Genomic DNA, 230,686 nt, shown 5'->3' on the forward strand with positions numbered 1-230,686 from the left:
TTCCGCAATCTTTTCTTTTACATTGGTAATAACCTCCGATGAGTTAGCTCCTTTCAACATCATAACGATACCTGTAACGGTTTCGCCCTCACCGTTACGTGTGGCTGCTCCGTATCTTGGACCGTTGCCAAAACGAACTTCGGCTACATCTCTTAACAAAACGGGTACGCCTCCCTCGGTTTTTATAACAATTTTTTTGATTTCCTCAATGTTCTTTACCAAGCCTTCGCTTCGGATAAAGAAAGCATTCGGACCTTTATCAATATATGCACCTCCCGTATTTTGGTTGTTTTTTTCCAGTGCTGTGAAAATATCGGAGATATTAATGTTCTGGCTGGCAAGCCTGTCAGGTTCAATGGCGATTTCGTATTGCTTTACAAACCCTCCGAAGCCACTTACTTCCGCCACGCCGGGCGTACCTAATAGCTGCCGTTTAATAATCCAGTCCTGAATGGTTCTTAACTCTGTGGCATCGTACTTATCTTCATAGCCTTTTTTGGGATGGATAACGTATTGGTAGATTTCGCCCAAACCGGTGGTTACAGGAGCCATTTCAGGCGTACCCACCCCTTCGGGGATATTTTTAGCTGCAATAGTCAGCCTTTCCTGTACCTGTTGCCTGCCCCAATAGATGTCTACCTTTTCTTCAAATACAATGGTAACAATAGAAAGCCCAAAACGGGAAAAGGAACGCATATCCTTTATACCCGGAATGCTGACCATTGTCTGCTCCACGGGAAAGGTTACGAGCTGTTCCACTTCCTGCGCCGCCAGTGTAGGCGATACAGTAATGACCATCACCTGATTATCCGTGATGTCAGGTGTGGCATCAATAGGAAGTTTGGTAAGCGAATAGGAACCCCAGCAAATTAATGCCAGGGTAAATAATCCTATTACCAACTTATTCTTGATTGAAAAATGAATGATGTTATTTAACATATCATAATGTTATTAGAATATTTATTGTTTAAGAAGATACTGTCCTTTCATTTTGATTTTAACAGTAATGTTCTCATTGGAATTGTTTTTGAAATACCAGCCCTGCGGACCTTCAAACGGAGCGACTAAAGAGCCGACCATATTATTGGAATAGGCAATAGTATAGCTTTCAAAGTAGTTGCTGTTGTTCTTTACTTCGCCGTGAAAGTCAAAGTATAGCTCACCTTTATCGGTAATCCATTCATATTTCATCTGACCGTATTTCAACATATTTACTTTGTATTCCAATCCTTCGCCTGCCGGAATAACCACGCTTACCTCGTCTGTACGTTCTGCCAGTTGAGTGGCTGGTGGCGGGTTATCTGCCGCCGCTGGTTTGGCAACATCTGCCGGAGAGCCAACATTTTCCAGTTTTAGTATCTTGTGCGGTCCCGAAGCCAACGCTTCCGTACCTGCATCACCAACATACAGCTTGCTAAAGCCTGTTGCCTTGCCAATACCCAAAGGGTCTATCCCGTATTCAGCCGGGAGTACGGCACTTACCAAGAGTACCGCTCCAATAACCAAAGCAATAATGACCTGCTTTACAATGGATTTCTTATCTAAGATTTGATGTGCTATTTCTGCCATTTTGATATTTGTTAAGAGTTAAAATAACCGACTAACTGATAGCCGAATAATAAAAAGCCTGCTGCCATCAGCAACATATTTGTAACTGTTGAGAATTTTAGAAAACTCGGTGACCTTCTCCAATTAGTGATGATAAACAATACAAGGGCTAAGGCTATGAACTGACCTATCTCTACACCGATATTGAAGCCAAGCAGGTTGGTCAATAAGCCGGTTCGGTCAAAGCTCAATTCCTGTAACTTACTGGCTAAACCAAACCCGTGAAAAAGTCCAAAGATTAAGACTGCCGCTTTGGTATTGGGCTGACGTCCTAAAAACCTTTGAAAGCCTCCTAAATTATCGAAGCCTTTATACACGATAGACAATGCAATAATGGCATCAATCAGATAGGCATTGATTGCCATATCTGCCAATACACCCAGCAATAGGGTAATACTGTGACCAATGGTAAAAAAACTCACATAAAGCAGTACTTCTTTTGGGCGATACAGAAAAAAGATAACGCCTACAAGAAAGAGCAGGTGGTCATACCCGGTGAGCATATGCTTTGCCCCGATATACAGAAAAGGAACGAAAGCTACTCCCGAATTGCCGCTTAAAAATGTCTGGGTATCCTCATCTACTCCGTGAGCATACGCCGCCCCTGAAACCAATATCAGTAGGGCTATTGATAGAAAAATTTTGATATACTTCATTTCCGGATTTTTTGTTAATTGAAAGCATAGCATCGAGGATGTGCATAGGTGAATACACACATCTCACGATGTACAGTTTGTGAAATCAATTATGCACACGGATTAAGCGTAATCCCCAAAAGGATTAATGCTTGTGTCCGTGAGCTTTGTCTATGCTGTCCTGATTAACTTTAGGCTGCGCAGCAGATTTATCTGTGCTGTCAGCAGGTGTATGATTACCCGCAGGGTCGTGGGAATGACCGTGAGCCTTGTCAATGCTGTCCTGATTGACTGCCGGAGCTGTTAGTTCCTGTTCTGAATTTGAATTATCCGAAGAAGATTTTTCGCTGTTATTGCAAGCTGTAAACGCAAGTGCAGCAAATGCCGCTATAATGAATGATTTTTTCATCGTTAAAATAAATTTGATATTAAAAAAGAAATAATTCGCCCGTAGGATTGGGCGTAACTCAAATTTTAACTTTCAGAGAATGAAAGTTAAGCAACGATGAAAGAGGGAGGTCCCCGAAGGGTGTATGCTCCGAGGAGCGGTGGTAAATAAATAAAGTGTCCATCAGGTGGAAACGTGTGTTTCTGATAGACAACTATATATTCAACAGGCGGAATGAAATCAATCGGTAAAGCCTTGATTGATTTTACATCATCCTTTGAAATAACAATTCTGGTTTCGCTTGAATTAGTAAAAGATACGTGTTCGCCAGCGTGTATAAAACCCGAAAAGGCAAGCTCTAAAGGTGTTTCTTTACTATTGTTATGATGATTGTTGCCATTCTGATGCCCGTCATTGGCAATATCTGCGTGGTGGTGGTGCGATACAATGCCGTGCCCCAAAATAACTAATTGGGCAGCAATTAAAAACAATATGGCAATATATTTACGCAACATTATGGCAAAGATATACAAATAAGTTCATTTGGTAATAATTCGGTGCAAAAAAATGAATTTAGCCCCCAATAAAATATTACAATGGCAGATGCTTAAATTTAAAAAGCCTTTTACACAGGCTCAACAGGAATATGGATTGCTCTCTCCATATTTTCGTAAGGATTTGTCAGCGGGCTTTGCGGTAAAATCTCAAATGCAAAAGGTTGTTTAATCCTGTAAGGGCTTTGATGCAGCCATTCGTATAAGCTGTGAAAAGTATGGAATATTTGTTTTGTATCGCCTGTAATGCCACATACGGCAAACTTTCCGCCGTCAATGTTTAGTATATCAATGCCTTTGGGTATCTCCTGATGTGCCTGTAACGTTATTCCTGCCTGATATATGCCTGCGTGTGGATTGACAATGCCGACAAATTGCGTGTTCACAGTCAGTAAATCCCTTGCCTCTGCAAACTGAATAACTCTTTTGAAACTCTTATGAATTTCTCCGATGTCTGTTAAAGGTGCATTTACAAAAATGACTTTAAGCGATTGGGCTTTTTTTATTTCAATGCTCAAATCCTTTTCCCTGCCGTTATTATCATTTACGAAAAAGTTCCCATTGATTTTTATATGCTTCAGGTACTTTGTAATAGTCGTGTGGTCTTTTGACGGAATGTTCCGCAATTCCTCTGCCGAAATACCAAAGAAATTCCTAAAGCTCCTTGCAAATGTAGAAGATGAAGCAAAACCGTTATCCAGTGCAATTTCGGTAATGGATTTGTGCGTATGTGTGAGCAAATAATGGGCAACATTTATCATTCTTACCTTTATGATAAACTGTTTCGGGCTTTCGCCAGTTACCTGCTTAAATATTTTTTGGAAATGAAAAGGCGAATAATTAGCGATGCCCGCAAGTTGTGCTAACGAAAGCTCCTCTTGCGGGTTTTGCTGAATGAAGTTGATAACTGCATTGATTTTCTTTTTATGTTCCGTTGAAATATCAAACATCGCTTACAAAGGTAATCAAAATACAGGCTAATGGTTTGAGTGCTGCTCCATTCCGTTGTGGTGTGGCGGTGTATGATGCCCTGAATGAAAATGATGAATAATGCCGTGAACAATGGTTGCAACAAGGATGAGGTGAAGCATCACAAGAACGACTTTACTGAAATGGCGATACCATTTTCCAAGCGAATGCCTGTCTATGTAAATCCTCAAAAAAACGGCTGCAATCAACGTCAATAATTCAAAGGTCAAAAGACCTGCTAAATGTAAGTGAAACATAATTTTATATGTAAGCTGATTAAATTAAAAAAAGCAAAGAGCAACCTTATATTGTTACTCTTTGCTGTAACTGCGTTCATCATTTTTTAACAACAAGTTTTTCAGTTGCGGCATTAAACTCAATCGCCTTTTTGTTGCTTTCGGCAACTCTCGATTGTTTGCCGTGAATGATTTTTCCCAAAGGGCAAATACCGTCAGCAGGTGGTTGGTGTCCTACGTGCAATGCCGCTCCAAGTGTAAGAACAGAAGCCGCACTTAACATTACAATTTTACCTTTCATATTATTTTCGACAGTGATTATAGTGCTGTCCCCGCACTTCTAATAATTTACTAAGGCAAAGATTGAATGTTTACATTGCATACACTTTACAAAACGAGGGAAGTAGTTTGCATTTCTTGCGATTGTTGCCAAAACATTTAAAGAACTTTCACTATTCGGCTATTGTTCCTGCACCAAATGCTGTAAGTTCGGGTCGTTCTTGATACGCTCCATTTCGCTGACTACAATATTCAGTATATCAGATTTTATCTGTTTGTAATTGCTTTCAATTTCCTGCTTCATTTTATCCTCGCCCTGCTCATTTACAAAAGATAAGATTTGCGGTATCTTTTGATAGGCTTTGCTTTCTGCTGCTACCTTTTCATTATCTACCACAATTTCGGCGTGAAAAATCTTTTGCTCGATACGTTCATCAAAGTTATCTGATACAGAACCGACAAACATCCCTTGCGTTAAAGTTGAGATTTTGGAAGCGGGAATAAGGCTGTCTAACTGTGTGGAGATAGAGGTAGATTTATCGTTGCGGTTAATCGTCATACTTTGGCGTTTCTGCAACACTTTACCAAAGCGTTCTGATAGGCTCTTTGCCGTTTCTCCAACCACCTGACCACTAAAAATATTGCCTACGGTATTCTGTATTACCTTGCTTTCTTTATCGCCGTAATCCCTCGTCAATTGCGAAAAATCCTGAAAGCCCAAGCAAACCGCTACCTTATTACTTCTCGCCGTTGCGATAAGATTGTCCAGTCCCCGAAAATAAATGGTGGGCAATTCGTCTATGATAACCGAACTTTTAAGCTGTCCTTTTTTGTTGATGAGCTTTACAATTCTTGAATTGTATAAGCCCAATGCTGCGGAGTAGATATTTTGACGGTCGGGGTTATTGCCTACACATAAAATTTTCGGCTCTTTCGGATTGTTGATGTCGAGCGTGAAATCATCGCCTGTCATCACCCAATAAAGGCTCGGCGAAATCATTCTTGATAAAGGAATTTTTGCCGATGCAATTTGTCCCTGTAACTGGTCTTGTGCGCCGCCTTGCCACGCATCCATAAAGGGCGACAAATAATTTTCCAAATCGGGGTAAGAGGTTAAAATCGTGAACACGTCCGAATACTTTTTATTCAGCAATTCAATGGCGTGTGGGAACGTACAATACTTACCATTCTCGTAGATTTTCAGATACCAAATAATGGCAGCCAATAAGATAATTGGGCTTTCTACGAAGAAATCGCCCTGCTTCTGTATCCAGCTTCGGTTGAGGTTTAGCATTATGGTATAAGCCGCTTCGTAAGCATCGGATATGTCGGTCATAAAATCGGGATTGAGTGGATTGCAACGATGGCTCTTGCGTGGGTCGTCAAAATTTATCACGTAAAATTTTGGCTGTACTTTGTACTTGTCCCTGTGCTTCAGTAAATGATTGTAGGCAATGGTAGAAAGGTCGTCAAACTTGAAATCGTATATGTACATACTGAAACCTTTCTCTATCTGCTGCTTGATGTAGTTATTTACAATCGCATACGATTTACCCGAACCCGGAGTGCCTAACACAATTGATGCCCTGAATGGATTGACGATGTTAATCCAGCCGTTGTTCCATTTTCCTTTGTAATAAAACTTCGTGGGAAGATTGACAGAGTATTCGTTTTCCATCAACTTGGTTTCCTGCTGAAAGCTCTCGTTCTCGTTGTTGAAAACATCGTCCATCAGGTTGTTGCGAAGCAAACGGCTCATCCAAACGCCAGCGACCATTAAGGCGATATACCCTAAACCTGTGGTTAAGATATACAGAAATGTAGCGATTAATAACGGTAGCTTTAGTAAAGGGAAATTCAGAAAGAACAGGATAATACCGATTGCTAAAGCCACATAGATTTTAGACCAGGTTATCTTCTCATCTTTAACGCCCTTTGTTCCCAAACAGCTCAAAGCCAACAAAACCAAAGCGAAGACTTTGGTATATAAGGTATGCGAAAACAGCCCTGCCGTTCGCTGAAAGTTGCCTAATATTTTATTGATTAACTCCAATGTCCAGCCACGCTCTATAAAGAAACCGTAGCAGAACCAATAAAGGTGCATCAGCACTATGATGATGCTTACTGCCCGCATAAAAGCCATTATCTTGGCAAGTCCTCTTAAATCGTCTTCTCCCTGCATTTTTGTAAAATTTTAAATGTTCGGGCGTGAATTTAGAAGCTGTGTTGTGTGGCTATAAGAATGTGGCAGTGAATGGCAGTGTTTGGCATTAAGAGGCTATAAAGCCTTCAATACCGTTCAGGTAATCCAATGATTTTTTTTAAATTTATACTCGTGAAAACCATTTTGCTATTCTCGTCTGTTGGAACAAGCAAGATTTAAAAGAGGAATGCTATGAATTGGAATAATCCTGATGCTTATCCCGGAGAAACTGAAGAAGAATATGAAATTCGGAAAAGAGGTGAAAGCCAAGCTGCCACCGGATTAATGTCTGGGATAATAAAGTTTTTTCTTTTCGGCTTAAAAATAGCGGCTATTTTCGGCGTGTTCTTTTACGCCGGGTTTTTGCTGTCGCAAAAATTGTGGGGCAAAGAAACTGATAACTTTAAGATTTGGGCATTCTCCCTATTATTTGCCTACCTCATCTTCTGCATCGTTTATTTTTTGAAAGGAACTATTATAGGATTACGGAGAAAGAACCAGAGGCTATGGATATTACCGTGGGCTATCTGTGTTTTATTATGCTGCATTGTTCCTGCATTCATTATAAAATCAATAGTAGCTGGTATGTTCAGCGTGACAGAACGAGATAGTATATGGTGTATCGGGCTAAGCTGGGGAGCGTTTGTACTTTCCGCATTATACATCTACGGTATTTATCAATTCAAAACACCTACTGCACCTAAGATTTTGCATTGGAGCTATGCGTTGGGGCTGAAAGTTTCTACATAATAGGCAAAGAAAAACCTGTTACTGACCTCGTTTGCGCTTCCTTTTCTTTTTCATTCTATTGGCAAAATCCTGTTCCTCGTAATCCTCGCCCTGTGCTTCGGGAATGAGCAAACCGCCCAACGCTTCAACCAACCCGTCTTCATTTTTATCGGTAGTAACAAAATCAAACAAATGGTGGGGTTCTTCCGCAGGAAGATCTGCATCATTTGTCCTTGCTATTTTCGGTATTAGCTTATCAGGCTCTTTTATCTCCGGCTTAATGTTGTTATTCCAGTAATCATTAAAGGTATTGGCAGAAAGCTCTGTTGCTAAACGTGAACCGTTCCAAACCGTTTTGGAATTGTGGTCAATAAAAGTGATACCGTAAATACGTCCTGTATCATTCCGGCGCACTACTATGTTAATGCCCTGTTCTCCTAACTGCTTTTTAAATGCCTGTTCATCGCTTGTGGTTTTCAGGGCTATGGTAACGGCAGATTTTAGGGTCTGCTTGGTAGGATTGTCTTTCAATGCCGTTTTGCATTTCGCAAAATGCAATTCCAAAGCCGGAAGCCCTGCGCTCTTGCCAAACAAGGAAGCCTTGAACGGATGCCCGGCTCTTTCGCCTTTTTCATTCAACGGAATATATAATAAGCCCTGCTGCATTTTTCCTTGTAATTCGCCCTCTATTTTCTCGGTGGTAATATTGAACAGGGAAAGCAGGGCATTGTATTCGCCCAAAGTTTGGTATTGGTAGTAGTTCGGCAGGTGGCGAACGACCGAAGCTATTTGGCTTTTTACATCGCCCGCCCGATAATCTACCGGACGGAAAACCTTATCAGTCTGGTTACGTTCTTTGTCCGTAGCCGGTATTAAATGATATTGTTTTTCCAGTTCCCGGCATACATTCATCGACCGCATTTTCTCAAATTTGTCCGAAATCTTTTTGCCCTGCTCGTCCACACATACCGATACGATGTGAATGTGGCTGCGGTCAATATCAGTATGCTTGAATACAATAAAAGGCTGCTCGCCGTAACCCATTTCCCGCATATACTGCTGTGCCATTTCCCGAAATTTATCATCATTTACGATGTCTTTCGGGTCGGGATTGAGCGAAATATGCAGCGTATGTTTCTCGGTATTGCGGTTGGCTATCAGATAAGGAGCGAAAGATTGGGCTAATTGCGCAACCGTATATTGACCGCTTGCGGTTTCAATCATCTTATTGGCAAACAGAATTTGTCCGTTTTCTTTTTCAATTTTCAGGTTATTGTATGCCAATGCACCATATAAATTTCCGCTCCTACCGATTTTTGCTATCACTTTTTAGAATGGTTTTTGAGGTATTTTGCTTCAAATTCTTCGGTCAGTTCAATGATTTTTCTACATAACATCGCCATTTCAGCCGTCTGTTTTTCCAGCTTAAAGAGGTAAGCCGATGCTTTTTTCTGTGAAAAATTCTTGTAAAGCAGCTTAATAATCTGGTTGTAATTCACGCCAACGTTGCGGAACTGGCTGTGAAAAGAGGTCAGCCGCATATAAAAATCAACCGTTCCTTTGTCAATCTGAATGGTCTTTATCGTCTTGTCAAAGATGCGGGATTTGATAAAGTGTGCCTTTACATCCATATTCGACTGGTCAAACAGGGCAAGAAACTTGGCGTTTTCCTCTTCGTTAAGAGAAAGCGAATACCTGAATATCGCTGGGTCTGTTTTAAGTGGACGACCAATGGGTTTTCTCACTTGTCTTTTGTTGTTCTCGTTCATAATAAATCCATTTTTAACCTATACAAAACCCTGACTTCGGAAGGTGTTTTCCAGCCCCCTGCAAGGGCAAGTTGTTCTGCATCGGAAAATACTTTTGAGATGCTGAGAACACAACTTGCCGTGTTCTGTTGAACACAAAAATCCGCCCTGCGGGACGGATTGAATGTAACAGGGAAAAACGGCTCGATGCCGTTCCCCATTTTTTCCGATTTGTCAAAATATGCTTGCATAAATCCGTTAATAAAAATCATTCTACAAAGTAACTACCTCTTATTAAGAGTATTGCAATGCGATACCCGGACAAATACTGCCTTTGAACGCCAAACACTGCCACAATGAAATAAGCACCTATCTATCTGCATTTCTTTGTACATAGAAACAGAGATAAGGGCGCAGATAAGTATGCAGGTAACAACATAAGTACCTGATTAAAAAAGTAGCTAAGTGCAATTGTACGGAGATAGAAAAATACCTGCCGACATACCTGAACAGATAGTTGAGCAAGTAAAAATGCAGGTACGCATATCGGCAGATATGCAGATGCAAACCTGCATATCTGCATACAATCCTAAAGAAGTATTCAGGTACATCGCTAATGGAGCGCATACCTGCCTAAGTAATTACATACCTATATGCCTATGTACAGGATGATATAGGTAGAAGCCTGCGGAGATACGGACATAAGTAATTGAGTATATAAATAAGTAAAAACAGTTGTAATATGAACGAAAAACAAAAACCAGTATTTATCGCCTTTTCATCCCAAAAAGGCGGTGTAGGTAAAAGCACCTTTACTACGCTTGTTGCAAGTACAATGCACTACCGGTTAGGCTACAATGTTGCCGTATTCGATGCGGATTTTCCACAGCACAGCCTGATGAAAATGAAAGACCGTGATTTGAAAATGATAATGGAAAACGAGGCTTTGAAAAAGCTGGCGTACAAACAATTTACCACTATCAACAAAAAAGCCTATCCAATAATACAGCACAAGGCAAACAGCGTACTGGAAGAAGCCCACGAATTTGTAAGCAGCTCTTCAGTGCCACTTGATGTGGTATTCTTTGACCTGCCCGGAACGGTGAACACACCCGGCATCCTGAAAGCACTGGCAGGAATGCACCACATTTTTACGCCCATTACGGCAGACCGTGTGGTAATGGAAAGTACGCTCATTTTCACACAGCTTTTGCAGGACGTGATTATGAAGAAAGGAGAAACCGATATAAAAACCATTAACCTGTTTTGGAACCAAGTGGATGGAAGGGAAAGTACCCCGCTATACGGTATATATAATCAGCTTATCGAACAGTTAGGGTTAAGCCTGATGCAAAGCCAAATCAAAAACAGCACACGCTTCCGCAAGGAAAGCGAAGTAAACAGCAAAACCATATTTCGCTCAACCCTGATGCCGCCCGATGAGCGGCTGATGAAAGCCTGCCAGTTGGACGAGTTTATGAGCGAATTTTTAAAAATCATTCAATTATAGTCCTATGGAGAAAGACAATAAGAAAAAAGTAACGCCCGATATTAACGAGGAGCTGATGATGAACCTGATGGTAGATGGTGTAAAAAAAGAGGGCTTACAGCTTCCGCCAGAAACCGCCGATGAACCGGAGCAGAAAGTAAGTGTGCGGGAAGAACCGACAAGGGAAAAGCCTGCGGTTAAAGAGAAGAGCAGGACCAAAAAGGCAACCGAAGCCGATTACGAAAGTATCTTTTTCAAAAAGTCGGAAACCAATGCCCGTGATGGGAAAACGGTCTATATCCGACCAGAGTTTCACGAAAAGCTGACACGTATTATACAAGTAATTGGTGAAGACAAGATTAGTATTTACGCTTATTTGGATAACCTGTTGGATTATCACTTTCAGGAATTTGGCGAACAGATTACCAAGAGCTATAACGATAAGTATAAACCCATTTAATAATTGGAGCTATGGAGATTGTAATTGTAATATGCCTGCTGATAGTCATTGCCTTGCTTTTGCAGGACAAGATTGTCATTAAGAAAAGGTCGGAGCAAAAGCCGACAAAGGGAAAAATCAATCCGCACCTTCCCGATATTATGGGGCAGCCTAAACCGAAATTAAGCCATTCAGTGCCAAACACTGCCAATGAAAGCCAAATAGAGGAAGTGGAGATAAACCTTGATAATTTAGACATTGAATATGACGAAAACGAAAACGTCAGCATTCAAATTCCGCAGGAAGAACTGGACGAAGTTTTCAGCAATATACCTGATTTGGAAGATGAGGAAGAAGACTGGAACAGGTACGGAATACCCAATGGCGATGACGGTTTTGCCCAAGGGGTTACCTTCGAAGAACTAAGCTCCGTGGGGGTATTGCTCCAAAAAGAAAAATTGGAAACAGCCCAAAAGGAAACAGCGGTAGCCATAGTTCAGAAATTACAGGGAACCGAACTATTCAGCCTATTGGAAAATTCTGTGGCGGATGCTTCCCGAAAGATAGCCGAGCTTTTGGATAGTAGCCTTTCAACTGAAACAGAACCCGGTTCTTCCACCTTGCGGAAAAATGATTTGGGGAATTTTGACATTGGGGAGTTCTTATAGACTTCCCTTTGTCTTTTTAAATTCCGTTTTCCGAGAACTCTTCAAACGCAGAATAGTTTTTTATTCCTTTAGACTTGTTCACTTTTCCCATAATTGTGCAATCAATCCGGCTTTTTAGATAGGATGCTAAATCATCAAAATGCCGAACATCAATATAATTAATTCCTGATGCTTTATATCTTTTAGATAATGAAATAGTAAAAGCAGCCCAGTTGAATTTTTCTCCCTTTTTACTTAGTTCAATTTGTTTCCAATCGCCATATCTTTTTTTTAAATAATCAATATAGTTCTTCTTAGAAAGCTCTTTCCCCAATGCTCCGTCAGGTAATTCAATTTTTGCTTTTACAGGCTTGGATTTTTTTACAAACTTTGGAAAATACTTATGTAGCAAAGCCTCTGATTGTTCAATATGCTTTGTAACGGTGTCCCATCCCCAATAATATAAATGAAATGGAAGTTCCTTTTCTTTTCTGATTTGATTGAGGTATTCCTGTATTTGCACATCGTCACGGAAGGTAGAAACAAAAACAAATTTGTCGAAATCAATAGCTAAGTCCCTCGATTTTTCTAAATCGGTGTTTATATCCTGAATTAGATTTTTCCTGATAGTTTCATCCTTTCTTCCAATGCTCTTCAATTTGCATTGAATAACCGTTTTGGTTTTAGTAGAAAAGACATCAATTCCTTTCTGATTTTGTCCTTTTACACCAAACGTCTGAAAGTCTGTATTCTCATATGACGAAGTATTCTCTACAAAATTGAATAAATCACAAGTAAGTTCCTCAAATAACCTTTCATCTTTTAAAGGAGGTAGTTGATAGTTCGCCATCTAAAAAAATCGTTTAAAAATTGTTTCCTGTTCGGTATCTGAATATTCAGCAATCACTTGTTTTGACCAATCAAAATCAAACTTTCCAAACTTATTTTCATCGCCGTTTAAATCAATTTCATCTTCATTGAAAGTAAGTATATATTGAAAGTTATGCAGCTCGTTCGATTTGTGGTACATATAGTTCAGGACATTGGATATTGTTTTGTATGATATGGCGTGAAATACACCATCGTGTACAAGAAAATCAGGGATATTGCGTTTATCAATCCTGCTTTTTAAGAATACCATTAAATCATACGCTACAATTTTCAAACGTTCCTGTCCCAAAGCATCTGCTTTTGGAATTTCCAGACTTATTTTAAATGGCAACTGATTTCTTGGCGAAGTAGAGTTTAATGTGATATTAAAATAAGAATTATCAAATTCTTCATCCAAATAGATAGCATTTTCAAGAATTTGCTGAAATAATAATCTCAACTCATCAAGATAGGTTTGTTGCTTATTTAGTTCACTAACAATATCTCTCTTTAATTCTGCAATGACAATATTGGAATTTCCTAATATTTCCTCTATTTCGTCAATTTCCCTTACAATTGAGGTGTTCCGTTCTAAAAGTGTTTTTTCATTCACTAATCTTTCGTAGGTACTCTCAATCCTGTCCAATGCACCTCTCTCTTTTAGCAATGAAAATAATTGGCTCCTGTTCTTTTCTAATTTTTCAAGCTGTGTTAAACTTTGGTCTATTGATGATTGTAATTTCTTTTCTTCTTCCAATAAATATTTATTTCTATTCGCCAGAAGTTGTTTTTTAAAGTCTATAACTTCATCTAAACTCTTTTTTACAAAGTTGCCAAATGTAGATACGGTTTCATTGTAGAGCTTACGAATTTTGTCCAGGTCGATAGATGTTACATCATTGTAAGAGGATTTGAGTTTTTCTAATTTACGGTTTGTATTATGATAGATGACAGATTGCTCGTTAATTTCAGATATAACCTGATTTAGCTTTTGCTCTATCTCTTTGTGATTAGCAAGAAAGTTGTACTCTTTCAGGCTATTCTCAAGTGCTACAATATCTTTTTCGATTTTTAGCCGCTCGGTTCTAAACTCCTGAATATCTTTCCCTGTATCTGCCTTAACCTTTTCTGATAATGATTTTACTTTATTATTGTATCTTTCATATTCAGAAGAAACTTCGTTATATTTTAAAAGTGTTTTAGTCGGGAGATTAAGCAAATAAAAATTATACAACGCCTTTTCTCTTGCATTGGCGTTATAAGAAACAAAATTTAAAGGGTCAACTCTCTGCTGACTTTGCAAGTCATCCTTAACAAAAAATTCCATCAACGTTCCATATCTTTTTCCCTCAAAGAATACTTCGTTGTTCTCTGTCGGAAAAAATATCCCTTCCAGCAATTTCGGCATTTCAGATTTTTCATATTCATCGAGAGCATCCGGTCGCTTCCCGAAAAATATTTTTTTTGTATCGGCAAAGCCCCTCTTGAGAAAATATTTTTGTTCCTGTACTTCAATTTCTAAAGTAATCGTGTGTTCATCCTCACGTAAAAAGTCATACTTTTTTTGAGCAAATCTTTTTTCTGCTTTACCGCTTAGTAAGGTAAAATCAACAAGCCTGACCAACGTAGATTTGCCAATACCATTAATCCCTCGTGCTTCTTTATCCCCAGAGTATTTGCCCAATATGATGTTTATTCCATTGTGAAATGGAACAGCATCTATAAGGTTGGTTTCTGAATATATTCTAATTAACATTGTCGAATAAACTTGTTTGATTTTCTTCTTGGCTTTCTTTCTTTACCAATTTAATTTTATATCCTTTTTTCTCAATACTGCCAATTGTATGCAAAAAGGTTAAAGCATACAGAAAAAGGTCGGGTGTTCTATCTTTATCCCTGTTTAAAAACTTATTCATTATATCATCCACGATGGTATATTTGTTTTTAAAAGGGGAATTGCCCATAATACTAATAATATCTGCTCCCAATACCATAAGATTGGTTTTAAGATTGCTTTCTGGCTGCGGTAATATCATAGTTCATTTTCTGTTTTTCTGCCTATTAAACACTGCTCAAACATATAAAGCAATATAGATTTTACACACTTCACATATTCATCATCTTTAATGTTTCCATATGCTGTTGTATATTGGTCGGTTAGATTATATAATCTATCCTTGAAATTTCCTGAAAGTTTATTGTAATCATTTATAACTCTTCTTTTCAGGGTATTAATCTCATCATCGTTATATCCCGAAAGTATATTGGTAATCGTGTTAAATTCTGCCATAACCAGTACCATTTCCGAGTTCATTCCATCCCAATCTTCCTGCTCAAAGTTGAGTTCGATTTTCTTTTGGGGAGGGACTAATGATTTCCTGTCGAAATGCAGAGCCTTATCTTCTTCGCTTGAAGCATTCAATAAGTCATTAATAATTTCCTGAATATAGTCCTGTATAAAAAAGTTCTCAATCCCCAAATAAGCTGCAAGTTTTCTTTTTTTACTTGATACAAGTTCATCAACAATAGAAAGAATTTGGTCTATACCCTTAATCGAAGTATCGCCGTCCAAACTCTGAATTAGCGTAAATTGTTCCGGTGATACTTCGTGGTTTACGTACATTTCCCAATTTGGAAATTTGTCTTTCCAGTTTTTCTGGTATTTTTCGAAATCTCCTTCTTTGTTTGTTGCCCCTAAAACTTTCGTTTCAAAATCAGTTTTGCTATATTTTCTTGGTGCGTAACAAGCCAATATTTTTTGTTCGGGTAAAATAGTACCGTCATTGCCTTTATCCTTATTCCTTCTAATGGGCGTATAGTTATCAACGCCATATTTCAAAAGAAACAGTTCATCAATAAATTCTTCGAACTCAAATCCTTCTTTGGATTGAATTTGCATTTTAAAAGCGTTCTTCAATAATTTATCCATATACAAATCAGAGTTCCAAATTAATTTTAACTGTACCGTCAAATCCCTTTTCTACTATCTCTTTAAGGGTTTGAAGTTTGATATTATTGCCATAATCAGTTTCAACCTTAGAAATGTAACTCCTTTTCTTACCCACTTTTTGGGCTAATTGTTCTTGAGTTAGCTGTCTTTGTTCTCTGGCTTCCTTCAGCATTTCTCCAATATGTCTGCCTGATATTTTCATCTCAAAAAGGATTAAAATTGACTTTATTACGAATGTACAAATGTAATTTAAAAGTTGCATTGAACCAACTGTAAATTGTATAAAAAGCATTTGAAAATTTCCACTCTCGTTCTGAAAATTCCCACCAACAAAGCCACTCACAGCCAAACACTTCCTTTGACTGCCACTTTCTTATAACGCCTCTTTTTCCACAAGACATTTGTCCCGAAAGCTCGCAAGGTGCGGGATAAAATGTAACAAATAAATGTGTTTCAATTATGGAAAAACAGAGAAAAAAAGTTTTGCTGGCAGCCGTGGCGATGCTGTCAGGAATTGGTGCGTTCGCACAGGGAAACGGTTCGGCAGGTATCAACGAAGCTACTCAAATGGTAACAAGCTATTTCGACCCCGCCACCCAATTAATCTACGCCATCGGTGCGGTGGTTGGGCTCATCGGAGGCGTTAAGGTGTATAACAAATTCAGCTCCGGCGACCCTGACACGAGCAAGACTGCGGCAAGCTGGTTTGGTGCGTGTATCTTCCTGATTGTTGCCGCTACCATCCTGCGTTCATTCTTCCTGTAATCCTTTGCTTATGAATAGTTACAATATTAACAAAGGCATTGGGCGTACAGTAGAGTTCAAAGGATTGAAAGCGCAATACCTGTTCATTTTCGCAGGCGGACTGCTCGGTACGCTTATTCTCGTGATGATACTGTATATGGCAGGCGTAAACTCTTACATCTGCCTGTTCATCGGAGCAGGGGGTGCTTCGCTCATCGTATGGCAGACCTTTTCACTGAACCAAAAGTACGGCGAACACGGGCTGATGAAAGTGGGTGCAAGAAAACGGCATCCTCGATACATCATCTGCCGCAAGCCTGTACACAGGTATTTAAAATTCACTTCTAAACCAAAAGCCGTATGAGAAATGTAGCAAAGACCTCCACTTTGGAAAGCAAATTTCCATTGCTGGCAGTAGAGAACAACTGCATACTTTCCAAAGATGCGGACATTACCGCCTGTTTTGAAGTGCGTTTACCGGAACTGTTCACGGTAGCTTCTGCGGAATATGAAGCCATTCACTCCGCTTGGCACAAGGCGATTAAGACCTTACCCGATTTTACGGTCATTCACAAACAGGATTGGTACATCAAAGAAAGCTACGCCCCCGATTTGGCACAGGAAGATCAGAGTTTTTTATCGAAATCTTATCAACGCCATTTCAACGAGCGACCATTCCTGAACCACTATTGCTACCTGTTCCTGACAAAAACCACCAAAGAGCGTATGCGTATGCAAAGCAACTTCAGTTCGCTTTGCAAAGGCACACTCATACCAAAGGAAATCAGGGATAAGGAAGCGATACATCGCTTTATGGAAGCCGTAGCACAGTTTGAGCGTATTGTGAACGATAGCGGTTTTGTGAGCCTGCAACGATTGAGCGAAGAAGACATCATCGGTACAAATGAAAAGCAAGGATTGCTGGAACAGTATTTTACCCTTTCGAGGGAAGCAGGAACGCCGATGCAGGACATCGCACTCGGTGCTGAAGAAGTCCGTATCGGAAACAAAAGGTTGTCTTTGCACACCCTGTCCGATACGGACGATTTGCCCGGAACGGTATCGGCAGATACACGTTTTGAAAAGCTATCTACCGACCGTAGCGACTGCCGTTTGTCGTTCGCTGCACCTGTGGGGTTGTTGTTGAGCTGCAACCATATCTACAACCAGTATTTGTTTTTGGATAACAGCGAAGCGAACCTGCAAAAGTTTGAAAAATCAGCAAGGAATATGCACTCATTGGCTCGGTACAGCCGTGCCAACCAAATCAACAAAGAGTGGATAGAAAAGTACCTGAACGAAGCACATTCGTTCGGGCTTTCCTCTGTTCGTGCGCATTTTAATATTATGGCGTGGTCGGAAGACCCTGCCGAACTCAAACAGCTAAAGAATGATTGCGGTAGTGCGTTAGCACTGATGGAGTGTAAGCCACGCCACAACACTACGGATGTTGCCACGTTGTATTGGGCTGGAATGCCGGGCAATGCCGGCGACTTTCCGGCAGAGGAAAGTTTTTACACGTTCATAGAGCCAGCCTTATGCTTCTTTACCGAAGAAACCAATTACCACAATTCGCCGTCCCCATTCGGGGTAAAAATGGCGGACAGGCTTACAGGCAAGCCTATCCATTTGGATATATCAGATTTGCCAATGAAGCGTGGCATTATCACGAACCGGAACAAATTCATTCTTGGTCCGTCAGGTTCGGGTAAATCGTTCTTCACAAACCATATGGTAAGGCAGTATTTCGAGCAGGGCGCACACGTACTGTTGGTAGATACGGGTAATTCCTATCAGGGTTTGTGCGAATTGATTAAGGGGAAAACCAAAGGCGAAGACGGGGTTTATTTTACCTATACCGAAGACAATCCCATTGCCTTTAACCCTTTTTATACCGATGACGGCGTGTTCGATATTGAAAAGCGTGAAAGTATCAAAACTTTGATACTAACGCTTTGGAAAAGGGACGATGAACCGCCGACCCGTTCGGAAGAAGTGGCATTATCCAATGCCGTTAGCGGTTATATCGAGCGTATCAAAACGGAAAACGTGTACCCATCATTTAACGGCTTCTACGAGTATGTAAAAGGCGATTACCGCAAGGTATTGGAGCAAAAGCAGGTAAGGGAAAAAGACTTTGACATTGCCAATTTCCTCAACGTATTAGAGCCTTATTACAAAGGCGGCGAATACGATTACCTGCTGAACTCAAACAAGCAGTTAGACCTGCTTTCCAAACGCTTTATCGTGTTTGAAATTGATGCCATCAAAGACCACAAAATCCTCTTTCCCATAGTCACGATTATCATTATGGAGGTGTTCATCAACAAGATGCGCCGACTGAAAGGTATCCGTAAGCTCATCCTGATTGAAGAGGCTTGGAAAGCGATTGCCAAAGAGGGAATGGCGGAATACATCAAGTACCTCTTTAAGACCGTTCGCAAATTCTTCGGAGAAGCGATTGTCGTAACGCAAGAGGTCGATGATATTATCCAGTCGCCCATTGTGAAAGAAAGTATCATCAACAACTCCGATTGTAAAATCCTCTTAGACCAGCGCAAGTATATGAATAAGTTTGACGATATACAGGCAATGCTGGGGCTTACCGATAAGGAGAAAGGGCAGGTACTTTCTATCAATATGAACAACGACCCATCAAGGCTTTACAAAGAAGTCTGGATTGGTTTAGGTGGTACGCACTCGGCAGTCTATGCCACCGAAGTTAGTTTGGAGGAATACCTCGCCTATACCACCGAAGAAACCGAAAAAATGGAAGTAATGCAGCTCGCTGCTGAACTGGACGGAAACGTGGAACTCGCCATTAAGCATATCGCTATGCAACGGCGTGACAATTCAAATCAATAGTCATTAACAATTTAAAATTTCAAGAAAATGAAAAAAATCCTTTTTATGGTGTGTACGGCACTAATGCTTGCCGTTGCACCGTCCGCAAAAGCCCAATGGGTAGTAACCGACCCCGCAAACCTTGCATCGGGCATTCTCAACAGTGCGAATGAAATCGTACAGACTTCTTCCACCGTAAGCAATGTGGTTAAGAACTTCAACGAAGTGAAGAAAGTGTACGAACAGGGCAAGGAATATTACGACAAGCTGAAAGCCGTCAACAACCTTGTGAAAGATGCCCGTAAGGTGCAGCAAACGGTTTTGCTGGTAGGCGATGTTTCGGAAATGTACGTGCAGAATTTCGGCAAGATGATGAACGACCCCAATTTCTCGCCGCAAGAGCTGACCGCTATCGGTAACGGCTACTCCGCATTGCTCAATGAAAGTACCGAACTGCTGAAAGAACTGAAGCAAATCGTAACCTCATCCAGCCTTTCGCTGAACGACAAAGAGCGTATGGACATCATCGACCGTGTGTACAAAGAAGTAAAAGACTACCACAGTCTTGTACGCTATTACACCAACAAAAATATTTCTGTAAGCTACCTGAGAGCGAAAAAGAAAAACGATGCCAAAAGGGTGCTTGACCTATACGGAACTGCTAACCAAAAATACTGGTAACAATGGAATGGGATAATCTTCACGAACTCCTGCGTTCGCTTTATGACGATATGATGCCGCTTGCAGGCGATATGGCGGCAGTGGCTAAAGGTCTTGCGGGATTGGGTGCATTATTCTATGTGGCATTAAAGGTTTGGCAGGCTTTAAGCCGTGCCGAACCTATTGATATGTTCCCATTGTTACGCCCGTTTGCTTTGGGGCTTTGCATTATGTTTTTCCCAACCATTGTATTGGGAACTATCAATGCAGTGCTAAGCCCCGTTGTAACGGGAACACATTCCATACTCGAAGACCAGGTGCTTGACCTGAACAAGCTGCAACAGCAGAAAGACCAACTGGAATATGAAGCAATGGTCAGAAATCCCGAAACCGCCTATATGGTATCGGACGAAGAGTTTGACAAGAAGCTGGATGAATTGGGCTGGTCGCCCTCCGACATCGGCACGATGGCGGGTATGTATATGGACAGGGGTGCTTATCAAATAGAAAAAGCCATAAAGGATTGGTTTCGCAATCTACTGGAGATACTCTTTCAGGCGGCGGCTTTGGTTATTGATACCATAAGAACATTTTTCCTGATAGTCCTCTCCATACTCGGACCGATTGCCTTTGCAATTTCCGTATGGGACGGCTTTCAGTCCACGCTCACGCAGTGGCTCACGAGGTATGTGAGCGTTTACCTGTGGTTGCCTGTTTCCGATTTGTTCAGTTCGATGCTGGCAAGGATACAATCGCTGATACTGGAAAAGGATATAGCAATGCTTTCAGACCCGACCTATATACCCGACACCTCCAATACGGTGTACATCATCTTTATGATTATCGGCATCATCGGGTACTTCACTATCCCGACAGTAACAGGCTGGGTAATCCAAGCTGGAGGCGCAGGAAACTTTACCCGCAATGTAAACTCAACAGCAATGAAAGCAGGAAACCTTGCCGGAGCCGGAGCTGGTTCAACGGTTGGAAACATCGGCGGTCAGTTACTTAAAAAATAATGTAAAACAATAATCATTCTTAAAAATGGAATTTAAAACGCTAAGAAATATAGAAAACAGCTTTCGGCAGATACGTTTATATGCCATCGTGTTTGCCGTTCTCTGCATAGGCGTAGTAGGATTTGCCGTGTGGAAATCGTACAGCTTTGCAAATGAACAAAGGCAAAAAATCTATGTGCTGGATAATGGCAAATCACTGATGCTTGCCTTGTCGCAGGATGCCAGTATTAACCGACCTGTGGAAGCAAGGGAACACGTCAGGAGATTTCACGAATTGTTCTTCACGCTTGCACCCGATAAGAACGCTATTGAAAGCAATATGAGCAGGGCGTTCAACCTTGCCGATAAATCAGCTTTCGACTATTACAAAGACCTGTCTGAAAAGGGCTATTACAGCCGTATCATTTCGGGTAATGTTCAGCAACGAATTGAGGTAGATAGTGTGGTGTGCAATTTCGACAATTACCCCTATGCAGTGCGCACCTATGCCAAACAGTTCATCATCCGTTCGAGCAACGTAACACGCCGTAACCTGATTACTTCCTGCTATCTCGTCAACTCCGTTCGTTCGGATAACAACCCGCAGGGATTTAACATCGAAAAGTTTGCGGTAGTAGAAAACAAAGACATCGAAGTTATCGAACGCTAAAAATTAAGGATATGAAACAGTTACTTGATTTAGACGCATTCGCAAAAACGCTGACCGATAAAGGGTATGACGGTTATTTCCAAACGGAGGCAGCTTATGCCGACAAAATCAAAGACAGCATCAGCAGGTTTTTAGAGGCTTGTAAAAATGGGATGGATAAACCGATGTTGCCCAACATTATGATGCTGACAACTTACCTGCAATGGAATGGCGATGATAAGCCAAAGGTTGAATGCAATATGTGGGTAAAGTATGAAGACGGTCTTTTTGATGTACAGAAGATGAATATTGAAAGGATAGACCAATACGGGCAATTATTGAAACAATCCAAACTGACAGACCTCTCTACAAGCTCGGTTCCGACAAGGAAAGAAGCCATTGCCCAAGTGTCTGACAAACCTAAAGAACAGTTGTCTTCCCCGAAAAGGCGGTTTAAAATGCGATAACCGAAAATCATTAAAGTATGAAAAAATTAAGAGCAACTATGGACAGGTTTTTTGATAAGCTCGATGAGCGTTGGCGGGCTTTGCCAGTGCGCAAGCAGCATCAATACACGTTGTACTTTTTTGTGGGTTATCTCTTGCTTACGGCAGGGGTTATTGGCAAAGTAGTGTACGATACGGGCAAGCCGAATGATACCATCAACATCAGGCATATCGAGAACCCTGTCCTCAAAAGTAAAAATCCTGCAAGGTTGCAGGATAGTGTATCAACAATTTTAAAAAATCAGTTTTATGAAAGAAAATGAAAAAAGGGTCAGCATTCTCGTTGAGGAAGGCGACCAAAGTAAAGCATCCAATCTGCTGGATGATAAAAAGAACAGCAAAGACCGCCTTAAAAAGCCCTTGATATTCGGTTTGATGGCGATTGTCTTCTTAGGCTGTATGTACCTCATCTTTAAACCGTCAAAGGATAAAAAAGAGGTCGAAAACATCGGGCTGAACGATGCTGTTCCACAAGCTACCGGGGCAGGAATGCCCGACAGCAAAGGCAAAGCGTATGAGCAGGAAATGCTGGAACAAAAAGACCAGGAGAAACGCAATGCCCTTACCACGCTATCCGATTATTGGAATGAGGACAGCTCATCTGCCAACGCCAAGAGCGAAGAAGATTTTGTAGAAGAGGAAGAAAGCAACGGCTATGGCAGTGGCAGAAATTCGGGACGTTATGGCAATCCTGCCTTGAACAGCTACCGAAATACACAAAGCACGTTAGGCTCATTCTATAATAACGACAATGCAGAAACAATGGAACTCCGCAGGCAATTGGATGAGCTAAAAGAAAAACTGGCTGATAAAGATGTACCTAAAGCAACAACAGTAGATGACCAGCTTGCCCTGATGGAGAAATCCTATCAAATGGCTGCAAAATATCTTCCGCAAGGTAATAGCAGCAATGGAGAAGCCACACCCACAAACGGTACAGCTTCGGGAGCTTCGACTGCCAGCCAAAAAGAGCATTTTGTATCATTTACGCCCACAAGGAAAAACACCGTATCAGCCTTGTATCGTGAGCCAACAGACAGCGAATTTTTGAACGATTTAAACCAGACCAAAAACAGGGGCTTCTATACCGCAGGTTCTACTGAACAGGTGGTACAGCCGAAAAACAGCATCAAAGCCTGCGTACACGATGCACAAACCGTTGTTGGGGAAACGGGCGTAAGGCTTCGTTTATTAGAGCCTGCCAAAACGCCTAATCGTACCATTCCCAAAGGAACTATCGTAACGGCGAATGCCAAGTTTCAGGGCGGTCGTTTACAGCTAAAGGTTACTTCGGTAGAACTGGAGGGTAATATCATTCCCGTAGATATTACCATTTACGATTTGGACGGGCAGCAAGGCTTGTACGTTCCGTATTCGCCCGAAATGAACGCACTTACCGAAATGGCGGGCAATATGAGCCAGACAGGAGGAACGAGCGTGATGCTTACGCAGAATGCCGGACAACAGGTTGCTGCCGATTTAAGCAGAGGCATTGTACAAGGAATTTCGGGCTATTTCGCAAAGAAAGTACGTACACCAAAGGTTACGCTCAAAGCAGGGCATCAGGTCTTCCTTGTATCAAAACAATAATGTTAAACTAAAATAATTTTATAATGAAAAATCTTTTTAAAACACTTTGGGCATTTGCTCTGACTATCGGCTTAGCCGTAAATTCTTTTGCGCAGGACAGCATCAGAACTCCGCTTGCATTGGGCAAGATAGAACCATACAAAATGGAAGTAACCTACGATAAAACTTCGCACTTGATTTTCCCGACTGCCATTCGTTACGTGGATTTGGGAAGCGAATACCTGATTGCAGGTAAAGCCGAAGATGCGGAAAACGTACTACGAGTAAAAGCATCGGTAAGGAACTTTGAACCGGAAACGAATTTTTCAGTAATTACCAATGATGGACGTTTTTACAGTTTCAGTGTGTATTACAGTTCCTACCCTGAAGCAACAAGCTATGACCTGCTAACAATGCAAAAATCAGTAGATAGAACCAACGGAAACGATGTGCTTTTTGAAGAATTGGGCAACAATTCGCCCTCACTGGCAGGCTTGTTACTGGAAACCATTTACAAGAAAGACAAGCGCATTGTAAAGCATATCGGGGCTAAGAGTTTCGGCATTCAGTTTATCCTCAAAGGCATTTACATACACAACGGCAAATACTATTTCCATACCGAACTGCGTAACAAAACCAATGTTCCGTTTGAGATTGATTTTATCAATTTCAAAGTGGTGGATAAAAAGGTTGCCAAACGTACCGTAGTGCAGGAAATTCCTTTGACACCGCTTAGGACTTACAAACCATTGGACGGCATAAAAGGAAAATCTACCGAGCAAAATGTATTCCTCTTAGACCAATTTACCATTGCCGATGATAAGATACTTCTGATTGAGATTTTCGAGAAGAACGGCGGCAGGCATCAAACATTGCAGGTGGAAAATTCGGATTTAATCAAGGCTCGTTTGATTGACGATATGCACCTGAAATTTTAATAACCCATTTAAAACAACAGTAATAAAATGAAAAAGTATATCTATACCGTGATGCTCGTTTTAATGGGTATCACAACGACACAGGCACAGCGAATGCTGCCGAAACAGAAAGGGTTGGAAGTAAATGTTGGTGTGCTGTCCGATGATAAAATCGGCAACGATTATTATATCAATATCGGTATGACCGTGAACGGTAAGAACGGCAATTACCAGCTTTGGGCGTTGGAATATACGCACCAATACCACGATTATAAAGACCTCCGCATCCCGCAGGAAACTTTTACAGCCGAGGGCGGTTACAGCTTCTTCCTTTTGGGCGATGCCCGGAAGAACATCACGCTGAATGCCGGAATAACCGCCGTAGCAGGTTATGAAAGCATCAACCGTGGCGAACCGATGTTGTATGACGGAGCGAAGATATTGGACGAGGACAATTTCATTTACGGAGCTGGCGGACGACTGACCTTTGAAACGTACCTTTCTGACCGATTTGTATTAGTCCTGCAAGGGCGTACAAAAGTCTTTTGGGGTACGGATTTACGACAGTTCCGACCGTCGGCAGGTGTGGGATTAAGGTTTAACTTTTAAAACGTAAAAAACGATGATAGCAATATTCAATAAATTCAGAACAGGGCTACTGCCATTATATATATTCCTGGCAATCCTCACAGCTTCGGTTACGTTGGTATCTTGCAGCAAAGATGATGAACTCGAAATACAGAACAATTTTCCTTTCGAGGTCAATGTAATGCCAGTGCCTAAAGATGTTGCCAACGGACAAACCGTAGAAATACGCATTACCATACAGCGTACAGGCAATTACAGCAACACGCAGTATTTTCTTCGCTACTTCCAGTTTGATGGTCAGGGAACGTTGCAATACTACAATGAGCCGCCGTATCAGCCCAACGACCTGTACCAGTTACCAACGGAGCAGTTCAGGCTGTATTACACGTCAACGTCTGCCGTATCACAATCTTTTGATGTTTGGATTTCGGACAGCTTCGGGAACGAAAAGCAGATAACTTTTCAGTTTAACAGCAGCGATTAAGAGCAGTATTCCAATTCATAAATAACGGCTTATCTGATGGGTAAGCCGTTTTTAATTTTAAATTCGATAGTTGCTAAAGAAATAATTTCTTATCCTTGCAATAATGAAAAAGGGTATTATCCTTTCGGTTTACCAAATTTGAGTAAGTTATTATTTCCATAAACAATGAAAGCGGCTTGCCTTTTTGGGTAAGCCGTTTTCGCATTTTATAAAACTGCTGATTTTACAGACTATGGAAATAAAAATTAGAAAGGAAGAAAAGGAAGATTTCAAAAAAGTTTTTGAACTCATTCGCCTGGCTTTTGAAAACGAGGAATTGAGCGACCATAAAGAACAGTTCTTGGTGGAACGGTTACGCAATTCTGATGCGTTTGTCCCCGAATTATCACTTATTGCCGAAGTAGATAATCAAATTGCGGGATATATATTGCTCACAAAAATTAATATTGAAGACAAGGATAAAAACACTTACACCTCGCTTGCGTTAGCCCCTGTTGCTGTGTTGCCGAATTATCAGGGAAAAGGTATTGGCGGCAAACTCATACAAGCTGCCCACGATATAGCAAAAAAAATGGGCTTTGGCTCTGTGATGCTGTTAGGACACGAAAACTATTACCCTAAGTTTGGCTATAAGCTGACCAAAGAATTTGGGATAAAGCTGCCATTTGAAGTTCCTGAAGAAAACTGTATGGCAATAGAACTATCGCAAAATGCGCTGCAAAATGTAAGCGGTGTAGTTCGGTATCCGAAAGAGTTTGAAATTGAATAATGCCACGGATATTTTTCGTAAATTCAAACAGTGGAAATAAAGTATTTTTGGTATGGTTGCATCATTGGTAATAGGTATTATATTTTTGGTTGCAGGACTGGGACTTCGCTACTGGATTAACCGGAGAAAGTTTTACAGGCGCAGCCCTATGGGAGCAGAGGGCTTCTCATCTTATGAAAGTTCGGTTTTCATTAAATTCGTGGAAAGGGTCGGTAAATGGATAGCTTACGGGCTGATTATTTTCGGTCTGTTGTCGCTGTGGGTTTATTGGCGTGAGAAAAAAGAAAAACAACAACCTGAAGTAAAAATAGAACAACCTGCCGAACGCAGATAGTTATTACAGCATACATTTTTTAAGCAAATCGGATAGCCCAAAAGCTATCCGATTTTTTTATTTACGGCTTAGTAAATCGCCAAACGCTACCTCTCAAAGCCAAACCCTGCAACTTTCCCCAATGCCGTACTAAGCCTTTATAAATTCAACTTCCATAGCAAAATTGAGCAAACAATGGAAGTAATCGCAATACAAAAATCCGCACTGGACGGAATGAAGAATGAGCTGAAAGCACTTTTGGAACTTACCGAAAATGCCACGCAGAAATACACGCCAATTTTTGCGCAAGAGCAATGGCTCGATAACCAGGAAGTGTGTTTGATGATGAACATTACCAAGCGGACTTTGCAGACGTATAAGGACAAAGGGTTATTGCCTTATTCCAGACTGAACCGTAAAAATTATTATAAACGCTCGGATGTACAGGCTTTGCTCGAAGCCGGACAACCGTACAATACTGCCGAAAATGGATTTATTCACGAATGACAATGAAGAAATCATTGCCCATCAGGAAATGATAACACAGCTAAGAACCCGTATCGAAAGCATATTGAAAAACTACCGCCCTGTAATGAACGGAGAAATTTACCTTTCGGGCGAAGATGTGTGCAAGCTGCTCCATATCAGCAAACGCACTTTACAGCAGTACCGTGATGATAATATACTGCCGTATATACAAATAGGCGGTAAGATTATTTATAAGGAAAGCGATATCCTGACTATACTGGAGCAAAATTACATTTCACAAAAAATTGTTTGACTGTAATCTTTTTTGTATTATATGCTGTCAAAAAAGGACGAGTTTAGTATCTTTGTTGTCGAAAATATAGAAAATACTTAAAGTTGTTTTTGCTTTAAGTTCCGCATTAGAAACTGGTAATTTTTAAAACCCCGGAACGAATAAGTAAGAACGCTCACGTTATGGCGTGGGCGCTCGCTTATTTGGGGGTCAGGCGTACCAGTGCCTTAATGCCAGTAAGTGTGGTTGCCTGCGCCTCTTTTTTTTGCAGGTTCCACTAACTTGATAAACATTAAGAGTTATGGACGGCAAGGATATTTTTTACCCCGAATTTGACCACCCTGCTACGCAATTATCAGCGTTCTCTCTCTGCATTGATGTTTTTATCATATCCCTTAAAAACGGGGAAATTGTACATTTTAAACCTAACGAGATAGCACACTTTAAAGATTGGCTTGACCGTTTTAAAGTCAGGGACATTGAGGTCGATAAAGGAATACCTTACGTTACTCGAACTCCGAATTTATCTAAAGCTCCCAACGGATTTTTTAACCTCATCAAACTAAGCAAAAAGAAAATGAGCAAAGAACAAATAATAAAGGTAGGGATGATAGATGACCACGATATGCTTAGAAAGGGTATTTGTGATTTTCTAATGGGTTTCGGTTTTGAAATACTTTTTGAAGCCGAGAATGGAAAAATGGCAATGAAAAAAATGGAGGAAATCGAAGTTGTTCCCGATGTAATGGTTGTTGATATAAATATGCCGGTAATGAATGGTTTTGAAACCGCTAAAGCATTGAATGAAAAATATCCGCAAACCAAAGTCCTGGCTTTTAGCATTAATGATGATGTACAGGATGTAGTAAAGATGCTTCAGCGTGGCGTAAAAGGGTATATACTGAAAGGCGCAGACCCCGAAGAACTTAAAAAAGCCATAACCGTTATAAATGATGGAGGACATTATTTTAGTGCTGGCGTAGCCGAAATTGCAAAAGAATACTATAAACAGTTTCCGCAATAACAGGTTTCTTTGTTACTTTCTTTTCCGCAGAACTCACGAAAGAAAGTAATCCCCCAATAATAAATTATGGGATAATGAATATCCCAAGCAATAATGTCGCAACCTGTTTGGTAAAATGGAAAAGAAAGGATTTGTGTAAGGGCGCATTTTGCTAAAGGGGATTGCACCAATTTAAAGCAAAAAGACTGCCCAACCATCGGGAGGATCTGTCTTTTTGCCGCCCGACTTTTCGGGTCAGGCGGCTGCTATTTTAGCTTATGGTTTTTAAATACTCGTCATAACGTTCCGTTATATCCTTGCCTTTCCTGAACGTGTCTTTTGTGTAGCTGTAATGCTCTTCAAAGAACTTTACTTCTTTGGTGGTAAGGTCTATTAAATAGCGGTAGTCTGCGTTTATCCGCCTTTCATCCATTGTACAATGCTCCGTAAGCATTTCGAGTTCTTGCTCACTGTTGTCAAGGGATAACAAAGGCAAAAAAAGCCTTTCAACGATATATCCCTGTTCGGGTGCGCTGCTGCTGTCGGCAACGCAAATAAGAGATTTGCCGTTGCTCAATTTGATATGAAGATTTGAACGTGTCATAAATTGAAATTGGGGTTTATTGATTAAGCCGTTAATTGGATTAATGAAAATTCTTCCGTCCAAAATTCCTCGCTGGTGTGCTTGCCGTATGCTGTATAGTAGCCTGTACCGTTTGCACGCAATACAAGCCTGTAACAGTCCAATCGGTTTTCGGGTGCGGTAAACATTTCCTGCTCCCCCTCGTCAAGCTCCACAAATGCCCATTCTTTATCGTTTAGCATTTCTTCAATGTTCGGGGTATCGTCTTCGCCTGTGCAATAAAAATCTACTGCCGTATCATAGTAGTTCATTGAGCAGAAATAATGATTGCCCTCTAACGGCTTAACCAATGCAAGCCGTTTTGCCTGTTCCTGTTTCCATTCTTCGGATAGATGGATAATTGCAAACTCGCAATTATCCCATTCGCTATTGGTGTTGGCTTTAACCAAAATATGTGCTGTCGCTTTATCGGATAGTTTCATCGTTCTAAATTTTAATGGTGTTTAACTGATTTTCGATTTTACGTTCTAATAGAGTGTCGAGTATTTCCCATTCGCTGTCGTACTCCTTGCCCTCAAAATGGTAGGTGTCTGTTTCCTTGTCTAATTCGTAGCTGTCAAAATCTTCGTCTTCCAGATAAATATCTATGAGTAGCTTGTCAGAAAACATTGTCCTGCCATATACCAAACAACCTAATTCCTCATAATCCAATTGGAAATCTATGTTGTAATGCTCGGCTATCTGCTTAACTGCTTCCGCATTTGGCGACCATTTTGTTTGATAATTGAATATTCCCGTATCGCTTTCGTAAACCTCAAAGAAATATCCGCCGTTACTGTCGTCTATGAAATCGGGCAGTTGTCCGCAATTCTCTTTCCTTTCTCTTTCAGCCATTGATTTGAATAGCTGTGTTACCTGTTCGATTGCTTCAGGCTTCCCCTCGAAGACAACCGTATTGTTGCACCAATTTGGCATAATTATTTATCGTTTAAGGTTATTTTTAATAAAGGCTCACTTCCGAATATTAGGTGTATAGCCTGTTTTAGATTGGGTTTACAGTCCTCTGTCTGTGCATATTCGATAAGGCAGTGCATCGCAAATATTGCGTTGTATCCGTCAAAAAAATGGTCTGCAAACCAGCGTGGTTTTTTGAGAAGTTTGTCCTCGTTCTTCTCGATTATCCTGTGTGCATCCTGCACAAGCCTGTACCAAAATTCTGCGGTAAAAAAGCCCTTTTGATACCAACCCTCACGAATGGTAATTTCATTTTTCAGAAAGTATTCGCACTGCTTTTTTACGGCGTTCTGAATGTTCGCCATTTCTTCGGGGAATAGCCTGCAAAGCAATTCGCCTTTATCTAAGTTGTCCATTTTATGTAATGCTTTCATATTGTTGTTTTATAGTAGGCTACCACCATTTAAGGCGGTAGCCTGTTGTTATCTAATTAAGGTTTAGGATTTCCGCACCGTCCAAAGCAAATGCGGTACACAATTCAAATGCTTTCTGTGATTTGAGTTGGGCAGTACCACCCAATACAATGCTCTGTAATTTGGCTTCATCATCTTTGTAATTGCGTACATTCTGAAAGTAGCCTGTAACAGCGTTGTATGCTCCGAACAAAGTCCCTTTGGTCGTGTTCATCTGTTGTGCATCATCTGTCATAGCATATAGAAGCGCATTATCAACCACGTTTTTGAACACGGTGGAAACTTCATCGTCAGCCCCTTTGTTGATAAGGTCAAGTGTTTCTTTGTTCGGGCAAAGTGCCAACTGGATTAGCTTTCTTACTTCTCGGTCTGATACTTTTACCTTTGTCCAATTATTGAAAATGCCCTCTAATTGGTTGCTCAATGTGTTGGCAAGCCCCATAATCTTGTGGGCGTTCTCGATACGTTGTTTTGCTCCCGAAGTATGTTTGATACGGACTACATTGGTCATACTGCGTAGTGAGGCATTCAGCGTGTTTTGGCATACGATACGGATAGGCGTAAATGCTGCGGTAATACTTCCGCTACCATCGTGCGAAGTGGTTAGAAAAATGTACTTTTCCGTTACATCATCGCCATTGCCTACACGGATATAATCGGGCAGTTTGGCAGTGATAAAGATGCGTTCCCCTTTGCCCAATGCCCCTGCGGTTTCGTACAGGATACCTTCGCCACCACCTACAATAGCATCAAAAAAATTAAAGGCTTCCCGATTTTGTACAATGTGGTAATCCTTACCGACTACACCCAATACTGCATTGTTATCGGTGCGTATGTTAGCGAAATAGTTAGGTACTTCTAATTCGGTGCTACCTATTTCTATACCGTTGGCAGTTTCGATAATGCCCGAACCTTTGGTAAACAGTGGGGATTTTACGACATCGTAATCTAACCCTGCGTATTTGATAGCTTCCTCGCTCGTTGGGTATTGCTCTACGATTTGCCCCAAACCGTGCCACGCTTTTTGCTGTACTGAAAAGAAACTGTGCTTTCCTGTTTGCTCGTTGAAATGAATGTTATGTGCCATTTTGATAAATTTTGATGTTAAAAAATGATTGAATACTCGTTGTTAGAATGGGAGGTCGTCATCTGCTCCCTGTGCTGTAACCTTGTTGTTCTCGGCTTGTGCAGTAGCTTGTATGGTTTCGGCTCTCCTGCTACCTCCGTGCAGTTTGATTTGTGAGGTATGAAAGTTCAGCCCCGAATGTGCTTCGCCGTCTTTGCCTATCCACGCTCGTGTATTCACTCGCCCTGTGAGTTCTACCAATGTGCCTTTTGTCAGCAGTCTTGCCACGTTTGCAGATAGCCAGTAGGCACAATCGAAGTAGGTCGTTTGCTCTACACGCTCGCCTTGTTTGTTCTTGTAGCTTTCGTTGCTCGCTACCGAAAAGTTTACTACTTGCTTGTCGTTGTTAAGGGTTCTTACTTCCGCATCCCTTGTTAGTCGTCCGATGATGTTCATAATCGTTCTGTTTTAAAAGTTTGACATTTTGTTACGTTCGCTTTTCTCGCTTCCTGCTTCCTGTTGTGGTCTGCTCCGCTTCGCATAATATTTTCCAAAAGAAAAACCGGAAAAAAGAAAGCAGATAATCCAAGCGGGCAACAGCGATGACCAAGAAAAAAAATGATTTAATGGGGGTTCCTTTAGGGGGAAACCGTTCATTCGTTTTTTTTATTGGTGGGTGTGTGCGATGGCTGCCCGCTATAACTTAGCTGCCTTTTTACCGGTTGATTGTGGAAATTTTCTATTCCTAATTTTTATGTCAATTATGAACAGGCTTCAATAGTCTGAAACAAAGGAGGAGTAATAAAAAAGTATGGGCATAAAAAAAGCAGAACCGTTAAGTTCTGCTTCTTGTGGTTAGATAAAAGCGGATTAGATTGCCATCATAAATGCCTCTTCCATTGCTTTGAATTTCGGTGTAACCAAATCCATATCCTTGCTGATTTTTTGGCTTGTGATTTTAGCATAAATTTGTGTGGTGGAAATGTTTTTATGCCCCATCATTTTGCTAAGGCTTTCAAGCGGTACGCCCTCGGTCAGAAACATTGTTCCAAAAGTATGTCTTGCGGTGTGAAAGGTTACTTTTTGCTCCGTGATAATCTCTGCCTTTTCAACCAATTTACCTATGTGCGTATTGCAGGTTGCATTGGTAGGAACCGGAAAGATAAATTCATTCCTTGTTGTACCCTGATATTTCTCAATGATACGTTTAGGGATTTCCATTAACCGAACATTGGAAGCAACATCAGATTTCTTTCTCCGGCTGATAATCCATTGATGACCGTCAAAGAATGATTGAATATTGCTTCTTGTCAATTTCTTAATATCAGCGTAAGCCAATCCTGTAAAGCAACTGAAAATAAAAATATCTTTTACAAGTTCATATCTTTTATGCGGAACCTGACACATCATCAGCTTTTCAACGTCTTCTTTCAGTATGTACCCTCTGTCGGTTTCTTCCATACTTATTTCGTAATCCTCAAAAGGATTATCACGTATCAGCCCTTTTTTGATAGCCAGTTCAGCCAAAGCAATAACAGGCATTGTGTAAATCCAAACCGTGTTATGGGCGCATTGCTTATCGTAGCGGAGGTAAAAGTCAAACTCACGGATAAAATCTGCCGTCAGTTCCCGAAATGCCATATCTTCCCTGTGATAACGCTCTTTTATAAATTCCGTAAGATGATTGTAAACAGTGATGTATTTGTTGTAAGTTCCTTGTGAACGCTCCTCTTTATCAACCAATCTTTTAAATTCAACATTCTGGTCGTTAAAAACTTTCAATATGGCATCATCCATTACACCAACACCGAGAAAAGAGAGCTTTACTTTTTGGGCAGTTGCAAAGCCCTCGTGCTTCAGCATATCTTCATAAATCTTGTCGATACGTCCCCGTATATTGTCCAGCTTTTGGTTGATGCTCAAAGCTGTGGCACTTTTGCCCTGAACCCGTCCGTGTTTTAAATCCCAACTATTAGGGTTAATTTCTAACTTTGTCCCGAAAGTTTTCGGTGTTCCATCAATGGTAATACGTGCCATAACCGGGGCATTACCGTTCTTTTTCAGTTCGTTCTTTTTCAAATAGAAAAGCAGTTTGAACGTCGATTTTTTTGTCTGCTCCATAACTCAAATGTTTAACGTTTAAAATTAAATTACATTGAGTTACAAGGGAATATAAAAAAGGGTGCAAAAGACTGAAATATAATCAGTTAAGCTATATAGTTGCCTTTATCAATCGGTAACGAATTAGTAACCTAACCTTGTCAATTTAAGCCCAAAACCTATCAGACACCGAGTTCCAAACTAAGACTACACATTTATAAAGCATTGTATAGTAGCGGTTTTAATCGCTTTGCGTACTTTTGCTTTTTATTAATCTTTTTCATTAAAAAACTGTAATTCTTTGATGGGAATTTTAATGGTTACCTGTTTTGTTTCTCCTGGATTTACATACACTTTCTGAAAACCTTTCAATTCAATGACAGGCCTTGAAACTGATGCCAGCAGATCTTTCACATACAGCTGAACAACCTCGCTTCCTCCTTTTTTTCCTGTATTTCTGACATTAATCCGGGCAATAATCGTATCATTTTCAGAAAATTTCAACTGATTAAGCTGCAGATCCGAAAGCTCAAAATTGGTATAGCTAAGGCCAAAACCAAAGGGATATAACGGCTCACCGCTCAAATCATAATAATCATTTCCCCGTCCTGTAGGATGATGATTGTAGGTCAATGGCAGCTGCCCTTCTTCAGCCGGGAATGTAACGGGCAGTTTCCCTGAGGGATTTTCCGCTCCGAAAAGGATCTTTGCCACCGCGTTTCCGCCCTCTTCTCCGGGATACCAAACATCCAGAATAGCCCCCGCTTTATCTTTCCATGCTGTGGTTTTGATAGCAGAACCTCCAACTAAAATTACGGTTACGGGTTTGTTCAGTTTTGAAACTTCATGAATCAATTTCTCCTGATTTCCAGGCAGGCTCAGCGAAGAACGGTCCTGAAATTCGCCTTCATGAATTCCGGCAGCAATAATGATATGATCTGCCTTTTCTGCTGTTTTTAAGGCATCATTAAATTCTTTCTGAGCATCATCAATACCGTAATTCCAGATCAGTTCAATATGAGCTTCTCCCCTGCTCTCGCGGAATTCTATAACAAGATTGTACTGTTGGTCTTTAACAAAATCTATGGCGGCTATTTTTGTTGAATAGCCCTGTTTTTCCCATTGATCAACGATTAATTTTCCATCGAGGTATAATCTGAAGCCATCGTTTCCACGCAGTCCGAGCTGGTATTTTCCATTGTCCGGAGCTTTCAGCTGACCTGTCCATCGGATGCTGTAGTTATCCGGCTGCAGTTTTTCAGGGTCCGGCGAGTAAAGAGTCCAATTAAAATTAATCTGCTCATCCTGCCTTTGAAAAGCCTCCTTTCCTTGTAATCCTATGTTTGCAAAGTAATTTCCTTTTAAGCCTTTCTTATTTTCAGATGATAAAAGATCGGCAGGAACCGTTTTAAAATCCTTCAGATCCCATGTAATACCTTTGGAATAAAGAACCTCTATATTCTTATCTTTCGTAATATTTTTAATCCCTTCAAGAATATTCACCTTATGGTTTCCCGGTCCGGAATAGCCTCCGAGTCTTGCATCCACGGCATCTGTTCCGATCACCGCGATTTTTTTCACATGGTCAGAAACAGGAAGTATTCCCCTGGTATTCTGTAACAACACAATTGATTCAAGCGCTGCTTTTTCGGCTAACGGTTTATGATTGATCATTTTCAATTCATGAATTTCGCGTTCAGAGATATAAGGTTTTTCAAAAAGTCCGAGTTCAAATTTTGCCTTTAAAACTCTTGCTACCGCATCATCTATCCTTTCCTGTGAAATCCGTCCATCCAAAAACGGAGGAATAAACAGCTGATAATGTTTGTATTCTGTCTGGAATATTACATCAAGTCCTGCATTCATAGCCTGTGCAGAAGCATCATCATAATCTTTTGCCGTAAAATGAAGTACGTTCGCGCCTCCTACAGCACTTGCATCGCTAATGACAAAGCCATTAAAATTCCATTCTTTTTTCAGTTTTTCTGTAAGCAGCCAATGATTGGCTGTGGAGGGTCTTCCGTCGAGAAGGTTATAGGAAGTCATCACCGACCTGCTTTTCCCGGAAGTAAAGGCTTTATAAAAAGGAACAAGATGAGTTTCTTCAAGATATCTCCTGCTCCAGTGGATAGGATAAGAATCTCTCCCGCCTTCTCCTACATTGGCTAAAAAATGCTTTGGAGTGGTAATGATTCCCTGATTTTCAAATGAACTTACGAAACTAACGCCCATCACAGAGGTTAAAAAGGGATCTTCCCCATACGTTTCCTCTGTCCGTCCCCATCTCACGTCGCTGGCCAGGTTTACTACCGGGGTAAGAACCTGGCGGATTCCTCTTAATTTTGATTCTTTTGCAATGGCAGAAGAAACCTGCTTCATGAGTTCGGGATTGAATGTGGCAGCAAGCCCGATAGCCTGGGGAAATGCCGTTGCTCCCTCCCGCATTAATCCGTGTAAAGCTTCATCAAACGGAATGATCGGAATTCCCAGCCTTGATTCTTCAATAAAGTATTTCTGAATAGCATTGATTTTTCTTACAAGCTTTTCCGCATCTTCACCGGAATTATATTTCAACATCTGGCCAGCCGCCCCGTCCCCCAGATTTCCGGCGCTCACCTGCAATCCAAAAATTCCGTGCCTGTGCTGGTCTTTAGGAACATTATCCAGATCTCCCGGGATCATAAAACATTGCCAGAATTTTTCTTCGGGAGTCATTCTTTTTAACAGATCCTGAACTCTTATTTCTACAGGCTGTTTGGGGTCTTTATACAGCGGTTTTTCTTTCTGGGCACTCAGAAATGCAGAATTCAGAACAAGCACAATGACCGCTGCTTTAATACAATTCAACTTCATTAGTTCGTCATTTGAATGGAGGTGGCATATTTCAATTTTGTCCTGTCTTCCGGCAGCTTTACTTCTACTGTAGTTCCAGTTTGTTTCCACTTCACTTTTGAATCGATCCCAAGAATTTTCAATGTTTTCGGCTTAAAATTTTCCGGAAGTGAAAAACTGAGTATGGCAGGAGCCCGGTACTCTTTCTGATCATCAATATGAAAAACATTGAGGGTTTTGCCGTCTTTAGACCGGGTATAATAAAAGTTTCCGTTATGGTAAGGCTCTGCACTTCTTGTTGCAAATACGGCTGACCGGTTTTTCTCCATCCAGCCCGAAATCTCATTTAATCTTTCATAAACTACCGGATCATAGTCTCCATTGGGACCGGGAGCTATATTCATGAGATAATTTCCGCCCCGTGAGATAATTTTGATGAGTGTTTCAATGATTTTTTGAGAGGATTTATAATTATCGTTAGGAACATAAGAGAAGGAATCTCCCATTGTAATGCAGCTTTCCCAAGGTATGGAAAGGGGATGTTCTGGGACAGCCTGCTCGGGGGTCACATAATTTTCCCACTTTCCCGGTACGGTACGGTCTACGACTATGATTCCCGGCTGGTTTTTCCTGGCCATGTTTCCAATTTTATCCATATCAATATCCTGCTCTACTTTGATGGTTCTCTGCCATTCTACAGACGGATCAATGGTTCTGAAAGGTCGTACCCAGCCTCCATCCAGCCACAGGATATCAATTTTCCCGTAGTTGGAGGTAATTTCATTAAGCTGATTAAAAGTGAATGTTTTAAAGCTTTCCCATCTTTCGGGATACTTTTTCGGATCGTAATTTACATTTCTGTCTTTCGGTGGGAAGTAAGGCCACCAGTAATTTTCCGAATGCCAGTCCGGCTTAGAAAAATAGGCTCCGATTTTGAATCCGTCTTTTCTGAAGGCATTGAAGATCTCTTTGGTAACGTCTGCTTTAGGATTTTTTGAGAACGGTGTTTTTGGTGAGGTGATTTTATAATCTGATTCTTTGGTATCAAACATGGCAAAACCGTCATGATGTTTTGTGGTGAAAACCACATATTTCATTCCTGCTTTCTTTGCTGCCTCTGCCCATCTTTGAGGGTTAAATCCTGTGGGATTGAAAGTAGTCTGAAGATTTTCGTAGTTCTTTACATACTCATTGTAAGATTTCCCATGTTCCGGCTTTCTCTGGGTCCATGATTCGTCCTCAGGGCATAAGCTCCAGCTTTCTACAATTCCCCACTGGCTGTAGGTTCCCCAATGCATGAACAGCCCGAATTTCAGATCCTGCCATTCTTCCAGGTTCTGAACAACAAGCGGATCATCCGGCTTCTGGTAGCCTGCTGATACATTATGAGCCTGTGAAAAAAAAGCGGAAGAAATAAGAAAAGACGAAAGAAAAAAGGTTTTTGTTTTCTGTTTAATGAGCATATGACGTTCGTTTTTGCTAAATTAAACATCCTGCCACTAATCAGCAAACCTTAATTTTTCAATAAATGCTGCAGCGCTTTATCCAGTTCAGGATAAGAAAACTGAAATCCGGCTTTAATCAGTTTTTCGGGATAAACATTCCTGCTTTTCAATAAAAGTTCGGTTTCCGTATTCAAAAAGAGTGAAGCTATTTCCAGCTGCCATACCGGAGCATTTAATCCAAAAGGGATTTTGAGGTGTTTTCTCATTTTTGTCATAAGATCTTCGTTGGATACAGGATTGGGAGCGGTTACATTGACAAGTCCTGATATATTTTCATGGTTAATGATCCATTCAACAGCTTCACAGAAATCATCAATATGAATCCAGCTTACTTTCTGCTGTCCCCGCCCCTGTTTTCCGCCTAAACCGAATTTTGTGATCGTACGCAATTTTGGGAAAGCGCCACCATTATTTCCTAAAACAATAGAGGTTCTTAAAGCTACCCTTCTTGTTCCTTCATCATTCATCTTAAAAAATTCTTTTTCCCAGCTTTTGCAGATATTCATTGAGAAATCGTCGCCGATAATTCCGTTTTCTTCTGTATTCAGTTGGGTTTCGGAATGTATATAAATGGTTGCTGAAGAGGCATTCAGCCAAATCCGAGGTTTTATGGTACATTGGTCGACTGCCTGCTGAAGTACTTTTGTGCTGTCGATTCTTGATCTATAAATTTCCTCTTTGTTCTTTTCGTTATATCTGCAGTCCACAGACTTTCCTGTAAGGTTGATCAGTACATCGGCTCCTTCAATGCTGTTCTTCCATTCACCCAATGACCGGGCATCCCAATACATCTCATTGCTGCGTTTTGGCTTTCTTGTCAGAACAGATACCTGAGCACCTTTTTCTTTAAAATATTTTTCCAGGCTTTCTCCTAAAAATCCGGTTCCGCCTGCTATTATTATTTTCATTGTGTTTTGAATTAGAATTTTAAAAATATTGTTTTTTCAGCAGATCTTTTCTTTAAATATATTTTTTTGTTTTCACTTCAATTTCAGAACCTTCCGCAAGCATGACAGAAATAGGGGTCTGATGGTTCAGGAATTCGAATTCTTTTCCGTACAGCGTTCTAAATTCTATATTCAGCTTACAATCTTTAATCTGATAATACTCCCATTTAGGGTGGCACACTTCATATTCTGAAGTTTTATTTTCTCTTTTTGTAAATCCAAAATAATGTTCTGTAATAAACTCAAATTCTGAGTTTGTTTCCATAGAAAGAGGATTGCTGTCTGCAACGATCTGCATGGAGTGCCAGCTTCCATTTTTCCATGAGTATTTCACCGTGAGTTCATCATTATTTACATTGATTTCATTGCTCATGGGCATCATTTTATAGTTTTCTTTGTAAAACAGATTGGCCACAAAACTGAGCGCATATCTGGAACAATTTCCTTAATGAAGACCACTCCTCTTTTCCAGACGTTTTTTTCTTTCTTTTTAACGTAAAACCTCAGGTTAACTTCTTCAAAATTTCTGTAAAAAGGAATGGAAAGTCCTAATAATTTTGTGTTTAAAAACATAAATCCCACAAGGCTTACATAACATTTACCGTGATAAAAATCGAGTTCTGTACCTTCGGGAAGATATTTTATTAAAATCTCAGGGTCTATTTCGTAATTGATGATGGCTAACTTCCGCCATTCTGCTTCCAGGAAGTTCATTCTTTTTCATTTTAAATGTTAATAATTGTGTGATTTTCGGCTATTTCCCTGATCAGTTGATTCCGCTGCAACAGGAATTTCTTCATGTAATCTTTCAGGAAGAAGTGGTTAAAAAGTTTTCCCACCCATCCCAGCGGAGATTCAAACTCGAAGATATCAATCATTACCGTACTGCCGTTTTTTTGTTTGAAAATATGCTGATGTTTCATTGATTTAAAAGCTCCTTTAAGCATTACATCTGTGAATTGGGAGGGTTTTTCCATGCTGATAATCTTTGTGGTCAAAGTTTGATTTACTCCTAAATGTCTGGCTCTCCATGTTACGGTTTCACCTTCTTCAATAAGACCGGACGTTCTTCCTGCTATTGCTTTTTCATTGGTTTTTGATGTTGATTTTTGGTGCAGATCAATATCTCTGGCTAAATCAAAGACTTTATGAATATCTGCTTTGATCAGGGTTTCTAAATATATTGTTGTCATTTTTAAGTTTTTAAGTGCGAGTTGCGGGATACAAGGTGCAGGATGAGATATTTATTTTTGATATTGATAGAATTTATAAGCGTCAAAAATATAAACCAGAGCTAAAATTGGGCTATAATAAACACCGAAAAATGGGATCACTAACAACAGATTATAGGCCTGCGATTTAAAAATGACGAGTAATAATAAAGAAATCCAGATGGGCATAATAAATACTCCGTAAATAATGAAAAGTATAGATTTTTCTTCCTTAAAAAAAAGCTTGATTATATAGCTTATTAATTGAGAAATTCCTACTATAAAGTGAAATGACAGACCTCCAATAAAAGAATTATCCATTGTAAAGATTGAGATAATTCCTATAATTAAAATCAATAGCTGAATATAGAAATCGTATTTTGCAAAGGTTTTCATGATTGTTAATTTTAAAAGGTTAAAAAATCGCCTCTGGTTCTTTTGTTAGAAGATCTGAAGGTGAGATACATCCAGATTTTAAATATCAGTGTCTTCATTTTCTATAAATTTTTCTTTGTTCATGGCGTGTTTACGGCCTTTAAGGAATAATAAAAGGTTGAGAAGCATCATAACTCCAAGATAAATAGAGAAGCCGCCGATTTTTTTACTTAAAGCAACAACTAATCTTTCTACGGTTTCAATCTGGAAAAATTCAATGATGCATAAGGCAAAACCAATATTCAGGAGATAAAATCCGATCTTAAATAAAGAATTTGTAGCCATTGCAATATCTTCTTTCTGGTGAAAAATATCAATCATGAATGTTTTTGAATTTTTGAACAGAAACTGGGACACCAATACGGTAAGAGCAATTACTATTGGAAGATAGATCATGTACGCTGAAAAATTGTACGTTGCGGTAGTTAAAACTGTTGTGTTCATAACTGTATTATTTTAAGGTTAGTTTATTTTTTAAGAAGTAAAGGGTAAAAATGTTCATATAATGCAGTACACAAAGGATTAGAGCGATATATCCGATACGGACTGCTGTCACGGAAATAAGTTCTTCTACGGAGCCGACTTTGTCCCAAAATGCAAGGTTGACAGCAATATACCCCAGGTTCAGCAAATAGTAGCATCCGAGGAGTATCCTGTTGATGGTAAGACACATCCCTTTATCATGAAGAAGATATTCCAGGTAGGACTTTCCGGCTATAAAACATCTCCTTCCCACATCAATAGTGATGTAAAAGCTCACCGTAAGGAAAATGACATATGATACTATATTGAACATTTTGTATGTATTATATTTTCAGTAATTTTTGAAAATTAAATTCAAATAAAAAAGGATTTGAGTCCTCTTTTATTTTCCTATTTCAACAGGTTGGTGATTTTCCCTACCAGCCAGTGGTCATCGCTTTTAATCGCTAGATCCATAATATTGTTGATCTTTCCTGTTACAGAACTGAAATCGTCCATCAGTTTTATAAATTCTCTGGCTTCTTCGGAATCTTTATCATCGATATTTTTCAGCTCTTCCAAAAAAGAAATAACGGGCTCTATCTCTCTTTTTCTGCGTTCTTTCGTAATCTGTTTGAAGAGGTACCAGATGTCTTTTTCTGCTACGAAATATTCTTTGCGGTCGCCTTTGATGAATTCTTTTCTTACAATTCCCCAGTCTATTAAAGCGCGGAGATTCATATTGGCATTTCCTCTTGAAATTTCCAACTGCTCCATCACCTCATCCGTAGATAATGGTTTTCCACTTGCCAGAAGCAGTGCATGAACCTGCGCCATCGTACGGTTGATTCCCCAGTTAGTAGCGAATGTCCCCCAGGTTTGTACGTATTTTTCTTTTGCTTCTGAAAGTTTCATTATTTCTCTTTTTATTTCTATAACAAATGTAATTATATTTTTTGAATTTTCAATAATTTTTGAAAATTAATTTTAAAATAAAACAGACATTTTTTACAATGCCTGTTTCTGATGCTATTTCTGGATGGATTTATACGCTTCTATCAATCTTATAAACTCAGATCTGTATCCTTCCTCATCTTTGTTTTTGCCTTCTTTTGCAAGGGTTTCAATACTGTTGAGATCTTTTTTATCAAGCAGCTTAGAATCTCTCAGAACCAATCCGAACCATGCAACGGATGATGCAAATTTGAAATCCGGACTTGCAGATTCTATAAATTCATCAGAGTTTTTGATGACCTGATTGATTTCAATACTTTTATCTTCATCAGGTTTTTTATATCTGAATTTTACCGTACCCAATTCGTCTCCGAAGTTCTGGGAATGAGAAGTTGTTGTATATTTTAATTTGGTTTCCTTGGGTATAAAAGCAGACTTCACATTTGCAGGGATGATCTCATATAAAGCAGTCACAGTATGCCCGCTCCCCAGTTCTCCCGCATCAATTTTATCGTTGGTAAAGTCTTCATTTCTAAGTTTCCTGTTTTCATACCCGATCAGACGGTAAGAACTTACGTATTTCGGATTAAATTCTATCTGGATTTTCACATCTTTGGCAATGGCATACATGCTTCCTGCAAATTCTTTTCCGAGGAATTTATTGGCTTCCTGCATATTGTCAATATAAGCATAATTCCCGTTACCTTTATCTGCTAAAGTTTCCAGTCTGTTATCCTTATAATTTCCCATTCCATAGCCAAGACAGGTAAGAAATACTCCGGATTTTCTTTTTTCTTCAATGAGTGTTTCAAGGCCTTCAACGGAAGATTCTCCCACATTAAAGTCCCCGTCTGTCGCTATAATTACCCTGTTATTTCCGCCTTTTATAAAGTTCTCCTGAGCCAGTTTATAGGCAAGCTCTATTCCTGCCCCACCAGCTGTGCTTCCGCCGGCATTAAGTTTATCCAAAGCTTCTATAATTTTGTCTTTTTCTTTTGCTGAAGTCGGTGGCAGAACCATTCCTGCGCTTCCGGCATAGACTACAATTCCTACTTTATCCTGCGGCCTGAGCTGGTTAAGTAACACTTTGAAAGAAGATTTCAGGAGAGGAAGCTTATTCTCTTCATTCATAGAACCGGAAACATCTATCAGAAATACCAGATTTGAATTGGGAATATTTTCGGTCGGGACATTTCTTCCCTGAAGCCCTATTTTTAAAAGCTTATGGCCGGGATTCCATGGTGCATCGCTATATTCGGTATTGATTGAAAATGGAACATTATTTTTAGGCTGAGGATAGCTGTATTTGAAGTAGTTAATCATTTCTTCAATTCTTACTGCATTTTTATCGACTTTATTACCAGCATTGATCATTCTCCTGATATTGGAGTAGGAAGCATTGTCTACATCAATAGAGAATGTTGATACTGGCTGATTTTTTGTCAGTTCAAATGAATTCTCCTCAAATTCATCATATTCTTCATGATCAGAAACTGTATTCTGCTTGTATTGACTGATTGTTTCCTGCATTTCTTCCATCCTTTTTTTCTCTTTTCTGGAAAGCCTTTTGGTTTTTACCAATATAACCCCGTTCATTCCCTGGTTTCCATACAATGCAGATGCAGCAGCTCCTTTTACAACTTCTATACTTTCAATTTTTTTAGGATTTAAAGCGCTGAAATAGTCGCGGTCTACTTTTTTACCGTTAACAATAACTAACAGATCAGCTGTTCCTTTTAAACTTGAGGAACCTCTTATGGCAATAGAATTATTATTCTTAAAATAACCATTATTATTAATTGTATTGAAAGTATTTCTAATCTCATCTTTTTGTCTTCTTTTAATTCCACTTGCACTCTGTATCTGTAAACCAGATACTTTTCCCTGAAGCTGTTGGGTAGTATTTGATGCAATATAATTGGATTGTACACTTACTGCGCTTGAAGTATATTCAGATTTCTTTTTAGGAAGAAGTGCAGTTACAACCACTTCTTCAATATTTTGAGTTCTTAAAGTATCTTTCCACTGTCCTCCTCTTTTTTGAGAAGCCGGTTCACCCGTTTCATCTTTCTTTTTAATCAAATACTCATCCGTTGAATACTCTGCTTTCCTTGAGGAATAGATTTCATTATAACTGTTATTGGCAGCTTTTTTAATCACTTCAGGCTCATAAGCTAAGGCAGGTGCTTTTTGAGATGACTCTGAAACTTCAATTTCCTTTTGAATATTGGATTTTACCGTACTGTCAATTGCGTGGACACTACTTTTTTCAGGACGGGTTTCCATTCTGTTTTCTACAATGAGAGGCTTTGAAGTATCAACAGTTTTATTTTTACTGATGAAATAAAATGCTCCCAAACCGATAGCTAAACTTGCCGCAACCCCATACGGGAACCAAACGGGCAGTAATCTCTTCTTTTCTTCTTTTTCCTCTAACTTCTCTTCAACTTTTGCCCAGACTTTATCAAAACCCGGAAAAACAGCCGGTTCTTCCGAAAGCCTGGAAGCCTCATTGAATCTTTTATCTATATCTTGATTATTTTCCATTGTTCTAAAGTTTAAATGTTCTGATTGATCAAAAGTTCCTGTAATTTTTTCCTTGCAAAATTGAGCTGGGATTTCGATGTTCCTTCACTGATGGAAAGCATTGACGCAATTTCTTTATGCGGGTATCCTTCGATCGCAAAAAGGTTAAATATTGCCCTGCAGCCTTCAGGAAGAAAGTTCAGCAGGCTCAGAATATCTTTTTCAAACGAAATATTCTCGGACGAGGTGCCTGAAGTCTCCACGAAGTTTTCATCCATAGAGATGAACTGGGCTTTAGTGGCCCTCAGCTTTTGAAGGCATTCATTCACAGCAATTTTTCTGGCCCATGCTTCAAAAGTATCCAGATTCTGAAGCTGGGTGATCTTGGTGAATATCTTATAAAAAGTATCAGCTAATACTTCTTCAATATCTTCATCATTTTTCAGATAGCGTCTGCAGACTGAGTACAGCTTGCCCGCCATTTTCTCGTATACTTTCCGCTGTGCACTGCGGCTGCTACGCTGGCATTCTAATAGTAATTCTCTTTCCATAGTCAGGCTTTATACTCTTATAGATGCTTAAACTTTAAGATGGGTTGGAAATGGTTGTTTTTTTTTTGCAAAATGACAAAACAGTAAAATAGCGAAAACGCGAATAATTAAACTGGAATTTTTCTTACTCAATTCCTCAATAGCTATTTAACCTTTTGCCATTTGACCTTTTCATCTTTTTTTATTCATCCAATTTAACTTTTCCCCTTGTAACAAATCTCTAATATGAACGACTATTCATATAAATAATCTTTTATAGTAATGAAAAATACCAAAATTGCCTCATTACTTTTTGTTTTGTCTGCAGGAAGTATGATGTTTGCCCAGGATGATTTAATCAACAAATTAAAAAACAATCAATCTCAAAATGCCAATTTTCAGTTCACAACGTTAAAGGACGTTGGAGCTACTTCAGTAAAAAACCAGGGTTCATCGGGAACCTGCTGGAGCTACTCAGGAAATTCATTCCTTGAATCCGAAATGCAGAGAATGGGTAAAAAGCCTGTAGATCTTGCTGAAATCTTTACAGCGAGGAATTCTTACCATGATAAAGCTAAATTATATGTTCTGAACAACGGAGCCATCAGCTGGGGCGACGGAGGCGAGCTGCATGACGTTATCAATATGTACAAAAAATACGGTGCGGTTCCCCAGGATGTTTATACAGGTCTGAAAGCAGGACAAACCCTGAACAATTTCAAGGAAATGCAGGGAAAAATAAAGCCTGTTTTGGACAGTCTTGTTCAGGCAGGTTCAAAGGGAAAACTTACGGATAACTGGATGGATTCTGTAGATGCCATTCTGGATGAATACCTTGGAAAAGTACCGGCCAGCTTTACTTATGAAGGGAAAAATTATACCCCTAAAACATTTGCTAAAGAAGTAGTGGGTATCAATCCTGAAGATTATATTGAACTCTCTTCTTATAAAGATTATCCGTATTACCAGAAATTTGTAGTTCCGATTCCTGATAACTGGAGCCATGATTCCGACTGGAACGTTCCGATGAAAGACCTTACAGCTATCATTGACAATGCTGTAAACAAAGGATATTCCGTAGGTTGGGCAACCGATGTTACCGAACCTTATTTCTCTTACAAAAATGGGGTAGCCTACGTTCCGGATGTAGATTTGAACACAATAACTGATGAAAACAAGCAGTCTTTGTTCACCGAATCTAAGAAAGATAAAGCCATCACAGAAGATATGCGTCAAAAAGGGCTTAACAACCTTTCCACTACTGATGACCACGGTATGCATATCGTAGGACTTGCAAAAGACCAAACCGGTAAAGAATATTATATGGTGAAGAACTCCTGGGGTGTAACCAACGATTTCGAAGGTTATATTTATGTAACAAGACCTTATGTAGAATACAAATCAACAGCTATCCTGATTCATAAGAACGCTGTACCGAAAAGCATTTTGAAGCAGTTAAAGCCTACCAAAAATATTGGTCTGTAATCAATAAAAATCACTGTTACTGTCCCTGACAGTAATTTTAGATATTTAAATCTGTTAAAACCGCGCTCCGAAATATTTCGGAGCGCGGTTATTTTATTGTTCCAATATTTTCACCTAAATTATTTCGCTGTTAAGTGAAAATATTCTAATTTTAAGTATCAAACAAATTATTATCTATGAAAAATTTAAAAAAATTAGTAAAATCAGACCTGAAAAAAATTAATGGAGGCAGCGCTCCTGAATGTCCGGACGGAACCACTGCATGCTATCACCGTCCTCAAAACGGTATTCCAAGTTACTGGACCTGTGAACCGGGTGTTGGGTGTCCAAACTAAGATCTTATCAAGCGAAGCTTACATTTTAAACTAAATTGAAATATGAAAAATCTAAAAAAACTAACAAAACCGGACTTAAAGAAAATCAACGGGGGAAATGCTCCAGATTGTCCTGAAGGAACAACTGCCTGCTATATTCCGCCTAAAAACGGATTTCCTTCCCGCTGGAAATGTATTTCAAACACCATGGAATGTCCTGAGTAAGATCAGATAAAACCCGCTTTCAGAGATTCTGAAAGCGGGTTTCTTAAATAATAGATAGGTGAAAATTTAATATTTCAAAGTGAATAGTGAATGGCTAATTTTTGCCCCGCAAATGAATTATAATTATTATTCCCAGAAATTAAAATTGACAGCGAAGTAAATTCTTAATTAACCATTCACGATATAGATATATTTAATACAGTGTTCCCATGCTTTCTGCTGAGAAATCAAGAAGTTCTTCTGTATTTCCTGTTTTTATCTTTTGAGCCCACTGAGGATCCTGTAAAAGGGCACGTCCTACTGCTACCAAATCAAAATCTCCTCTTTCTAATCTTCTTGTCAGTTCCGACAAATCTGCTTTTTCAGTTCCCTGTCCTGCAAATGCTCCCATAAAATCTCCTTCTAGACCAACAGAACCTACCGTAATAGTCGGCTGACCTGTAATTTTTTTAGCCCAACCTGCAAAATTTAAATCAGAGCCCTCGAATTCCGCTTCCCAGAAACGTCTTTGTGAACAGTGGAAAATATCAACACCTGCTTCTTTTAATGGCAATAACCATTCTTCCATTTCTTCCGGAGTGTTTGCTAATTTCGTCGAATAATCCTGCTGCTTCCACTGAGAAAGACGAATAATAATGGTGAAATCCTCTCCTACTGCAGCTCTGATCGCTTTCACTACATCAACTGCAAATTTGCTTCTTTCTTTCAACGTTTTTCCACCATATTCATCAGTTCTCGTGTTAGTCACTTCCCAGAAAAACTGATCGATCAAATAACCATGAGCTCCGTGAATTTCAACTACATCAAATCCAAGATCTTTCGCAGATTTAGCAGAAGCTGCAAACTGAGCAATGGTATCCTGAATATCTTCCAAAGTCATTGTTGAAGCTTTCTCCATTGGCGCCAGAGGATAATCTTCGGACATTCTTGTATCTCCCACATGCCAGATCTGAGGTCCCATTTTACCTCCGTTCTGATGAACTGCATTAATCACATTTTTCCAGCCTGCCAATGCTTCATTGCCATAGAAATCCGGAATATTCTGCATATTTTTTGAAGCAGTTCTGTTAATGACAGTTCCTTCGGAAAGAATTAATCCTACTTCTGCAGCAGCTCTTCTGGCATAATATTCTGCAATATTCTGAGTTGGAACTCCATTGTCAGACTGGGCTCTGGTCATAGGAGCCATTACAATTCTATTTTTAAGTTCAAGACTTTTATAAGTAAATGGTTTAAATAATGATTCTGTATTCATTTTTAAATTGGTATTTTTATAATTGTTACACAAAGTAACTAATAATAGTTCATTTTTGTATCTTTTAAATTTAAAAAGTGGTAACTTTGCAGTAACTTACATTAGTAACGTAAAAGTAACATATGAAGCAAAATGAATTAATGGCTTACAGCTGTCCTTTAGGAAAAGCAATGTCAGCCTTAGGAAGCAAATGGAAACCGATCATTGTATTGGTGATTAAGGACCGAAAATTACGTTTTGGAGAACTTGCGGTGCGGATTAATGTAATTTCCAGAAAAGTCTTAACCGACCAGTTACGTGAAATGGAAGCCGACGGACTGGTAATTCGTGAAGAGTTTAAAGAGATCCCTCCAAGAGTAGAATATTCATTGACGGAAAAAGGATTGGCATTGTTACCAATCTTATATCAGCTGGAAGAATGGGAAACCAAATATCATGTATATGATCCTGAGAAAGAGAAAGATTGCAAAACTCTGTTGGAACAAAAGAATACAAAAAAGGCTGTCGTTTGATGGCTTTTTTATTTCTTTAAAAGTTTGAACTTCAGGGTTTATAGTTAAATAGTTTAACAAATATAAATTAAAAACCGCTTCCTAAAAGAAAGCGGTTTTTTGATTTATCTAAAAATCCCAATTAAAATATCGCAGGATATTTCTGAGGATTTGTTTCATTGAACATTGCGTAGATTCTTTCCACCATATCATCTGCAGACGGCTTGCTGAAGTAATCTCCGTCACTTGCATACGCAGGTCTGTGATCATTTGCAGCAATCGTTACCGGGTCCGAATCCAGATATCTGAATGCTTTCTGCTTCTCAAGGATCTGCTGAAGGATAAATGCCGAAGTACCTCCTTCCACATCCTCGTCAATCACTACCAATCTGTTTGTTTTCTTCACAGATTCAGCAATTTCGTGAGTTAAATCGAAAGGAATTAAGGACTGTACATCAATGACTTCTGCAGAGATTCCTAATTTTTCCAATTGCTCTGCGGCATCCATTACAATTCTCCATGTAGAACCGTAAGTCACCAACGTAACGTCTTTTCCTTCTTTGGTTACTTCAATTTTTCCTACAGGAACCGTGAATTCACCTAAGTTATCAGGCTGTTTTTCTTTTAATCTGTATCCGTTAAGACATTCAACGATCACAGCCGGGTCATCACTCTGAAGCATTGTATTGTAGAATCCGGCAGCTTTCGTTAAGTTTCTCGGAACCAATACCAGGATACCTTTTGAAAGGTTCAGAATTCCCGCCATCGGAGAACCTGAATGCCATACACCTTCCAGTCTGTGACCTCTGGTTCTGATAATTACCGGAGCTTTCTGACCTCCTTTTGTTCTGTACTGAACCGTTGCCAGGTCGTCGCTCATCCCCTGTAAACAGTAAAGGATATAATCTAAATACTGAATTTCAGCGATAGGTCTCAAACCTCTCATAGCCATCCCGATTCCCTGACCAAGAATGGTAGCTTCACGGATTCCCGTATCTGCTACACGCACATCACCGTATTTTTCCTGCATTCCTTCTAATCCCTGGTTAACGTCACCGATATTTCCGGCATCTTCACCAAACACTAAAGTCTGAGGATATTTTTCAAAAATTTTGTCGAAATTATTTCTTACTACTACTCTTCCGTCCACTTCTTCAGAGCTGTCTGAGAAAACCGGCTTGATTTCCTTCACGTTTTCAGCTTTCCACTGAGATTGGGAATATAAGTGGGAAGAATAGTTGTCTTTTTCTATTTCAAAAACTTCATTGTATTTCTGCATCAGTTGGGTTCTTTCCGCAGAATTTGTCCCTCTGGTTGCCAGTAAAGCTTTTCTTGTAAGGTGGAAAATATCTTTTTTAGCTTTGGAAACCAACTTACTGAACTGGGCAATGTAACCTTCAATTTCAGCATTCTGGCCTTTAAGGTTTTCAACTAAAGGAAGAACCGACTGAATTAAATCCGTAATGGTCTTTTGGTAATTTTCCCAAGCACTTTTCTGACCTGCTTTTACTATTTTTTTAGCTTCTTCATCAATTGCATCCAATTCTTCTGCCGAAGCAATAATTTCTTCTTTCCCTTCAATTTCGATTGAATAGTTCAGGATCCATTCTTTAAATTTCAGCAAACCATCGAAATCCGCTTCCCACGAAAGACGTTCTTCGTTTTTGTATCTCTCATGAGACCCAGATGTAGAATGTCCCTGAGGTTGGGTAACTTCAATAACGTGAACAACAACCGGAATACTTTCTGTTCTTGCAAAATGCTCTGCCCTTGCGTAGGCATCAAGCAGTGAAGGATAATCCCATGCTTTTACCTGAATGATCTCGCAACCTTGATTTTCACCTTCTTTTCTCTGGAAACCGCTCAGCATTTCGGCAATATCCGCTTTTGCTCTCTGATTTCTGGTAGGAACTGAAATTCCGTACCCGTCATCCCAGATAGATACGATCATTGGAACCTGAAGGGCACAAGCTGCATTCAGGGTTTCCCAGAAATGTCCTTCTGCCGTGGAAGCATCCCCAATAGTACCAAAAGCAATTTCATTACCTTCTTTTGAAAATTTTTCAGAACCTTCGAATTTTACACTTTTATACACTTTGGAAGCCTGAGCCAATCCTAAAAGCCTTGGCATCTGTCCTGCCGTAGGAGAAATATCGGAAGATATGTTTTTCTGTGCTGTAAGGTCTTTCCAGCTTCCGTCTTCATTTAAACTTCTTGTTGCGAAATGTCCGTTCATCTGTCTTCCTGCTGATGCCGGCTCTCTTTCTACGCTTGTATCTGCATACAGCTGTGCAAAAAAGCTTTCAACCGTTAAAGCATCCACTGCTAATGCAAAAGTCTGATCCCTGTAATATCCTGAACGGAAGTCTCCATTCCTGAACACTTTCGCCATTGCCAACTGAGGAAGCTCTTTACCATCCCCAAAAATTCCGAATTTAGCTTTTCCTGTCAGTACTTCTCTCCTTCCAAGATAGGACATTTCACGAGATATCCTTCCTAACCTGTAATCTTCAAGTATCTGATTTTTAAAGTCCTGGAAAGAAATTTGCTGTGTTTCAATATAGGTTGTCTGCATAGCTAGATATAAAAGTTTTTATTCTTCAAGTATTGCGCTAATATACAATTTTTAAATTAATTTTAATTTTCAATAATTTTTTTTAAAAATTTGATAATAAAAAAAATGTGTTTTATATTGTGAAAAATTGTAAATGATGGAAAAAAAGTCGCCTCATATCCTGAATGCATCCAGCAATCTTTTAGGTTTTTCCCTGATCATCATCACTTCATTGAAAATCACAAAAATCAGTGAACATACGCATCTGGACGAATTTGCCGGAGTATCATGCCTGCTTTTTGCTTTCAGCTGTTTCTTTTCATTTCTGGCTATCCGAACTAAAAGTGAAAGGCGTGAAAATAAATATGAGACCATTGCGGATTATCTATTTTTAATCGCTTTATTTTGTATTGTTTTAGCAGTTATTATTGTGACCGTAAAAATAATTGACTAAATCTATAATTTGATCACTTTCATTTTTCACCAGATTATTTTTTCTTACAAATAACTCACTTACTTGTCCTTATTATAGTAGAATAGCAAGGTATTCCAATCTATAAATTATTTCAAATAAAAGGGATGTTTTTTTACATTATAAATAAAAATCTTCTTTAAAATCATCAAAAATTATCATATCGTTAATCATTTTTTCTATTATGGTATGAAAATTGTTAAATGAATCGAAATATTAAGTAATTTTAACACACAAAAGAAAAAAAATTTAAATAGATGAAAAAAATTATTTCGTTAGCTGGCGTTTTTTTAACGTCAGGCATTATCTATGCACAAATAGGTATAAACACAAACAATCCACAAGCCAGCTTTCATATTGATGCAGCAAAGGACAATCCCCTGTCAGGTGCGCCTTCAGCGGCACAACAGGTTAATGATTTTGTTGTAACAAGTGCTGCCAATGTTGGTATTGGGACTACAAGCCCAACAGATAAACTGGATGTAGCTTCTGGAAATGCAAGAATTCGTAGCATCAACTCGAATGTGGGAGTAGGAGGTACCGACAGAGTTGTTGTGGCTGATGCAAATGGTGTATTAAAAACAATAGACTTTACTGCTTATTCATTATTTCATGCGCGTTTGGCAGCTGACCAGAGCATTTCCGGTGCGGCCACCATCACTACTCTTATGTTTGCGGCGCCAATTGCAACCTCACCGTTTTACAGCTATAATGCAAGCACAGGAGTTTTAACTTTCACTCAGGCAGGAAATTATCTGGTAACATTACAGGCAAGTTTTGCAGGGATTCCTGCAGATACACAGCTACTTTTGGGAATAAGACCGGTTCCTGATGCCACTTATTTAGGTAGAGGTAGTCATTACTCCGCAACTGCAACCCCTACACTTACCTCTACTACAAGAATTGGTGAGCTTATGAACTATACAACATTGCTTATCATACCGACCGCAGGTTATCAGGTACGTTTTACAGCCGCTCCTAATCAGGCAGCTACGGTTTTATCAACGGAAATGGGACCTACAGGAAACGGAAACGTTACGAATGTTACAGTACAAAAAATTTAATCTTAAAAATAAAAAAGGATGTCGTGCGACATCCTTTTTTTATATTTAATTCTAATCCTTAGAATTTTCTTTCAATTACGTAATCAAGCATACTGTGTAATGATTTTTTCGCTTCAGAATCCGGAAATTCTTCCAGGATGTCTTTGGCTTTCTGCTGAAAATCTTTCATCACTTTTATAGCATAATCCATACCTCCGGAACTTTTTACAAATTCTATCAGTTCCTTTACCCGTTTCTGGTCATTGTTATAGCGCTTTATCGTATTGAAGTAATATTTTCTCTCTTTTTCATTGGCATTTTTCAGCGTATAGATCAGAGGAAGGGTCATTTTCTGCTCTTTAATATCTATACCAACGGGTTTTCCAATTACATTTGAACTTAAGTAATCAAAAAGATCATCCTTAATCTGAAAAGCCATCCCGGTATACGTACCGAAATTCATCATTTTTTTAGCAAGAATTTCATCCGCATCATTGGATAAAACCCCAATTTCACAACAGGCAGCAATAAGAGTAGCTGTTTTCTGACGGATAATTTCGTAGTAAACATCTTCTGTAATATCCAGTTTTCTGGCCTTTTCCAACTGAAGAAGCTCGCCTTCGGACATTTCGCGGATTGTTCTGGAAATCACTCCCAAAAGGTCGTAATCTTTATGATCTGTAGAAAGTAATACTGATTTTGATAAAAGATAATCTCCTACCAGAACAGCAATTTTATTCTTCCACAAGGCATTGATGGAAAAGAAATTACGGCGTTTGAAACTTTCATCCACCACATCGTCGTGTACCAAAGTTGCAGTATGGATGAGCTCGATCATAGAAGCGCCACGATAGGTTTTTTCATTGACCTCACCTATCAGCTTTGCGCACAGGAAAACGAACATAGGACGCATCTGCTTTCCTTTAGTAGTAACAATAAAACGGGTTACTTTATCTAATAAAGGCACTTTGCTCTGCATCGATTCATAAAACTTCTGCTCGAAAAGTTTCATTTCCTCATTGATCGGTCGTTTAATTTCTTCTACGATGTTTGCCAAAATCTGTGAATGAAAGGTAAATACTTATTAATTCTCACAAAGATAATTTTTTTCACGCAATTTCGGGACAAAATTAATCTTTGAATTGTTCTTTAGGAATAAAATACAGTGCCGGCCGGGAACCTCCCAATCTTGACTTAAATTTTTCTCCTGAAATATACATTCCTGTATCATTAATGGCAATCCCTTCGATCTGCCCTATTGCCAGAGCACTTCCGAGATAATAATGCTTCGGCTTCTGTTTAAAGAAAATTCCCGGTTCCGTTTCTGTGAATACATTAAGAAATACTTCCGTTTTTTTGGTGTAGCCTATCAGATAAAGTTTCCGGTCATAATAGGCAGCATCTGTCACCACGAAACTGGTCTTATAAGATTCTGTTTTCTTAGCTTTCTGCTGTTCTGTTCTATCGGGATCAATAATATAATGGGATGTGGACTTTGATTTCCATTCTTTGGTAAAAAGATGAAGTTTTCCGTTGAGATAAATCATTGCCTCAGCATCAAAATCATTATTGGTATATCGGGGAATGAATTCCGTCTGCTCCGGATAATAGAAAGTTATCTTTGTAATAGAATCATTTTTTGGCTCATCCTGAAAAGGCAGTTTATAAATTTCCAGATCTCTTCTTGTTCCGCCGTTATTACCGAAATCACCAATATAGAAATTCTTTCCGTCATTGGTCAGAGCTTCCCAATCTTTATTTTTAGCATTGATTGTGAATGTATTTCTGATAGTTCCGGAAGTTTCGTCAAGTTCAAAAATTTCAGGTTCATTACCACTGTCATTGAAGGTATAAAGTTTTCCATTCAGAATGCTCAATCCTGAAGTTTCCTTGATTTTATCATCTAAATAAGCAAGTCTGAATTTTCTTATTTTTAAAAAATCGGTCTGCTGTGAAAATGAGGATTGAAAAATGATAAAGGCAGCAATAAAAAAGACTTTTTTCATAGGGTAAAGGTAAGTTTTTGCGGATGACTGGGAAAGTTGAGAGCCATTTTGTTTAAGAACCTCCCGGCCAAAATTCTTTGAATTCCAACACCTTTCCAGGGAAGGAGAATTTGGTCCGTCAGATTGTAGTTATTGTAAAAATCTCTATGATTTCTTAATGCAAAAACAGCTTAGGCAGATTTCCTTTTCTGTTTTATAGCCTGTTTCTTTAGATAGTCTTTCTGATATTGCCGTACTGTTTTTCCTGTCCCGTCGTGTCTCCAACCCGGAGAATTGAAGATATAATTGATCCTGTCAGAAAATTTCAGTCCCGGTTGTCTGATATCTTTCCAGATCTTTCTCCATTCGTAAAGAAGAACTGTATCCGGTTTATTGTCCGGCATTTTAGGATAGATTCCATATTTTACAGGTACATCCGGATCTTCTTTCTCAAAAGTTCCGAAGATTTTATCCCAGATGATGAGGCACATGCCCATATTCCGGTCCAGATACTTGATGTTGCAGGCATGATGAACCCTGTGATGGGAAGGTGTTACCAGAATGTATTCCAGGATTCCCATTGTTTTCACAGTCTGCGTATGTACCCAGGTTCCGTATACCTGTCCTATCGCATACACAACCATGATATGCCATGGGTTAAAACCTAAAAAAGCCAGAGGGGAAAAATAAAGATACCTGTAAAGCGGCTGGAGCACCGGGCTTCTGAATCCGGTTGTCAGGTTGAAATATTCTGAATTGTGGTGGGTAATATGAACTGCCCAGAACGCCCTGGAATGGTGATCCACATAATGCAGCACATAATAGGCAAAATCTGTGATCACAAAACAGATAAGCCAATACCAAACTGTAAAATCCCATGTAAAAAGCCTGTGGTTGTAAAAAAAGAACATCACTCCCATCGCGAAGGCTTTCATGATGAGATCGAGGCCAAAGTTCATCAGAGCCAGATAAACGCTTGTTGCAACATCTTTTCCGTTATACAGCTTGGCTTCAGACACATGGCTGTAAATCATTTCTGCCAAAATAACGGCAACATGGAACGGAATAGCCCATGCGTATACATTTTCAAGACCGTCCTCGCTCATAAAGAAGTCCATAATAACTTTGCTTTATGTAAAGTTAAGCTTTTAAGGAATTTTTAAGAAAAATTTTAAGGTTTTTAAGGAAATTTTAATCCGCTGTTTTGTTGGCAAGCTGTCCGCATGCAGCATCGATGTCACCACCACGGCTTTTTCTGATCATCACGGTGATCCCGGCATTTTCTAATTGACGCACGTAATTCTCTTCTGCCTGCTTATTACACTGGTCATATTTGCCATCCCCGATAGGGTTATACTGGATGAGATTCACTTTGGAAGGAACCTGCTTACAGTATTTGATCAGAGCTTTAATATCCTCATCACCATCATTAATTCCTTTCCATACGCAGTATTCAAAAGTAATCACAGAACCTGTTTTCTGGTACCAGTATTGAAGAGCCTCCATAATATCCGTGAGTGGAAATTTATCAGAGAAAGGCATAATTTCATTCCGCTTGGACTCAATAGCAGAGTGAAGTGAAAGGGCAAGCTTTACACGAAGTTCATCGTCTGCCAGCATTTTGATCATTTTCGGAATTCCGGATGTAGAAACGGTAATTCTTCTTGGTGACATTCCCAAACCTTCCGGCTGGGTAATTTTCCTGATGGCTTCCACCACATTTTTGTAATTCATCATAGGCTCTCCCATTCCCATAAAAACAATGTTGGTGAGCGGTCTGTTGAAGTACATTTTGCTCTGGCTGTCGATCAGGGCAACCTGGTCTACGATCTCAGCGACTTCAAGGTTTCTCATTCTCTTAAGTCTTGCTGTTGCACAGAATTCGCAGTTCAGGGAACATCCTACCTGTGATGAAACACAGGCTGTAGTTCTGGTCTCTGTCGGGATAAGAACAGATTCTACCAATAAGCCGTCATGGAGCTTCACTCCGTTCTTGATGGTTCCATCCGTACTTCTCTGAAGCTGGTCGACAGAAACGGGATTAATGGTGTACTCTTCGGAAATTTTTTCACGGAGAGACTTCGAAAGATTGGTCATTTCATCAATCGAATGGAGGTTTTTACTCCATAACCAGTCATAAACCTGCTTCGCACGAAACGGTTTTTCTCCTAAAGTTACAAAGTAATCTTTAAGCTGGTCCAGTGATAAAACTCGGATATCTTTCAAAATAGTAGTGATTATAGATTTTAAATTATAAATTTTAGATTAAAATCCTTTACAGAAGTTAGGGACCCAATCTAAAATTTATAATCTATAATTTAAAATTAATTACAAAATAAGCATTGCATCACCGTAAGAATAGAATTTATACTTTTCTTTTACGGCTTCTTCATAAGCGTGCATGATGAAATCTTTTCCGGCAAACGCAGCAATCATCATCAATAATGTTGATTTCGGTGTGTGGAAGTTAGTAATCATTGAGTTGGCAACCCCAAAATCGTGAGGCGGGTAAATGAACTTATTCGTCCAGCCATTGAAAGCAGAGATTTTTTTGTTGGAAGAAACAGAAGTCTCCAATGCTCTCATAGTAGTGGTCCCTACCGCGCAAACTCTTCTGTGAGCTTCTACCGCTTTATTGATGATTTCAGCATTTTTCTCGTCAATGATGATTTCTTCAGACTCCATTTTGTGTTTGGAAAGATCTTCTACCTCGATCGGGTTGAAAGTTCCCAAACCAACGTGAAGGGTTACTTCAGCAAAATCGATTCCTTTGATCTCTAATTTTTTCATCAAATGTTTAGAGAAGTGAAGACCTGCAGTAGGTGCAGCAACCGCTCCTTCTACTTTAGCATAGATAGTCTGGTATCTTTCTGCATCTTCCGGCTCTACTGCTCTTTTGATGTATTTTGGAAGCGGGGTTTCTCCCAGCTCTTTCAGTTTTGTTCTGAATTCGTCATAAGAACCATCGAATAAGAATCTCAGTGTTCTTCCTCTTGACGTTGTGTTGTCGATAACTTCAGCAACCAAAGATTCATCTTCAGTGAAGAATAATTTGTTACCGATTCTGATTTTTCTTGCAGGATCTACAAGAACGTCCCATACCCTGGTTTCCTTATCAAGCTCTCTTAAAAGGAAAACCTCAATCTTAGCTCCTGTTTTTTCTTTATTTCCATAAAGACGTGCAGGAAAAACTTTAGTATTATTGAAAATAAATAGATCTTTCTCATCAAAATAATCCACAACATCCTTAAACAGCTTATGCTCAATGGTTTCTGTTTTTCTGTTAAGAACCATTAATCTGGCTTCGTCTCTGTGTTCGGATGGGTGTTCTGCCAATAATTCAGCAGGAAGATCAAAATTAAAATCTGATGTTTTCATTTTTTTAAATTACGGTTTAAAAATTATTCGAATTACAAGTGTAATTTTTCGGAGTGCAAATATACGACATTGAACACCCCTTTGTCAAGTATTATTTAAAATCAAATTTAAAACCGTGATTCTACGGTGATCTGTAGAGGAAAAAAAGATTACTTTTGAAAACATTAAAAAATTTACACTATGAGCAAATATTCATTGGAAGCCTTTGTTAACGAAACTAAAGAAAATCCTCAGCAGAAAGACTATTTTGAGCTTGAAACACCGCATATGCTGGAAATTAACCTTAATAACCAGGCGGTCTGGACCAAAAGAGGAAGTATGGTAGCTTATGTAGGAGGAATTAATTTTGAAAGACAGGGAATGCTGGCAGGAGGAATAGGCAATCTTTTAAAGAAAGCGATCAGCGGTGAAGGAGCAAAGCTGATGAAAGCAGAAGGAAGCGGCAAACTGTATGTGGCAGATTCCGGTAAAAAAGTACGCATCCTTTATCTGAATAATGAGTCGGTATGTGTGAACGGAAACGATGTACTGGCCCATGAACAGAGTGTGAAAAGTGATATTACCATGCTTAAAAGTATTGCAGGTATGATGGCAGGCGGCCTTTTCCAGGTAAAGCTTTCCGGAACGGGGCACATTGCCATCACTACACATGGCGAGCCGCTGACGTTGATGGTAACCCCGGACAATCCTGTTTTTACGGATCCTAATGCTACAGTGGCGTGGTCGGGGAATCTAAGTCCGGACCTGAAAACAAATGTTTCATTCAAAAGCCTGATCGGAAGAGGCAGCGGGGAAGAATTCCAGATGAAATTTTCAGGAAACGGATGGGTACTGATCCAACCTTATGAAGAAGTATATTTCACAGAAAAATAGATTGTTCAAAAGCTTGAAACTGTAAACAGAAAGCCTGAATCTACGGTTGAGTGTTAGCTTTGTAACACCCTTACTCACTCTATTTGATAAATAATTGTAAAACAGCTGTCTTCCTGTCGAGGCAGCTGTTTTTTATTTTCCCATACCCACGCACCTATTACCTAAACCCCATCATCCCGCCTCCATACTCTCTACCTCACAACTTTTTAATATATTTAGGAAAAAATTTTAATGGACACCACCACTTCACGCAGAAACTTTCTTAAAACCGCTACCCTGGCAAGCTTTGGTGCATTGGTTCTACCCAATTCTTTATTTGCCTATTCAAATGATTTTAAATCAGATAAAAAAGTCCGTGTCGGCTTTATTGGCGTAGGACTCCGTGGACAGGAACATGTAAAACTGCTCGCAAAGCGTAATGACGTAGAGATTGTAGCGTTTGCAGATCCTGACAAGAGAATGCTTACTGCATCCCAGAAAATATTAAAGGACAATAATAAATCTGCCGCCCAGGAATTTTCAAACGGAGAATACGATTACAGAAATCTTTTGAAGCTGAAAACTATTGATGCTGTAGTAATAGCCACTCCCTGGGAATGGCACCTTCCACAGGGCACTGAGGCAATGAAGGCGAAAAAAATTGTCGGTATGGAAGTTTCGGGAGCTATAAAGCTGCAGGACTGCTGGGAATTCGTGAAAGTATATGAGGAAACAAAAGTTCCTATTTTCATGATGGAGAATGTATGTTACCGCAGGGATATCATGGCTATTATGAATATGGTCCGTAAGGGCATGTTCGGCGAACTGGTTCATGGAAGAGGCGGTTACCAGCACGATTTAAGGGGTGTACTTTTCAATGACGGCGTTACACCTTATAATTCCGGTGCTGAATTCGGCGAAAAAGGTTTCAGTGAAGCTCATTGGAGAACGGAACATTATGTAAAACGCAACGGTGAGCTTTATCCTACCCATGGATTAGGTCCTGTGGCCGTTATGATGGATATCAACCGTGGAAACCGTTTAACCAGGCTTTCCTCATTCTCTTCAAAGTCTGTGGGGCTTCACAAGTATATTACAGAGCACCCGAAAGGCGGGGAAAACCATCCTAATGCAAAAGTTAAGTTCAACCAGGGAGATATTGTCACTACCCAGATTGCCTGTGCAAATGGGGAAACGATCCTTTTAACCCATGACACAAGCTTACAGCGACCTTATGATCTTGGATTCAGAGTACAGGGAACTGAAGGCTTGTGGCAGGATTTCGGCTGGGGAGATTTCAACCAGGGGCATATTTATTTTGAGAAAACTATGAACCATACTCACCGGTGGGAAAATACTGAAAAATGGATGAAAGAATTTGATCATCCTATCTGGAAAAAATTTGAAAGTACAGCTGCAGGTGCAGGACATGGCGGTATGGACTTTTTTGTCATGAATACCTTCATTGAATGCATCAAACGAAATATAGAATTCCCGATGGATGTGTATGATCTTGCTTTATGGTATTCTATCACTCCACTCAGCGAGGAATCTATTGCTAAAGGTGGTCAGGCCGTAGACATTCCGGATTTTACCAATGGAAAATGGAAGACCCGTAAACCTGTATTTGGAATGACTGATGAATTCTAAAAAGACACTACTGATACTAGCCGGAGGTTTAGGAAGCCGCTACAAAGGGCTGAAGCAGATAGACGGAATCCTGGATAACGGTTCGCCAATCCTGGAATATTCCATCTATGATGCCTTGAGAGCAGGTTTCAGCAAAGTTGTTATTATTGTCAACAGACGTATCCCGGAAAGCTATATTGAAAGATTAAATACCATATCCCAGAAAGAACAGTTTGAACTTCATTGGGTGTATCAGGAAAAAGAAAGCTTTCTTCACCAAGATTATGATTCATCAGGGAGAGAAAAACCGTGGGGAACGGGCCATGCTGTTCTCTGTGCAAAAAGTGTCATACAGGAACCTTTTGTCATGATCAATGCAGATGATTTCTACGGGAAAGAGGTTTATCAGCTGGCATCTGAAGAAATTGACCGCCACATTTCAGAATCACAGTTTGGAATGGTGGCTTATCCTGTAGCATCTACTTTAAGCGGAAACGGAAATGTAGCAAGAGGAATATGTGATTTGGATGCAGATAATTACCTGATAAAAGTAGATGAGCAAACTTCTATCCGCAGAAAAGGAAATTCAATTGTTTATACCGATAATGGGAATGATATCGAAATAGCTCCTGATACATTGGTATCCATGAACTTTTTTATTTTTCATCCTTCTGTTTTTATTGGTCTGGAAAGTTATTTTTACGATTTTATCCATTCAGATCCGGAACCATCAGACGAGTTTTATGTCCCTGTTGCCGTACAGAGAATGATCGATGAGAAAGGGACAAAGGTATTGGTAAAAATCTCTCCTTCACAGTGGATGGGCGTTACCTATGCAGATGACAAAAGCAGTATTAAAGATTTTCTGGCCTCAGAAATCGCAAAAAACAGATATCCTGAAGATCTATGGAATTAAAACAAATCGTGACCGGATTCACCGGAACTGAAAACTGTACGATGACTCCTATTACCAATGGACTGATAAATACTACCTATTTGGTGGAAGATCATGATTCTGAGGAGAAATTTATCCTTCAGAAAATCAACAGACAGGTTTTTCATTTTCCTGAAATTGTCACCAATAATCACCTGCTGATCAACAAAATGCTGGAAAACGGGAATTATCCTTTGCAGTTGGTCAATATGAAGAAAACTCTATCTGGTAACCTGATGATGAACGATGATGAGGGAGAGTCATGGAGAATGCTCAGTTTCATTGAAGATACGAAGACATTTTTTAAAATTCCCGATTTAAAAACGGCTTATGAATCGGCAAAAGCTGTCGGAAGCTTTTTAAATACCGTAAACCCTTCAGATCTGCCTGATATAAAAATCCCTATTCCTGATTTTATTAATTTTGAGAAAAGGATTTCAGATTATCAGATGTCGTTACAGAATGCTAATACTGATCTGTTGAACAATGCAGAGCCAGAAATTGAATTAACGAATGCGCTGCTTTTTCTTCCGCAAAAATGGATTGAAATGGAAAAAGAAGGCCTGCTTCCCAAAAGAATCATCCACGGAGATCCTAATGTAAGAAATATACTTTTTGATAAGAATTCAAGTCCCTTGGCTGTTATTGACCTCGACACCGTAACGGTTTCTACCATTCTGTATGACTTCGGCGATATGGCGAGGTCTTATACCAATACACTGGATGAAGATAATGGAAACGCAGCTGATAATTTTAATCCCCAGATTTACAGAACTGTAAAAGACGGATTTTTACTGTATTTGAAAGAGAAACTAACTTTTGAAGAGCTTGAAAACCTGGATTACGCAGCACAGGTTGTCATTTATATCCAAGCTGTCCGTTTTCTGACTGACTATCTGAATGGAAGCACTTATTACTCTATAAAATATCCTGAACACAATCTGGACAGGACCAGAAATCAGCTGGAACTGCTGAGAGGGCTGAGAAAATATTTGAAAGATGACTTATAATAATCTCTCAGATTTAGCAGATTACGCAGATTTTTTAATACCAATGTTTGATCTCCAAATCTTTTATACTACAGAAATGTATAAATAAGCTCTGTCATATGCGCAAACATCTGCGTAATCTGCTCAATCTGCGAGAAATAAAAATTTACAGAAATTCCAAAATATTCTTCCATTCTTCCAATTTTCTATCAAAGGAAACAGTATGAAGCGGGCTTGTGGAAGGCAGCTGAAATATGGGTAATCTGTAGTTTTTCCCTAAAAGCTTCTGCAGGTTTTTATATGATTTTCCTCCGTTACAGAAAATAGCTTTGATAGTGGGGTGTTCATCTAAAAGTTCGGCGATCTGGTTCGCTTCTTCATTTTTAATCTCAGAATCCAGGCTTCCTTTTCTTTCACAGGAATCAATCACATCCCAGACTGCTATATGATGCTTTTTTAAAACCTTTTTTCTTTCATTATAATCTTCTGTAAACTCTTCATTGAACAGGTGAAAAATAATGGGCCAGAATTTGTTTTGCGGATGGGCATAATACTGCTGCTTTTCCAAAGATTTTACTCCGGGAACAGAGCCCAGAATTAAAATTTCAGACTGAGAGTCAATGAGTGGTGGAAACGAAGAAATTCTGTTTTGCATATTCAAATATATAAAATTCGGCTAAAGCCTTTCTTCCATTTGAAAACAAAAAGCGGGCTAAAGCCCGCTCTATTAATATTTCAAGAATAATTTCATTTTTAATTATTCATTCTTACAAAGTTTCTTTCAGCCAGTCGAAGAATTCTCTCTGCCATACCAGTCCGTTTTGCGGATGAAGTACCCAGTGGTTTTCGTTCGGGAAATAAACCAGTTTGGATTTCAATCCTCTTAATTTAGCTGCCTGGAATGCTTCCTGTCCCTGTTCGTAAGGTACACGGAAATCGATGCCACCCTGAACAATCATGATAGGTTTGTTCCATTTTTCAACAAAATTGCTTGGGTTGAAGTCTGTGTAAGCTTTAGGAAGCGGTTTTTCCCATGGTGAACCAAGATCCCAGTTGGCAAACCAAAGCTCTTCTGTAGTAAGATACCAGGATTTCATATCGAATAATCCATCGTGAGCAATGAATGTTTTGAACCTGTTTTCATGGATTCCGGCTAGCATAAATACACTGTATCCTCCGTAGCTTGCCCCTACTGCTGCTACCCTTTCACCATCAACGTATGGTAATGTTTTTGCGTAATCTGTTGCTGCCAGATAATCTCTCATCGGCTGACCGCCCCAGTCTTTGGAAATGTCTTCGTTCCATTTTGTTCCCCATCCCGGCATTCCTCTTCTGTTTGGAGCAACAATGATATATCCGTTGGCTGCCATCAGCGCAAAGTTCCATCTTGTACTGAAATATTGGGTCAGAGCAGATTGAGGTCCTCCCTGGCAGTATACCAGCGTAGGATACTTCTTATTAGGATCAAAGTTCGGTGGATAGTGGAACCATACGCCCATTTCTTTACCGTCCGTTGTTTTTACCATTTTCAGTTCGGATTTACCTTGTGCCAGCTTATCATAAGTATCTTTATTGGCTTCGGTTACCTGCTTCATTTCTCCATTTTTCAGGTTCACAGAGAATAGTTCCGTTGCATGGTTGATATCTGTTCTTCCTACTAAAAGTGAAGATTTATTGTCGGTGAAAATTTCGTTAACATCAAAATCTCCTTTTGTGATCTGCTGTACTTTCGATGTTTTAGGATCTAAAGAGAAAAGCTGTTTTGTTCCTCTGAATGCTGCTGTGAAATAGATCGATCTGGAATCTCCACCCCAGAATACATCTCCGGAAACACTTTCGTCCCATCCGGCGGTAAGGTTTGTTGTTTTTCCAGACTTCCAGTCCATGATTTTCACATCATTCTTATCCGCTTCATATCCGTCTCTGGCCATACTCTGCCAGATTAAGGATTTTCCGTCCGGGCTGAATTTTGGATTTACATCATATCCTTTATTGGATTCTGTCAGGTTTTTTGTTGTCCCTGAAGCAGTGTCGTAAGCAAAAATATCCGTATTGGTGCTTGTAGAATATTCTTTTCCGCTTTTAGGCTTGGTAACGTATAAAAGCTGTGAAGAATCCGGGCTCCAGATAAAGTCTTCCGCTCCACCGAAAGGTCTTTGCGGAGAGTCCCAGGTTTTACCTTCCAGGAGATCTTTTGCAGATTCCACCTTGTCCGTAGTATTGACTATAAATACATGATTGTATTTTCCTTCATTGAAGTAATCCCAGTGTCTGTGGTTCAGGTCTGTATATACCTGAGCTGTAGTTTTAGGGGTATCGCTGTATTTGTCTTTCCCCATTAATTTCTCTACAAGAACCTGCTTGCTGAACGCTATTTTTTTCCCGTCGGGAGAAATTACAATATTGTCCACTTCCCCGATGGTATAAAACTCAGACCAGTCTTTCCCGTTATCTTTTGAAAGAAAGATTTTATCTCCTTCCTGAGCATAAATTCCATTCTTATCCCACTGGATAAGGGCTTTTTTACCAAAATCTATTTTGGAAGACTGGTTATTAAGAACATTCAGGAAATAGTTCTCATTTTTTGTTTTCTCTGTTTTCAGATCTACCTGTCCCACTTTGTAGATCAATGAAGACTGATCCGGTGAAACTGCCTGTACTCCGACTTTTTTCAAGGTCCAAAGGATTTCAGGCGTCATTAACTGTTGTGCATTCATTAAAAGCGGAGCTGCCAGAGCCAGCAGACTGTACTTAAGTTTCATATGTTGATATTCTTTTTTTACGGAAATATAAATTCCTGCAGACTTCATATTTCCTTTTTTGTTAATTCAAAGATTGCCAAAGTTAATATTTAAAATAAAAAGGAGCGAAAAAATTAACATTTAAGTTTTGAAATAAAAAAGTCTGCCGTAAAAACAGCAGACTGATATAAATTTTATTTCTGATCGGTTAATCCCCATCAGAAAACATGGAGTTGGCCAGCGAAGTAACGAAGGACAGCAGTACACTAAAGATCAGCGCCCACCAGAAACCGTCGACAACCATGCTGTCTATAAAATAATCTGCAATCAGAATAATCAATGCATTGATTACCAAAGCAAATAAACCTAAAGTAATGATGGTTAATGGCAATCCTAAAAGCCCAAGAATAGGTTTCACAAAAATATTTAATACCCCGAGAACGATGGCAAAAATAATCGCCGAAGAAAATCCTTCGAAATGTACACCCGGAAGCACCTTAGTCAAAAGGTAAGCAACAATTGCTGTAATCAGCAGCCTGATAATTAAGTTCATATTATATTTTTTAATGTTATGGTTTTAACTTTGCAAATCCTGTTCCATTTACGCCTGAAAATTCCTGTAAACTCCTTTATTCAGGGATATTTTCAATTCCCGAGTCCTATTTATTTGATCCTCATCATGGTTACCAGTGAAGTGGCTACATGACTTTCAGAACCTGTATTTTCATCCAGCACATAAATTTCTGTTCTTACCACGATAATTTTTGCACCGCCTTTTATAACGTATGACCGTGATATCAGAGCATCTCCCAGGGCAGGACGAAGGTAATTGACCTTGAGTTCCACTGTCACTACATAGCAGTCGTCTTTGTAGTGACTTACCGAAGCATAGCCGGAAGAAACATCTACCAGAGAAGCGATCATTGCACCATTGAACATTCCCGCTTTCCGGGTCATCATTTCCATTTTCGGAATTTTAATGGAAACGAAATCGGTATCCACTTCCAAGAGTTCAGCATTGTAGAATTTTAATGTTTCGGAGCGACCAAAGCTGTCTGTAATGAGTTTCCTTTTTTCCGGAGTCATGAATTATTTTATTTATGAATACCACACAAAATACACAAATGTTTTCAGAAATACCAGAAAATTTACAACAAGTTTATTTGCTGATGATGAAATTTAAAGAGGTTAATAAGCTTTAGATTGCAGAAGAGCATTTTTTTAAGCACTTAAGACATTTGAAGTTAATATTTATACCGTGAAAAAGTATACTTAAGTCTTAGAATCTCTGGTTTCCTTGATGTTCATTGTTGATTGATTAATTATTCCCATCGTTTAGAGGGATGGCAAATCCCTTGAATTTTTGCCAGGGTGGTTTCTAAAGCGCCCACAAAAATACTAGCTTTGCATAAACAGCACCACATGACCATCAAAAATATTTTCACATTACTAAGCCTTCTGATATCCTCTATTTTTCATGCCCAGACCCTACATCTGTATGGCGGCTCCGATCAGGATCAGTATCTTGGCTGTCTAAACTGTGATACGTTTGACAAAAATTCAATCTGGAATTCCTATGGTGAATATGGGAATGTGTTCAGCTCAAAATCCATCTGGAATGCAAGCAGCAACTATGGAAGTTCATACAGCACGTATTCCCCGTGGAGCAGCTATGCTTCATATCCTCCGGCAATTGTGGATCAGGACGGGAATTTTTTCGGCTACCTTACTTTAAACACATACAAATCAGAAAGATCGGAGCTTGAACTGGCACAAATCTTATGTAGATACCACGAGTCGATAAAGAAAGACCTCAGCGGATGGTACGATAAATTATTCCGTTAAATTTAATTAAGCTGTACCTGGAAATCTTCTCCAAGTGTCAGAACTCCTTCTGTTAAAGCTTCTGAATGGGTACTGAAACCTTTTAGCTTTGAAGTTTTCCCCTTTAAAACCAAATCTAAAAGCTGTTTATCAGAAATTTTTTTCCCAAATACATCAAAGGTGATTTTGAACCCACAATTTTTAAAATCTGAACATCCCACTGCTGCTTTTCCTTTGATCAGGTGGTGTTCTTTACATTTCGGGCACTTTGTTTCTTCCCAGGACTGAAGTTCTTTTTTCTGTGCAGGCTCTCTTTTCTTTTTTTCCTCTGCTTTTTCCTCTTCCTGCAGCATGATTACTTTTCCTTTCCCGTCAACTACTTTTCGGGTAAGATCGGAAACCATCTGGATCAATTCTTCTTTAAACTGATTGGCTTCATATTCCCCTTTTTCAATTTTTCGCAGCTTTTGTTCCCATTCTCCGGTCAGTTCGGGACTCTTCAGAAGTTCATCCTCTATGGTATCAATTAGCTGAATGCCGGTTTGGGTAGCAATGAGATTTTTTCTTTTTTTCTCAATATATTTCCTTTTAAAAAGCGTTTCAATGATATTTGCACGGGTGGACGGCCTTCCGATTCCATTGTTTTTAAGCAGTTCACGCAGTTCCTCGTCTTCCACCTGTTTTCCAGCAGTTTCCATAGCTCGCAATAGGGTTGCTTCGGTATATGGCTTAGGTGGTGTGGTTTTTCCCTGATGGATCATAGGATCATGAGGACCGCTTTCCCCTACTTTAAATTCAGGAATGGTCTGCTCCTCTTCTTTCTCCTTATCTTTATCAGTAACTTCCTCTTTCGGTTCTTTGGCATAAACCGCTCTCCATCCCGGTTCCAGAACCTGTCTTCCGCTGGTTTTGAAAGGAATGGTCCCTACTTTCCCTTCCACCAGTGTATTTGAGATTTTACATTCAGGATAAAAAACGGAAATAAAACGTTTCGCAACAAGGTCATAGATCAGCTTTTCTTCCCTGCTCAAATTTTGAGAAGGCGGAACTTCTGTTGGAATGATCGCGTGGTGGTCCGTTACTTTGGTATCATCAAAAACGGCTTTTGATTTTGGAATCGGAGCCTCCAGTAACGGGGCAATCAGATCCTGGTAAGGATACATTTTCTGAAGAATGCCTGCTATTTTCGGATATAAGTTATCTGACAGGTAAGTTGTATCTACACGCGGATAGGTTACGTGCTTTTTTTCGTAGAGACTTTGGATATAATTCAAGGTGTTTTCTGCAGAATATCCGTATTTTTTATTCGCTTCCACCTGAAGTCCGGTAAGATCGAAAAGCCTTGGATTTTTTTCTTTTCCTTCTTTAATTTCAAAAGAAACGATCTCAAAAGGATTCAATTTCAGGTATTCAAGTCCTTTTTCTGCCCGGTCTAGGGTTTTTAAACGGTCAATTGCCGCGTTGAAAATAACATCACGGTATTTTGTTTTAAGTTCCCAATATTCTTCAGTGGTAAAAGCATCAATTTCTTTCTGACGCTGAACAAGCATCGCCAGAGTCGGAGTCTGTACTCTTCCGATGGAAAGAACGGCCTTATTCCCGCCAAATTTTTTGGTAAATAATCTCGTAGCATTAATTCCCAGGAGCCAGTCGCCGATTGCTCTTGCATTTCCGGCCAGATACAGGTTTTTATAATCTTCAGCAGGTTTCAGATTGTCAAAACCTTCCTTAATAGCTTCTTCGGTAAGAGATGAGATCCACAAACGCTGAACAGGTTTATTACATTTTGCTTTTTGTAAAACCCATCGCTGAATCAGCTCTCCCTCTTGCCCGGCATCACCACAGTTGATGACTTCATCACATTCCTCCACTAATTTCTCAATCACTTTGAACTGGGCTTCAACGCCTTTGTTCGGAATTAATTTGATCCCAAAGCTACTTGGAATGATCGGCAGTAAAAATAAATTCCAGGATTTATACTGAGGTCCGTAATCATGCGGTTCTTTCAAAGTGCAGAGATGTCCGAATGTCCAGGTCACACAGTATCCGTTGCCCTCCATATAGCCCTGCTTAGGCATTGTAGCACCTAATACTTTGGCGATATCTCTGGCAACACTTGGCTTTTCGGCAATACAAAGTTTCATGAATTTCGGGATTATTGAAGGGGGACAAAAGTCGTGATTTTTTTTGGATTTTGCTAATTTAGTTAGGAGTTGATGTTTGCTTCATCAGTATAAGTATCTGATAGAAAGGCTAATGAATGATTATATATTGTCAGGTGAAATTGAGTTGCCAATATCACTGAAATATCCGAACCAACAAAAAGAAATAATCTGGCTCTTAAATTTCTAATTAATGTATTAACAAAACTTAAAATAACACAAAAAGCTGAAAAACAATATATTAATAAATAAAAAACAAAAAATATCAAAAAGTCTATAATTTCAGTGGACTAATAAAAATATATGTCCTATATTTGCAACCGTATTCAGGAAATGAAACAAAAATGAAACAGGAATTAAAACATCAGTCCCTAAATAAACAGGCCATCAAAACTATGATGATGTGCAACTGTATGCCTATGCATCAGAAATTCCGTGGCTGACCTTGATTTAAATATACCATATTCTAAAGGCCTTACCACGTTGTAGGGCCTTTTTATTTTAATATAATAATATACAAAAACATACAAATGAGCACTTTTAAAAACAGCTGGCTGGTGCCGCTCGCATTTATCAATATTTATGTGATTTGGGGAATTACGTTCCTCGCCATTTCTTTCGGTCTTAAAGGATTTCCTCCTTTTATTCTTTCCGGATTCCGGTTTTTAGCGGCCGGGCTTTTGATGCTGGGATGGCTGGCTGCTAAAGGTGAAAAAGCAAATTCTTTAACCAACTGGAAGAAAAACGGGATTACCGGAATATTGATTCTTACCGGAGGAACTGGTCTTGTAGCCTGGGGTGAACAGTATGTATCTGCTTCTGAAGCGGCAATCGCCATTGCAACAGGTCCCTTCTGGTTCATTGCAATCGACAAGAAAAACTGGAAATACTATTTCTCCGATAAATTCATTCCAATCGGATTGATTATAGGATTTGCAGGCTTAATATTATTCCTGAATGGAAGCGTTTCCAATACTCATCATGCAACAGCTGACGGAAAACTGCGGATTTCTGCATTTATTGTACTGGCATTAAGCTCTGTGGCATGGGTTCTGGGATCTTTATATTCAAAGAAAAACCCGGCCTCACAGTCAACGCTTATGAATATTGCTCAGCAGCTTATCATTGCCGGAGCTGCTTCCTTTATAATTGCTTCTTTCAGAAGAGAATGGCACGGTTTTTCATTCTCCAACATTCCTGTATCGGCATGGGCAGGAGTATTGTTCCTGGTGTTTTTCGGATCGATAGTCGCTTATTTATCCTACATATGGCTTCTATCTGTGAAGCCGGCAGCATTGGTAAGTACCCATACTTATATTAACCCGATCGTTACGGTATTCGCAGGCTGGATCGTAGCCGGGCAAACCATTAACGGAAGCCAGATGTACGGCCTATCTGTGATATTATTGGGAGTACTTCTTACCAATACGACCAAATACTTCAGGCTTTCGAAACGCTCAAAAGTAAAGATCAGGAGAGTGAAAAGGTTCTTCAATAAGACCGTAAGACCGTATCAGCCTATTTAAAATTAAAACTATACATTAAAAAAATGATAGAAATCAAGAACATTTCAAAAACATTTCATCAAAAAAAGCAGTCTTTCAAAGCACTGGATCAGGTAAGCCTCAGCATAGAAAAGGGGGATATCGTAGGGATCATAGGATTTTCCGGTGCAGGAAAAAGTACCCTGATCCGTACCGTAAACCTTCTGGAAAGACCTGACGAAGGCCAGATCATTATCAACGGAAAGGATTTCACTAAGCTAAGCTCAAAGCAGCTTGCAGGTGAACGAAAAAAAATTGGAATGATCTTCCAGCATTTTAACCTGCTTTCATCAAGAACGGTTTTTGACAATGTAGCTCTTTCCTTAGAGCTTGACCATGTAAGTAAAGATGAGATCAATAAAAAAGTAAATGAACTGCTGAAGATCGTAGGACTGGAAAACAAGGCCAATGATTATCCTAAGAGCCTTTCCGGAGGGCAGAAACAAAGAGTTGCCATCGCAAGGGCCCTGGCCAATGATCCTTATCTCCTTCTTTGTGATGAAGCGACCAGTGCACTGGATCCGGCGACCACACAATCGATTCTGCAGCTTTTAAGGGATATAAATCAAAGACTTGGTATTACCATCCTGCTGATCACCCACGAAATGGAAGTTATTAAAGCAGTCTGCAATCATGTTGCGGTGATCGACAAAGGAAGATTATTAGCAAAAGGAACATTAAGCGAGATCATTTCGGACAGGGAAAACCCGGTGATCCGACAATTTATAAATTCAGATATCATGACCATACCTCAGGAACTTAATAAAAAACTGCAGAAAGAACCGCAAGACGGTTTATTTCCGCTGGTAGAAATAGAACTCAATGAAAATATCAGTGTTGAAAAACTTCTGTCAACCCTTTACGACCAATATAAAATACCTTACAAGCTTCTGAAAGCCGATGTAGAGTACCTTGGTGACTCCAATTTCGGAAAACTCCTTCTTCAGCTGCAGGGAGAAACTGAAGACAACCAGAAAGCCATTTATTATTTTAACCAGAATAAAATTCAAAATACAGTAAAAGGATATGCTTAGTGATTCGGTAATTTCCCTGTTGGGAAAGGGACTTTGGGAAACGGTTTATATGACGTTTGTCTCAGGATTTTTTGGATTTGTTTTAGGACTTCCGGTCGGAATTCTATTGTTCTTAACAAGGAAAGGCCAGTTGCTGGAAAATACAGCTTATTATAGAGTTACTTCTATCCTGGTTAATATTTTCCGCTCTATTCCTTTTATTATTTTGATTGTCTGGATGATTCCATTTACAAGGGTAATTATTGGAACTTCAATTGGAATGAATGCAGCACTGGTTCCGCTGAGCGTAGGAGCAGCTCCGTTTATTGCCAGGTTGGTGGAAAACAGCCTTCTCGAGGTTCCGCATGGTTTGATAGAAACCGCAAGAGCTTTGGGCGCATCACCTTTACAGATCATTCAGAAAGTATTGCTTCCGGAAGCGCTTCCTTCCCTGATAAACAACGCGGCAATCACCTTAATCACATTGGTAGGCTATTCTGCAATGGGAGGTGCATTGGGTGCAGGCGGTCTAGGGCAGATCGGCTATCAGTATGGGTATATCGGCTATGATGCTGTGATTATGAATGTAGTTCTGGTACTGCTTGTCGTATTGGTATTTATCATACAGTTTGCAGGAGACAGATTAGCAAAGAAATTCGACCACAGGTAAATACAATAACAGAGGCTTCGAGCACCTCAGCCAGCTCTTTAAAAAAAAATTCTAATGAAAAAAATAAACATTCTAGGCCTTTTAGCGGCCGGACTCTTCCTATTTAATGCATGTTCAGGAAAAAAAGATGATCCGAATCATATTGTAGTAGGGATTACTTACGGGCCGGAAATGGAAATTGCCGTAGCAGCAAAAAAAGTAGCTAAAGAAAAATATAATCTTGATGTGGAGCTTATTCCGTTCAATGATTATGTAGTTCCGAATGAGGCTTTAAACAACGGAGATATCGAGGCTAATGCCTTCCAGCATGTTCCCTATCTTAACGAGCAGTCGAGACAGAGAGGGTACAAACTTGCTGTAGTCGGGAATACTTTTGTGTATCCTATCGTTGCTTATTCAAAAAAGATCAGAAATATTAGCCAGCTGCAGAACGGAAGTACAATCGTTATTCCCAATGATCCTACAAACGAAGGCCGGTCATTACTCCTTCTTCAGAAAAACGGGCTGTTAAAATTAAGGGAAGGAACCGGATTATTACCTAAAGTTACCGACATCACAGAAAATCCAAAACAATTGAAAATCCTGGAAATTGAAGCCCCTCAGCTGCCAAGAGTATTGGATGACAGAGAAGTGGTTATTGCAATCATCAATAATAATTTCGCTTCGCAGGCTGGATTAGATGCAGAAAAACAGGGTGTTTTCAGTGAAGATAAAGATTCACCATATGTGAATGTTATTGTTACGACCCATGACAATGAAAATTCTGCAAAAGTCAAAAACTTTGTAAAAGCATACCAGTCAGAGGCTGTGGTTAAAAAAGCGGAAGAAATTTTTAAAGGCGGAGCAGTGAAGGGATGGGCAGATCATGAGTGATGCGAATTTTTGAGTTCCTGGGTGTGGGTTTCAGGTTGTATGCCATAACATAAAGAACTCTCCCAAAAAACTGGTGGCTTCGGGAGCCTCAGCCACCAGATATTGTCCTTTATCAATATTGATGAAATCATTAACCTTCTCAGAACCCGGAACTCGAAACCCTAAAACTCTTCAACACTCAAACTTCTTAAACTTAAAATTAATTGGCTTATTTTTATTTTCTCAATTTGAGATAATAAAAATTTTACTTACTTTTGTTGTTAATCAATAAAAGGCATTGTATGTTCAAGAAAACCGCCATTGTAAGTTTATTCACTCTTATTTCTGCTTCATATATGGCTCAGACTCAAACCCTACCCATCTATTTAGATGAATCAAAACCTGTGGAACAGCGTATTCAGGATGCTCTTTCAAGAATGACGCTTGAAGAAAAAGTAGCAATGCTGCATGCACAGTCCAAATTCAGCTCACCCGGTGTTCCAAGACTGGGAATTCCCGAATTCTGGACAACAGACGGTCCTCACGGGGTACGGCCTGAAGTGATGTGGGACGAATGGGACCAGGCCGGATGGACCAATGACTCGATCATAGCCTACCCTGCCCTTACAGCACTTTCTGCAACATGGAACAAGAAAATGTCATGGAATTACGGAAAAGCCCTTGGTGAAGAAGCCCGCTACAGAAAAAAAGATATCCTCCTCGGACCCGGAGTTAATATTTACAGAACTCCGCTGAACGGAAGAAACTTTGAATACATGGGGGAAGACCCGTACTTAACTTCAAAAATGGTGGTTCCTTATATCAAAGGGGTTCAATCTAACGGGGTCGCTACTTCTGTGAAGCATTTTGCTTTAAACAACCAGGAAATGTTCCGCCATACCAGTAACGTTAATGTAGATGACAGAGCACTTTACGAAATCTATCTTCCGCCATTCAAAGCAGCAGTAACCGAAGGTGATTCGTGGACAATCATGGGGGCTTATGATATGTACAAAAACCAATATGCCAGCCAGAATCAATATCTTTTGAATGATATTCTGAAAAAGGAATGGGGCTACAAAGGTGTTGTATTGTCTGACTGGGGAGCGGTAAACAATACAGAGCAGGCCATCCACAACGGACTGGACCTTGAATTCGGCAGCTGGACGAACGGACTTTCTAAAGGAACTAAAAACGCATACGATAATTATTATCTGGCAAAACCCTACTTAGATCTTATCAAATCCGGAAAAGTAGGAACTAAAGAACTTGACGACAAGGTGACGAGACTCCTACGCCTGGCTTATAAAACCACGATGAACAGGAACAAACCTTTCGGAAATGTTGCTTCTGAGGAGCATAAGGCTGTAGCCAAAGAAATCGGGGAAGAAGGTATTGTACTGCTGAAAAATCAAGGAAACGTACTTCCTATTGATGTTAATAAAGCTAAAAAAATTGCCGTTATCGGCGAAAATGCCATTAAGGTAATGACCGTCGGCGGAGGTTCTTCATCGCTAAAAGTAAAATATGAAACCCTTCCATTAGATGGAATTAAAAACAGGTTTGGAAAACAGGCCGATGTACAGTACGCAAGAGGTTATGTGGGCGATATCGGCGGAGAATACAACGGGGTAAAATCCGGCCAGAATCTGAAAGATGACCGTCCTGCAGAAGAATTGCTTAACGAAGCCGTAGAACTGGCAAAAAATTCCGATTACGTGATTTTCGTGGGAGGACTGAATAAATCTGATTTCCAGGACAGCGAAGGTAACGACAGAAAAAGCTACGGACTTCCTTACAATCAGGACCATGTGATTTCGGCGTTGGCAAAAGCCAATAAAAACCTTGCAGTAGTTCTGGTTTCCGGAAATGCAGTCGCCATGCCTTGGATCAAGGAGGTTCCTTCTGTACTTCAATCCTGGTATCTTGGGTCTGAAGCCGGTAATTCTATCGCTTCTGTTTTGGCTGGTGACGCCAATCCTTCCGGAAAACTTCCGTTTACATTCCCTGTGAAACTCGAAGATAATTCAGCGCACCGATTGGGAGAGTATCCCGGACAGAAAGACGAACTGGCAGCCGGAAAAGGTAAAGACCAGAAGAACCCGATCAATATTACTTACAATGAAAGTATTTTTGTAGGATACCGCTGGCATGACACGAAAAAGATAAAACCTTTATTCAGCTTCGGACATGGATTGAGCTATACCACATTTGAATTCGGAAAAGCAACGGCTGATAAAAATGTGATGTCTCAGGATGATAAGATCACTTTTACCGTAATTGTAAAAAATACAGGGAAGAGAGCAGGTGCTGAAGTGGCACAGCTTTACATCAGTGATATCAAAGCTTCCGTACCTCGCCCTGCAAAAGAACTGAAAGGGTTTGAAAAAGTATTTTTAAATCCCGGCGAACAGAAAGAAGTAACCTTTACCATTGATAAAACATCTCTGAGCTATTTTGATGCTGAAAAGCATGACTGGGTAGCTGAACCCGGAGATTTTGAAGCACAGATCGGTAATTCTTCTGATGCTATCAAGACGAAGGTGAAATTTACATTGAAGTAGTCATCATATTAGTATATTTAATTTTGAAGCAGGTTCTAAGGGGCCTGTTTTTTACATTCTATTCCTCTTCAGCATTGACTTTACTAATGAGCATTCTCAAAATAATGAATCATCTCTCCTTCAGGAAGATAATATTCTTGTGTATTGATCTCTGCCTCTCTGTTACCGCTGTTTTCCAGAAAAGAATTACTGAAAAGAGCATATGAAGGCTGTTCCGCGAAGTTATTTTTAAGCATTTGATGGGCTTCAACCACCGTTTTGCCATAAAGTTTCTTAAAATTTCCGATGGTATACTGTGAAAACTTTCCGTAATGTACAATGAATTTGAGTGACATATCGATAGAAATGCTCAGTTCCTTATTCAATTCTTTAATCTTTTGGTTAAAGGCATTCCGCATCTTCCAGAGCATTTTAGAAATACGCTGATAGGACGGATTATTATCATACCTGTAAAATAAAATAGCGTCCCCTTCGATCTCTGAAATTTCAAAATACTGATCATTCATATCGATCAGGGTAGATAATAGCTGTCTTACAATATATTCTCCCGTATAAAGTTTTGTATTGAATACAAATTCAGTAAACCCGCTGAAATCCGGGATAAGAATGACGCCTGCATGTATATTTGTATGCTTCATGATGAGATCGTTTAAGCTTTCATCATCATAGACGAAGAAGAATAGGTTTTACTTTATGAAGAAGGGAAAATTAGCTTTCTTTGCTGTACATTTTATATCTCAACAATCAATTCTTTCTCATAACCGGCATCGGATTAAATAAAAAAAGAACCGGCACAATAATACCGATCCCCTTTCATATAGTTTGTATATTTTTAATAAAATTATGAAACAGCTATTTCCGCATGCTTCATTTTTGAGCTTCTGACAATAAAATAAAGCAGCAATCCAAGAGCCAGCAAAGCATATCCGATCAGAATGATCAGGCTTAAATCCCCTACGGCATATTGAGAAGGAAAAATCTGGCTCATCAAAGTCATGAACGAAAGCCCTATCCCTGCACCTAAAAAATAACTTGTAGAACTTAAACTGGAAGCCACTCCGTAATGAGAGGGCGCCACATCCTGGATTCCCATTACTGAGAGCGCAGTAAAGCAAAACGTCATCCCGATTCCTGAAATACAGGCTGCTCCCAATAATACAATCGTCAATGGATGGCCCATATAAACCGCAATCAGTAAAGACAGGGCTCCGGCAAGCATAAAACTCCAGCCAAACACTCCCATCCGGGAAGAATTCAACCTTTTGGAAATATAAGGCAATACAAATTTTGCAGCCAGTGCAGACATGATACTGAACGGCACAAGCATCAGCCCGGCAGAAGCCGCACTGTGCCCCATATCCTTCTGAAGCATTAATGAAATAAGGAATAAAAATCCTATGAAAAATGCCCCTAATGTGAAGAAAACGGCATTAGAAATGACTAATGATCTGTGTCTGAACATCTGCAAATCTATCAACGGCTGAGCTACGGATTTTAACCTGATGAATACAGCAGCCAGAAGGAGAACAGCAATTATCAAAGAACCGATAACAAGAAGAGAATTTTCTTTTATATGAACCAGCTCATGCGTCCCGTAGGTAAGGCTCAAAAGTCCCAAAACAAGCAATATTCCCGATACAAGATCTGTCTTCTGCCCTGCTTCATCTTTTTCGTCTGCAGGCAGATACCGGTAAGCAAAAATCAAGGTCAATAAAAGAATAGGAACATTGATCAGGAAAACCCAGTGCCAGCTTAAGTAAGTACTGATAATTCCCCCCACCGAAAGCCCGCTTCCCGAGCCAATGGCAGCGAATGAGCTGAAAATCCCGATGGCACGGTTACGTTCCTGCTCACCTCTGAATGTGTTGGTCACAATGGATAAAGCAGAAGGCATGATCAATGCGGCTCCCAATCCCTGAAGAGCACGGAATACCGCTAACATTTCAAAGCTTTGGGAAAGTCCGGCTCCTAACGAAGTCAGCATAAAGACCAGAGCTCCGACAAGGAATATCTTCTTGCGCCCGATCTGGTCGGAAAGCTTTCCGCCAATAATCAGAAAACCGCCAAAAAACAATACATATAAAGTCTGAAGCCACTGTACGGTTGCAGCCCCAATGTTGAACTGCTCCTGAATAGAAGGAATGGTTAAATTAATAATGGCAATATCCAAAGCCTCCACAAATGTTCCTACCGATGCTAATATTAATATTAAATTTTTCCTCGTACTCATGTATTCAAATTTTCTACAAAATTAATTTTAAAAGAACGTATTTGAAAATAATATGGTAAATTTGGAACAAATAAACTATTTAATATCATATAAAAGAACAAATCGATTATTAACAGAATACCAATCTTTAAAAACAGAACAAATGACTACAGACCATTACATTCCCGACGAAAAAGACCTTTCTATCCTGCGTTTACTTCAAAAGGATGCTAAAATGAGTGTGCGTGATATTTCAGCCAGGATCAATTTAAGCTCAACTCCTACGCATGAACGGATCAAACGAATGGAAAAGCTGGGCATCATCAGGGAGTACACCGCTGTTCTGGACCGTAAAAAAGTAAACAAAGGCATGATGGTGATCTGCATGATTGCCCTGAATGTCCACAACAAAAAAACTGCGGGAAAATTTATAGAAGAAGTAGGAAAACTAAAAGAGGTGGTAGAATTCTACAACATCAGCGGAGATTTTGATTTTATGCTTAAAATTCTAGCTCCGAATATGGATGACTTTCATGAGTTTTTTGTGAATAAGCTATCTGAAATTGAAGGAATCGGGCAGACGAAAAGTATTTTTGTGATGAACAGCATTAAGGAAAGTGTGCAGATTTTATAAATATTTTTAGACCCAAGAATCTTATATAACTTTTTTGTCTCTCGCTGATTGAGCAGATCGGGCAGATGTTTGCGTATAATTATGATGAAAATGATTTTTAATTTCAAAATTAAATTATGCTATCAGTTATCAATATAAATATGCTTAATCTGCTCATAATTTTAACTTGAACATTTAAGAATATTTTATCATTTTGTTTTCAGTATTTCTTTCCGGAATTACTAAATTGAAACTTCATTCTAACATCACAAATATGCCCTGGAATCCTGAAGTTTACAATCAATTTAAAAATATCCGTTTCAAACCTTTTTATGATCTTGCTGAACTGATCACGAATGAAAAGGAAATGAAAGCGGTAGACCTTGGCTGCGGAACGGGTGAACAGACGGCCATTCTTACTGAGAAATTTCCCAACGCCCAATTTACAGGAATCGATTCTTCTCCTGAAATGCTGGAAAAATCTAAAGCACTGGAAAACGAACGCCTTCATTTCAAGCTTGCTACTACAGAAGAAATGCTGAACGCTGACGAAAACTGGGATCTTATTTTCAGCAATGCTGCTTTACAATGGTCGGATAATCATTATGATCTGTTCCCAAAACTCATCTCAAAGTTGAAATCCGGCGGACAGCTTGCCATACAGATGCCTTACCAGCCGGGAAATACATTGAACAAAATTCTTTCTGAACTGGCGGGTGATGAACCCTTCAGATCCCAGCTTAAAGGCTGGAACCGCCCGTCTGCTGTTCTTACCATAGATGAGTATGCACAGATTCTGTTCGATAACGGGATTGAGGATTTAAATCTGTTTCAGAAGGTGTATCCTATTATTGCTGACGATCATGAAAGTTTGTTTAACTTTATTTCCGGATCTGCTTTAATTCCTTACCTGGAAAGGCTTGATGAGGAGCAACAGAAAAGTTTCACAGCAGAATTTAAAAAACGTATTGAGAAAAATTTTCCAAAACTTCCTGCTATTTATGCTTTCAAAAGAATATTGATGTACGGAAGAAAAAAATAAAAAAGCCCTGCTTACGATTAATGCAGGGCTTTTTGATATTCTCTACTGTTATTATTTCCAAAAATTCCAAACTGTTCCATCGAAAACAGCGAATGTTTTGCTGGCCGTATCATAACAGATCATTCCGGGATACGGATCTTTTACGCTGAGATGGGGTGAAGAGATTTTGGGAAGAATCATAGCTTTGTCCGGTGACTCTAAGACAAGAACTCCATCAGCGCTCCCCTCCTTCTCTCCGATTATAACTCCGGCTCCGTTTTCATTCGAATCGTTTGCTTTAATTGTCGTGGAATTTCCCGTATCGCTCAATGCTTTCCAACTATTATTTTCATATACTTTTACTTTGTCATCAGAGGTATCAAAAATAAATGTTCCGTTGGCTGTATTTCCGGCAGGAAGACCTTTTGTAGCAGGAAGAATCAGACCTTTTGTGTTTTCCGGGCTGTTGTTAAAATCCAATATTGTGTTTTTACCTTCAATTATGTCTTTACCTATGGCTACCTGCGCATGGAAAGTATTAAAAGCCAATACGATCAGAACAGTGCTTAAACTTTTTATATGTTTCATATTTTTAATAATTAGGTTAATCATTACAGCTTCTTTCAATACATTTCCATTGAGTTCCGTTATATAGTTTTATACAACGATCCTGGATGTCATATACAAGCATCCCCTCTTTTGGTTCCGAAACAGCATCTCCCGATTGAGGAACCTGGCTTACATGCTGTACTCTGGTAATGACAAATCCTTTGGTTTTCGACTCCAACGCAAGAAATCCATTGGGAATATTCTCAGGCCAGTCAGCCGTTTTCTGCTGTACTGTAATCCCCATTTTGGTATAACTGTCAGGTACGCCTGAAGCTCCGGGTTTGGTACAGTAATCATCAAGCTCATGAACTATTTCATCAGCAAAACCGCAAACCTGTTTATCCTCCGGAAGCCCTTCAGGCCACAAAGAAGGACACAGGGCCTTGGTTGCATTTGGTCCGCAGAAACTGGCATTTCCAGGCGCAAGCCCCGTTACCGTATCCATGGCAATGGCAATAATCTGGCTGTCGTTACTGAGTATGGAAGCTCCTCCTCCGCTTACCTGTGCTTTGGCAATACAATAGGCTTTCCCCAAAGGAGCCCCGATATAATTGACAAAAGGATAGGTAACGGACTGCTGGCTGAAAGTCCCGCATATTTCCACAACACTGTATGTTCCCATATCGATGGTTGAAGTCGCTCCGGGAAATGTTCCCATGAATGAAGGATCTCCCTGGGAAACCGATCCGGTAAGGGAAAGATATGCTTTGGTCCCCAGCTTAACTTTTGAGCTTTTCTGACTTCCGAAAACTCCGATGATGATGGAACCTTCTGATTTCACACTCGCAGCGTCTTTGATTTCAAGATCACCGTTGACTGTAATTCCTTTTACAATAAGTGCCGATCCCGGCTGAATAACTAAAACTGCTCCCTGAGGAATGGTAATATCGTTGGTTAATGTAAGATTTCCGTTGAGACAATAGGTTGTTCCTAGGTTCATTGCCTGGCCGGTATAAGCGGTACACTGAGCACGCGCAATACCATAAAAAAGAGCTATTAACAAGAAAATCACTTTCTCATTAATAGCGCCAAAATTTAAATAATTCATACGCTTTTATAATAAATTAAGATTTTTTACACATTTTAAGAGCCAAAATGCGCTTTCCAAAATACAGGACCTATCAACAATTTGCATACCAAAATTTTATTTACAGGAGCTATTTAAGCTGATAGTATTGGAGTTATAATCCTTAATTAACACAGCAACAATAATTTAAACAACTGTTTAAAAAAATATTTTTTTTTGCTATTTTTTCTTAAGCTGAAAGAGAATTATTTTTTTGTACAGCAAAGCCGATGGCTAGATTCAATCAACAATTGCATATCAGAAAACTAAAAAGGTGTGCCAGTAAGCACACCTTTCTAATGGTTATTTTTTTCACCCATCAACTCTCTAGTCTTCTGGAAATCCTATAATTTTTCCACCATCGAAAAACATTATATAACATACTGCTCCTGTTGTCAATAATAAAAGGAGGCTCCAAAAAGCAATTTTATACCCGTTCAGCCGTGTTTCTTTATGGCTGTAGCTTTCGTTTTCCCGGTTGAAATCTTCCAGGCTATTTCCAAGTCTGGGTCTTGAATGACTCTGATTCATCCAAGAACTTGCTCCAATTGAGCTGACTGTACCAATATCTTTGGTGAGCCTGATCTTATCCGCAAATACCTTTCTTCTTTCCAGATGCTGCTTTCTGATGAATTCTACTTTTCCGTCTGACTTTAATTTTTTAACCAGTTCATCTATGTTCGCAGCATATTGATCAAATTCCTGATTGATGGTTACAATGCCTTCTTTTGATTCAATGATCTTCTTTTCGTTCTCCTGATGTTTCCTTTCATTGTGAGCAATCTGTTTTTCGATATCGTTAATGATGGTTTTTCTGTCTTCTTTCAGGTTTTCCTTCTCCTGTTCCAACTCCTGGATACAGTTGCTGACGAGCCTGGATTTTTCTTCATCCGATTTTTGAATTTCACGGTCAAATCCATTTTCATCCACAATTTTAAAAATCCCTTTCTGCTGGACAAACTCAGCAACTTCACGGTTATCAGTGAAATAGATCATATCATATATGCTCAAAAGCCCTGTTGCCCTGCTTAATAAAGACTGCAGCTGGGAAGATCTATTCTCCATATAAACCATAAGGTAATTATTGCCAGACTGAGTGGTACCCAGGTTTTCTATCTGACGGAGATTCAAATTGATTTTATCGAAGTCTTTCGGCTTATCAATAGAAAATTTATCGGAATGGTTAATGGTAATGGTACCGTCTGCAACATTACGATCTTCAAGATGCTGGTGAAATTCATCCAAAACATTAATGACAAGACCTTCCGGAGCCACCTTATCTACAAAAATAAGGCTTGATCCTATAAATGTTCCGCCACGCTGTGAGTTCTGTTCTTTTGCAAAAGTGTATACAACGTAAGAAATCAGAGATGAACTACCGGCCGGCTCAATTCGTATGCCATAGATCCTGCTACCCGGAAAAAGCTTAACAGCGTCTGTTTTTAAATCAAATGTCCTGATATTTTTAGCGATTTCCGCATTACCTCCCAGGAAATAAGACTGCCTGAAACCATTCGGGTTCCCAAAAGTCCCGAACGCAGAAAAAAAATAAGTATTGCCCATCAGTTGGTAAAGCTAAATTTTAAACGTTCCCAAAATGTTCCTTCATAATCCAGATCGTAACCGGTAATGCTTCTGTACAGCCATTTGGACAGAACTTCCGCGGTAGACAGATTGAGCAGGTTCACCCGCTCCTGTCCTATGGAATTCTGAACGCTCCCGATCGTATAATAGGATTTGCTTAATCCATAAGTATTGATCCTTTGTGCAGTCATCGGCAGACGGTCGGAAATAAAGCCTTCCAGCTCTTCCGCGCTTTCCACATCCATCCTTCCCGATTTGTCCCATTTGGAAATCACCAGTACGGCATTTACAGATTTCAGGTTTTTCCCTTTTCTTTCCAGCTCATCCAGAAATTCATTGATCAGGCTGTCTTCTTTATGGGCAGAATCGTAGCTGGTAACAATAATAAAGGTAAGCGGCACATTGGCATTCAGAAAGGATTCTATACTGCTGTGATAGCTTCCGCCTCTTCTGATCTCATTATGGTTTTCCCCTGAAGTCTCCAGAAAAGTAAGATCAATAGGAACCACTTTTTTTGATTTATTGTTAGGTTCGAAAACCAGATCCAGGCGGGTCACCTGATCTCTTGTTGATCTGCCCGGTAAAATTCCCTGCCGAATGTTCTCAAAAAAATCAGACAGCAGGACGTTGGCCTCTTTACTGTTAGGAGTTCCAAGTTTCGGTCTCAAAACACCTGCATGAGATTTCAGGTAGTAAAGCATGGAAGATAGAATTACAGATTTCCCTGAATCTGCTGTTCCAAAGAAGAATATAAAATTGCTTTCCTTATTTTTAATATCGTTGGAAATGGTTCTGGCTATGGGAACGAAATCATCCTGTACCTGCTGTTCACGATCAAATGACAGGGGTTTCAGCATTTCTTCTGCTTCCTGATCAAAAGAGAGGGGTTTAAATTTCTCGTTAAAATTTTCCATGGTTTAATTATTTGGAATTAAAGTATTTCCGCTTCTTTTGTTATTGAAAACACTTCCCCGGTTGTTTCTGTTATTATCGGGGCTTGTAACCAGCAAGATGATAATCACAATAATGAAATCCAGCAAAATACATCCTGCAAGCACTACAAACTGGTACATTCCAAAATGTTTGATGGCATGTTCAAATGCAAAACCGATCTTTCCCACTTCCTGAGTCTGGGAAACCAGAGGTTCAAAATGAATTTTCTCATTCCCAAGAACGGTCTGTGCCCGGCTTCCCAATTTGTTGTATTCGGCAAGGGATTCATCGATAATACCCTGCGACAGGTCATCTTTTTCTTTTTTAGACAAAAGAAGCAAATCCTGAATGTTTTTGTTCCATTTTAAAGAAGCATTATTCAGGTCCATCTTCAATGCTCTTTCTTCAGGAGACAGGTCAGAAATCATATTATCGATCTGGTGACCCATTCTCTCAGAAAGATCTTCATAATCATTTCCAACGGGAGTCAGTAAATCTACTTTCTGGCCCGTTAGTTTTTCAATATCCCTGATCAATGACTGGGCCCGGGTTCCTATTCCTTTGTTTCCGGGATCTTTGATCTGCTCCATCAGCTGCTTTTTCTTGATCTCGATATTTTGGGTGGTGATTTTATTGTATTTATAGCTCAGCTTGGATTCCACATCGTTTTCGAGAGCCATGAAACTTTTATTGATATCCCGTAGTTCATCAGTATAAATATCCGTTTTCATAAACCTGGTATACAATGCATTAAAATTGGCAATAAAGCAAAATGAGGCAATAAATACGTAGATTCCGACAAGGCTTCCGGTAGGTTTTCCTTCAAGCTTGGCATTCCGAAGCATCCAGCACAGGAACAAAAGTAAAAGGGATAATACCAGAGCAATAACGAAGGATGCAGGGCCGAAGATCTGCTGCAGCCCGAGCCATGTCTGGTAAAAGCTTACGCTGATAAGCAGCAGGGCAAGGATTCCCAAAAAGAGGTCTGCGGGAGTTATTTTCTTATTCATAATAATTGAGTTTGTTTGTTTTCGTTTTATAATGCCGAAACTACAAACAACCGCGAAAGAAAAATTACGGAAAACCGTAAACGGACTTTTATCTATTAAAAAGAAACTGAGATGTATAATTTGAAATCCCAAGCATTGAAAAGGGATTCAGAATATTAGATCAGATAAATAAACTCTATAGATATTTAAAATAATTCAAATTATCCCCTTTACTATTGATTTTAAATCAATTAACACTATTTTAAAATCACCTCACTGTGATTAAAACAGATTTTAAATACAAATATTTCATAATTTAGTGATAACTAAAAACCATCAAAATTCAAAATTTATGAAAACATCATTATTATCCATGAAAAATGGCATGGCTGCTGCTATGCTTTTTTTAACAGGTATCGCCAGTGCCCAGCAGTGGGACATTAACGGGAATGCAGGTATCACCCCTGCCAATTATGCAGGAACAGTAGACCCAATCGCTTTTTATCTGAGAACCAATGGCGCTTCAGCGAATCCGGGACAGGCTATCCTTAACGAACCCGGCTCATTTATCGTAGATGCCGTGAATAATTCCAACGTCTCTAAAGCAAAGGGAAGCATCATTGTAGGAATTTCCAATGTTCTTGGGGGCAACGCCGGAAGCTCCCTGGTAGCCGGCTGGGAAAACGATCTGGCTAACGGCGGAGGTGCCAATATTATTGGCGGCCAAGCCAATGCCGTCCTGAATGGATCAAGCAAATCTGTAGCTCTGGGCTGGAAAAACATCATCAGAAACCATAATCAGTTTGCACTGGGAGTAGGTATAGACCTTAAAGATGTTTATTCCGGCGGATTCGGAATTGATCTTGCCGCTACGGGAAACCGTTCTTTTGTAATAGGCTCCGGAACGGGAGGCGCAAAGCTTACGAATAACATTCCATTATCCATTATGTTTGGGCTATCGACTACATCAACGATGCTGATCAAAGATAAAAGTGTAGGTATTCTTACGCTTACTCCTACTGCCAATTTCCATACGGTAGGAACGGTAAGACATGAAAATCTGCCTACAGGAAGCGGCCGCGCCCTGGTAGTAGATCCAAACGGAAATGTAATGGTTTCCAATACCTCCCTTAACAGAATGGCTTCTCCTGATGAAACTATCCTGAAACTGGAAGACCGCATTAAGAACCTTGAAAATACGGTAGAAGAGCTGAAGCAATTGTTACTGAATAAAGGTATTTCATCAACCAATATATCATCATATGATATCGCAAAATTAGCCCAAAATGTTCCCAATCCCACCAAAAACGGAACAAGCATTGGCTATTATCTGCCGAAAAATGCAAAAACAGCTTCTATCGAGATCTATAATATCTCCGGACAGCTGGTAAGATCTCTCCCCCTTCGTGAAAAAGGAAACGGGGCAGTTACGGTTTCAAGTTCGGACTTTCCATCCGGTACTTATGTATATAAAATGGTCACAGACGGAAAAATTACAGGTTCCAAAAAAATGGTTCTGGAGGATTAAATGCTTGATATATTATTTTCAAAAAATGAGCAATGGAAGTTTCCATTGCTCGTTTTGATTGTATCTATCAGTTTGTAAAGTCTACCTTTTCAGGTATTTTATCCGCATAATAAGTCCTCATGTTCTTAATTTGTTCCAGAACTTCCGACATAGCATCCTGTATGGTCTTATACCTTAAACTTTCTGAAAGTGTAAAGCAGCAAATATTTCCTTCTTTCCACAATTTAAATTTATGCGGTCCCAAATAAGCCTGAATGTCTGCACTGTATTGTGTAAAATTTACATAGTAGTATAATGATACATTCAGTTTTCCATCAGCCTGAAAAATCAGTGTAACATTATCTTCATCCGGAAAAGGATAAAACCTGATCGCTATTTCCTTTCTGGCCCAATTCCTATTATTAATGTGATAGCCTCTGATGTCTGTTTCACTTTTGATTTGCTCGGCCAATCCTACAATATAATGATCCAGTCTGTCTTTAGCATCTAAAATCTGTGAAAAATTTTCTTCAATGAATTCTGTAATATGTTGTTCCATTTTCAATTTATTTTTGTCTGAGAATTGTAATAAAAAATCATTTACAAAAAAATCCCATTTGTCATTTAATTTTACCAAGGGATTCTTCAGTATTTTATAAAATGTATGCTGAATATTGATGTAGTTCCAACCCGGGGGTACATGTTCAGTTTTATAAGACATGATTACAAAAAACTTTTCCAGATGGGGATATTTTGAATTTATATCCTCTACATAATCATCCAGAGGATTGTTTAGTGTGTGAAAAATTTTATTTTCGAACAGAATTAAATACCTTTTATTATGCAATATCAGATCAATACGGTTTCCCAGATTTGTTGTATGCTGTGTAGTGGTATTACATTGATCAATAAAACTATCAACAATTTCTTGGGAAAAAGAATCTTTTAAAAGATATTTAAGAAATAAATTCCGACGCTTGTATTCAGATTTTGAATCCAGAATATAAGCTAAAACATCAGTAAAAGGATTCTCATAAAACCCTCTTGTTCCGATATCAAATATGTTTTTTTCTTTATCAAAAATAAATTGGGGAATTGAATTAACAGATTCTCTCAACTCATCTATGGTGTAGTTCATCTATGAAATAAATTAAAATTATTGTTCTATCAGCTGCATATCAAATGACTGTTGTATAAGATCCATTACATCATCTATTTCAGAAATGTTTGAAATTGTGATTTCTACATTTCCATTACCCCATCTTCCTAACCCTGTAACATCCTTACAAAGATTTAAAGGATCATTAATTTCATCAAACTTCATATTGAGCATTAATCTCAACCTTGATTTCTGAGGTTCAATATCTACAAAATTAGTCACCGTTTTGTAGGCTATATATAACTTTTTAAACTCTTCTTTTATGGATGAATCTATATTTAAAATGCGCTTTCTTAAAGCTTCGTACAGCTCTAATACATCACCCTGTAAAAAAGTGAAATGCTCTCTGGTATAGTGAACAATTTCCTTTTCAGATGTGTTCAAATAAGTATTTAATATATTTTCATCAAGTCTGGGAGAATCCCATATTTTACAAGCCTTTTCGGCTAGTTGTGTCGCTCTTTCATTAATTTCTCCTTCAGACCAGGTTGAAACAGATCTCAAATAGGAATTTAATCGGAGTGGAGAATCATCGAAACCTCCGTCTATACTTTTTTTCTGAGCAAAGGGGCGGTCACTCAATTCAGAGTTATAACCTGTAAGAGTAAGATTACCCAATGTATGTAAATAGTTTTTCTGAATATCTTTCCAATGCTCTCCCAACATATTCTTCCAGTCAGGTGAAAGATTAGGGTTTTGGGGCAAAATATGTTCAATAGTATATTCATCAACATTGACAAACTCTTTGCGTTTATAGTTTTCAAGCTGGCTTAGCAGATAATTTCTAGATCTGAAATTGTAAACATCCTTTGATACAATTTCTTTTTTAAATTCAGTATCATCCGGAAACCGTTTATAGGAGTCCAGTATCTGAAATGCAGCCTGAACGCTTATAACGTATTGTTCTTTATTTACCGATCTGTAAAGATTAGCAAATGTTTTATTCAAACTGTTTGTCGGAATACCACAAATGGCTCTTCTGAATACGTAACTTTCAACTAGTTTCAAAATAATAATAAGCTCTTGTTTGCTAAGAATACCCAGAACAAAATCATTGTATACCGGCAGCACAAAAGGATAAGCTACATCAACTCTCAATCTTAGTATATTATTAAACAGGATCTGCAGATCTTTATCTTTCTCTTTTCTGAGAACCACTTTTGCATAATGAGTAGTATATATGAAGAGATCCTTAATAATTTCTTCTATATCCTTTTTAGATTTATCTGAATTCACATATTGTTTAAACTCTTCATATACCTGATTGATACGAGGAATTCTACCTGTTTTTACGGATAAATAATCTCTCATAAACCCATCAAACCGTGAAGCATATTCATTCCCGAAGGCCTGTTCCATCGGAAACCAATAATTTTCATAGAGTTTATTCTGCAAAGTGATTTCCTGTCCCATCAGTACATAATTACGGATAAGATCTGCCTGGGACAAGTCCAGACCTGTAGAGTTCATACTTTCGAAAATTAATTGTGGATTATCTTTATCCTTTTCCAAGGCAACATCTACAATGAACAGTCTAAGTACTCCATTGTAAATATCTTTAACATTTTCTATATTAATTTTAGAAACAAAAAACTTGTAATTTTCCACTACCCTGTTAAAAATATCTTCCTGCGGAACTTCATTCAGCAGATCAATATAAGACTGTTTATCTCCTCTGGTGAGCATTAGTTTGTAACGCAGATTATTATCTTCATCTGCATTCAGTAAATAATAATTAAAAAGTTTGTTTGCACTTGTATCAATATCCACCTTATTTTTTTTCAGGAAATGAGCCAGCGCCATCATCAGAATAGAAACTGTAGTTAAACGCTGCTGCCCATCAATGACCAAAAGTTTCGGGACATCTGAAATTGTATGAATATCTTCCTGAAAATAAACTATTGAGCCCAGAAAATGTCCCTGCTGCTGATCGTCGTTACTAATTCTCAAAATATCTTTTAAAAGTTGGTCACATTGGATGAGCTGCCAGCTATAAGTTCTCTGATAAATAGGGATCACAAATTGCTTCGGCCCTTTAATAACGCTTAATAAATTAGCGGATGATGCTTTCATTCGTATTGTTTTAAGCCACAATGATAGGAAAAATATATAACTCTTCTTTACTGGAAAACGTAATTCCTCAACAAAGCCACACATAAAGCGACCTTACCCTTTTCATAATTTCATAAAAGCTTAAATAATATCTGCGCTTCACAAGTTCCAAATCCCTTTTACAACCCCTTTTTTCCTTCAATCCAATACGCCTGTGACCTGATACACTTGGCATCCACACCTTTTGTTTTAAGGAATTTCCTGACTGCAGACATTGTATTCCCGTTTCCTGTAAGATAGAAAACCACTTCGTTGTTGTAAACAGCCTCCTTTTCTTCTTTCAAAAAGTCATTCAAAGCCCCTATAATGTTATGTATATCATTTTTGGATACATGGTAACCGTATAGTTCGATCTTTTTCAGGGCTGAGGACTCTTCCAGCTCATGAAGACAGACAAATGAACCTCCTATTTCTTCTGCTGCTACTTTGATGGCCAGAGAGCTCCCAAGCGAAGTTTCATCACCTATCGAAAAATGAATTCCTGCATTGGGTTCAAAAAAACGTTTTCCCCTAGGCATTAAAACTTTGGTAACATCACCTTCTGACAGATGATGAGCGAAACGGCTACCAACAGAATCGGCATTATGAAGATGAAACAGAACATCGAAAGTTCCTTCCTGCCTGTTAAAATTGAAAGGTGAATAATTACGGTAATCCCTTTCGTTGACTCTTATTCCAATAGCATAAGCAGGTTCAAATGAAACATCTTCCAGATCGGAAGCAAAGCGGATAAGCCGAAGATCTTTTGAAATATTTTCAGTATAAATAACGGTACACTCTTTAAATTTTGAGGACATAACATTTTCTAAAGTGTCATTGATCCATTTTGGTAAGCTTGGCATAAAAAATTTTAATACAAAGGAAGCCTCAAAATAAAAACGGACCGATAGCCGTTTCAGGGAATTAGTTGGACAATTCGCGGTTATTCTCCATTTTCTTTTTTGTTCCGGAATTCTGAGGGCGGACAGCCTTCAATCTTGGAAAATAAACGGGAAAAATAAGCATGATCACTATACCCCAGGTCATAAGAAATTTCTTTTACTGATAATTGAGTAAAAGATAAAAGTCTTTTGGCTTCAATTAAAACTTCCTGATGAATCCAGTACTGTGCAGATCTTCCTGTAACTTCGCGGATGACATCGGTAAGATAGCCGCGGGAAATATTCAAAGCTTCGGCGTAAGATGATGGACTTTTCATGGTTTTAAATTCTTTCCTTACAAGAATCCTGAATTTTCTTACTAACTGAACCGCCCGGTTTTCACCGGATACCCCGGAATTGTTTTCTCCTGAAAAGATCATCGCATACATCCCTGTAAAAGCATTCATTAAAGACCGGATAACCAAAAAACCTTCTTTGGAACCAAGCATTTCCTCTGTACAGGACATCTGAAGCATTGCAGCACATGTGCTGAGCTTTTCGGTCCAGTTTTTATCGATGGAAATCGGCTGTATATCCACTATAGTTTCCTCAAAAACCGATCTTACAGAATCCGGCAGCAGGTCCGCCTTCACTGCAATAAACCATCCGGTGACTTTTTCCATAAGAATTCCTTCGTGAACCTGTCCCGGCAGCAGAAAGAAAACAGCTTTATCCCGTGCTTCTATCATCTTAAAATCAACCATCATTTTGGCCTTGCCACTTTCCAGAAATGTAAATATATAATGACTGTCCCGGTGAATACCTTTATCAAACAGATTATCCTCGGTGCTGATGGTACGCTTTTCAATTCTTTCAATCAGGATGCCATGCCGGGTAATACCGCTTAGGTCATATGTAGGGATCGTCTGCTTCATACTTGCTTTCAGATTATTTAGCTTTTGAAAGGGCCATTTTTGCTGCTAAAAACATTAAAACACTTGCCATAAACCACTTCTGAACCTTCACCCAAAAAGGATTTTCCGCAAAAAATACAGCCACTCTTGCTGCCGCCAGTACGATGATAAAGTTGATACTAAAGCTCACAAAAACCTGGATCACTCCCAGTTCCAGACTTTGAGTAAGTACCGAACCGTACTCTGGTTTAATGAACTGTGGGAAAAAAGACAGGTAAAATACAGCAACTTTCGGATTCAGTACATTCGTCAGAAAACCAACTGTGAAAAGTTTTCCGGGACTGTCGTGTGATCCGTTTTTATCTACCTCAAATATATTTCTGCTTTTGGGCTTAACTGCCTGATATGCCAGATACAAAAGGTAAACCGTTCCAAGTGCTTTCAGTACCGTATAAGCGACCGGAACAGCCAGCAACACTGCCGTAAGCCCGAATGATACCATGATGATGTGAAAGAGAAAACCGCAAACTATTCCGGTAAGTGAAATCATTCCTGATTTTTTCCCCTGCGTTATCGATTTGGAAATCAGATAGATCATGTTTGGACCGGGACTTATCACCAATACCAGTGCAGCAAGGACAAAAAATAAGAGTTCGTGAAGTGGAATCATCTTGCAATCATTTAGTTAAATATCTCTGGAAGCTTTTTTTCAGCTGTAAAGAAATTATCGGACAAATATAGATGTTTCTCACGATTAGTAGGTTTGGTTCCCAATCGATTTTCTCTTTTTAGATCTTAATAATTAAGGCTGAATTATTAATTAACCATAAGAAAACAAATCTGTGTCATCTGCAAAATCTGCAAGAAGCTTAAATGTATTCTTTTGTCTTGAAACAAAAGAATCAAAAATTCAAGACCGGGAAACTTTCGACCTTATAAAATTCAATAAAAAAATATAAATAACTAATAAACAACAATTTAAGATCAATCCGTATTTCTACTTAAGATGATATTTGGTTATTTACACTCTAAAATTCATCTCATTTTCTTCGTTCCTTTGAGTTGTTCAATAATAAAGAATTCCAAAAACAACCAAAAACAAAACTCATGGAAACAATTCAAATTACACAGACTGAAGTAGGATTCAAAGATCCGTTCGAACGCGTTATTTTTTCTGAAAAAGCTGGAGGAGAATCTAAAGAATCTTATTCGATTGAAGTATCAGGTGAAGGGCAGCTTACAGGACTATCTTATACTGTACCTCCGTTCACTCAGGGAAGAATCACTGCTTCTCTTCAGGTATCTGCAATGTCCAGCCAGGATGTGAAAAATCTAAATGATCTGGCTATGGGTATGCTGGATGCCAGCTATAAAGAGCAGGTAAAAGAGTATGAAAAAACTTCTGCCAGTGCCAATTTATCTGTCTGGACCTGGTTCTTCGGCGGGGGCGGGGCTTCTGCTTCTTATGAAAAAACCAAAGAGACCATGAAGTCAAAGGGGCTTACAGAGCAACAGATCACCACACTAATGGATGCATTTCTTGAAAAAGCTAAACAGATGTCTACTGTAAATATTGACTTCTATGTTAATAATTCAGCCAATGATTATGCTGTTTCCGGAGATCTGTATCTGTATACTGTTTCAGGAACAATCAAAACTGAAAAAGGAACTGCCCAATACCGTATGCTGGCTGACCAGGCTTCGGCCGGAGGCCCTCCTCCTGCTGGAGGCGGAGCTCCTTCTTCGGGAACCATTAAACTGAACTAATATTAAGTTGGTCAGGAAATAAATTCGGAACGGCTTTGCCGTTCCGAATTTTAATACAATGATGAGCAACTGCTCTAATCTATCAACCACTAAATAACAAAATCATGAAGCTAAGTAAAGAAGATATCATCCTGCACGATAAAATGGCAGAAAAGCTACCCGAACTTGTTGAAGAATATTTCAAAAGGCCGGAAATAACCTCTTTGAGTGTTTCATTAAAGACTGTAAATGATCAATTAATCAATAGTCTCAGCTATACTTTCGGGGTAAAAGAGAAACTTCCTCTTTCACAGGTGAAAAATGCTATCCCTTCTACACTTTTTGGATTCCCTACAGATGTAGTTGATTTTGAAATGCAGGACAATCACCTGGCAACACCTGATATGGTGGCAGATGCAACCAGAAATGAAAAAACAGATCCATTGATCGGCGGAATCAGTATTTCAGCGAACGGAGAACTGATGCAGGGCGGAAAGGCAATTGCAGGCAACGGTACGCTGGGAGTTATGGTGAATAAAAAAGGGGACAAAAATCCTTATATGATCACCTGCGCCCACGTAGTGGCGGGAACTACTACAAAGCTTGATTCTGATATATGCCAGCAGTCTAAATGGCAGACTACTTTAAACTACTGTCATGACTGTGCAGCACTGAAGGACTATTATAAAGAGAATGTATTCTTTGACAGAAATTCAGTAGTTATAGATGCCTGGCTGGACTGTGCTATTGCAAGAAAAGGATATTTCAGGAATGCTGATATAGGGAAAGTATATGGCGTAGGAAATACCATTACAGGATTTGGAGAGGTCAACACTACCCTGATTGGCGAAGAAGTCATGAAAAGTGGGATTACTACTGAAATTACAACAGGTACTATAACAAGTATTACAGAATCTTTAAAAGTTAAGAAATTAGACGGAAGCGAGGTTGTCGCCCATAATGTAATAACAGTAAGGGGTGATGGCGGATATTTCTCAAGGTCAGGAGATTCCGGATCAGCAGTTTTTAAGACGAATGATTTCACAATGATCGGCGTTCTTTTTGGTTCCGGTGTTACAAGCGGATTGGGTTTGGTTTCTCCGATCGATGCCGTTTTAAGCAAATGGCCCGATATTCAACTGTAAAATATCCATTATTCCATTGTATTGGCTGATGTAAAATACAAAGCCGAAGCCCAGTTTTATGCATTAAGCCAATACTGTTTTATCCATAATCTATACAACCGTCAGTTTGTATTAAAATACTTTTTCAGATCCGATATGCTTTCTATCTTAAGACTCTGAGCCTGTTTCTTACGCATCATTAGTGCATAGGAATTATTGAATCCAAGCGGCTTCAACCATTGAATTCCATACTGTTTCCGGAATTCCGAATCAACGTATTGATAGGTTTTATCAGCACTTTGTGTCACTGTTTTAAGCGTTTCCGGTGTAGGTTTTAAAAGCACCAGAAGTCCGGTTCCTGTATATTCAGGGTAAAAATCTATGGCATCATTCACCAGAGCATCAAAACAGATTTTGGTTCCTCCCAGTCCCGTCTTCGTTTCCGCTTTATAATCAGTATAGCCTTCAATCAGCATTTTATACATTTCTGTGAGAATATACTGTTCCCCAAAGATTTTTGAGCCAATGCGTACCGTTCCGGAATTGCCTTTCCTTGAAGGTTTATAGAGTTTATTTTTAATTAAGAAATCCTTTGCGATCTTTTCCGGAGTCTGTTTAAGATAATCGGATTTATAATTCAGATCGGTCATGATGGAATCATTGAATTTACCTTCCAAAAGGTTCAGTGTTTTTTCCAGATCAGGAAATTTCTGCAGGGTTTTGGTTTTAATAACCGGAGCAGCGAAATAAGGAGGAAATATTTTTTTATCATCATTCAAAACATACAGATCAAAGGCTTTGATCCTGCCGTCCGTAGAATATCCGCTGATAAGATCCAGCTCTTTTTCATAGGCAGCTTTGTACATAATAGCATCGTTTACCACCACAGGATTTACATTAAGCCCGTACACGGACCGCAGGCCAAGGTCTCCATCCTGCCTTCCCATAAATTCGGGAGTAAAACCAGCCTTAATTTTATTTCCTGAAACAGATTTGAACAGATAGACGGCTCCAACTAAGATTAATACAACGGGAACGATATATTTTAATTTCTGAAACAGGCGATATCCTGATTTCTGCACCACAGCAATACCCTGGTCCAGTAAAACCGCCAGTAATGCTGCCGGAATAGCTCCTGCCAGGATCATATTGGTATTATTCAATGAAATTCCTCCGAAAATAAATTCACCCAACCCTCCTGCAGCTACAAACGAAGCTAAGGTAGCCACTCCGACATTGATGACAGCCGCTGTTCTTATCCCCGCAATGATAACGGGCATTGCCAGTGGAAGTTCCACCTTAAAAAGAAGCTGGCTCCTGTTCATCCCCATTGCCTTTGCAGCTTCGATAACGGTTGGATTAACCCCTGTTATTCCTGTATACGTATTGCGGATAATGGGTAAAAGAGCATAGATCAGCAATGCAACGATGGCGGGTTTAGGCCCGATTCCGAAAGCAGGAATCATAAAGCCCAGCAAGGCAATACTTGGAATGGTCTGCAGAATTCCGGCTGCCCCCAAAACAGGGCTGGACAGCTTTCTTTTCCTGGCAATGAGAATACCTAATGGTACACCGACGATAATAGCCAGAACCAGCGACAAAAAAGTAAGCCCCAGATGCTGTACAATCTGGGTCAGAAGTTTTTCCTGCTGTTCAATAATAAACTGCCAAAGGCTTTGCTGCGTCATATGATCTGTAATTTTCTGTAATCATTAAATGCTTTGATCAGGTTTTCGTAATAGAGAGTATTTTTATGATCCGAACTTAATTTTTGCAGGGCATCCCAAACACTTGTATTTTCATTAAAACCCAATTCTGAGTTCAGGACAGTACCTGTATCTTTCAATGTTGCTATCTTATATTCAAGCAAAAGCCTGTTTTCAGCAAAAAAATCTGTGACAAAATCATTTTGAGGGCGGTAAAGCATTTCTTTTGGCGTTCCGGTCTGAATAATTTTCCCTTTATCCATTAAGCAAATCCGGTGACCCAGTTCAAAAGCTTCCTGTACATCGTGGGTAACGAGGATGATCGTCTTGTTTTTAAGTTCCTCGAGGGATTTAAATTCTGAATGAATATCTGCTTTGGTGATATTATCTAATGCCCCGAAAGGTTCATCCATCAGCAAAACAGGGGTATTGGCAATCAGGGCCCGGGCAATTCCCACTCTCTGCTGCTGACCTCCGCTGAGCTCATTGGGAAATCTCGAAAGTACGTCTTCGGAAAGGTGAAGCTTATGTAAAAGTTCATAAGTCCGGTTCTGAGTCTTTACTTTGTCCCACTTCAGGAGCTCAGGAACTACAGCAATGTTCTGTCTGATCGTATAATGGGGAAACAAGCCGGCATGCTGCATCACAAAACCGATTCCCATCCGAAGTTCTTCCGGTTTCTGATCGCGTATATTTTTGCCGTCAATGAAAATATTCCCGGAATCTGCTTCTATGAGTCGATTGATCATTTTAAGCGTGGTTGTTTTGCCACAACCGCTGGTTCCGAGAAGCACCAGGATTTCCTGATCATTGGCATGAAAGGAAATATGGTCAACTGCCGGTTTTCCGTTAAAATTCTTTGAAACTGATTCTACTTTGATCATACACACCAAATTATCGGGCCAGCCTGATTCCTGTAAACTGCCATTTCAGATTGGTCTGGAAAAAATTACGGTAGGTATTCCTGCTATGCCCGGGAGGTGTAGCCTCCGAAGCTCCGCGCAAAACCGTTTGATTGACCATGAATTTTCCGTTGTACTCTCCTACTGCTCCGGCTTCTTTTTTAAAACCGGGATAAGGCAGGTACGCGGAATTAGTCCATTCCCAACGGCTTCCCCAATCTAAATGTTCTGAGGCAACCTCCCATTCAGCTTCGGTAGGCAGGCGCATTCCTTTCCAGGATGCAAAGGCGGATGCTTCATAAAAATTGATATGGCAGACTGCTTCATTCAGGTCGATTTCCTGCAAACCGTTTAAGGTATAATTCATCCATTGACAGTCAATATAATGCCAGTACAGCGGAGATCGGGCATTATTTTGCTTCACCCAGTCCCAGCCTTCGGCATGCCAGTGCCTGAAATCGGTATACCCTCCTGCCTCCATAAATTCCAGATACTCTCTGTTGGTAACCAGCCGGTCCGCCATTTCAAAATTATGAAGATACACTTTATGCCTGCCAAGCTCATTATCAAAACAAAAGCCTTCTCCGTTAAAGCCTATTTCATAAACACCTTCAGGAAACCTGATCATTTCAGTATTTCCCGGATCAGGTTTTGGCAAAGTACCTTCTGATTTATAAGCCGGGAAAAGCGGATTATGCCCCAGTATATATTTAATATCAGTTATTAAAAGTTCCTGATGCTGCTGTTCGTGGTTAAGACCCAGTTCTAAAAGCGGTTCAACAGCTTCAGTCATAAACCGGCTTTCAAGAAAGATTTTCATGTGCTCGTCCACATACCTGCGGTATTTATAAATATCGGAAACGGAAGGCCGGCTTAAGTTTCCACGGTCGGTACGGATTACTCTTGCTCCAATGGTTTCGTAATAGCTGTTAAAAACAAAATTATATTGCGGATCAAAAATTTTATAATCCGGAAAATTAGGTTCCAGAATAAACGTTTCAAAAAACCAGGTGGTGTGGCCGAGGTGCCATTTCGGAGGACTTACATCTACAATGGGCTGTACAACATAGTCCTCTATTTCCAGAGGGGCACATATTTCTTCGGAATGTTTCCGGATATCGGCGTATTGTTTTACTAAATCTGATGTTGCTATGTTTGGAGTCATGTGCTTGAGTTTTAGTTACTGAGTTTGATTGATTCTTATGTTTTTGCTCTCGCTGATTAAGCAGATTTAACGATTTTATAAGAATGGCTGAATCTGTGTAATCTGATAGATATGTGGGAGATCTTATTTCTTTTTTTTTGCTCTCGCAGATCAGGCATATTGAGCAGATTTTTATAAGAATGGCTGAATCTGTAATCTGATGATCTGGGGTAATTTCTATTATTTTATTTTACTTCCCAGACGGTGTCTACAAACCAATTTTTTGAATCTTTGATTTCTCCTACCCTTTTAAAATCTGATTTCTCTCTTAGTTCTTCTATTTTTTCTGTGGAAAATTTCTGTGAAATTTCCATATCGATAAGTTCATTTTCTTCAAATGAAATTCTGTCTTCTCCTATCGTTACCGTCTGGTCCTTCAGGCTTACCAGAAAACTTCTGCAGGCCCCGCTTACAGGATCGTAGGTTTGGTAATGCTGAAACTGTTGCGGATCGAAGTTGGCACCGAGTTCCCTGTTGATACGGCTCAGCAGATTAAGGTTAAAAGCCGCAGTAATTCCATTTTTATCGTTGTAGGCGTTTAAAATAATGTGCGGGTTTTTCTTAAGATCAAAACCGATCAGCAGCTTATCTCCGGAAGCCAGATTTCGGTTTAAATCATATAGAAAATTTTCAGCTTCTTCTATATTCATATTGCCGATATTGCTGCCCAGAAACAGGATCACCTTCTTCCTGTCTGATAATGAGGCTGCTTTCTGAAGCATTTCAAAGTACTCGCCTTCCAGGGTAACTGTTTTCAGATCCGGTAATTCCCGGGTTAATTTTTCATTTAAAATAGAAAGAATATTACCCGAAATATCAATGGGCATATAGGTAAAATCAGTTTTCTTTTCAACGAGGTACCTGAGTAAAAACGTAGATTTCATTGCATCCCCTGCTCCCAGCTCTATAAGGTCGAAAGCTTCATTTTCCGGGATGATGAGACTGGCGAGATCTGCTGTTTTATTTTTGAAGATGTCTAGTTCACATTGGGTAAGATAGTATTCGGGCATGGCCATAATTTCCTGGAAAATGCGGTCTCCCGTTTTATCATAAAAATACTTGGAAGATAACCTTTTCGGAATGCTTTTCAGGCCCTCAAGAACATCAGGACGAAAACTGCCGGCATGACGGTTCTCAACCATTGCATGTGGTTTTAACTGTAAATTCATATGTTTTAATTTGTGTGGTTTTTAGTTCACTACAACTATCTTGCCGCTCCAACATTAAATTCCATAAAACATCCTTAGTTTCAGCTTAATAAATATATTAATTTTATATTTATCGTAAGATTTAAAAAAATGCCATTCGATCAATCTGTATTAACGGAAAAATTAAAGAAACGAGACCACGATTTTTTAATACTGAAAAAAGACATCCTAGAAACTGTTTTCAATAAGGATGAAATTGTCTTTACCCTTATTAAAATCCGAAAAAGTGAAATTCCGGATATTCATTCCTTTATTATTTCAGCAATGGCGGCTTCCGGATCGGATGAGTTTGAAATACAGAATTCAGAAATCATCCTGAGGGATCGGGAATCAATGGCAGGAAAAATTGCTGATTTTGAAAGACGCTGGAAGGTTCGTTTAGAATTAGAGACTTATTTGGACGGCGAAGCTCAGTATGTGTATGAGACAGATGCAGATCCCAGCAGACAGAGCTATGACAGTGAGATCAGCTATATTATTGAAGCAGAAGATTTTTTTATCTACTTTTTTACCCATCACTTTTATTATTAATACGTAGTTTTCTTGACGCAAAGAATAATTAAGGATGGCTCATATTGTAAGGATGGCAAAGATGGATCAACTTGATCTTATGAAGCGTTGATATTACCGATTGGTTAATAAGAGTACTAAATGCAGATTGGTTTACTGTGAGACATTACTCCCGGGATTTTGTCCGTACTTCATTTTATTGATCAGAGGGTTGGCATACATGGCCAGGAAAAATTCTTTGGAGACAGCATCAGACGGGTCAATACGCATTTCGAGCCTGCGTACAAACAGCTGTTTTTCCTGTTCGGTATATTCTGAAGCGTAAGTATCGGTGTCGTGGAGAAGATCATAAGCGATAAACTTGGTGGGCCAAAGTTTATAGTTCTGCAGGATGGAATCGTCAATCATCTGGGCAATCGCCTGCAGCTGCTTATTTTTGTTCTCAAGGTGCGCTATATCGTCCAGTTCCGCATCCAGTACGGTTCCTGCATGAATGTGGATTCTTTTCTTTTGCCCCAGTACTCCGCTCAGCATGGTCATAAAATCTTCATCCTTGCCTTTTATGTATTCCTCATCCCTGTGCCTGGCCAGAAGCTGCGGCATTTTTAAGGAATCGGTAGGGTCGTATTCGTAAGAGATGGATATGGGAACTATTTTGAGTGTTTTAAAATAATCCGTCAAAGAAAGATCGCCCGCTGCCATTGCCAGCATTTTTAAAACGCCTTGCTGGGTAGCATCGTTTCCGTCTTTGGTACGGCCTTCCCTCTGGGCAATCCACACGGAACGTTTTTCAACATGTAAAAGCTGTTCAATATATTCGGACATGGTCTGGGAACTCTTCAGCTGCTCACGGATGGACAGCCCTCTCTGAACCAGAAAGTTACGGTTAAGCTTGGCCAGTACGTGTAAAAATGTTTTCTGAACCAGGTTGTCCCCAATTGCGGACGAGGTCATGATAAACCCTTTCTCAAGCAGCACCAGATTCAGCAGCGAGGTATCCAAAACAATATCCCTGTGGTTGGAAACGAAGAGATAAGGTGTATTGGGATCCAGCTTTTCAAACCCGGAAGTCGTTAAACCCTCAGAACTCTTCGCCAGGATCTGACGAATCGTGTGGGCAATAAACTGGTGCTGAAAATCGCTTATGGAATGAATATTTTTAAACTGTTCCCTCCAGACCTGCTTATCAACATCAGGAAAGGTGAACCCCATCAGTGCCGTCATCATAGGATCACGGGCGATTCCCCGCAATGCTTCATTTACTTCATGATCATAAAAAGGCCTGATTTCATCGAACTTCGACATGGAATGATTTAAGATTAATACTATTTTGCAAAAGAACAAAAATTTATCGAGGCTACGCTACAATGTTTGTTAAAGTATTATGATTGACGTTTAAGTTTAAAAAAATACCCTGTTCTGAACGTGGCAGTCCATTTTTATCGGCCTGGGAAGCTGTAGCGTTAAAAAAAATAAAAATTGATCCGTTAAAAAATTCCCACTGTTTGAGTGCGGACGGAACATTGAACCGAAGGAGAAACATTCAATCCGCACGAGTTTTGGGAATTTTAGGAGCAAATTTTATTTTTTAGCGAAAGATTCCAAGCCTTGAATTTTTGGTTCTTTTGTTTCAAGACAAAAGAACAATTGATAAAAAACAACCCATTATTTTACTTTTTCCAGCAGATACAGTTTAGCTCCGGAAAAAGCCAGTTTAGGCATCAGGTTTCCTTCCAGAACCATCGTTTTGTTGTTGACGTCAATTACTGAAATATAATTGTTGGAATTGTATTCTATATAGTTTTCCTTTTCTTTGGTTGCAGGATTCTTTCCGAATTCCATAGAATATTTTACCCAGTCTTCATCGCCGGAGCTGCAGTGTACGGGTTTGAATTTGGATTTTTTAGCCTTGAAAACAATCTGATCGTAGCCGTCCGCACAGTCGGAAGTGAACGAGCTTTCCGGGTTCTGATCGTTTGAAAATTCTTCAAAAGAGCCTTTGTAAACGCCTACCACTTTCCAGGTTCCGTCTACACGGTCTTCATCTATTTTTCCTTTGGCTTTGCTTACGGCCCAGCTGATCCCGTTTACGGTTCCTTTTACAGCCTTGTAACCTACTTTGGCAACTCCTGTCACTACTTTTGTTGCAGTTCTTACCACACAGGAATTCAGTACAAGAACGGCTGAAAGGAGGAATATTGTTTTTTTCATTTGTCAGGTTTTTTATTGTTGCGAAGATAGGTTTTTTGGAAGATAAGATAATTTGATATATTAAGATCAAAAAATTATAATAATAAATTATCCTTTAAAATATTCTTCAAACAAAATATTTTCTGAATTAGGAAGTTGCCACTTATTAATAAGAAACTCTAAAATCTTCCTACTTCTTTTCTCAATATCAGTTGTTTCCCAGCTATAATAATTTAAAAGTTCTTTTTCGGATTCATAGATAATATTATTATTATTGATAGCATTATTTATACGAATTTTGTGGGCATTGAAGTCTCTTAGTATTTGGCTATTATTTGACATAAATATATTTCCTAAGGCATAAGAATATTTCCTTTTTTTTGCAACTCCCAAACGGTTGATGTCTTTATAGGAAGTTCTTATTTTCATCTCTTCTTCAGGATAAATCCTATTAACACTAATTTCTCGCTCTACCATATTTCCAGATAAATCTTCTTCATATTCTTTTAAAATAAAATGAATGCCATCCCAGGTATAAAAATAATTCCCAAGTGATAAATTACGGATTACCTCTTTCCATGTAAAATGTTTTACCCTATTTTTTAATAGTTGGTCTTTAAGAGAAATTCCAGATTCAGCTGCATTTCCGGTTCTAAAATATTTATTAATATCTCTAAAGGTAGCTTCCTGATTATAGTTAGTTTTATTACCATTTAGTAAAAAGCACATAATATTATGTCTCTCAGCAGCCCATAAAAATTGTTCTATAGTAAATAAGGTTTGTTCTTGTTCTTCGGAGATTACATCGTCTTCTTTTTGGGGTAACAGACGAACTAAAATTGCTAATATCAGATTGAGCATATATCTACCGTAACCAAAGGGAAAGCTATTAAGCCTTAATAGAGATCTTTGAATATTAGAAGTGTAATGATATCTAAAGTCTGGATCCTGATCTACTTCGTATGGATTGTAGATGAAATACCACAATATGACGGATTCTTTCATACAGTTTAACCATTTTCGAAGCTCTATAGGATTCATCATATATTGATTATTATGAATATTCATTAAATCAAAATCTTTTTCAAATAGAATTTTTTGGTAAGACTTAAAATCACTAGCTACCATTTTTTCGTTGGAAAAATATAGCAGCCAAAAAGCTTTTAGAAAGGCATCGTCGTCCATCATTTTTTTAGGATTAGGATTTCGTCCAAGCCATTTATAGATTTCAAGCCATGTCTTATTGATAGAGTTTCGTTTGGCTAGTATTTGTGTTTTACCAAAATTTTGTTTTGACACAAGGTATAAAACTCTGTTCTTAAATCGTTCAAGTCCAGATAGCTGTTTGCCTCTAAAGTTCAGGGTCTCGAAAACCATAGAGATATCAAGATTACTTCCTGCTGTTTCACTAAGGTTGAGCACTGAAAAAAGTAAGCGTTCAGTAATTTTTGTAATGAGATCTTTAACGTTATTTTGTGACCATCCTTCTAATTTTTGTTGAAAAAATCCCTTAGCAAAATCTAAATTATAAGTGTAAAGAGTCTCTACATCTTCTATACCATAGGATTCATCTTCAAATATTTCTCTGATTAAATAATTGTGAGAGGGTACATCTACATGATATCCAAATAAATATTTGTTTCCTAAATTATTTATAAAAAAATATTCTTCAGTTATTTTCTGTTGATGCTCAGATTCTTTAAGCTTTTGACATAATTGAGAAAGCAAAATTAATATAGTTGTTAAGCGTTGCTGTCCGTCTACTAAATTATAAGCTTGATAATATTTCTCATTAAGCTTTACTTGCTTGTTTTCATAATCAATCAAATTTTCAAATCCTTCCTTGGATAAATTTTCAAAATCGTAATCTGAAAAATTATTGATAGTAAGTATTCCTGTAAAATGATAAGCATTATTCTGCAAGTGGACATTTGAAAGATCTGCCCAAAGATCATCTAATTGAGCCTCTTCCCATGAGTAGCCTCGTTGATAGTCAGGAATACGAAATATTTTGTTATGGAATATCTGTTTAAATGGTAATATTTCAGACATTATTTTTAGTTTATGTGGTTATTGTTTTTAATTTACTATTGCTAATCACTATAGTAGCATGTTAAAATTATAAGCTAATTACAACTAAGATAAAAATAAGAAAAATTGCTTTATTATATTATGGTTTACCGTAATTGAATAATAAGATAGGCTTAAGTTTTTATGCAATAATTTTTTATTAAACTTTATTTTTTATATGGAATCATAAATTATATTTTATCCCATTTTCCCATTTCTTTTATTTTAACATTATCAACAATTTTTGCATAAACTTGTGTTGTCCGAATATTTGTATGTCCTAACAATTTGCTTACTACTTCTATGGGAATGCCTAATGAAATTGATACTGTTGCAAAAGTATGTCTTGCCACATGGCATGTAAGTTTTTTATTTAATTCTAATGTAGTTCCAATTTTTTTCAAAACTCTATTGGTTACTTTATTACAATATACTTTGAAAATGTAATTTTCACTAAAGGGCTTTTCGGGGATAAAGCTTTTTGCTTTTTTACTGAGAGGAATATTTACTAAGTATCCTGTTTTGTGCATTCTGAGATGTATAGAGTCATTAATTATAGAATCCTCTGAGAAACTCTTTAAATCAGAATACCGAAGTCCTGTATAACAGGCGAATAAAAAATAACTAAGAATTTCCTTTTGTATTGGTTCAGAAAAATCATCTTTTAAATAATATTCGGTAAGTTTATTTAGCTCTTCAATTGAGAGAAAATCTCTCTTTCCATCAACTTTTTTTATTGAAGTATATTGAAATGGATTTGTTTTTATATATCCAAAACGAATAGAAATATTAATGAATGTTCGTAATACCCTCAAACTTTTACTTGCTGTATTCTCATTATTTCCGAGGGTATAAAGCATGTATTGTTTATAGTCATTAATAAATTTCTCATTAATATCTGAAAAATAAATTTCACTTTTAAATTTAAGGATCTTGGTAATCTGAGATTTATATCCAAACCAGGTTTCTGATTTGAATTTAGCTTTGTTTTCTTCCAAATAACCTAAAATATAATCTGTGAAACTTTTTTCATCAGAATTATGATTCAATGATAGTAATCGTTCTTTAAACTGGGTTAAGGTTAGTGGAAATTCTTCATTGATAAAATTGTTAACCAATAATTTAATAGACTTTTTATCTATTGCCTCTAAAATCATATTATACCTTTCATGATTTTTATTTTGAGTTTTGACTCTTTGATTTCTCAAGGACCAGTCTCGTAAAGGGATTGTAACAGGGGTGGCCGTTTCTATTTTTTTTCCTTTCAAAAATGCTCTTAAATAGATTGGATATAAACCTTGCTTGTTTTTTTCTCTTTTTTGTACAAACCGATAGCTTATCTGTATGCTCATAGTTACTGAAGTATTTGTGAAGTGAATTTATTCATAATCTGCGAAGAGATAATTTTAAAATGATAAAAATCAGCAGATATTAAGGCAAATTATGGAGATTGGAAAACCTATGCCTCTTGCATCAAATAAAGGGAAAAGTTTTCAAGGGAGTATTGTGCTTGGTAAAGGGTTTGTTTTGACCTCGAAAGAGGCTTTAGATTTAATTGAGAAGGATCCGAGAAATAAAGAAGTTTTATTTCCATACTTAAATGGGGAGGACCTTAATAACGATCCTAATCAAGAGCCCTCCCGCTGGGTCATTAACTTTTTCGATTGGTCGGAAGAAAAGGCCCGTACTTATCCCGATTGCTTTGATATAGTAGAAAGATCCGTGAAACCTGAGCGATTAATACAGAAGGATAAAGGAGGTAAAGAAAAATGGTGGCAGTTTTTAAGACCAAGAAAAGAACTTTACAATGCCATATCTGAGTTAGACCAGGTAATGGTGATAAATAATCACACAAGACATCATGTTTTTGCTTTTTATTCTAAAAATATTGTTTATTCGCATGCGTTAACTGTAATTACAATTGATAGTCTCTCATATTATTCTATAATGACATCTCAAATTATGAATGAATGGGCTTGGCATAAGGGTTCTACGATGGGAACATCTACATTGAGATATACATCATCTCAGATATTTGAAACTTTTCCTTTCCCACCAAATATTTCAGAGAGTGAGAATAATTTTTTAAAGAAATTAGGTGAAGAGTATCTAGCAATTCAGAGAAATATAATGAAATCAATGAATCTGGGATTGACTAAGATATATAACTTTTTTCATAATAAGGACTTAAGGGTAGATGAAAATACTTCGGTGGATAATTATAATGATATTTTGAGATTACGCAATTTACAGGTTAAATTGGATATCGCTGTTTTGAATTTGTTTGGCTGGTCTGATATAAATCCTAATCATAATTTTTATGATATAGAATATTTACCAGAAAATGATAGGACACGTTTTTCTATTCATCCGGAAGCACGTAAAGAGATCCTAAAACGTTTGCTCTCACTCAACCATCAACGTTACAATGAGGAAGTATCTGAAAATTCAAAAAATATTAAAACTAAACATAAAAAGACAGGTAATCAAAAGAAAGAAGCCAATTTCCCGAAGTTATTTTAATCTTCGGGAAATAAAGTATTATTTGAATTTATAGAATCAAACTTTGGGCTCTGTCTACCGACGGTTTTATCAAAAAAGTTTACTTTTGATTGTCCATTAAATTGCTTTAAGTTTAATAACAATAACCTTTTTAGGATTTCTTTTCTTGTATCTGGATGAATTGTAAATCGAATATTATCATTTCCTGGTAAATGTTCTAATGTATAAAAATCATGTTTTAATTTAAGGTCATTCCATCCATAAAAGGACAACACTAAATTATCCAAATGAGACTGCAAACGTCTCAGTTCGTTTATACTATTTGCTATTTCATAATAGTCAACATCATTATATTTTTGTAGATGTTTTTTCAACCACACATTAGTACCATCATTCAAATTTCTATCATGAAAAAAATTATAGATCTTTGTTAAACCAACTTTAATTCGATTCATTATTTCTTTGCGTACGGAAAAATATGACTTAGCTAATATTTCAAAATTGCTTTTTGCCGTATCAGCTATTATTGGCAATGGAAAGGTTTCGAATACATCTGATGGAGTGTAACGAGTATCAGACTTTAAGGCAGAAGCATATTTTTGTACCCAAGATTGATGTATAGAATTCTGTAATAAGCCAAACGTTAAATAATCATCAAATGTAAGTACAATACACATCATAGAAATAACCTGGCTCTTAGGCACAAAAGTAAAGGCTAAAGTTTTACTTACTTGTGCAATCACCATTACCTGGTCTAACTCAGATATGGCATTGTAAAGAGCAGGTCTTTTCTCACCATATATCCACCACTTTTGAGGTAAGGGTTTTCTTAATGCATATATTCCGATAATTTCATTATCATCATTATCTCTTTTCCATCGTTGTCTTTCTGGTTTAACTAACCTCTCTATGATTTCATAACAATCAGGATAAGTCTTTGCTTTCTCTTCATCCCAATCAAAGAAATTAATAACCCATCTGGATGGTTTTTGTTCTGGATCATTATTCAAATCGTCACCATTTAAGTATGGGAAAAGTACATCTTTGTTACGTGGATCTTTTTTTATGAGTTTTTCTGCTTCTTCAGGAGATAAAACAAACCCTTTACCAAGCACAATACTCCCTTGAAAACTTTTCCCTTTATTTGATGCAAGAGGCATAGGTTTTCCAATAACTTCGGAATCATCTAAATAAGAAGTTATTCTTTCTACGGTCTTATTGTCTAAAATAATTTTATTTTTCCATTCGCCTTTATGAATGGTAATTAATGAAACTTCTACTGCAGCCTGACCTGGCCACTTCATTGAACGAATAGCATGGTTAATCACTCCATTACTTGAACAGATGACGTCCAAACCTCCTTCTCGGGCGGAACCTTGTGCAATAGTATTGGTAGAAATTAAAGATTGGAAGCCATTGATTTTAATAACATCAAAGATTCTTCTGAAAAAATAAGTTACTAAATCTACTGCGCCAATCGGTCGATATGTATATTTTATATATTCAAGGAAATTAGTTCCATAATTTCCACTTAACTTTTGTCCACCTAAAAATGGTGGATTTCCTAAAATACAGTCAAATCCTCCATTTTGGAAAACTTCCGGGAATTCTAAAAACCAATGAAAGAATTTCTTCTGTTCAGCAATCACCATACTAGCTCCACGATCTAAGATTTGCGCACCGGAATTAAGATAAGTTTTATATTGACTATATGTTGTTAGTTTGTCTTTATTTTCTGCTGTTTTGGGAATGAAAAATTGTGCAACTTGCAAATCAGCCAGTTGTTTTAGTCTATACCATTTCTTGCCATTGGTTAAATCATAATATATTTTGGATTTTTGTGCAATCTGTTCAGAAGTATGCTCTGGCAATTGATTGAATTGTTCCATCGATTTTTGTATATCTGCAAAATCAGTATCTGCTGTATTTAAATCAAATAATTCGCTTATTTGAAGTTTACGTTCTGTATCATTACGTTTTTTAAAAGCAGATGCTATTGCCTTATCATCGCCTGCTAAAGCTTTAAATGCTTCACTGGCAATCCCATCGTGAAGATTTTCATAGCGGGCCAATCCTATAATTGCATTTCCATTTTTGATATGGTGATCTAAAAAGTTTAATGGTTCACCTGGGTCATGAGCTTCCAACCATAGAGCTACTTTACAAAGTTCTACAGCCAATGGATTTAAATCAACCCCGTAAATACAATTTTTAATGGCATCCCTAATTGCAGTTCGAAGAACAGAAGGTGTTGGCTGGTCTTCATTACTTCGTAAGCGTGCTAATTCGAATCCAATTTTTCTGGCGGCAGAAAGTAAAATATGTCCGCTTCCGCAGGCAACATCACATACTGTAATGCTTAATAATGCTTTTTCTGGATCGGCTTCTTTAAGTTTGCTTTCTATGATATGATCTAATGAATGAGCAATAAGAGGTTTTACAAGTTCTTCTGGAGTGTAGTGTGATCCTGATGCTGATCGATCATTTCCTTGTTTAAATCTGAATTCTCCATTTTCTACTACAGGCTCAAATTCTAGTAGTCCTTCATACACAGAACCAAATTCTTCTACATCCAGATCGGCATAGTTTACCCGAATGGTTTGTTGGTTTTCATTCTCGAAAGTAACTAAGTATTTAAAAACATTGAGTACATATTTATTGTTTAGTATCGTTTTTTCAATACTACCGATTGCATTTTGGTTAAAAATACCAGACCCAAGAGCATCAATTCCCAATTCTTTACCATAATGGCTATCTTCAAAAAGTCTAAATGTAGTTAACAATGACTGCCACAAATCTGTTTTTTTCGGATCAATATAAAGTGATTTACTAACAAGATAAGTGAGACGTTGGATACTGTAATATTGGTAGTAAATATCTTTAAGTTTCTTTTCACTCTCTGTAAGATTTTCTTTATAAATAAGATTTCGTTCTTCTATGACTAAAAGAAACAAGATACGATACACTGAACGCAAGATATGCAGATAATATTCTTTTGCAGATAATTTTTCTTCTTCAATAGCATTTCTCAGTTCAAAATTTTCTGGCTGCGAAAGTAATCCGTTTGCTAAAGCTATTATAGACTGTTCTACGGCTAAACTTAATCGCTCGCGAATACGAGACCCAGACGCTAAGGCTTCATTATGATAAAATTCTAGGATGGAATCTTTTCCATCTTCTTTTTTATCACTAATACGAGATGAGTGAAGTAATCGATAAAAAATTGCAAACTCTGCATAATGCCCTTCTTCCATCATTTGCTCAAGATTGAATTCAAGATAACTTAATCTTGAAAGCCTTGTGGCATCACGGAGTACACGGAAATGGTTCCCATTGGTTACAAACCCATAAATATGTTCGGTAGAATTGATATATTCCTGGATTAATGAATGTGGTGAAAGTCTTGGTCCATTTTCTGCCTTTTTATCCATGGATTGCTCACTACCAACAATATGTATTGGGAAGTCATCTTTATTAGAGGCTCTATAAGATACAGCAAAAGATTTTCCGTTAACAATTTCTGCATTAGAAAGGGAGACTTGATATCCTAAAAGGTTAAGAAGAGGGACAATCCAATATTTTCGTGTCTCTGAAATTCCTTTATCTGTCCCAGAAAAAGCATTCTTTTTTTGTTTAAAAATTTGCCAATGAGTATTTAGCAAGCTCCAGGCATTGCTTATTTCATCTCGGACCTGTTCATTTGGCTTTAAACCAAAATCTTGTGGTTTTTGGAAGCTGATATCATCCTGGCGTATTTTTTCCAGGATTTCACTTGTGAATATATTTCCTTGTATATTTATTGTTGTTAGTTTCATGGTTTAGAAAAGTGCTTTAGGTTTTGGCAAGAGGATGTATACTCCCATAACATCAGGAGGTAATACTGGAGTAGATTTTTCATAGCTTCGTCCCCCAATTAATGTTTTGAATCTGCCATGTGCTTCTACCAATTTATCTGCACGTTGAGTTGCTAGTTCTATAAACGCATCTTTCTTAGTCTCAAAAGACTTTAATTCTACATTTAAAAGTTGTTGCTGCTGTTCCAATGCCATATTGCTCAAAGGTATTGCGTTATTCAATAAATGTTGAGCTTTTGTAAAGTCTACAGGCTGTAAACCTTCTGAATTCTCAGTATATCCCCACAAATACATTTCTTCAGCTACTGATTCATTTTTAGAACGTACTTCTTTTACAACATTTCTCACTCTAAACATGACCAGAGTTGTTTTACTTTCAACACTGTCAGTTTGGATTACACTTGTTCTTGCTAAACCATAAGGATTGCCTTGTTCTTCAAAAGCATTACTTATAATATAATGGCAAAGTTGTTCTACAAAGCGATGATTTCTTCCTATATATTGATAATTCTTAGGAGTAGGTGAAGTAAAGGCAATCCGAGTTTCTGTTTTGCCTTTCAACTGTTCTGTTTTAGACAATAGAGCAACTTGTAAGTGTTTTGGAAGATTTGTTGTTTGTACTTTATATCCTTCCAAATCAGTTGTAACTGACGCTCCTAATGCTTGTAACGCAAATACTGAAAAATTCTCTACAATCTCAGGATCTCCAATGGCTTCATCTACTTCTTGTAAATCCTTTTTAATAGCTTCGGCATCTACAGATTCTTGGGCGAAAATTGATCGTAAGTTTTCTCCTCTTTTACGAGCCATTTCTAGTTCATTATCAATTCTTATTTTGTCTTCTGCAAATAGTGTTAATTGTTCTGCTTCTGATTCAGTCTTCAAAAGTTTTTGAGTCAATTCAGTCATCAATGACTTATTATTTTCTCCAATGGGAATAGTAACACCTATACTTTTTTGAATTTCACGGACTTTACGAATTAAAACTTCCAGAATAAATTTATCCATAGGATTATTTTCACCATAAAGCATATAGGTTTTGATCTGTGTAGATGTTTGGCCGAAACGGTCAACACGACCTTCCCTTTGTTCAATTCTATTGGGATTCCAGGGCAAATCATAATGTAAAACAGCATTGAAATAATCTTGTAAATTTATTCCCTCACTTAAGCAGTCTGTTGCTATAAGAACTCTTTTATCATGTCCTCCCATTCTTTGAATTTCTTCCTTACGTTGTTCATCTGCAAGTTCAGAGGTAATAGCCTGTACTAATATATTTTTAGGAAGTGCTTCTTTTAGTTTTTCTTCTACATATTTTGCCGTAGCAATATAATGACAGAAAATAATTGGCTGGAAGCCTTCTTTTAACCATTTTTTGATAATATCAATAGTATGCTTTATTTTAATATCTGTATCTGTATTTTCATTCAGATATTCTACACTATTCAATAACTTAGTAAGCCCTTCCAGTTCTTTTGCCTTATAATCAACAGCATTTAATAAGTCTGATCTAGAGAAATCAACCCCAAAGTCATTTTCTTCAAATAATGTATATTCTAAGGCTTCAGCTCCGATTTCTATTGTTGTTTCTTCTATAGTCAGCTTTGCTTGTCGTTTCTCTAACATTTCTTTAGCCATTACCGGACTTGACATGGCTCCTTTAATTAGGGCAATTGCAGCCCAAGAACGGAGAAGTCTAGTGTTCTCATTATCTGTTTCTACATCTGAAATTCCCCTTGCAAAAGCTACAATTTCATTATAGAAAGCTTTTGTTTCTTCTGAAAGTGTAAAGCCAATTTCTTTAGAATCTCTTTCGGGAAATAAAGTATCTTCATTTAGCCATCTCCGAATATTTTCACGCTTTCGCTGTATAAAATATTGGGCAATTTTTCTTCTGTCCGCTTGTTCAAGCCTTTCAAAATTCAGATTTTGGAAATTAGGGTTTAATAAACCTAACAATGAAAGAAATTCTTCATCCTTACCACTGTGAGGTGTAGCAGTAAGTAAAATAAGGTGACGATTTTGATTTACAGCAACATCATAAACCAAATTATAGCGTTGCTGTTGATTCTTTGAAGAAGCACCTTTGGGAAGAGTACAAGTATGGGCTTCATCTACAATGACTAATTCAGGACAGTCATGTAAGAAAATACTTCTACGCTTATCAGTTTTGATATAGTCAACTGAAATTACCTGATATGGAATATGGTAGAATACTGAATGATCATCAGCTACCATACGATCTAATCTTGATGCTGTACTGGAACGAATAATCTCAGCATCAATATCTAATTTATCTTTCAATTCTTGCTGCCATTGTTCGCACAAATGTGGTGGACATATAACGGCAAATTTTTTAATTTCTCCTCTTTCAATAAGTTCTTTGATGATCAATAAAGCTTCTATCGTTTTTCCAATACCCACATCATCAGCAATCAATAATCGGGTAATATCCTGTTTCAATGCCATTACTAATGGAACGACCTGATAAGACCTTGGTCTAAAAGATAGTTTTCCCATACTTCTGAATGGCCCCGCTGCATTTCTTAAAGAAAGTCTTGATGCATTATAAAGTAATTTTGCAGTCTCAAAGTTTCCGATTTGAGTGGAAGTAGGTTCTTTAAAAGTCGCTTTTTCTATAGCTTCAATATCTTTTGCTAAGGGTAAAAAAATACCTGTAGTTTCTTCATCAGACCCACCAAGAGGTTTTACCAGTATAATCTGATCTTCATTAGAGGGAAGAACCATCCAATCCCGGTTACGGTATTTGATTAAATTTCCCGGATTATATTTGTTATTCATTGTTTTCTTGCGTATTACTTACTATTGTACTTTTCTGAAAATATCTTTCCGTCTTTCCATCAATTCTTCCAAAGGCTCTGTATGATGCCATCGGATAACATCGTGTGCACCCTCTTTTAGTATCTGATCAATCATTTCATCACGTTTTTTTACTTTGTGAAGATCATGAATAGTACCATCACAGAAAATCAATGTGAATCCAAAATTATTTTTAAATACAAAGTCTGCATTAATGTAGTAATTATCTAAATTTACTTGTGCTTTATCAGGAAGTGTATATCCATTTTCATAAAGATACTTTATAAATTTAAATTCAGTACTACTATTTTTATCATAGGCATTTAATAAATATTGATATTGTTCTTCTCTATCATTTTCACCACCTTGTATTAATTCAATTTCACAATCCATCAAATACTCTAAGACATCTTTAATAATATAGCGACTAAGTTGTTTATGATAAATCTGGTTATAATAACTTAATAGATCTTGATAGGTTGCATGAGGAAGGTCCTTACCTTTATCAGTCTCTTCTCTGGTTTCTGGATCAAAATGAAGTATTTCATAACTGGCCTTAAACCACTCTTTCATTTTTATAGGTTCGGAAATTAACTGCGATAAAATACCAAGGGATCCTTCTGATGCCTCATGAATAAGAATATTGGGTTTTTCCCTATCTCCCATAGTGCTAACTGCTATCTCATTTTCTTCTACAAGAAACAATTTTTCTATTCCTCTTTTAAGTGCATAACTTAAGGAAATAACCTGATCTGGGCTTGTTCCAATATTACCGAGTGGCTGAATGTAAAGGATATCTGCAGTTTCTTTTGTGTAAAGCATTACATCTCTGGAATTTTGCTGCAATTCTTGATTATTATTTAAGTTACGTTCTTGTACCCAAACTCCATTTCTTTGGTCAATTGTAAACCCCTCTTTTTTAGATCTTCTGGCTTTTTTATTAACCTTAATAAGATTTGCTGTTTTGCTAAAATATAATTGTAGAAGTTTTTCACCTCCTTTTTTTAAAACAACTGATTTTGCATTCTCAACTCCATGAGGAAAATTAAAGTAAGAAAAAATATCATACCCTGAGCGATTTCTTTCTTCTTCAATGCACGATATTTTTTCTGATGGTATGCCTTCGCATTCAGAGAAATCTAAAACATTGGTATACATTTCAATAGCATCACCTTTTAACTGACTTTTACTGATAGGGTCGATATTAGCTATTTTAATATCATCGTTGAGATAAGCATAGCCTGTTTTATTAGATACAAGAATTTGTTCAGTAGCATTTTCGATGTCTGGCACAATCATCCTGTTGATTTTAAATTTACTACCTGAATGATAAACCATATTAGCTGGTCCGAATTCAGCTAAGGCTAATGAACGTGGTCGTGAAAGTACTTCAACATCATCACGATAACTTTTACCTAATATTGCTCTAACAGGAAGACGAGTGAAATTGTAGCCAGGCAAAAATCCTTCAGCAGCTAAATACCTAAATATATAAAATTCTGAATTGGTTGAGTTCTGTCGTTCTTCATTTTTTAGCAAAGCAATTTGTTTTCTTGCAAATCGTTCTTGTTTCGCTGCTTCTCTCTTTTCTGTACTATCTGCTTTATAAGTGTGATTATCGAGGATTGCTTGTGCTTTATTTCTAAGAGTACATGCACTTTTAAACATTCTAATCCACCGTGTGAATGACTCTTCAAATAGAGTTGGAAATTTTTCTATTCTGTTTAATATCCATTGTTGAGTAAACCAATTGGTTTTATTAAGCTCAGGTAATAAAGAATAAGCTATTTTTTCAAATTCTACTGCAAAGCTATTTTTTGAATTAGAAATTGAATGTTTTATACTATTTAAAATATTATGTTGGACAATTACATTTGTTTCATTTGATAAATCTAATACTTCAGCGACAGAAGTTTTTAATTCTTCTATCTCAAGTTTCATCAGAAGAAAGGCATTTAAATGAGTTACTATCAATTCTTCATTAATAAGATCAATTCTTGGAGGTTGAACTACACCTGAAACCATTTCTGCAGAATTCTTAAAGTAGTTTACATCATGTGGTGACATTGTAGAGCAATAAGTAAAAACTAATGCTGTTTGTCCCCCTCTTCCTGCTCGTCCGCTTCTTTGTGCATAATTGGCTGCATTAGGAGGGACATTTCTCATATGTACAATATTTAAATTAGCTATATCTATACCTAATTCCATTGTGGGAGAACAATATAATGCTGATATTTCTCCTTTTCTGAATTGGATTTCTCTCTCAATTCTTTGCATAGCATTAATTTGACCTGTATGTTCTTTTGCTATTAACTCTTTCTGAAATTTTGTAAAATCTGTTTTGTACAAATTTTGAAAATACCCGTTTGGAGTTAACTGAGGAAGTTCTACTTGAAAGTTGAATCGTGTATTATCCAGTTTCACAGTTTTTTCATTACCTTTTGTCCATAATAATTGGTCTGCCCTTAGTTTATAATAGTATAAATCGGTATCTTTTTTATCCTGTTCAGCAGTGAGGAAGTTTGTGCCAGTAAGTAGTGTAAGCAAATTTTGAATAAATTCCCGATACTGATCTCCCTTTAATTTCTGGGAACCTGATTCAACACTACATCGATTAATATATTTTCCTAAATTAGATCGAAGCCCTATTGACACTAGATATTTCCCTTTTGGTCTTTGAGAAGGAATTGTAATAACAATTTCGGCAGGCTTATCTAAATTTTCATTATAATCAAGAGACCATAATGAATCAGAAGATAGCCTATCTCGCATCAAGTCTTCTATATTAGCTATTTCTTTAAAGAATTTATGATCAAGAGCAAAATTAGTTCTAAAATAATCAAGTATATTTCTTAAAAACTCTTTTCTATATTCTTTAGATTGATATCTCAGGAAATCAAGAGCTTCAAAACGATCATCCAATCCTGAAAGTTTATCCAAGTTTTTATAATTTATATCTAAAAGTGCTACCTGTTCTAGGTTAGGCAATGTATATCGCCATCCTCGTTTCAAATCTTGAAATATTCTATATTTTAAATAGTTTTTTAGAGCTTCTATATTTCTATCATCTGGAAAATCCTCATCTTGTGAAGGATATACTGCATAATCTCTTTCTCTTAGTTTTAATATTTTGAATAATGATTCAGCTATTTCATGTATTTCAAGAGGAGTTTCGTTTTTTTCTAAAGCCATGTAAAGCGCCGATCTTAAACGTATAGTAGTATAAAAATCATTAAAATGTCCTGACTGTAAGGATGCATCTTGCCTATTATCTGTAAAGCTCAGAAGTTTTTGATCCTGTAACTTTTCTTGATCTTGAAGACTATTAATTATGGCGTAAGAAATTACTGAAGTCGCCGTACTTCTACCTTCAGATCCTAATCTGGAAAGTTTAGTGAATTCATTTACTTTACTATCTTCATAAATAATTTGAGCTGTTGGGTCAATTCTTAGTTTTGCAGGAATAAAATAGCCTTTAATAGGAAATTTTGGCTCAAAGGAAAATTGCCCCTCACTATTAAAATATATTACATGGGGCATTAACATTTGATAATAAGGAAGTAGAGCCGTGCCTTGCTTGTTCCACCACTCAGGAGGTACTAAATCATTAAAATTATTGTTCCAAAAATCTTCACCTTCGTCTAATATTATGTATCCAAACTTAAAGTCCTCCAAGTCTGGGTTTTTCTCGTTAATCTCAGTTCTTTTCTTATTAATAAATTCCTTATCAGGAGTGGCCGGTATAAGTTCGTTTTGAAGAAGGTCCAATTCTACGCACAAAAACTCATACCCGGAATAACGAGAGAAAAGTAATGGATACAATTTTTTTTCTTTATCATTTATTTTCAGATAGAGTTCATCTGAAGAAACGATTTGCCGTGTATCTCTTGGTTCTAATGTTACTGAAATGGACCCGGTTTGAGAGATAAATTGATGAAAACGGAATGGCAAAAAGGATTGACGTTTTCCATTTTTTCTACTTTCTTCATTAATTCTTTCTGCCCACCTTAAAAGATCATTTAAGCTCTTTTTAATATCATCCGTAGATAAAGAAGTTTCCTTATGTATTAATTCTACTATATTGTCTATATTTCTTGGTATACCTCTCTCTAATACTCCATGATTAGATTTTAAAGCAATATGCATTTCCAGCCAATTAGCTAGATCATTTTCTTTAAAATCCTCTTCAGTACCATTTGGGTTAATACCATTGCGTATAACACTAGCTAATTCAAATGGGTTTATTTCTTTGGCAGAAGTGCAGGGTTCAAGATATTCATTGATAATATCACCAATTGAAAACTCTTTACCAAATATTTGGGTAGCTACTTCTGCTACTTTTTTCTTTTTTTCTTCCGGTGTACCTTGCGAAGCCATAGTTGCAGAAGTCCCAATAAAAATTAAATCATTTTTTGCGAGTGCTTGAACTCTACGATTTAATAGGCTTACATCCGCACCTTGTCTTCCTCTATAAGTATGTAATTCATCATAAACAACATACTTAAGATGTTTCTCTATAGATTTTCTTAACCAATCTTCAGAGTATCTGGTCATTATTAATTCCAGCATCATATAATTGGTCAAAATAATATCCGGTGTGGTATTTTTTACCTGATCTCTTTCATTTCCAGATTCTTGACCAGTATATTTTGCAAATGTAATAGGAAACCTTTCTGTTGTTAAACTTTCTAATTTTTCTATAATTTCATCCAAGGTTTTATTTTTCTTTTCAACTTCAGTAAGGGGTACAAACTGCTCTAAATAGTTGATCTTGTATTTTTTTATTTCTTCTTCTTGAGAATTGATTAAAGCATTCATTGGATATACCAATATTGCTTTAACACCCTCTTTTTTTGATTCTCTTTTAAAAAGATCGTTAAAAATAGTAGCTAAAAAAGTTAAGGATTTACCTGAGCCTGTACCTGAAGTAACTATAAATCCTTTGTCCTGAACACCAATTTTAATCGCTTCAATCTGATGACGATACAATCTATACGATCCAAAAGCTTTTGGTAAGCTTTGATGTATTATATTTTCTTGGATTAACTCATCAAGTGATTGACCTCTTTCAAATGAAGGATTGAATTGAATAAGAGGCTCCGGGATAATATTATTAGCTAATGTAGAATTATTAACAAAGTCTGAGATTCGTTGGTCTTTAATATTAATAAATGATTGTAAATATGATTTATAATCATTTATTACTTGTTCATGAGTTTTAAAAGCATCCATCGTAGATTATCATTTAGTTTTTAGTATAAACTGTAAATATAATCAATGAATCTGAGGAAAAAAAGGTTAACCATAAACGATATAATAATCAAGAATTTTTCTATTATTATGTTTTTGTATTTTTAGTTGCTTCTTTAGTTTATATATAATGATACTTTGTATTTCATGAATGGAGAGTTTTATTAAAATATTATTAGGAAATAATTTTAACCCTCCTACACATCCACCTCCTCAACCTCCACACCGGCAAATACACAAACACCACAGACAGCACCCCCGCCAGTACCCCAACCACTACAGCCATTGCCGTAGCATCCAGCTTATAATATTCGGACCAGTTATATTGTGCTAAAAGTAAAACGGACAGCACGAGCAATCCGGTAATAACTCCGTGCAAAATGCTCAGTTTCGTCATCAGCTTCTTTTTATTAAGCTGCTCATCTACAGTGAACTCAATGGCGCCCTGTTCGGAAGCAATGATCACCCTGTTGATGATATCGATGGTAAGCACTACCGGTAAAAATATCGCCATGGGTAGCGTCAATCGGGCCAGATTTTGAGTTCCTGAAAAGAAATGCGTGTATCCCAATTCCTGAAAGCTGGCATAGGCAATAATGAAATTGAAGAATACATTCGGAAGGACATAATAAATCGTCCGCCTGATGAGAAAGCGTTTCAGGGTGGTTTTCCTGAGTTTTTTAGGATGGGGCGGCTTCAGTTTAAATTTCATAGCGACGAGGTCAGGAGTTCAATGGCTTTGTTTTTAATTTTTACGGCTTCTTCTTTGGACAGGAATTGTTCATTGGACATAAAGGTAAAATCCATTTGCTGATTATACGTTGTTGCGACCAAAGTATTCGAATTCAGCCATGGAAAGGCAACTGTAGGACTGATGATGGTTTCCACCTTAAAATTTTTATAATCGCCCGGGATATTGATTTTTCCCATATTGGAAAGCGTTACATCATGCCCGCCTTTACTGGATTTCAGCATGGAAACCATTCGTTCAACAACAGGATGCATCTGCTCACCCATCCACAGAAGCTCTCTGGCCTCCATTTTTCCTATTTTTTCTGTAAGATCTTTTTTGATCTGTCTGGCATTATCCAGTAGATCCGGGTTTCCTTTTTTTAAGGACAACTCAACGGTTGGGGCAAACGCAAATACATGATCCTGCCTGATCTCCGGAATAAAATGACGCACATCTACTGGACTGATCACCTTACCTTTTGCATATTTTCCCTGAACATCCTGGAAAGCCTGCATGAATGAAGAACAAAGCAAAGCGTGAACAGAGACACCATGAGCCTTAGATTTTGCCGTTATTTCCGCAGTTGTATCTGCATTCAGCTTCCAATGGACAACGTAATTACTGCCAAGGTTTCTGGTCTTACTTTTGCGCTGCATGAGAAAAAAGAGTCGGCCCATCATCAGATAAAAACGGGCTTTGCGTTTCTTTCTTTTCATATCGAAATCCAAAGGCAGAAAATCGTCCACAGAACTGAATACCTCATAAGGCTGCAACTCCAGAGCAGGATCATCCAGTAAAGCAAGAAGTTCCGTCATCATGGTGACAAGAGACGTTCCGTCGCAGATGCAGTGAGGCAGTACCCAAAGGATTTCCGATACCTCCTGCCCTTTGATCCAGACCAATTGGGCAAGCGGCTTTTTTTCATCTTTAAACAGCCGGAACCACTCTTTTTCGGATTCCTGCAGCCAATCTTCATCCGTTTTTCGTTCAACAATACGGAGCGGAATAGGTTCAATATCTTTTTCTTCTATAAAAAAGGGATGCTTTTCACTGTTATCAATCCTGGTTCGCAGCAAAGGATGTTTTTGCTGGATTTTCTCTAAAGCAGCCTTAAAGTTTTCCTCAGGAATATCTCCTTGGATTTTTGCCGTAAATACACAATTGACAGGGGTTTCAGGATCAACATACATGATCCGTTCCACCATCATTAAATTTCGCCTGATCATAATACTGCTATGGGGTCTAATTGTAATTTCACCATTTTAATCACCTCATCACGAATGGCTAAGGCTTCTGCATACGGTAAATAGCCTTCGCTTCCCACAAATGAAAAATCCATTTCCCCCTGGAAGGTTGAAGTCACCATCGTTGTTGTATTCCCCAACGGGCCTATTACAGACGGGCTGAAAATGGTTTCCAATGTAAAATCTTTGTATTGATGAGGGATCTGAATGCGTCCCAGATTGGAAAACATACAGTCGTTGGAAGATTTGCCATGCTTTAAAAGTTTCGTGAAATTTTTCAAGGCATCATGTGCAGATTCCATCACCATCATGGTAATGTAAGGATTCAGCTTAGAGGTTTTCCTTTCTACAGATTCCTGCATCATCCACAAATTGTCCGAAAAACTCACTTTATCGTCAGATGAAAGTACAATCATCAATCCGAAAGCGAAGATATGATCGTCCTTAATCTGTGGCGCAAAACGCCTGATATCTACCGGACATGACACTTTATTGAAAGCCGCATTCCCTCTTACTTTTTTAAATGCATGAAGCAACACGGTACTTAAAAATGTATTAACAGTAACCTCCTGCGACTTGCAATAGGAAATCAGTTCCTTGCTCATCTCTTTGTCAAATTTCCAGTGGATCAGGTAATCATTTTGCCGTTCAACTGCTTTTTTGCTGACAGGGAGACATTTGATGGCCGTTGCCGCTACCCTGCCGATTACTTTCGCTTTCATCTTTTGGTAACGGTTTGTAAGAATCTCTTCCGGAACCACATCATGAATTCCCAATATAGGATGCTCTACCCCGATTTCAGCTGACGGATTATCCAATATTGCTAAAAATTCATATAAAAAGGCCATCGCAGAACCTCCGTCGCACAAACAATGATGGAAAGAAAAAAGCATATCCGAAACCTCTTCCCCTCTGATCCAGATGAACCGGAGAAGGGGCTGTTCCTCAAAATCAAATAAAGTCTGCCATTCCCTTCTGGATTCCTCCTGCCAGTCATCCTCCCCTTTTCTGGAAACAATCCGTATCGGTATCTGCGGATGTGTTTCCGGTACCTCAAACCAGGGAATATGGTCTTCATCATAACTGATGAGCGCTCTCAACCAGGGATGCTTTCCCTGCAGCTGATTCAGGGCATGCTGAATATCCTTTTCCTGAAAGCTTCCCCGCAGACGGAACGGAATCACCGCATTGAAGGGTTCTTTTCCGTCACCCAGCAGCATACGTTCTCCAAATAACAATTTTCTTCTCATAACCTTATACTGTAACTAATGTTGAACGATGCTGGTGTACAAAATCTTCCAGAAGCTCTACCGCACGGTCATTGCCGCCGGCATTCAGCAAGTTCTTCCGAACCTCTTTCGCCGCGTTTCTGTAGGCAGGGTTTTCAAGCAGTTCAAAAACAGTTTCACGAAGAGCTTCAACACGTAACCGCTTGTACCGGATGCTGATTCCGCAGCCTGCCTTTTCAATTAATTTAGCAATATGAAAATGGTCGTATGCGATAGGCGTAATCAGCATCGGTAATCCATTGGTGAAGGTATCATTTACGGTATTAAAGCCTCCGTGGCAGATCACCGCATCCATATGGGGCATCAGTGCAGATTGAGGGACAAAACCGCTTACAATAAAATTAGAAGGCCATTCCTCAAATATTTCAGGCGGAGTGGCTGCAATAACTGTGACAGGCTGATCTGCAAATGCTGCAATCACCTTTTCAAAAAAGGCCTTCCGGATATCTACCAAAAGGGTTCCAAGTGATACAAATATTTTTGGTGTTGTGGACGCTTCCAGCTTTTCCCAATCGAAAGGAGCAGGATTGGGGCGTCCTTTTACCGGGCCTACAAATCTCATATGGGAAGGAACCGTTTCAAAATCTGCAAAAGCCTGCGAAGTGAATACCAGATTCAGCTTATTGGAATGGATAAAAATCCCTTCATCCTTGATCCCGACTTCTTTTTGGAGATCTTTGATCAGATTTTGCTGCCATTCGAAAATCTTCGGTGCGTTATTCGCAGTATCGCCCATTACGTCAGGAGGAACAGGCGTAGTTGTTACACATGGAATGTTGTGTTTGTGGGCAAAAAGAGCGCCTCCGAAAGTAATACAGTCATTCACCAGAACATCCGGTTTCCACTCTTGTACTAGACGTTCCAGCCCGGGCATCATCATTTTGGCAAACGGAACATAGGTTTCTTCCAGTGCGAGTTTCATCACTTCAGGTCCTGAACAGGCCGGCCCGTCGTCCTGCCGCTTTAAAATACGCTGAATATCTTCCTGAAAAGGACTCAGATCTTCTTCAGGATAAAAATAACTTCCTCCTTCGGGAATATGCTTATTGTCCAATGGGGTAATTCCGAACCATTTTACCTCGTGTCCGCGGGCGATCAAACTGGCTCCAACACTTAAGGTCGGGCTGATATGGCCAAAAAACGGCGGGATCACAAACAAAAATTTAGACCCGGATTTTACTGTTTCAGCAGCAGGGATTAATGCTTTTTCAAGCAAATTGGCTGCAGTGGCTGTACCTCCGGCTTTAGTGAAAGATTCACGAACCGTTTCAGCCGCTTCTTTATATTCTGCATGATTCAGGATGTTTTTTACAGCTTCGTTCAAGTGGTGGGATTTAAATCTGTTAAAATTAAGACGTTCTCCTGCTCCGGTACGCACAACACGTCCTGCCACATGCGACTGATCATACGCAATCGGGATGACCACCAGTGGAAGACCGTTGGAAAGGGCTTCGGAAACGGTATTGTGTCCGCCGTGGCATACAACTCCATCCAGATGAGGCAGCAGATCCAGTTGCGGAACCTGATTATACACCATAAAGTTTTCCGGCCAGCTGTCAAAAAGCTGCGGATCAGAAACCAGTACAACGGTCAGATCTTCATCTTTAAAGGCATCCACCACTTTTTGGAAGAAAGCTTTTTTATGATCATGATCGAAGGTTGTTCCGATGCTTACCAGGATCTTTTTATTGGTACTGCTTTTCAATCTGTCCCAATCAAATTCACAGGAGATACGGCGTTCCGTAAGAACAGGTCCCGTGAACTGATAGTTTTCCGGCAGATCCATTTCGCCAAAGAAATATTCTGAGGTTAAAACAAGGGTTAACAGATCGGAGGAAGCTAATGAACGGTTTTCCACTACCCCCAGTTCTTTTTGAAGTTCGATGATCCTGTTGACTTCCCATTCGTGTACTTTTGGCAGCTCATCCATCATTTTAATGGCAGCCGGAGCGGTAACGGAGGTGCTGTAGGGAAGATTTAGTTTTTTAGCGGCAATAGCGGCAGCAAACAGCTGATGGTCGCCAATTACCATATCGGGCTGATATTGTTCCAGCAGGGTAACAATCCCGTTGTAGCAATGTCTGTTTAAGGGAATCAGTACGTCATCGTAAAGAAATTTGACACTATCGATACCGTACACTACTTTTTTAGAAATAATATCGAGATAGCTCTCACTTTCTCTTTTTTCCTCGTCGGTCTGGTCATATTGAATGAGTAAAAGTTCTCCCCCGACAGGAAGTTTTGTACTTAAATTTTTGTCAAGACTGATCCAGGCCACTTTATGTCCTCTTTGCAGCAATTCTGCACCGATACTTAAGGTGGGATTGACATGGCCTGTCAATGGCGGAACAACAAATACAAATTTAGCCATGATTTTGTGTTAATATTTTAGATAATGATTGAGATAAAAAATGAACGATCGATTCTGCAATCTGAACAGGTTCCTGTATCGGGATATTGTGATCGCCGGGAATCAGCTCCAGTTCAGATGAAATGATCTGCGTTTTCAGCCATTCTCCTGTAGGTTTACAGTTCGATTCTGATCCGTAAAGCAGAAGTGTGGGGATATTCAGTTCTGAGAAATTGGCTTCCTTCAGAAAATGTTTTTCCCTGATCATATCTGCTTTGATGCTGGTTTTTTCGAACAGGAATTCATACATCCGATGATTTTTCTCCATCTGCCTTTTACCCATCTGAACTTTGGTAGTATCCGTAAAATTGGCCACATAATGCTCGAGGAATTCCTTGCTGTACTCATCGATGATGTTACGGGCTTTTTCATCCTGAGGGTCCGGTGCTTCTATGACGATCAGCTGACTGACACGTTCCGGCACTTTCAATGCGGTTTTCAGAGCAATCAGTCCTCCGAAACTGTATCCGGCCAGGTGTACTTTTTTTAGTTCCAAAACGTCCATCAGAGCCAGCAGATCGGATGACATACTTTCCAGATCGTAACCGTCTGTAAAACGCTCACTCATACCATGGCTTTTCAGATCGTACATCACCACACGGAAATGCTTCGCCAGAATCGGGGCAATATTAAAATAATAAATGGAGAGGTTGCTGAACATCCCGTGGATAAGCACCACCGTCTGTTCAGCTCCTTTATTGAGTTCCTGAATATGAACCTGTTTATGGTTTACATTAATTATTGGCATTCGTAGATATAATTGATGATCATACGGAGGTCAAGGTTGATCAGTTCGTCTAAATCCATAGAAGACAGCCATCCTGTAAAATCAATCTGGTCCCCGAAATGCGCTTTGATCTTCTCGGAAAAAGAAACGATTTCTATGCTGTCCATTTCCAGGTCTTTCGTGAATGAACTGTCCGGAGTGATATCCATTTCCTCTACAAATTCAGCGCCTATTACTTCCGTAATAAAACCTTTTAAAAGCGTGAACAATTCTTCGTGATTCAGTTTTAGTGTGTTGTTTATAGTGTCCATCCGATAATATATTTTTTATGTTTAATAGTTTTTATTTCAGTTTGATTGATCCACAAGTAATCTCCTTCGATACGGGTAATTTCAAAGGCTTTTGGATTTCCTTTCAGCCCGGTCCCGAGAAACTTTCCGTAGGCTTCTTTAGCTACCCAGAATCTAGTGGTCCATTCTGCCTGATCTCTGTCTTTTAATAAGGTTAATTCGTGACCGGTAAATACCAGATCATAAAATCCGGCAGTGCGCTCTTCCATGATCTCCATATCGATTCCCACCGGGCCGCCATGACGGGCAATACCGACCGCATCTTTTTCTTTATGGGCTAAAGAAATATGGATATCTTCGGTGACATCACCGATCAGATAAGGTTTTCCGGCTTCATCCTTCCCTATTTCAAAAGTGATGGGAAAGCAAGGGTGATTTTTTTTTTCACGGAGAAGGTTACGAACGGCATCTTTCACCGCTACACGACTCACCATCCATTCTTTCCGCTTGTTGGGAAGCAACTGCTGATGATACTGTTTTTCGGTCTGGTTGAAATATCTTTTGAGGATAAAATCCCACGAAGCAACCCTGGTATACGCCTGATGAAAGAAAAATATCCCGGGAGCTATTTCCTCTGAAAGACGGTTATGTAAAGGCGACATGGAAACGTTCCAAAGGGGTTCATCAATTTCCAGACGGCGGTTTTGCCAGCCTGTAATGGCGCACCATACCTTTCCGTCTCTTTTCAGGATGATATCAGCAATGGCAAATTCTTCATTGAGTTCGGTAAGGATACAGGTACATTCAAAAATACCTTCCTGATCTTTCATATCACCAAAGAATTCAATATCCCTGATCTTCACAGGAAAAGCAATACGGTCTTTGGTCAGGGTAAGTTGCAGCCACAATCCGAATAGCTGTCCGGCATTATCAAGCAAAGAGCCTTTTCCGCCATTTCCTTTAATTTTTCCTATAATTCCTTTCGTTCCTACTGCTGAAACTTCTGTAATTCCCTGGTAGAGTTCCCCATGGAACATATGTTTGTCATAGATCTCTTCAGGTGTTCTTTCGATTGGCAGAAGATCCCCGATCGAGAGGTTAAAGGCAGGAACAGCAGGCGCAGATGAAGCCAGTAAGACTTCTGCATTGGCAAAGTTTTCGATATCAAGATAAGCGTGGTTGGGGGATCGCCATTCTCCTTTGACTGTTTTTTCAAAAGGTTTGGCCACATTCATCCATTGAAACACACTTACATTAATGATTTTATGAACACGGGTTCCGGGTATTTCCGCCTGTGCGATTTCTGCTAACTGCTCAAAGATCATGGTCATCGGGATCACCGGCTCCATATCAGAAACATTGGTCCATCCTTTCGGCTGTCTCAATAAACTGTGATCGATGAGGTAAGGATGAGTATCTAAATTAACATGAAGAAGTTTCGAGAAATTCTTACTGACAGGAGGTTTGGAAACCACAGGTTTTGGAAGAGTAATTTCCGGACGGTTTTGAAACAGCGTCAGCACTTCTTCCTGCATCCGGATCATATCGGTGATATTTTCCTGGAAAGCCTGAACCAGAGGATGACCTGTCTTAGCCACCGCCGCTGAAACCGTATTTTGTTTTGGTATCTCAAAGGACTGAGCCAGATTTTGAATTTCTTTAAAATCCCGAATAATCGGCGAACCTAACTGTAATTTGATTCCTTTTCCTGATGATTTTTTAGATTGGCTTTGTACTTCTAAAAAGTCCAATGCTACCGTTTTCCCTTCCACAAATAATGCGGCTACCACACGCTGCAGCTGAGCCAGTGCAGATCTTGTGGCCACACTGGAAGCAATCGTACTGAACTCTTTTCCTTTTAAGGTATCATCAATAAACCCGATCAGTCCTCCGGTACCAATCTGGATAAAGAATTTTGCTCCTTCTTCATACAGTTTATCTGTCAGTTCACGGAAACGGACCGGCTGAACCAAATGTTCGGCACTTAGTTTTCTGATGGCATCCTGATCGGCAGGATACGGCTCCAAAGTCGTTGCAGACCACAGCGGGATCTTCGTTTTTTGAAACTGCGCTTTTTCCATTCCTGCTAATATTATGTCCAGCTTATCAGCAATAAATGGTGAGTGAAAACCTGACTGGAACGGCAGAATCTGATGAAAGACCTGTTTTGATTTTAACAATGGAACCAACTCATCCAGAGCAGTATTACTACCGCAAAGGATCACCTGATTAGGACAATTGTCATTGGAAATATAAAGATTGGGAATGTCATCAATAAAAGGTTTAATAGTATCTATCCCCGCTCCGACAGCAATAAATCTGGAGTCTTTTAATTCAAAAGTTTCCGGATTCAGAACATCGATCAGAGCTTTCACAGAATTCACTTCTGCCAGTTCTGAGGAATATCCTGCCAGCCATTCTCCCAGACTGTGTCCCGCATTCATATCCGGAACAATTCCCAGTTTTTTCAGGGCGTTATCAAGGATGCTGCATTTGTTGAAAATTCCTAATGCATCGCTTAGTAAACCTTCCCCTTCTTTTTCGATAGGTTCGGTTAATCCAAAGTAACGGCTTACACTGTCCACTTCACCCTTGGCAAGGCCATCCAGCCCCGGAAATACGAAAGCTATTTTGCCCCCATCCTTCAGCAAAGGCGTATTGGTATACCAGATATCCTGTTTATTGCGCCATGGATTATCTTTAGCTACAATTTTAATTGCTTTTTCTATTCTTTCAGGGGTCGGGTCGAATAAAGCAATCCGGTAATCCCCGTCTCCTATTCTGTTGTCATTGTTTTTAAAAGCAGAAAGTAATTCTTCATGGGTAGGTCTTGCCAATACTAAAACACGGTCTTTTTTCGGCATGTCATAACCTTCAAGAACAACATGTGCATTGATCCCTCCAAATCCGAAGGCATTGACTGCCGCTACTTTTGGCAAGCCTGTCTTTGACCAGTTTTTTGGTTCCTGCACCGGGGCAAAACGGGTCTGCTCCATATCTGCAATTGGATTTTCACAATGTAAGGTAGGTGGCAATGTATCATGATGAAGGGCCAGACAGATTTTAATTAAGCCTGCAATCCCGGCAGCCGGCATAGCATGTCCGATATTGGATTTTACCGATCCGATTCCTGCAGGCTGGGTTGTTTGTTCTTTCGTAAAAAACCGCGCTAAGGTCTGAAGTTCCGTTTTATCTCCAAGTGGTGTTCCTGTGCCGTGGGCTTCAAGATAACCGATCTGTTTTTCATCAAGGTCTGCATTGATCCAGGCCTGTTGTAAAGCTTTAAGCTGACCTTTAACGGACGGACTCATCACGCTGGTTCCATTACCATCGCTGCTTACTCCGACTCCTTTTATTACAGCGTAGATCTTATCTTGGTCACGGACTGCATCTTCCAGTCGTTTTAGCACGACAAAACCACAGCCTTCCCCAATTAGTAATCCGTCTGCATCCATACTGAACGGCTTGATCTGCTGTTGATGCGACAAAGCTCCCAACTGGGCAAAAATGCTCCAGAAAGCAGCATTCTGTCCGGTATGTACACCTCCCGCAATGACCATATCACAACGGCCGCGGTTCAGCTCCTGAACGGCGTGATCTACCGCTATCAGTGCACTGGCACAGGCAGCATCTACAGTAAAAGCAGCGCCTCCGAGATTGAACCTGTTGGCCACTAGTGAGGCAACGAGGTTAGGAATCAATCCCATGGCAGTATCTGCCGCAAATCTTCCTTTTCTTTCCTGGAAAGCATGTTTCACCTTTTCGATATCTGCTGAAGATACCTGAGGAAGCAATTCCTGTAATAATGAAGAAATCTGTTCTCCGGTGCGCACAATTTCAATGGCACGTGTCGCTCCGGGACCGGTATAGTTTCCTTTACCGATAATAATTCCGGTTTTTTCAAGAGATGTTCCCTTTTGAAATACACCGGCATCTTCCAGGGCTTTCTGCACCAGATCCAAGGTTAATAAATGATCCGGCTCGGTGCCTTCTACAGCTAACGGGAGAATCCCAAAAGCCGTCGGATCAAATTCATAATCTGAAATAAATCCACCGCGTTGACAGTAAAATCTGTCTACAGGGTTAGCAGCATCACTGAAGTGTACCGGATCAATCCTGTCAGCGGGAGCCGATTGGGTGGAATCTACTTTATTGATAATATTCTGCCAGAAAGTATCGGCATCCTGTGCCCCGGGAAAGACACAGGATAAGCCAATGACAGCAACATCTGTTTTTTTCATAGTTATTAGTGTATACAGAGGTTTACCAGTTGTTTCCTGACATGATCAATACCTGACTTTCGGTTCCGTATCTGATCTCATTAAGGAAAATTTCTTTCCCCTGGTCCAGTGGAATTAAAGAAATACCGCGGCGTTCATATTCTGTTTCCAGTGTTGATGAAACCATTCCAGCTCCTTTCCAAGGACCCCAGTTGATGGAAATTACTTTTCCTTTCAATTTTTTGTTCAATGCTTTGGCATAATCATCCAGTACGGAGTTGGCTGCAGCATAATCTGTCTGACCTTTATTTCCATATACTGAAGCGATGCTTGAGAAGAGCACTACAAACTGACAGTCGGCACGCAGCTGCTCTGCCAATACACGAAGCGGTTTTACTTTGGTATCAAAGACCCGTTCAAACGAACTGGATGTCTTGTGTCTGAACAATTTATCTTCCAAAAGACCTGCTCCATGAATAACGCCGTCCAAACGGCTGTATTTTTCGTAAATATTTTTGATCAGGTCTGATAATCCCTCTTCATCACAAAGGTCTAAGGATTGGTATAATACCGTATTTCCAAGCTGCTCCATATCACGGATGGTTCTCAGGATCTGGTTGTTTTTGAAAATTCTTACGGTCTCTTTTTCGATTTCAGCAGGAGAAGTAAAGTTTCCGGTTTTAATCAGATAGCTTCTTATTTCGTCCTTGGTCTTCATAACTTCCACTTCTTTAGGACCTGCTATATCCCTAGGATCCGCTGATCTTCCCACCAGAATATAGGTGCACGGATACGCTCCGGACATATGTTTCACCAATTCGGAAGTAATTCCCTGCCCGCCTCCAAGCACCAGAACTACAGATTCCTGATCCAGCCGGATATGTGCTTCTTCAAGGCTTGCTGACAATGGAGATGGAATGATATCTATTTTATGCCTTTGGTCATGTTTGTAAACCACTTCAGAAGGTTTATCTGTGGTTAATATTTCTTTTAAAGCGATCTCTGTAATCTGATCAACTTCCTGTGGTGTGCTCAGGCTGATCAGCCTGCAGGAAGTTTGTTCAAATTCTCTTGCCAAGCTTTTAAAAAGTCCCGGATAGCCTTTGTAATGGCGTAAAAGACGGGTATCGGTAAGTTCCTGGATATGAGCCGGAATATCTGAAATCAGATACACCCATTTAGCTTTATCAAGATCCAGTTTCTTAATCTGATCCACGTGGTCGATGATGCTGTGTTTTACTGTTGAGGAAAACAGATCCAGAATGATCAATCCGTCAAAATCTTTAAGATCCCTTTCTGTATCAACCAATTCTGCTATAGCTCCATGTTTTTCAAGAGCGTTTTTAATGGCCAGCGTGTGCGGACTGTTGTCCTGAGTGATAGCAAAACGTTTTCTCTTTATGATTTCTGTGTTTTGTTCAGTAGAAACATTGGTCGGCGTCAGGTCAAAGCGAAGGCGTGACAGTAAGTTCTGAGCCGGTTCAGCATCAGCATTTCCGCTCATCTCGCTGATCCATGAAGCCAATCCTTTTAATGTTTTAATGGTAGCCAGTTTTTCCATCAGATCATCAGCCTGATCCATATCTTCCCCGAATCCGATTTTGGTTTTAAGATCGCCGATAATTTCCATTCTTTTAATAGAATCAATGCTCAGGTCTGCTTCCAGATCTAGATCCAAACCAAGCATTTCTTTCGGATAGCCTGTTTTTTCACTGACGATATCCAGAATTACATTTTGAAGTTCTTCAAGAGAAAATACAGATTTGCTTTGTACTTCTGGTGCTGGTGTTCCTTTAGTTTCATTTTTTTCAGGAGCAGCCGCCGGACTTCCTGTAAATTCTGTCAGCCAGGAAACCAGGCCGCTTAAAGTTTTGATCGATGCCAATTTCTCCATAATCGTGTCTTCATCGGCATGATCTGATGTAAGCGTTCCAAGTTCACTGCGAAGTGTTCCAATAATTTCTACCCTTTTGATAGAGTCAATACTTAAATCGGCTTCCAGATCCATTTCCATTCCGAGCATTTCCTGCGGATATCCTGTTTTGTCGCTTACCACTTGTAATAATAAGGTTTTAATATCCTTTACCGGAGCCTGTTTTACGGCAACAGCAGCTGGCTTTTCTGCATTAACCGGCTGCGCAGGAATCGTGACTAAACGGTCATTTACAGGTGAATGTGCCGGTTCAGTATAAACAGGTGCAGGGTTGATATGTGGATTCTGCCCCAGGAAGGAAAGCATTACATCACGCTGTGCCTGGATCAGCTGTTTCATGGTATTTAAATATTCCTGAAGCATACGTTCAGCAGCAGGCTGAGATTCGGCTGCAGGGGCTGGTTGATTATTAGTAAAATTGTTCATGGGAATAGGATTTAATATTGGTAATGCACCGTTAGCCGGCAGATTACCTGTGGTTGGATGTGCCATTTGTCCGTTCACACGCCAGATGGCTGGATTTTTCTTATACAGTTCGGGCTGTTCAATTTGAAGCAGTCGGGCATTACGGCCTTCAAAAAGCTTTTCAATACTGAAGCTTCGGCCGGTTCCCAGATATTGCGCCAGCATAGAAAGAAGGTGGCTCATTTTATTACGGCTGCTGTCTTCTGCATACAGGGTGATCTGATCTTTATTTAAGCAGGAATTCGTCAGTCCGGTCAATACTTTTCCAGGTCCTACCTCGATGAATATTCTGGCTCCGTCTGCGTACATCGCCTGAAGTTCTTCTACAAATCTTACGGGTTGTACCAGATGATCTGTAAGTCTTTCTTTGATTTCTGATGGGTTGGTGGGATAGATCTCCGCAGTGGTATTCGACCAAACCGGAATCTGCATTTCATGGAAAGGAATATCCTTTAAGACCTCATCATATAAGCCTTTGGATTTGGCCAATAACGGACTGTGGAATGCACAGGCTACTTCTAATTTCTTTGCAGAGATACGTTCCTGTTTTAGGGTTTCCATTAATTTGTTAATGGCCGGCGTACTTCCTGCCACCACGCATTGGGTTGGAGCATTATAATTAACCGGATAGCACCCTTCTGTCTTGTCTAATACCGGCTGTAATTGTTCTCTTGTCGCGCTTACCGCGATCATGGTACCCGGATCTCCACCTTCTACTGAATTCAGAATGGCCTGGGCTCTTTGAATACTCAGATCAACCAGTTTTTCTTCTTCAAAAACACCGGCAAAACACAACGCCGGCAATTCACCATAGCTGTGGCCTGCCACCATATCCGGAACAATGTCCAGTGATTTCAGGAATTTAGCTAAAGCCAGGTCAACAATTCCCAAAATAGGCTGCGCCAGACGGGTATCTTTAATTGTTTCTTTCTGTTGTTTCAGGGAAATTTCATCAAACGTTGCTGAAGGGAAAACCACTTTCTCCAGTTCAGGGTATCCTTCAATCAGGTTACGCATAGCCGGAAAAGCGACGAACAGATCACGAGCCATATTGATTCTCTGGCTACCCTGGCCAGGGAAAAGGAAAGCTACTTTACCGTCTCGTTTATTTACTGTAAAAGTGTCTTTACTTTCAATGCCGGATAAGGCCAGCTCGATGTTCATCATCAAATGTTCGGCAGTATCAGCAACAATGGTTAACTGAATCGGTTTTTCTGACCCAACCGCTAGGCTGTAAGCCATATCTTTTAATGGAATATCACCATTTACCTCTAATAAAGATTTGATTTGATTCAATTGAACTCTGGCATCCTCATACGTTTCCCCACGGAATACAAATAATTCAGACGGCCACGATTGCAATACGGCAGAATCATCTTCTTTAGGGTGATTGGCAATAACCGTATGGAAATTGGTTCCCCCAAATCCAAAAGCACTGATTCCGGCATACCGGTTTTTCTCACTCCACAATCCACTTTCCGTATAAAAAGCAAAAGGACTGGTTTGGGGATTATAATAAGCATTAGGTTGCTGTAAATGAATTGTTGGTGGTTTCACTCCATGATATACTGCCAGTGAAGCTTTGATGAGTCCCGCCAATCCAGCCGCGCATTTGGTATGGCCGATCTGCGTTTTTACGGAACCTAAATGAGTCTGTCCCGGTATTGCTCCGGATTGGCTGAATAAATTGGTCAGCGCGCTCAGTTCGGTTTTGTCTCCTACAACAGTTCCTGTTCCGTGAGCTTCCACTAAGCCAACCGATGCAGGACTAATACCCGCTTGAGTATAAGCCCTTTCCAATGCGCGTACCTGCCCTATTTTTCTAGGTGCTGTAAGCCCCAATGCTTTTCCGTCACTTGATCCTCCCACTCCTTTGATGACTGAATAAATACGGTCACCATCTCGAACGGCATCTTCATATCTTTTTAAGACAAGAATGGCAACTCCTTCTCCAAGGGCAATACCATCTGCTTCCCCATCAAAAGTGGCACATCTTCCTTTTCTGGAAAGCGCGTGGGTGCTGGAAAACATCAGGTAATCATTGATTCCGTTATGTAAATCTGCACCGCCGGCAAGAACCATGTCTGATTTTCCTAATACAAGTTCCTGGCAGGCCAGATCAATAGCTGCCAAAGAGGAAGCACAAGCCGCGTCTACCGTGAAATTCCTTCCTCCAAGATCCAGACGGTTCGTAATTCTCCCCGCGATCACATTAGCCAGAATACCAGGGAATGAATCTTCCGTCGTATGTGGGAATGCCTGTTTTACTTCTTCATGAAGTTCTCCGAAAACCTGTTTATAATATCCTCTGAAACTATAGCTGTTGGCAAGATCATTACCGCCCTCAGCACCTATAATGACAGAAATATTTTCCCTGTTGATCTGCTTCTCTCCATAGCCTGCATCTTCCATGGCACGTTTGGCCACCAATAAGGTCAACAATTGTGTCGGCTCAATAGCAGCAAGGGATTGCGGAGGTATTCCGAAGGCCAAAGGGTCGAAATCAATTTTCGGAATAAATCCGCCCCATTTGGAGTGAGACACATCCGGTCCATCCGAATCCGGGTGATAATATAGCTCTTTATTCCAGCGCTCATCAGGAACTTCTGTAACACTGTCTCTTCCCAGGATGATGTTTCTCCAGTATTCTTCAAGATTTTTAGCTCCGGGGAAAATACATTCCATCCCGACAATTGCTATATCCAGAGGTTTCTCTGTGGATACCGGTTTTTCCGGTAAAGCTGCTTCTTCAATATATTTATAATTATCAATACTTACATTCTGATGCAGTGATGCAAGGGAAATTACGCGGTTCTGCATTGTGGCTACCTGACCGATCATATACATCCCGAGATCGAGCTGCTCGTTTTTAGGAACATTAACCAACTTGTCGCCCTGGCGATCGATTCCTTTTGCAGCAATCCTAAGCCGGCCCACATTTAGTTTTTCAAGCTGTTCCCAGACTTCTTTTTTATCCATTCCCGCTTCCAGAAGTCTGATCTTCTCGGTGCTGAAATGTTTGGCAAAAGCTGTATTCAAACAGCGTGTTTCGTGTCCCGGTGCCGTTTCCAGTAAGACGGTATCTTTTGCCTGCATGGCCTGCACCTGGAATTCTTCCTGAATAGCTCCGGTACGCACGGCTTCTTCTGTGTAGAGATAGGCTGTTCCGATCAATACTCCGACCTTTACGCCTCTGGCTGTTAACGGAGCAGCCATGACAGAAACGAATGCCGTTGAAAATGCATTATGAATTCCGCCTGCAAAAAATACGCTGATATTTTCGGGATGTTCTTCTTTTAAAATACGTTCAATCTGTTTTTCCCAAAGGACCATGCTTGAAAGCGGACCTACATGACCTCCGCACTCACGGCCTTCAAAGATGAAATTAGCAGCACCTTCTTTCAGGAAAATATCCAGTAAGGCAGGAGAAGGAACGTGAAGGAAAGTTGTAATGCCTGCCTTTTCAAATACCTTGGCCTGTGCCGGTCTTCCTCCGGCAATAAGAACTACGGGCGGCTTGGCTTCCAGTATATAAGCTGTCTGTTCTTCCCTTAATTCCTGAGGGGCAAAACCAAGAATACCTACTCCCCATGTCTTTTCACCGGCAAGCTTTTTGGTTTCCATGACCAAAGATTTTGCCTGCTCACCTTTAAGTAAAGATAAGGCGACAAAAGGTAAAGCACCCGCATCAGCTACTGCATTGGCAAATAATGGAACATCACTGACACGGGTCATTGGCCCCTGTGCTATAGGATAACGCAATCCCAGTTTTTGGGCCATTATGTTATTTTCACTGATTACTTTAAGTGCTTTGGCCTGCTTCAGGTGACCATACATTGCTTCTTTAAACCCAAAAATCATTCTTTTCAGGGTTTTGAAATCTTCGTACAGCCCTATAGCCAGTGAAATATCCTGTCCCATAGGGATATAGCTTTTATTCAGGTCAAAGTCCGTGAAATATTGTCTCAGCTCTTCGGCAGTCACATTTTCAGGTATTACAGGTGAGTTGGGTCTCACCAATACCCGGTGGCCGGCTATAATTTTAGTTTCGGTACCGTTCAGTTTTGAGGCTAAATCCTTGATTTCCTGGGGAACGGAACTTTCCGGGAATAATGCCAGCTGGCTGTCGAGGACAATTCCGGTTGCTCCCAATGCTTTTACTGCAGCAGCCGTATGCAGACCTATTCCACCCTGTACCCAAACAGGTAGAGTATTAATTTCTTTGATAATACGCTGGAACAGCACAAAAGTTGACTCATAGCCTACGAGGCCGCCTGCTTCATTTCCTTTTATAATAATTCCTTCGGCTCCGGATTGTTCGGCAAGCCTGGCCTCATCCAGATTGGTCACCTGATAAATTACTGGAAGATCCGGCACAATATTCATTGAAACTCCGGACGGAAGGATCGCGAATTTTACTTTTTCAGGGATTTGGAGGGAAATAAATTTGTCGTTTGGCAGATAGATCCCGTAAGAAGGTATATCTGTCCTGGCAATTTGGTCCAGCGCTGTTTGCGCAGCTGTCAGGTCATGGCCTAGGCTTAAGATGGGAAAAGCACCCGAGTCGTGCAGCTTTTGCGTAAGTTTAACATCCGGCTTTTCAAAGGGTGTTAACCCAATAATGGTTAAGTTTTTCATTGCATTCATGATATTGATGATAATTGGGAAATTCACATTACAAAACACAAACCTTACGGCATAATGAGTGATTGTTAAAATATGATGGAATAAAAATAATAAATATATACTATATTTTCAATCATAATTTAAATTTAATAATAAATTATTAACAATAAATTATTATGAATTTAAATAAAATTAAAAAACACAGTTTGAGTTTTCATTCTCAGAAACGAGACAGCACAATTAAACAGATTCAATTATAAATGTTTATAATTGAACATTACCACACAAATATAAAAATAAAAAATATAATAAATCAATAATAAGAGAATTATTTTTTCCAATATTAAAAAAATATAACACACTTAAAAGGTGTATAAAATCTACAAAATCTGGGTTTGCCGATCCGGTGAAAAGAATCATCAAATTCATAATTTCGAAAAAAACAGCAAAATCCTGTACCATTTTCACAATAAAAAATAACGTTACCCGAGAGTAACGTTATGAGAACAAGAAGATTACAGAATTATTATGATTATCCACCGGAGTTATTACACAAGAGACAACTTAAGATCAATCTCTGTTTCCGCTTTAGCTTTAATTTGATAGTATTAACGAGATCTCTGAAAAGGCTCTGATCCCTGTTACGAAAGAACTGGAGTTATGTAGCCAGCACTGTCACCTTACACAAGATACGAGCATTGCTTAAAACTGGTGAAATACTGCCTGTAGGACGTTCAAAATATAAAGATCTGAAAAATAAAATGGTGTGATGCCTGAAAAGACCTTTAAAACAGGCTGAGGTCATACTGCCTCGCCAGATCCAAAATCATGTGATAACCGGCTGCAGAATTTCCATGCTTATCCAGAGCAGGACTGAAAACACCGATTCCCATTTTTCCGGGAACACTTACGGTAATTCCGCCTCCAACGCCTGATTTGCTGGGAAGACCTACGGTTCTGGCATATTCTCCGCTGAATTCGTACATCCCGGCAATAAGCATCTGCGACAGGATCAGTCTTGACATTTCTGCATTTTTATACCTGTCATCTCCGTCAAAACGGATACAATCGTTAGCAAAAAAATAACCAATTTTGGCTAAATCTTCAGCAGTTAGTTCTATAGAGCACTGTTTGAAATAATTATCCAGCTGATCTTCATTTCCTGAAATCAATCCGTTATTTTTCATCAGGTAAAACATTCCCCGGTTACGGTGCCCGGTAGATTTTTCAGATTGATAAACGGAGGTATTGTACTCAATTGTCTGGTTTCCGGTGATATACCGAACCATATCCAGGATTTTAAGAAATGGCTTTTCGCCTTCTCCGGAAATTAAGGAGGTCGTAAGGATGGCTCCGGCATTCATCATAGGATTTAACGGCTTGCCTGTGGTTTCAAGATTGGAAAAATGATTGAAAGGCTGATCGGTTCCGAAATAGCCCATTTTATCAAAAACACCAGCTTCTCCATTTTCTTTGACAGCAATCATTAATGCAACGATCTTGGAAATACTCTGCATGGTAAATTTTTTGTAAACATCCCCTACATTAAGTACTCTCCCATTTTTCTCTACCACTGAAAAAGCAATAGCCTTAGCATCCATTTTCCCTAATTCAGGAATATAATCAGCTACTTTTCCCTGGGTATAATAGGTTCTGTTTTTTTCCAGAATACTGCTTAAGGTTTTCTCTGAAATTGTTGGTATCTCTGCGGTTTTCTGAGCATACATGGTATTAAAAGAAAGAAAAGCTGCTATACAGATTCCTTTTGCAGAAAGTAAGAAACTATTGTTATTCATAAAGGCATTTCCGGCTTATATTTTATCATCAACTACGGAAAACAAAGATAAAACTTTTCATCCGTTACCTGCAATTCTCCTAAAAATATCAGCTTTCAAGAATGATCTGTACGGGTTAGGTATTTTTACCCAAACCTGTAATTGGTCATTTATACTCTAAAAAAGATGCGTTCTTCTTTGTTACTTTGAATTACCATTAAACGCCATCCATAAAGGTTAATCCTTAAACCGGCACACTGGAATATCAGAAGTAAAAAAACTAACCAACCAAATACATTCAACATGGAAACAACAAACGTAAGCGGAACCGCGAATTCATCCGGCCAACTTCAATTGGGCGGAGGCGCTCAGTTCTGGGTTTATCTTTCACCTCAGAATGATACTGCCAAAATGATCTCTACATGGCGTGTTACATTTTCACAGGGCAACTGGAACGATTCAATTTCAAGCGAAAATCCGACAAAACAAATTCATACTCCCAATCTTTCAGGAATTTTTGAAATTAAAGTAGAATTATTAAGCGGTTCTACCGGTACATGGAGACAGATCCCACCACAGGCGGGAAGCTATAACGAAATAGGCTGCAATTCCAACTGTGCTTCTATGGTAGGGATCGTTGCGGACAGCACCAACCCTGCCCCCGGAGCTATTAATGCCCATTTCTGGACAACCTGGGATGCCATGTGTAAAACACAGTAAATTACCGGCTGACCATTCAAAGAATACATAAAAGCTGCCTCATTTTTCAATCATGAGGTGGCTTTTTATGGTTTAAAAGATATCCCCGTATCATATTTCTGCAACCAAATGTTTATTTCATCTTTTTATATTTTTTCACCAACTTATGTCAAAAAAATATTAATCATCAACAACCAGATTATCGGTTGAACAAAAAAATAGCTGCTTAATAGCAGCCATTTTTCTTTCAATTTATTATTATGAAATCTCAATGAGTCGCGGAGGTTTCCGTTTTGCGTCTTCTTTTTTAGGAATGACCAACGAAAGCAACCCGTTTTCATATTTCGCATTAATATTATCCTGGTCAACAACATCTTTTGGAAGCTCAAAACTTCTCTGAAACGATTGGTAACTGAATTCCCTGCGGGTAAAGTTTTCTTCTTTCGCTTCACTTTTATTCTTCTTCATTGATGAGATTGTCAAAAGGTTACCATCCAGTTTAATCTCAAAATCATTCTTTTCCATACCCGGTGCAGCTACTTCCACTTCATAGGCATCTTCATTTTCCCTGATGTTAACCGATGGAACGGTTGTACTGGTTGATGAATAATTGCTGTTTCCCCAGTTAAAAAGCTCACGATTAAAAAAATCATCGAAGAGGTTTGGAAGAGCAGAATTGTTATTCCAATTTCTTTTAATAAGATTCATAGTAATGTCTTTTTAAATACGTTAAACAATTATTTAATAACTCATTAGCCGGCCGGCTGGTATGTAAATATCAAAAAAAATACCGGCAGTGAAAATGTGAATTTTTTTCAGAAAAAGTGACAAAATTTCATGAAAAATTGTCATAATCATTTTTAAACCAATACATTAACTCATGTAAGATCATGAAAATCAAATTAATTTCTTTTTAATTTTAAGTCTGATTTTCGTTTAGTAATTTTACAATGATCTTACCGGTATGTTCTGCCCTATTTCTTATTTTTGCATAGAATTGAGCCACTCAGCTTTTCCTTCCGAATTATGAACGATAAATTTCCCGACAACAATCAGATTCACACGGTCTCTACCTTTTCTGAACTGGTAAATACAGATTTCCAGGCTGCTATGAATGCGGTTTGCTGGTACAGGAATTTAGCCGGAGATTTTAAAGAAATTGTAGCTAAGCTTCAGCTGAAAGAGAATATTACAGAAGTTTCGGTTGATGATCTTTCGGCGCTGCAATTATCTCAGGAAGGCGATATGGCGAGGGAAATTATACTCAATGATTTAAAGTTGTTAACTGATTTCGGAGCATCACCTTCACTTAATTTACTTAAAAATTATGAGCGGGATGAGGAATTCGATTTCATTTCCACCGATGTATATTCGTACCACGTCGACCGATCGCCCATTGGAACCGATACTTTTTTATGCACCTATTATGGAGCTGCAAGCGATATCCTGCCTAATAGCCAGGCTGAACAAAAAGTTCTGATCCCTGAAATCCGTGAAAAGCTGAAAGAATTACATGACGGTCCGGAAACTGAGTTTGAAGCTTTCCTGAAAGACTGTTTTTTTGACCTGCATTATCAGCCCAAACCCGGTGCAATGCCTGTAAATTTAGGATCAGGACACCTTTGGCGCCTGGCAGTAGATCATCCGGCTCAAAAGGCTTTACCCTGTATTCATAGGGCTCCTGTTGAAAATGATGGTGAATATAGATTATTGCTGATTTGTTAACTATTGATTCATCAATGAATACTATTTTGCCTTCACTTATATAATTTTGATCAATTGATATACATTATAAATTAATACCTAACCAACATGTCTGATACCGTTATATTATCTGAAGGAACAGAATTCGATCACGTTATAAATGAGGTTTCCAAATACATTCACCTGTATGTAATGGCTTTTGAAAAAGAAGAACGAACCATCACGCGCATTGATAAACGTGAAAATATGTACGGAGGAAACGGAACCGTATACCTGATTCAAATGTTCGGTCAAAATGAGCTGACCAATAATCGTCTGGCTGCTTATATGGTTTTATTGAACAGAGGTGATGAATCGGGATTTCATACTCACAACGAAAGAAATGAAGAGGAATTATATGTCGTCATTCATGGGACCGGCGAGTATCGTGAAAGAACCGGCACCCAAGGGCCGGAACGAAAAAAAATACTTCAAAAAGGAGATATTACAGCCATCAGCTCTATAGGTTATCATTCTATTGAGAATACAGGGGATGAGCCATTGATTATGTTTGTTATTACTACTAATAATCCTTTAAATAATAAAGCTTAAAATCCTTCTCAGGTAAGCTATAAATATTAACAGCGTCTTGTCTTCATTCACAGAGTCCCTGTTAAAAATGAATCCGGAACTGTATTAATTGAAAGATTGCCTGAATTCCAATGGCGACATATTGGTTTTCTTTTTAAAGAGTGTACTGAAAGACTGCGAATGTTCAAATCCCAGTTCGTATGCAATTTCGCTGATGGAAAGCTCTGTTGTCGAAAGTTTCTCTTTTGCTTTACTGATAAGCTTCTCATGAATATGCTGCTGCGTATTTTGCCCGGTATGAACCCTCAAAAGATCACTTAAATAATTCGGAGACAAATTCATGGCTTCTGCAATTTGATGAACGGTTAAAAGGCCGTTTTCAGATACCTTTTTATCAAAATAATCATTTAAAAATGATTCAAATTTGGCTAACAGCTGATGGCTGCCACTTTTCCGGGTAATGAACTGCCTCTCATAGAACCGTTTAGAATAATTCAGCAGCAATTCAATCTGCGATAAGATAATTTCCTGAGTATGATGGTCGATATGCTGGCATTCCTTATCTATTTTTTGCAGAATTTCAAGCAGATCATTTTCTTCATCTTCAGATAAATGCAGGGCTTCGTTCACGGCATACGAGAAAAATCCATAAGATGAAATGGTTTTTGCCAAAGGATGTTTCAGCAGGAAATCTTCATGAAAAATAAGCAGATAACCAGTATTTTCACAATCCATCGTCTTCAGATCCAGGTACTGAACCTGATTGGGTGCAGTAAAGCTTAGCACTCCCTTATCATAATCATAATGCTGCTGGCCGTATTTTATTTTTCCTTTTGCATTACGTTTCAGAGCGACACAGTAGTATTTGCTCACAAAACCTTTCCAAACCTCATCTTCAATGAAAACACTTTCATAAAGATTGATCACGCTTACCATGGGATGCTTTGGCTCCGGGAGGGAAAGCAACTTGTGAAATGCTGAAATGGATGGTATGGTATTCATTACTTCTAAACTTTTTATTTTATGGGCATCAGTCCGATTTTTTGTTCCGCTTCACAGCTTCGTACAGCCAGATCGCAACACTATTGATTCCAGATATCAACCTCATAGTTTACAGAGACCTATGAGGCTGAATTTTATTTTAAGAGATTAAAATTACAAATTAATAATCCAATAATCCCATCCCGAATTCATCATAGGTTGCTCCCGTATCTGTTCCCAAAGGTACAATACTTTCCAGTTTCAGGATTTCAGATTCATTCAGTTGAATACCTGCCGCTTCAATGTTCTGTTCAAGGTATTTTCTGCGCTTCGTTCCCGGAATAGGAAGAATTCCTTTACTGATAATCCATGCCAAAGCCAGTTGAGACGGAGTAATATTCTTTTCGCTGGCCAGCGCTTCAATCGCTTCCACCAGCTCAATGTTTTTATGAAAGTACCGTTCCTGAAAACGAGGAATCCCTCTTCTGAAATCATTCTCCGGCAAATCATCAATAGTTTTAATATTCCCTGACAGGAATCCTCTTCCCAAAGGTGAATACGCTACAAAGCCAATTCCCAGCTCATTTAATGTTTTGATAACGCCTTTCTCCTCAACAGTTCTTTCAAAAAGAGAATATTCACTCTGTACTGCAGTAACCGGATGAACGGCATGGGCTTTCCTTACCGTTTCAGAAGATACTTCCGACAAACCGATATAACCGATTTTTCCTTCTTTTACCAGATCACTCATGGCTCCGACAGTTTCCTCAACAGGTGTATTTTTATCAAGACGGTGCATATAATAAAGGTCGATGTAATCTGTTTTTAGGTTTTTCAGGGAACGTTCCACCGATTTTTTTACATAGTCTTTTGTTCCGTTGATTTTCCAGGTGACCTGCTCGTTATCATCAATCTCCCAGCCAAATTTTGTTGCAATAATATACTGATCGCGTTTACCTTCAATAGCTTTTGCAATCAGCTGTTCATTTTTAAACGGGCCATATAAATCGGCAGTATCCAGAAAATTCCCTCCTAATTCCAGAGAACGGTGAATGGTGGCAACAGCTTCTTTTTCATCTGTTTTTCCATACATATCTGCATCCCCGAAACCCGTCATTCCCATACATCCCAAACCAATATTCGGAACCCTTAATCCCTGACTTCCTAATTTAACCTGATCTAATTTCATATCGTTGATTTTTATTGGTACAAAATTGGGCAGAAATTAAAAACCGGATGTATGCAAATCCTTGATTGTCGTATGCAAATTATCTATTTTTATAAGTAATCAAAAATTTCAAACGAATGTAAAAAATAATGACAGACCCTATCATATTACCTGAGCAGCAATTAAATTTTATTTCTACAATATTCTTTTCAACATAAATATTAAAAAAAGACCGATCGTTTTATTTTTTTATATAATTTTGTCATGAATTAAATTTCCTGTTGATGAAAATGACAAAATCTGAAAATACCAAACGGTTAATTATCGAGAAAACTGCATCAGTTTTTAATACGAAAGGCTATGCGGGAACATCAATAAATGATTTAATGGATGCCACGGGGCTTTCAAAAGGCTGCATATATGGCAATTTTCAGAACAAAGATGAGATCGCACTGAGCGTTTTCGATCACAACTTTGGTAAGGTGACACAACATATGAAAGAACGCATCCTGGCAACTGATAGTTCGATAGAAAGACTGCTGGTTTACCCCCAAACGTATAAAAATTATTTCAGATATCCCTATTTACAGGCTGGCTGCCCCATTTTAAATACCGCTACAGAGGCTGACGATACGCATCCAAAGCTAAAAGAGCGGGCACAAAAGGCACTGGATTTTTGGAAGACATCCATTGAAAACCAGATAAAACGCGGTATAGAAAGAAAGGAAATAAAGGAAGATACTGACCCAACAGAATTTGCAGTAATCATAATTTCAATGATCGAAGGAGCCTTTATGCAGGCAAAGGTCAATAACCATATGACAGAGCTTAAAATAGCAATGTCCTTCCTGGAAAAATTAATTAAAAATCTCGGGGTATAATTTTTTTTGCTTAAAAAAAGACCGATTGGTTTATTTTATAAATATTGTATTAGAAAAAGAACAAAATGGAAGAATTTGATATTACCGTTATCGGATCAGGTCCTGGCGGATATGTAGCAGCAATAAGAAGTGCCCAGCTGGGTTATAAAACAGCTCTGGTTGAAAAATACAGTACGCTGGGCGGGACCTGTACCAATGTAGGATGTATCCCCACCAAAGCGCTGTTGGATTCCACCCATCATTACGCAGATGCAGTTAAGAGTTTTGAAAATCATGGCATTGAATTTAACGATCTCCGACTCAATTTTGAACAGGTCTTTAGACGTAAAACTGATGTGGTAGCTAAAAATACGCAAGGCCTGGACTTTTTGATGAGAAAGAACAAGATTAAAGTTATAAAGGGCACAGGCACTTTTCTCAACAGTGAATCCTTAAAAATAACACATGATGATCAGACACAAACTGTTATCAGGTCAGGTAAGTTTATTATTGCTACCGGATCAAAACCCGCAACTATCCCGGGTGTTTCTATAGATAAAAAAAGGATCATCACTTCTACTGAAGCGTTGGTTATGAAAGAAAAGCCGGAAAGCATGGTTATTATCGGCGGCGGTGTAATTGGTGTTGAAATGGCTTCAATCTTTAACAGAATCGGTACAAAAGTGACCATTTTAGAGTATGCGGATAATCTGATTGCCAATATGGATCATGAATTGGGCAGTACATTAACTAAAATTTTAACAAAAGAAGGGGTAGAAATCAGACTTAACGAGGCGGTTTACAAAACTGAGAACCTTGGTAACAAAGCCAAAGTCTATTTTAAAGATAAACAAGGCGCTGAACAGGAATTAACTGCCGATTATATTCTGGTAGCCGTGGGCAGAAAACCTTATATCGCTGATCTGGGTCTGGAAAATACAGGCGTCGAGATGAATGGTAACGGAACCATCAAAGTAAACGAACTCCTCGAGACTACCGCTCCCAATATCTTCGCTATTGGTGACGTTATAGGGGGTGCCATGCTGGCTCATAAAGCAGAAGAAGAAGCTGTATTTGTGGTGGAGAGAATAAACGGCCAAAAGCCGCATATACACTATGACCGCATCCCGTCCGTTGTTTATACCTGGCCGGAAGTTGCTTCTGTGGGGGCAACAGAAGAAGAATTAAAAAAGCAGGGATTGGAATATAATATCGGTAAATTTCCGTTTGCAGTCAATGCAAGGGCAAGAGCGGGGATGGAAACCGAAGGTTTTGTCAAAGTTCTTTCTGATCCGAAATACGGCGAACTTTTAGGCGTACATATAATAGGTGCCAGAGCGGCAGACTTGATCGCACAGGCAGTGGTTGGCTTAGAATACGAAGTTACGGCAAATGATATGGCCTCAATCTGCTATGCTCATCCAACTTATTCAGAGGTACTGAAAGAAGCCTATACCATTGCATCGGGAAGACCATCACTCAATATTTAAGTAAGTAATATCAATTTTAAGATTATGTCACAACAAACCAGGCTCGCCACTCCCGAAGATTATCCAAGAATCATGGAAATCTGGGAATCCTCTGTAAGGGCAACTCACGATTTTTTGCTTGAGGATGACCTTTCCTATTTTAAACGTACCATCCCGACTGATTATCTCCCACAGCTAACCGTATATCTTCTTATGCTGCAAGATCAACCAATAGCATTCGCGTCGGTATCAGAAGGAAACCTGGAAATGCTGTTTGTTCACAATGACTACCGCAGTAAAGGTTATGGAAAGATCTTATTTCAATTTATGGATGAAACGAAAGGGATTACAAAGGTCGACGTTAATGAGCAAAACCATCAGGCCATTGGTTTTTATGAGAAATTGGGATTCCGAAAAACAGGGAGATCCGAGAAGGATGGCTCAGGTAAAAATTATCCTATTGTTCACATGCAAAAGTAAAAATAGCCTTTTACGATGTTAAACAGTTCGCCGAACAACTTTTAAGAGATAATTTATACAAAGAAAAAATGTCTATTTTATCTTTACTTTAAAATAATTAGTAACTAAATATATAAAAAATGATTGAGGGATTATATGAAACACACATTCAGGTAAGTAACCTGGAAAATGCAGTTCGGTTTTATACCGAAGTACTGGGATTAGAGTTTGCACATTATGATGAAACCAGGCCGATTGCATTTCTTTGGATCGGGGAAAATAAGAAGGCCATGCTTGGTCTGTGGGAACAGTCAGGTAGTATTCACAAGAGACATTTTGCTTTCAGTTGTTCCAAAGATTTTATCCTAAAAGATGCAAATATTTTTTTAGAAAAAAATGAGTTACAGTCCTATAATTTTCTGAAAAACGGCAGCAATGAACCCATGGTTTTTGCGTGGATGCCGGCGATTGCGCTTTACTTTGACGATCCGGACGGAAATCAGTTGGAGTTTATCCATATTTTGGAAGGTAAAGGAAAGCCGGAACTTGGTGTCCTAAGTTACGAAGAATGGATAAAAATAAATTCAACCCATCAGAATGAATTATGAATATAGAGGATAATTATTTAGAAATCAACCGCCAGTCGTGGAATGCCAGAACGGAAACCCATATCAACTCTGATTTTTATGATTTAGACGGTTTTTTAAAGGGCAAAAATTCATTGAATGCTATAGAACTGAATTTACTTGGAAATCTGTCCAACAAATCTGTGCTGCACTTACAATGTCATTTCGGGCAGGACAGCATATCTTTAAGCCGCCTGGGAGCTGACGTAACCGGTGTAGATCTATCAGATGTGGCAATAGCCCGGGCCCGGGAATTGGCAAAACAGACTCATTCCTCTTCAGAATTTATTTGCAGTGATGTTTACGACCTTCCCAATCATTTGGATCGTCAGTTTGACATCGTTTTCACAAGTTACGGCACTATTGGATGGCTTCCGGATCTGAACCGTTGGGCGGAGATCGTTTCGAAATTTTTAAAACCCGACGGTACATTTGTTTTTGTGGAATTCCATCCTGTTGTATGGATGTATGATGCCCGGTTTAAGAAAATTGAATACTGGTATTTTAATTCCGGCGCCATTATAGAATCTGAGAAAGGAACGTATGCGGATAAAGAAGCAGAATTAGAAGTCAAAACAATCGGCTGGAACCACAGTTTAGGCGAAGTAATCAACAGCCTGATACAAAACGGACTCAGAATAACTTATTTTGAAGAGTTTGATTATTCGCCGTACAATAATTTCAATGATTCGGTAGAATCTGAACCAGGTAAGTTCAGAATTGCTCATTTAGGCAATAAGATTCCAATGCTGTATGCTCTGACTGCCTCAAATCAACTTCTTCCGGACAAAAAAGAAAATGAAATTTGACATTTGTCTGAAAAATAAAAGAAACACAGCTCATTTAAATTATATGCTTTTTAGGTTAATATTTCTTCATCTGTTATTTCTTCCATTAGCCATTAGTGCTCAAAATACCGCCCCAAAAGAGTATGTATTTTTTTTGCATAATAAATTTTTGGAGGGGCATCCACTGGATGAACCACATCCTAAATACGGTATCTCCGCCTATACAGCTATTTTAGAAAAACTTCAATCAAAGAATACTGTAATAATCGCTGAAAAGAGAAAGCCTGATACAGATCCTAAAATCTATGCAAAAAAGATTATTCTGAAAATTGACAGCTTAAACCTATGTGGAGTGCCTTTTGATCATATTTCTATCATTGGAACTTCCCAAGGTGGTTATATCGCCCAATATATATCCCGATATGCCAAAAACCCCAGGTTGAAATTTGTTTTTATTGGTTCTAGCTTTAAAAATGATTCGATGAATTTGGACAAAAAGTTTCGTTTATATGGAAAGATCCTGTCAATTAATGAAAAAACCGACGTGGGTGCCGAGTTATTATCAAGACAGCTCAGATTTAAAAATTCTAATTTAAAAACTTTTAAGGAAATCACCCTGAACACAGGTATGGAGCATGGCTTTCTGTTCAGGGCCCTGGACGACTGGATAATACCCACCAATAATTGGATAAATAATAACCTTTAGATATTACATGAATGAAAGAAGTAACCACGATCTTTATTAAAAGCTTAAAAAAGCAACAGACACCAACATCTAAACTTCTTAGCAAATAACCAGAACAATACATATGACAAAACTATCAATACTGGAGTATCTGAATAGGATGATCAAAGGTGAAATTACCGATGACATGCATACCCACATGCATTACCCGACACAGATATCAAAGACATTAGGCATAAACATTATAGAAGTAGGTTTAGGTACAGCAACTGTACAGATCAATACAACAAAAGAAAAACACAGTAACCAGCAGGGAACCATTCATGGGGGCCTGCTTTGCGATTGACAGGCACAGCAATCGGAACGGCACATTCAACCGTTATTCCGGAAGATGAAACTTTTACATAATTCCAACTTTAAAAAGTTTGAAAAATTAATAAAAAAAAGCAAACTTCTCTATTCTCAATTGATAAATATTAATGGTGAGAGGTCAAAAAAATGAAGAATCTATTACTCAAAATGGACACAAAAGTGAGTAGCTTACAACAAATCTAAGTAAGTTTTTATTTTTAAATTCATTGATTTTCAAAAAGTAGAGATAAACGGAGATAAGTAGTAGAACATATGATGGCTAAAATTTTGTAGTATCTAAAACTGCCTTTAATTTTGCAAAAAAAAGTTGTATAATGAAAAATAAGATTATTCAGTTTGCATTATTGAGTATAGGATTAAATACTTTTGCCCAAGTAGGAATTAACACAACTAGCCCAGCAAGTACAATAGATGTTAATGGCTCTTTCGCTACACCGTACAGAACACTACCTGTCTCCTCTGAAAGCGAATCAACTTTAACAGACACTGATTACTATATTAATTATACCGGAAGTAGTGATTATACGTTGCATCTGCCCTCTGCCAACACAACACTTCCCTTTAAAGGAAGAGAATACGTTGTTCGCAATCCTACAGATAAAATTTTGACCGTAATTCCAGTTGGAAGTGAAAAAATAGATATTGCAGGATCAGAATCCTCAAGTATATCCGTGCCTAAAGGATATGTAGCCTCCTTTAAGAATACAGGAAATACCAGCGGAACAACATGGGTCTTAACTTCTCTTTCATTGAGCGGGTTGCCTGAGGATCAAAAGATATTAAAATATGCAGCAAAAACTACGACTCCTATTAATGCTTCTACACCCACTGAATCTGAAACATGTATAGGAGTGCTGTGCATACGTTTTGCAGGAACTTCTCCTAGTGGATATCAGAGCGGTGGGAGATTTCAGGTAAAATTTGATACACAGACTAATTATTCCTTTTCCCGCTGGCTGTTTGGAGCCGGCGCAAATGCAACTTCCGGGGCGGGAGGATATGGAAGGGGAAATATTGCTGCCAATACATGGCTCGATCTTGATGCTGATGGACTCAATCCAAGCAATGATGATATGACCTCTTACATTATTTCAGCTATTTCTCCACAAAAGATGTATAGAGTAAATACGATCTTAAGCAGCGATAAATCAAACCCTTCAACACAGTCAGTTGTTAAAATATTTATTGAGGAGCTGGAATAATGTCTTCTATTTTGATGAAAAAATTTAAAAAAGGAAAGATTCTAAAACACATTTTTAAAAGTGAATTCTAAAAAAACACATTCACATAGAACAAAAGTTATAATCAGGAAAGAACTTACGTATAGCTACACTTAACACGATACATCAAATGTACTGTTCATTAAGCTCAGAAGCGCAGACAATCTTTCCTGATGTAAACTTTTGATAGACAGTTCGCTTGCTTAGCTTTTTGATGCGCATCAATGCATTTGATGTGTTTTTTTCTCTTCAACAAAGGTATATAATTATTCAATGAATATATTTTTACTCTCTGTAAAATATTAATATTCTCATAATAATTTTATCTTTGCAAACCTTATTTCGTTCCTAAGCTTAAGCTTATAAATGTTTGGATACAATAGAGAAACGCTATCTTTAAGCATTAACAAGACCTATTTTTTTATATTTTTTCTGACAGATGGGAAAAATCATATTCTTTTTTTTATTATGTTTCAACACGTTATCGCATGGTCAAGTTTATACAAAAAAATCTGATAACCTTTATGATACCGTATATTCAGCTGACACATTCTCAAAAAAAAGCGAACAAGATCTATTGCAGACTTGTAATGACATATATACAGAATCAATCAATAAGCATGATGGTAAAGGAGCGCTACAATCCATTACAACAATCATAAGGGTTTACAGTGAACTTGATGACCAAGTTAATGTGCTTAAGAGAATTGAAGAAGCCATATCTCTTGCCCAGAATGAAAAGGATTATTACAGATTAAGCCTGCTTTATTATTATATGGGACGAGCTTTTTTACATGTGGGATTATACACCAAAGCCAGAAAGGCTTTCGACATTGGCTTAGAAACAGTGCCCAAAGCTGGTTCAAAAGATAAAGCTCATATTTTAAAATTACAGCACTATGGTGGCATAGCAATGATCTTTGAAAATGCTACTCCACCAGTTGGAACACCAAGGACTCCATTAACAGATTCAATGACGTATTATGCGAAGAAAGCATACCAGGAAGCTAGGCTGATAAGTCCTAAGCATCCAGAAAAAAGTCGTTGGCTTGGTATAAGAGCAAGGATAATTGGGTCAGTGTTGATATGTACTTTATATTTCGAGGAAGGGGGCCAATATCTTAATGAAGCAGAAAGTTTATTATCAACCCTAAAAGATAAGCGCTTTATGATCAGCCTGTACAGATTTAAAGGACTGTTAGCCTACAATTCAGGACTTCCCAACTCCAATCAAAAAGCCCTGGCTCTTTATGAAGAATCATATCGCCTGGCAAAGATTTATGATATTCCTGCTGAAACTTATTTTATTACAGATGCCCTCGCCAGTCTATACTCAGAAATGAAAATGTCCGTTCCAGCAAGATTACGGGCAGATGACAGTAAAAAGGTAAAGTATGAGATAGATCAAAATGAGCGTCAGGCAATACCAATTGCAGAGAAAATAAATGTAATGTCCAGCAAGAATTATAATTCCGATAAACTTTTTTATATAATAGTTCCATTCACAATTATATTTGCGGGAGGCTTTATTTACTACAATATAAAAAGAAGAGGCAAAAAGGAGGTAATTCGAGAGGATATCAATAATTTTAAAATCACTAATATCAAGTCCCATACAGAAGATATTAGTCAGCTATTACAAATGGCAAAAGAAAATGACAGGACATTTTATATTATCTTCAAACAGGTGTTTCCTGAATTCCAAAATAAATTGCTTAGTATCAATGGCGAACTTACTGCCGCAGATCTGGAATTGTGTGCATATCTGAAACTCAATCTGCAAACAAAAGAAATAGCCATGTACAAAAATAATACGGTCTCATCTATCGACAACAAAAAATCCCGACTGAGAAAAAAACTGAATCTTTCATCAGAGACAAATCTGTATGTTTGGATTGACCGGATCTGATCATTGAATGTTTTTAAACACAACTTTAATTTAATCTTTTGATTATCAACATCTGGATAAAAACAAAGATGAATAGTAGAACTTGATGGCTCAATATCTGCCTATGACTGTTCCAAATTAGCAATAATGGTAACGTGGTTGGTCACAATTAATTATAGACCAAGAGGACTATTTGGGCTTCTTTATACGAGGATATATTTGAACTCATAATATTTTATTTGCGTGAGGAATAATTTAGCTTAAGGTCTAATATCTTAAATGACATTATATCTTCCAGGTTGAAAAATAAAATATTATCGGTTTGAGGAACAAATCTGAGCAAAACTAACCAAACTTTAAAAATCTCATACTAAATTATATTTCTTTAAATCATCTGGTAATCAAAAGATTGTCTTATTTAGTTATTACAATCAGGTTATTTATTTCCCGATACAGAACTTGGAAAGTCCTAGTTTTCAATGGTCTGTCACCATTGAGGGACATATAAGGGATAAATTCGCACAAACCAATAATAACTCTTACAAATTTACGGATTTTATAAAAATGAACAAAATATAATAGAAACAACTTTCATTATTTCCCACTGTAATTCAAGAAATTATTGTCAATTTTTTAGGAAGCATAATGATCAAAAAATGAGTTATATTTTGACGATTTGATAATAGTAAAAATTGCTCATTTCTGACAGATTTTTAAGTTCATACTTGTGTTTAAACTTTATAATTTTAAAAATGAGGGACAAAATGCCCAGTTTATAAGTAAGTTTTTTTTGCGTATATAACTGTTATTCAGTTAGTTATTGATATTATCTTATTTTTCTCAACGCATTGATAATCAGCTTAATAAAGTATTTAATAGTTTTTATTTATCCAAAAATAACTTTAGATCGGTGGTGAAATCACTGGTGAATTCACCATCGTTTTTGTGAATTAAAAAGACGTTTTGTATCACAAGATGAAATATTTGTGAAGAAGTAAATGATTTATTTGCTGATGTTTTATTTATTTTCTGATTAACACCATTCTTTTTTTACTCGTAAGTTTACAGCTGATTCCTCTGTTAAAAATTTAGTTGAACACACTAACGATTTGATACGCATTATCATTCTTCTAATTTTACTATTTTTTTATATCTTAGTTATCTATAAAAGCGACCAATAATGAAAAGTATTTCTCAACTTATTTATCGATACCTAGAATCAATTCTGAACATCGGGTCTATTTTCAGATTTATAATCATATTGGTTGCCATATGCATGTTTGTATTATCATTTATTGCATTTATTTCAACTCAAAGGTTACTGTTCGAAAATCATTTCGACTTTTCACCTGATGGTATGAGTTTTTACATTAATCAATTCAGCAAATTTAATGGATTGTTTGCCGCAACAATCACAATCATACTCGCTTATTACGGTATTGAAAGGCTTAAAGCAGCAGAAAGAGCAAATATTGACAAGGTTAGACTTGACCGATATTCTGATTGGAAAACCATCACTGATGCTAGAATTGATGTCGTTAAAGACGAAAATCCATTATTCAGGAGAGAGTTTATCAACATTAGGTATCAGCTTTTTGAAGATTTATATCCCGCTTTTGCGATTGAAAATAAAAAGCAATTACGAGCTCTTTTTAACAAATATTTTGCGAATTTAATCCCAGCATTTGAATCAAATAATAAAAAACAACAAGGTTGTGGAGGAATATACCAATCTGCAGCATATACTTATTTTGGTCAAAATTTTCTTTTTGTTTTCCTTGGAAGTGTAATTGGAGTGAAGTATGATAATGCGACGGAAGATCTTTTGGAAATGTATCTTGCAAGTCTTCCGAGCGACAGAATTATAGATTCTCTCGCATATCAAAGCGCTTTAGAGCGCTACATTAAATACAATAATTAATTTACCCTTTTCTCCCAAAAAAATAAAGCAATCATGAAGGATTATTATCGCCTAACAACTTCCAAAAAGCAAGAAATAGCTCAAAACCTAATTGATATTTTTGAGAAAGATATCATACCTTCAGCCGATACAATAACCTTTATCTGTAACTGGGTCTATACGGACCGAAGTGAAAAATTTAAGGCTTATTATGACGTATGGGAAATTGTATTAAGAAATTTCATCCCAAAGACGAAACCTATACTGATCAGAAGCATTCCCCGTAGATCTAAAGCAGAATACATTGCGAGCTTTACAAATACGGCATATTCGGCTGTAAGATTCGGTGAGCGAAAAGGCTATTGGATTATATGCGATACAAAAGATTGTCTGCCATCATTGGAAATCAATAAAGGGAAATACAGAAATACCTTTTACCCCCTTAGCGATGTATTAAAAAAAGCAAAAGCTAATGGCGGATACGGTTTTTCTGACCGATTTCTACGAGACTACGGCGGCGAAGACGAATACATTATGAAAATAGACTATTCAGTGATGCAATTATTAAAATACATAGATTATAAGTACTAAACTATGTTTTCTTCCAGGAATTCCCTGCCGTTTTGGAAAAAACGAATATCGTATTTGCCCGTATTCTTTTTAGTTCCAAAAATTATTGCTATACCTAATTTGTAATTGTAATGATTACCAAGAAAATCAATGGTTAGGTGTTCAAGTTTAATCAGGTCAAATTCTTTATGTTTTCTTGTATGGCTGTCCTTTTTTACTTCGATTACAACTAAGTTATGGTCGTTTGTCTGCCTTCGATGAATAATGATGTCAGGACTTATTTTGTAATTATCATTTTCATTTGGTTTAAAACCTATTTCCATCATGCGATTTTCTGCTATATCCAGCGCCTTCCTATCATTTGGCTTATCTATGTCACCATTATATTCGGGATCAACGTCGAACTGGGGGAAAAAAGGCTTTAAATAAAAGGCCAGATGAGTAGAAATATTAAGTTCATTAAGACCTCTTGCTAGATTACCAGTTTCTTTTTCAAGTAGAACATTTATGGCGTCTTTGATATTTTTTACAATGATTTCTATTTTCATATTTTTATTTGTACTGTATTAATTCATCTTTCAACATGTATGCTTTTGGGGAAATGATAGTTATTAGAAAATCCAAGATAAAGAGATAATCAGCCAGCAATTCTTTGTTAGTTTTTATGTCGTTTCCATATTTGTAAAAAGCTTTCTCAGCGAAGTTTTCCAATAGCTTCCTATTCACTTCGTAAGCATTTTGGCTTTTAAGCATCAAGGCCACCCAACTTAAAGATTCCGGCATAAACTGCTGAAAAGCCACACCACTCAAAAATTTGATGCACTCGTTTATTTTGTTAAATCCATATTTGGTAATAAACTCTTTATAATAAAGGCTTTTTCCTTCAAGCACATGCCAATTTTCCGATTCCGCAGTCCAATCAAGATCCATAAAAAAGAGCGGTATGTAAACCGTTGTTTCATTCTCAAGTGTCCACTCTCGTAAAACATCCCAGAGTGCCCAAAAATTATCTTTAGGTGAGCCATTTGCAACAGACCGGATAAATTCTTTGAGGAGCCGATACAAATAATTTGTTACATCAGTGGTATTTAGCTTTTTGTCTTCAGTTATGGTAAGATTCAATAATTCCTTAAAAAGAGGCTTTGAAATTTCAACGGATTGTGAAAGTAAAAATCTTGGATAGAAGAACGTGAATGCATGTCTACTTTCAAAAAAATCAGACTTGCTCCAAGATTTTTTGTCTCCTAAAAATTCCAGGTGAAGTTTAAGAACTTCTTGTACCATGTTATGTTGTTCCGCAACTGTCGTTGTCCAAGGTATAATGCGCAGAGCATCATCAAGAAGCCAGTGAGTGGGCATATCAAGAGTGAATGATAGTTTTGCAGGTTTTTCAATACTGCCATTAAGAACCACTGTTGTTAAATGATCCACAAATTCTTCCTCCTTTACAACATCTGTATTCTTATTTTCCGTTTCCTCCCCGTACATCCACATAGCATCCCTGCGGCGTTGTTCAATAGAATTCATTTCTTTTTTGTATTCTATGAAGGATAACAGGCCATACCAGCAATTTAATACAAAATCAGGATCATCTTTTACGAGTTGATGTGCTATCCCAGCTTGAAGCGCAATTCGTTCCTGTTCGTCCAATCCACTTATAAGCAATCGAAAAATTAATTCCTTTATTTTCAGTATAGTTTTTTCGTCTGTTCCGTAATTAATATTATATGAAAGACCAGTAAGAGCCGCCTGCTTACCAAAAACGTCAAGATACATATCCATAGATTCTTGGCCCATCAGATTTTTTTCTGCAAAGTCCATGATTATTTTCCGGCACCATACTAATTGCTCCTCGTCCATTTCTGTAAAAAAATCGCGTAAACCTAATGATGCCATCAGAGTTTTCGAAGTCATAAAATCAAAGTGACCCTTTGATTGTTGAATATAATCATATCCTTCTCGCCACTTTTCGTAATGGTGATCATCAATAGGTTTATTGTCATACGCATCTTTTGCCCAGATAACATTAACAGCTGGTATTGTGTCAAGATCATTAGTTTCTGTCACATTTTTTCGAACTTCCTCATCATAGGCTGGTTGAATCTGGAGCATTTTTTTACCGTTATATTCAACTGGTATAAATTGGTATTTACGGGCATCCATATCAAATAGAAACTTTCTCCATTGAAATTCCTCAGCTGGAGCCTGTTCCCACATTTTATCAATTTCCTTATATAATAGATCATTATGGGTCCGATAGATAAACATATAATCAAAAACAAAACCTACGAGGCCCTGATAGTATTTTCGCCGGTGAACTTTTGAATTGGACTTGGTTCTTTCATTTTTCTCGTATTCATCATCATTGAATACTTCATTAGTATATAATTCTGACATCCATCGGCTTGATTCCCACCAGAAAAAAATTGGTATACCTAATAAACAAACCGAATTTTCATCTAAAAGTTCAGGATGTGCTTGTATTACACTTATCGTAATTCCCAGAAATGCAACATTGTTAGATTCTTTGATAATTTTTTGAAGGTACCCTTTTAATTGTTGATCTGTTGTTTCCCCAATTAAGTCTAAAAGTCCAGCTTCAAGAGCCATTAATAAGGAGGCGATATGCCGGTTTTCAGATCTTTTACTTCGATACATAGACCAATAGTCATAGGTCCCATAATAAGACTTCGAAGTGCCATCGTGGAAGCTTACGGTAATATCTTCAATATCCTCACCTTGCGATTTTAAAACGCTTTGGTTTTTTTCAAACGCAGCATTTAAAAAAATGATAATGAAATCTAATGCTTTATCTGGATGATAGAGAAACATCCAATAAAAAAATGTGTGATAGGCACTTGGAAAACCATGTTCGGTATTAAATCGTCGGCTCAAACCGAAATCCCTTGCATCGGACCTACGAAAATGGATAGGAGTATAAGGTGGTCTTCTATCTTCTTCTTTATTTAACCAATCTTCCCTCGCAATCTCCAATACATCATGTGGGAAAAAACGGCATATTTGGTCAGCCATGACGCCTTCAGTAATACATTTTCGAATTTGATTTAAAAATTGGATATTATTCCATCGCTCATTTCCAACATGTGGGTTTTTAGCAGCCTGTATTAAGTTTTCAACTAACGAAGGGTCCGAAGCGGTCAGTTGAAAGATTATTTTTACATAGGGCTCTAATACCGAGCTCACTGAATCATATTTTACCGCTCCAATAAATGCTTTCTGAACTCGATGAACGAAGTCTTCCAAAAAGTTGGCAACACTTTTGGCACATGATGGGATTATTTGAGGATTGAAGTCAGGTAGTTGTTTCGACCACGCCTCAATAAGTGCTATGTATTCGGTATCGATTTTGAACGATGAAATTGTAGCATAATTATCCCAAATAAAGTCAATAATATAGTCCCATCCGGAACCTGTTGGCAATAACTGATCTAAACTTTGTTTGGCCGGGTCGATACGTTTACATCCGATCTGGAGTAAAAACATTATCTGTTTCAGGAATCGCCCTTCGTTGTTAAGAAGATTATCTTTTAGTGCATCTAAAAGTATTGCAGCATTCCTGGAACGGAGTGATACAACTAAAAGTTCGTCTTTCCATGATTGCGACAATAAGCTATCTTGCAAAAGTTCATGAACGAAACTTACCGATTTGACCGGCTCAGTAAGGTAGAACTCTTCCATCCACAACCGAAATGCTCTTTTTATTGCAGGGTTATTTTCCATGGATTCTAAGAAAGTTCTACTGTCTGGCATCAGCTTTTTTTGCTCTGAAATAAATCTTATCAGCGCCCAATCCTCTAAAATATCGTGTGAGGGACTATATTCAGGATTTATTCCGATATCGTTCTGTTGTATAATATTGTCCCTCAAAAGTTGAGAAATCGTGTCTTCGCTTCCTGGAAAGTCGGTGAAGAGGCACATTTCTCGTGATCTTTTTACACAAATTTCGTAAAAAACAGCTCCTCTGGCGGTATTTCCATTCTCTACTATGTGCTGCCACATCAACTTCTTAAATTTTATTTCATCTAATTGTTGCTCACTTTCCAGGAAAGGAATAATACGAACTGCCTTGTCAAGATAATAGGGGTTATGAAGTAAATGTTTGATTTTTGGGTTTTCAAGTAATGTTTTAAGTTGGGGGATGGCATCCTGAACTAGTTGTATCTCTCCATCATTAAAATCATTGACTTCTAAATATGTATTATTTTTTGGAAGCTCAAAATAAAAATGAATGCGAAACCTCTGTAATAAATATTCCCTAACTGTTATTAAAAGAATTATGCGCGAATTTGATTTCATAATTTGGAGCAATTCATTAAATGCCCCCGAAAATTCGGATTCTATTAATTTTTCAAAACTTTCAATCCAAATCAAAACATTTCGTGCGGATAAAGGACTACCGACAATTTGTTGGATTGTCGCATTATATCCGGCACTCTTCATCGCTTCATCTAAGGTATTACAGTAGAGATTTTCTGGAGTAAGCGTAATGACAGTATAATCACCTTCGGATTTTAATTCTTTCACGACGGCTTTCGCCAGAGCTGATTTTCCTACACCGGGCTTTCCATGGATAACGACAAGATTATTTTCTTTAATAGCACGAATCAAAAGGGATGTGTCACGATGAACAGTGAATGAACCAACTGTCTCCCTAGTTCTCAAATTAATTATTTCTCTATTTTTATCCATTTTCCCATAACTATCCAATATTTCAGGATTAGTTTCGGGTTTCAATTCTTCGATGAGTTTGAATTTGTTAGGATCAATGAGGTTATTATAAGCTAAAACCTTCGTTGCTATAAATGTATTTCCATCTACGTAAGTATGAATTATTCCTACAAAATAGAGATTTCCGAACAGATCGGCATATGCTCCTGATCCTGAAAGACCAGCTACATTTGACATGGCCTGTTGATAAAAAGTATCTAGTGATCCTTCATGATGCAATGTAAAAATATTCGGATTATGCTTTTTATTTTCAAGAAATTTAAGCGAAAAAGGCTGGTCGTCTTTTTGATCATTAAAATTTGCGAATCCCCTAACTGTATATTCTTGGATAGTATCATCCGCATCAATAACCTGACTGAAAAACCTTTTTCCGGTTAGCGCTACTATATCATTCGCAGGTACAATAATTAAGGCCAGATCTTCTTCATTATTTACAGAGGTTATCACGACTGCAGTATCTGAAAGAACATATGAATGATAGGTCAAAGACTCATCATTAAAAATTTGATCCAGTAGTATTCCTTCTTTAGAATATGTTTTGTTAAACTTTTCTCCAACTAAGCAATGTTTAGCGGTTAAAATATATACATAATCAGTATCAGCATCTGGAAAGTATATAACTGCGGTCCCAATGTCTTCATTGCATTGAATTCTGATGGTAGAAAGCTGGGGTAACTTTAGATTCATATATTGTCAGTGATTTCTTCAAATAAAAATAGTTCGTTTTCGGGACCAATCTCTTTATAGGTAGTTTCAAATTCGTAACACGTTTCTATCTTTGCATCAATTTTAAATAGATCTCTCAATTCCTTTGTGTCACAGGAATAATGAATTTTAATTTTTATTTCGTTTTTCTTTCCATATTCTAATAGCCTTACCAATGCTTCTTTGTCTGGATGTTGATTATGGATTCCGTTACCGGTTACAACAAAATTTTCTGTCTTGACCATTTCTAATAACTCAATACTAGTGTTTGCTTTGCTTCCATGATGAGATAATTGCATAAAGGAGAGCGGAATGGGATTTGTTGAACTGTACCGCAAGGCAGAAAGACTATCTTCAATATCTGAGGGATGGCTATCTGCTAAAAGTAAAGCCGTAATGTCGCCAAATTCAACAAGGGTAGCGATAGAACTGCCATTTACCTCATCCTTATCTTGATGAAACGGAAGGTCTTTAAGTTCAGCTATAGTTTTCGCATGGTCTGACTGTGAAGCTTTTCTTCCAATTTTCATTGTCCGCTCTTCCTCGGTCCATAAATCTTCCGCTTTTTTTTGCTTTTCAGGCGTAGGCGAAAGTATCGTCATTTTCAGGCCAAAAACTTCAATTGGATTTGTTTCCGTATTAATAGACGTTTCAGTTTGAAAATAACTCTTTTTGATATATTCTCTCAATGTTATGCCATCACGGACTGAAATTTTCTCACGGGGTATTTGGATAGGTTCGGAGGTACTGTTAAATATAAATCCCTTAACAGCCTTGGACTTATCTTTTATGGTTTTATCCTGCAGGAAACCTAAAACTGAACCGATATGATCTCTGTCAATATGACTGATTATCCAATAATCAACGATTTCATCAGCAGCTAAAATTTCTTTAATAAGTTGAGCAAAAGCATTTTTATATTCACGAGCGTAACCTCCATCAATTAGTATATTGTGCCAGTTCGAATCTTCTCCTAAAAATCTAATGTGGATTGCATCACCACCTCCCGTGTCGTAATAATGGAAACTAATCTTGTGCGTTTTTTGAAGCATGATTAATATATTTTTTATTGGTTATTTACGTAAACATCAATTAACTTTTTACGTGTTTTAAGGTGCTTTAACAAGTAGGCATCCAAGATATAAAGCTTGACATCTTCATCAATCCTCTTCTTGTCATAATAATTTGCGTCCATAGCTTTTACATAATTTAGAAATCCTTTCAATGGCATCTTTTTTAAGGTCGTATATCTTTTCAATATATAATGTGCATATCTTTTTTTTACGGAGACATACTCGCCAGCAAATTCGATGATAAAAAAATCGTAATGGAGATCAGAATGATAATCAAGTGATAGAAATCCTAATTCCTGCAGAGCAGGAATAGTTCTTTGAAAACGCATCTCGTGAGCGAAATGGACTCGGTCAAAAACATATTTTATTACGTCTACCTCAATTTCGGGAACTTCTAAAAATTTTGCAAGGCATAATCGATGTTGTCCGCCTATTGTAAAGTAATGGTTGCCGTACTGAACGACAGTTTTCGCTTCTTTTGCATTATGAATATGTTCAATCACCGTTTCTTTGGTTGGAAAATTGTCAATAACACGATCCAACCTGCGCAAATCAGTAAAAAACTGTAGCCAATAATATCGCCAGTCTTTTGGTTTATACATTACACAATTGTAGCCATAGGAGTAATCAATCCCACAAATTTTACTGGGATCTATTTTTTCCCTAAACGTTCCGGCAGATATAAAAAAATCAAAGTTTTTGATATGGCTGAAATGGACTACGACGTCATCGTGCCAATTTTGATCATCAAATTTTGGATTTAGGCTTCTTAACCATTCTATTCGCTGTTCATCTGAATATTTATAAGGCATTAATAAAGGCTTTTTAATATCAGGAATATACTAAAATTTCTATTTGAAATTAGAAAAAAATAGTACGATAAATTGGATTTTTAACTTTCATTTTTTTAATTTCAAGTTTCATAACTATGGAAGATACAATTAATTCAAAATTTGACGCTAATTCAGGACAGATTTTTAGGATCACCTATAAGAATAGAGATTTTCAGATTCGACTTTTAAAACGAGGAATTACTAAGGATATCATTGAAGTAGACCTTCTACTGGATGGAGTGATTCAAAAACTTCTTAAGAGAGACAAAACTTGGTATTTTGAAAACTCAGATGCGGATCAGGAACTTGCAAAAGATATATGGAGGGCAATTTCATTACGCTATCGGCTATAAAATCGATAATTCCTTACGGAAACACGTAAAAGTAAGACCTGTATAGATGTTGAAAATTTACTATGTTGGACGCTCATTCTTTTTTAAGCATCAACTCCCTAAATCATAAGCTTTTTTAATACATTTCATTCCTATTAAAATTTAAAAGTCTATATCTCAACTTGATACCGTGAAAACACCCATTAAAAATATGGGGTTTTCCCCCATACCGTGTATCGATTTTTTTTATAATATTGCCAGAATACCGCTAAGAAACCAGATGTTGATTATTTCTAAACGTATCTTATAATAATAAGATGCATGGATCTTTATTTTCATAGGTTTCCTAGCACTAACCAAAAAACATTTTATAGCCTATGAAAAGAATTGATTTTTCAAGAGTCATGCTCTGTGCGTTTCTTTTAGGTTCCCAATTAGCATTTTCCCAATTAATTTCCGGGGAAACTCAAATTTGGGAAAAAATAGATCCTCATTCAAGAGACGCTCTCAAATGTAAGGACGAAAATCTTTTGAACTTCCATTGTGGAATAAAAGATAAAGTCGTCAAAAAATTTATCAGGTATAGTAAGAATAAAAGTCACACACTCAGTCTTGTTCATACTGCCAAAGCGAATGAATTGATATGGGATAATCCCGAAAAAAATGTCGCACTTTCAAATAACCGTTACCAGAAAGGGGAAAAGAATGATATAGAATTAAAAAAGCGGCCAAGTATTTTTAGTTATATGAGCAGTCCTGATCGGGCAAAAGGTAAAACTGATAGCCTTAATATTAAATTATCCGACCAGAACCTTCATGAAATGATTTTTTATCCAAGAAGGGCCACACAAAAAGAATTGAATAATATCCACTCTTATCTTTCGATAAAATATGGAATCTCATTAGACAATTCAAAATATTATAATAGTGAAGGAACTGTTATTTGGGACCCCGACAAACACAGAAACTTTAAGACCAGGTTAACTGGAATGGGCAGGGATGATGGAAATGAGCTTTACCAAAAACAGTCAACCAATATTGAAGATCGAATCCTGACCATAGGGTTAAATGAAATCAAACGAACCAATGCGGAAAACTCGTCGCTATTAAACAACAATGAATTTATCCTTTGGTCCGATGACGATAAAGACCTCAACTTATCTCAGGAGGGAAATTTTTCGAAATTGAACCGCAATTGGCAAATAAATCTTTTAGGCTCTAAGGTCCAAAAATCCGGTTATTCCCTAAGAATCGAAAAATCAATCTTAAATCCCAGATCTTTACCCACAATATATTGGCTTTTAATAACCAATACTGCTGGGGACACAAGAAAGATTCAAGGGATAGAAACGGACAATTATATTTTTTTCAACAAAGTGGACTTTATTAAAGATGATGAAACAGGTGATTCCGCACTTTTTACATTTGCTATAAGTCCTACCAAAGATATCAAGGAAAAGGACGAAACAGTTATCAATAAAGCTCTTGATCCTAATAACCTTTCCCTTGATCTTGAAAAAATTGTCCTATACCCGAATCCAGTTAAGAAAGGACAGAATTTTACTTTACGTTTTCCGCCAATGGAAAATTTAACGGTTTCTATATATGACGGCGCAGGTAGATTGGTCGCGTTGGATAAAGTTGACAGGAACTCCAATCATTATGTGAACCAGTTACCAACCCAGAGTTCATACCTGATTAATCTCACGCAGAATGGGAAAATCATTAAAACTTTCAAATTAATCGTAGAATAATAACACCATGAGAATCGATTTACACAAACTTCCTAGTAAGAAGTCGTGTCTCTTTGTGCTTTTCTTTACCTGTATGCTTGTATTCGCAAGTTTTGATAAAGATGATAGGCAAAAGGTACGCATGCTTAAACAGGATTTAATGACTAAATTAAATCTTGGTAACAAACCATCTTCTACGGATGCAAAAGATCCGCCAGAGGAAAAAGCAGAACATTCGCTTTCCCAACCACTAAATCAAAATTGGGAAAAGCCATCAACAGAAATTTTTGAAAGCAATAAAGTAACTGATGAAAACATCGACCGAAATTCAGTTATTGATGCTTTTGATGCTGACGAAAATCAGGGAACTATCGGAACTTTCTCTGAAAAAGAGACAGATAATATTTCTGATAATTTCTTTAACATTCAGATAGAAGGGAAAATTGACAGATCAAAAACTGCATTTTTGGAGTATGATCTTTTTGGCCTTGATGATTATAAATCTGTATCAAGATCTATCAATCATGATATTGCTATAGGCGGAGAAGTTATTCGACCTAATGCGGATTGGAGCCACCAGAAAGAGGAATTCAATATTGATCTTTTAAAAAGTGGCAATAATACTATATTATTTACCCCACCATCCGCTGGCATTAAATATAAGATCAAGAATTTAAGGATAGTGTTTTCTTCTGATCCTGATTTATCTGATGATCTAAAAATCAGCAGCATACTTTCTTCAAATAAACTTTATGTCCGAGGATATTCCAAGAAATCACAAAGTTTAAAAATCAATAATGAGACTGTTGAGAATAACGGAAAGGAATTTGAGAAACTAATTGATCTCTCAGAACAGGACAATCGAAATGGAACATATACCGTTCATCATGGAAATCAAATCAGGACACTTAAAATTCCGGAAGCTGTAAAATCTTTCAAGATAGTCGGCAGGGATAATTACACTCCTAAAACACTGGAAATTTTAAATGGGCAAACTTATGATTTAAGTTATGAGCACTTAAATGTCAATGTTGAGAAAGGAACCTCGGAATCTGCACTGATAAAACTGCAGAAACTACGTGATAAGGATTTTCCTTCAACAACTCAGGGAATTAAAAATGTTACGCCCAATAATTCGGCATATAGAATATCCCTTGAATCTGGAAGCTTAAGTAAAAAGCTTAAAGTTTCAATGCCTTATGATGAAAGGAAATTAGGGCAAACTTCTCCTAAAGATATTCGAATTTTTTACTTTGATTATAGTAATAAACAATGGAAAATTGAACCATCAGCCGTTGTTGACGAAAAGTTAAAACTTGTCGTTTTCAATGCGGGACAGGATAATGATTATATAAATGGTATAATCTCCGTACCCGAATCACCAACAATCAATTCTTTTGCGCCAACTTCTATCAGTGGATTGAAATCTGCTGATCCGACTTCAGGCGTACAGCTGATGGCACCGCCAACAGCAAATCAGAAAGGTGATGCTGCCATTTCCTATCCAATTCAAATTCCGGCAGGAACCAATGGAATGCAGCCGCAATTGAACATTACCTATAACAGTAGCAAAGGAAATGGCTGGATGGGTGAAGGTTGGGATATTACTGGAATTTCAGGTATCACATTGGATACACGTTGGGGTACTCCAACATTTGATCCAAGCTATGAATCTGAGATTTACCTCTTGGATGGTGAAATGTTAATCTATGAAGGCGACTACCTTCCTCACAGGCATCTTAATGCTCAGGGAAGTATGGATATAACAAGACAGCCTAGAAGTTCCGGAAAAAAGAACTTCTATCTGAGAAAAAATAACAACTTCACAAAGATTGAAAGATATGGTTCCTCACCGACAAGTTATACATGGGTAGTAACCACCACTGATGGAACTAAAAAGTATTATGGTGGAACCGAATCTACCGTTGACAATAATGCCGTTGTTCAAAAGGACAATGGATCAATAGTCCAATGGGGAATTGTAAAAGAACTTGACGTTCATAACAATAATATAAAATATTATTATCTCAATAAGCTATTTACACAGGGAATGGTACCGATTTCGGGAGATAATATAAATCTTGAAAAAGGAAGACAGTTCCATATTGATAAAATTGTGTATTCAGGGGTAAATGATAATGATGGACCATATCAGATTCATTTTTCCTGTAAAGAACCCACAAGGCCGGATTATTCCATAAACACAAAAGATGGTGTAAAAAGGGTTGAAATTGAAAGACTGGACAATATATCTGTCACGAATACCGCACAGGCTGTCAGAAATTATAGTTTTACCTATACCACAGGAAAATTCTATAAATCACTTTTAAAATCGATTTCTGGCCCTGGTGTCAATTATCAGCTGGATTATCATGATGACACCGGCAATGCCATATTTGGCCCTGATAAATTTGTAAATGCTCCGGCACCGGATGCATTCTCAGGCGCAGTTAATTCTGCACTGACCCCTTCAAGAATCAGTGCGGATAATAATTTTGAATGGGGATGGGCATTAAGGACAGGAGCAGGGCTAGGACTTTTTATTCCACATAGATCAGGCGATAAAAATTTTATGGTTTCCGGATTTGTTGGTGAATCATATCCCGATATTAAAAGAGGACAGGAATTACTTGATTTTAATGGTGACGGGATTGTAGATATCCTTTATAGGAAGAGAAATGGAGATAATGGGATCAAGCTTATCCCCGGATCGTGGGAAAATGGTAATCTGGTTTTCAACAAACCGGAATTAAACGTACTGAATTTAAATAGCAATTTCACGAAAACCACAGGTAGTACATTTAATGCCGGAGCCACCGTTTTGTTCAATTGGTGGAAAATGGGCTTCGATTTCACGAAGAGCTGGTCTGAAAGCGAGTCTAAAACTCCAGTTTATCTTTTAGATGCTAATTCAGACGGTCTGCCCGATGTGGTTAAAGACGATAAAGTATGGTTCAATAAAATAAACGCCAATGGGCAGCCAGAAATGGTAACAACCAGTGACATGACAGAAAACATGGTCATGAAGGGTAATGTCCCCGTCCCGTACACAGAACCCGAAGATCTTGACGACGACGAAGGTGAAGAGCCTGTTAAAGCAAAAAATGATGTCGTAAAAGTCTGGATCGCTCCAAAAGCTGGCTATGTGACTATTTATGATCATATTTCAATTACTGACATCCAGGAAACCAAAGCACGGGCCGTCTACTCGATTGAAGTTAAGAATCCTAACGATACTTCAAAAAATGGTAGGGTTTATTTGACCACTTTAGCAGGAGGAAACCCAAATATAGACCTCAAAATCACAAAATATGATGAATATCCAGGAACTCCTTTAGGAATCAATAATTCTTCGCGAATTCATGTAGAGTCAGGTGACAAAATCTATTTCCGTCTGCATAAGAAGACCGGTATAAACTATGAAGTAAACACCACACCTTCGGTAGAATTTGTAAACGCTAACGGTTCGCCGATAGTTGATTCTCCTGAAGAAGAAATAGATGACTTCATGCCAAATAATCTAAAATATGAGGAAAACTTTGTTCTTAACAACCTGACAAAGACATTGAAGTACGACTATTTTGGAACCAAGCATCTTACCATTCCAGGGTTTTCAGTACCAAAATTAAACGATAATGTTACCTTCAAAATAACCTTATCCAAGGCAGAGGTAGTAAATCCTTGGGACGTTACCGTAATTTATGAAAAAACATATTCACAATCACTCGGAACCGTAAACATTGATCCAGTGGATATGGACTTTTTTGTACCACCACCAATACCAGGTGGATACCATTTAAAATTCTCAGTCATATCAGATTCTTACATGAACAAAGAAATTGAGTGGAAGAATATTTCGGTAACGACAGATGGTTATGTTAATATCCTTGATGTACCCGACTATCCATCTTATTATGTAAGGGATTTTAAAAAGAAATTTCATGTTGCAGATTTGGGAGCCAACCCACCACATGGAACAAACGATTACTTTATTTCTATAAACAAGAATTTTGCTTTTACTCCATCTTTGGAAGGTAACTTCATGTATGTTATAAAAAAAGGCGGACTTGTATTGGAAAAAAGATGGGTTAAATTGACCAATTCAGGTATTACTGAAACCTCTTTGAATGGTTTTCTCAATCCGATTAAGTTTTATACTGGTGATCCTTACCAATCCGTTCAGCTCGATGATAGGATTAATATTGTTGTTTATTGCGCTACCCAAAAAGATCGTGCAGCCTATGAATCTTTAAAATCGCAATTGCAGAATCAGATATTCAATATCTATGCTGGAACGAATACGAATCTTTGGTCTTTTACGGTGGAGACAGCAATATTTACTGCTGAGTTCAATACAATTAGTGCGGTTTATCGCAACTGGGGACAATTTATTTACAATGAGAGTAAAGATGTCAAAAAAACGAATAATTCCCTTACGCCACCTGGAGGTCCGCGTGATATACCTACAGCTCCATCGGGCGTAACAACACCAGACTATACAATCAACACAGATACACCAAAAGATTCTTATGGAGCATTGATCAATAATGAATTCCTTGATTCGCCATTCGGGATGTTCAATTATAACTTTTCTTCTTGCTCTGGAATAACTAATCAGGACCAGTACGGAGAGTGTGTCGGTGATATTATTCAGGCAGATTTCCAGAATATAGCAAACACAAACATTCTTGCAGGCTTTAATCCAATTGTTCCAATGAATACCTATTACACAAAAGGTGATAATGGAATCGTGGAGAAATGGATAAATAATGGTTTTACTGAACAGTTCTCAAAGGCAAGGTCTTTCAGGGATGAAGAATCTATGGCTCCGTTTTTTGTAGACGATGATCCAGATGAGCAGGATATCGAAGTGCAGGGAAATCCCAACACCGCCATGTACGCAATAGAGAAGAAACAAAAAAGCAAGGCCAAAACTACTAATTGGGGGATCGGCATTCCTGTTATTTCACATTCAACTTCTGAGCTAAGAGGATATGGAAACATCAATACGCAGGATTTCTTTGATGTAAACGGTGATGGTTATCCTGATATGTTATATAGAACAGAATCCCAATTAACAAATGCATTGGGAGGTCTTAGAAGTGCACAGGGGAGAAATCTAGAAAATAACCCTGACTCGGTTATTTCAAATAACGATAGTTTTCAGAAAACAAATACAATTGCATTCAATGTTTCTGCGGTGAAAACTGTCGGTAGAAATACCTCAAATTCTAATTCCGATTCTAAACCTGATACCTCAGCAGCATGGTCAGGAGGTGTTGGAGTCTCTGATTATCCTGATTCCTATGACAGAGGTGTAAAATATTGGATCGACATTAATGGGGATGGTTTGGTAGATAGAGTTGAATTAAACGATGGCCAGGTCAGATATAAACTCAACTATGGCAACGGACTTGTTAATAATCCTTTTGAAGACTATCCAAATTTAAAAACCTATGAATCCAAGCCTGTTGGCTCAACTTCTGTTAGCATAGGAGACGGTCTTTCAGGAATGATTTCTCAAACCGCTACTTTCAGTTCTGGTTGGGGTATCTCAGGTAATTTAACTGGATCTTCATCTACCGGAAGTTCAAAACTTATGTTCCAGGATATTAATGGAGATGGAATGATTGATCTAATTTCAATGGATAATGATGGAAATACTTCTGTATCCTACAACATGGGTAATAAGTTCGCTCCGGCGCAGGGTCTTTCAAAACAAGGGGGTATAGTTAATTTCGGGAAGGACAGTCGAACATATAATGGGGCACTTACCTTAAATGGTGGATTCTATATCAATGTTCCAATTGTTTGGCTATTTGGAATTACCATTCTCTATTTCCGTGCGGGGGCAGATATGAGCGCGAATATTGGCGTTTCAATGTCTGAAATTGAAAAAGGATTAAGAGACGTAAACGGTGATGGATTCCCAGACTTGGTAATCAACAATGGTAGCGGCTTACAGGTAAATTATTCGAGAATTGGAAGAACAAATAAGTTATCCAAAGTTACAGAAAAGTCTACCAATGGTACATTTACCATCGACTATGCTTATACAGATCCATCCTACAATGATCCTCATTCGAAGTTGGTCATGAAGGAAGTAAAGATTCTCAATCCAAATGTTGATTCTGACGGATATACAACATCAACCGATAAAAATATCGTAACAAGATTTGACTATCAGAATCCTAAATACGACAGAAGGGAGCGAACAAGCTACGGATTTGAAAAAGTGATCACTGAGGATATGAACGGTACGAATGTCTACCGTAGAGGTGTGGAGACTTTTTATAATTCCAATTATTACAATAATGGAATCCCTAAAAAAAGTGAGATATACAGCGGAGGAACTACATTAAAAGCAACTTCGGAAAATAATTACAAATTATATAAATACAACAGTAGTTATACTCAACTTGAAGAAATTCCTTCTTCTCAATTTGAAACTTATGATACTGGTGGAACGCAGGGAAATAGAATCGCGATTGTATTACCTTCCGGAACTTCCAACACGACATTTGAAAATGGGGGGTCTATAACCACGAGCTCCACTATGACCTACAATGTCAAAGGTCAGATAATCGGATATCGCTATAACAGCAACGTCGCCGCCGGAAGTTTTTATTCCTCGATTGGATATCATGACATACCATCCTTAACTGCGAAAAATATATTGAATATACCTTCGGAAATTAAGGTCTTTAATAGTTCGAATATTTTAATTCGCCAACGAAGTTCAGAGGTTGATACGAATTATGGCGATCTGACAAAAATTAAGGTGAGTCTTACTTCAAGTCAAACCGCAGATACAGAACTTACATATGATTCCTTTGGAAATGTAAAAACGGTGAAAGACCCCGTTGACTATCTCCTTACTTACGAGTATGATCCAACAGGAAAATATGTGACAAAAGTAACTGATAGTTTTGGCGTATTTTCATCTGCAACTTATGATTCAAGATGGGATACCATATTGGAATCCATAGATGCTACTGGTAATAAAATAACTTATGAATATGATAATTATGGTAGGTTAACTAATATTCTAGCACCAAAGGAAATAGGTGTTTCGCCTTATACGGTAAAATATTCCTATTTTCTGACACCTTATTCAACCACAGGTACGCAGATAAACCTATACGGCGCAACTACGCAGAACTATGATCCTGACAATCCAACAAATCCAATTGAAACTATTTCATTAGCGGATTTTACGGGAAAAACTGTACAGGTGAAGAAGGACATTTTTATTGCAAATGCTGAGAAAATATCGGTTTCTGGAATGACATCATATGATGTTTTAGGTAGACCAATTAGACAGTATCATCCTACAATGGAGGCAAAAGATGCTGTTCTGAACAAAAAACTCAAATTAACCCTTTCTCCTTATTCCAGTTCTATTCAATATGACAATCTTGATAGGCCAATTATTGAAATTGATGAAGATGGAAATGTGACAGATACCTCATATAGTATTGAAGGTACTTCCATGAAAAAAACTGTAAGTCAATTACAGAATCCGGGCAGTACAATGAAATCTGAAACATTATCAAATGCGGAAGGAAGAACAGTAATTGCTAAAAACTATCTGGGAACTTCAATTTTAGTTTCCCAGTACACGTATGATATTGTTGGACAGCTTCTCTCGTTAAAAGATCCTGAAAATATTGAGTTTAAATACGATTATGATTTAGGTGGAAGAAGAACTTCAGAAAAGCATCCTGATCATGGAACGACAAGGTTCACATATGACAAGGCAGGTAAAATGACGACAAGGTTATCTCCAAATCTTGGCCAATCCAGTGCGATCTCCTATAAATACAATAAAAATAGGTTGATGGAAATAACTTACCCTAATCTTCCTAATGGAGCCACTAATCCTAATAATGTCAGATATACCTATGGTATCGCTGGAACAGCAACTGGAAGGTTAGCTTCAAAAATTGACGGTACGGGGCAGACTAAATATACTTACGGAACATTGGGTGAAATAGTATCTGAAAATAGAAAAATTACTGGATACAACATTCCGACAATGAATTTTATTACTAACTATGAGTATGATAGCTGGAACCGTATTAAAACAATAACCTATCCTGATGGAGAAATCGTAAAGTACAAGTATGATTTAGGCGGAAATTTAAAATCCATAAAAAGCCAGCAGAATGGGGATTACGTAAAAGATATTCAATATGATGAATATGAGCAGCGAACCAAGATCCTAAATGGAAATGATACCTATTCACTGTTTACTTACGAACCAAAAACCAGATATCTTGCTTCTCATACGCTTACTAAGGATAATTACACAACCTATCTTGCTAATAGCTATAAATATGACTTTGCGGGGAATGTAGTTTCTAATATCAATAGCAGTATTTTAACACCTAACCAATTAGGGGGAAGTTACCAGCTTCTATATGGATATGATAGCTTGAACAGGCTTACACATGCGGTAGGGGCAATGCTAAAAGATATAAAAGAAGATCCTAATAACCCTTCTAATGTTGGAGCAAGTTATGAGACAACCCTAACTTACACTACTGGAAATGGCTTTAAAGGAAAAAACCAGACCCATGTGGTAAGCGGTATAACAAATCCTTTAAATACTTACAATAATAGTTACAAGTACGTCAAAGGAACCCATATGGTCACTTCTGTTACCGATTTGAACAATGGGTTTGTAGAAAGTTTCAAATATGACCTGAACGGTAATCCAATAGATCTAAATTCACCAAATGGCACTGTCTCGATGGCGTGGGATGAAGAGGACAATATGAAAGCCTACTTTAAAAAGGCTGATGGTATATTCCAGTATTATTCCTATGACAATAAAGGCGACAGAACTATTAAGTATAATTTACAGGAAGGTCCTAAATTATATCAGAATGGGTCACTCGTTGATGGCACAATGCAGCTGTATGGATACAAAGTCTATCCGAACTCCTATGTTGTGGTAAGCTCAGATAATACTTATACAAAACATTATTATGCCGGAACACAAAGGATCGCAAGCCGATTGGCAGACAATCCAGGTCTTTTTAACAGAGTAGCAGTAAACCAAAATGTCAACGATGATAAGGACAGTGTGCCTGACGTTGAAACTGAATTTAAAGCTTACTCAGAAAAAATGGGTGTAGATATTACAAAACTGGAAACTGAATTTGCTAAAAACAGTTCACAGGCAGGACTATATTATTTACACAGTGATCATTTATCGACAGCAAATTTTGTCACAGATGCAAATGCCGTAGCAACACAATTTTTCCTAAATTTACCTTTTGGTGAAACGTTCATTGAACAGCAGGTTCCTGGAGTCTATGAAAATCCATACAAGTTCAATGCAAAAGAACTGGATAGTGAAAGTGGCCTATATTATTATGGTGCAAGATACTATAATCCAAGACTGAGCATCTGGTATGGCGTAGATCCACTAGCTATCCATAATCCGGTTATGGAGCACCAATTTTATGGGAATGGTCAACATAATTCAGGATTCTATTTCATAGGTAATTTAAACCCATATATTTATACCTATCAAAATCCTGTACGATACACTGATCCAAATGGAAAACAGGTTGATACTGTTATTGATGGTCTCAAAAAGATGTGGAATGGGATCAATCCTTGGAAAGCCGTTGAAGGTAGTAAAGATGGTCCTAGGGTTCGCTCAGGCGAGGAAAGATTTCAGGAGTTTAGAACAGGAACTATACAGGCTGCTAAAGGAGCGGCAACGGCTGAAGTTGGGCATGTTGTCCTCGATGCAGCTGGTGTTGTTGATCCTACTCCTGTTTCAGATACGGCAAATGGTATTTGGTACGTCTTTGAAGGTGACTGGAAAAATGCTGCAATCAGTGGCATATCGGTTGCCCCCTATATAGGTGATGGTGCTAAAGGTGTTAAATATGGTGGAAAAATTATAACGCAGATACAAAAACACCACATTATTCCTCAGCAACTATATAAATTAATGCCAGAAATCGGAGATTTCATATTAAAGAATTCAGGTATAAATTTAAAGAAATTACCAAATAGATTTCATGGAAATCACCCAGCTTATACAAATTGGGTGAAAAATAAGATTGACGATTTATTAGCTGAGGGCGATCTTACGAAAGAAGGACTTGAAGGAGTAATAAAAGAAGCTAATATTGAACTTAATAAAGCCTATAAAGAGTTTAAAGAATCAGGGCAGTCATTGAATGATTATTTTAAAAACAAAAAGAAATAACATGCATAAACAGAAAAATTATTATCAAATTGAACCGACCATAGACAGTAAAATCATTGGCAAAAGTGAATTGGCACTTTCAGTTGAAATTACCAATAAACAATTTTTGGCATTCCGAAAAGATAAATTGGTCTATGTTGACAATTATTTTGAACAGACTGAACCATATAAGGATTTTCCCAAAAATATAACAGGCAAAATGTATCAGAGAAAGAAATCTCCCATTGATATTATGCAAGTCATGCCAATGTGCCTGGGAATTCCATTTATTATTAGTGGAAAAGTAAAGGAAATATTAGAGAACTTAAATATAAAAAAATCCGAATACCATTTGGAAGATTTGAGTATCGATGGATCTTCAGAGCCATTTTATTTTCTCTTTATTCCTATGCTTAAAAATTCTGAGACAATTGATTATTCCAAGAGTGTTTTCTATAGTACATTACAGGATAGATTTGCTGTTTTTGATACTTATGAAAAATATCTCACAGAAAAGAACAATAGATTCAAAGTTAAAAATCTGTTTTTATCTAAAGCACTGGAAAGTCAGGATATTATAAGTGTCCAGGCAGCAGGACCGTTTTTTAGCGAAAGAATAATTGATGCCTTCAAAGAAAATCATGTCATTGGTTACGATATAATAAAGGGCGGAGATTTTAAAGTAGACCTTAAATTCTCCTGATTTTATGTTGATGTGAATGTTTTTGAAACCACCGAAAGGTGGTTTCTTTTTTGCCATTTAAAAATTAAAAATGATTAACTTTAATTGTGGTAAATCATTGACAAATAATTGAATGGGCAATCTTTTTGAGAATAAAATAATTGAAATCATATCAGAAGGTGTAAAAATTGCTGTATCTGAACATACGGTAAATGATCAGCAAATATATCGACTGATCTTTTCCGATGATAGATTACCTCTTGTAATTACACGTATTTCCACTTTTTCTGGTAATAACTGGACAAGTGTTCCGCAGGGAAGACAGAAAGAAGCTGAATTATTTGGTAATGAAATCCTAAAACATTTAAAAAAATAATGATATGTGTTATTATAACGGACAACGTGTTTCAAGAGCTGAGTTCATTCGTTTAATGGACTTGGAAAAAGCGGTTGTGAATTATGATTTTTTAAATCAGGATCTGCACGAGGGTTTTAATTATGGAAAGATAGCGGTTCTGCGTCCTTCCGAAGACAAATGTAATTTTGAAATTGTGCAAATGGAATGGGGTTTCATCCCTTCTTATATTAAAAATCGCGATGCGGTTCAAAAGATGCGTTTTGGATACAAAGACTCCCTGGGTAAGTGGCATCAACCCTATACAACACTTAACGCTAAAGGAGAAGAGCTTCTGCTGATCGATGAAAATTCGGGCAAGGAAAAAATGTTTCGCAAAGCTGCACTTGATCGAAGATGCCTTATCCTGTCTAGTGAATTCTACGAATGGCGACACATTTATCGTCTGAACAAAAAGACAAACCAGCCTTTAAAAACAGCAGATAAATATCCTTACCATATTGGTTTAAAGGACAAAGAGTATTTTTTTATTGCAGCGATATGGCAAAACTGGATTGATAAGGAAACCGGAGAAACAATTGACTGCGTAGCCCTGGTAACAACAGAAGCAAATAGCTTAATGAGACAAATTCATAATTCAAAAAAACGTATGCCAACAATGTTGCCTGATGACCTTGCCTGGGAATGGATGATGGAAGATCTGGATGAAAAAAGAATTACTGAGCTGGCAACCTATCAGATAAATCCTACTGAAATGGTCGCTTATACGGTTGAAAAAGAATTTAAAACAACCGGTACTCCTTCAAAGGCTTTCGTTTACGATGAGATCCCTGATCTTTCTTATGAAGTCTAACAGTTAAAAATGATCGGCTAAAAAAATCCCATTACATAGAAGTTGCCGTTTTAAATATTTAAAGTTGGTCAATAAATTGGTTAGATGATGGGAATTGTCATACTAATGACTTCTTATGCACCATCAAAAACAAATAGATGTATTCCATGTTTTAAACTTTGCATGTATAGGGTTGTTATTGCCTTGTGATAGGATCAACCTAATATGTCATTTCTTTATTAATTTCTGAATTCTATAAAAAATATGAATGGAATAATTTTTCAGCATAACAAGGCCCATATCGGATGTTCTGCTAAATTTATGTTTATTCCTGAGCCTGGGCAAAGGTCAATTCCAGCAATAGCTGAATTTCAAGGTGGTGAAAAAGCATATGCCGTAATAGAAGAGGTAAATGCTCTTGAAGTTGTTTTAAGAATAGGTGAATACTTAGATGCCAAAGGACTCAAAGTTCCTGAGAAAGTATGGCGCATGAGATATGATAAAGACAATGACCAATGGCAAATTGTTGGTAGTTTTTTATCTAATGAAAATCTAAAAAACAACCGAAGAAAGAAATCAAAAATTGGAAAGATTTAATTTTTTTATTCGATTTTTTTAATCTTTGTTTTCCAACACAAACTGAAAGGTAGAACCTTTACCTTCTTCACTTTCCACACTTATAATTGAATTGTGATAATGCAATATCTCTGCGACAATATAAAGGCCGATACCAAAGCCGGAAATATTCGCAAGTTCCTTCCTTTCGACCCTAAAGAATCTTTTAAAAAGTTCTTTCTGATCTGCATTACTTATTCCGACACCTTCATCACTGACAAAAATCCTTAAAGAAGCATTACTGATTTTCTCACAGCCTAACACAATAGTTCCGCCTTCGGGGGAATATTTTATGGCATTGGTCAAAAGATTTGTTAAGACCTGACCGATTTTATCTCGGTCGGCAAGCACTTCATGAGAGGAATTACATTGAATCTTTATTATATGCTTTTCGCTGATATATCTTGCCTCCGATACGATCTCCTGCAACAAACCTAAAATTTGAAAATATTCAAAATGCATCCTGATTTTACCCTCCTCGATCTTTGCGAGGTTCAGAAAATCCTGAATCATCGAAGTCATCCGTTTCGCCTGATTTTCGATCCCGACTGACAAGTTTCTTCCTATTTCCAAATTATTATTCTTAAAACCTCTTTGCATGGCCTGAGAACTTAATAATATGGAAGTAAGCGGTGTTTTAAGCTCATGGCTCACCATTGAAACAAAATCATTTTTCCTTCTTTCTTCCTGTTTTTTTTCCGAAATATCCCTGGCTATTTTGGATATTCCCATGATTTCACCATTGGCGTTCTTAATGGGTGATATTGTCAGGGACACATCTAATAGTTTACCAGATTTTGTCAGCCTCTGCGTTTCAAAATGATTTATGGATTCCCCAGCCCTGAGTTTTTCCAAGATATAATCTTCTTCCCCCAAGCGCTCTTCAGGGATTATCTTTATGATCGGCTGACCGATCATTTCATCGGCACTGTAACCGAATATTGTTTCTGCAGAACTGTTCCAGGTACTGACAACTCCATTCAATGTTTTACTTATGATGGCATCAAAAGAAGAGTTCACTATGGCCACAAGTTTTGAATGGTACTCTTCTGAATTTTTTAGATCTGTAATATCAAGTACGCAGCCGACGACCCTGTGTAAACCTTCGCTTACTTGTTTCTGTATAATTCCCTGCACCCTGATCCAGACAGGAATAGCATTCGATTTTAAAAATCTAAAAATAATATCAAACTCACCGTTATCCCTATATTTCACATCTGAAATATGGGATTCCACCTTTTCTTTATCTTCCGGGTAAATATAATCTTTAAGCAGACCACCTGCATCAACTTCTATCGGGATTTCAAGCATCTGCCGAAGTTCATCTGAAATTTGGATATTTCCGGTAATTAAATCTAATTCCCATATACCCAAGTTAGATGCTGAAATCGCAAGCCGTAAACGTTCCGCACTTTCCGCAAGTAGATGGTGAAGTTCGTTCTTGCGTTTTTCTTCTTTGACCAGCTCGGTTACATCTCTGGTGAAACATCGCGTATGGATAAATTTTCCGTCCTCTATCAGTACATTTGAACTGATTCTGACATATTTGACATCCCCATTTTTGGACAGTAGACTGGCCGGAAAATCCTGTACCGTTTCATTATTGGAAAGTTTAACCAATAGCTCCGAAATTATATCACTATCGGCATGAAAATTCTGGATCGGAAAACCAATATATTCTTCTTTGGTATATCCCAGAAGATCGAGTTCGGCCTGGTTTGCCCAGATAATAATACCGTCCCCATTTACCCAGTGAAGGGGCATACTTCCGTTTTCGATAAAATCCGTCAGCTCTTTCACACGATATTTTAGCGATTCTAATTCGATTCTCAGATCCTCTACATTTTCAGGTTGGGCCATAGTCAATTAACTTTCGATATTTTAACTAAGTAAATTTATTAATTATACAAATATATAGCGCAATAATCATTTATTTATCCTACGTGGTATGGCTTATTTCACAACTGGTTAAATATCAGTGATGTGCGAATAAAATAACTGTGCGATATAGAATTTGTATGTATTAACAGAAGAGATTAAATAGAGGCTGGGCAAAATACCCAGCCAAACGTTACTAATAGTATTAATGGAGCGCGTTTAAATAAAACAAATACAGAAATCATTTGTTTAGGCATTTCTATAATATTTAGGTCAAAAAAACACTGCTTGCTATTCTATTTTACTGCAAATTATTTTTAATTTTAGTAAGCTTATATCGCTATAACAATTAATTTACCTCTAAACCTATATTTCGATGCAGTATAGATCTTTGGGAAAAAATGGGCCAAAAGTTTCTGCAGTATCCATTGGTACACGCAGTATGACACCAAATAGGGATATTGATTCCACGGAAAGTTCAAGAATAATTAAAGTGTTAGAAACAGCAATAGAAAAGGGCATTAATTTCATAAATACCGCTGATTTTTACAGTATGGGCTTAAATGAAATGCAGATCGGAAAAGCCATAAAAGGAAAGAGAGACAAAGTTTTTCTCAGTGTAAAAACTGGACTCAGAAGATCTCCGACAGGAGATTATCTCGGTCTTGACTGTACTCCATCTTCGATCAAGAATTTTTGCAACTATTCCCTGACCAGATTGGGTGTTGAGGTCATTGATCTCTACCAGCCCGCACGCATAGACCCCAATGTTCCGTTAGAGGATACCGTAGGAGCAATTGCAGACCTTATTAAAGAAGGAAAAGTCCGATACCTTGGTATGTCAGAGGTAAATGCCCGGCAGCTTAAGATTGCGAATGAAATATATCCGGTTTCCGCACTTGAAATTGAATATTCACTGGCTACCAGATTCATTGAGCATGAAATTTTACCTATGGCAAGGTCTTTGGAAATTTCAGTGATACCCTATTCAGTTCTCTATTATGGTCTCCTTACAGGCGATATTAATGGCCCGTTTTCTAAATCTGATTACAGAAGCACCCTGCCTAGATTCAACAGCGAAAATCTTACGGCAAATCTGGAAATCATTGACTTTCTAAAAGACTTTAGTGCCCAAAAAGGATATAGCCCCAGCCAGATAGCAGTTGCATGGTTGCTCAATCAGGGAAATGATATTATACCTATCATCGGAATGGGATGTCCTGAGAGAGTGTCGGATAACCTGAAAGCACTTGAAATAAAATTTACCAATGAAGAGCTTCTGTTTTTGGACAGCACTTTTTCAATGGGTGCTATTAAAGGCGACCGTTATCCTGAAACACTTAAATCAATAATTCCGTCCTAATTTATTAGCCTAGAGAAATGGTTATTTAATTTTTTCTTTTTCAAACGGAATATCAGAATTAAATTTTATTTTAGTGTTATCTTCCTCCTTAGAAGATGATCAAATATAGCTAAGCACCGAATTCTCTCTCGGTGCTTTCTTTTTCAAGTCAAAAAGTATATCAGTAGAGCAGTTTTGGGTTGTCATTATTATCCCCAACTAAAATATAAATGAAAATGGTTAATATTCCGAATATTTTTTGTCTACTTTCCATATATTTTCTTCCAGTTTTTTAAGGAACCAGGATTTTTTACTCATTTTGGTTCCAGAAGCTGTAACATATTCGTAGACATTCAGGATCAGTTCTTTGTCATTCAGAACTTCCATATCACCTTTTGCTATGATTCCATCAGTAAATTCAATATCTATTTCAAGATATGCGCTGCGGGAAGAGACAGGAAACAATATTTTTCCTATTGAACCAGCATAAAGATGGCTATTGTCAAACATTATCTTTTTCATAATTACGACAGTTTGGACAGATTTAAATTCAATGAAGTAACACCACCTAACCTTACTTTTAAAATGATAATTACTCCTAATGGAACTTTACATACAATTTACGGTTTCTAATTCAGATATCGTTTCAAATTGCCGTATAAAAAGCTAAAGTTATTTCAAATTTTGGGTTTAACATGAAAACGATCTTCTCTAAAAATATAAATAGTTGTCCAATAATAACGAAAGCTATCCTGTTTTGGGATAGCTTTCTATTTTTTCCTCTCGGTTCGATCAACAAATCCTGTCTAATGATGCTTTTATTACAATTACAGGAATTTTTGCAACCACAGACTGAATAAGATCAGAATATTCAGAACAAAAAGACAATTAACAGTTATATAAATTGAACGTTTGCTGAATTTTTTTAAAAAGAAAATGGACAAAACCGGTATTATCAAGGTGATAAAGTAGATGATTGATACTATTTGATTTACCATTTTAAATGTCGTAACCGTCATGCCCAACTTTTCTGATATTTCAGAAATTCTTTCGGGGTATGCGTCTGAATAAAAACCGCTGCCGGTTACCATATGCCAGATTGCACCTACTCCCATGAACGGGGTAAAAAGCCAGAGCACGAGCTGTAATAAGCACACCATAAATGACAGGGCATATAAAACTTTTAATGCTTTCATATTTAAAATTAATGATTAATCCTTACAATCGCTACTCAGTGTACTTAAAGGCTTTTTACCGTCAATTACATCTTTAACCGTATTCCAGTCTGGACGATGGATTTCTTGCTTTCCCGGTGCTGCTTTTCCTCCGTTTTTGTTCACGAAATCTGAAACCATTTTTTGATAAGAATTCCATAATGCATCCGCTTTACCGAATGGCCCTGCATTCGGTACGCCAAAAAAGTTTGCAACTGCTTGGAAATTGCTGCCGTCGATATAGGATAATCTATCCACGCCACGTGTATAAAACGTATAGGAGCCATTCGCATTTTTTACAAAACCAAAATCCCGGTTACCGGACACTGGATGCCCCTTATATTGGGGTTCAAAAATTGTTGTGAAAGTCCAGCCTCCACTATTATACTTACTCACAATAACAGAACCGTTATCAGGGCCTAAAATATCAATTGTAATAACAGCGTTTTTTGGATTACTGGAGTTCCATAAATTTTGGTCAGCAACTCCCCATTTGTCATATGGTGAAAATTTCGAATAATACGTGTCAACAAAATTATTGATATTTTTGCGGATATGTTCCTGAAACTGCTCAGGGGTTGCAGTTTTTCCATTAATAGTCGGCATTTTATCGATATTAATAGGGAAATAATCCATATTGACCAACGGACTGAATGCATCATTTATATCAAGTGCGTGAGAAACAGGACTTCCGAAATATGCTACATCAAATTTCCGAATTTTATCTTTCGTCGATTGGTCAATAGCGAATTTAGCCATTGCTAACCACTTCTTGATTATTGCACAGTCGATATTTGGGATTAAAGCAAAAGGTTTGTTTTTCAGCTGATTTTTCAGTTCATCCACATTTGGTTTAGGGAAATTGTCACTTGGGGCACCTGGAGCTCCACCACCGCCAGTACCTGTTGGGATAGGATCATCGGAACATGCAGCATGGGGTAATTTTGTCTTGGGAAAAGTCCATACGGTATTGAGTTGCCCTTCAACATAACCTTCAACAGTTCTCTGATCTTCTTCTTCCTCTGGCTGACATCTTGGATCACCGGGTAGTCCGCCTGCTTTCAGCTTAGGTGCTGACCTATCTTTAAGCCAGCTATTATCCGCATTAAATGTAGAAAAATATGCCTTTCCTCCATAGTATTTAGTAACGGTAAAGTTGTTATCAAAATATCCTTCAGAAATAATACGTCCTGTAAACCCGTTAGGTATATCTTTCCCATATTCAGGCAGATAGATAACTTTTACAAAATCCCATTCTCTTTTTTGGTTTTTAGTCGCCTTTAAAATCAGGTTGTTGCTTAAGTCGACAGGTATCGAATCGTTCGTGAATATTTTCACATCACTTAACAATTTTACCCTCACAATTGCCGTATCTGCCGTTTTGAAAGTCACGCTGTCCCATAGGATCTGCGTATTGAAATTCTTGCTGAAATTTTTTCTGTCCGCCGGAAGGCCACTGTCGCTATGCTGTTTTTCAAATGCTGCTTTCAGCGAAAGAACCTGTTGATTGCTGTTTTCTAAACTACTGACATGATCTTTTTTGCAGCTCTGAAATCCCACAAATAGGGTCAGGAGCATGCTCAGATAATAAATTCTTTTCATCTACATCTAATAATTGTTATTTAAACTGCTTATTTTTCGTCCATCATAAGATTATATCTAAGACGGTTAACAAAACAAATTGTCCCGAAATATTTTGATTTTTTAATATGATTGAGACATGTTTATTTGTATTCAAAAGAAATAAATTAAAAGGTGTTTTTCAATTCTTTTTTGATTTTAAAAGTAATCGATTTGTCATGTTTTGTTTAGATTAAAAAATGTAATTCAAGTGTAGTGGGTTAGATACAATGGTGATAGCTGTATTTTGCCGACTTACAACGCATTTAAGATCCAATTAAATTTTTTGAGATTATAGGGACAGAAGGCATAAGGGGAAGATCTGACTTGTCGTGATCTTTTTCGTATCGGGGCGTGTCAAATTGAGACCGCGCTTTTTGTTCCAAGTCCTCGCTGAGCTGTGGGCTATCCACTTCAATCGCTCTCGCATTATTGTATGTTTCCCATCGCGCACGCCAAAGCACATTTACCTCCCAGCTTCTTTCCGTCCCATAAAAGAGCTTTTGGCTTCCCATGATCAGAAAATTGTAAGTCAGATCCCAAAACAGTTCCCAACATCTGCCTTTCAAATCTCTGATGTCCGGACAACTAAATATCCGGATTTTTTTATGCATAGAAATTCAATGAATATCATTTTCAAAGAAAAGGATAAAAAGGCAGCCAAGTTAGTTCATCCATCCGACCCACATCCCACCAAGAGAAAAAAGTGAATGAACGGTTTCCCCCCAAAGGCCCCCCCCATTAAATCATTTTTTCTCTTGGTCTACGCAGTTGTATGATCTGTTTGTCTGCTTTCTTTTTTTCCTTTTTTTCTTTTGAAAATAATATCGGGGCCGAGCCTCGGAAGGACTGGAAGAACATAACAAGCAATGTAAAACAATAAAACAAAACGTTATGAACATCACCGCAAAAATCACAAGAACAGCAGAAGTTAGAACAACTTCAAACGGCAAAGAGGTAGTAAATTTTGGCGTAGCGATTAGGCACACCTTCCGAAACAAAGAAGGCGAAAAAATCAGTCAGCCAACTTTTTTTGACTGTGCCTACTGGAGAACTCCAAACATTGCCCCATACCTGACTAAAGGCACTATTGTAGAACTTTCGGGAAGGGTCAGCCCTAGAGCGTGGATAGACAAAGAAGGCAACCTAAAGGCAGGACTGAATTTTCACGTAACAGACATAGTTTTTCACGGTGGGGATGGAAAACAGGGGGGAGAAACAGTAAAAAAGGAAACTGTAAAAACTGGCAACTCTACATCCGTATTTGCGGGGGACAATGACGATGATCTACCATTTTAAAACAACGCAAATCTAAAATTCATCATGAAAAAATCAGCCCAAAATACAGGGGTACAGATACCCGATAATATAGCACAGATTGCCCTATTGGTTAGAAAAGACTGGAAAAACGTCTATTTCGGGGCTGTGCCTTATTTGGATGCAATGCACTCACTCAGTAGCGTAAATGAAAGCTATTACGAAGATTCCGCAAGCTCGATAATCAATTATTTCCTTGCAAATGCGACAACTTGGCGCGGAGAGGTTGCAAGGGCGGTAAAAGCCAAATTAAAACAGCTTGTCGCAAGTGCAAACTAATTTTTAAACCTTCAAAAATTTAACATCATGTCAACAATTCAAATAGATATAACACAGGCTAGTATTTACGTAGGAACATACGCTAAATATAACGATGGGTCAATTTTCGGAAAATGGCTAAAACTGTCCGATTATGCAGATAGGGGCGAGTTTTACGATGCCTGCGCCGAGTTGCACAGTGACGAGGAAGACCCAGAGTTTATGTTTCAGGATTACGAACATATACCCAAAGGCTTAATAGGCGAATCATGGTTATGTGAAAACACTTTTGAAGTACTGGAAGCCCTCGGAAATCTTGACGATAACGATCTTGAAGCATTTTTAATCTGGTGTGACAATGATCACAAAGACTTTTCCAAAAGTGACATTGACGAGCTTATCAGTGATTTTAAAGATGATTATGTAGCCCATTACGACAGTGAGGAGGATTTTGCACGGGAACTGGTAGAAGGTCGTTCAGATCTCAGCGATTTTGCGAAAGAGTATTTTGATTATGAAGCCTACGCAAGGGATCTTTTCTGCGGAAGCTATTGGAGCCAGGACGGACACGTATTCTATAACTAAAGTTTAACCACAGGCGACTGTGAAAGCAGTCGCCTATAAATCTAAAAAAATGGTACTGGAAACATTCAAAATAACATTGAAACATGATACAGGTTTTTTCAAGGTCAAAGTGACCTCACTCAGCGGAGAGCAGGGAGCAATTCAGCAGGTAATGGCCTGTGAAAGATGTCCAATAGGGGCAATAATCAGGATTAAAAAAATCGGTCAGAAATCAATCATTTAAAATTTACCGCTATGAATATTGGCGTAATAACATACAAAAAGTACGACGAAAATGTGCTACTGAACGCACATTTCAATGTAGATGAATTATTCAGGATCATCCTGCACGACAAAGATTTTGTACGCTTTGAAATCTTCGACAGGGAGAAGAAATTATTGGCATCTACCTATTACCCGAATGTTGACGGAAAGGGGCTGTATATCCATCCTGTCAAGGTGTTCAGGGACGAGGAACTTAAATGGATAGACTATTACGCATTTAGATCGCCTTCTACAATCAGGCATTATAAGGTGACTTGGAAAGTAGACGGTGCGGTTTTCCGAACAAGGAAAAAAGCCACTGAATACGCAAATCTTGTCAATAAAAGGGTTGCATACAGAATTGAACCTTTCATTGACCGAAGCACTTACCGCAGGTCGCAGAACTGAATTTTACACATCAAAATTTATCAAAATGAAACCATTGGACGAAATGAACAATATAGAAAAGGCTTATGTACTAGCCCGATTATTCCCTAAAGATTTAAAAGACCTTATCAGCTTTGTTCAAAAGGAGATAACCCATTTTCGGGAAAAGCAGGAAGATATTAAACTGGCTTGGCCACCCCAATGCCTGATAACAGCGAATTATTGGTATAGCCTGATCGCAGAAATTGAAAAGCTATTGGAAAGGCTCAATGTTCAGCTTCACAGAAGCCCGAAAATATTTTCCGAACATCTTTTTTGGGGACACAATTCAATTTTTATGATGCACTGCCTTGTGCGCTTTGTCGGGTGTGAAAATCCCCACCATAGCCTGAAACTGGCAATAGAACTACTGTTCGGAGATAAAGAAATAGTATCCATAGAATTTACAGAAAATACGGAAGATTAAAGTTTAACCACAGGTGACTGTGAAAAGTCACCTGTAAATACAAGCAAAATGACACAGGCAGAATTAACGGAAAATTTCAAAGCATTGATGACCATAAACCCACCCCTAAAAGAAATTGAAGAACTTTTCTTTAAGGCTGTGAACAGTGGCGCACTGGATTTTGAAGATGAACCACAGGACAGTTATAGAACTGCGAAGATTATTTATCATGCCATTCTTTGTACGATGGCGGCAAAATGGTTTCCCCTCGCAATAGAAAATTGGAAGGAAGCCCAAAACCTTAAAAAATTCTTGTAATCATGGCAAATTGGTGTAATAACACGCTTGTCTTCGTGGGAACTCCCGGAGCTATCGAGCAGATAACAGTCCTATTTAACACAATAGCACAAATGGGACAGCAGATAGATTTTGAAAAACTGCCTGATTTTCTAGGCGGTACGGAAGATCATTTTTTCTGCTATATAAGCTATAACCATGACGGTATGGTGGAATATGAAACGAGATGGACACCCAACATACAAGCTGTGGTGCGGATAGCAAAGCATTATAATGTTGATTTTACACTGGGCTATCAGGAAATAAGCAATTGTCTATATGGCATGGCAACCTATGCTAACGGTATTCTCAAAACTATCTGTTTAGACCCAATGGATTTTGGCAGATTCTAATCTGGTTGAACTATAATTAATTAAAAATGAAAATAACGGATTTAAACGGTCTGGAAATAACAGTGACCGATCTTGATAAAGCGATTCAGCAGGCGGAACTATTTAAGGATATGCACCATGTTCCGCCTGTACCCTACGATAAAGTAAGGCAAAAATACTGGACTGACGTTTACAACAAACTTTTGGAACTAAAATCAAAAATATCATGAGCAATCTAGCAGATAAAACAGAATATCGGGCACTTTCGATCATAGCCCGAATGGTTAAGGATTTTGAACGCTTGCATTGCCTGAACATGACGGCAACAGACGATTGGGATGCCACAGGAGCAAGGAATCTTTTGGAAGGCATCGTGCAGAGCAACGGCTACAAGATAAATTATGACCGTGACGGAAAGGGAAATAGACCGCTTCTCAAAGATGATAATATTTCAGATGCTAAACACAATTACACACGGTAAATCATGGACAAGGACAATCAATTTATGGACTTTCTTTTCAATGAATTTTTGATGATGGAAAGAAAGTTCGGAAAAAGCCGATCACATAAATATTTGACAATTATTTCAAAATATATAGAAGTCGGTTTTAGCTACAATGACCCTGAAAAAGCACAACAATACGCCTGCATGACTTATTCAAGTATTTTATATGCGATCTATAACTGGAAAACACATTTACTTGACCTCAAAGGAAAGGACGAGGAAGCTATACGGTTCGCAAGGTATAAAAAGCGATTAAAAAAACTGGGTTATTCCGAGGACGAAATTGCAAATCTTCTCATAGATAGATTTAAACTCAATAACCCGACTGAAATCATTTCCCCATACGGGCAATTATAAATAAATCAATATTCACAAACAACAATATTATGGAAGCGAATTTTTTTAAACAGATAGCAAAAATGGACTTGCAGAGCAAAGTAACGCTTACGATTGCCAAAGCAACAGAAGATAAAATAGTTGTCTCTATTTTGGTGCAGAATGACGGATGTGGAGATAAAGCAAAGTATATAATCCCCCCACTTAATCTCAAAGGAACGGCAGAAGAACTGGACGCTGAATTTTTCTCACATATCAAAAAACCGATTGAATCCGCTTCGGGGCTTATGTCCAATATGGAAGCTTTTATGAAGCAGATGGAGGAAGCAAAAAAACAGTCCGCTATGGAGAAAGAAAAAGCGGACAAGGCGAAAAAGGAAAAGGATGTGAAGATTAAAAAGTACAACGATGCAATGGCGAAAGCCGAAGCACTTGAAAAAGAGGGAAAATTCAAAGAAGCATGGACTGCGTTACCAAAGGCTTCCGAATATCCCGACCATGCCGAAACAATAGGTCAGAAGCAAAATTTGTATCAGTCCCACTTTGCAGGTGATCTTTTTGCCTCACCACAGAACCAAAATGAAGAGCCATTGGCAGAAGTGAATGTTTAACAATAAAATTGAAAGAATATGTTATTGAGCGTTGAATTAGCGAGAGTGTTTGTTCTCATGGACAAGGGATTGAAAATAATCCTTGACGACCCCGAACCACGTTGGGGCGTGGATGCAGTGATGAATTTTTATGCGAATACTTATCCCATTTTGACGACTTCAAAGGTTTCTGCGCCAGTAATTAAGGATGATTCTGTCGTATACACTTTTGAAAGTGTGATGGGTACGAAGGGTTAATTATTAAAGAATTAAAACAATGAACAATGCGAAAACAGATCATATCGGGAACAATAAAAATTCCCGACAAAGAAAGAGAAACCAACCTGCACCGCAGGATTGCGGAGTTCGCCCGATGGATGGAAAAACCAAAAGATGCACAGGAAATTTTCAGGGACAGAAGGAAATCCGTACCGATTGCCATGTTGCCAATGGTTTACTAAACTGCACATTTCTACCTAAGTTCAGGCAAACAGAAATGAATCAGGTAAATGAAACCTCTGCAAAACTTGAAAGTGACTTTTTCAGGTCACTTTCAAGACTGGCAGAACACTACAAAATCGAACCGTTTGCCAAGTCCGATAATTATAAATTTCCCTACAATATCAATCTTGCAATTTCCGACATAAAGGGGAAACTAAAAAAGAACGTGCTGAACTTTCACAGTTTGCGGTTCAAAAAAGAAAATGATAAATTTTATGTGGTTTCCGAAGAACGCTGTGATACAGGGGCGACACTCTTTTACATTCCTGTTATCCCGCTTTTCAGAATGCTTAATGACAAAAAACGGAAAAAAACAGCGCATCTTTTATTATCCGTGTTTTCCTATCTCTATCACATTGCTGATATACCCTATTACAGACAGGAGGGAAGCTATTTATATTATGAGTATGAAATATTGAAAGACTGGATAATGGATGATCCCTACGAAGACGAAGAAGACAACCGTGTAAGCGAAATCGAGATTGCGGAATGGGTGGGAGATAAAATTGAACAGAAAATTTACAACCGTGAGAACCTCACTTTTTTCGATCAGCGGATTGCCCATTTCGATGCCAAAGATGATTTTGATACCAATTGTTTGATCTTGGCACAAAAAACACTGGCAATTTACCGTGAATATCCCGATGCCAGTATTTTTCGCAATGCCAGTAGTATGTTCGATGAGGATGAAGAATATTTGGAAGATCAGATCATTCCGATGGAAAAATATATTTCTTTCTATGCCGATAATAAAGGTTGGCTCGCAGAAACCGTATTTGAATCCGTCAATAACCAGTTTCAGGAATACAGTGAAACGCAGGAACCTGCCCTGATCCAATGTTTTGACGGACAGAAAAATGAAACTAAAGACCTTGCATTTGAGGAAAGGCTCTTTGAACTATTGCATGACCTTACTGATTTAATTTACGATTATAGACAATTGAGCGATGAAAAACAATAACATAGACATTACGCAGGATTTTGACAATAAGCTTTATTATCCCAAATGTGCATTGGTGCTTTATGAATCACAGGGACTTGACCCTGATGTATATGTAGAACATTTTGATATGGACGGTAACGGAAACCCGATAAACGCCCATCCCCTGACAGTGATGGAAGCCGATATTCTGGCGAAAACGCTAATGCTCGAACACGAAAAAGAAAGCGCATTTTTAAAACCTAAATCTGTCCTTCCGAGCAATGTTTTGAGCCTTGACCCGAACACCGAAAAAGGAACAGTGATCTGGCATACCAAAGCACAGCAAAGAGAACTGTTTTTTGTCGAAAGTCTAGGGATTCCAAACGGCAAAGCCTATGTTCCGCCTATGCTGTGGAAGGCTAGCAAATCCAGTCTCACGGTATTTGCGCTTAAAAACAATAGAAGACCAACTTTAAAGTCACAGCTTTACCATTGCCCTTTTTTCAATATATACGCTGACGGAAAAGTATGTTTGGGAACAATAAAAATAGACATTAAAAATACGACTTCGGTAGAGGATTTTATGAAAGCATGGGAACACTATTTCTTCCACAGTTATTTTAGCCATGCCCTTGTTACAGGAGGACAGAGCAAAGAAAATTCCGTGACACTATGGAAAAGGCTGATAAAACAGGGAACGATTTTTCCAATAGAGGTGCTAATGCCCCATAAATTAACCCTTAAAAATATATTGCTATGAATCAGGAGAAAACAAAAATGCATTTTACAGATAACTACCTGTTAGCCCCGACAAACCCGATCACTGTCAATTTGGTGGGAGCAGGCGGAACAGGCTCAAAGGTACTGACTGGATTGATGGAAATCAATGAAAGCCTATTGGCACTAGGACATACTGGTCTGCAGGTCAGGCTATGGGATGATGATATTGTCACATCCGCAAATTTGGGGAGACAGCGTTTTTTTGACTGTGAGGTCGGATTGCCGAAGTCCGTGGCTCTTATTAACCGTATTAACCGTTGCACGGGGGCTAACTGGAAAGCCGAGACGGTCAAATTTGAAAAGGATAAGTTTGGAAAAATGCCCAAACAATCTAATGCGACAATTACGATTACCTGTGTCGATACGGTACAGGCAAGATTTGGAGTTGCCGAAATACTCACATCGGTTAACGGGCAGCGTAACCATGTTCGGGATTCGCCCAAATATTGGTTGGATTATGGCAATAGTAAACATACAGGGCAGGTTATCCTTTCCACAGTGGGTAACATCGTACAACCGGAATCTGAAAAATATATTCCTGTGAACAACCTGCCATTTGTGACCCAAGAATATGGCGAACTGCTGATGCAGTCAGAACGGGACGACAATACGCCAAGCTGTTCCCTTGCAGAAGCACTTGAACAGCAAGACCTCTTTATTAACGCTTCCTTAGCGCAGATGGGATGCAAGTTACTGTGGAGTTTATTCAGGTTCGGAATGACTAAGTACAGGGGATTATTCCATAATCTTGAAGATTTCAGGACTAGCCCGATATTGATAGACTGATCACATCGGGCAAAAAGACATTTCCTTAGCAGGAAAAGTCTTTTTGCGTAAAGCGAAATAGCCGCTTTAGGATATGCCCATTGATTTTCGCCCTACTCCGGGCACTAGGCATATCTTCTTTTCTTGTCGTATGGGCGACCAAAGAAAAGATTCTGTGTTATTTTTCAATTTTTTTTTAAAATATTCTTTTATCAGTTTGTAAAAAGTTTAATTAAATTGTTATTAGAACACTTAAAAAAGTGAATATAAATTTTCATATTTTTGCAGAATGAAGTATCTGTCTTACATATCGGCTATAATGATTTTGCTGTTATCTATAGCACCTTGCCTTGTAGAAGATAGTTGTATGGATGAACCTTTTGAAACTTCAAATAGTCAACAAAATGACGATAATTGCAATAAAAATTGTTGTTCACCATTTTTTAATTGTAAAACTTGTGCAGGTTTTGTTGTAAACTCATTTCATTTTTCAATATCGGGTTTCGTGAAGCAACCTGAAAAAAAGATAATGGTAACAACTATTGCTGCTATTTCCGACTTCCGATATTCAGTTTGGCATCCCCCGAAATATGCTTAATGTGTAGTGCTTTCAGCACAAATTAATTAATAACGATGTCTTTGCATCGTTAAGTTTATACAATCACATTAAATATCATTTTATAATGAAGAAAATGCTCATATTGTCGTTTTTTATGGCAATAAACCTTTGTGTATATGCACAAAACACATTAAAAGCCGTTGTTAAAAATAACGAAACAAAAGAAGTTCTTGTTGGGGTAACAGCTTCTATAAAAGGCACTTCAAATGGTGCAATATCTGATGAAAAAGGACAGATTACATTGTCAAATATCCCCGATGGATTACAGGAAATACACTTTAGTTACTTAGGCTTCGAAGAGTTTACTGAAATAATAAAATTCCCATTAAAAGAGAACGGCATAATAGAAATTCTTCTTAAAGAAAACTCAGAGGAATTAGAGAGTGTGGTAATTACATCAACAAGAAGTACGAGAAGCATTCAAAATATCCCAACTCGGATTGAATTTATCGGCGGCGAAGAACTGGAAGAAAAAGGCAATATGAAACCCGGAGATATCAGAATGTTGCTTGCTGAAAGTACTGGAATCCAGACGCAGCAGACCTCAGCAACCAGTGGAAACTCTGCCATACGTATCCAAGGACTCGATGGTAAATATACGCAGGTTATCCGTGATGGTTTTCCATTATATTCCGGGTTTTCAGGTGGTCTGGGTCTATTACAGGTAGCACCTTTGGATCTTCAGCAGGTTGAGGTGATAAAAGGATCATCTTCCACACTGTATGGTGGCGGAGCAATTGCAGGCTTGGTAAACCTCGTTTCAAAAAAACCAACCGAGCAAAGACAGCTTAATTTTCTGCTCAATGGAACCTCTGCCCTGGGACTTGACGCCAGTGGCTTTTATGCCCAAAAGTTTAATGGTATAGGAACAACAATATATGCGGCATATAATCATGGGACTGCCTATGATCCTGCTGATATTGGACTTACGGCTATTCCTAAATTTGACCGTTTTACGTTGAATCCCAAAGTATTTTTCTATTTCAATGAGAATACCACATTAATGGCTGGAATCAATGCAACTTCCGAAAAACGAATTGGTGGAGATATGGAATATATCAAAGGCAATGGGAGTACAGATCATTCCTACTTTGAGGAAAATAAAACCGGACGTTACAGTACTCAGTTAGAATTGGATCGTAGAATAAATGACAGGGCTAAATTTGTGATAAAAAACAGTGTCAGTTACTATGACCGTACCATTGGCTTGCCTGCTTATCAATTTTCTGGTGATCAATTGTCTACGTATACGGAAGCAAACTATTCCCTTAATGGCGAAAAGACTGACTGGGTGCTTGGTGCAAATTTTTTGACCGATAAATTTACGGAGAAGCAAGTAGCTGGAACTCCTGTAAGAGATTATAATTACACAACTGTTGGCGGATTTGTTCAGAATACATGGAATACCTCAGATAAAATTACCATCGAATCAGGTATTAGAGGTGATTATCATAACCGCTTCGGGTTCTTTTTTCTTCCTAGAATATCTACTTTATGGAAGATCAATGAACATTTTTCAACACGATTGGGTGGTGGTCTTGGCTATAAAGCACCAACTGTATTTACCGAAGACGCTGAACGTATCCAGTTTAGAGGAGTTTTGCCTTTGAATTTGGATGATACAAAAGCCGAGCGCTCTTATGGTGCGAATTATGATATCAATTACAAAACAGCATTGTTTGATGGTCAGGTACGTTTCAGTATCAATCATATGTTTTTCTATACCCGTATCAACAATCCGGTTCTGCTAACCTCTACAACAGGTAACATGTATCAGTATGTCCAGCCTTCCGGAAATTTTGATACCAAAGGGATGGAAACAAATGTCAAGCTTACATACGGGGATTTTAAACTATTTGTGGGATATACCTATGCCAATGTTAATCAGCATACGGATGGTACTTCAAAAATTTATCCGCTTGTTTCCAAACACAGGCTCAATAATGTGCTGATGTATGAAATCGAAGAAAAGTGGAAAGTGGGTGCTGAGGCTTATTATTTCAGTCCACAACAGTTAAATGATGGAAGTACCGGTAAAGGTTATTGGACAGCGGGATTGATGGCAGAAAGAATTTGGGAACGTTTTTCAATCTTTGCGAATTTTGAGAACTATACAAATACCCGTCAGACCAAATTCGGACCGATTTATTCAGGACCTATTACAAACCCTGTTTTCCAGGATATATATGCGCCTGTTGATGGGTTTGTAATTAATGTTGGCATAAAGCTTAAATTCTAAGCGATGAAGAAGTCGACTTTCGAAATTAAGCGAATGGACTGCTCTGCCGAGGAACAGATGATCCGTATGAAACTTAGTGAGATTACAGGCATATCCAGATTGGATTTTAATCTGGCAGCCAGGAAATTGGAAGTATACCATCTGGATAACATGGAACAGATCAAGGCGGCTATCAGTGAACTGAATCTCAAGGACAGTTATATCGGTTCCGTCGATTCACTTGATCATAATCCAGTTCAAAAAGATGAGCGCAAAGAGCGAAAATTATTGTGGCTTGTTCTACTGATCAATGCCTTTTTCTTTGGTCTGGAAATCATTACAGGTTTTATTTCAAATTCAATGGGACTGGTAGCCGATAGCTTAGATATGCTGGCCGATGCACTTGTTTATGGACTTAGCCTATGGGCAGTGGGTGGATCAATTATGCGAAAAAAGAATATTGCAAAGGTAAGCGGATATTTACAGCTTATTTTGGCTGTTTTAGGATTTTTCGAAGTCATACGCAGATTTATGGGATATGGAGAAACACCTGTGTTTTCAACAATGATTACGATATCCCTTTTAGCTTTAATGGGTAATGCTGCTTCATTGATCATTCTCCGTCGTACAAACAGTGATGATGCTCATATTAAAGCCAGCCAGCTTTTTACCTCAAACTATGTTATTATAAATATAGGTGTTATCCTTGCAGGAATTTTGGTATATGTTACTTCTTCCCGAATACCAGACCTGATAGTTGGAACGGTAGTCTTCGCAATTGTAATACGTGGCGCATTTTCTATTATGAAACTAGCAAAATAATATCTTATAAAAAGCCGAATACTAATCTATTCGGCTTTTTTACTTTTATCCATTAGAAAAAAATATCTCTTAAAAAGTTCAAAAAAATCGGAATGTAAAGAAGGTAGGTATCCACTGTATCTTTTTCTGAGCAATAGATTCTGTATTATAATCCGAACAATTCTTAAAACATTTCAATCATTATTTAAGCACTTGCTTAAATAATAAATTTAGCTATATTTGCAAGATGGAAAATAATTCGTGCATAAGACAACGGGCGGATATTAGACAGATCAATCGCTGTAAAAATCGAGTTTTAGAACTCCAAGACCCTTTTGATTATTTATCAAGTGGACTTGAATTAGCGGGAAATAATGTAAGGCTGAAAATCTTGTTTCTTCTACATGAAGAAAAACGACTTTGTGTATGTGATTTAAGCGATATACTAGATATGACAATTTCAGCAGTTTCCCAGCATTTACGAAAGCTTAAAGACCGAAAGCTAATCATAACAGAAAGAGAAGCACAAACCATTTTTTACTCATTGACAAAAGAGTACGAAAAATTGCTGGATCCATTTTTTAAAATACTAGTTGATAATAAAGTTTTAGAAACAATATGAAAACGGATAAAAAACTTATCGGTACTGGACTTTTAACAGCTATTGCAGCTTCTCTGTGTTGTATAACACCTGTTTTGGCGCTTATAGCTGGAACAAGTGGTCTTGCTTCAACTTTTTCCTGGCTTGAACCTTTCCGTCCATATTTTATCGGTTTAACAATTTTAGTGCTTGGCTTTGCATGGTATCAAAAATTGAAACCGCTAAGGAAAATAGATTGTAATTGTGAAGTAACTGAAAAACCAAATTTTATGCAGACAAGTTCATTTTTAGGAATTGTTACCGTCTTTGCGGGTTTACTTTTATCGTTTCCAATTTATTCTCACATATTTTTTTCCCAGACTAAAAGTAAAACTATTATAACTCAGACTTCCAAGATTCAGAAAGTTGAGTTTGCTATTAAAGGAATGACTTGTTCTGGGTGTGAACAACATATTAAAACAGAGATCAACCGACTAAAAGGAATTGTCGAAGTTGTAGTATCTTATGAAAAGGGCAACGCTATTGTTAAGTTCGACAGTAAACAAACAAGTATCACGGAAATTGAAAATGCTATCAATTCAACAGGATATAAAGCAATAAATAGTAAAACTATATCGTAATGGAAATAAAGTTACAAACAATAATAACTTGTCCAGACTGTGGTTACAAGAAAGAGGAAACAATGCCAACAAACGCCTGCCAATATTTTTACGAATGTGAAAAGTGCAAGAGAGTTTTAAAACCTCTCAAGGGTGATTGTTGCGTATATTGTAGTTTCGGCTCTGTAAAGTGTCCGCCAATTCAAGAAAATAAAAAATGCTGTTAATCTCTGGGTATTTATTTAAACCTAGATACAATTACAAATTCTTGGATAAAAACAAGGAGTAAATTATAATGACAAACGCAGCCTCTTTCACTTAAACTTCAAAGAAACAATTTAAATTATCCCTTTTTTTATATTTAAGGTTTGCGGTAACATATAAAAAAATATCATCATTATCTTTTTATATCAAAAATAATATCGTAATATTGCAATATAATAATTATGACATGGGAGCTACAAAAACAGAGCATTTTACTGAAAGCCAGAACCAGATAGCGGTTATTGCTAAAGCCTTGGGACATCCTGCTAGAATTGCTATTATCGAGTATTTGTTGAAGGTCAATACTTGTATAACTGGAGACATTGTGAATGAATTACCGTTAGCACAGCCAACTGTATCACAACATTTAAAAGAACTGAAAAACGCAGGATTGATAAAAGGAAGCATTGAAGGTAATTCAGTTTGTTATTGTATTGACGAAAATACTTTTGACATATTGAAAGAGTATTTTTCAAAAATAATCTTTACGGTAACTAACCAAAAATGTTGTTAAGAAAATGGAAATTGCTTTCATTATATCATCGATATTATTGATCAGCTATTCACTACTGGCAGTATTTGATGGTGTATTCTTACACCTATATAAATATCGCCTCTATCAACATGAAGAAAGTCGTTTTGAACATCTTACACATACAATAAGAGCCTTATTATTTACGGGTATTTTAATCTCTCTATTCATCAATATTGAAAACAACAATTTGTTTTTATTAGGCTGCATTTTGATTGCAGTTGATATTATCACCTTGTTGGTCGATGCCTATGTTGAAAAAGATAGTAGAGCATTTATGGGAGGGTTGCCAAGATGGGAATATATTGTTCACCTTTTGGTAAATGGTTTCCACTTCGCGGCTATCGCTGTTTTTTTAGTGATTAAAATAAATATAAATGCTGATGGCATCAGTTTAACTGAAAATTTTCAGCAGATAGAAAACTATCAAACTTTCAAGATCATAGCATTGAATCTTTTACCGGGTGCAATTATCATAAGCCTTTTGCATATTATGGTTTATAGTCCGAAATTCAATTATTACTTTAAAAAGATACAGCTCAAATGCTGTTAAAAAAATTTGTCAACAAATATCGCAATATTGCATTATAACTATAAAATATTAAAACAATGAAATTATCAGAAATCAAAGAAATTCTTCCAACATTAGAAAATGTTGAATTTCAGTTAGAAAATGGAACATTTGTACCTGAACATTTCCATGTTACAGAAGTTGGTCAGATCAATAAAAAGTTCATTGACTGTGGTGGTGTAATCCGTGACGAAAAAGCTGTAAACTTTCAGCTTTGGAATGCGGATGATTATGAACATCGTTTAAAACCAGGTAAGTTGTTAAACATTATCAGACTTTCTGAGGAGAAATTAGGAATCGAAGATTCGGAGATCGAAGTTGAATATCAAAGTGATACCATCGGTAAATATGATCTGGAGTTTAACGGAAAAACATTTGTGTTGAAAAGCAAAACAACAGCATGCCTTGCCCAGGACGCTTGTGGTATTCCATCAGAAAAGCAAAAGAAAAACCTTTCTGAGTTAACGGTAAATCAGAGCAATACATGTACACCCGGAGGTGGTTGTTGCTAACTATCCGAAGAATGTAATATATAACTTCTAAACAGTATTAAAATCCGATGGAAGAAATTTTTGATGTTATTGTTATTGGAGGGGGACAGAGTGCCTTAGCTTGTGGATATTATCTGAGACGAGCAAAACTGAAATATATTATACTGGATAAACAGGCTGTTCCAGGTGGTGCATGGCTCCATACCTGGGATAGTCTGACTCTTTTTTCTCCCAGAGAATACAGTTCATTACCGGGTTGGCTAATGCCTAAATCTGAACATCAGTTTCCGCTAAGACAAGAAGTAATTGATTACTTGGGCAAGTATGAAGACCATTATCAACTGAATGTTCAAAGGAGTACTGAAGTTACTGAAATTAAAAAAAATGAAGGTTTATTTTACGTTCATACTCTTCAAGGGATTTTTAAAACCAAAACAGTTATTTCAGCAACCGGAACTTGGGAGAATCCATTTATTCCAACGATTGATGGAATAGAAGATTATAAAGGTTTACAGATACATTCGGGAAAATATAAGAACCCTGAAAAATTTATCGGACTGAAAACATTAGTAGTAGGCGAAGGTAATTCAGGCGCACAGATTGTTGCAGAGCTTTCAAAAGTTACCACTGTAAAATGGTCAACCAAAAAGGAGCCTGAATTTTTACCTGATGATGTAGATGGTTATTATTTATTCACTGTTGCCTCTGCCCGATACAAGGCGGAAAAAGAAGGAAAACCGTTTGATTCATCGCAATACAATTTAGGTAATATCGTAATGGTTCCAACCGTTAAGGAGGCTAAACAAAGAGGCGTATTTGTATCAAGTGGTACATTCCATCAGCTATACGATAAAGGGGTAATCTGGTATAATGGTGAAAAAGAGGAATTTGATGCTATTATTTGGTGCACAGGTTTCGGTTACAATACCTCTTATCTTAAATCACTTATAGAAACGGATGAAAAGGGCATTGCAAAAACTACAGAAAGCAAGTCCTTAGAAGTGACCGGACTATGGCTTGTAGGATATGGCAACTGGACTGGTTACGCCTCTGCAACATTAATAGGGGTAAACAGAATAGCAAAACAGACCATTGCTGAAATCGAAGAATTTTTAAACCAACAAAACTAAAATGAAAATTGCATTATTCAGTGATATTCACGCAAATTTACCGGCACTGGAAGCTTTCTTTAAAGATGTCGAATTCCGTGATCCGGATAGTATTTACTGTTTAGGAGATCTTGTAGGTTACAATATTTGGCCCAACGAGGTGGTCAATGAGATCCGGAAGAGGAAAATACCAACCATTGCCGGAAATTATGATTTTGGCATTGGGCGTATGAGCAACGAATGTGGTTGTGCCTATAAAACTGACGGTGAAAAAGACAATGGTAACATTTCCATTTCTTTTACAAACTCCATTATGATGGACGATGAACGCTCCTATCTGCGAACACTTCCTGCACACATCAAAGTTGAGTTCCAGCTTAATGAAGACAAATTAAATCTTCTATTAGTACATGGCAGCCCAAGAAAAATCAATGAATATCTGTTTGAAGACCGGGAGGAAAAAAGCATGCTCAGGATCATGGAGCAAGCGGATGCGGATATTATGTGTTTTGGACATACCCATAAGCCATATCATCGCATTTTAAATTCAGGTACTGAGGATCTTCCGCATTATCGCCATGCAGTTAATATCGGTTCTGTTGGAAAACCAAAAGATAATGATGTGCGGGGAGGCTATGTTATGTTAACGATCAATGACAATAGTTCTGTGCTTAATAAAGACAGTATCAAAGTTGAATTTATTCGATTTGATTATGATATTGAAAAAGCGGCACAAGCAGTTGAAAACAGCCCACTACCTAATGAATATGCAGAAAATTTAAGAAGAGGCTATTAATTTTAGAATTTAGAAATGAACCAAACACTTGTAAAAAATATCGAAGCACTCTCAGCTGGTACGATATCAGAAGAACGAAAAATAGTTTTGCAACCTTTAGTTGATTATGTGCAGAGGAAAATAGAAACTGACCAGACGATCCGTTTAAATTTCATCTGTACCCATAACAGTAGAAGAAGTCATTTATCGCAGATCTGGGCGCAGACTATGGCTTATCATTTTGACGTTAAGAACGTATATTGCTATTCAGGTGGCACTGAGGCAACAGCGATGTTTCCGAAAGTAGCAGAAACGTTAAGTAACCAAGGTTTTCAGATCCAAAAACTTAGCGAGAACGAAAACCCTGTCTATGCAGTAAAGTACGCACAAAATGAAGCTGCTGTAATCTGTTTCTCCAAAGAATATAACAATGACTTTAATCCAAAAAATGAATTCGGAGCAATTATGACCTGTAATAATGCGGATGAAGGCTGTCCGATTGTGTTTGGAGCAGAGGATAGATTTCCAATAAAATACGATGATCCCAAAGCTTCTGACAATACCCCGGAACAAACTCAGGTCTACGCAGAAAGAAGTTTACAGATAGCATCAGAAATGCTTTATGTCTTTTCACAATTAAAGAAATAATATGGATATAATTTCATTTGGTAAAGAACAGTTTAGGGAAATTGCTGAAATCTATAGACAGGGCCTTGAAACTGGAAATGCGACTTTTGAAACCTCAGTTCCCAATTGGGAAGATTGGGACAAAAGTAAATTAGAGCATAGCCGTTTTGCTGCTGTCATTGACAATATCATAGTGGGATGGGCAGCGTTATCTGCGGTTAGTGATCGCTGTGTATATGGCGGAGTGGCTGAAGTGAGCATTTACATTTCCAATGACCACAAAGGAAAAGGAATAGGAAAAGCCCTGATGACAAAATTGATAACGGAAAGTGAGATCCATGGAATTTGGACATTACAAAGTGGAATGTTTCCAGAAAATGAAGCTCCAATAGCTCTTCATAAGAGTACGGGATTTAGAATAATAGGTCACCGTGAAAAAATCGGAAAGCTTGGAGATACCTGGCGTGACACAGTAATCATGGAAAGAAGAAGTAAAACAATAGGATTAAATTAAAATAGTATGCAACCAAAATTAAAATTTCTTGATAGATACCTAACCTTATGGATATTTCTTGCTATGGCCATCGGCGTGGGCTTAGGTTTCTTATTCCCTGGTATTTCAAAGGTAACAGATTCCTTATCCATGGGTACAACCAATATCCCATTAGCAATTGGATTGATCTTAATGATGTACCCTCCACTAGCTAAAGTGGACTATTCCCTTTTACCGACTGCCTTTAAGGATAAAAAGGTAATTAGTATTTCACTATTGCTAAATTGGGTTATAGGACCAATTTTAATGTTTGTTCTAGCCATTTTATTTTTGAGAAATGAGCCAGACTATATGATAGGATTAATCCTTATCGGATTAGCAAGATGTATCGCTATGGTCATCGTATGGAATGATTTAGCAAAAGGAAATAGAGAATATGCTGCTCTTCTGGTAGCTTTAAACAGTATCTTTCAGGTATTTACCTACAGTTTTTTTGTCTGGTTATTTATCAATGTTCTGCCTGGTAAATTAGGTCTTGCTAATTTCAATGTCAGCGTATCCATGAAAGATGTTACAGAAAGTGTACTTATTTATCTTGGTATTCCTTTTCTAGCCGGATTCTTAAGCAGATACATTCTAGTAAAGTCAAAAGGGATCGAATGGTATAATAGAAAATTTGTTCCAAGAATTTCCCCGATTACATTGTATGCTTTGTTATTCACGATTGTTTTAATGTTCAGCTTGAAAGGTGAAAAAATCGTAGAGCTTCCAATGGACGTAATCAAAGTTGCCATACCATTGATAATCTATTTTATCCTAATGTTCTTCGTTAGTTTCTTTGTAAACAAATCCTTAAAAGTACCTTACGACAAAAATGCATCTATTGCCTTTACAGCGACAGGGAATAATTTTGAGCTGGCCATAGCGGTTGCGATTGCTGTATTTGGTATTAATTCTCCACAAGCTTTTGTTGGTGTCATTGGACCTTTAGTGGAAGTTCCTGTACTCATACTACTGGTCAGAGCAAGTCTGTGGCTGAAGAAAAAATACTATTCTTAAGATAATGCAATAAAATTCAGGGGTAGTAGTATAATCTAAAACCTTTTAAATAAATTATAGGGAGGTCGATTTGGAACTGATAAGTTTTAAATCGACCTCCCTCTTTTTAATTTTATGGAATAATCTACAAATTGCGGATCATAATATGAATTATTTTTCCATAAAATAAAAGTCAACTCTAATAGTTTTCTTTGAATGGCCACAACAGCTTTCATTTTAATTCCATGCTTTGAAACTAATCTTAAAAAAATCTCTCTGAACCTTCCGTCGGTTCTGATTGCAGCTAGAGCAGGAAAATGCATTACCTTCCTTAAATAGCGATTACCCCGCTTGGAGATTCGGGGTTTCGATTTCACTGAAGTTCCAGACGTCTTTTCTTTTACATCCAATCCTGCATAGCTGACTAACTGTCGTTTATTTTTTATCAACTCAAAGCCATTTGTTTCGGCTATAATTGTTACAGCTGTTAGGCTTCCTATTCCCGGAATAGAAGATACTATTGTCATCTTATCCGCTAAAACGTGATCTCCTTTGATAAGTACAGCTATTTCTTCACGTATTTCTTTTTCCTGCAGATCTATTATGGATATTCTCTTTTTTGTTCTCTTCACTGAACTGGCATTTGAAGTTTCAGAAGTATGGTCAGCATGCAGTTGATTTTTTAACATTGTACGCTCCTGTATCAACTGTTCACGCTCTCGACAAAGTTGCTTCAAATCATTGTATATTTTTAAAGGAGGTTCCCAAACTTCCAATTGTCTTTCCAAACCAAATCTCGCAATGGCTTGTGATGCACTCTTGTCCGTTATCGTTTTTATGTCTAGTGTTCTCGAATAATTGCTGATCTTATTCGGTAAAACGATACTGACTTGTTTTTTAACATTGTATAGATAGTATGCCAGGGATTCATGGTAAACACCTGTCGCTTCCATTACATACCGTATCTCTGTTGAGGTCGATGTCTGCTTATTGACCCACGATACAAGAGCTGAATAACCTTTTTTGGTATTTGCAAATACTTTATAAGCATAAACTTCTATACTGAGATGCTCATCCATTCGGCCAAGTGATACCACCAATTCGTTTTGTGCCACATCAATGCCTACCGTTTGTTTTAATAATACCTTCATCTTATTTGTTTTAGATAAGTGAAAACCTTTCGTCATCTTTTCTCCTGAGTGGATATACTGGCTATACGACTCTTGATAATGAGTGCATTCCTTACATTCTGTTCAGATTCTAAAAGGTAAAGAAGAGGAGGTAGTTTCTTTTCCCGAATATACCGTATGGCTATTTAAAGCAAAATCTACTCTCACTCTTCTTCACTTAGATTATAATTATACAAACATAGGAGAAGCAAAAGAACGTCGGCTGATTAAAATATGTAGCTTTTAATTTCTTCCATTATTCTATTTCGAGTTCAAAGTAGGTATCTTCCCAATTGAATTTAGCCTTTAAAAATTCCCAGGCTCTATCAAGTACCATGTCCTCGTCCTGTCCAAGATTCTTCGCGTTACTTATAACAAAAAATCCCGTGTAATTTTCAGTCTTATATACAAAGTCCTTATGTCTTGATGTAAAATTTTGGGGCTCCCGTCCATTCATATACAGGAACTCGATCAGTGATTCGCTTTTTAGGTGATAGACCCAGGTTCTTTCATCTTCAATATAGTACCCGTCCAGTAACGAGTCCGCCTTCTGGGACACAAGCTCACCGTCATTCTCGTAATCCTGAATGCTTTTTTCGCAAAAAAGAAATTCTGGTTGATGAAATTCAATGCTTTTCATGATAGATGTCCTTGATTGTTATGATCTAATATACGATTATTTTTTTGCTGCTTCAATTTGATATTCCTTGTTATATTTTATTCATCATTCAGGAATAGTCGATCAAGTTCCTGATCAATATTCAGTTTCAGCAGGCTATTATAAAGTTCATCCTGCTGTTTACTATCTCCAAGGTTTTTACCGAAATACTCAGCCATAAATTCGGCGAAGAACCTGTGAAAAATTCTAACATAAGTCTGGGCTTTTTCTGCTATATCTGTGTCTCCAATATTGATTAAACCATGAAGGGCCAAGTAGATCCTGTAAAGTAGATTGAAATTCTTTTCCTTTAAACCAAATTGGTATAATAATTTCATCTCGTTTGGTATCAAAAGAAAGCATTTCCGTATGGCCTGAACTATGGGTTCGATTATGCCTTCCTTACCGCTTATAATCTGTCCGATCCCTTCCCATTCGTAGCTTTCATAGGATTTCATATTCAACAAAGATCTACGATCTGCCCTGTGGATAAATATAGGGGATGAAGCAATTTTATGAATAAAGGTCAGATGAAAATTGTAAGGGGTCAGATCTGAATTTTCACAATGATTTTCATCGCCCATTGGGAACGGAGCCAATTGCGACAGTACCGCAAAAGGAAAAAAATCTGCGATCAACAAACCTTCATTTCCATATTTTTTTTTCTCATAATCGATGTCGATGTGACCTGCGTTTTCATCAAATAAAAGTAATCTTGACTGATCAGAAATCACTTCCTTTTTTGGCTCTACTTTTAGCATTCTGTTGATAAGATCTGAAAACAATTTTGGTTTTGTTTGAGAAATCTCCATCAGTACAGCGGCTCCCACAATATCGCAATATGGAACTGCCATAGTCAATTCGCTAAAATAATTGAGATTTTGATCAATATCTCTGGTCTCAGAATCTTCCGCGAGAAGGCGTGAAATTATTGGAATACAATAATTGGCTAATAGTTCAGGAAGTTTGGGGTATAGTATACTAAAACCATTGTTCCGAAAATGCCTGATCACCGTTATGGAAGATTTTATCAGTCCCTCGTAATGGTCATTATATTTCCGTTTAAATATATCAATCGTAATAGAACCACTTAACGATGCAGCCACATTAAGATCTGAGTTTTGTTTCCGCAAATTATTTTCTTCCATAAAGCATTCTGCCATCATTGACATCAGACGGTGAATTTCTTGCGAATAAGTTTGGTTGTTTGTAAGGAGCTTTAAAAGGTAAACATCAGGTATCGGCTGGATCTTATCATATTGCCCTTCGACAAGGGCATCATTTTTATACAGAGAAATTAAATGTCTAATAATACGTGGTTCTCTATATTCAGCTGCATAATGTCCTCCATTTTCAATAACCAACTTGAATTTATCAAACATTATTTCATTTGCCTGAAAATACTCATCGTCGTCGAGCGCATCTAATTTTATAATTTTACTTTTCTCGCCTATAACAGTTTTATAATTTTTAAAAGGTACATAGGCTAACTGTTGTAAATTGAATTCGTCTACCGTATAAAGGATTCGATGGTGTCCATCATCAAAAATGTCAATTAGCTCAATGATTTCGTCCATAATAACATTGGAGATACTCTCGTTGAAGTTATCAAGCAACAAATAGAACCTATTCTCACTACCCACCCTCAGTGAAGAATGTAACCATTCCCTGATCTGTTCGTCACTCACACGCATACCGGAGTTTTTTGTAAAGGTATTGGCTAGTTGTCTATAAATTGAATAGTTATGGTCATGACAGTCCAGATAGAAGACAAAATTTTCCTGTGAATTCAACCTACTGAAGAATTGGTAGAGCAACATTGTTTTTCCGCTGAATGCCTGGCCTTGTACGCCTATCAAAGAGGTTTTATCGTCGAATGCTTCAATCACCTCTGCTAGAATGCTGCGGTCAATCACAAAATCTGGGCATATAGGCTTGGTTAAATCTCCAATTTCTCCCGTCAATCGTAAAAATTTTTGTTGGGTTATCTGGTTAATAACATGAGCGAATAATTCTGGATCGTTATTCAACAGGAGATTTACGGCATCCTTGAAATCATTTGCTGCCAGGGCGAAAGAATCCTTGATGCACTCATTTATCATCCCAAAATCTACACTATCGGTAATAATTTCTTCTTTGGTATAGGTGTTAAAAAAACGATTGATCTTTCCGTTAGAAATTAATGTTATCGCTGGCATCTGATCTAAAAGTCGTGCGTAGGAAATTCCTTGAGCTATATCTCCAGAAGAAATAGCCACATTCTCCTGTTTCAGTTCCAGGAGAATCACATTTTGCCCATCAATTTTCAATATAATGTCGGAAATTCCCCGTACAATATTTTTTGCTGAATATCCGGAATCTAATGGGATATAGTGATGTCCTATTTTAAGCGTAAATGAGGTTTGGTGTTCTACTTTTACCTCCTTGAATGTTGGAAATACTGTGTGCAGTACACGATCAATTCTTGCTTCTAACGTAGCTTCATTCATTGTTAATAATATGTATAAATTGATCCCAAAAGTTGGTTCTGAGGGATTAAAGCAATTTACAATTTTTCACCAATATATTCACCCTAATTATAATCCGATCTCCAAGATATAAAACGCTCAATTACGATGTTAATTTTGAAAGATCCGATTTGATTTCATTGAACATTTTGATAATAGTAGTGTTGTCCAACAGAAGTTCATTTTGTTGTGATTCCTCGACAGCAATACTCGACGTAAATTCCCAAACCTCCAAAAGATCTTTCAAAAGAATATTGTATGGCTTATAAAAAGAGTTGTCGGCCATAACCTCCAATGCGGTCGGTTGTACTGCCGATAATCTTTTATAGGTAATTCCTTCATGTGTTAAAAAAATATATGTCTTCCCGATCTTAATGTCATTCAGTGATTCTATATACCTTCCGATTATATAAGCACCGTCTTTATGAGGTGGCATAGAATCACCTTCTACTGGAAAGGCTCTATATTTTCCATTTCGAAGAAACGGCAGAGACATAGTTTGTAAGGACTCTATATAGTCAGGATCTGCATAGCTCATAAGATAGCCCATTGAAGCTTTGAATGGAACAATCTCGATTTTATTTTCACCCATCTCGTCGGTTTTTATAGGAAGTAGGATTCTGTTGTCAGGTAAATTGACCATTTCTTCTAACCTATATTTTCTAAGGTCAACGGTAAGAAGTAAGTCGGTACTTAAATGATAAAATTTAGAAAGCGCCACAAGTACTTCCAGAGGAAGAGAAACTTTTCCGTTCTCATATTTAGAATAGCGATCTCTTGTTATACCTATGGCCTCGGCTATTTTCTCTTGTGAAAGCTGCGTTTTCTGCATCCGTAAATACCTGATGTTGTCGGCCAAAAAAGTTTGTAATGTCATTTTGGGAATATTTTTCCCAACAAATATAAACCATCTTGGGAAATTTCTTCTCAATTTTGCTAAATAAATTAGTATAAAATGGAGCGGACGATTGTACATTGTGACTTGGATACATTCTTTGTATCGGTTGAAAGGCTGATCAACAGCGATCTTATCGGGAAACCAGTATTGATCGGAGGAAGTTCTGACCGTGGCGTTGTTGCGTCCTGTTCTTATGAGGCCCGCAAGTATGGTATCCATTCCGCCATGCCCATGCGCCTTGCCAGACAGCTCTGTCCCGAAGCTGTGCTTGTGCGGGGCGACCATGATCTTTACAGTAAATATTCAGACATTGTTACGGAAATAATCGAAGATAAAATTCCGGTTGTTGAGAAAGCGTCAATTGATGAACATTATCTTGATATGACCGGAATGGATAGATTTTTCGGTTCCTGGCAATTGACACAGGAACTCCGCAAAACCATTATTAAAGAAACTGGACTCCCCATTTCATTTGGTTTTTCAAAAAATAAAACCGTAAGTAAGATTGCCACGGGCGAAGCGAAACCCTGTGGAGAACGAAAAATTGATGAAGGGACTGAACGGAATTTCCTTGCTCCGCTATCTATTCGTAAAATACCGGGTATCGGGGAAAAGACCTATCCGTTATTGCGCAATATGGGAATATCACAGATCCTTACTTTACAGCAGATGGACGTCATTACCATGAGAAAGGTACTGGGTGAAAATGGCGTCAGCATCTGGAACAAAGCCAACGGTATTGACAACAATGCGGTTATTCCTTTCAGCCAGCAGAAAAGTATGAGCAAGGAGACGACATTTGAACAGGACACAATTGATATGGATATTCTCAGACGGACGATGCTTTCAATGGTGGACGAGCTGGCATTTGATCTGCGTAGAGACGGCAGACTGACTTCATGTGTGACAGTAAAGCTTAGATACAGCAATTTTGATACCCATACCATGCAGACAAAATTGCCCTTTACATCATCCGAAAGGGTTATTTCTGAAAAAGTAATGCAGCTTTTTGAAAAACTATACAGCCGCAGGATGCTGATACGCCTGATCGGTGTAAAATTCAGCAATCTGATAGCAGGTGGATATCAGGCAGATCTTTTCAATGACACACTTGAAGATATCAGGCTGTCTGAGGCAATGGACAGGATAAGAATAAGATATGGGCACGATTCGGTGCTCAGGGGCTTCGCACTTCCAAATTTATAATACGATGCTGCTCAATTTACATAGTTATTATAGTCTACGATATGGTACAATAAGCGTAAAGGATCTGATTGAGGGTATCCGCAAGTATGGATTTGACACAGCTGTACTCACGGACATGAATAATTCTTCAGCAACAATTGATTTTATCAGACAGTGCAGGGAAGCTGGTATAAATGGACTTGCAGGAATGGAATTTCGTAATAATTGTAAGCTTCTCTATATCGGAATCGCAAAGAACGAAAAAGGTTTCAGGGAACTCAACGAATTTATGACTGCCCACAATCGTGATAAAACATTATTGCCACCAATAGCACCTGGCTTTCGGGATGTTTTTATAATTTATCCTTATGGAAGTATTCAAGAAGCTGCTCTTCGGGATAATGAATTTATAGGAATACGGCCTTCGGAGCTTACCCGTTATATCGTTGCTCCAAAACGTTTTATGGATCGATATGTAATCCTTTCCCCCGTATCATTTAAACAGGATGATTTTCAGTTGCATAAACAGTTGCGCGCTATTGATAACAATATTCTGATATCACAGCTTCCTGCTGATCAGATGGCGGAGAAAGATGAAATATTTGTTCATAAGGAAAAATTAATGCAAATATATGGCCTGGTTCCTGAGTTGATTGCAAATACAGAAAAGTTACTTTCAGAATGCCGTTTTGATTTTGACTTCAAGGGTTCCAAAAATAAAAAGACTTTTACGGGAAACCGTTATGACGATAAACAATTATTGTTTAAGTACGCTATGGACGGGTTTGAACGACGGTATGGATCAAATGACAAAATTGCCAGAGATCGGGTTCTGCATGAACTGGATATCATTCATGAGCTGAATTTTTCCAGTTATTTCCTCATAACCGATGATATATGCCGTTATGCAAGAAACAGGAACTTTCATTATGTCGGTAGAGGCAGCGGAGCCAATAGTATTATCGCATACTGTCTTGGGATAACTGATGTTTGTCCAATCGAACTGAACCTTTATTTTGAACGGTTCCTTAACCCTAAAAGGAAAAGTCCACCCGACTTTGACGTTGACTTTTCATGGCGGGATCGGGATGAGATATATGATTATATTTTCAAAAGATATCAGGGCGAACATACTGCTCTCATGGGAGCAATGGGAACTTTTCGTGACCGTTCGATCATAAGGGAACTTGGAAAGGTTTATGGACTTCCCAAACCTGAAATTGATCGACTGATCAGTGACCCCTCCAATATGCTCAACAAAAATGAAGTTACCAGGACAATCCTGGGAGTTTATAATCAAATGGCAGATTTTCCCAATCAACGTACGATACATGCCTCCGGTGTGCTGATATCGGAAAATCCGCTGACCTGCTATTCTGCGCTGGATTATCCGCCCAAAAACCTGCCGACAATGCAGTTTGATATGTATGTTGCCGAGGAAATAGGGTTTGAAAAATTTGATATTTTATCACAGAGAGGAATCGGACATATTGAGGATTGCAGGGAAATCGTTAGAACCAATAGGGGCGAAGCCATCGAAACTTCCGATCCTAAACGTTTCTTTAACGATCCAAAGATTGCAGATCAGCTAAGGTCAGCCCATACCGTCGGATGCTTCTATATTGAATCCCCGGCAATGAGGCAGCTCATAAGTAAATTGAAATGCGATGATTATTTGACGCTTGTCGCTGCAAGTTCAATAATTAGACCCGGAGTAGCGTCGTCGGGAATGATGGGGACTTTTATTGAAAGGCATCTAAACCCTGAAAAAGTTGAGTATATCCATCCGGCATTTAAACAGGAACTCGAAGATACCTATGGTGTAATGGTATATCAAGAAGATGTAATGAAGATCGGTCACCGCTTTGGGGGATTGGATCTGGCTGATGCGGACGTACTGCGTAGAATGATGTCCGGCAAATACCGAAATAAGAATCATATGCTCGAAATTGAAGATAAATTTTTCTCCCATTGCAGGAACCAGAATTATCCGGAAGAAATATCCCGTGAAGTATGGCGGCAGATGGAAAGCTTTGCCGGATATTCGTTTAATAAAGCGCACTCCGCATCTTTTGCCGTGGAGAGTTACCAAAGCCTTTTTTTGAAGACTTACTATCCGCTTGAATTTATGGTTGCAGTGCTGAATAATCATGGCGGTTTCTATGACCGTGAAGTGTATGTGAACGAAGCAAAAAAAGCAGGCGCTAATATTTGTCTGCCCTGTATAAACAGAAGTATATTCGATACCTCAATAATTGGTAAAGATATCTACCTTGGTTTTGACTGTATTTTGAATCTGGAAACAAAACTGGCACAGTCGATCTCAGAAGAACGGAAGAAAAATGGCCCGTATCTGGGGATTGAAGATTTCAATCAAAGGACAGGAGCAGGGCTTGAACAGATCATCATTCTGATACGTTGCGGAGCCTTCGGATTTCTTGACGTTGATAAAAAGGAACTGCTGTGGGAGGCACATCTGATCCTTAATTCCAATAAAAACATGAACTTTCAGTTGGGCCAACTCTTCCAGAGTTCAAACGAAAAACCGAAACTTCCAGTCCTCATTACCGATCCGCTGGAAGATATTTATGATGAGATTGAACTGATGGGTTTTCCTGTTTCGGGCAGTATTTTTGATCTGGCAAAATCAAATTATCGAGGTAATGCATGCGCCGATAATATGTCCTTATTCGCAGGTCAGACGGTAAGGATCGTCGCCTATATGGTAGCTGAAAAATGGGTAAAGACGAAAACCGGTAAACCCATGAAATTTGGAACCTTCCTGGATAACAACGGTGACTTTATAGACACCGTGCATTTCACACAGAGCCTGCTCAAATTCCCCCTTCGTGGAAAAGGATTATACCTGATAGAAGGTAGAGTTACCATTGAATATGGATGCCCATCAATAGACGTTCAAAGATGTGCAAAAATGCCCATAAGACCTGATCCAAGAAGTATATAGTATTTGTTTATATGAATATGAAACTATCCATGTGACCATATTTACTACACCAGAAGTCAGCCCATAAATGAAATGCTTTCTCAGTAGAGACTTGTTTTAGTCGCTGTAATCTTTCTCCGACTTCTTTAGGGGTAAAGCCAATACCATTAATTGTGAACCAGGCTTTGTCATACTCCCCACTTACAATATACTTTTCAAATAGCTCTTTTTTATTTGTATTTGCTAAAAGCCATTCGGGAATATCCTCGATTGGTTTGTATTTTGGATCTTTTTTAAAAAAGGAAAAACTTGACTTATCTTTATTATACCCGATCCATTCTTTGTGAAAGATTTCAAAGTAACAAGACTTTGGAACATTGCTCAAAATTATCAGTTTATCGTTAGAGGGAAATTGACCATCATAAATTTCATTTTCGTTTACACATGAAAGTGGTCTATTTGTATTGATTACCGATATATTACATTCTGGATTTTCTTGGTGGTTCTGATTTGCTTGTTGAAATTCTAAAAAATCCTGATTCCTTAACCCCATGAGTGCCGCACATTTTTCTAGTCTTTCGGTAACTATGCAATCCTCGCTGTTTACGAATTCGTTAAACAACAATCGCGAAAACAGTTGTTTCTCGTTTCTAGCAATTTCACTTGTTTGAAACCCAGCTCCATCTGTCATATCACCAAAACTAATTTTTCTATCTGAAAACCAGTGTTTAACCATTCCCACATGATAATGGTCTGCGTCATAACTATACATAAAAGGTATGAGAAACGGTGGATGAGCAAATGAGCCTGTATTTGTTTCTTCAATATAAAACCTAAACATGCTATATTCATCAATAATCGGAATTTCACCTTTATACAATGATTTAAGTTCCTTTCCTAAATTTAATTCATTTAATAATTCTTCCATTCTTCTTAATCTAAGTCGTTATCGTCAATTGGTCTAGGAGGATATTCATATAATGGTTTTTCATGCTGTGGACTAACCGGATCTCTGGTTGGATGCGGACCCTGAGTAGTTGCTGGATGTATTTGGTTCAAATGCTGGTCAGTACTCTGGGTTGGATATAAATTTTTAGGATCAGTAGCATGCTCTGGATAGCGCTGTAATGGCCAATTGGTATGATGTATTGGGCCTTCCGGTAAGTCTACACCCTGTTCAGAAGCCAGTTTTTTAAATTCTCGCTCAATCGTTGAAAATGCATTCCTCAATTCTGTATTTGTCATCTGTCTATTATTACGCATATTTGCTTCGTATCGAGTAAAAGCATTTTCTTGTCCCGTGTTTCTTTTGTTTTCTTTGGCTTGTTCCCACAAGGCACGCCAGACCGGATTATCAAAAAGTGATTGCAATCCAAATCTCCCCTCTAAAGTGACACGCTCAAAAAGCTTACCATTTTTCAATGCATTAACTGTCTGCGCTCCCTGTTTGTAAATTCCAACCGCCATATTCGGGTTTGTCCTCGCACTTTCAGCCATCGCTCTTTGCCCAACCAGTGATAATCCAGCATAATAGAAATCCTGCCAATTCAACGGTTGTGGATTTGAGCCAGTAGCTTTTTGGTATATCTGAATAAAGGGTTGCTCAAACATCGTTAAACCTGAAATTACTTCATCGCCTGTTTCACTTAGACTTTTACCATTTCTTAATATCCCCTCGAAGCCTACCTGATCTACAACAGCAATTCCCCTTGCGGAAACGTTCAGAAAAGCAAAATTGAGCAATGCTGTAGACATTGTGGGGGTTGCGGTTCCTGCGAAAGCACCAAAGCCCGCTGATCCAAGTTTACCCAGCATAGCACCTTCTAAAACTGCCCAGCCAGTGTTTCTTGCAGTGTAGATCATAGCCTGCCAGGTACTCGTAATTCCTTCTGCATAAGTAACCGTGCCACCTATAATGCAAGTCATTTGGCATTTTGAAGTTAAAGAATACGCATCTTTACGTCCATAGGCATTTAACGTGGAGTAACCCACCCACTTTCTGAAAGGAGCTGCCAGACCTCCACAGAGTGCAGCACTTGCAGCCACTGCGACTGCCGCTAATAAAACCAATGCCGCACCTCCGGTAACAATGCCAGCTGCAGCTATCGCGGCAGCGATAACCACTGTCCAGCGGCAACAGAAATCGCCCAGCTGTTGTGTTGCAGTATCATCTTTAACTAAATAATAGAATTTATCTTTTGTCCCGTGGTTTGTTTGCGTCGGGTACATCTTTGCCGGAGCAAGACCTGATGAACATGTAAAATACATATCACTGGTCAATGCCACATAGCCGGTTTGTCCTGATTCACTCATACAGTCTAATTTTATAATGAACTTCGCCTCCAAATTTATCATTGATAGCTTCAGAAAAATTCACTTCCCCGTCAATAATAAAGCCACTCAATAGGTCTATATTATATTGTGCGTTATACAGATATACCGGTTTTAAAGCGTCAAAATCTGAAATCGGGAACCCACCATATAAATCTTTCAAATGATTCTCTGCCACTATATTCGGATATCCATCAACCTTGATAGTATAGATATTTTCCGCATCCGGACTTTTGTTCCCATCATATCCCAAGGCAAAAGGAATTAAACCTGACCTAAATAAATTAGGAATATTTTTTTTTATCCTTCCAAAAAAATCCCTGCCATAAATATTATTTAAATATATGTCAAAAAATTCCATAGCCTTTACCATTGCATCCACACCGCCAACCTTTTCAAAAGCTTCATCTTGGATTTTAAACAACTCAACCAATGAGGTATTGGCCTTATTGTATTCAATTGTCTCAGCCTTAACATCTTCCCATCGTTCCTTTATCTGTTCCAAATTTTTAACCCGCAGAAGAGTACCTTGCTTATCTACGGTAAAAGTGATTTCATTGAGAGCCTTTTGTAATTGGCTGACAACTTTATGAATTTCTATGTATCCCATATTATCCGCTTTGACCATACGGTGATCAAGCGTAATAAGTTCAAATGTATAATCGTGGGAGCCTATTTCTTTAAGTGTAAGCATCCATCTTAATTCCACTTCTGTTTCACTCATCATGCCATTTAAAAGCATATTGCTAGTAATGTTGACAAGGTATTTCTTAGTACTTAAGGTCTTAAAATTTATATATTCCATTCAGATAACCTTAATTAATAAATACGTTTCCACCACTCCAGGAACCTTCACCAGTAATTTCTATTTTTGCTCCGTTGACCTTAATTCCTGCCGTTGAAATTTCAAGACTGTTGTCACCAACTTTTAAGGTTAGCTTTTCCAGCGAACTTAAATCAATAACACCATCTTTTCCCATGGTAAGAACACTTTGACCGTTTCCAACATCTGTTTTGTGGATATCTCCAACAGTTACCGTATTTTTTTCACCAACTGAAACAGATTTATTCTTGGTAGCATTGGTGTTCGCATTCCCGGCACCATCAAATTTCATGTTCGCACCACCTTGATCTGTAAGGAAAACAGATCCTTCACCGTCATTCAATTCTAGCTTATTTCCACTTTTACTACTAAGACTTTTGATATTATTTCCTTCTCCTCCTCCGGCGCCAATCCCACCGTGATACATTCCTCCCATAACAAAAGGCCGATCAGGATGCAGATGGACATAATTGACAATTACCTGGTCACCAACTTCCGGAATTGACATAAATCCCCGGTTTTTTCCAACTTTATCGCTGCTTCCAGCATCTGGTGACATAACGCGGATAAACTCCGTGGTATCCTGGCCCTTTTGCCAGTCAAGCTGTACCTGTACTCTTCCTTGATTTTGTGGATCGGTATTGGATATTACTTTTGCAAACTGGGGCTCCGCTAATGGATTGATATATTCCGGTCTTGGAAGAAAGCCCGTATCGGAGGCAATTGCTTTAAATGATCCTTCATAATAGCCTCTGGCATCTACCTGATGAAGAGCTTCAATAACCATTAATTTCGTAAAAAAAGTAGTCTCATTGGAGTCCGGTTTTCGCATTTCTATATCCGTTATGCATCCTGGATAAAGAAATGGCAAACTTGTTTTCCCAGAGGTAACGAGTACCTCAGCGGCTTTGCTCCCTGCCGTACCTCTTTGGGAAGCATCAATATCCATAAAAGATATCGCTTTGATAGGGGCAACACGTAAAGAAGGTGTTTGAAAAGTGCGTTCTGAAATCTCATAAGCACGTTTTGCAATGTCTGAAGTATGTGTAATTTTTGAACTGCTTCCGATAAACTTTTCATCTTTACTACTATTGTAACCATAAAAAGTTGGTTTAACATGCTGTGCCTTCATTTTGATCTTTACATCACTTAAATTACTTCCATAAACCAATTTTATCGGTTTCTCCTGTGGTGGCAATTTGCCAAAATGAAGAATCTCTCCATCATAAAAAAACTGCTCACCATAAGCCTCGGCGATTCTTGACAGATAATTAAAATGTGTTTCCTCATATTGACAACTGTAAGAAATATTACCATGCTGAGAATCAACACGAAAATCAAATTTTCCTTGATCCAGGGCTTCTTTAATCACTTCATTTGCAACGCTGTTCAAACTTATCGGTTGCGAACCTCCAAAACTTTGTATATGTGGAGCTGCATCTAATAGGATCGTTGGACTATAGCCCTTAAAAACGATGTCTCCTAAACTGCCTTTTTCCTGACTAAATCCAATCTCTGTAATAACACCTACAAAATTTCTCTCAGGGCTTTGATCCACATCTTTATATTTAAAAACAACGGTGATTCTTTTCCCTAGAAAAGCCTGTGCGTTTTCAAGATTATGGTTTTCAGGATCTCCCAGTGCATCGTGGGCAAGAACCATTTCAAACTTATGATGGTTAGATGCCTTCTGTTTTAATCTAAAATGTTTAAAATGTCTGATTTGCTTACCTTCAACATGAATGTCAAGATTTATAACCCGATTAATACCTGCAATTGCGTTTTCCGGGATTGCATGGGCATTGAAAATTTTTGAAGTCGGTTGATTGCTCCAGATCTTTTTATTGGAAATTTCCGCCTCATTAGGAGTTATCGGCTTATTAAACATCTGGTTTCCTGAACTTATAGCATCTTGGGCTTTTAAAGCATCGCTTTTCAGGTTTTCAATATTTACATTTTTTTTGAATTCGTTTTCATAATTCATCTTATCCGAATACTTTCCGGTTTGGGAAAGATCCTTTTCTTCTTGAAACATGATAATAATTTTTTCGGTTGTGTTTAATTAAAATATAATCCTTTGGGTAGGATTCTTTGAGGACAACTGCAAACAAAAAGGTAGGCCCTGTTCCATTTACATTAATTTCACTTGCTTGTAATTGTAGCGAAAACTAGCGGGAATACCTCAACAAGAGGTGATTTGAAGATTAAATAAATGACTCATTAGCGGTTTTTAATAGGTTAATAATTAATGACTTGGTAAGCCAATATATAACTATAAAAATTTCTGACAAAATTTTATACCACATTTTTGAGAAATTGTCGTATTTCTACGACCGGAGATATAAGGATAGGATTATATGGAATTTTAGCTTTTAAATAGCTTATTTCTGATAGGCTTCAATACTCTTTTGGCGTCTTTCCTGATCTTTTTTGAAAGTTCTTGCAGTCCATAAAAAACCAATACCTAAAATGATCAGTGCATACGCTATCCATTTGCCAAATCTTTCTGCTAAGGTTACAATGACGGATCGCTCATAACTGGAAAAGCCTTCTGCGCCTGCGGGACCACGACGGTAGAATTTACGCCTGTTGATCCAATAACGTAAAGCCAGTCCGAGAATTAAAAAGCCAATGCCCATAACTAATAACGGTATCATATTCAGTGTTTCGGTTTCCATAAAAATACGAAAAAATTTTTTCTTCATAAGATATTACTAAGAAAAAATTGGGTTGTTTCAGTGTGAAACAACCCAATTTTCATTTCCTCAACCGGATAATCCTGCAATCCTGATTTAATCTATAATCTGAATCTTCCTCTTTTCCGTTCCGGTTTCCGGTTCTTTTTCTGATCTGAAAGACTTTTGTCTTGTTTATCTTTTTGCTGAGTGACTGGGTTTTCTTTTTCAAAATGTCCGACATGCTCCACAGTTTTTTCTTTTGGGTTATTTTTTTCATTACTGATCTCCTTTTTTTCAATTTTTGTTAGTTCGTTCTCCACTTTGTCAGCATAATAAAAAGCTGTCATTTCCACATCGATTAAGTTTCCCTTTCTTACAAGTATGGTAGGATCTTTTATGCCTTCCAGCATCGCTTTATAAAGCCATTCTACCGATAACTGAACCACAAAATCACGATCCGTGGTGTTTTCAAAACAATATTCTGTCGCATCATAATTAGTTCGGAAAGTGGGAAGTGATTTCAGGTCTTCAAGGGTGCATAATGTTATCCAATCACCGTAGGCTAAATACTTGTCACCTTTATCAAGTGTTCTCTTTAGATAGTCCATTGTCAGCAAATAATCGTTTTCTGAAATCGTCATCGTTAAGTTTTAATGAGAGAAAAATAAATGAGACAGCTTTGATCATTAAGCTGTCCCATTACATTAATTAATCAATACTGTTAAATTGAAAGCTCAATTGTCTTTCATTGCCAAAATTATCGAGTATCCAAATGTCAAATGATTGCTGGACATTGGATTGCGATGTGTAATAGAAGGTGATCTCCGAACTCTTGGCATCGGAAAGAAAGTATACTTTATTGGGTAGAAAGGCTTTTTTCCCTGTCTTCCCAATCTCATAGATCAGATTTCCATTTCCGTCATACTGAAAATACCGGAAGAAATATTGAACACCAGAAAAACTTCCTGTATTTTTGATTTTCATGGAAATTGCCTCCGTCTGGCCGACTGCAATTGCTTTGTTAACAGGAAGGACAACAACCTCAAATGGGAAGTTCTGCTGAATATCAAGATCATCATTTTTACAGGAAAATAATAAGCCAATACTCATTAATAAAATGAACCAGCTATACTGGAATTTTGTATCTAAGAATGTTTTCATATAGATAAAATTTAAAGGTTAAAACGAAGGCCAATACCCGCGGAAGGACGGAACTGATTAAAATTTGTTCCCCAAACGTATTTCGCTCTGGCCTGTAAGGATAGGATAATAAAATTGGTCAGATATGTCTCTAGGGTCAGCCTGCCTCCGGCACCGTACACAAAACTGCTTTCATTGTTGATTTGTGAACCATCCGCTAGCAATAGTTTGTTGTGATTGACCAACTGATAACCACCACTGGCTTCAACTGCTGAATTGAAATTCACAATTTTATTTGGTAAGCCTATAACATGGAAACTATATCCCCCCGATAATAAATAAGTTTCAATCGGAATGGGGTTTTCAGTATAGAATGTTGTCCTACGCTGATATTCTGCTGAAAAGAAATGATAGTTTCCTTTTTTGTGATTTTGTGTCAGCTCCAGATTCACAAAATAATTGTCCTTTGGCTGATCATTGGAAAACATGCCAGCAGTGACCTGTAAACCTTTTTGATAAGGTAGTAATCGTTGCGCCAAAATTGACGTAAATGGCAATAGAACCATTAAGAATATGCTTAATATCTTTTTCATATCGTTTTAAATAAGATTGTTATTTAATTTTTAGTGGTAGATCCTTTAATAGTACTGCACGGAGTAGATCCTCATTTTCAACTTCAAGTCGTTGATGCCTTCCACCATTCTTTTCAAAAAGCTCAATTACAAGTATTTTATCATGATCAAGTGTGAACTGATCCAGCAGATAAACTTCACGGCTCGTTTTGTTGTCCGGAACTTCGGCAATATCGCTGTAAGTCCGTACGATATTTAGTGGTTTCTCTTGAAATACAGTACGTTTTGCTACTTTTTTATCGACTATTTTAAAATTTATAAAGTCTATCTGATAGGAAACATTGGTTTTATTCTGAATCTGCGTATTAAAGTAATATTTCCCCTGGTATATGTAAATCCCTTTCAGACTAAAGAGAATTCCAAAACTTCTGGAAGCAATGTGCCTGATATTGTTCCGGTTTTTTTTATAGATAGCTTCCATGAGCTGATCGGGAACATAAGGAGAAAAACCCAGGTCTTCCAGATGTATATTGGCTCTGGAGTTTGATACGGATTTATCCATTGGATCAAGGTTATAGGTTAGGATCTCGGGATAAGAACTGTAAAAAACACTGAAGCTATAAAATTTTCCGTCATCCGTAATCACTGAGAAATTGGATTCATCTTCAAAATCTTTCACTGCTGCTTTGATCCGTAATACATTGTCCGCATCATCAGCTTTTCCCGCAGTGAGAAATTCACTTCCCAGATCAACATAACGGATCGCAGATGGAAAGATAAGGTGCGTTGTTTTATTATACGTTACAGTGATGTGATAAGGCTCAACGTGTTCTGAATCTAACTGATGATTTAATGAGTCTGTAATTGTTTGTGCATGCGAATAAACAAAACCAAGCATTGCACAAATCGTTATTAATATTTTTTTAATGATCGATTTCATTTCTATTTGATTTAAGAATTAGTATTATTTTTTTGAAACTAAAAAGACCTGATGACCTGCCTTTAACATTACTTTGGGTGTTCTTACTTTCTTTGAAAAATAGCCCGCAACTCCTTGAACCAGGCCACGGGAGAGGTCGCCCGCTATTTGCTGGCCTGCGGATCTGCTCATCATGATAGAAGTACCGGAAGACTGGCTCATGTTAGCAGCAATTTCATTGACGGCACTCATTTCAGCGGAATATGGCACGTTCAGCCCCAATTGACCGTCCAGATCATAAATATTGATTTCTACCGGGAAAATATTGCCGCTGGATTCTATTGAAGAAACCTTTAGGCTTAAACGTCCATTGTTGAATTTTGCTCCGGCAGTAACAATAGAACCGGAGGGAATAGTGAAATCAGGAGTCTTTGAATCTTCAAGAAGCCGCAATTTCACGGTTCCTTCACCAACAATGGTTGTGTTTTCATGAATGCATGCCCGAATACTATTCTTAACTTTGGTAGCCTGTTGGGTTACACCCACAGTGTAGAATCCACGGTTTCTTTCTCCGTTAATATTTTCCAAAAACTCCCGATCTGAAGGTTCACGATAAAGTGCAGAAACCACATTTGCACGCATAGGCGAAAAAGCAACAAAGGATGTTTTCTGACCTCCGGTATTTCTAATGGCTGTACTGTCTGACTTTTTTTGCTCACCACCATTATTTGGAAGATACTTGGACGCCATCTGGTAAGATTTTTCCATGAGCTGCAATTGGTCATTAACTGTCAAGGGAGCAGGATTCGCATCCCTTTCATCAAGTTGCCTTTTTAATCCTGCAATCTCTTTGCGAAGTTCATTTGATTCATAATTTTCATTACTGTTATAAAATGACCCTAAAGTCGCCTGTGCGTTGCGATAGGAGTTTAATGCCGGACTTTCGGCCTGATAGCTCTTTCCTGATGGATTATTTGTTGGATTCTCATTTAATCCTGAATTCGGATCGGCGGCCTGCATCGTACTGTCACTATTCCAATAATCGGAAAGTGATGTGAGCATATTCTTTTTTTGCTGGTTTTTCTCGTCCATCATTGCCTGCTCATAGGCTTTTTGTTTATCGGACTGCATACCTATTTCTGTTGCCTGTGGAACAGCACCATTGAGGCCCGAATCTTTGTTCTCATCCTTATCGGACGATGGTTTGAAAATCAGATATAGACAGACAAGGAAAACAATTCCCATTAGAAGATAGATCAATGGCTTTTTTAATTTTTCCAGCTTGGATTTGTCATTCCCACTGATTAAATCTTCAGATTTCTGGTCAGATTCTTCGACTAGAATACTGATTCTTTTATTCTCGTTATTTTCCATTATTCTCATTTTTTAAGTTAATTGATACACTGTCCTTGGCTATAAGACCGGACTTTTCTGTTTTTTCGACAGGATTCTCAATATGCCGGATGGCAACTTCCTGATCTGCTTCTCCCGTTTCGACACATACGTTTACCACAACAATAAGCGTTAAAATGGTGTACAACAGGAAAAAATAAATAGTATATTTTCGCTGCTTTTTTATGGGCAATTCGCGCCAACAGTCATCAAGATCATTGATACGATTTTCGATTTTTGTTCTTAGATTCATAATGATAGATTTAACGTTCTACAACTTCCAGATCCCTGTTCTCCAACACGGCGAATTTCTCGATGTTGAAGCCCTGTGGGTTATTATCTGACCGAACGGAGTTTAGCAGATTACAGGAAGTGACCAGATTACGCTTGGTCACGTTGCTTGAACGGATGATAAATTGAGTGGAATAAGTTTTTACTGAATAGGGGTAAGAATCGAAGTTGCAGATTACACTGTCAACTTCGACCCTTTGCTGTACATTTCCACTGATGATACGATTATAATATCCCTTTTCCGCAAGGTCATTGTAATAGTCAAATACGCTCTTGTCGGCAAGATTAAAAGCACGCTTCATGTTGCTCTCAATAGCATTTTTGTCCGGGGCCAGGGTAAAAAACAGTTCGTGAAAACGTCTTACATGCTCTCTTGCCTCAACAGGGCGGTTGATGCTGGCATCCTGTGCAAGCGCCAGCATCAATGATTTGCCCTGATCCAAGACATAGATTTTTTCCCGTTGCTTTTCCGCGAAACTGTATGACTTCCAGATTGCGTATCCAACGATACCAGTGCATAACAAGGCAAAAATTATCGCATAAAGCCTGATCTGGCGGAAGCTATTTTCTATATTCCGGAGGGTTTTAAATTCCATGTTTTTAATTTTTTAGGTATGTTATTTTTTAAGTAATCTCCCACCAATATTTCCGGCAACAGCCCCCGCACCACCACTAGCAACACTTGCAGCCTGCTGAATATTTCGGGTGAAATTTGTAGCACCAGAAGCTTGAATGATCCAGCCTGTTACCGTAGGAACCGTAAAATATCCTACTATCCCGATGATCATAAAAATGATGTATACGGTGTTGGTTGTATCTGGAATAAAGGAAGGATCGGATAAATTCTCGATATCGCGCTCCAAAATCAGAGACTGTATTCTGGCAAGGATGGAGCTGAACAGGTCAGCAACAGGTAGCCATAAATACACGCTGACATATCTCGTAAACCACTGATTTAATGTGGACTGAAATCCATCCCAGACACTTATGGCAAATGCGATTGGTCCTAGAATTGAAAGGACTATCAGAAAAAATGTTCTTATGGTATCGATCACCAAAGCCGCTGCATTGAATAATATTTCCAGAAACTCCCTAAAAGAATCTTTAATACTCTGTCCAAATTGGAACATTCCCCGCTCAAAATACATAGCGCTCATGGTAGCAAGGTCCCCAGGCGACCAGCCAAGTTCTTCCAGTTTTTTGTCAAATGCTTCGTCAGAAACCAAATATGCTTTTTCAGGATTTCGGATCATTGCCTCATATTCCAGTTTGTCTTTCTTTTCCTGTAAAGCATTTAGGTCAAGAACCTGATTTTCGAGCATGGCATGGGTGCCTTTTACAACCGGGCTTAAAACAGCATTGATAGATCCCAGCACAATTGTTGGAAAGAACATGATACAAATGCCCAAAGCGAAGGGTCTGAGTAAAGGAAAAACGTCGATAGGTTCAGCACGGCTTAATGCTTGCCATACCTTTATAGCCACATAGAAAAGCGCTCCTAAACCGGCTACACCTTTAGCCACTCCCGCCATATCAGCTGAAAGTGGGATCATCTCGTCGTATAACGACCTTAAGATTTCATGTAAGTTCTCGTATTCCATGATTTACCAATATTTTTGATCAGGATTTCCATAGAGTTCAAGAACTCGTTGGGTATTGTTTTTCTTCTTGGCACGAATGATACTCACGGAAATATTTTTGTTGGTAAAGTATTTTACAAGGGCATGGTATTCCCTTACTTCCTTGTATACTTTATCAATAACTTCCATTCTTTCCTTGTCATTAAGAGATAGGCCGTTGGCAGTGATAATCTGCTTTAATTCTTTTAAAAGCTCAGTACTCTCATTAAGCAAGGCAGAATAGCCGTTTGCAATGGCTGCCAGTTCATTCGGTTTGAAATTGGGGTCATTCATCATTTTACCAAAATTGGTAACGTACATTTCAGATACATCGCCAACGAGTAAAACTGTTTGCTGAACTTTGCGCGCGTCTTTTACTAGATTATTTACAGCCTTGAGCTTATCGTAGTATTCTTTTCCTTGCTCATAGACTCGCTTGACTTCGTTGAAATTCTTGATTACATTTGAAACTGTCGAGGATGTCTGGACAATCTCGTTTGCACTGTTGACAATACCCGATGCAAGATTTGTCGGATCGGTTACTACCCACTGCGCCTTTGCTAATGGTGTGAAGGCGAATGTAAATGCCATCATCACCATGAAAATGATCTTTTTCATTGTTTTAAAATTTTAGAGATTAATTATTATTTTGATTTGCGGTATTTTTGAGAACAATGCGTTTTATGGCATGCTCAACATTCCCGCCGAGTTCCTCAGCCAGTTGCATGACCTCCAGTTTTTCGGTTTCTTCCGTGGTATAGGCATAATATTCGGCCATTGAAACCTCCGTTGCGTAGACTGCAGAGTGAGTGCCCCCAAGCCCGATCCATACTTCCTTATATTTTCTGGAAGGATCATTGTTCATATTGATCGAAAGTATCTGGGATTTCTCTTTTTCGGTAAGACCTAGCATCGCTTGGATGTCATCGAACTTATTCATATATTTACGCTGATCAAGGAGAATTTTGCAATCAGAGTTGTTGATGATAGTCTCTTTGACCACGGGTGAATGAATGATGTCATCTACCTCTTGGGTCACGACGATTGCTTCTCCGAAGAATTTTCTGACCGTTTTAAAGAGGTATTTTATGTATTCCGCGAAACCTTCTTTTGCTATCGCTTTCCAAGCCTCTTCAATCAGAATTAGCTTCCGGATACCCTTTAACCGCCTCATCTTATTGATAAAAGTTTCCATTATAATAATGGTCACAATGGGGAAAAGAATTTTATGATCCTTGATAGCGTCGATTTCGAAAACAATAAACCGTTTATTCAGTAGATCCAGCTCCTTTTCGGAATTTAGTAAATAGTCATATTCTCCACCTTTATAGTAAGGCTCTAGCACATTTAGAAAATTGGCAAGGTCAAAGTCTTTTTCCCGGACTTCCTTGGCTTGGAGAACTTGCTTGTATTCGTTCTTGACATATTCGTAAAATCCATTGAAGGACGGTTTAACATCGCTGTTTTTAATATGTTCGATGTACCCGCTTACCGCATTCGATAAAGCAACTTCTTCTGAACGTTTTGGTGGTTCATCATCTCGCTTCCATAGTGTTAGGATAAGCGTCTTAATACTTTCCCTTTTTTCAATATCAAAAACGTTGTCGTCTGTATAGAATGGGTTAAAGGATATTGGATTATCTTCGGTGTAAGTGAAATATACCCCGTCTTGCCCTTTGGTCTTACCCTTTATCATTTCACATAACCCCTGATATGAATTCCCGGTATCGATCAATAAAACATGCGATCCCTGTTCCCAGTATTGGCGAACCATGTGGTTAGTGAAAAAAGACTTGCCCGAACCGGAAGGACCAAGAATGAATTTATTTCTGTTTGTGATGATACCTTTTTTCATCGGGAAATCAGATATATCCAGATGAACTGGTTTTCCCGTGAGCCGATCTGCCATTTTTATCCCGAAATGAGAGGGGGAATCATGGTAATTTGTTTCCTCGGTAAAAAAACAGAGCGCTGGTTCAATAAACGTATAGAAGCTTTCCTCACTTGGAAAGTCGCCTGCATTGCCGGGCATTGCTGCCCAAAACAGCGTAGCGACATCAACAGTGTTATGTCTTGGCTTGCATTCCATTAGGGCCAGTGCACTGCCGGTATCATTTTTTATACGTTTCAACTCTGCAGGATCATCTGACCAGGCTATCACATTGAAATGTGCCCTTATCGAAGAAAGACCAAAAGAATGCGCTTCATTGAGATATTTTTCGATCCATTCCCGATTTATCTGATTGCTTCGGCTATACTTTGCCAACGAATGCATGTTCCGTGCGGATTTCTCAAATTTTCTGAGGTTATCGTCAGAATTATCCAAAAAGATGTATTGGTTGTAGATATGATTACAGTTAAGCAACAAACCAACAGGTGAAGCAAATGACAGTAAACAGTCACTACGGTCCGTTGATAGTTTCTCGTACCTGCTATCTATTGAAACAGTACCAGGAAGATCATCGGTGTCCGATAAGGTATGTACACAGAGCCTTTTATTACCAACGCGCACTTCTTCGTTTCCAAGAGATATGTCCTGTAAAGGTTCATCTTTGGCTCTTGAAAGGGTTAAGTATTGGTCAAGGAGGCCAGGAACATTGTCAGTTCCGGTAATTTCCTCACTCGTAAGCCTTTCAAGAGATATAAATCCACTGTCATTTAAAATCCGTTCAAACTGTGCCACGGCCTCCATGAACCTATGGATGTTTTCTTTGTCACGTATTTCTTTGGGTATCAAGACACCTTTGCAAAGCGAGGAGAAATTAGATTGCATCCGCATTCTTTCCTTACTGGTCTTGGTCAGAAATAGATAACAGTAATGGTTTAAGAATGGTCGCTCATTGAAATGCTGTTGATAGGATTTCCCTAAAAAGCTTATATCTTCTTTGGAAAGATCCGGTTCATAACTCTCTTTAATGAACCAATCCTGTTTTAGCACGATTGAATGATCGGGCAAGGTTTTTATCGCTTTATGCCAGGCAGAGTGCATTGCATCATACTCAGCAGATGATACCGTAAATACTTCCGGAAGGATAACTTTGAAACATACAGTGATGTCCGCTTCTTTCGATATAATACAGTTCTCTTCAACTGCAAGTAGCGGAAACCTTGATTCAAGTGTCCTTGTCTTTGCCATATTTCTCATTATTTGATTGATTTGAAATTCAACTTGGATTTTAGTAAGCGATAAATCCGCTTTTGGCTGATAATGAACCTAGGATGTCGCTTTTTTGAAGCTATTTTCATAAGTCCATGTTCACCATACTTCCCATTAAGTGAGAAAGTCTGCCAGATGAGAACCGATGATCCCGTAGTTCCCAGTACAAGGCATACATAGGAGTTTAGACCAATCATGTACATGATCATGACCAGGATCAATACACCCAGAAGACCTGCCGCAAAAATGAAAAGGTACTGGGCCTTAAGCCCTTTAAATTCAACCGAACGGCCCACACCTTTATTGATATTAAATGTTTTCATCGGTATGGTCTAAAAGTTTATAGTTCCCTGAATTGCGTTCAGGTCGTAATTCGCCGTCAAGACCTCAATCTTCTTTTTATGCGGTTTTCCATGTGCATTATCCACCATTACACTGGACTGCATCTGTAAAGTGTACCAGCCCTCGTTTTTTATGTATTGCTTTAACTCAGGGCTCGGATAACTGCTCAGCAGAAATTTCCCACTGATCTGGGACAGGCACCGTAGGAGTGAGGAATAATCTTCTCTCGTATAGCCGTCATAATGGCCACAGTCAGAATTGTAATATGGTGGATCACAGTAATGAAATGCAGAAATGTGATCGCGTGAATTAATGATGCGGAGAGCATCGGTATTCTCGATTTGAACATTCTGTAACCTGATCGCATATTCCTCTGAAAATGAGTTGCGCTTATTGCTGATCTTTCTGGCGCTCGTAGAACTGGTTTTGTCGTAGCCCCAGGTGTCCCCGATAATTGAACTAAAGGATTGGTTACAGAGAACCCATACTGCCCAGGCACGCTTTAACCTGTCAAATAAGTGAGGGTTGTTGTAAATCACTAGGGCGTCGTTGTGTAAGGATCTACTGTGGAGACTTATTCTGATCAGCTTTTCCAATTCTACGAACTGGTTTTGGACCATTTCGTAGAAATTGATCAATTCCCTATTGTAGTCGTTGATAACTTCAACCTCGGTAATAGGTTTTGACCAAAATATAGCCCCGCCACCGACAAAAGGCTCAACGTATGTTTTATGTGGCGGGATAAGAGGAATTATAACCTTTGCGAGTTTTTGTTTACCCCCATAATATGTTAATGGAGTAACTATTTTTTTTGCTGTCGTCATAGCTGTTGATTTGAAGGTTTGAATTGAAGGCTACAGGAAGAATGATCGTAAGATCGTAGCCGCGACAATTAAAAAAATACATGCTCCAAACCAACTGGCAGCAGTCTTACTGGTATCGGGGTCACCAGAGCTAAATTTGTTGTAAACCTTGACACCTCCAATCAGCCCGACTACTGCGCCGATAGCATAAACCAATTTTGTTGCAGGATCAAAATAAGAAGTAACCATTTGAGTTGCTTCCTGAATACCGCCCTGACCGTTTCCCTGGGCAAATGCGCCAAAAGTTGACATCATTAACAATGCTGTCATCAAAATTCTTTTTCTTTGTTTTTCCATGTTTTAATCGAATTTTTTGTTATTCTTTTCCTGCACCCTGCAGGCTTACATGGCAAATGTGAGATAGAATTGAAAGCACTCTTTTAAATTGGAAATCCGTGGAATTATTTGGCTTTCTAAGGTTGTCAGGGGGTACTTTTGCGACCTAAATAATGAGTATTTATAACCCTAGAATACAGGTCAGCGGATGGGACGATTTTATCTTTCTGGGGAACAAAAAAAAGTGCTAGATTCTAAGAACTAGCACTTTTAATCTTATAGTTTGAAATGGTTAGAATTTCCGCCCTTTACTTTTCTTTGACTGATTATTGGCCTTTTGATTGTCCTGACTTTTTTGTTGTTTTTCCTTATTTTCTTTGATGACATCAACAATAAAAGTTTTTTCCCAGAGAATTTTCTTGGCTTCAAAATGGCTCTGTACGCCAAGCCATTTTAAATCACTTTTCAGATCCCACCCACCTTCACGGTTCCATCCAATCGGATCAAGTTTTGTTTGAAATGGAAATTCAATGGCGATCAGATCTTTTGGAATGCTGGAAATATTTGCGTAGTCCAATTCGCGAAATTCATGTTTTATGGGATCGTACGGAATGAGATAAGCATCTTTCTCTTCCGAATAATAGTGGTCAATATCATCAAAATTTATCCCTTTAGATGCGAAATCAGTTGCCGAACGGAGCATATTCATCCTGATGTCAACAGTAAAGGTATGGCCTTCAATATCGATAGTTGGAAGTTTGCCCTGCATCCGGCTGTGAAAAGCCTGTTGATCAACCATAAAATGAAAGTCATCATGCGATTCCACTTCCATGATGGAGACGTTGTATTTTTTTGCCATGCCTGAAGGATCAAGTACAACAAATTCAGGTAAGTGAATATCCTTGTCATTATATTCGATCAGATATCCATCACCACTGTCCTGCATTTCTTTTAACGGAATTACATTATTTGGATCGGACTTGTCACGGAACTCAAATCTATTGATATCGACAATAAATGTAGTCCCCTCGATCAGTAATTCCAGTTGGCCCTGATCATTCCTATTTGCTGGTATAACCTGGCTAATTTCGTTCAGACTGTAGGCAAGGTCGTATTCAAGCTTTAGATCATGGTATAAAAGGCCAAATTTTAGCGGTAATTTTGCCGCATGGTTTTTACCTATAGGATCTATGGTTCTTATGTCTGGAATCTCCACAAGCCTAACAGACTCAGTATCCATAACACTTTCCTTTTTGAGATCAATAACCCGTCCGGTTGCAGGTTCATACAATATATTATATGCTCTGTTTTTGTCACTATAATAATCTCTAACCAGGTCAAGGTCAATGTCCGGTTTTCCCTGAATCGACCATAAGATATCATTGTCCGGATCAACAACATATTGATTGCCGCAAATGTTTACTTTGACGGGATGACCGTCAATTCTCTTATTGTAAACATCCTGGTTAACCATCAATTCAAAGTCAGTCTTCTCAACCATATCTTTGCTGGTGCAATTGTACTTCTGGCTAAACCCTAATGGATCAATCTCTGTAATCCTTGGAATTTTAACATTCTGGCTGGTCTCAAAATAAGGATCAAGGATAATTTTTCCAGTGTCGTCAAATTCGGGATCGATAACGATAAAATCGTGATTTTTAGAGATTGGGCTGTAATTAAAGGAATAGTGTGTCCCATGATCTTCCATGTAGGCAAAGCTGATCGAATTGGCTGGATTGTCTTTTTCTATAAGAGCAAGCCTATCAATGTCAAATTGAAAAACAGTTCCACTTATTTCAATTTCCGGGAGTTGTCTTTTGGTCTGTTCCATAATAATGAATATTTGTTATTGTTATGGAGCAAAAATGTTTGGAAAAGCAATAGCATTGTTTAAAAGGAATTTTAGGGCATCTTTTGTCTTTCAATTGCGCTGTCGCCCTAAAAATAAATCATATAACAGGTTTTGTACTTCAACGGCAAATAATGAGAAGGATTTTTTAAAGAACTAATGACTTGAAAGCCGGTAAAAAAACAAAGGGGATCTTAAATAAAATCCCCAATGTTAAAATCATCACTGTTTTCAGAAGTTTTAGGTTCTTCTTCGTTTGGCAAATTCTTATTCAAAAGATCTGCGATCTTACGGGATGAACCTTCCATAGCATTTTCCAAAAGATAGAACAGGTCGGTACCTTCTATTTTACGAACTACAGCAACGGCCTTTTTAACTGAAACAGGTTCCGGATCATTGTTCCTTAATACCTGCCCGGCATCATTGAGTTCCTGAAAGGAAACCCCTTTGGCATACCCTCTGACATCATTTGGAAGTCCCATGTTTTTAAATTCTTCCTCTTCTTCCTCGTAGTCAATTTGCTCTTCGGAATTTTCATCAGAATTTCCATCTGGAACAGGATGTTCTAAACCCTTTCCCTCGGTTTTCATTTCAAAATTATTCTCTTTATCCTTTCGCTCATTTATTTGGCTTTCAGTGGATACACTTGGCGCGGTAAGTCTTCCATCATAGTTGGATTTGCCCATGATATCCTTCTGATCTTTCTTAGGAGCGACGATCTGAGTTCTTGTAATTTTGTTTATAACCAATTTATCTTTCAACAAAAGAATGATTATTGTTAAAAGAAAGATTAAAATCAATACTTCCATCGTTATAATATTGGTTTTTGGTTCAGGGCATGGATTGTGTTTATCTCGTCAGCGAAATTTTCAAAATGCTGCTTCAGGACATTATGGATATAGTCAGTGAGGGTAATTTCACCGTCCCCAAGGATACATACGATCCGGGTAAGTTTCTTGTGAAAATCCGAACATATGTAAACCGATTTTCCACATCTGGCTACAGTACTTGTCGGCTTTAAAAAAGCACATTCATACTCATCTATATGAAGTGTTTTTTTCAATTGGCTATTCTGTTGTTTTTTCATTTTGATATTCATTGTTATAAATTGAAATAATTAGAAGATTGGTTTAAACTTATCATTGAAGTCATCTGTAATTGCCTTTTCAAAAAGTTCAAAGTGGTGATTCAGAATATTGTCTAGATAGGCATACAACGGGATTTTATCTTCGCCAATAACCTGTACTATTCTTGATAAACGTTCATGATATTCCGGCCTGATATAGATACTCTTTTCACCTCTTCGGTTCATGGAATGATTTTTAAGAAAAAGTTCCCCGTAGCTTCCTTCTGGCTGTCTTTTTCCTTTCGGTTTATCTTTCACCACAGGCTTATTTTCAGCAGAAGGTTCTTGCTGAACTG

211 protein-coding genes and 1 pseudogene (2 of these 212 running past the window's edge) are annotated in these 230,686 nt (G+C 38.2%); 98 read left to right on the forward strand and 114 right to left on the reverse strand.

Features of this window, described 5'->3' with window-relative positions; all coding sequences use genetic code 11:
- The 9 genes from BUB03_RS02885 to mobC all read right to left on the reverse strand — a co-directional run.
- A protein-coding gene (locus tag BUB03_RS02885; RefSeq protein ID WP_024567737.1) for a CusA/CzcA family heavy metal efflux RND transporter crosses the window boundary here: on the reverse strand, positions 1-939 show its start. It extends 3,456 nt beyond the left edge of the window; only the first 939 of its 4,395 coding nucleotides appear in the window; its start codon is at positions 937-939; the stop codon falls past the left edge of the window.
- Positions 940-960: 21 nt separating this feature from the next.
- The gene (locus BUB03_RS02890; protein WP_024567738.1) at positions 961-1,569 is read right to left on the reverse strand and encodes a hypothetical protein; all 609 of its coding nucleotides are present in this window, start codon (positions 1,567-1,569) and stop codon (positions 961-963) included.
- Between the two features lie 11 nt (positions 1,570-1,580).
- Positions 1,581-2,264, reverse strand: coding sequence for a HupE/UreJ family protein (locus BUB03_RS02895; RefSeq protein ID WP_024567739.1), 684 nt, complete (start codon positions 2,262-2,264; stop codon positions 1,581-1,583).
- A 124-nt stretch (positions 2,265-2,388) separates the two neighbouring features.
- Positions 2,389-2,652 (reverse strand): hypothetical protein, encoded by a 264-nt coding sequence (locus BUB03_RS02900; RefSeq protein WP_024567740.1) that lies wholly within the window; start codon positions 2,650-2,652, stop codon positions 2,389-2,391.
- Positions 2,653-2,738: 86 nt separating this feature from the next.
- Complete coding sequence (locus BUB03_RS02905; RefSeq protein ID WP_024567741.1) at positions 2,739-3,146, reverse strand: hypothetical protein; 408 nt, start codon at positions 3,144-3,146, stop codon at positions 2,739-2,741.
- A 110-nt stretch (positions 3,147-3,256) separates the two neighbouring features.
- Positions 3,257-4,135 carry a helix-turn-helix domain-containing protein gene (locus tag BUB03_RS02910; protein WP_024567742.1) on the reverse strand — a complete coding sequence of 293 codons (879 nt, stop codon included), beginning with the start codon at positions 4,133-4,135 and terminating at the stop codon, positions 3,257-3,259.
- Between the two features lie 27 nt (positions 4,136-4,162).
- Positions 4,163-4,411 carry a hypothetical protein gene (locus tag BUB03_RS21635; protein ID WP_133147453.1) on the reverse strand — a complete coding sequence of 83 codons (249 nt, stop codon included), beginning with the start codon at positions 4,409-4,411 and terminating at the stop codon, positions 4,163-4,165.
- A gap of 79 nt (positions 4,412-4,490) precedes the next feature.
- The gene (locus tag BUB03_RS02915; protein WP_024567743.1) at positions 4,491-4,691 is read right to left on the reverse strand and encodes a hypothetical protein; all 201 of its coding nucleotides are present in this window, start codon (positions 4,689-4,691) and stop codon (positions 4,491-4,493) included.
- Positions 4,692-4,850: 159 nt separating this feature from the next.
- Positions 4,851-6,851: a conjugal transfer protein MobC gene (gene mobC / locus BUB03_RS02920; RefSeq protein WP_024567744.1), complete on the reverse strand. Its 2,001-nt coding sequence runs from the start codon at positions 6,849-6,851 to the stop codon at positions 4,851-4,853.
- A 213-nt stretch (positions 6,852-7,064) separates the two neighbouring features.
- Between mobC and BUB03_RS02925 the strand changes: the two genes are divergently transcribed.
- Positions 7,065-7,622 (forward strand): hypothetical protein, encoded by a 558-nt coding sequence (locus tag BUB03_RS02925; protein ID WP_024567745.1) that lies wholly within the window; start codon positions 7,065-7,067, stop codon positions 7,620-7,622.
- A gap of 18 nt (positions 7,623-7,640) precedes the next feature.
- Here BUB03_RS02925 and mobB read toward each other — a convergent pair whose 3' ends face one another.
- Together mobB and mobA are read right to left on the reverse strand one after the other, a co-directional pair.
- Positions 7,641-8,927, reverse strand: a complete 1,287-nt coding sequence (gene mobB / locus BUB03_RS02930) for a conjugal transfer protein MobB (protein WP_024567746.1) — start codon at positions 8,925-8,927, stop codon at positions 7,641-7,643.
- Positions 8,924-9,370: a conjugal transfer protein MobA gene (gene mobA, locus BUB03_RS02935; RefSeq protein ID WP_002996037.1), complete on the reverse strand. Its 447-nt coding sequence runs from the start codon at positions 9,368-9,370 to the stop codon at positions 8,924-8,926. The genes mobB and mobA overlap by 4 nt, the downstream gene beginning before the upstream one ends.
- 721 nt (positions 9,371-10,091) lie before the next feature.
- Here mobA and BUB03_RS02945 point away from each other — a divergent pair.
- The 3 genes from BUB03_RS02945 to BUB03_RS02955 are packed head-to-tail and all read left to right on the forward strand — an operon-like array spanning position 10,092 to position 11,945.
- Positions 10,092-10,859 carry a ParA family protein gene (locus BUB03_RS02945; protein WP_024567747.1) on the forward strand — a complete coding sequence of 256 codons (768 nt, stop codon included), beginning with the start codon at positions 10,092-10,094 and terminating at the stop codon, positions 10,857-10,859.
- 4 nt (positions 10,860-10,863) lie between these two features.
- Positions 10,864-11,298, forward strand: coding sequence for a DUF3408 domain-containing protein (locus tag BUB03_RS02950; protein WP_002996029.1), 435 nt, complete (start codon positions 10,864-10,866; stop codon positions 11,296-11,298).
- Between the two features lie 11 nt (positions 11,299-11,309).
- Entirely contained in the window at positions 11,310-11,945 is a 636-nt protein-coding gene (locus BUB03_RS02955; protein ID WP_002996027.1) for a hypothetical protein, read from the forward strand.
- A gap of 16 nt (positions 11,946-11,961) precedes the next feature.
- On the opposite strand, the gene BUB03_RS02960 is transcribed toward BUB03_RS02955, so the two are convergent.
- Genes BUB03_RS02960 through BUB03_RS22030 form a run of 5 tightly spaced genes read right to left on the reverse strand, consistent with a single transcriptional unit; the run spans position 11,962 to position 15,946 of the window.
- A complete protein-coding gene (locus BUB03_RS02960) occupies positions 11,962-12,774 on the reverse strand; it encodes a hypothetical protein (RefSeq protein WP_002996025.1) in 813 nt (270 codons plus the stop codon).
- A complete protein-coding gene (locus BUB03_RS02965; protein ID WP_073060169.1) occupies positions 12,775-14,550 on the reverse strand; it encodes a DUF2326 domain-containing protein in 1,776 nt (591 codons plus the stop codon).
- Positions 14,540-14,830: a hypothetical protein gene (locus BUB03_RS02970; protein WP_002996022.1), complete on the reverse strand. Its 291-nt coding sequence runs from the start codon at positions 14,828-14,830 to the stop codon at positions 14,540-14,542. The genes BUB03_RS02965 and BUB03_RS02970 overlap by 11 nt, the downstream gene beginning before the upstream one ends.
- Complete coding sequence (locus tag BUB03_RS02975; protein ID WP_198001572.1) at positions 14,827-15,693, reverse strand: hypothetical protein; 867 nt, start codon at positions 15,691-15,693, stop codon at positions 14,827-14,829. The genes BUB03_RS02970 and BUB03_RS02975 overlap by 4 nt, the downstream gene beginning before the upstream one ends.
- Before the next feature lie 37 nt (positions 15,694-15,730).
- Positions 15,731-15,946 carry a helix-turn-helix domain-containing protein gene (locus BUB03_RS22030; protein ID WP_109570615.1) on the reverse strand — a complete coding sequence of 72 codons (216 nt, stop codon included), beginning with the start codon at positions 15,944-15,946 and terminating at the stop codon, positions 15,731-15,733.
- 257 nt (positions 15,947-16,203) lie between these two features.
- Here BUB03_RS22030 and BUB03_RS02985 point away from each other — a divergent pair, with 257 nt between their 5' ends.
- From BUB03_RS02985 to BUB03_RS03065, 17 genes are all read left to right on the forward strand, one after another.
- Positions 16,204-16,509 (forward strand): DUF4134 domain-containing protein, encoded by a 306-nt coding sequence (locus BUB03_RS02985; RefSeq protein WP_002979435.1) that lies wholly within the window; start codon positions 16,204-16,206, stop codon positions 16,507-16,509.
- A gap of 10 nt (positions 16,510-16,519) precedes the next feature.
- Positions 16,520-16,852 (forward strand): DUF4133 domain-containing protein, encoded by a 333-nt coding sequence (locus BUB03_RS02990; RefSeq protein WP_002996016.1) that lies wholly within the window; start codon positions 16,520-16,522, stop codon positions 16,850-16,852.
- Positions 16,849-19,353, forward strand: coding sequence for a TraG family conjugative transposon ATPase (locus tag BUB03_RS02995; protein WP_024567749.1), 2,505 nt, complete (start codon positions 16,849-16,851; stop codon positions 19,351-19,353). Before BUB03_RS02990 ends, BUB03_RS02995 begins: the two co-directional genes overlap by 4 nt.
- Before the next feature lie 27 nt (positions 19,354-19,380).
- Complete coding sequence (locus tag BUB03_RS03000) at positions 19,381-20,013, forward strand: DUF4141 domain-containing protein (protein ID WP_002996013.1); 633 nt, start codon at positions 19,381-19,383, stop codon at positions 20,011-20,013.
- Between the two features lie 2 nt (positions 20,014-20,015).
- Positions 20,016-21,011, forward strand: a complete 996-nt coding sequence (gene traJ, locus BUB03_RS03005) for a conjugative transposon protein TraJ (RefSeq protein ID WP_002996010.1) — start codon at positions 20,016-20,018, stop codon at positions 21,009-21,011.
- A 25-nt stretch (positions 21,012-21,036) separates the two neighbouring features.
- Positions 21,037-21,660 (forward strand): conjugative transposon protein TraK, encoded by a 624-nt coding sequence (gene traK / locus BUB03_RS03010; RefSeq protein WP_002996009.1) that lies wholly within the window; start codon positions 21,037-21,039, stop codon positions 21,658-21,660.
- Between the two features lie 11 nt (positions 21,661-21,671).
- Positions 21,672-22,106 (forward strand): hypothetical protein, encoded by a 435-nt coding sequence (locus tag BUB03_RS03015; RefSeq protein ID WP_002996007.1) that lies wholly within the window; start codon positions 21,672-21,674, stop codon positions 22,104-22,106.
- 17 nt (positions 22,107-22,123) lie between these two features.
- A complete protein-coding gene (locus BUB03_RS03020; RefSeq protein WP_002996005.1) occupies positions 22,124-22,408 on the forward strand; it encodes a hypothetical protein in 285 nt (94 codons plus the stop codon).
- A complete protein-coding gene (gene traM, locus BUB03_RS03025) occupies positions 22,395-23,735 on the forward strand; it encodes a conjugative transposon protein TraM (protein WP_002996003.1) in 1,341 nt (446 codons plus the stop codon). The genes BUB03_RS03020 and traM (BUB03_RS03025) overlap by 14 nt, the downstream gene beginning before the upstream one ends.
- A 23-nt stretch (positions 23,736-23,758) precedes the next feature.
- Entirely contained in the window at positions 23,759-24,652 is an 894-nt protein-coding gene (traN, locus tag BUB03_RS03030; RefSeq protein ID WP_002996001.1) for a conjugative transposon protein TraN, read from the forward strand.
- A gap of 27 nt (positions 24,653-24,679) precedes the next feature.
- Positions 24,680-25,240 carry a conjugal transfer protein TraO gene (locus BUB03_RS03035; protein WP_002995999.1) on the forward strand — a complete coding sequence of 187 codons (561 nt, stop codon included), beginning with the start codon at positions 24,680-24,682 and terminating at the stop codon, positions 25,238-25,240.
- Positions 25,241-25,253: 13 nt separating this feature from the next.
- Positions 25,254-25,703 (forward strand): DUF3872 domain-containing protein, encoded by a 450-nt coding sequence (locus tag BUB03_RS03040; RefSeq protein WP_002995997.1) that lies wholly within the window; start codon positions 25,254-25,256, stop codon positions 25,701-25,703.
- Positions 25,704-25,935: 232 nt separating this feature from the next.
- On the forward strand, positions 25,936-26,472 hold the full coding sequence (locus BUB03_RS03045; protein WP_002995995.1) for a GNAT family N-acetyltransferase: 537 nt from the start codon (positions 25,936-25,938) through the stop codon (positions 26,470-26,472).
- A gap of 52 nt (positions 26,473-26,524) precedes the next feature.
- Positions 26,525-26,806 (forward strand): hypothetical protein, encoded by a 282-nt coding sequence (locus BUB03_RS03050; protein WP_002995992.1) that lies wholly within the window; start codon positions 26,525-26,527, stop codon positions 26,804-26,806.
- 174 nt (positions 26,807-26,980) lie between these two features.
- Positions 26,981-27,292: a helix-turn-helix domain-containing protein gene (locus BUB03_RS03055; protein ID WP_002995989.1), complete on the forward strand. Its 312-nt coding sequence runs from the start codon at positions 26,981-26,983 to the stop codon at positions 27,290-27,292.
- Between the two features lie 28 nt (positions 27,293-27,320).
- Positions 27,321-27,566: a helix-turn-helix domain-containing protein gene (locus BUB03_RS03060; RefSeq protein WP_430827366.1), complete on the forward strand. Its 246-nt coding sequence runs from the start codon at positions 27,321-27,323 to the stop codon at positions 27,564-27,566.
- A gap of 280 nt (positions 27,567-27,846) precedes the next feature.
- Positions 27,847-28,569: a response regulator gene (locus tag BUB03_RS03065; protein WP_002995984.1), complete on the forward strand. Its 723-nt coding sequence runs from the start codon at positions 27,847-27,849 to the stop codon at positions 28,567-28,569.
- A gap of 250 nt (positions 28,570-28,819) precedes the next feature.
- Here the strand turns inward: BUB03_RS03065 and BUB03_RS03070 are convergent, their stop codons facing one another.
- The 18 genes and pseudogenes from BUB03_RS03070 to BUB03_RS03155 form a co-directional block, all read right to left on the reverse strand.
- Positions 28,820-29,152 (reverse strand): hypothetical protein, encoded by a 333-nt coding sequence (locus BUB03_RS03070; RefSeq protein ID WP_002995980.1) that lies wholly within the window; start codon positions 29,150-29,152, stop codon positions 28,820-28,822.
- Positions 29,153-29,175: 23 nt separating this feature from the next.
- Positions 29,176-29,613: a hypothetical protein gene (locus BUB03_RS03075; RefSeq protein WP_002995976.1), complete on the reverse strand. Its 438-nt coding sequence runs from the start codon at positions 29,611-29,613 to the stop codon at positions 29,176-29,178.
- Between the two features lie 4 nt (positions 29,614-29,617).
- Positions 29,618-30,106 carry a DUF1281 family ferredoxin-like fold protein gene (locus BUB03_RS03080; RefSeq protein WP_002995973.1) on the reverse strand — a complete coding sequence of 163 codons (489 nt, stop codon included), beginning with the start codon at positions 30,104-30,106 and terminating at the stop codon, positions 29,618-29,620.
- A 2-nt stretch (positions 30,107-30,108) separates the two neighbouring features.
- Positions 30,109-30,519 carry a hypothetical protein gene (locus BUB03_RS03085; protein WP_002995970.1) on the reverse strand — a complete coding sequence of 137 codons (411 nt, stop codon included), beginning with the start codon at positions 30,517-30,519 and terminating at the stop codon, positions 30,109-30,111.
- Positions 30,520-30,571: 52 nt separating this feature from the next.
- Positions 30,572-31,645 (reverse strand): DUF932 domain-containing protein, encoded by a 1,074-nt coding sequence (locus BUB03_RS03090; protein ID WP_002995967.1) that lies wholly within the window; start codon positions 31,643-31,645, stop codon positions 30,572-30,574.
- A 42-nt stretch (positions 31,646-31,687) separates the two neighbouring features.
- Positions 31,688-32,080: a single-stranded DNA-binding protein gene (locus tag BUB03_RS03095; protein ID WP_002995963.1), complete on the reverse strand. Its 393-nt coding sequence runs from the start codon at positions 32,078-32,080 to the stop codon at positions 31,688-31,690.
- Positions 32,081-32,494: 414 nt separating this feature from the next.
- Positions 32,495-33,745: a site-specific integrase gene (locus tag BUB03_RS03100; RefSeq protein ID WP_002995959.1), complete on the reverse strand. Its 1,251-nt coding sequence runs from the start codon at positions 33,743-33,745 to the stop codon at positions 32,495-32,497.
- Positions 33,746-33,994: 249 nt separating this feature from the next.
- Complete coding sequence (locus BUB03_RS03105) at positions 33,995-36,667, reverse strand: beta-glucosidase (RefSeq protein ID WP_228417748.1); 2,673 nt, start codon at positions 36,665-36,667, stop codon at positions 33,995-33,997.
- A complete protein-coding gene (locus BUB03_RS03110) occupies positions 36,577-38,019 on the reverse strand; it encodes an alpha-L-fucosidase (RefSeq protein ID WP_073060171.1) in 1,443 nt (480 codons plus the stop codon). Before BUB03_RS03110 ends, BUB03_RS03105 begins: the two co-directional genes overlap by 91 nt.
- A 50-nt stretch (positions 38,020-38,069) precedes the next feature.
- Positions 38,070-38,969 carry a TIGR01777 family oxidoreductase gene (locus tag BUB03_RS03115; RefSeq protein ID WP_073060172.1) on the reverse strand — a complete coding sequence of 300 codons (900 nt, stop codon included), beginning with the start codon at positions 38,967-38,969 and terminating at the stop codon, positions 38,070-38,072.
- 52 nt (positions 38,970-39,021) lie between these two features.
- A pseudogene (locus BUB03_RS22245) lies at positions 39,022-39,722 on the reverse strand (YqjF family protein).
- Positions 39,723-39,733: 11 nt separating this feature from the next.
- Positions 39,734-40,201 carry an SRPBCC family protein gene (locus BUB03_RS03125; RefSeq protein ID WP_073060175.1) on the reverse strand — a complete coding sequence of 156 codons (468 nt, stop codon included), beginning with the start codon at positions 40,199-40,201 and terminating at the stop codon, positions 39,734-39,736.
- Positions 40,202-40,252: 51 nt separating this feature from the next.
- The gene (locus BUB03_RS03130; protein ID WP_073060178.1) at positions 40,253-40,615 is read right to left on the reverse strand and encodes a hypothetical protein; all 363 of its coding nucleotides are present in this window, start codon (positions 40,613-40,615) and stop codon (positions 40,253-40,255) included.
- A gap of 78 nt (positions 40,616-40,693) precedes the next feature.
- Positions 40,694-41,098 carry a hypothetical protein gene (locus BUB03_RS03135; protein ID WP_073060181.1) on the reverse strand — a complete coding sequence of 135 codons (405 nt, stop codon included), beginning with the start codon at positions 41,096-41,098 and terminating at the stop codon, positions 40,694-40,696.
- Between the two features lie 7 nt (positions 41,099-41,105).
- Positions 41,106-41,450 (reverse strand): hypothetical protein, encoded by a 345-nt coding sequence (locus BUB03_RS03140; RefSeq protein WP_073060184.1) that lies wholly within the window; start codon positions 41,448-41,450, stop codon positions 41,106-41,108.
- 77 nt (positions 41,451-41,527) lie between these two features.
- On the reverse strand, positions 41,528-42,031 hold the full coding sequence (locus BUB03_RS03145; RefSeq protein ID WP_040994074.1) for a GbsR/MarR family transcriptional regulator: 504 nt from the start codon (positions 42,029-42,031) through the stop codon (positions 41,528-41,530).
- A gap of 114 nt (positions 42,032-42,145) precedes the next feature.
- A complete protein-coding gene (locus tag BUB03_RS03150; RefSeq protein ID WP_073060187.1) occupies positions 42,146-44,617 on the reverse strand; it encodes a vWA domain-containing protein in 2,472 nt (823 codons plus the stop codon).
- 11 nt (positions 44,618-44,628) lie between these two features.
- The gene (locus BUB03_RS03155; RefSeq protein WP_040994071.1) at positions 44,629-45,147 is read right to left on the reverse strand and encodes an RNA polymerase sigma factor; all 519 of its coding nucleotides are present in this window, start codon (positions 45,145-45,147) and stop codon (positions 44,629-44,631) included.
- A gap of 261 nt (positions 45,148-45,408) precedes the next feature.
- Between BUB03_RS03155 and BUB03_RS03160 the strand changes: the two genes are divergently transcribed.
- From BUB03_RS03160 to BUB03_RS21765, 3 genes are all read left to right on the forward strand, one after another.
- Positions 45,409-46,611, forward strand: coding sequence for a C1 family peptidase (locus BUB03_RS03160; RefSeq protein ID WP_073060190.1), 1,203 nt, complete (start codon positions 45,409-45,411; stop codon positions 46,609-46,611).
- Between the two features lie 176 nt (positions 46,612-46,787).
- Positions 46,788-46,946, forward strand: a complete 159-nt coding sequence (locus BUB03_RS21760) for a bacteriocin-like protein (protein WP_155859084.1) — start codon at positions 46,788-46,790, stop codon at positions 46,944-46,946.
- Between the two features lie 42 nt (positions 46,947-46,988).
- Complete coding sequence (locus BUB03_RS21765; RefSeq protein ID WP_155859083.1) at positions 46,989-47,150, forward strand: bacteriocin-like protein; 162 nt, start codon at positions 46,989-46,991, stop codon at positions 47,148-47,150.
- Between the two features lie 193 nt (positions 47,151-47,343).
- Here the strand turns inward: BUB03_RS21765 and BUB03_RS03165 are convergent, their stop codons facing one another.
- A complete protein-coding gene (locus tag BUB03_RS03165; RefSeq protein WP_040994068.1) occupies positions 47,344-48,405 on the reverse strand; it encodes an NADH:flavin oxidoreductase in 1,062 nt (353 codons plus the stop codon).
- A 122-nt stretch (positions 48,406-48,527) separates the two neighbouring features.
- Here BUB03_RS03165 and BUB03_RS03170 point away from each other — a divergent pair, with 122 nt between their 5' ends.
- Positions 48,528-48,917 (forward strand): winged helix-turn-helix transcriptional regulator, encoded by a 390-nt coding sequence (locus BUB03_RS03170; protein ID WP_040994066.1) that lies wholly within the window; start codon positions 48,528-48,530, stop codon positions 48,915-48,917.
- A 121-nt stretch (positions 48,918-49,038) separates the two neighbouring features.
- Here the strand turns inward: BUB03_RS03170 and BUB03_RS03175 are convergent, their stop codons facing one another.
- Positions 49,039-51,471, reverse strand: coding sequence for an alpha-ketoacid dehydrogenase subunit alpha/beta (locus BUB03_RS03175; RefSeq protein ID WP_073060193.1), 2,433 nt, complete (start codon positions 51,469-51,471; stop codon positions 49,039-49,041).
- A gap of 136 nt (positions 51,472-51,607) precedes the next feature.
- Here BUB03_RS03175 and BUB03_RS03180 point away from each other — a divergent pair, with 136 nt between their 5' ends.
- Entirely contained in the window at positions 51,608-51,904 is a 297-nt protein-coding gene (locus BUB03_RS03180; RefSeq protein WP_040995344.1) for a hypothetical protein, read from the forward strand.
- A gap of 275 nt (positions 51,905-52,179) precedes the next feature.
- Positions 52,180-52,986 carry a hypothetical protein gene (locus BUB03_RS03185; protein ID WP_073060196.1) on the forward strand — a complete coding sequence of 269 codons (807 nt, stop codon included), beginning with the start codon at positions 52,180-52,182 and terminating at the stop codon, positions 52,984-52,986.
- A gap of 58 nt (positions 52,987-53,044) precedes the next feature.
- Here BUB03_RS03185 and BUB03_RS03190 read toward each other — a convergent pair whose 3' ends face one another.
- From BUB03_RS03190 to queA, 5 genes are all read right to left on the reverse strand, one after another.
- Positions 53,045-54,022, reverse strand: coding sequence for a polyprenyl synthetase family protein (locus tag BUB03_RS03190; RefSeq protein WP_073060199.1), 978 nt, complete (start codon positions 54,020-54,022; stop codon positions 53,045-53,047).
- A gap of 73 nt (positions 54,023-54,095) precedes the next feature.
- Positions 54,096-54,971 carry a hypothetical protein gene (locus BUB03_RS03195; RefSeq protein WP_073060202.1) on the reverse strand — a complete coding sequence of 292 codons (876 nt, stop codon included), beginning with the start codon at positions 54,969-54,971 and terminating at the stop codon, positions 54,096-54,098.
- Between the two features lie 170 nt (positions 54,972-55,141).
- Complete coding sequence (locus tag BUB03_RS03200) at positions 55,142-56,068, reverse strand: sterol desaturase family protein (RefSeq protein WP_175547476.1); 927 nt, start codon at positions 56,066-56,068, stop codon at positions 55,142-55,144.
- 73 nt (positions 56,069-56,141) lie between these two features.
- Entirely contained in the window at positions 56,142-57,176 is a 1,035-nt protein-coding gene (gene rlmN, locus BUB03_RS03205) for a dual-specificity RNA methyltransferase RlmN (RefSeq protein ID WP_040994057.1), read from the reverse strand.
- Positions 57,177-57,278: 102 nt separating this feature from the next.
- Positions 57,279-58,328 carry a tRNA preQ1(34) S-adenosylmethionine ribosyltransferase-isomerase QueA gene (gene queA, locus BUB03_RS03210; RefSeq protein WP_040994055.1) on the reverse strand — a complete coding sequence of 350 codons (1,050 nt, stop codon included), beginning with the start codon at positions 58,326-58,328 and terminating at the stop codon, positions 57,279-57,281.
- A 180-nt stretch (positions 58,329-58,508) separates the two neighbouring features.
- On the opposite strand from queA, the gene BUB03_RS03215 reads away from it, so the two are divergent.
- The 4 genes from BUB03_RS03215 to BUB03_RS03230 all read left to right on the forward strand — a co-directional run bounded on the left by BUB03_RS03215 (position 58,509) and on the right by BUB03_RS03230 (position 62,753).
- On the forward strand, positions 58,509-59,201 hold the full coding sequence (locus BUB03_RS03215) for an AIM24 family protein (RefSeq protein ID WP_073060208.1): 693 nt from the start codon (positions 58,509-58,511) through the stop codon (positions 59,199-59,201).
- Between the two features lie 231 nt (positions 59,202-59,432).
- Positions 59,433-60,830: a Gfo/Idh/MocA family protein gene (locus BUB03_RS03220; RefSeq protein ID WP_073060210.1), complete on the forward strand. Its 1,398-nt coding sequence runs from the start codon at positions 59,433-59,435 to the stop codon at positions 60,828-60,830.
- Positions 60,820-61,725, forward strand: coding sequence for a sugar phosphate nucleotidyltransferase (locus BUB03_RS03225; protein WP_073060213.1), 906 nt, complete (start codon positions 60,820-60,822; stop codon positions 61,723-61,725). Before BUB03_RS03220 ends, BUB03_RS03225 begins: the two co-directional genes overlap by 11 nt.
- Positions 61,716-62,753 carry a phosphotransferase enzyme family protein gene (locus BUB03_RS03230; RefSeq protein WP_073060216.1) on the forward strand — a complete coding sequence of 346 codons (1,038 nt, stop codon included), beginning with the start codon at positions 61,716-61,718 and terminating at the stop codon, positions 62,751-62,753. Before BUB03_RS03225 ends, BUB03_RS03230 begins: the two co-directional genes overlap by 10 nt.
- Positions 62,754-62,898: 145 nt before the next feature.
- Here BUB03_RS03230 and BUB03_RS03235 read toward each other — a convergent pair whose 3' ends face one another.
- The 4 genes from BUB03_RS03235 to BUB03_RS03250 all read right to left on the reverse strand — a co-directional run bounded on the left by BUB03_RS03235 (position 62,899) and on the right by BUB03_RS03250 (position 66,559).
- Positions 62,899-63,387 carry a DNA-deoxyinosine glycosylase gene (locus tag BUB03_RS03235; protein WP_073060219.1) on the reverse strand — a complete coding sequence of 163 codons (489 nt, stop codon included), beginning with the start codon at positions 63,385-63,387 and terminating at the stop codon, positions 62,899-62,901.
- Positions 63,388-63,499: 112 nt separating this feature from the next.
- Positions 63,500-65,494 (reverse strand): S9 family peptidase, encoded by a 1,995-nt coding sequence (locus BUB03_RS03240; protein ID WP_073061285.1) that lies wholly within the window; start codon positions 65,492-65,494, stop codon positions 63,500-63,502.
- Positions 65,495-65,681: 187 nt separating this feature from the next.
- Positions 65,682-66,026, reverse strand: coding sequence for a phage holin family protein (locus BUB03_RS03245; RefSeq protein WP_073060222.1), 345 nt, complete (start codon positions 66,024-66,026; stop codon positions 65,682-65,684).
- A gap of 110 nt (positions 66,027-66,136) precedes the next feature.
- Complete coding sequence (locus BUB03_RS03250; RefSeq protein ID WP_040994043.1) at positions 66,137-66,559, reverse strand: PaaI family thioesterase; 423 nt, start codon at positions 66,557-66,559, stop codon at positions 66,137-66,139.
- Between the two features lie 336 nt (positions 66,560-66,895).
- Here BUB03_RS03250 and BUB03_RS03255 point away from each other — a divergent pair, with 336 nt between their 5' ends.
- Positions 66,896-67,318, forward strand: coding sequence for a hypothetical protein (locus tag BUB03_RS03255; protein ID WP_073060225.1), 423 nt, complete (start codon positions 66,896-66,898; stop codon positions 67,316-67,318).
- Between the two features lie 2 nt (positions 67,319-67,320).
- Here the strand turns inward: BUB03_RS03255 and BUB03_RS03260 are convergent, their stop codons facing one another.
- Positions 67,321-69,441: a type IA DNA topoisomerase gene (locus BUB03_RS03260; protein WP_073060227.1), complete on the reverse strand. Its 2,121-nt coding sequence runs from the start codon at positions 69,439-69,441 to the stop codon at positions 67,321-67,323.
- A 548-nt stretch (positions 69,442-69,989) separates the two neighbouring features.
- On the opposite strand from BUB03_RS03260, the gene BUB03_RS03265 reads away from it, so the two are divergent.
- From BUB03_RS03265 to BUB03_RS03285, 5 genes are all read left to right on the forward strand, one after another.
- On the forward strand, positions 69,990-70,985 hold the full coding sequence (locus BUB03_RS03265; RefSeq protein WP_073060230.1) for an EamA family transporter: 996 nt from the start codon (positions 69,990-69,992) through the stop codon (positions 70,983-70,985).
- A 23-nt stretch (positions 70,986-71,008) separates the two neighbouring features.
- Positions 71,009-72,037 carry a methionine ABC transporter ATP-binding protein gene (locus BUB03_RS03270; protein ID WP_073060232.1) on the forward strand — a complete coding sequence of 343 codons (1,029 nt, stop codon included), beginning with the start codon at positions 71,009-71,011 and terminating at the stop codon, positions 72,035-72,037.
- Positions 72,030-72,686 (forward strand): methionine ABC transporter permease MetI, encoded by a 657-nt coding sequence (metI, locus tag BUB03_RS03275; RefSeq protein WP_040994036.1) that lies wholly within the window; start codon positions 72,030-72,032, stop codon positions 72,684-72,686. Before BUB03_RS03270 ends, metI begins: the two co-directional genes overlap by 8 nt.
- Positions 72,687-72,740: 54 nt before the next feature.
- Positions 72,741-73,559 carry a methionine ABC transporter substrate-binding lipoprotein MetQ gene (metQ, locus tag BUB03_RS03280; RefSeq protein ID WP_083538859.1) on the forward strand — a complete coding sequence of 273 codons (819 nt, stop codon included), beginning with the start codon at positions 72,741-72,743 and terminating at the stop codon, positions 73,557-73,559.
- A 335-nt stretch (positions 73,560-73,894) separates the two neighbouring features.
- A complete protein-coding gene (locus BUB03_RS03285; protein WP_228417784.1) occupies positions 73,895-76,102 on the forward strand; it encodes a glycoside hydrolase family 3 C-terminal domain-containing protein in 2,208 nt (735 codons plus the stop codon).
- 83 nt (positions 76,103-76,185) lie between these two features.
- Here the strand turns inward: BUB03_RS03285 and BUB03_RS03290 are convergent, their stop codons facing one another.
- Positions 76,186-76,740: a DUF2652 domain-containing protein gene (locus BUB03_RS03290; protein ID WP_040994033.1), complete on the reverse strand. Its 555-nt coding sequence runs from the start codon at positions 76,738-76,740 to the stop codon at positions 76,186-76,188.
- A 203-nt stretch (positions 76,741-76,943) separates the two neighbouring features.
- On the reverse strand, positions 76,944-78,332 hold the full coding sequence (locus BUB03_RS03295) for an MFS transporter (protein ID WP_073060237.1): 1,389 nt from the start codon (positions 78,330-78,332) through the stop codon (positions 76,944-76,946).
- Positions 78,333-78,474: 142 nt separating this feature from the next.
- On the opposite strand from BUB03_RS03295, the gene BUB03_RS03300 reads away from it, so the two are divergent.
- Positions 78,475-78,945 carry an Lrp/AsnC family transcriptional regulator gene (locus BUB03_RS03300; RefSeq protein WP_040994029.1) on the forward strand — a complete coding sequence of 157 codons (471 nt, stop codon included), beginning with the start codon at positions 78,475-78,477 and terminating at the stop codon, positions 78,943-78,945.
- Between the two features lie 253 nt (positions 78,946-79,198).
- Positions 79,199-79,966 (forward strand): methyltransferase domain-containing protein, encoded by a 768-nt coding sequence (locus tag BUB03_RS03305; RefSeq protein WP_073061290.1) that lies wholly within the window; start codon positions 79,199-79,201, stop codon positions 79,964-79,966.
- A gap of 51 nt (positions 79,967-80,017) precedes the next feature.
- Here BUB03_RS03305 and BUB03_RS03310 read toward each other — a convergent pair whose 3' ends face one another.
- The 5 genes from BUB03_RS03310 to BUB03_RS03330 all read right to left on the reverse strand — a co-directional run bounded on the left by BUB03_RS03310 (position 80,018) and on the right by BUB03_RS03330 (position 85,147).
- Entirely contained in the window at positions 80,018-80,533 is a 516-nt protein-coding gene (locus tag BUB03_RS03310; RefSeq protein WP_228417750.1) for a hypothetical protein, read from the reverse strand.
- Positions 80,534-80,549: 16 nt separating this feature from the next.
- A complete protein-coding gene (locus tag BUB03_RS03315) occupies positions 80,550-81,602 on the reverse strand; it encodes a hypothetical protein (protein ID WP_073060239.1) in 1,053 nt (350 codons plus the stop codon).
- 345 nt (positions 81,603-81,947) lie between these two features.
- A complete protein-coding gene (locus BUB03_RS03320; RefSeq protein WP_073060242.1) occupies positions 81,948-83,183 on the reverse strand; it encodes a hypothetical protein in 1,236 nt (411 codons plus the stop codon).
- Positions 83,183-84,118: a hypothetical protein gene (locus tag BUB03_RS03325; RefSeq protein WP_073060244.1), complete on the reverse strand. Its 936-nt coding sequence runs from the start codon at positions 84,116-84,118 to the stop codon at positions 83,183-83,185. Before BUB03_RS03325 ends, BUB03_RS03320 begins: the two co-directional genes overlap by 1 nt.
- 3 nt (positions 84,119-84,121) lie before the next feature.
- Positions 84,122-85,147 (reverse strand): hypothetical protein, encoded by a 1,026-nt coding sequence (locus BUB03_RS03330; protein WP_073060246.1) that lies wholly within the window; start codon positions 85,145-85,147, stop codon positions 84,122-84,124.
- Between the two features lie 331 nt (positions 85,148-85,478).
- Here BUB03_RS03330 and BUB03_RS03335 point away from each other — a divergent pair, with 331 nt between their 5' ends.
- Entirely contained in the window at positions 85,479-86,654 is a 1,176-nt protein-coding gene (locus tag BUB03_RS03335) for a T9SS type A sorting domain-containing protein (RefSeq protein WP_083538861.1), read from the forward strand.
- Between the two features lie 67 nt (positions 86,655-86,721).
- Here BUB03_RS03335 and BUB03_RS03340 read toward each other — a convergent pair whose 3' ends face one another.
- The 5 genes from BUB03_RS03340 to BUB03_RS03360 all read right to left on the reverse strand — a co-directional run bounded on the left by BUB03_RS03340 (position 86,722) and on the right by BUB03_RS03360 (position 92,348).
- The gene (locus BUB03_RS03340) at positions 86,722-87,771 is read right to left on the reverse strand and encodes a PD-(D/E)XK nuclease family protein (protein ID WP_073060251.1); all 1,050 of its coding nucleotides are present in this window, start codon (positions 87,769-87,771) and stop codon (positions 86,722-86,724) included.
- Positions 87,772-87,789: 18 nt separating this feature from the next.
- Positions 87,790-89,865, reverse strand: a complete 2,076-nt coding sequence (locus BUB03_RS03345; protein ID WP_073060253.1) for a DUF262 and DUF1524 domain-containing protein — start codon at positions 89,863-89,865, stop codon at positions 87,790-87,792.
- 158 nt (positions 89,866-90,023) lie between these two features.
- Complete coding sequence (locus BUB03_RS03350; protein ID WP_073060256.1) at positions 90,024-90,746, reverse strand: siderophore-interacting protein; 723 nt, start codon at positions 90,744-90,746, stop codon at positions 90,024-90,026.
- Between the two features lie 80 nt (positions 90,747-90,826).
- The gene (locus tag BUB03_RS03355; protein ID WP_073060259.1) at positions 90,827-91,699 is read right to left on the reverse strand and encodes a helix-turn-helix domain-containing protein; all 873 of its coding nucleotides are present in this window, start codon (positions 91,697-91,699) and stop codon (positions 90,827-90,829) included.
- Between the two features lie 13 nt (positions 91,700-91,712).
- Positions 91,713-92,348 (reverse strand): LysE family translocator, encoded by a 636-nt coding sequence (locus BUB03_RS03360; protein ID WP_073060261.1) that lies wholly within the window; start codon positions 92,346-92,348, stop codon positions 91,713-91,715.
- 437 nt (positions 92,349-92,785) lie between these two features.
- Between BUB03_RS03360 and BUB03_RS03365 the strand changes: the two genes are divergently transcribed.
- A complete protein-coding gene (locus BUB03_RS03365) occupies positions 92,786-93,445 on the forward strand; it encodes a hypothetical protein (RefSeq protein ID WP_052352713.1) in 660 nt (219 codons plus the stop codon).
- A 104-nt stretch (positions 93,446-93,549) separates the two neighbouring features.
- Positions 93,550-94,569, forward strand: coding sequence for a hypothetical protein (locus BUB03_RS03370; protein ID WP_073060266.1), 1,020 nt, complete (start codon positions 93,550-93,552; stop codon positions 94,567-94,569).
- Positions 94,570-94,670: 101 nt separating this feature from the next.
- On the opposite strand, the gene BUB03_RS03375 is transcribed toward BUB03_RS03370, so the two are convergent.
- From BUB03_RS03375 to BUB03_RS03390, 4 genes are all read right to left on the reverse strand, one after another.
- On the reverse strand, positions 94,671-96,236 hold the full coding sequence (locus BUB03_RS03375) for an ABC transporter permease/substrate-binding protein (RefSeq protein ID WP_073060269.1): 1,566 nt from the start codon (positions 96,234-96,236) through the stop codon (positions 94,671-94,673).
- Positions 96,233-97,138, reverse strand: coding sequence for an ABC transporter ATP-binding protein (locus BUB03_RS03380; protein WP_073060271.1), 906 nt, complete (start codon positions 97,136-97,138; stop codon positions 96,233-96,235). The genes BUB03_RS03375 and BUB03_RS03380 overlap by 4 nt, the downstream gene beginning before the upstream one ends.
- A 10-nt stretch (positions 97,139-97,148) precedes the next feature.
- On the reverse strand, positions 97,149-98,321 hold the full coding sequence (gene egtB / locus BUB03_RS03385; protein ID WP_073060274.1) for an ergothioneine biosynthesis protein EgtB: 1,173 nt from the start codon (positions 98,319-98,321) through the stop codon (positions 97,149-97,151).
- 224 nt (positions 98,322-98,545) lie between these two features.
- On the reverse strand, positions 98,546-99,529 hold the full coding sequence (locus BUB03_RS03390) for an L-histidine N(alpha)-methyltransferase (protein ID WP_073060276.1): 984 nt from the start codon (positions 99,527-99,529) through the stop codon (positions 98,546-98,548).
- Between the two features lie 129 nt (positions 99,530-99,658).
- Between BUB03_RS03390 and BUB03_RS03395 the strand changes: the two genes are divergently transcribed.
- A complete protein-coding gene (locus BUB03_RS03395) occupies positions 99,659-100,099 on the forward strand; it encodes a hypothetical protein (RefSeq protein WP_073060279.1) in 441 nt (146 codons plus the stop codon).
- Positions 100,100-100,231: 132 nt separating this feature from the next.
- Here the strand turns inward: BUB03_RS03395 and BUB03_RS03400 are convergent, their stop codons facing one another.
- The 4 genes from BUB03_RS03400 to BUB03_RS03420 all read right to left on the reverse strand — a co-directional run bounded on the left by BUB03_RS03400 (position 100,232) and on the right by BUB03_RS03420 (position 105,690).
- Positions 100,232-101,383 (reverse strand): 1-acyl-sn-glycerol-3-phosphate acyltransferase, encoded by a 1,152-nt coding sequence (locus BUB03_RS03400; RefSeq protein ID WP_040999753.1) that lies wholly within the window; start codon positions 101,381-101,383, stop codon positions 100,232-100,234.
- A gap of 360 nt (positions 101,384-101,743) precedes the next feature.
- Positions 101,744-102,289: a hypothetical protein gene (locus tag BUB03_RS03410; protein ID WP_073060285.1), complete on the reverse strand. Its 546-nt coding sequence runs from the start codon at positions 102,287-102,289 to the stop codon at positions 101,744-101,746.
- 87 nt (positions 102,290-102,376) lie between these two features.
- Positions 102,377-104,320 carry a DUF262 domain-containing protein gene (locus BUB03_RS03415; RefSeq protein ID WP_073060288.1) on the reverse strand — a complete coding sequence of 648 codons (1,944 nt, stop codon included), beginning with the start codon at positions 104,318-104,320 and terminating at the stop codon, positions 102,377-102,379.
- A 209-nt stretch (positions 104,321-104,529) separates the two neighbouring features.
- Positions 104,530-105,690, reverse strand: coding sequence for a site-specific integrase (locus tag BUB03_RS03420; RefSeq protein ID WP_073060291.1), 1,161 nt, complete (start codon positions 105,688-105,690; stop codon positions 104,530-104,532).
- Between the two features lie 91 nt (positions 105,691-105,781).
- Here BUB03_RS03420 and BUB03_RS03425 point away from each other — a divergent pair, with 91 nt between their 5' ends.
- Entirely contained in the window at positions 105,782-106,861 is a 1,080-nt protein-coding gene (locus BUB03_RS03425) for a type IIL restriction-modification enzyme MmeI (protein WP_073060294.1), read from the forward strand.
- Here the strand turns inward: BUB03_RS03425 and BUB03_RS03430 are convergent.
- The 12 genes from BUB03_RS03430 to glsA form a co-directional block, all read right to left on the reverse strand.
- Positions 106,858-110,655 carry an Eco57I restriction-modification methylase domain-containing protein gene (locus BUB03_RS03430; RefSeq protein WP_073060297.1) on the reverse strand — a complete coding sequence of 1,266 codons (3,798 nt, stop codon included), beginning with the start codon at positions 110,653-110,655 and terminating at the stop codon, positions 106,858-106,860. The two genes, BUB03_RS03425 and BUB03_RS03430, sit on opposite strands and share 4 nt — an antisense overlap.
- Before the next feature lie 3 nt (positions 110,656-110,658).
- Entirely contained in the window at positions 110,659-113,496 is a 2,838-nt protein-coding gene (locus BUB03_RS03435) for a helicase-related protein (protein ID WP_073060299.1), read from the reverse strand.
- Positions 113,497-113,517: 21 nt separating this feature from the next.
- Positions 113,518-118,746 (reverse strand): DEAD/DEAH box helicase, encoded by a 5,229-nt coding sequence (locus BUB03_RS03440; RefSeq protein ID WP_073060302.1) that lies wholly within the window; start codon positions 118,744-118,746, stop codon positions 113,518-113,520.
- Between the two features lie 193 nt (positions 118,747-118,939).
- Complete coding sequence (locus BUB03_RS03445; protein WP_073060305.1) at positions 118,940-119,476, reverse strand: hypothetical protein; 537 nt, start codon at positions 119,474-119,476, stop codon at positions 118,940-118,942.
- Positions 119,473-120,723: a condensation domain-containing protein gene (locus BUB03_RS03450; protein WP_083538862.1), complete on the reverse strand. Its 1,251-nt coding sequence runs from the start codon at positions 120,721-120,723 to the stop codon at positions 119,473-119,475. Before BUB03_RS03450 ends, BUB03_RS03445 begins: the two co-directional genes overlap by 4 nt.
- A complete protein-coding gene (locus BUB03_RS03455) occupies positions 120,720-121,991 on the reverse strand; it encodes a condensation domain-containing protein (RefSeq protein WP_073060311.1) in 1,272 nt (423 codons plus the stop codon). The genes BUB03_RS03450 and BUB03_RS03455 overlap by 4 nt, the downstream gene beginning before the upstream one ends.
- 4 nt (positions 121,992-121,995) lie before the next feature.
- Positions 121,996-124,401, reverse strand: a complete 2,406-nt coding sequence (locus BUB03_RS03460; protein WP_073060314.1) for a glycosyltransferase — start codon at positions 124,399-124,401, stop codon at positions 121,996-121,998.
- Entirely contained in the window at positions 124,394-125,188 is a 795-nt protein-coding gene (locus BUB03_RS03465) for an alpha/beta fold hydrolase (protein WP_073060317.1), read from the reverse strand. The genes BUB03_RS03460 and BUB03_RS03465 overlap by 8 nt, the downstream gene beginning before the upstream one ends.
- Complete coding sequence (locus BUB03_RS03470) at positions 125,179-125,478, reverse strand: acyl carrier protein (RefSeq protein WP_034728171.1); 300 nt, start codon at positions 125,476-125,478, stop codon at positions 125,179-125,181. Before BUB03_RS03470 ends, BUB03_RS03465 begins: the two co-directional genes overlap by 10 nt.
- Positions 125,466-129,698 carry a type I polyketide synthase gene (locus BUB03_RS03475; RefSeq protein ID WP_073060320.1) on the reverse strand — a complete coding sequence of 1,411 codons (4,233 nt, stop codon included), beginning with the start codon at positions 129,696-129,698 and terminating at the stop codon, positions 125,466-125,468. Before BUB03_RS03475 ends, BUB03_RS03470 begins: the two co-directional genes overlap by 13 nt.
- Positions 129,699-129,720: 22 nt before the next feature.
- The gene (locus BUB03_RS03480) at positions 129,721-136,713 is read right to left on the reverse strand and encodes a type I polyketide synthase (RefSeq protein WP_175547477.1); all 6,993 of its coding nucleotides are present in this window, start codon (positions 136,711-136,713) and stop codon (positions 129,721-129,723) included.
- A gap of 773 nt (positions 136,714-137,486) precedes the next feature.
- Entirely contained in the window at positions 137,487-138,497 is a 1,011-nt protein-coding gene (gene glsA, locus BUB03_RS03490; protein WP_073060329.1) for a glutaminase A, read from the reverse strand.
- Positions 138,498-138,779: 282 nt separating this feature from the next.
- Here glsA and BUB03_RS03495 point away from each other — a divergent pair, with 282 nt between their 5' ends.
- Positions 138,780-139,196, forward strand: coding sequence for a hypothetical protein (locus tag BUB03_RS03495; protein ID WP_073060332.1), 417 nt, complete (start codon positions 138,780-138,782; stop codon positions 139,194-139,196).
- Positions 139,197-139,433: 237 nt separating this feature from the next.
- On the opposite strand, the gene BUB03_RS03500 is transcribed toward BUB03_RS03495, so the two are convergent.
- A complete protein-coding gene (locus BUB03_RS03500) occupies positions 139,434-139,883 on the reverse strand; it encodes an Hsp20/alpha crystallin family protein (RefSeq protein ID WP_040999725.1) in 450 nt (149 codons plus the stop codon).
- A gap of 318 nt (positions 139,884-140,201) precedes the next feature.
- Here BUB03_RS03500 and BUB03_RS03505 point away from each other — a divergent pair, with 318 nt between their 5' ends.
- The gene (locus BUB03_RS03505; RefSeq protein WP_073060340.1) at positions 140,202-140,900 is read left to right on the forward strand and encodes a DUF1826 domain-containing protein; all 699 of its coding nucleotides are present in this window, start codon (positions 140,202-140,204) and stop codon (positions 140,898-140,900) included.
- Positions 140,901-140,987: 87 nt separating this feature from the next.
- The gene (locus BUB03_RS03510) at positions 140,988-141,470 is read left to right on the forward strand and encodes a cupin domain-containing protein (protein WP_073060343.1); all 483 of its coding nucleotides are present in this window, start codon (positions 140,988-140,990) and stop codon (positions 141,468-141,470) included.
- 84 nt (positions 141,471-141,554) lie between these two features.
- Here the strand turns inward: BUB03_RS03510 and BUB03_RS03515 are convergent, their stop codons facing one another.
- Together BUB03_RS03515 and BUB03_RS03520 are read right to left on the reverse strand one after the other, a co-directional pair.
- Complete coding sequence (locus BUB03_RS03515; protein ID WP_073060346.1) at positions 141,555-142,451, reverse strand: helix-turn-helix domain-containing protein; 897 nt, start codon at positions 142,449-142,451, stop codon at positions 141,555-141,557.
- A gap of 160 nt (positions 142,452-142,611) precedes the next feature.
- Positions 142,612-143,619: an aldo/keto reductase gene (locus tag BUB03_RS03520; protein WP_073060350.1), complete on the reverse strand. Its 1,008-nt coding sequence runs from the start codon at positions 143,617-143,619 to the stop codon at positions 142,612-142,614.
- Between the two features lie 263 nt (positions 143,620-143,882).
- On the opposite strand from BUB03_RS03520, the gene BUB03_RS03525 reads away from it, so the two are divergent.
- The 11 genes from BUB03_RS03525 to BUB03_RS03575 all read left to right on the forward strand — a co-directional run bounded on the left by BUB03_RS03525 (position 143,883) and on the right by BUB03_RS03575 (position 154,456).
- Complete coding sequence (locus BUB03_RS03525; protein WP_228417752.1) at positions 143,883-144,479, forward strand: TetR/AcrR family transcriptional regulator; 597 nt, start codon at positions 143,883-143,885, stop codon at positions 144,477-144,479.
- 65 nt (positions 144,480-144,544) lie between these two features.
- Entirely contained in the window at positions 144,545-145,948 is a 1,404-nt protein-coding gene (gene lpdA, locus BUB03_RS03530; protein WP_073060353.1) for a dihydrolipoyl dehydrogenase, read from the forward strand.
- Between the two features lie 24 nt (positions 145,949-145,972).
- Positions 145,973-146,407 (forward strand): GNAT family N-acetyltransferase, encoded by a 435-nt coding sequence (locus BUB03_RS03535; protein ID WP_073060356.1) that lies wholly within the window; start codon positions 145,973-145,975, stop codon positions 146,405-146,407.
- Positions 146,408-146,526: 119 nt separating this feature from the next.
- A complete protein-coding gene (locus tag BUB03_RS03540) occupies positions 146,527-146,994 on the forward strand; it encodes a VOC family protein (protein ID WP_073060359.1) in 468 nt (155 codons plus the stop codon).
- Positions 146,991-147,821, forward strand: a complete 831-nt coding sequence (locus tag BUB03_RS03545) for a class I SAM-dependent methyltransferase (RefSeq protein WP_073060362.1) — start codon at positions 146,991-146,993, stop codon at positions 147,819-147,821. The genes BUB03_RS03540 and BUB03_RS03545 overlap by 4 nt, the downstream gene beginning before the upstream one ends.
- On the forward strand, positions 147,811-148,506 hold the full coding sequence (locus tag BUB03_RS03550) for a hypothetical protein (RefSeq protein WP_083538864.1): 696 nt from the start codon (positions 147,811-147,813) through the stop codon (positions 148,504-148,506). Before BUB03_RS03545 ends, BUB03_RS03550 begins: the two co-directional genes overlap by 11 nt.
- A gap of 103 nt (positions 148,507-148,609) precedes the next feature.
- Complete coding sequence (locus BUB03_RS03555; RefSeq protein ID WP_139258753.1) at positions 148,610-148,831, forward strand: hypothetical protein; 222 nt, start codon at positions 148,610-148,612, stop codon at positions 148,829-148,831.
- A gap of 340 nt (positions 148,832-149,171) precedes the next feature.
- A complete protein-coding gene (locus BUB03_RS03560; protein ID WP_073060368.1) occupies positions 149,172-150,059 on the forward strand; it encodes a hypothetical protein in 888 nt (295 codons plus the stop codon).
- Positions 150,060-150,516: 457 nt separating this feature from the next.
- Entirely contained in the window at positions 150,517-151,986 is a 1,470-nt protein-coding gene (locus tag BUB03_RS03565; protein ID WP_073060371.1) for a helix-turn-helix transcriptional regulator, read from the forward strand.
- A gap of 1,336 nt (positions 151,987-153,322) precedes the next feature.
- Positions 153,323-153,886, forward strand: coding sequence for a hypothetical protein (locus BUB03_RS03570; protein ID WP_123892192.1), 564 nt, complete (start codon positions 153,323-153,325; stop codon positions 153,884-153,886).
- 33 nt (positions 153,887-153,919) lie between these two features.
- A complete protein-coding gene (locus BUB03_RS03575; protein ID WP_206541003.1) occupies positions 153,920-154,456 on the forward strand; it encodes a hypothetical protein in 537 nt (178 codons plus the stop codon).
- Here BUB03_RS03575 and BUB03_RS03580 read toward each other — a convergent pair.
- The 4 genes from BUB03_RS03580 to BUB03_RS03595 are packed head-to-tail and all read right to left on the reverse strand — an operon-like array spanning position 154,453 to position 161,774.
- Entirely contained in the window at positions 154,453-154,983 is a 531-nt protein-coding gene (locus tag BUB03_RS03580) for a hypothetical protein (protein ID WP_048506387.1), read from the reverse strand. The genes BUB03_RS03575 and BUB03_RS03580 overlap by 4 nt on opposite strands.
- A gap of 4 nt (positions 154,984-154,987) precedes the next feature.
- Complete coding sequence (locus tag BUB03_RS03585; RefSeq protein WP_073060373.1) at positions 154,988-159,871, reverse strand: P-loop domain-containing protein; 4,884 nt, start codon at positions 159,869-159,871, stop codon at positions 154,988-154,990.
- On the reverse strand, positions 159,868-160,941 hold the full coding sequence (locus BUB03_RS03590) for a ComEC/Rec2 family competence protein (RefSeq protein WP_048506385.1): 1,074 nt from the start codon (positions 160,939-160,941) through the stop codon (positions 159,868-159,870). The genes BUB03_RS03585 and BUB03_RS03590 overlap by 4 nt, the downstream gene beginning before the upstream one ends.
- A 14-nt stretch (positions 160,942-160,955) precedes the next feature.
- The gene (locus tag BUB03_RS03595; protein WP_073060376.1) at positions 160,956-161,774 is read right to left on the reverse strand and encodes a hypothetical protein; all 819 of its coding nucleotides are present in this window, start codon (positions 161,772-161,774) and stop codon (positions 160,956-160,958) included.
- 116 nt (positions 161,775-161,890) lie between these two features.
- Between BUB03_RS03595 and BUB03_RS03600 the strand changes: the two genes are divergently transcribed.
- The 7 genes from BUB03_RS03600 to BUB03_RS03630 all read left to right on the forward strand — a co-directional run bounded on the left by BUB03_RS03600 (position 161,891) and on the right by BUB03_RS03630 (position 176,539).
- Positions 161,891-162,148, forward strand: coding sequence for a hypothetical protein (locus BUB03_RS03600; protein WP_048506383.1), 258 nt, complete (start codon positions 161,891-161,893; stop codon positions 162,146-162,148).
- Between the two features lie 356 nt (positions 162,149-162,504).
- On the forward strand, positions 162,505-163,881 hold the full coding sequence (locus tag BUB03_RS03605; protein ID WP_048506382.1) for a T9SS type A sorting domain-containing protein: 1,377 nt from the start codon (positions 162,505-162,507) through the stop codon (positions 163,879-163,881).
- 139 nt (positions 163,882-164,020) lie between these two features.
- Entirely contained in the window at positions 164,021-174,094 is a 10,074-nt protein-coding gene (locus tag BUB03_RS03610) for a SpvB/TcaC N-terminal domain-containing protein (RefSeq protein WP_175547478.1), read from the forward strand.
- 1 nt (position 174,095) lies between these two features.
- Complete coding sequence (locus BUB03_RS03615; RefSeq protein WP_131707566.1) at positions 174,096-174,776, forward strand: hypothetical protein; 681 nt, start codon at positions 174,096-174,098, stop codon at positions 174,774-174,776.
- 112 nt (positions 174,777-174,888) lie between these two features.
- Positions 174,889-175,131, forward strand: a complete 243-nt coding sequence (locus BUB03_RS03620) for a hypothetical protein (RefSeq protein ID WP_048506379.1) — start codon at positions 174,889-174,891, stop codon at positions 175,129-175,131.
- Positions 175,132-175,186: 55 nt separating this feature from the next.
- Entirely contained in the window at positions 175,187-175,963 is a 777-nt protein-coding gene (locus tag BUB03_RS03625) for an SOS response-associated peptidase (protein ID WP_048506378.1), read from the forward strand.
- Between the two features lie 243 nt (positions 175,964-176,206).
- On the forward strand, positions 176,207-176,539 hold the full coding sequence (locus BUB03_RS03630; protein WP_048506377.1) for a hypothetical protein: 333 nt from the start codon (positions 176,207-176,209) through the stop codon (positions 176,537-176,539).
- 18 nt (positions 176,540-176,557) lie between these two features.
- On the opposite strand, the gene BUB03_RS03635 is transcribed toward BUB03_RS03630, so the two are convergent.
- Entirely contained in the window at positions 176,558-178,417 is a 1,860-nt protein-coding gene (locus BUB03_RS03635) for a PAS domain-containing sensor histidine kinase (protein WP_048506376.1), read from the reverse strand.
- A 394-nt stretch (positions 178,418-178,811) separates the two neighbouring features.
- Here BUB03_RS03635 and BUB03_RS03640 point away from each other — a divergent pair, with 394 nt between their 5' ends.
- Positions 178,812-179,798: an aldo/keto reductase gene (locus BUB03_RS03640; RefSeq protein ID WP_048506375.1), complete on the forward strand. Its 987-nt coding sequence runs from the start codon at positions 178,812-178,814 to the stop codon at positions 179,796-179,798.
- 219 nt (positions 179,799-180,017) lie between these two features.
- Here BUB03_RS03640 and BUB03_RS03645 read toward each other — a convergent pair whose 3' ends face one another.
- Positions 180,018-180,299 (reverse strand): hypothetical protein, encoded by a 282-nt coding sequence (locus tag BUB03_RS03645; protein WP_073060384.1) that lies wholly within the window; start codon positions 180,297-180,299, stop codon positions 180,018-180,020.
- A 689-nt stretch (positions 180,300-180,988) separates the two neighbouring features.
- Complete coding sequence (locus BUB03_RS03655; protein WP_048506372.1) at positions 180,989-182,593, reverse strand: hypothetical protein; 1,605 nt, start codon at positions 182,591-182,593, stop codon at positions 180,989-180,991.
- A 912-nt stretch (positions 182,594-183,505) separates the two neighbouring features.
- Between BUB03_RS03655 and BUB03_RS03665 the strand changes: the two genes are divergently transcribed.
- The 30 genes from BUB03_RS03665 to arsB all read left to right on the forward strand — a co-directional run bounded on the left by BUB03_RS03665 (position 183,506) and on the right by arsB (position 201,672).
- The gene (locus BUB03_RS03665) at positions 183,506-183,910 is read left to right on the forward strand and encodes a single-stranded DNA-binding protein (protein WP_048506370.1); all 405 of its coding nucleotides are present in this window, start codon (positions 183,506-183,508) and stop codon (positions 183,908-183,910) included.
- Between the two features lie 24 nt (positions 183,911-183,934).
- Positions 183,935-184,207 carry a hypothetical protein gene (locus BUB03_RS03670; RefSeq protein WP_048506369.1) on the forward strand — a complete coding sequence of 91 codons (273 nt, stop codon included), beginning with the start codon at positions 183,935-183,937 and terminating at the stop codon, positions 184,205-184,207.
- 27 nt (positions 184,208-184,234) lie between these two features.
- Complete coding sequence (locus BUB03_RS03675) at positions 184,235-184,771, forward strand: antirestriction protein ArdA (protein ID WP_103290207.1); 537 nt, start codon at positions 184,235-184,237, stop codon at positions 184,769-184,771.
- 49 nt (positions 184,772-184,820) lie between these two features.
- Positions 184,821-184,994: a hypothetical protein gene (locus BUB03_RS21770; protein ID WP_164465222.1), complete on the forward strand. Its 174-nt coding sequence runs from the start codon at positions 184,821-184,823 to the stop codon at positions 184,992-184,994.
- Positions 184,995-185,005: 11 nt separating this feature from the next.
- Positions 185,006-185,422: a hypothetical protein gene (locus BUB03_RS03680; protein ID WP_048506367.1), complete on the forward strand. Its 417-nt coding sequence runs from the start codon at positions 185,006-185,008 to the stop codon at positions 185,420-185,422.
- A 25-nt stretch (positions 185,423-185,447) separates the two neighbouring features.
- Complete coding sequence (locus BUB03_RS03685) at positions 185,448-185,867, forward strand: hypothetical protein (protein ID WP_048506366.1); 420 nt, start codon at positions 185,448-185,450, stop codon at positions 185,865-185,867.
- A 48-nt stretch (positions 185,868-185,915) separates the two neighbouring features.
- A complete protein-coding gene (locus BUB03_RS03690; protein ID WP_048506365.1) occupies positions 185,916-186,164 on the forward strand; it encodes a hypothetical protein in 249 nt (82 codons plus the stop codon).
- A gap of 2 nt (positions 186,165-186,166) precedes the next feature.
- The gene (locus BUB03_RS03695; protein WP_048506364.1) at positions 186,167-186,535 is read left to right on the forward strand and encodes a DUF1281 family ferredoxin-like fold protein; all 369 of its coding nucleotides are present in this window, start codon (positions 186,167-186,169) and stop codon (positions 186,533-186,535) included.
- 26 nt (positions 186,536-186,561) lie between these two features.
- Positions 186,562-186,744: a hypothetical protein gene (locus BUB03_RS03700; RefSeq protein ID WP_048506363.1), complete on the forward strand. Its 183-nt coding sequence runs from the start codon at positions 186,562-186,564 to the stop codon at positions 186,742-186,744.
- On the forward strand, positions 186,741-186,995 hold the full coding sequence (locus BUB03_RS21640; RefSeq protein WP_074941775.1) for a hypothetical protein: 255 nt from the start codon (positions 186,741-186,743) through the stop codon (positions 186,993-186,995). The genes BUB03_RS03700 and BUB03_RS21640 overlap by 4 nt, the downstream gene beginning before the upstream one ends.
- Before the next feature lie 3 nt (positions 186,996-186,998).
- Entirely contained in the window at positions 186,999-187,376 is a 378-nt protein-coding gene (locus BUB03_RS03705; RefSeq protein WP_048506362.1) for a hypothetical protein, read from the forward strand.
- Positions 187,377-187,405: 29 nt separating this feature from the next.
- Positions 187,406-187,966, forward strand: a complete 561-nt coding sequence (locus BUB03_RS03710) for a PRTRC system protein E (RefSeq protein WP_048506361.1) — start codon at positions 187,406-187,408, stop codon at positions 187,964-187,966.
- A gap of 18 nt (positions 187,967-187,984) precedes the next feature.
- Positions 187,985-188,203, forward strand: coding sequence for a PRTRC system protein C (locus BUB03_RS03715; protein ID WP_048506360.1), 219 nt, complete (start codon positions 187,985-187,987; stop codon positions 188,201-188,203).
- Between the two features lie 26 nt (positions 188,204-188,229).
- Positions 188,230-188,406 (forward strand): hypothetical protein, encoded by a 177-nt coding sequence (locus tag BUB03_RS22035; protein ID WP_228417754.1) that lies wholly within the window; start codon positions 188,230-188,232, stop codon positions 188,404-188,406.
- Between the two features lie 35 nt (positions 188,407-188,441).
- On the forward strand, positions 188,442-189,407 hold the full coding sequence (locus BUB03_RS03720; RefSeq protein ID WP_228417755.1) for a hypothetical protein: 966 nt from the start codon (positions 188,442-188,444) through the stop codon (positions 189,405-189,407).
- Entirely contained in the window at positions 189,394-190,128 is a 735-nt protein-coding gene (locus BUB03_RS03725; RefSeq protein WP_048506358.1) for a PRTRC system protein B, read from the forward strand. The genes BUB03_RS03720 and BUB03_RS03725 overlap by 14 nt, the downstream gene beginning before the upstream one ends.
- The gene (locus BUB03_RS03730; protein WP_048506357.1) at positions 190,125-190,934 is read left to right on the forward strand and encodes a PRTRC system ThiF family protein; all 810 of its coding nucleotides are present in this window, start codon (positions 190,125-190,127) and stop codon (positions 190,932-190,934) included. Before BUB03_RS03725 ends, BUB03_RS03730 begins: the two co-directional genes overlap by 4 nt.
- A 662-nt stretch (positions 190,935-191,596) precedes the next feature.
- On the forward strand, positions 191,597-193,771 hold the full coding sequence (locus tag BUB03_RS03740) for a TonB-dependent receptor (protein ID WP_048506355.1): 2,175 nt from the start codon (positions 191,597-191,599) through the stop codon (positions 193,769-193,771).
- 3 nt (positions 193,772-193,774) lie between these two features.
- Entirely contained in the window at positions 193,775-194,572 is a 798-nt protein-coding gene (locus BUB03_RS03745; protein WP_073060387.1) for a cation efflux transmembrane domain-containing protein, read from the forward strand.
- Positions 194,573-194,798: 226 nt separating this feature from the next.
- Positions 194,799-195,173, forward strand: a complete 375-nt coding sequence (locus tag BUB03_RS03750) for an ArsR/SmtB family transcription factor (RefSeq protein ID WP_048506353.1) — start codon at positions 194,799-194,801, stop codon at positions 195,171-195,173.
- A complete protein-coding gene (gene merTP / locus BUB03_RS03755; RefSeq protein ID WP_048506352.1) occupies positions 195,170-195,772 on the forward strand; it encodes a mercuric transport protein MerTP in 603 nt (200 codons plus the stop codon). The genes BUB03_RS03750 and merTP overlap by 4 nt, the downstream gene beginning before the upstream one ends.
- Entirely contained in the window at positions 195,772-195,978 is a 207-nt protein-coding gene (locus BUB03_RS22040) for a GDCCVxC domain-containing (seleno)protein (protein WP_073060390.1), read from the forward strand. Before merTP ends, BUB03_RS22040 begins: the two co-directional genes overlap by 1 nt.
- A 224-nt stretch (positions 195,979-196,202) precedes the next feature.
- Positions 196,203-196,529 carry an ArsR/SmtB family transcription factor gene (locus tag BUB03_RS03765; RefSeq protein WP_048506351.1) on the forward strand — a complete coding sequence of 109 codons (327 nt, stop codon included), beginning with the start codon at positions 196,203-196,205 and terminating at the stop codon, positions 196,527-196,529.
- A gap of 4 nt (positions 196,530-196,533) precedes the next feature.
- On the forward strand, positions 196,534-197,100 hold the full coding sequence (locus BUB03_RS03770; RefSeq protein ID WP_048506350.1) for a hypothetical protein: 567 nt from the start codon (positions 196,534-196,536) through the stop codon (positions 197,098-197,100).
- Positions 197,101-197,156: 56 nt separating this feature from the next.
- Positions 197,157-197,630 (forward strand): DUF6428 family protein, encoded by a 474-nt coding sequence (locus BUB03_RS03775; protein ID WP_048506349.1) that lies wholly within the window; start codon positions 197,157-197,159, stop codon positions 197,628-197,630.
- Between the two features lie 47 nt (positions 197,631-197,677).
- Positions 197,678-198,739 carry an ArsO family NAD(P)H-dependent flavin-containing monooxygenase gene (locus tag BUB03_RS03780; RefSeq protein WP_048506348.1) on the forward strand — a complete coding sequence of 354 codons (1,062 nt, stop codon included), beginning with the start codon at positions 197,678-197,680 and terminating at the stop codon, positions 198,737-198,739.
- Position 198,740: 1 nt separating this feature from the next.
- Complete coding sequence (locus BUB03_RS03785) at positions 198,741-199,514, forward strand: metallophosphoesterase family protein (RefSeq protein ID WP_048506347.1); 774 nt, start codon at positions 198,741-198,743, stop codon at positions 199,512-199,514.
- Between the two features lie 15 nt (positions 199,515-199,529).
- Positions 199,530-200,141: an arsenate-mycothiol transferase ArsC gene (locus BUB03_RS03790; RefSeq protein ID WP_048506346.1), complete on the forward strand. Its 612-nt coding sequence runs from the start codon at positions 199,530-199,532 to the stop codon at positions 200,139-200,141.
- A gap of 1 nt (position 200,142) precedes the next feature.
- Positions 200,143-200,634, forward strand: a complete 492-nt coding sequence (locus BUB03_RS03795; protein ID WP_048506345.1) for a GNAT family N-acetyltransferase — start codon at positions 200,143-200,145, stop codon at positions 200,632-200,634.
- A 6-nt stretch (positions 200,635-200,640) separates the two neighbouring features.
- On the forward strand, positions 200,641-201,672 hold the full coding sequence (gene arsB, locus BUB03_RS03800; RefSeq protein ID WP_048506344.1) for an ACR3 family arsenite efflux transporter: 1,032 nt from the start codon (positions 200,641-200,643) through the stop codon (positions 201,670-201,672).
- Positions 201,673-201,758: 86 nt separating this feature from the next.
- Here arsB and BUB03_RS03805 read toward each other — a convergent pair whose 3' ends face one another.
- The 4 genes from BUB03_RS03805 to BUB03_RS03820 all read right to left on the reverse strand — a co-directional run bounded on the left by BUB03_RS03805 (position 201,759) and on the right by BUB03_RS03820 (position 206,844).
- The gene (locus tag BUB03_RS03805) at positions 201,759-202,802 is read right to left on the reverse strand and encodes an IS110 family RNA-guided transposase (RefSeq protein WP_048506343.1); all 1,044 of its coding nucleotides are present in this window, start codon (positions 202,800-202,802) and stop codon (positions 201,759-201,761) included.
- A gap of 274 nt (positions 202,803-203,076) precedes the next feature.
- Positions 203,077-203,460, reverse strand: coding sequence for a hypothetical protein (locus tag BUB03_RS03810; RefSeq protein ID WP_048506342.1), 384 nt, complete (start codon positions 203,458-203,460; stop codon positions 203,077-203,079).
- A 77-nt stretch (positions 203,461-203,537) separates the two neighbouring features.
- A complete protein-coding gene (locus BUB03_RS03815; RefSeq protein WP_073060393.1) occupies positions 203,538-205,967 on the reverse strand; it encodes an ATP-binding protein in 2,430 nt (809 codons plus the stop codon).
- 121 nt (positions 205,968-206,088) lie between these two features.
- On the reverse strand, positions 206,089-206,844 hold the full coding sequence (locus BUB03_RS03820) for an XRE family transcriptional regulator (protein ID WP_228417759.1): 756 nt from the start codon (positions 206,842-206,844) through the stop codon (positions 206,089-206,091).
- A 96-nt stretch (positions 206,845-206,940) separates the two neighbouring features.
- Here BUB03_RS03820 and dinB point away from each other — a divergent pair, with 96 nt between their 5' ends.
- Together dinB and BUB03_RS03830 are read left to right on the forward strand one after the other, a co-directional pair.
- Positions 206,941-208,089, forward strand: a complete 1,149-nt coding sequence (dinB, locus tag BUB03_RS03825) for a DNA polymerase IV (protein WP_048506339.1) — start codon at positions 206,941-206,943, stop codon at positions 208,087-208,089.
- A gap of 4 nt (positions 208,090-208,093) precedes the next feature.
- Entirely contained in the window at positions 208,094-211,033 is a 2,940-nt protein-coding gene (locus BUB03_RS03830; protein ID WP_048506338.1) for a DNA polymerase III subunit alpha, read from the forward strand.
- Between the two features lie 7 nt (positions 211,034-211,040).
- Here BUB03_RS03830 and BUB03_RS03835 read toward each other — a convergent pair whose 3' ends face one another.
- From BUB03_RS03835 to BUB03_RS03940, 22 genes are all read right to left on the reverse strand, one after another.
- On the reverse strand, positions 211,041-211,940 hold the full coding sequence (locus BUB03_RS03835; protein WP_048506337.1) for a hypothetical protein: 900 nt from the start codon (positions 211,938-211,940) through the stop codon (positions 211,041-211,043).
- Between the two features lie 5 nt (positions 211,941-211,945).
- Positions 211,946-213,325, reverse strand: coding sequence for a hypothetical protein (locus BUB03_RS03840; RefSeq protein ID WP_074941779.1), 1,380 nt, complete (start codon positions 213,323-213,325; stop codon positions 211,946-211,948).
- Positions 213,318-214,148, reverse strand: a complete 831-nt coding sequence (locus tag BUB03_RS03845; RefSeq protein ID WP_048506335.1) for a hypothetical protein — start codon at positions 214,146-214,148, stop codon at positions 213,318-213,320. The genes BUB03_RS03840 and BUB03_RS03845 overlap by 8 nt, the downstream gene beginning before the upstream one ends.
- A gap of 10 nt (positions 214,149-214,158) precedes the next feature.
- A complete protein-coding gene (locus BUB03_RS03850) occupies positions 214,159-216,201 on the reverse strand; it encodes a type VI secretion system Vgr family protein (RefSeq protein WP_073060396.1) in 2,043 nt (680 codons plus the stop codon).
- Between the two features lie 346 nt (positions 216,202-216,547).
- Positions 216,548-216,871 carry a molybdenum ABC transporter permease gene (locus BUB03_RS03855; protein ID WP_317041466.1) on the reverse strand — a complete coding sequence of 108 codons (324 nt, stop codon included), beginning with the start codon at positions 216,869-216,871 and terminating at the stop codon, positions 216,548-216,550.
- Between the two features lie 92 nt (positions 216,872-216,963).
- Positions 216,964-217,485: a hypothetical protein gene (locus BUB03_RS03860; RefSeq protein WP_048506334.1), complete on the reverse strand. Its 522-nt coding sequence runs from the start codon at positions 217,483-217,485 to the stop codon at positions 216,964-216,966.
- Positions 217,486-217,552: 67 nt separating this feature from the next.
- Entirely contained in the window at positions 217,553-218,005 is a 453-nt protein-coding gene (locus BUB03_RS03865; RefSeq protein WP_048506333.1) for a TraQ conjugal transfer family protein, read from the reverse strand.
- Positions 218,006-218,016: 11 nt separating this feature from the next.
- On the reverse strand, positions 218,017-218,577 hold the full coding sequence (locus tag BUB03_RS03870) for a conjugal transfer protein TraO (protein WP_073060397.1): 561 nt from the start codon (positions 218,575-218,577) through the stop codon (positions 218,017-218,019).
- 19 nt (positions 218,578-218,596) lie between these two features.
- Complete coding sequence (traN, locus tag BUB03_RS03875; RefSeq protein WP_048506331.1) at positions 218,597-219,496, reverse strand: conjugative transposon protein TraN; 900 nt, start codon at positions 219,494-219,496, stop codon at positions 218,597-218,599.
- 24 nt (positions 219,497-219,520) lie between these two features.
- The gene (gene traM, locus BUB03_RS03880) at positions 219,521-220,849 is read right to left on the reverse strand and encodes a conjugative transposon protein TraM (protein WP_048506330.1); all 1,329 of its coding nucleotides are present in this window, start codon (positions 220,847-220,849) and stop codon (positions 219,521-219,523) included.
- Positions 220,839-221,120 (reverse strand): hypothetical protein, encoded by a 282-nt coding sequence (locus BUB03_RS03885; protein WP_048506329.1) that lies wholly within the window; start codon positions 221,118-221,120, stop codon positions 220,839-220,841. The genes traM (BUB03_RS03880) and BUB03_RS03885 overlap by 11 nt, the downstream gene beginning before the upstream one ends.
- 10 nt (positions 221,121-221,130) lie before the next feature.
- On the reverse strand, positions 221,131-221,754 hold the full coding sequence (gene traK, locus BUB03_RS03890) for a conjugative transposon protein TraK (protein ID WP_048506328.1): 624 nt from the start codon (positions 221,752-221,754) through the stop codon (positions 221,131-221,133).
- A 21-nt stretch (positions 221,755-221,775) separates the two neighbouring features.
- Positions 221,776-222,759 (reverse strand): conjugative transposon protein TraJ, encoded by a 984-nt coding sequence (gene traJ, locus BUB03_RS03895; protein WP_048506327.1) that lies wholly within the window; start codon positions 222,757-222,759, stop codon positions 221,776-221,778.
- A 3-nt stretch (positions 222,760-222,762) separates the two neighbouring features.
- On the reverse strand, positions 222,763-223,395 hold the full coding sequence (locus tag BUB03_RS03900) for a DUF4141 domain-containing protein (protein WP_048506326.1): 633 nt from the start codon (positions 223,393-223,395) through the stop codon (positions 222,763-222,765).
- 19 nt (positions 223,396-223,414) lie between these two features.
- Positions 223,415-225,922, reverse strand: coding sequence for a TraG family conjugative transposon ATPase (locus tag BUB03_RS03905; RefSeq protein ID WP_048506325.1), 2,508 nt, complete (start codon positions 225,920-225,922; stop codon positions 223,415-223,417).
- Entirely contained in the window at positions 225,922-226,257 is a 336-nt protein-coding gene (locus tag BUB03_RS03910; RefSeq protein ID WP_048506324.1) for a DUF4133 domain-containing protein, read from the reverse strand. Before BUB03_RS03910 ends, BUB03_RS03905 begins: the two co-directional genes overlap by 1 nt.
- A 9-nt stretch (positions 226,258-226,266) precedes the next feature.
- A complete protein-coding gene (locus BUB03_RS03915; protein ID WP_083429476.1) occupies positions 226,267-227,100 on the reverse strand; it encodes a DNA adenine methylase in 834 nt (277 codons plus the stop codon).
- 30 nt (positions 227,101-227,130) lie between these two features.
- Positions 227,131-227,436, reverse strand: a complete 306-nt coding sequence (locus BUB03_RS03920) for a DUF4134 domain-containing protein (protein WP_048506323.1) — start codon at positions 227,434-227,436, stop codon at positions 227,131-227,133.
- A gap of 271 nt (positions 227,437-227,707) precedes the next feature.
- Positions 227,708-229,246 (reverse strand): hypothetical protein, encoded by a 1,539-nt coding sequence (locus BUB03_RS22045; RefSeq protein WP_228417761.1) that lies wholly within the window; start codon positions 229,244-229,246, stop codon positions 227,708-227,710.
- 212 nt (positions 229,247-229,458) lie between these two features.
- Positions 229,459-230,073, reverse strand: a complete 615-nt coding sequence (locus BUB03_RS03930; protein ID WP_048506322.1) for a hypothetical protein — start codon at positions 230,071-230,073, stop codon at positions 229,459-229,461.
- A gap of 2 nt (positions 230,074-230,075) precedes the next feature.
- Positions 230,076-230,351 carry a DUF3408 domain-containing protein gene (locus BUB03_RS03935; RefSeq protein ID WP_048507112.1) on the reverse strand — a complete coding sequence of 92 codons (276 nt, stop codon included), beginning with the start codon at positions 230,349-230,351 and terminating at the stop codon, positions 230,076-230,078.
- A gap of 30 nt (positions 230,352-230,381) precedes the next feature.
- Positions 230,382-230,686: the 3' portion of a DUF3408 domain-containing protein gene (locus tag BUB03_RS03940; RefSeq protein WP_048506321.1), read on the reverse strand. Its footprint extends 94 nt past the window's final position; only the last 305 of its 399 coding nucleotides appear in the window; its start codon lies off the right edge, out of view; the stop codon is at positions 230,382-230,384.

Source organism: Chryseobacterium oranimense (assembly GCF_900129755.1).
GTDB lineage: Bacteria > Bacteroidota > Bacteroidia > Flavobacteriales > Weeksellaceae > Chryseobacterium > Chryseobacterium oranimense.

Coding starts and splice junctions, on each gene's coding strand:
- BUB03_RS02890 (WP_024567738.1), bottom strand. CDS start 1,569: ATGGCAGAAATAGCACATCAAATCTTAGATAAGAAATCCATTGTAAAG.
- BUB03_RS02895 (WP_024567739.1), bottom strand. CDS start 2,264: ATGAAGTATATCAAAATTTTTCTATCAATAGCCCTACTGATATTGGTT.
- BUB03_RS02900 (WP_024567740.1), bottom strand. CDS start 2,652: ATGAAAAAATCATTCATTATAGCGGCATTTGCTGCACTTGCGTTTACA.
- BUB03_RS02905 (WP_024567741.1), bottom strand. CDS start 3,146: ATGTTGCGTAAATATATTGCCATATTGTTTTTAATTGCTGCCCAATTA.
- BUB03_RS02910 (WP_024567742.1), bottom strand. CDS start 4,135: ATGTTTGATATTTCAACGGAACATAAAAAGAAAATCAATGCAGTTATC.
- BUB03_RS21635 (WP_133147453.1), bottom strand. CDS start 4,411: ATGTTTCACTTACATTTAGCAGGTCTTTTGACCTTTGAATTATTGACG.
- BUB03_RS02915 (WP_024567743.1), bottom strand. CDS start 4,691: ATGAAAGGTAAAATTGTAATGTTAAGTGCGGCTTCTGTTCTTACACTT.
- mobC (WP_024567744.1), bottom strand. CDS start 6,851: ATGCAGGGAGAAGACGATTTAAGAGGACTTGCCAAGATAATGGCTTTT.
- BUB03_RS02925 (WP_024567745.1), top strand. CDS start 7,065: ATGAATTGGAATAATCCTGATGCTTATCCCGGAGAAACTGAAGAAGAA.
- mobA (WP_002996037.1), bottom strand. CDS start 9,370: ATGAACGAGAACAACAAAAGACAAGTGAGAAAACCCATTGGTCGTCCA.
- BUB03_RS02945 (WP_024567747.1), top strand. CDS start 10,092: ATGAACGAAAAACAAAAACCAGTATTTATCGCCTTTTCATCCCAAAAA.
- BUB03_RS02950 (WP_002996029.1), top strand. CDS start 10,864: ATGGAGAAAGACAATAAGAAAAAAGTAACGCCCGATATTAACGAGGAG.
- BUB03_RS02955 (WP_002996027.1), top strand. CDS start 11,310: ATGGAGATTGTAATTGTAATATGCCTGCTGATAGTCATTGCCTTGCTT.
- BUB03_RS02960 (WP_002996025.1), bottom strand. CDS start 12,774: ATGGCGAACTATCAACTACCTCCTTTAAAAGATGAAAGGTTATTTGAG.
- BUB03_RS02965 (WP_073060169.1), bottom strand. CDS start 14,550: ATGTTAATTAGAATATATTCAGAAACCAACCTTATAGATGCTGTTCCA.
- BUB03_RS02970 (WP_002996022.1), bottom strand. CDS start 14,830: ATGATATTACCGCAGCCAGAAAGCAATCTTAAAACCAATCTTATGGTA.
- BUB03_RS02975 (WP_198001572.1), bottom strand. CDS start 15,693: ATGCAAATTCAATCCAAAGAAGGATTTGAGTTCGAAGAATTTATTGAT.
- BUB03_RS22030 (WP_109570615.1), bottom strand. CDS start 15,946: ATGAAAATATCAGGCAGACATATTGGAGAAATGCTGAAGGAAGCCAGA.
- BUB03_RS02985 (WP_002979435.1), top strand. CDS start 16,204: ATGGAAAAACAGAGAAAAAAAGTTTTGCTGGCAGCCGTGGCGATGCTG.
- BUB03_RS02990 (WP_002996016.1), top strand. CDS start 16,520: ATGAATAGTTACAATATTAACAAAGGCATTGGGCGTACAGTAGAGTTC.
- BUB03_RS02995 (WP_024567749.1), top strand. CDS start 16,849: ATGAGAAATGTAGCAAAGACCTCCACTTTGGAAAGCAAATTTCCATTG.
- BUB03_RS03000 (WP_002996013.1), top strand. CDS start 19,381: ATGAAAAAAATCCTTTTTATGGTGTGTACGGCACTAATGCTTGCCGTT.
- traJ (WP_002996010.1), top strand. CDS start 20,016: ATGGAATGGGATAATCTTCACGAACTCCTGCGTTCGCTTTATGACGAT.
- traK (WP_002996009.1), top strand. CDS start 21,037: ATGGAATTTAAAACGCTAAGAAATATAGAAAACAGCTTTCGGCAGATA.
- BUB03_RS03015 (WP_002996007.1), top strand. CDS start 21,672: ATGAAACAGTTACTTGATTTAGACGCATTCGCAAAAACGCTGACCGAT.
- BUB03_RS03020 (WP_002996005.1), top strand. CDS start 22,124: ATGAAAAAATTAAGAGCAACTATGGACAGGTTTTTTGATAAGCTCGAT.
- traM (WP_002996003.1), top strand. CDS start 22,395: ATGAAAGAAAATGAAAAAAGGGTCAGCATTCTCGTTGAGGAAGGCGAC.
- traN (WP_002996001.1), top strand. CDS start 23,759: ATGAAAAATCTTTTTAAAACACTTTGGGCATTTGCTCTGACTATCGGC.
- BUB03_RS03035 (WP_002995999.1), top strand. CDS start 24,680: ATGAAAAAGTATATCTATACCGTGATGCTCGTTTTAATGGGTATCACA.
- BUB03_RS03040 (WP_002995997.1), top strand. CDS start 25,254: ATGATAGCAATATTCAATAAATTCAGAACAGGGCTACTGCCATTATAT.
- BUB03_RS03045 (WP_002995995.1), top strand. CDS start 25,936: ATGGAAATAAAAATTAGAAAGGAAGAAAAGGAAGATTTCAAAAAAGTT.
- BUB03_RS03050 (WP_002995992.1), top strand. CDS start 26,525: ATGGTTGCATCATTGGTAATAGGTATTATATTTTTGGTTGCAGGACTG.
- BUB03_RS03055 (WP_002995989.1), top strand. CDS start 26,981: ATGGAAGTAATCGCAATACAAAAATCCGCACTGGACGGAATGAAGAAT.
- BUB03_RS03060 (WP_430827366.1), top strand. CDS start 27,321: ATGATAACACAGCTAAGAACCCGTATCGAAAGCATATTGAAAAACTAC.
- BUB03_RS03065 (WP_002995984.1), top strand. CDS start 27,847: ATGGACGGCAAGGATATTTTTTACCCCGAATTTGACCACCCTGCTACG.
- BUB03_RS03070 (WP_002995980.1), bottom strand. CDS start 29,152: ATGACACGTTCAAATCTTCATATCAAATTGAGCAACGGCAAATCTCTT.
- BUB03_RS03075 (WP_002995976.1), bottom strand. CDS start 29,613: ATGAAACTATCCGATAAAGCGACAGCACATATTTTGGTTAAAGCCAAC.
- BUB03_RS03080 (WP_002995973.1), bottom strand. CDS start 30,106: ATGCCAAATTGGTGCAACAATACGGTTGTCTTCGAGGGGAAGCCTGAA.
- BUB03_RS03085 (WP_002995970.1), bottom strand. CDS start 30,519: ATGAAAGCATTACATAAAATGGACAACTTAGATAAAGGCGAATTGCTT.
- BUB03_RS03090 (WP_002995967.1), bottom strand. CDS start 31,645: ATGGCACATAACATTCATTTCAACGAGCAAACAGGAAAGCACAGTTTC.
- BUB03_RS03095 (WP_002995963.1), bottom strand. CDS start 32,080: ATGAACATCATCGGACGACTAACAAGGGATGCGGAAGTAAGAACCCTT.
- BUB03_RS03100 (WP_002995959.1), bottom strand. CDS start 33,745: ATGGAGCAGACAAAAAAATCGACGTTCAAACTGCTTTTCTATTTGAAA.
- BUB03_RS03110 (WP_073060171.1), bottom strand. CDS start 38,019: ATGCTCATTAAACAGAAAACAAAAACCTTTTTTCTTTCGTCTTTTCTT.
- BUB03_RS03115 (WP_073060172.1), bottom strand. CDS start 38,969: ATGAAAATAATAATAGCAGGCGGAACCGGATTTTTAGGAGAAAGCCTG.
- BUB03_RS03125 (WP_073060175.1), bottom strand. CDS start 40,201: ATGACAACAATATATTTAGAAACCCTGATCAAAGCAGATATTCATAAA.
- BUB03_RS03130 (WP_073060178.1), bottom strand. CDS start 40,615: ATGAAAACCTTTGCAAAATACGATTTCTATATTCAGCTATTGATTTTA.
- BUB03_RS03135 (WP_073060181.1), bottom strand. CDS start 41,098: ATGAACACAACAGTTTTAACTACCGCAACGTACAATTTTTCAGCGTAC.
- BUB03_RS03140 (WP_073060184.1), bottom strand. CDS start 41,450: ATGTTCAATATAGTATCATATGTCATTTTCCTTACGGTGAGCTTTTAC.
- BUB03_RS03145 (WP_040994074.1), bottom strand. CDS start 42,031: ATGAAACTTTCAGAAGCAAAAGAAAAATACGTACAAACCTGGGGGACA.
- BUB03_RS03150 (WP_073060187.1), bottom strand. CDS start 44,617: ATGGAAAATAATCAAGATATAGATAAAAGATTCAATGAGGCTTCCAGG.
- BUB03_RS03155 (WP_040994071.1), bottom strand. CDS start 45,147: ATGGAAAGAGAATTACTATTAGAATGCCAGCGTAGCAGCCGCAGTGCA.
- BUB03_RS03160 (WP_073060190.1), top strand. CDS start 45,409: ATGAAAAATACCAAAATTGCCTCATTACTTTTTGTTTTGTCTGCAGGA.
- BUB03_RS21760 (WP_155859084.1), top strand. CDS start 46,788: ATGAAAAATTTAAAAAAATTAGTAAAATCAGACCTGAAAAAAATTAAT.
- BUB03_RS21765 (WP_155859083.1), top strand. CDS start 46,989: ATGAAAAATCTAAAAAAACTAACAAAACCGGACTTAAAGAAAATCAAC.
- BUB03_RS03165 (WP_040994068.1), bottom strand. CDS start 48,405: ATGAATACAGAATCATTATTTAAACCATTTACTTATAAAAGTCTTGAA.
- BUB03_RS03170 (WP_040994066.1), top strand. CDS start 48,528: ATGAAGCAAAATGAATTAATGGCTTACAGCTGTCCTTTAGGAAAAGCA.
- BUB03_RS03175 (WP_073060193.1), bottom strand. CDS start 51,471: ATGCAGACAACCTATATTGAAACACAGCAAATTTCTTTCCAGGACTTT.
- BUB03_RS03180 (WP_040995344.1), top strand. CDS start 51,608: ATGGAAAAAAAGTCGCCTCATATCCTGAATGCATCCAGCAATCTTTTA.
- BUB03_RS03185 (WP_073060196.1), top strand. CDS start 52,180: ATGAAAAAAATTATTTCGTTAGCTGGCGTTTTTTTAACGTCAGGCATT.
- BUB03_RS03195 (WP_073060202.1), bottom strand. CDS start 54,971: ATGAAAAAAGTCTTTTTTATTGCTGCCTTTATCATTTTTCAATCCTCA.
- BUB03_RS03200 (WP_175547476.1), bottom strand. CDS start 56,068: ATGGACTTCTTTATGAGCGAGGACGGTCTTGAAAATGTATACGCATGG.
- queA (WP_040994055.1), bottom strand. CDS start 58,328: ATGAAAACATCAGATTTTAATTTTGATCTTCCTGCTGAATTATTGGCA.
- BUB03_RS03215 (WP_073060208.1), top strand. CDS start 58,509: ATGAGCAAATATTCATTGGAAGCCTTTGTTAACGAAACTAAAGAAAAT.
- BUB03_RS03220 (WP_073060210.1), top strand. CDS start 59,433: ATGGACACCACCACTTCACGCAGAAACTTTCTTAAAACCGCTACCCTG.
- BUB03_RS03225 (WP_073060213.1), top strand. CDS start 60,820: ATGAATTCTAAAAAGACACTACTGATACTAGCCGGAGGTTTAGGAAGC.
- BUB03_RS03230 (WP_073060216.1), top strand. CDS start 61,716: ATGGAATTAAAACAAATCGTGACCGGATTCACCGGAACTGAAAACTGT.
- BUB03_RS03235 (WP_073060219.1), bottom strand. CDS start 63,387: ATGCAAAACAGAATTTCTTCGTTTCCACCACTCATTGACTCTCAGTCT.
- BUB03_RS03240 (WP_073061285.1), bottom strand. CDS start 65,494: ATGAAACTTAAGTACAGTCTGCTGGCTCTGGCAGCTCCGCTTTTAATG.
- BUB03_RS03245 (WP_073060222.1), bottom strand. CDS start 66,026: ATGAACTTAATTATCAGGCTGCTGATTACAGCAATTGTTGCTTACCTT.
- BUB03_RS03250 (WP_040994043.1), bottom strand. CDS start 66,559: ATGACTCCGGAAAAAAGGAAACTCATTACAGACAGCTTTGGTCGCTCC.
- BUB03_RS03255 (WP_073060225.1), top strand. CDS start 66,896: ATGACCATCAAAAATATTTTCACATTACTAAGCCTTCTGATATCCTCT.
- BUB03_RS03260 (WP_073060227.1), bottom strand. CDS start 69,441: ATGAAACTTTGTATTGCCGAAAAGCCAAGTGTTGCCAGAGATATCGCC.
- BUB03_RS03265 (WP_073060230.1), top strand. CDS start 69,990: ATGAGCACTTTTAAAAACAGCTGGCTGGTGCCGCTCGCATTTATCAAT.
- BUB03_RS03270 (WP_073060232.1), top strand. CDS start 71,009: ATGATAGAAATCAAGAACATTTCAAAAACATTTCATCAAAAAAAGCAG.
- metI (WP_040994036.1), top strand. CDS start 72,030: ATGCTTAGTGATTCGGTAATTTCCCTGTTGGGAAAGGGACTTTGGGAA.
- metQ (WP_083538859.1), top strand. CDS start 72,741: ATGAAAAAAATAAACATTCTAGGCCTTTTAGCGGCCGGACTCTTCCTA.
- BUB03_RS03285 (WP_228417784.1), top strand. CDS start 73,895: ATGGCTCAGACTCAAACCCTACCCATCTATTTAGATGAATCAAAACCT.
- BUB03_RS03290 (WP_040994033.1), bottom strand. CDS start 76,740: ATGAAGCATACAAATATACATGCAGGCGTCATTCTTATCCCGGATTTC.
- BUB03_RS03295 (WP_073060237.1), bottom strand. CDS start 78,332: ATGAGTACGAGGAAAAATTTAATATTAATATTAGCATCGGTAGGAACA.
- BUB03_RS03300 (WP_040994029.1), top strand. CDS start 78,475: ATGACTACAGACCATTACATTCCCGACGAAAAAGACCTTTCTATCCTG.
- BUB03_RS03305 (WP_073061290.1), top strand. CDS start 79,199: ATGCCCTGGAATCCTGAAGTTTACAATCAATTTAAAAATATCCGTTTC.
- BUB03_RS03310 (WP_228417750.1), bottom strand. CDS start 80,533: ATGAAACATATAAAAAGTTTAAGCACTGTTCTGATCGTATTGGCTTTT.
- BUB03_RS03315 (WP_073060239.1), bottom strand. CDS start 81,602: ATGAATTATTTAAATTTTGGCGCTATTAATGAGAAAGTGATTTTCTTG.
- BUB03_RS03320 (WP_073060242.1), bottom strand. CDS start 83,183: ATGGGCAATACTTATTTTTTTTCTGCGTTCGGGACTTTTGGGAACCCG.
- BUB03_RS03325 (WP_073060244.1), bottom strand. CDS start 84,118: ATGGAAAATTTTAACGAGAAATTTAAACCCCTCTCTTTTGATCAGGAA.
- BUB03_RS03330 (WP_073060246.1), bottom strand. CDS start 85,147: ATGAATAAGAAAATAACTCCCGCAGACCTCTTTTTGGGAATCCTTGCC.
- BUB03_RS03335 (WP_083538861.1), top strand. CDS start 85,479: ATGAAAACATCATTATTATCCATGAAAAATGGCATGGCTGCTGCTATG.
- BUB03_RS03340 (WP_073060251.1), bottom strand. CDS start 87,771: ATGAACTACACCATAGATGAGTTGAGAGAATCTGTTAATTCAATTCCC.
- BUB03_RS03345 (WP_073060253.1), bottom strand. CDS start 89,865: ATGAAAGCATCATCCGCTAATTTATTAAGCGTTATTAAAGGGCCGAAG.
- BUB03_RS03350 (WP_073060256.1), bottom strand. CDS start 90,746: ATGCCAAGCTTACCAAAATGGATCAATGACACTTTAGAAAATGTTATG.
- BUB03_RS03355 (WP_073060259.1), bottom strand. CDS start 91,699: ATGAAGCAGACGATCCCTACATATGACCTAAGCGGTATTACCCGGCAT.
- BUB03_RS03360 (WP_073060261.1), bottom strand. CDS start 92,348: ATGATTCCACTTCACGAACTCTTATTTTTTGTCCTTGCTGCACTGGTA.
- BUB03_RS03365 (WP_052352713.1), top strand. CDS start 92,786: ATGGAAACAATTCAAATTACACAGACTGAAGTAGGATTCAAAGATCCG.
- BUB03_RS03370 (WP_073060266.1), top strand. CDS start 93,550: ATGAAGCTAAGTAAAGAAGATATCATCCTGCACGATAAAATGGCAGAA.
- BUB03_RS03375 (WP_073060269.1), bottom strand. CDS start 96,236: ATGACGCAGCAAAGCCTTTGGCAGTTTATTATTGAACAGCAGGAAAAA.
- BUB03_RS03380 (WP_073060271.1), bottom strand. CDS start 97,138: ATGATCAAAGTAGAATCAGTTTCAAAGAATTTTAACGGAAAACCGGCA.
- egtB (WP_073060274.1), bottom strand. CDS start 98,321: ATGACTCCAAACATAGCAACATCAGATTTAGTAAAACAATACGCCGAT.
- BUB03_RS03390 (WP_073060276.1), bottom strand. CDS start 99,529: ATGAATTTACAGTTAAAACCACATGCAATGGTTGAGAACCGTCATGCC.
- BUB03_RS03395 (WP_073060279.1), top strand. CDS start 99,659: ATGCCATTCGATCAATCTGTATTAACGGAAAAATTAAAGAAACGAGAC.
- BUB03_RS03400 (WP_040999753.1), bottom strand. CDS start 101,383: ATGTCGAAGTTCGATGAAATCAGGCCTTTTTATGATCATGAAGTAAAT.
- BUB03_RS03410 (WP_073060285.1), bottom strand. CDS start 102,289: ATGAAAAAAACAATATTCCTCCTTTCAGCCGTTCTTGTACTGAATTCC.
- BUB03_RS03415 (WP_073060288.1), bottom strand. CDS start 104,320: ATGTCTGAAATATTACCATTTAAACAGATATTCCATAACAAAATATTT.
- BUB03_RS03420 (WP_073060291.1), bottom strand. CDS start 105,690: ATGAGCATACAGATAAGCTATCGGTTTGTACAAAAAAGAGAAAAAAAC.
- BUB03_RS03425 (WP_073060294.1), top strand. CDS start 105,782: ATGGAGATTGGAAAACCTATGCCTCTTGCATCAAATAAAGGGAAAAGT.
- BUB03_RS03430 (WP_073060297.1), bottom strand. CDS start 110,655: ATGAAACTAACAACAATAAATATACAAGGAAATATATTCACAAGTGAA.
- BUB03_RS03435 (WP_073060299.1), bottom strand. CDS start 113,496: ATGAATAACAAATATAATCCGGGAAATTTAATCAAATACCGTAACCGG.
- BUB03_RS03440 (WP_073060302.1), bottom strand. CDS start 118,746: ATGGATGCTTTTAAAACTCATGAACAAGTAATAAATGATTATAAATCA.
- BUB03_RS03445 (WP_073060305.1), bottom strand. CDS start 119,476: ATGAAATTTAAACTGAAGCCGCCCCATCCTAAAAAACTCAGGAAAACC.
- BUB03_RS03450 (WP_083538862.1), bottom strand. CDS start 120,723: ATGATCAGGCGAAATTTAATGATGGTGGAACGGATCATGTATGTTGAT.
- BUB03_RS03455 (WP_073060311.1), bottom strand. CDS start 121,991: ATGAGAAGAAAATTGTTATTTGGAGAACGTATGCTGCTGGGTGACGGA.
- BUB03_RS03460 (WP_073060314.1), bottom strand. CDS start 124,401: ATGGCTAAATTTGTATTTGTTGTTCCGCCATTGACAGGCCATGTCAAT.
- BUB03_RS03465 (WP_073060317.1), bottom strand. CDS start 125,188: ATGCCAATAATTAATGTAAACCATAAACAGGTTCATATTCAGGAACTC.
- BUB03_RS03470 (WP_034728171.1), bottom strand. CDS start 125,478: ATGGACACTATAAACAACACACTAAAACTGAATCACGAAGAATTGTTC.
- BUB03_RS03475 (WP_073060320.1), bottom strand. CDS start 129,698: ATGAAAAAAACAGATGTTGCTGTCATTGGCTTATCCTGTGTCTTTCCC.
- BUB03_RS03480 (WP_175547477.1), bottom strand. CDS start 136,713: ATGAAAAACTTAACCATTATTGGGTTAACACCCTTTGAAAAGCCGGAT.
- glsA (WP_073060329.1), bottom strand. CDS start 138,497: ATGAATAACAATAGTTTCTTACTTTCTGCAAAAGGAATCTGTATAGCA.
- BUB03_RS03495 (WP_073060332.1), top strand. CDS start 138,780: ATGGAAACAACAAACGTAAGCGGAACCGCGAATTCATCCGGCCAACTT.
- BUB03_RS03500 (WP_040999725.1), bottom strand. CDS start 139,883: ATGAATCTTATTAAAAGAAATTGGAATAACAATTCTGCTCTTCCAAAC.
- BUB03_RS03505 (WP_073060340.1), top strand. CDS start 140,202: ATGAACGATAAATTTCCCGACAACAATCAGATTCACACGGTCTCTACC.
- BUB03_RS03510 (WP_073060343.1), top strand. CDS start 140,988: ATGTCTGATACCGTTATATTATCTGAAGGAACAGAATTCGATCACGTT.
- BUB03_RS03515 (WP_073060346.1), bottom strand. CDS start 142,451: ATGAATACCATACCATCCATTTCAGCATTTCACAAGTTGCTTTCCCTC.
- BUB03_RS03520 (WP_073060350.1), bottom strand. CDS start 143,619: ATGAAATTAGATCAGGTTAAATTAGGAAGTCAGGGATTAAGGGTTCCG.
- BUB03_RS03525 (WP_228417752.1), top strand. CDS start 143,883: ATGAAAATGACAAAATCTGAAAATACCAAACGGTTAATTATCGAGAAA.
- lpdA (WP_073060353.1), top strand. CDS start 144,545: ATGGAAGAATTTGATATTACCGTTATCGGATCAGGTCCTGGCGGATAT.
- BUB03_RS03535 (WP_073060356.1), top strand. CDS start 145,973: ATGTCACAACAAACCAGGCTCGCCACTCCCGAAGATTATCCAAGAATC.
- BUB03_RS03540 (WP_073060359.1), top strand. CDS start 146,527: ATGATTGAGGGATTATATGAAACACACATTCAGGTAAGTAACCTGGAA.
- BUB03_RS03545 (WP_073060362.1), top strand. CDS start 146,991: ATGAATATAGAGGATAATTATTTAGAAATCAACCGCCAGTCGTGGAAT.
- BUB03_RS03550 (WP_083538864.1), top strand. CDS start 147,811: ATGAAATTTGACATTTGTCTGAAAAATAAAAGAAACACAGCTCATTTA.
- BUB03_RS03555 (WP_139258753.1), top strand. CDS start 148,610: ATGACAAAACTATCAATACTGGAGTATCTGAATAGGATGATCAAAGGT.
- BUB03_RS03560 (WP_073060368.1), top strand. CDS start 149,172: ATGAAAAATAAGATTATTCAGTTTGCATTATTGAGTATAGGATTAAAT.
- BUB03_RS03565 (WP_073060371.1), top strand. CDS start 150,517: ATGGGAAAAATCATATTCTTTTTTTTATTATGTTTCAACACGTTATCG.
- BUB03_RS03570 (WP_123892192.1), top strand. CDS start 153,323: ATGAGTTTTTACATTAATCAATTCAGCAAATTTAATGGATTGTTTGCC.
- BUB03_RS03575 (WP_206541003.1), top strand. CDS start 153,920: ATGAAGGATTATTATCGCCTAACAACTTCCAAAAAGCAAGAAATAGCT.
- BUB03_RS03580 (WP_048506387.1), bottom strand. CDS start 154,983: ATGAAAATAGAAATCATTGTAAAAAATATCAAAGACGCCATAAATGTT.
- BUB03_RS03585 (WP_073060373.1), bottom strand. CDS start 159,871: ATGAATCTAAAGTTACCCCAGCTTTCTACCATCAGAATTCAATGCAAT.
- BUB03_RS03590 (WP_048506385.1), bottom strand. CDS start 160,941: ATGCTTCAAAAAACGCACAAGATTAGTTTCCATTATTACGACACGGGA.
- BUB03_RS03595 (WP_073060376.1), bottom strand. CDS start 161,774: ATGCCTTATAAATATTCAGATGAACAGCGAATAGAATGGTTAAGAAGC.
- BUB03_RS03600 (WP_048506383.1), top strand. CDS start 161,891: ATGGAAGATACAATTAATTCAAAATTTGACGCTAATTCAGGACAGATT.
- BUB03_RS03605 (WP_048506382.1), top strand. CDS start 162,505: ATGAAAAGAATTGATTTTTCAAGAGTCATGCTCTGTGCGTTTCTTTTA.
- BUB03_RS03610 (WP_175547478.1), top strand. CDS start 164,021: ATGACTAAATTAAATCTTGGTAACAAACCATCTTCTACGGATGCAAAA.
- BUB03_RS03615 (WP_131707566.1), top strand. CDS start 174,096: ATGCATAAACAGAAAAATTATTATCAAATTGAACCGACCATAGACAGT.
- BUB03_RS03620 (WP_048506379.1), top strand. CDS start 174,889: ATGGGCAATCTTTTTGAGAATAAAATAATTGAAATCATATCAGAAGGT.
- BUB03_RS03625 (WP_048506378.1), top strand. CDS start 175,187: ATGGACTTGGAAAAAGCGGTTGTGAATTATGATTTTTTAAATCAGGAT.
- BUB03_RS03630 (WP_048506377.1), top strand. CDS start 176,207: ATGAATGGAATAATTTTTCAGCATAACAAGGCCCATATCGGATGTTCT.
- BUB03_RS03635 (WP_048506376.1), bottom strand. CDS start 178,417: ATGGCCCAACCTGAAAATGTAGAGGATCTGAGAATCGAATTAGAATCG.
- BUB03_RS03640 (WP_048506375.1), top strand. CDS start 178,812: ATGCAGTATAGATCTTTGGGAAAAAATGGGCCAAAAGTTTCTGCAGTA.
- BUB03_RS03645 (WP_073060384.1), bottom strand. CDS start 180,299: ATGAAAAAGATAATGTTTGACAATAGCCATCTTTATGCTGGTTCAATA.
- BUB03_RS03655 (WP_048506372.1), bottom strand. CDS start 182,593: ATGAAAAGAATTTATTATCTGAGCATGCTCCTGACCCTATTTGTGGGA.
- BUB03_RS03665 (WP_048506370.1), top strand. CDS start 183,506: ATGAACATCACCGCAAAAATCACAAGAACAGCAGAAGTTAGAACAACT.
- BUB03_RS03670 (WP_048506369.1), top strand. CDS start 183,935: ATGAAAAAATCAGCCCAAAATACAGGGGTACAGATACCCGATAATATA.
- BUB03_RS03675 (WP_103290207.1), top strand. CDS start 184,235: ATGTCAACAATTCAAATAGATATAACACAGGCTAGTATTTACGTAGGA.
- BUB03_RS21770 (WP_164465222.1), top strand. CDS start 184,821: ATGGTACTGGAAACATTCAAAATAACATTGAAACATGATACAGGTTTT.
- BUB03_RS03680 (WP_048506367.1), top strand. CDS start 185,006: ATGAATATTGGCGTAATAACATACAAAAAGTACGACGAAAATGTGCTA.
- BUB03_RS03685 (WP_048506366.1), top strand. CDS start 185,448: ATGAAACCATTGGACGAAATGAACAATATAGAAAAGGCTTATGTACTA.
- BUB03_RS03690 (WP_048506365.1), top strand. CDS start 185,916: ATGACACAGGCAGAATTAACGGAAAATTTCAAAGCATTGATGACCATA.
- BUB03_RS03695 (WP_048506364.1), top strand. CDS start 186,167: ATGGCAAATTGGTGTAATAACACGCTTGTCTTCGTGGGAACTCCCGGA.
- BUB03_RS03700 (WP_048506363.1), top strand. CDS start 186,562: ATGAAAATAACGGATTTAAACGGTCTGGAAATAACAGTGACCGATCTT.
- BUB03_RS21640 (WP_074941775.1), top strand. CDS start 186,741: ATGAGCAATCTAGCAGATAAAACAGAATATCGGGCACTTTCGATCATA.
- BUB03_RS03705 (WP_048506362.1), top strand. CDS start 186,999: ATGGACAAGGACAATCAATTTATGGACTTTCTTTTCAATGAATTTTTG.
- BUB03_RS03710 (WP_048506361.1), top strand. CDS start 187,406: ATGGAAGCGAATTTTTTTAAACAGATAGCAAAAATGGACTTGCAGAGC.
- BUB03_RS03715 (WP_048506360.1), top strand. CDS start 187,985: ATGTTATTGAGCGTTGAATTAGCGAGAGTGTTTGTTCTCATGGACAAG.
- BUB03_RS22035 (WP_228417754.1), top strand. CDS start 188,230: ATGCGAAAACAGATCATATCGGGAACAATAAAAATTCCCGACAAAGAA.
- BUB03_RS03720 (WP_228417755.1), top strand. CDS start 188,442: ATGAATCAGGTAAATGAAACCTCTGCAAAACTTGAAAGTGACTTTTTC.
- BUB03_RS03725 (WP_048506358.1), top strand. CDS start 189,394: ATGAAAAACAATAACATAGACATTACGCAGGATTTTGACAATAAGCTT.
- BUB03_RS03730 (WP_048506357.1), top strand. CDS start 190,125: ATGAATCAGGAGAAAACAAAAATGCATTTTACAGATAACTACCTGTTA.
- BUB03_RS03740 (WP_048506355.1), top strand. CDS start 191,597: ATGAAGAAAATGCTCATATTGTCGTTTTTTATGGCAATAAACCTTTGT.
- BUB03_RS03745 (WP_073060387.1), top strand. CDS start 193,775: ATGAAGAAGTCGACTTTCGAAATTAAGCGAATGGACTGCTCTGCCGAG.
- BUB03_RS03750 (WP_048506353.1), top strand. CDS start 194,799: ATGGAAAATAATTCGTGCATAAGACAACGGGCGGATATTAGACAGATC.
- merTP (WP_048506352.1), top strand. CDS start 195,170: ATGAAAACGGATAAAAAACTTATCGGTACTGGACTTTTAACAGCTATT.
- BUB03_RS22040 (WP_073060390.1), top strand. CDS start 195,772: ATGGAAATAAAGTTACAAACAATAATAACTTGTCCAGACTGTGGTTAC.
- BUB03_RS03765 (WP_048506351.1), top strand. CDS start 196,203: ATGGGAGCTACAAAAACAGAGCATTTTACTGAAAGCCAGAACCAGATA.
- BUB03_RS03770 (WP_048506350.1), top strand. CDS start 196,534: ATGGAAATTGCTTTCATTATATCATCGATATTATTGATCAGCTATTCA.
- BUB03_RS03775 (WP_048506349.1), top strand. CDS start 197,157: ATGAAATTATCAGAAATCAAAGAAATTCTTCCAACATTAGAAAATGTT.
- BUB03_RS03780 (WP_048506348.1), top strand. CDS start 197,678: ATGGAAGAAATTTTTGATGTTATTGTTATTGGAGGGGGACAGAGTGCC.
- BUB03_RS03785 (WP_048506347.1), top strand. CDS start 198,741: ATGAAAATTGCATTATTCAGTGATATTCACGCAAATTTACCGGCACTG.
- BUB03_RS03790 (WP_048506346.1), top strand. CDS start 199,530: ATGAACCAAACACTTGTAAAAAATATCGAAGCACTCTCAGCTGGTACG.
- BUB03_RS03795 (WP_048506345.1), top strand. CDS start 200,143: ATGGATATAATTTCATTTGGTAAAGAACAGTTTAGGGAAATTGCTGAA.
- arsB (WP_048506344.1), top strand. CDS start 200,641: ATGCAACCAAAATTAAAATTTCTTGATAGATACCTAACCTTATGGATA.
- BUB03_RS03805 (WP_048506343.1), bottom strand. CDS start 202,802: ATGAAGGTATTATTAAAACAAACGGTAGGCATTGATGTGGCACAAAAC.
- BUB03_RS03810 (WP_048506342.1), bottom strand. CDS start 203,460: ATGAAAAGCATTGAATTTCATCAACCAGAATTTCTTTTTTGCGAAAAA.
- BUB03_RS03815 (WP_073060393.1), bottom strand. CDS start 205,967: ATGAATGAAGCTACGTTAGAAGCAAGAATTGATCGTGTACTGCACACA.
- dinB (WP_048506339.1), top strand. CDS start 206,941: ATGGAGCGGACGATTGTACATTGTGACTTGGATACATTCTTTGTATCG.
- BUB03_RS03830 (WP_048506338.1), top strand. CDS start 208,094: ATGCTGCTCAATTTACATAGTTATTATAGTCTACGATATGGTACAATA.
- BUB03_RS03835 (WP_048506337.1), bottom strand. CDS start 211,940: ATGGAAGAATTATTAAATGAATTAAATTTAGGAAAGGAACTTAAATCA.
- BUB03_RS03840 (WP_074941779.1), bottom strand. CDS start 213,325: ATGAGTGAATCAGGACAAACCGGCTATGTGGCATTGACCAGTGATATG.
- BUB03_RS03845 (WP_048506335.1), bottom strand. CDS start 214,148: ATGGAATATATAAATTTTAAGACCTTAAGTACTAAGAAATACCTTGTC.
- BUB03_RS03850 (WP_073060396.1), bottom strand. CDS start 216,201: ATGTTTCAAGAAGAAAAGGATCTTTCCCAAACCGGAAAGTATTCGGAT.
- BUB03_RS03855 (WP_317041466.1), bottom strand. CDS start 216,871: ATGAAGAAAAAATTTTTTCGTATTTTTATGGAAACCGAAACACTGAAT.
- BUB03_RS03860 (WP_048506334.1), bottom strand. CDS start 217,485: ATGACGATTTCAGAAAACGATTATTTGCTGACAATGGACTATCTAAAG.
- BUB03_RS03865 (WP_048506333.1), bottom strand. CDS start 218,005: ATGAAAACATTCTTAGATACAAAATTCCAGTATAGCTGGTTCATTTTA.
- BUB03_RS03870 (WP_073060397.1), bottom strand. CDS start 218,577: ATGAAAAAGATATTAAGCATATTCTTAATGGTTCTATTGCCATTTACG.
- traN (WP_048506331.1), bottom strand. CDS start 219,496: ATGAAATCGATCATTAAAAAAATATTAATAACGATTTGTGCAATGCTT.
- traM (WP_048506330.1), bottom strand. CDS start 220,849: ATGGAAAATAACGAGAATAAAAGAATCAGTATTCTAGTCGAAGAATCT.
- BUB03_RS03885 (WP_048506329.1), bottom strand. CDS start 221,120: ATGAATCTAAGAACAAAAATCGAAAATCGTATCAATGATCTTGATGAC.
- traK (WP_048506328.1), bottom strand. CDS start 221,754: ATGGAATTTAAAACCCTCCGGAATATAGAAAATAGCTTCCGCCAGATC.
- traJ (WP_048506327.1), bottom strand. CDS start 222,759: ATGGAATACGAGAACTTACATGAAATCTTAAGGTCGTTATACGACGAG.
- BUB03_RS03900 (WP_048506326.1), bottom strand. CDS start 223,395: ATGAAAAAGATCATTTTCATGGTGATGATGGCATTTACATTCGCCTTC.
- BUB03_RS03905 (WP_048506325.1), bottom strand. CDS start 225,922: ATGAGAAATATGGCAAAGACAAGGACACTTGAATCAAGGTTTCCGCTA.
- BUB03_RS03910 (WP_048506324.1), bottom strand. CDS start 226,257: ATGAAAACATTTAATATCAATAAAGGTGTGGGCCGTTCGGTTGAATTT.
- BUB03_RS03915 (WP_083429476.1), bottom strand. CDS start 227,100: ATGACGACAGCAAAAAAAATAGTTACTCCATTAACATATTATGGGGGT.
- BUB03_RS03920 (WP_048506323.1), bottom strand. CDS start 227,436: ATGGAAAAACAAAGAAAAAGAATTTTGATGACAGCATTGTTAATGATG.
- BUB03_RS22045 (WP_228417761.1), bottom strand. CDS start 229,246: ATGGAACAGACCAAAAGACAACTCCCGGAAATTGAAATAAGTGGAACT.
- BUB03_RS03930 (WP_048506322.1), bottom strand. CDS start 230,073: ATGGAAGTATTGATTTTAATCTTTCTTTTAACAATAATCATTCTTTTG.
- BUB03_RS03935 (WP_048507112.1), bottom strand. CDS start 230,351: ATGAAAAAACAACAGAATAGCCAATTGAAAAAAACACTTCATATAGAT.